The organism is Kushneria konosiri, from assembly GCF_002155145.1.
Lineage (GTDB): Bacteria > Pseudomonadota > Gammaproteobacteria > Pseudomonadales > Halomonadaceae > Kushneria > Kushneria konosiri.
Map to the genome: position 1 here is coordinate 2,415,662 of NZ_CP021323.1, position 228,814 is coordinate 2,644,475.

The window sequence follows — 228,814 nt, forward strand, 5'->3', positions numbered from 1 at the left end:
GGGATGTCCACATGTATCCGGATCATGAGCTCGTGGTGAACACTGACGCCGGCGGGCACTACGTCTCGCTGGTTGGCGTACCGAAGTATGATCCCGGCTCGCCGACCGGCGAACTGAACTATGCGATGGGCCCGGAGGATTTTCTGTTCGTTTGAGCCTCAATCGAGCGATACATGCGGTGTCCAGCATCGTTGCCGTATCAGTGGCCCATCCTTTGATGGGCCTTTTTTTATCAGGATAATGGGAAAATGCCCGCGGCTCCCCGAACCGATAGTGCCTGGATGATCCTTCAGCAAGCGACAAGGCCGACAGATTCATGCCCAACTCGAGTACTCCATGACGCCATCGCGCACGCTCAACCGTACGCGCCATGAACTGGCCCGATTTTTAACCACCCGGCGGGCGCGCGTGTCGCCACAGGAGGTCGGGCTGCCGGCCGGTCAGCGTCGTCGAACCCCGGGGCTGCGACGCGAAGAGGTCGCGGCGCTGGCAGGCGTCGGCGTGACCTGGTACACGTGGCTCGAGCAGGGCCGTGACATCAACGTGTCGGCCCGGTTTCTGGACAATCTGTCGCGCGCGTTAAGGCTCGATGCCGCCGAGCGGCGTCATCTGTTTCTGCTGACGCATCAGCGCCCACCGGTCGAACCCGGTCAGACCTTTTGTGACGTCCCGCCGTTGATCAAGCGACTCATGGCGGATCTGGCCCAGCGGCCCTGTTATGTACTGAATCTGCGCTGGGATGTTTTAACCTGGAACGAGGCGGCGGACCGGCTGTTTCATTTTTCCACGCAGCCACCGGAGCAGCGCAACCTGCTGTGGATGCTCTTTGCCGAACCTGCCCTGCAGGCGCTGATGCATGACTGGGAGAATGAGGTGGCCGCGATCCTTTCGAGTTTCCGGCGTGATTACATCAAGGCCTCTGACGACCCAGCCATGCCGTCGCTGGTGCAGATGCTGGAAGGCGTTTCGGAAACCTTCAGAACACTCTGGCATCAGCACGAGGTTCATGCGCCCTGTCAGGGGCGGCGATGGTTCAACATTGAAGGTGTCGGGCCGGTCGAGTTCGAGCACACCTCGCTGATCATTGATGAATCCCGCCATCTTCGGCTGGTCTATTACGCCGCTCTGGATGAGTAGTCCAAAGGGTTGCTCTGGGTAAGGGCACTGTCAGCGGGCGTCACGGGCCTCGTGGAGCGCCTTCTCCATTCGGTAGTTTCTCAACACCTGTCCGCGCCGCTCGATCGCCTGCGCCTTCACAATCTCAAAGCCCTGAGCCTCGAAAAAGGGGAGTGCGGTGAGGCTCGCCTCGGTCGTCATACGATTCATGCCGCGTTGCCGAACGGCCTGCTCGGCGGTCATCAGCAGCGCACTCGCCACGCCGCAGCGCTGATGATCGGGACTGACAAACAGCATATCGAGATGCCCGCCTTCGGTGAGGCTGGCAAAGCCTGCCGGTAGGCTTTCCTGCATCGCAACCCAGGTGAACTGGCGTTCAAGGCTATTGGCCCAGACGTGACGATCAATGTGGCCGGCCCATGCCTCGAGTTCAGCCGGGGTGTAGTTCTGTGAGGCCACCTCGCGCACGGCACGCTGGAAGATCGTGAGTGTGATATCAGCGTCAGCGGTGCGGTAATCGCGGATGCAAAAGTCGGTGGCGGCCATGAACATTATCCTGCAGTGACGACGTCAGTGGGGACAGGGGGAAAACAGGGTAAGCGGCCATCAAGCAGGGCCGGGTGTCATTATAAGACACCCAACCCTGGTGCAAGACCGGGATGGCGTGATCAATTGGCAGAGGTGAGCAGGCGAAGGGTGATGTCAACGCTTTCAGGAGCCTCGATCAATTGGAGCACGGCGCAACCATAAAATCGACGAAGGCTCTCAAAGCACTGGGCATGTGCTCGCGGTGCGGATAGTAGAGATAGAACCCCGGAATCGAAGGTATCCACGAAGAGAGAACGCTTACCAGTTCACCGCTGTCGAGATAGGTTTGCAGGTGATTTGCCGGAAGATAGGCGAGTCCGGTGCCTTCCAGAACCGCCGAGGCGATCAGGGTGGTGTCGTTGAGGGTCAAGGCGTGGTCTAGCCGTAACTCGAAACGTCTTTTGCCCTCCTGAAAAGTCCATGCAGACAAGGCGTTCGAGTCACTCCAGCGATAGTTGATACAGACGTGCTCGTGTAAATCGGTCGGGACTTGTGGTGGCGGGCGACGGGCAAAATAGCCTGGTGCGCCTACCACGGCCATGTTCAGCGCTGGCGTGAGCTGTCTGGCGACCATGTCCTGTTGCAGGCACTCGCCGGAGCGGATGCCTGCGTCGAAGCCTTGCGAAACGATATCGGTCAGCGTGTCGTCGATGACCAGATCGATTTCGATATGGGGATATCTCTCCAGGAAGGCTTGAAGTCGCGGCAACACTACGAGCTGGGCGGCGATTCGCGGTAAATTGATTTTGATCCTGCCTTGCGGTGAGGTTTGAAACGCCGCCGTTTCATGCACTGCCTGGCGAATGTCACCGATCGCCGGCGCTATACGCTGTAGTAGTCTTTCACCTGCCTGGGTGAGCGATACGCTACGGGTGGTGCGACTCAACACTCTGACCCCCAGCCTTGTCTCCAGCGATCGGATGATATGACTTACAGCCGATGGCGACATTCCCAGGTGTGACGCAGCACGGCGAAAACTCTGCGATCTGGCAACCTCCATGAATGTGATGAGTTCGGCGATTTCTTTCCCGTTCATACCGACTCTCCGTTCATATTGCTGTTTCTCATTCATCACTGCGTGTTGATTGATGCGTATTATAGTGCGCTCGCCGTCGTGGGATAGTCTCGCCACGCTGTCGACGACCGTCGGCACCCTTTGATGGAGCCAATATGATGAAAGCGATACGGCGTTGGGAGATGGACGCGATCGGTCGTGAAAGACTGGCATTGGTCACTTGCGAGAAGCCACGCCCCGCGGCGGATGAGGTGCTGGTCAGGGTAGGGGCCGTCTCGCTCAACCACCGTGACAAGATGGTGATCGAGAGTGGCAGGGGACTGTCGCTGGCTTATCCCTTTACACCCGGTTCCGACATGGCCGGCACCATCGTCGAACTGGGAGAGCTAGTGAAGGGGTTTGCCGAGGGAGATCGGGTCATCTCCGTGTTCACGCCCGACTGGATCGATGGGCGTCGACCGGGTAATGCGCGAGCACCGGCCTATCGTACCCTGGGTGGTTTCTACCCCGGCGTTCTCGGCGAATACGTGGCGATGCCGGCCGCCTGGCTGGTTCATGCGCCACACACTCTGGACGATGTCCGGGCCAGTACCTTGCCCTGCGCCGGTCTGACTGCCTGGTTTGCGCTCATTGAGAGAGCCGGCGTCAAGGCGGGGGATAGAGTGCTGATTCCGGGCACCGGTAGCGTGGCGCTATTCGGTCTGCTCATCGCGAAGATGAGCGGGGCCGAGGTGATCGTTGCCACCCAACCGGAGAAAGGTGAACGGGTGCTGGCGCTGGGTGCTGGCGCTGGGTGCCGATCACTGGGTAGATCGTTCCCGCGACGATTGGATGGAGGCGATATACACGCTGACCGATGACGAGGGCGTGGATCATGTGCTCGACGTGGTTGGTGGCGATAATCTCGGCGTCTCCGTCCAATTGGCCGCAGTGGGCGGACACGTATGTCAGATTGGTGCATTGGCGGGGTTCGATGTCGCCTCCCCGGCCATGCCGCTAATGCTCAAGGACGTCACGATTCACGGTATCGGCACGGGCAGTCGGCGAGCGCTGGAACGCTTCGTGCGGGCCGTGGATCAAACCCGGCTTGAGCCGGTCATCGCGGCACGCTATTCCCTCGCCGAGCTGCCTCAGGCACTGGATCATCTGGATCTCGGGCCGTTTGGCAAGATTGTAATCGACATGGATAAAGACTGAGTTCGGGTCCTCGCAAAAGGTTCCAGAGCAGTATGTCGGGCAGCCCGGAGCTTCGACTGCGCGGGCTCCGCGCGCTGCATTCGCCCGGGCTGATTTCCCCCCTCCCATGAAAGCCACCTTATTCCACGAAGAGCCGAACGCTTCTCTACCGCTGCTCGTGTCGAATCAATTGGCCGAGGCTGTCGGGCGAAGGGTGATTTCAGTGGTGTCGACGCTTTCAGGAGCCTCGATCACCTGACGTACGGCGCGTGCGATATCGGCAGGCTTGAGCGCGACTTCACGATAGCTCGCAATAACGTCAGCGGTGTCCTCGTGGGTGATGGTCGAGGCCAGTTCACTTTCGACGACGCCGGGATTGACGCAGGTTACCCGCAGGTAGGTGCTCTCCTGGCGCAGCCCGTCGGATATCGCGCGCACCGCGAACTTGGTGGCGGAGTACACCGCCGAGGTGGGCATCACCTGCAGAGCCCCGATGGAGGCGATGTTGATGATCTGTCCCGCCTGCTGGCGCTCCATCACCGGCAGAACCGCGCCAATGCCCCACAGAACCCCCTTGATGTTGATCTCCACCATGGCTTCCCATTCATCCATCTTGCAGGCCGAAAGCGGCGACAGCGGCATGATGCCGGCATTGTTGATCAGCACATCGATGCGACCCCACAGGTCCAGTGCCGTCTGTGCAAAGCCCTGCATCTCCTCTCTGCTTGTGACATCCAGTGGGCATACTTCGACAATGCCGCCGCTTTTGTCGATGTCGTCTGCGATGCGCTCAAGCCTGTCCGTGCGACGTGCGCCCAGTAGCACGCAGGCGCCTGCGGCTGCCAGTTCCCGGGCAATGCCTTCTCCAATGCCGCTGCTGGCACCGGTAACCAAAACGACCTTTCCGACAATACTCATGCTGCTCTCCCGCGGGTTTGACATGAAGTGACGTTCACTTCGGCAGGGCAAAGCGTAATGCGTAGAAGGATTAACCAGAATATGCTGACGGCTGGACTCAATGGTTAGCGAGGCTTTCCAATCAGCATGGATCTCAATCTTCTGACGATATTTTTCGCCGTGGCCCAAGCGGGCAACTTCAGGGCCGCTGCCGACCGGCTGGGCGTGACACGTTCGGCGGTCAGCCAGGGCATCCGGCGACTTGAGCACACGCTGGGAAAGCCGCTTTTCAATCGCACAACACGTAGCGTGCGGCTGACCGAGGAGGGCGAGCAGTTGCTGAGTGCGCTGTCTGATCCGATGACCGAGATCGAGGCGGTACTGGAAGCCACCCGCGATGTGCCGGCCCTGCCCCGGGGGCTTTTAAGGGTCACGGCAACATCGATCGCGGAGCGGTTTCTGTCAGGGCCCTTGATCGCGTCCTTTATCGAACAACATCCTCATATCACGCTGGATGTCACCGTAACGGATGAGACGTTCGATATCGTCGCTGGCGGCTTCGATGCGGGGATCAGGCTGGGAGAGGTGATCGATCAGGACATGATCGCGATGCCCCTGACCGGCGAGCAGCGTCAGGTCGCCGTTGCCACGCCGGACTATCTGGCGCGTCATGGCGTGCCGCAGCATCCCCGGGATCTGGCGGCCCATCGCTGTATTGGATGGCGTCCCTCACCTGAAATGTCCCCCTATCGATGGGAGTTCGAACGTGAAGGGCGTGCGTTTGCCGTGGCGGTCGACCCACAATTGACCACCAATGACATGCTGCTGATGATTCGTGTCGCGCTGGCCGGTGGCGGGATTACGTTCGGTATGGAGGAGACGTTTCTACCCTGGATCGAGCGCGGCCAACTGGTGACGATACTCGATGACTGGTTGCCGCCTTTTGCCGGCTTCTATCTCTATTATCCGAGCCGCCATACGGTGACGCCGAAATTGCGCGCGCTGATGGAACACGTGCGTCACTATCGATAGGTCATCACTGAATCGATAGCTCATCGCTGACGATGGGTGACCGCCGGTATCGAGAGTATCTGCCGGTCAATCTGCCCGGGAGGTGATTCCGCAAGACCACCTCGCGTACGGCACGCTGGAAGATCGTGAGCGTGGTGTCGGCGTCACCGGTGCGGTAGTCACACAGGCCTAATGTGCTGGCAGACATGAGGACTATCCTTGAAGAAGGCTTCATCGTGGCCTGGCCGGGAGGCTGACATGGAAACGCTATTGCTGAACGGGTTATTCGTTGCCGGGGTGATTCTATTGCCCATCGGGGTCGGTATGGTGGCCATGGGGCTCTATGTGCGTACCTTTCGTGCCGCGCTGGTGGGCGCCGGGCTGCTGCTGGCGGGGAGTATTATCGTGCTGACAGGCGCGTAAGGGCTGCTCGAGCACCACGACGCGCCTGACAGCATCACCGCTGGCGCGTCAGTTCCTGCATCAGTGTCGAGACCAGTTCGGCTGCCGGTAGCTCTCGTGCCAGTGGCGCGCCCTGGCCTGCCCAGTGGGCGGCGAATTCATGATGCCCGAGATGACGGGCGGCAGCGTTCAGGCGTTTGGCGGCGTCGTAGGCCACGGGATAAGCCGCCGGTTCGAGACCGACCGCCTGCTCGGCATGGGCAATGAATCGATTATGGATGCCGCGGGCCGGTCGCCCCGACAGGGCTGACGTCAGGCGCGTGGTAGCGGCGCGTTCGCTTTTGAGACTGGCGCGATACCCCTCATTGGCTGCCGATTCGGAACACAGGATAAAGGCGGTCCCCAGCTGAGCGGCCGCCGCTCCCATTTCAAGCATGCCTCTGATGCCGTGACCATCCATGAGGCCGCCGGCCGCAATGATGGGCACGTCAAGCTCGCTGACGAGCAGGCGAACAAGCACCGCAGTAGTGAGTTGCTCATCCGGACGCATCGGGTCAAACAGGCCGCGATGGCCTCCCGCCTCGATACCCTGAGCCACGATGGCATCCATCCCCCGTTGCTGTGCGCGTCGCGCTTCTTCGAGGCTGGTGGCCGTGGCCATGACCAGAATGCCGGCCTTGCGCAGGGGCTGAATCGTCTCGGCAGAGGGTAAGCCGAAATGAAAGCTGACCACCGCCGGGCGCGTTTCGATCAGCATCTGCAGTGCGTGATCGTCATGTAAAAAACTCGGATAGATTTCCTCAAGTGCCGTTGGCACTTCTGCGCCGCACTCGGCAAACAGTGGTCTGAGGTGTTCAAGCCAGGCCAGTTCGCGCTCGGCGTCTCGTCGGGCGGGCTCGTGACAGAAAACGTTGACGTTAAAGGGGCGTGTCGTCAGCGCCGCAGTCTGCTCGATCATCTGTCGGGCGCTGGAGACGCTGCTGGCGCCGATGCCCAGCGACCCCAGAGCGCCTGCATTGGAGACTGCAGCGGCCAGTTCAGGCGTTGAAACGCCGGCCATGGGCGCCTGAATGAGAGGATGAATACGCAGCCTTTCGATAAACGGGTTTGAAAAGGACACGATCGACTGACTCCGTTGAGACTGATAATGAAACATTCAGCTACCGCTTTGAGCTTCATGAGCTCGAGGGCGGCTGGAAAATCGCCGCCATCACTCAGGATTTGCTGCAAGGCTGGGGCAACCGGGCATTACATGGCGGCTCTTCCGTGCGGCAGTTCTGATTCGACCGGTGGCTCATGCCTGCGGCCGGTTCATCGATAGATCCGGTCCAGCTGCGTGAACGCGCCGCGAGCGTGATCCTCCTGAAACATTTCGTGGTCGCGGCGCACGCGGTCGGCGGCCTGCGTGGCGAAGGCCACCATGTCTTCGGTAAATAACGCTATCGGGCCGATGGCCTCGATAATGGCCGGCTCGATGTCGTAATCCACCTTGCCTGCCTCGTCAGACAGGGCGTGTACACCGGCCAGCACCTGACCGCAAATGCGGGCGTACTGCTTCCACTCCTTTTTGGACAGATCGTCCAGGTCGATGCTGTCGCGAAAGGGCGCGCGCTCGCGAGACATGTAGCTGCGCCCATCAAACTCGACATGGCCGTAGAACCGGTCGCCCCGAATCAGGTGTACCGCCTGAGCGTGGGTGATGCGTTCGGCGCGGGTGTCCATTTCATGGCCGGTGTGCGGCACCAGCCCGGCCAGCGCCGAACGTCTGGCCTGCTTGTATTCGATGATCAGATCATCGGTGCCATCGCCCTGGGGACCCTCGATGAGGGCGTAATAGCGATCCAGCCCTAATGAGGCGGTGCCCTGGCCGCGGCGGATGGCCACGTCCTTGACGCGCATGGCAGCGCCCTCGGAGGTCAGGGCGCGCTGCGGTACCTTGATGGCGTTACTCTTGATCAGTCGATCAGTGATCTTTTGAAACTCGTCGCGGCGGGTGGATATCGGTACCAGCTTGTCGGTCGAGCGAAAGCGCTGACCGCTCTCATCGAGATAATCTTCCTTCAGCCAGTCGGCCCGCGCCTCATGGGCATCCTTGAACAGCTGGCGAATCAGCTCCGGTGCATTGTCAAAGCGCATCTCCTCATCCTGCTCGGTGCCGTCCCGGGCCAGACGCTGCATGGCCTCGATATAGCCCTCGATAAAATGGCGCACGACCTTGACCCGGTGCTTGCGCTTGAGTTCTCCCTCGGTTTCGGCAGCAATCATGAAGCCGGTGGCACCGCGCTTGAGATCCCAGGTGAACGGGGCGTAGTAGGCCTCATCGAAGTCATTGACCGAAAAGATCGGTACGTTGTCGACGTTGGGCATCACGCCAAAGTTCTCGGGATGGACGTCGCCCAGCGCCAGCACGGTGGGCATCCAGCCGTCATCGCCGGCCATATCGCGATAGAACAAAAGCGCCGTGCCGCGAAAGAAGGAGAACAGCGAGTCGGAAAGCTGGTTGAACTTGAGCTCGGTCTCCTCGCTGCCATCGGCAATGCGGGTCTGGTGATCCTCGCGCAGGGTCTGGCGCACATGCAGGCGTCGATCAAGGCCGGTCAGTATCCGCGGGCGCAGGATGAATTCGCCACCGGCCACCGCATTGGCCAGCCAACGAAAGGTCTCAAGGCGTGTGCCGACCCTTGGATGAGGCGACGAGCCTGCATCCTTGAGCGCTGCGGCCAGTTCTGCCTTGCTCATCGATGAACGTCCTTCGATGCCGTGCTGGCGTGCCTGCTCGTAAAGTGACTGGCGTGTCGGCTCCGTTGTGTCGGTCATGCTCACCTCCATATGGTCTGGTTTGTGCGGGCGGTCATGGCATTGCTGATACTATCCAGCATGGTCGATGGTTGCGCCATGCGCTCGTTGGGCGCCCACTTCCCGGGACGATATGCCCGAAAAGAGACTTTCATGGATGATTCACGAACCCGGTAACGCAGGCATGACGATAAAAAGACCCTGGTGGTGGCTGGTGGTGCTGGCAGCGCTGGTATTGTCGAGTCTCTGCATGGCGCAGGAAGGTGGCAGTGGCACCGGCACCGGCAGTGAGGCGCAGGGGTGGTACGAGGTCGATACCCTGAACATCGGACTGGATAGCGGTATCGACGAGGCAAGCCTTCGCACACCCCGCGAGACCATGCGCCATTTCATGCGCCTGACCGAAAAGGGCGATTATGAGGGGGCCGCGCACCTTCTCAATCTTGCCGATCTCACGCCTGCCGAGCAGCGCACGCGAGGAGCGGAGCTTGCCCGACAGCTGGCCGAGGTATTCAGGCGTGGCAAGTGGCTCAATATCTCCACGCTCTCGTCGCGCCCGGATGGCATGATCGAGGATGTCTCCGGCAAGGACCCGCGCGCCGGCAAGGCGCGTCGGGACATCGAGCTGGCCTCGCTCGAGGCCGGTAATGATGCCTATGACATCCGTCTGGGACGCTACCGGGTGGGCAAAGAGGAGCCGGTCTGGCTGATCACGCCGGAGAGCGTGTCATCAATTCCAGCGCTTTACGACCGATACGGCCCCTCGCGTTTCGAAGACTACATTCCTGAACCGCTGAAGCAGAATTTCGGGCTTTTGAGACTCTGGGAGTGGATCGCCATTCCGGTGGTGTTACTGGCTATTGGCCTGATCGGCCGACTCGTTCACGCCCTGATAACGGCAATGACGCGCTGGTTGCCGTCCGGTTCGCCCAGCATTTTCATGGCCCAGATTCGAAGCCCGGTGGCGTTGATCGTCATGGCGCTGGTCATGCAGACCCTGCTGGACTTCGTGGTGTCGTTCTCGGCCGTGGTGGCCACGACGCTGCGGGTGATTCTGACCATCGTCATGGCCTGGGGCGTGGGCGTCATTGCCCTGCGGATGATTGACACCTTCATGCTACACATGACCCGACGCATGGCCGGCGAGATCGATGACTCCAAGCCGCGGGACGAGCGCAAGCTTCTGACCACGCTCTATGCGCTGCGCCGCGTCATCATCCTGATCATGGTCGTGCTGGTCACGATCTATGTGCTGAGTCAGGTGCGCCTTTTTGAAACGCTGGGCATGTCGATTCTTGCCTCGGCCAGCGTGCTGGCGGTACTGGCGGGCATTGCCGGGCAGGCGGTGCTGAGCAACATCATCTCCTCGTTTCAGCTCTCGCTGGCCAAGCCCCTGCGCATTGGTGATCTGGTGATGTTTGAAGGTCAGTGGTGCTATGTCGAGAGCATCTTTTATACCTATATCCTGCTGCGGGTCTGGAACGAGCGACGTTTGATCGTGCCGGTGACCTACTTCGCCTCCCGACCCTTTGAGAACCTCTCGGCCAAAAGCACCATGGAGTATCGAACCCTGGAGCTGACGCTGCATCTCAACGCCGACGTGGCCTGTCTGCGCGAGAAGTTTCTCGAATATGCCAAAGCCGAGGAAAACGTCATCGAGCACGAGAAGCTGCTGTGCAGCGTTACCGCTCAGACCGCTGCGGCACAGACCATCACCTGTTTTTTGATGACGGTCGATCCGCTCTCCGGCTGGGCTGCAGAAGCCAGCATTCGCGAGAAGCTCATGGCGTTTATTCGCGATCATCACCCCGACTGGTGGCCGCGTCAGGTGGTGGTGTTAAGCGAGCAGGACATTGCCCGAGGCGAGAGTGCAGGGGAGCGGTTGCAGTAGCCGCGACAATGGCCATCCACCGACCCCGATGTGTACGGGGCCGGTAGCGCTGACCAAAAGGCTGGTCGAGTCAGTGCAGCAAAAGATCCGTGGGTGAGCGCGAGTCCATGGCGCCGGGGTCAGCAGGCTGCCGTGACGATCATTTCAACCCTGAGCGCCGGGCGCGCCAGTCTGGCCTCACCACACGCACGTGCCGGTGCGCAGCCTTCGGGCACCCACTGATCCCAGACAGCGTTCATTTCTTCAAAGTCGGCCATGTCGGCAAGCCAGATCACGACCTGAAGCAGACGCTCCCGAGAAGAGCCTGCCTTTTCGAGCAGCGCATCAATGCGTGACAGGCAGTCGTGGGTCTGGTCGGTGACGGTGTCTCCTTCACCCACCTGGCCGCAGAGATAGACGGTGCCGTTGTGTTTGACGATCTTGCTCATTCTTTGATTGGTGTCCTGACGCTCAATCATGCTGGTCTCCTGTGACGGTTTCAGTGGTTACCGGTTCATTCATGGTGGCAAGTTCGCCAAGACTGACCGGCTTGATGGGGGTGCGGATGCGGTAATAGCCGGTGTCGTCAGGCGTCATGTCGTTGGCCTCAGCAAGGATCGAGGTGACCGTAAGGCCACAATAGCGACCCTGACATTGCCCCATGCCTGCCCGGGTAAAGGCTTTCAGTTGATTGGGGCCTCGACATCCGAGCCTGGCATAGGTGCGAATGTCGCCGGCAGTGACTTCCTCGCAACGACAGGCCAGCGTGGTGTCTGCAGGCCGTAATGCCTGAGCGCAGGGCGGATAGGCAGCATCGAGGAAGGGACGGGCGTCGAGCTCCCGATCACGCTGAGCTCTCAGAGTTGCTGCGAGTTGATCGCGCTGCTGACGGTCGAGCCGGTTGGATAGATGAGCAATCTGCAGGGCGGCAAGATGTCCACCGAGTTCAGCGACCCTTGCACCGCCGATACCTGCGCCATCTCCCGCCACAAAGACGCCCTCGACATCGCCTTGTCCCCACTCATCCAGCCGGGGTATGAAGCAGTGCTGCTGATCGGACCAGTCATGAGGGAGGTCCATGGCGCGAGCAGCCTGCGTATTGGGCACCACACCATGATGAAGCATCACCGTATCGCACTCGATGCGGTGTTCCCTGCCGTGGCTCTGAAACGTGATGGCACGCGCCTTGTCGGTGCCTTCGATCGCAAGATGCGTGGCCGCCGTGTGACGGGGGACGCCGGCACGTCGAATCTCCAGAAGCATCTTCAATCCCTTGACAGGATATCGCCAGCCTTTCAATGCGCCGGTCCAGTGACGCATGGCGCGGCGAAGGTCGCTGCGCGTCTGGGTCTCGATCAGCGCCCTGGGCGGCCGGCCGGCCCGGATCATCTGTGCCGCGACGAGATATAAAAGCGGTCCGGAGCCCACCAGAACGGCGCTGCGCGCCACAACGCCCGATTGCTTGAGAAGGATCTGACCCGCACCGGCGGTCATGACGCCGGGTAACGTCCATCCGGGAATGGGCATCGGGCGCTCCAGCGCTCCCGTGGCCAGCAACAGATAATCGGTCTGAAGCTGTGTGGCTCGTCCGTCACGGGTATAGGAAATGCGGTGGCCCTCTTCGATGGACCACACCACCGCGTTGCAGCAATGCTCGATGTTGTCTTTGTTCAACGCGGTGGCAAGGGATCGGCCGTAAAGATAATCAGACCCCAGAAGGGTGCCGCGCTGGGAGGTGACGTTGGTGACATTACGATAGATCTGTCCGCCCGGTGTGGGTTGTTCATCAAGCAGTGTGACCGACAGACCAAGCCCGGCGGCCCTGGCGGCTGCGGCCATGCCGGCCGGGCCGGCGCCGATGATGACGAGGTTACGCTTTTGCATCATCGACCTCCGATGGCTCTTCACTGTCACTCCAGCTGTCCGGCGGTGTCGGGTCCGGGCGCTCGATCTCCATGCCGGCGCGGACACTCATCATGCAGGCCTGTCGAGTGACCCCGTCGACGACCACCAGACACTCAAAGCAGGCGCCCATCATGCAAAACGGAGCACGGGGGGCGCCGGAGATCGAGGTGCTGCGAAACCTTCCGATGCCAGCACCGAGCAATGCGGCTGCGAGGTTGGCCCCGTCGGGCAGTTCCAGTGGTGTCTGCTCGAAGCTCACCCGGACGGTGGGGCCATCTTCCAGTTCAAGAAATGGCGAAGCGTTTTTCACTGAACACCTCCAGATTCGGTGCTGCTGACGTGTCCTCCAGCCAGTCGGGCAAAAGGCAGGCATGGGCTGCAGCCAGTGTGATACCGCTGTGGCAGGTCACCAGGTAGGCGCCGGGCATTTCCGGGCTCTGCTGATAGATCGGCAGGCCATCGGGTGACATGATGCGAAGGGCCCCCCAGCTGCGCACCAGCTGTGCTCTGGCAAGCGATGGGTAGGCGGCGATGGCTCGGGCGGCGAGCTCTGATAGTCCCGCCTGGGTCACGCTGTCATCGAGCCCGACTTCTTCGTTGGTTGCGCCGATCTGAATGCTGCCTTCATCGACCTGGCGTGCAATCAGTGACGGCCGATGGATCAGTCTTGGGAGTCGCTCGGTGATCAGCACCTGCCCACGCTGGGGTCTGACAGGCGCCGAAAACCCCAGCGCCGGACCCAGTTTGGCGGCGCCCAGTCCGGCCGATAGCACGATCTTTCCACCGGTCAGAGTGGTTGAATCGCTGCAGACGACCCTGAAGCCGTCCCGGCATGACACCGAGGTGACCTTTTTGCCATTGAGGACCTGGCCCCCCAGGCGTCGTACGTCGGCCGCCAGGGCCTTCAACAGCTTGAGAGGATTGGTATGGCCGTCCTGGTGATGCAGGATGGCACCGATGACGCCGGCACCGATATGAGGTTCTTCCCGACGAATCGCGTTCTGATCGAGTACCTCATAGGGATAATCACCGTTTAGCTGATGCTTCAGACCCTGATAGCTTTCAACCGTGCGTTGTAGCGTCTCCTCTGAAAAATGCAGGTCGTAGCCGCCGTTTTGCTGAAGCGGTACGCGATAGCCGGTATTGTCCTCAAGCTCCTGGGCGAGTTCGGGCCATAGACGTGCCGACGATTGCGACCAGCGTGCGTAGCGTGGCTGATTGAGTCCCTTGGACTGTACCCATATCAGTCCAAAGTTGCCTCGGCTGGCTCGAAAGGAGCCATCTGCGCCATCGACGACGCTGACGCGATGGCCTCGCTTGAGCAGCCCCCAGGCCACCGAGAGGCCGACCACGCCGCCTCCGATGATGATGTAGTCGGTATCCATGCGTCATTCCCGATGTTGACAGAGCGAGACAGGGCAGGCCGGCGGCCTTGCCCCGTTTGATTGACAACTCACTTCTCGGCCTGCCTGACCTCATCCAGAATCGGTTCTGCCCAGTCATGACCGATGTCGTCCAGAATGGCCGGCCATACCTCGGCGCGAACCTTTTTGGACATGGCGGCCAGCTCTTCATCGCTGAGCTCGACGACCTGAGTGCCCTGTTTGGCCAGAAGCGCTTCGTTGGCCTTCTGGTCCTCGGCAGCAGTTTCCCAGCGCGTCGCCTCAAAGGCTGCGGCCTGTTCCTTCATGGCGTTCTGGTCCTCCTGCGAAAGTCCGGAGAAGACGTCCCTGGAGATCAGCATGTACCAGACTTCAAAGTGGGTATTGGCGGGGATATAGGTCTTTGTGACGTCCCGGAAAGAGGCGTAATACCCTTCGGCGCCCGAGCCGATGATGCCGTTGACAACGCCTGTCTGGACGGCAGTAAAGGCTTCTGAAAACGGGATGGGAGAGGGGATATAGCCCAGTGCTTCACCTGTCAGCTGAAAGCTCTTGATGGCCGGAACACGCACCTTGATGCCATTGGGCTCAAGAGAGGCCGGATGAGGGTTGTTGACGTTCAGGGAAATGCCACCGAAATAGACCGGATAGGCCGCCAGCATCACGATGTCCTGATCGTCATAGAGTTTGGCCATCGTGTCGCGAATGATGCCGCCCGGGCCATAGATTGCGTGAGCCTGTTCCCAGCTGCCGGCCAGATAGGGAAAGACACTGATCTGCATCCGTCGGTCGGCAGCCGTTGCCGGCGGCTGAACGGCCATGTCGATCGCGCCAAAGCTGACGCGCTCCTGAACGGTGGTGTAGTCTCCCAGCGCCGAGGCGGGAAACAGCTTGATCTGCACGTCGCCGCTGGTGGCCTCGGAGACGTTGTCGGCAAACGTGTGCAGCTCCTTGTCGATGGTGGCGCCCTGGGGGCGAACATGGCTCAGCTTCAGGGTGTCGGCACTTGCCTGGGCGCCCAGCGTCATCAGGATGGCAAGAGCGGCAGCGGTACCCGGGATTCGTTTTTTCATTGTGTACGGTCCTTCAATGGATTGGAGTTATTGGTGAAGCACGGTCAAACAGCTCAGGGCGAGACGTCATAGCCGAACAGGCGAGGCAGGAAAAGTGATAGATCCGGCCAGAGCGAGGTCAGAAAGACGACCGGGACATATCCGAAAAGAATCAGCTTCATGGCCGGTGGGATAACCTTGGTGACCTTGACGTTCCCGATGCGGGCGCCCAGGTAGAGGATCGAGGCATAGGGAGGTGTCACGCCGCCCATGGCCGTATTGACGCCCATGATGGCGGCAAACTGCACCGGGCTGACGCCGATGGCGTTCATCAGCGGCAGCAAAAGCGGGGCAATCAGGATAATGGCGGTAATGTCGTTGACAACCATGCCGACCAGAAACAGCAGGATGTTGATCAGGATCAACAGCAGAATCTTGTTCTCGGTGATTGAAAAGATGCCATTGACCAGCTGCTGAGGAATGCTTTCATACACGAACATCTGGCTGAGAATCATCGAGAAAAGAATCATCAGCATGATGGCCCCGACCGCCGTGGCGGCTTCCTTGCCAGCGTGGAAAAAATTGTCCCATTTGAGTCCCTTGTAGATCAGAAAACCCACCGGGATGGCATAGATCACGGAGACCGCCGCGGCTTCGGTCGGGGTCATGATGCCCCCGTAGATACCACCAAGAATGATGATTGGCATCAAAAGGGCCGGGAAGGCGTTGAAGCCTCGCTTGGCCACTTCGCTGGAGAGTTCGGAAAACGACGGCTTTTCGTCCAGCACAAGATTGAATTTGCGAGACATGATCAGGTTGATGACCGAGAAGGAGACCATGATCATGAGCCCCGGCCCAAGCGTTGCCAGAAAGCAGGCCAGTATGGAGGTGTCGGTCACCCAGCCATAGACGATCATCGTCACCGAAGGCGGAATCAAAAGACCCAGAATGGAAGAGTTGGCAATCAGCGCCGTGGCGTATTCACGTGGATAGCCGCGCTTTTCCATCTCGGGGATCAGTAGTGGTCCGATCGCGGCGATACCGGTCAGGCCGGAGCCTGAAATGGCACCGATAACGGCACAGGAGACCGCGGCAACCACACCGAGCCCACCTCTTATATGGCCGATAAAGACGTTGATGAAGCGCAGCAGCGATGCGGCGATGCCGCTTTGTGACATGATCGTGCCTGCAAGAACAAACAGCGGGATGGCCAGCAGGACCGGATTGGCCAGCTGTCCGAACCCCCAGAGCATCATGCCCTTCATCGTGACGCCGCCGATCAGCGTCATGACCATCAGCGCGGCACCAAAACAGTAGGGCAGCGGAACACCAAGTGATAACGTGATGACCAGTATGGCGATGGCGATCATGGCAACTTCGATCATGACGGCTCTCCTTCACGAAGGCTTTGGACATGACGCAGGAGATGCCAGAGCGTATAGAGCACCATCAGAACAAGCCCCGCGAGTAGAGCAACGTCCGAATAAAAGGTGGGGATGTAGAGCGTCGGGCTTTCACGCCAGACGCGCCAGGCATAGCGGGTGTAGTCCCATGCCCAAAAGAGAAGCCACAGGGCCACAATCAGGCTGATAACCTCGCCTGTGATGGCGAGCAGGGTATGGCCGCGCCGGGTCTTGATAAAGATTTCAAGAACGTTGGCACGGATATGGCTGTTTTCGCGGGACGCGTTGACGGCGCCAAGGATATAGAGCCAGAGCGTGGGGTACAGCATGGTTTCTTCAAGTCCCATGAGCGGAACCTGGAAGACGTAGCGAGTCAGGACCTGTACGAACTGTCCCAGCGCCACCAGACAGATCAAGGCTGTCAGCAGATATTTTGCGAATCGGTCCATGAGTTTCCCATTATTGTTGAAGTGCTCGTGGAACTGTCGGACTCATTGTTGTATTGCCACTTCAGTTCACTGGAGTGGATGTATAAAATCAATTTCAAAATCTCTTTGTATCCATAAATCAGGTTTATACCCTTGAACCTCTCATTGCGACAGCTCACTACCTTCAGGGAAGTCATGCGCCTGGGCACCATCAGTGAGGCAGCAAGATCCGTGGGGCGAACGCAGCCTGCCGTGTCCAGCATGATGCATACTCTCGAAGAGGAACTGGGATTTGCCCTGTTTGTGAGGGAGAAGGGAAGGCTGACGGCGACACCTGAAGCCTTTTTCTTTCTGGATGAGTGCGATGAGATTCTGGAAAGGGTCGAGCGATCAAAAAGAACGCTCAGGCGCATCAGTACCCTGCAGTCAGGCCGGCTCCGAATTGGCTGTCACCCGGCGGCGTCCAGCGTCTTTGTGCCTAGACTGTTGACGGGGTTTCTTGCAGACAAGCCTTCTCTTGAAGTGTCACTGATTACGCATTCCTCTGAAATGATCGAGGATCTCGTGGCCTCCCTGCAGTTTGATATCGGGTTTACGGAAACGCCCGAATCACGCTCTGCGCTTCAGCAGTCGGATTTCGATCTGGAATGTGTCTGCCTGATGAAAAGCAACCACCCCGCGGCGCAGGGGACAACGGTGACGCCGGAGATGCTTGATGGAGAGCCCATGGCGGTGCTGTTCGACGCGCACAAAACCGCTGTCCAGACGCGGGCAGTATTTCAGGCAGCGGGATGTCGATTGAATACAAGGTTCGAGTTACGCACCTTCGCCTCCGGACTTGAGTTCGTCGAGGCCGGTCTGTGCGTCATGGTGTGTGACATGATCACGGCTTACAGTCAGGTGCTGAACTCGCCTCGGGCAGAGTGTCTGGCCATTCGTCGCTTTCGCCCTAGGATCTCCAATAGCGTTTCGATTTTGACGCCGAGCTACGCAACATGCTCTCTCGCGGCCGATGCCTTCATTGCCGAGCTGGAAAAAGGCGTCGTGACCATGAAACACCACATTGATGAGGTGTTGGGTCTGCAGGATTCATGATCGATACCTGAGCTGAGTTACGTTGTTCCCCCGAGGTCATGACCTCGGGGGCGGCATCAGCGTCGCCTGGTCAGGTTGCCGTGGTGGTGGGATCATTCTCGGAGCTGCCGGACTGATCGCCGGACATACTGCCATCATCAGAAGACATGGACGGCGCTTCGGGCGTAGTGGCGCTGTCGTCAGGCATGGCAGCACTGTCATCGGGCATGGCAGCATTGTCATCGGGCGTAGACGGGGCCACTTCGGGTGCAGTGGTGCTGTCACCGCTGGTGGCAGCCGGCGCTGTCGAGCCTGCGTCATCCCGCGTCACGCGCCATACGGCATTGGTCAGGTCGTCAGCAACGATCACCGAGCCATCCGGGGCGACGCTTACGCCCACCGGGCGCCCCCGAGTGCGGCCGTCATCGGTCAGAAAGCCCGAGACAAAATCCACCGGGTCACCGGCAGGCCTGCCGTTTTCGAACGGGACAAAGACCACGTTGTAGCCGACCGGGTCGGCGCGATTCCAGCTGCCATGCTGACCGATGAAGACACCGTCACTGTATTCACCGCCTACCTGCGGATTGGAAAAGGCAAGGCCCAGCGGCGCGCGGTGCGAGGCCAGGCTGTAATCCGGTGCGATGGCCGACTCGACCTTCTCGGGATTTTCCGGCTTTACTCGCGGGTCAACGTGCTGCCCCCAGTAGCTGTAGGGCCAGCCATAAAAACCGCCATCCTGAATCGAGGTCAGGTAGTCCGGCACCAGATTCGGGCCAAGCTCATCGCGCTCGTTGGCGACCGCCCAGAGGATATCGGTACCCGGCTGGAAGGTCAGCGCCGTCGGATTGCGTACGCCGGTGGCGTAGGCGCGATGTGCACCGGTCTCCGGATCAATCTGCCAGATTTCGGCGCGGTCGACTTCGGCTTCCATGCCGCGCTCGGTAATGTTGCTGTTGGAACCGATCCCGACATAGAGATACTGACCGTCGGGGCTTGCGGTCATCGCCTTGGTCCAGTGGTGGTTGATCTCGGAGGGCAGCAGCGTCACCAGTTCGGGTGAACCACTGGCCTGTGTCTGGCCGTCTTCATAGTCAAAGCGCACCAGCGAGCCCTGATTGGCGACATAGAGCTGGTCATCGATCAGCGCCAGGCCATAAGGGGCATCGAGGCCGTCGGCAAACACATTCTGCTGCTCATAGGTGCCATCACCATCGGCGTCGCGCAGGAGTGTCAGCCGATTGCCGCCCTTGACCGAGGTCTTGCCCTTGGCCTTGATGATGCCGGCAATGAAGTCCTTGGGCTTGAGCTTTGGTGCGTGTCCGCCGCTGCCCTCTGCCACCAGAATATCGCCGTTGGGAAGAACCAGCGTCTGACGCGGGATCTTCAGGTCAGAGGCAATCTCGGTGATGCTATAGCCTTCGGGAACCGTCGGCTTTTCATCGTTCCAGGGCGCCTGTTCCGGCACGGTCATGTTAGGCAAAAGCCCGCGCTGAGGGTCCGGCAGGTTCGGATTGGCACCGTACTGCGGATCGTCTGCCAGAGCGCCTGCGCTGCCTGCCATCAAGGCGATCGCCAGCGGCGTCGTCAGAGTGAGTCTGAACTGGTTCATTGCGATTTCCTCACGCCGGTGTTGGTAAAGCCGATCCAGGTGGCGACAAGGGCCAGCACGGTCACAACGAGCGACAGAATGAAGCCGTTTGGCATCATGGCCCAGGCGTCCTTGGCATGGGTCAGCGCGTTGACAAAGCCCAGTAGAAAACTGATCACCAGCAGGGCGAGATAGATGAGCCCCCGGCGACGATCATGGGCGACAAATAATCCGAAAAGGCCACACAGGAAGGCCAGGCCATTACACACCAGCGCAAAGGCGATCAGCCAGGAGGAAAAGGTGGCCCACTGGATCTGGTAGCTCGCCATATAGGCGTAGTCACTGAGTGTGGCACCAAGAAAGAGCACAAAGGTGCCGGCAAGCAGCACCCCGTGCAGCGGATTGATTCCGCGTCGATAGGTATGTTCGGTAGCAGCGTTCACCTGGGACCCCCTGAAATCATTGAAAGACACTCGATGCCTTTGAGGCACGTTATTGTCACGAGCATTCAGTCAAAGCGTAGTCGGTTTATGGTCGCTTCAGTGAAGCACTTTCCCCACGGTCTGAAACCCTACTTGATTTCAGGCAGCGGTCACGATCATGTGACCGGCTGATGTCGATCTAGAGGGCGGTCAGCTCACAAGGGCCTTGCCTGGAGGGTAGTGTCGTCGGGCGTGATCGGGTCGGGATGTGCGGTTTCCACCTCCGGCACCACCTGTGAGAGATCCTCATGGTGTTCATGCTCGCGAGCACCCTGCACCAGCGCCTCGGTGACCACCAGTTCGGCCCCGACCACGGAGTGTGAGGTGCTGGAAGTAAAGGGCGCCACCGGTATTGGCGCCGGGCGCTGGCTACGTCGCCACAGTAAAAAGAGAGCCAGCGTGATCCCCAGCCCGCCCATTGCCATGAACAGTCCGCTGTTACCGAGTCGCGACATGACCGGTGTGATCAGCGGCGGACTGAAGGTGGCGCCCAGCTCGTTGATCAGCAAAAGCCCCTGGCTCATGCGCACCAGCGCTCCGGCCGGTGCCCGGTCAGCGGCGTGGCTGATCGAGACCGGATACAGCACGAATACGCTGCCACCGATCAAAAAGAGCATGCCGGCCATCAAGAGGGGACCATCACCGACCCACAGGAGACCAAAGCAGAGCGCTGCCAGCGCCACGCTGGTCAGAATCAGCACCATCTGCCGGTCATGACGATCCGACCAGCGTCCGATGGGATATTGAAGCAGCATGCCCCCCAGAATCACCAGAGCCATCATTCGGCCGACGTCGGAAAGCTCAAGACCGCTTCGCTGCAGGTACAGCGGCAGGAGGCTGTAAACGGCCGAGATCAAAAGCCCGGCCACAAAACAGCCGATCACGCCGGTGGGGGTGACGGTGATCAATCGCCAAGGGGAGAGCGGTTCGGCATGCTCGATCAGCGGAGAGACGCGCGGAATCAGGCCCAGCGGCAGAATGGACAGGGCCGCCAGAATGGCAATGACCATGAAGGCGGCGGAATCGTCACCGATATCGGCCACGCCCAGCAGCAGCTGGCCGATCACGCCGGCGCCATATAGTGCGATCATGTAAAGCGCCAGCAGCCGGCCGCGCACCTTCGGGTCCGAGGCGCTTAAAAGCCAGCTCTCGATGACCAGATAGACGCCGAGCGTGGCCCAGCCGCACAAAAAGCGCATGACGAACCAGAACTCGGCATTCACCCACAGGCCCTGAGCCAGCACGGTCACCGCTACAAGGGCACCGAAACAGGCATAGGCGCGAATATGGCCGATACGCAGCAGGATTCGGTCACTGAAAAGAGCACCGATGACCAGACCGGCATGAAAGGCGGCCGATATCCAGCCGATGGTGGTTGCAGATTCGCCGGCGGCGTCCAGACGCACCGTCACCAGCGACATCAAAAAACCATTGCCAATCCCAAAGATAAAAAGGCCGAGTAATGGCGCAAGGGCCATCGAGAACAGCTGGCGTGACATGAGGCGTGTTGATCCTGATGAGCGTCGGCGCGCAGGAGAGCCGACGGGTCTTTCGAAAGCAGGACCTTCGGCCGGGCGGCCGAAAGCGAGCGCACTATACGCCTGAACTCCCGGGAAAAGAAGTGAAATAACGCCCCGGGTGAACGGCCTGCTCGCTAGTCGCTGATGGCAGTGGCGGACGCGGTGTCAGAAGCCGTGCGCCGTCGCTCTGCGGCTCTGGCCTTCAAGGCGACCAGCGCGGCCAGAAGCCCGGCGGCGGCTCCCACCAGCATGGCCCAGCGCGGGCCGGCATGGTCGGCAATCGCCCCCACAATGGGGGCACCGATCGGCGTGCCGCCCATGGTGACCGCAATGCGCAGTGCCATCACCCGCCCGCGCATGGCAGGCGTGGTGGTGAGCTGCATGGTGGCGTTGGAGGCGGTCATGAAGGTCAGTGCCGAAAGCCCCGTCAGCATCAATGCGATGGCAAAAAGCCATACGCTGGGCGCCAGCGCGGCCAGCAGACAGAACACCCCGAACGACAGCGACGAGACCAGCAAGAGCCCCATGCGAGGCTGCTCGCGTCGGGCGGCCAGCAGCGCGCCGGTCACCGAGCCCACGGCCAGACAGGTGGTCAAAAGCCCGTACTGGTGAGCGTCGCCGTGAAAGACGCTCACCGACATGGTCGAGATAAAGACCGAAAAGTTGAAGCCAAAGGTGCCAATCAAAAAGAGCATGATCAAAAGTGCACCCAGATCCGGGCGATGGCGCACGTAGCGAAAGCCTTCGGTCAGGCTGCCCCGGCGCTGGGTGGCCCGCTCGGTGATATGGAGTTCATTAATGCGTAAAAGGCACAGGGCACCCAGTACGGCGGCAAAGGAGGCCGCATTGATGATAAAGAGCCAGCCGGTACCGGCCACGGCAATCAGAATGCCCGCAATGGCAGGGCCCACCATGCGTGCAGCGTTGAACGAGGTGGAGTTAAGCGCTACGGCGTTGGCCAGAAATTTCTCGCCGACCAGATCATTGACGAACACCTGACGTGCCGGGGCATCAAAGGCCGTCACGCACCCCAGGGCAAGGGCAAAGAGGTAGACCTGCCAGAGTGTGACCGCACCGGTCAGGGTCAAAAGGCCCAGGCCCAGCGCCAAAAGACCCTGTAGCGCCTGGGAAAGCATGATCAGCCGGCGGCGATCAAAGTAGTCCACGGCAAAGCCGGACAGCGGCAGCAGTAAAAGCTGCGGGCCAAACTGCAGCGCCATGGTAATGCCCATGGCAGTGGCATCGTTGGCCGTCAGGACCGTCAGCACCAGCCAGTCCTGGGCGATGCGCTGCATCCAGGTGCCGACATTGGACACCAGCGCGCCCCCGAACCAGAGCCGATAGTTGTAAACGCTCAGCGAGCGGAAAAGCCGGCGATCACGCATGAGACGTCATGCGTACATCGGGACATGCCATTGAAAAGCGATCCATCATGAAAGGGCGTCAGCGTCCGTGCAAAAAACGAAGAAATGCCCGCGCCCTCTGGCGGTGTCATCCGGGCGCTGGCTGGACTATCAGTGTAGCGGGTTTTTGCGGGCCGGCCCGATGGGCTTCGGGAGTGCCCTGACAGGCGTTTTGCTATCTGGCCGAAAAAGCGGGCGCTCCCTTGACCACGATATCGACATCTTCCGGCAGCATCAGGCGTGCCCGGACCAGTTGTTCGCCAGCCTGTCTTACCGCCTCGCGATAGGCCTTTTCACTGGCATGGCGAGCGCCGATGGGGGCTCTGGAGTCGTTATCGTCAGGTGATGACGGGAAGGGCAGGTAGCTGCCATCAAGACTGCATAGATCGCCTTCGCCAAAACCTTTCGCACGCAGATTCCAGCCCCAGTAGGTGCCCAGCGGCGCTGCCACGTAAGGAAGGCGTACGCCGCCCTCTGGAACGCCGTCGGCATCGACGCGAGGGACACGCACGGGATAGGCCTCACCCATGGTAGGCGGCTGGGTATCGTGATGCATGACGTGCAGCGTGTTGACAACCGGTGAGGGTATCGTGCCCTCGATACGCGGCAGCTTCAGGGTGTCCGGGGCAACCAGCGTGTTGGCCTTGAGTCCCGGGTAGGCACTCGCTGGTGGTTCGGTACCCTCACTGACCCAGGCCTGCATGTCGCGAGCCAGTGCGCGCATGACAGGTGCCGGGCTCAGCGGATTGGTCGGGTACTGGCACATGGCCTTTTGCGCCGACGCCGTCCCCCAGGCATTCAGGTGGGGCAGGCCGGCCAGAAAATACAGCCGAACATTGTCAGGCATCTTTAGCGGTTCGCCATCAGGCATGGAAGATACCAGCGATGCCCGGCCCTGCCAGAACTCGGTGGACGTGTCGCTGTGCATGAGCCTGGGGCAGGTATTCGAGGCCGTGCAGGCCGCCAGGATGCTGTCGGTCCGACCGGTCAATGGGTCCGTGGACGAGGCATAGGTAAAGGGGAACTGATCGCCCGGATAGTCGTGATCCTCGTGCTGACGAGAAAAGCGTCCAGGCTGAGCGAACAGGGCATTGGTAAACGTTTTTCGCGAGCCCGCGATATGGACCATGGCGCCATCAAACACGCGCTTGCCATTTTCATCGGCATTAAAGCCCTGATGGATTAAATCGCGCATAAACCGGCCAGACTGCGAAATGTCAAGCCCGATGGTGTGATCGATGTCATGCGTGGGTGGGGAGACGTCATGACCGGGGCTGCCGCGCAGAAACGACACCAGGTCACTGGTGGCCACGAACGCAAGGCCGGACGGCAGCGCGTCCCTTGCCGGGTAGACAAACTCGTAAATGGCGCCGGCATCAAGGCCTTCAGGGCGTGTGATTTCGATGGTCTTCTCATCGATATAGCGAAATGACAGCCCCTTCGGGGTTTCTCGGGGAGCCAGCGGCGTTTCACGAACCGTCAGGGTCGCGGCGCCAGGGTCGATACTGGCGGCTGGATAACTCAGCGTCTTGCGTTGTACGCGATCGGTATTGTCGAAGATGAATTCATCACGCGAGGAACCGGTGACGCCGTCGAGCACGGGCAGGGTCATGGTCAGCAGGTCATCGCTCAGGCCGGTCTGCCAGCCGCCCCAGACCATCGTATGGCCCTGATGCATCTCAAAGCCGTCACCGGGGTCATCCACGCTGAACCGGTCACTGATGGGGGCTCGGTTCAACAGTGCAAAACTCAGGTTGCGGCCGCGATTGGGGATTTCATAAAACAGCGTTCCCGACCCCTTGCCGGTAGGTTTTAAAATGACGACCTCGGTGCTGAACTCGACCTCTCCTTCATTGTTGATTGGGGCTCTGTCGATTCCTGCGATGTCAGCGACGTGGTCAGCATCAGGATCGACGGCAAAATGCGCCACGCCCTCGATTTTCTGATAGCTGCCGGCGTCGCTGAAGCGATGGCCCTCATATATGGGCGTGGTAGAGACCACATCGAAGCCGGTGACTCTGGCCTGTGTCGGAGAAGCCAAAAAGAGCAGGGACGCGGCGATGGTTCCAAGGGGCAGGTAGGCAGGACGTTTTATCATAAGGGCTCTGGACATCAAGGGGGCGGGGTATGGTGCTTCGATAGCGCCCAAGTATTTGTCATCGCTGGGAAGCGCACCATCCCCCTTTGGGCGAGCCCGGGCAGGTCGGGCTCTGTCAAACGCTCATAAGTCTTTTGAGCCATCGTTGCGAAGCATTGACCTGTCTTGTGCTGGATCAGGGGCCGGAAGAGGCGCCGGTACAACGTGCTCGCTATCCTCTCGCTGGCGTGGGTAACAGGCGAGATACACCACCTGATTGCGCCCCTTGAGCTTTGCCTGATACATCGCTTCGTCGGCACATTTCAGTAGATGTGTGCCGTCACGGCCGTGAATGTCGGGCGTCATGTACCTGATGCTTGAGACGCCAACGCTGATGGTCACGCAGGCGCCCTTGCCCAGTGCCTCATGGGACAGTTTCAGGCCCTCGATGGTGGTACACAGTCGCCTGGCCAGTTGCCGTGCATCCGAGGCATCCGTACCGGGAAGCACGATCGCAAATTCTTCTCCACCATAGCGCACCAGCAGATCGGAAGATCGGGTAATCACTCCCTGGGCGGCTGCGGCCACCTGCTGAAGGCAGCAATCTCCCTCTGCGTGACCGTATCGATCGTTGAAGTGCTTGAAATGATCCACATCGAACATGATCAACGACAGTGGTAATGACCGGCGAGACCACTCACGTTCAAGCGCAGCATCCAGCATCCGCCGGTTGGCAAGACCTGTCAGGGGGTCGGTATTGCTGAGCGTTTTCAGGTACCGGTTGCTCCGTGTCAGCTCTCCCTCTGCATGATCGATCTGCTGGCGGAAGATATACAGCACGATGCCTGAAAGCGTCAGCGCCCCTCCCACGCTGAAACCATACATGACATCGATCCAGGGAGACGGTAACGGTGTGATCACGGCGTCTGAGGTAAACAGAAAGCGCGTGATTAAATACAGCACGCCAAGCGAGGCCATGATGGCGGTGTAGACAGGTATGCCGGGGCGTTTGTAGAGAAAGGCCAGTATGGCGGCAAGAGAAAAATAAAAGAGGTTGACCCCGGCATCGGTGCCGATAAAGCAGGTCACGATAAACAAATGACAGCAGCCGTTAACCAGTAACACCGTGCTTGCCGTGTTGTACCACTTTTTATGATTGAGCGGCAGCACCGACAAATAGACCGCCATGAACATCAGATTGGCAAAAAAAACGCCTCGATAAGCTGCGAAGTCATAAAGATAATAAAACAGTTGATAGGGTACGGTCGCAACAGTTCCAAAAAGTCCCAATTGATTGCACAGGGCAATCCGGCGGCATACCCCGTGTGGATTACCAGCAGTACCCGGTAACCATAATTTTTTGATTGTCTCGAACATCAGCTCACCTTGAGCAGAGCAGGGACTTTTCTTGTCGGTATCGACCTGAAAGGCTTATTGTCTTTCTGAGCGCGTGATAGCGCCCTGATCAGCCTCCTCCATTGCGCTCTGATCTCCAGCAGCCGCACCTGGCCTGATGGTTTCATTATGGAACGAATCAGGAAGTTGCGAGAGAGCTCTTTGGTTCATTGAACCGAGGATTCAGGGAATGGATCTGACGCTTCAGAATATGGCGCTTGTCAGGTCACTCCATGGAGAACACATTGCTGGATATCGGCCTGACCGGGATTTTTCTTTCGGCCTTTTTATCGGCCACGCTGCTGCCGATGGGCTCGGAGGTCGTTCTGGCTTCGCTTTTGCTACAAGGCGGGTCGCCCGTGATGCTGGTTGTCGTGGCCACGCTCGGTAACGTGCTCGGCTCGCTGGTCAATTACGCCATGGGCTACTGGGCCAACCAGGGCTGGCTCAAGCGTCAGAAGCCGGACGTCATGGTCCGCGCCGAGCAGCGTTTTCGTCGCTATGGACGCTGGTCATTACTGCTGGCCTGGGTGCCGATCATCGGCGATCCGCTCACGCTGATCGCCGGTATCCTGCGGGTCAACCTGCTCTGGTTTGTGGGACTTGTTACCCTGGGCAAGGCGCTGCGCTATATCGTGCTGAGCCTGATGGTTCTGTAGGGTCGGACACGCCCTTCAGAGGCATTGTCCGACGGATGATCACGGCTCTAGAGCGTCCGATCGCGGGTTTCACGCACGCTCAGCATGGCCAGAAGGCTCAGGGTTGCCATGCCGACAATGTAATAGCCCACCCATGAGAGCCCCCCCTGACCGACCAGCCACTGGGCAGCGTAAGGGGCCAGCGACGCGCCGAGAATACCGGCCAGACTATAGGCGATGCCGGCGCCCGAGTAGCGCACACGGGTCGGTAGAAGCTCCGGTAAAAGCGCGCCCATGGGCGCATAGATCCAGCCCATCGCGGTCAGACCGAGGCACAGAAATACCAGCGTCAGCGGGATTGAGGCACTGCTGATCAACGGCGCCAGCATCAGCCCGACGGCAATGGTAAAGAGCAGTCCGCTGATGATCACCGGTTTGCGCCCGAAGCGGTCACACGCCAGCGCCGACAGCGGCGTGGCCCCGGCCATGAAGATAATGGCAAAGCACAGCATGCCCAAAAAGGTGCCGCGATCGACGCCCTGGGTCTGGGTGGCGTAGTTCAGCGTAAACACGGTGGTGATATAAAAGATCGCGTAGCAGGCCACCATGGCCAGCGTGCCCTGTAAAAGCGGCGTGCGGTGGTTGCGCAGCAGCTCGATCAGGGGGGCGCGACCGGGCGGCTTTTGCTGCTCGCGGCTAAAGACCTCGGACTCCACCAGGGTGGTGCGTACATAGAGCCCGATCACCACCAGCACCGCGCTCAACAAAAACGGAATGCGCCAGCCCCAGGCCATGAAGGCTTCATCGCTCATCGACAGCAAAATGACCAGAAAGACACCATTGGCGAGCAGAAAGCCCAACGACGGCCCCAGTTGCGGGAACATGCCAAAAAAGGCCCGTCGCCCGCGCGGGGCATTTTCGGTCGCCAGAAGCGCTGCACCACCCCATTCCCCGCCAATGCCGAGCCCCTGACACAGGCGAAACACGCACAAAAGAATCGGCGCGGCAATGCCGATGCTTTGATAGCCCGGCAACAGCCCGATGCCCACCGTGGCGCCGCCCATCAGTACCAGACTGGCCACCAGCGTTGACTTGCGACCGACACGATCGCCGAAGTGACCAAAGAGGAACGAGCCCACCGGACGGGCCACGAATGCCAGCCCAAAGCTCATGAAGGCGGCCAGCACCTGCATCTGCGAGGATTCGCCCGGAAAGAAGGTCGGGCCGATCACCAGTGCTGCGGCGGTGGCAAAGATATAAAAGTCATAAAACTCGATGGTGGTGCCCGCAAGGCTTGCGATCATCACGCGTCGTGGCGTGTTGGCCGGCACGACGGGCGATGTGGCCTCGCCGGCCGCGGGTGAAACGGTATCGGTGGTCATGCGGTCATGCTCCCGGGGTGGCAGTCGGTCTTCTCCAAAGGCTCTCCGGCTCGAGAAGAGGGTCAAAATGCCCCGGGATAACGGGGAAAGGGGCGCGGCATGGTCATCGCGTTCGGGTGCCAAACACAAAAGCCCCGATGAGGGGCAGGCCGGACGTTACGCTTTCGGGTCGAAAGGGGGCAGTATTTTAATGATCCTTTTTAAAGATAGCCCTGATACTTTTGTTGGATGTCGCGTGGCTGCCCGGCCTCTGACCGGGCGTTCCAGCGTCAGACATCATGGCCGGTCCAGGGGCGGTCCTGCTCTTCTCTTTGCTGCTGGAATATCCGATCCAGCACGGCCAGCTCGGCGTGTGGGAGGACCAGGTTGGCGGCGTCCAGATTCTCTTCAAGGTGTGAAAGCGTCGAGGTGCCCGGTATCAGCAGGATGTTGGGCGAGCGCTGCAACAGCCAGGCCAGCGCCACCTGCATCGGTGTGGCCTCGATGCGCGCGGCAACCTCATCCAGCACGTCTGACTGAAGCGGTGTAAAGCCCCCCAGCGGAAAGAAGGGTACGTAGGGAATGTTCTGGCCGGCCAGTTCATCAATCAGCGCGTCATCCTGGCGCTGGGCCAGGTTGTACTGGTTCTGCACGCAGGCCACGTCACCGCTCTTTTGTGCCTCGCGCACCTGAGTGGCGGTAACGTTGCTCAGTCCCAGATGACGAATCAGACCGCGCTCCTTCAATTCAAGCAGCGTTGTCCAGGGGCCCTCCAGCGACCCTTCTGCCGGACCGTGCGCATCGATCATGCTGCGAAGGTTCACCACATCCAGCACTTCGAGCCCGAGGTTACGCAGATTGTCTTCCACGGCGCGAGTCAGTTCTTCAGGAGAGAGCGCCGGTAGCCAGGCGCCTTTATCATCGCGTCGGGCGCTGACCTTGGTCACGATACGCAGCGGGTCCGGATAAGGATGCAGCGCCTCGCGAATCAGCTGATTGGTGACGTGCGGGCCGTAGAAATCGGACGTGTCGAGATGATCGACGCCGGATTCGATGGCGGCCTGAAGCACTCGGCGCGCCATGGCCGGGTCTCTGGGCGGGCCAAAGACCCCGGGCCCTGCCAGCTGCATGGCGCCATAGCCCATGCGACAGACCTGCCACTCGCCCAGCGTATAGCGTCCAGCCCCTTCAATGGTGATCATGATGACTCTCTCCATGGTGTGCGACCAGGCTGCTTCTGGCAGCAGTATCAATACAGCGCCTGCCGTATCGATGACTGAATTGAGCATAGCTTCCAGCGCGGTAATCGCCATGAAGGCAGGCTCTGACGGCGATAGGGGACGAGCATTCGCGGTCTTTTCATTAACACGCTATCTTTTCCCGAGACGCTGGGTGCCAGGCACCCCCATGCATGCCAAAGGGACATGACCCATGAGTGATCAGGAATACACGCCGCCGAAAGTCTGGGAACCAAAGGAAAGCGGTGGCAAGTTTGCCAGCATTAATCGTCCGGTCGCCGGGCCCACGCATGACAAGGCACTGTCGGTTGGCAAGCACCCGTTTCAGCTCTATTCGCTGGCCACGCCCAACGGTGTGAAGGCCTCCATCATGCTCGAGGAGCTGCTGGCGTTGGGTCACGAGGGCGCCGAGTACGATGCGTGGCTGGTCGAGATCGGCGAAGGGGATCAGTTCGGCAGCGGCTTTGTCGAACTCAACCCGAATTCCAAGATTCCGGCCCTGGCCGATCACACCACCGAGCCGCCTACGCGAGTGTTCGAGTCCGGCTCGATTTTATTGTATCTGGCCGAGAAGTTTGGCGAGCTGCTGCCGAGTGAGCACGTCGCACGTACAGAGACCATGAACTGGCTGTTCTGGCAGATGGGCAGCGCGCCCTTTTTGGGTGGCGGTTTCGGGCACTTCTATGCCTACGCGCCGGTGAAGCTCGAATATCCGATCGACCGCTACACCATGGAAGCCAAGCGCCAGCTTGATGTACTCAACCGTCATCTGGCCGACAACGCTTACATGGCCGGCAGCGAGTACACCATCGCCGACATTGCGATCTGGGCCTGGTATGGTCAGCTGGTGCTGGGCCGTTTGTATGACGCGGCGGAATTTCTGCAGGTGGAAAGCTATGAGCACGTGATGCGCTGGGCGAAAGAGATCGACGCTCGCCCGGCCGTACAGCGTGGTCGCATGGTCAATCGCACCTTCGGTGAGCCGGAAACCCAGCTCCACGAACGCCATGATGCCAGCGATTTTGACACCAAAACGCAGGACAAGATCGGTCAGAACTGATCTTCACTGGGGTCAGAAAGTGGAAAGCCCGGCCTTGTGCCGGGCTTTTTGATGTCTGTCACGGTTGATGACGTTACTGCGGCAACGATGGCGTCGAAAGCCGGGTACTGAAGTGATCGATCAATGCCCGGAGTCTGGAGGTGAGATAGCGGTTTGACGGCCAGAGCATATGAAAGGTGCCACTGCGTCCTGTCTGGTCCGGCAGGACGCGCTCGAGCCTTCCCGTCATGAGCGCATCGTGAATGGCGAAATCGGGCAGGCAGGCAATGCCGTGGCCGTCGAGTGCAAACTGAAGGTTGGCATCCAGACTGTTGCAGACCATGGTGACCGGCAGCTGGCTCATGGGCAGGGCCTCTTCCAGAGGCCAGGGCTCGAGTCGCCCGGTGCTGGCATAGCGATAGTGCAGGCAGCGATGCCGGGTCAGTGCCTCGATGTCTGCCGGATAGCCATGACGGTGGAAGTAGTCGGGTGACCCTGCCAGCGAGAGATGAAAGGACCCCAGGCGTCGCGAGGCCAGTCGTGAATCGGTCGGGCAGGCTGCGCGGACCACGGCATCAAATTTCTCATCGATAATGTCGACCACCCGGTCGTTGAAGTCCAGATCAAGGGTGATCTCCGGATAAAGGCGCGTGAAATCGCTGAGAATCGGCAACATGAGGGCACGCGCATTGGGAAGGCTCAGGCGCAGGTGGCCTTCGGGCCTGTGCTGATGGGCCGTCAGTTCGTGCTGAAGCGAGGCGACGTCATCAAGAATGTGTCGACTGCGGGTCAGGAAGTACCGACCTTCCTCGGTGAGTGTCATGCTGCGCGTACTGCGATACAGCAGCTGCACCCCCAGTTGGGCTTCCAGCCTTGAAATACTCTTGCCTACGGCGGAGGCGGAAATTCCCAGTTGACGCGCTGCCTGCGTAAAGCTCAGTGATTCGGCAACGTGAAGGAAAATGTTCATGCTGTGAAGGCCGTGCATTGAAGGTGTCCGAAGTCAGAAGGATTATGGACAGAAATGTCTCATGTGTTCGGAATCATGGCCATATTGTCTGTCTCAGGCGACGTCTGTAGGGTTTCCGGCTCTTTATGGCTGGAGGTTAACATTATGATAAAAGGAATGTTTTTGAATGCCGCGGGCCCTTGTCGCCTTTATGGATCATTGCGACCAGGGGAGCGCCAGGCGTGACTCCACCGGGACGTTCACTCTTTTTTATCGCTCTGGGGCTTTTTGGACTTTATGTCGTTGAATTTGGTGTGGTGGGTGTTTTGCCCACCATTACCGAGCGCTATGGGGTATCGATCGCTCATGCCGGCTGGCTGGTAGGGTTTTTCGCCTTGATCGTGGCGGTGGTCGGGCCTCTTATGGTGCTGTGGCTGAGCCGCTTTGATCGTCGCAAGGTGCTGGTGATCGCGCTGTTGGGGTTTGGCCTGTGCAGTCTGCTTTCAGCATGGGCTACCAGCTTCAGCATGTTGATGGCGCTGAGGGTGCCCTCGGCGCTGCTGCATCCAGTGTTCTTTTCGGCCGCCTTTGCAGCGGCGGTAGCGCTTTATCCACCCGAACAGGCCACGCAGGCCACGGCCAGGGCACTGGTGGGCACCAGTATGGGGCTGGTCATTGGGGTGCCGCTGACCACCTGGATTGAAGCCACCCTCTCTTATGAAGCGTCATTTTACTTCTGCGCGCTGGTCAATCTGATCGCGGCCATTGGCCTCTGGCTCATGTTGCCGGCCCAGCCCAGCGGGGGGAATGCACAGCCGGGAAGCGTGTTGAGCGTGCTGCGCAAACCGGTGGTCTGGTACTCGATTGGCGCAACGGTGGCCATCTTCGGTTCAATGTTTTCCGTTTATAGCTACGCCGCCGAATATCTTGGTCGTATCACCGGTTTCTCGAGCCAGACCATCAGTCTTTTGCTGTTTGTCTTCGGTATTGGTGGCGTGGCCGGCAATCTGCTCGCGGGCCGCCTGCTGGGGCGATGGCAGGCGATGACGGTACTCGGATATCCGCTGACCCTTGCACTGGCGTATCTGTTGCTGCTGATGCTGGGATCAGCCGACATGGGGGCAATGCTGCCCATCTGTCTGTTGTGGGGGGCTGCGCATACCAGCGGGCTTGTTGTCTGTCAGATATGGCTGGGCTCGGCAGCCACAGAAGCACCGGAATTTGCCACCAGCCTTTTCGTTTCCTCGGCCAACCTGGGGACGGTGTGCGCCTCCTCTATCAGTGGCTGGTTCATTGCCACCTGGGGCATGCCGGGCACGCTGATCAGTGGCTGGATATTTGCCGCTTTGGGCGTGGCTTTCATACTGCTGCGTATCGTGACAGGCCTTGTGTACGATAGACAGCGCATGCAGGCATGCTCGTGAGCGAAGGCGTCGTGAGGCGGGTATCGCCTCGCCGATTCGGGCTGCGTATGCTGTGGTGACATGGGAAAGTCTTGCGCAGACAAGTGCCAGGGACAGGAGCAGACGTGATGGTAGAAGGCAGTCCAAATGGCGGCGTGCTGGATGTAATCGTGGTCGGCGGCGGCGCGACCGGCCTCGCCTGTGCGCGAGTGCTGGCCAAAAGCAGCAAAAAGGTCGCGCTTCTGGAGCGCGAGTCACGGGTTGGCGGCAATATCAGCACTCGGTGCGACGGTGACTGGCAGACCGAAATCGGCCCCAATACGTTGATCATGAAGCCGCCGCTCTATCGCCTGTGCAAGGAGATGAATCTGCTCAACGAGGCGCAGTCGGCAGGGCCGATGGCGCAGAAGCGGTTTGTGGCGATGGACGGTGCACCGGTTGCGCTGCCGACCCATCCACTGCGCGCGCTCAATAATGCCCTGATCGGCCGTGAGGGCTGGTCGCAGATCGTACGCGAACCCTTCGTCAAAAAAAGCCGTGATGCGGAGGAGAGTCTGGCCGGCTTTGTTGAACGGCGTCTGGGGCGACGGGTGCTGGAGCGCATGGTCGATCCTTTTGTGTCGGGCGTTTACGCCGGAGACCCGCACCGGCTCTCGGCGCAGGCTGCCATGCCGCGGCTGGTCGCGATCGAGCAGGAATACGGCTCGCTGATTCGCGGCGGCCTGACAAGGCTCTGGCAGTCACGCCGAGCCACGCCTGAAATGCCCGCCGAGTGGCGCGGCAAGCTGGTGAGCTTCCCTGGCGGGCTTGAGCGACTGGCCGAGCGGCTGGGCGAAGAGATCGAGTCCCATGGCGGCGAGATCGCCTGTCAGTGTGAGGTCAGCACCCTCAAAAAACTGGACGACGGCTGGGAAGTGACTGACCGCACGGGCCACGTTCGGCGTGCCCGCGAGCTGGTGCTGGCCGTGTCGGCGCCGGTGGCGATCAAACTGCTGGCACCGCTGGATGAGGCACTGACGGCACCGCTGTCAGAGATCACCTATCCGCCGGTCAATGCTGTGGCGCTGGGCTTTCGGCGCGAAGACGTCACGCATGCCCTGGACGGCTTCGGTGTGCTGATCCCGAGCGTTGAAAGACGTCGCACGCTGGGGGCGCTTTTTTCCTCGACGATTTTCGAGGGGCGCGCACCCAACGGACACTGCCTGATCAATGCCTTCATTGGCGGGCGTCGCCAGCCCGACACGGCCGAGGGCAGCGATGCCGAGCAGGTCCAGCAGGTGCTCTATGATCTGCGTGATCTGCTCGGCATTCGCGGTGACCCGGTATGGCAGCAGGTTAACCGCTGGCCGCAGGCCATTCCGCAGTACGAGCTGGGCCATCTGGAGCGCATTGCAAGACTGGACCGCGCACTTGAACAGCATAACGGGCTCTCGCTGGTCGGTAACTGGCGTGACGGTATCGCGGTGGGGGACTGTCTGGAAAACGGTCGACTGCTTGGTGAGCGGTTGGCGGCTCATTGCACAGCTCCCTGATATTATTTTGATCGGTGCTGTGCCAACCAGGGGGTGGATGAAAAGGGGAGAGATCACTGTCGGCACGGTTGTGCAAAGGGCAATCGTGCATGTTAACAGGCCTTTTTTGCCCGCACGTTGATGGCATAATCCCCGCCCAAAGCAGAGTGACTGCTCGGTCAGTCGCACCCGGTGCCTGACTTGCGCCGTGGTCGAGGTCGTTTCCCGTCTTCAAGGATGTCTGATGAAAACCCTGTTTCGCGCCTATCTCAAGGCCTCCCTGATTCTGCGCGTCACGCTGGCGCTGGTGCTGGGCGTACTGGCCGGTCTGTTTGGCGGTGAGTATGTGAGCTGGCTTTCGCCACTGGGCGATCTGCTGCTGCGTCTTCTGCAGTTTCTAATCGTGCCCATCGTGCTCTTTACCCTGATGGTGGGTATCAACCAGGCCGATGTGGGCAGCATGGGCCGAATCGGGCGCAAGGTGTTGCTCTATTACGTGGTAACCACGGCGCTGGCCATTGTGGTCGGGCTGGCGGTCGCGACGCTGTTCAACCCGGGGCAGGGCCTGACGCTCGATACCAGTGCCAGCGTCAGCGTGCCGGAAAATCCGGGGCTGGTGCAGGTGCTTTTGAACATTGTGCCCAGCAACATCGTCTCGGCCTTTGCCGAACCCAATCTGCTGGGGATTATATTTACCGCGGTGGTGTTTGGGCTGGCGCTATTGTTCATGCGATCCAGTGATGCCCAGCGCGAGATGGGCGATCACCTCTATCGTCTGCTGGAAGGGCTTAACGCCGTGACCATGAAGGTGATGGCCGGCGTGTTGCACGTGGTGCCGATCGGCGTGTTCGCCATTGTGGCCAATACGGTCAGCCAGCAGGGGCTTGAGACCATCCTGTCGCTGGGCAACATGGTGATGGTGCTCTATATCGCGCTTGGCGTGCATTTGCTGGTCTATTGCGTATTGATGAAGCTTTTTGGCGTGCGCCTGTGGGACTTTTTTCGCGAGGCCCGCACGCCAATGGCGACGGCCTTTGCCACCCAAAGCAGCACCGGTGTGCTGCCGCTGAGCCTTAACGCCGCCAGTCGCATGGGACTGCCGCAGTCGCTTTATGGTTTCAGCCTGCCGCTGGGGGCGACCATCAACATGGACGGCGCGGCGATTCGTATCGCCATCTCGGCAGTGTTTGCTGCCAATGTGATGGGCACGCCGCTGGACATCGCCACCATGGCCCAGATCGTGTTGATCGGCACGCTGATCTCGATCGGCACCGCCGGAGTGCCGGGCGCGGGCATCGTCATGATTGCGACCGTTTTCTCCCAGGTCGGTCTGCCAATCGAGACCGTGGCGCTTTTGACCTCGATCGATGCGCTGGTAGGCATGGGCTGTACCGCGCTCAACGTCACCGGGGACCTGGCCGGTACGGCGCTGATTGCGCGCAGCGAGCGCAGGAAGGATCGCAGCCGCTCCGGTCGGTCGACCCGATCGCCGGTTGATTCGGCCAAAAGGGAGCCGCGACTGTGACGGCCCTGAGTAGTGATTATCCGGGCGCCGACTATCTGATCATTGGTGCCGGCAGCATGGGGATGGCGACCGCTGACTGGCTGGCCCGACACAGCGATGCCCGCGTGCAGCTGCTGGATGCGTATTGTCCCCCCCATGAGCACGGCGCGCATCACGGCGAAACCCGTCTGCTGCGTCAGGCCTACGGTGAGGGCAGCAGCTATGTGCCGCTGGCCAAGCGTGCGCTGAAGCTCTGGAAACAGCTGGAAGAAGAGAGTGGCGAGACGCTTTTTCTGTCCACCGGCGTGCTCAACGTCGGCCCGCCCGGTGCGCCCTTTATTGATCAGGTCGAGGCCAGCGCCCGACAGCATGGCCTGGCGCTCGATAGTCTCTCCGGGGATCAGGTGTCAAGCCGCTGGCCCGGCTGGGCGCTGGAAGCCTCAATGCACGGCTGCTTCGAGCATGAGGCCGGCGTGTTGTTTGTCGAGCGCATCATTGCCTGCTGGCGAGCGCGCGTTGAGCAAAGCCCGCAGGTATCACTTGTCACCGGCGCGCAGGTGATCCGGCTTGAGGCCGGCGAGCAGAGCGGCTGGGTGGCGGTCTGTGCCGACGGCCGGCGCTTTGGCGCTGATCGCGTGCTGCTCTCCGGCGGTCAGCACATCGCGCCGCTGATGGCGGGGCTGGGCGTCGAGCTGCCGCTCACCCGGGTGCGCAAGACCTTTGCCTGGTATGAATGTGATGCGCGCTATGACACGGCGCACTTTCCTGGCTTCAGTCTGACCACGCCCTCAGGGGCGATCTATTACGGCTTTCCCGATATTGAGGGCGCTGGCTTCAAGATGGGACGTCACGACAGCGGCCAGCCGCTTGAAGCCGGTGAGGCGATGGCGCCCTTCGGCGAGCATGAGGATGATATTCGCGAGCTTCAGCAGGTGGTGGAGCGCTACTTCCCGGGCGTCGGTGCGCTGCGCGTTGGTGCGGTATGTCAGTACATCCGTACCCCCGATGAGCACTTTTTGATTGATGAGCCCTTGCCAGGGCTGCTCGTGGCCGGCGGCTTTTCCGGTCACGGCTTCAAGTTTGCAAGCGCGCTGGGCGAGGCGCTCGGGCTCTGGCTGGATCAAAAGCAGCGCCTGCCGGAGCTGGCCCTGTTCGGTCTGACGCGGTTTTCATCGTCACGGGAGGGCACGTCATGACCATTGCACCCTTTACGTCACTGATCTGCCCGCTGGACAGTGCGCCGCTGTCGCGTACTCATACCGGCTGGTGCTGCCCACAGGGCCACAGTTTTGATGTGTCGCGCCAGGGGCATGTCAATCTGCTGCCGGTTCAGAACAAGCGCTCCCGTGACCCGGGTGACAGCAAGCCCATGATCGCTGCGCGGCGGCGCTTTCTGGACGCCGGTCACTATCAAGGCATTGCCGAGGCAGTCAGTCGTCGGGTGCTCGCCCACGGCGCGGCCCACGAGGCGCTTGCCGTACTGGATGCCGGCTGCGGCGAAGGGTATTACCTGCGTGAACTGGCCCGGTCGGCTTCGGCCCGAAGGCTCTCCATGCTGGGGCTGGATATCTCCAAGTGGGCGGTGCAGGCCGCCGCCGGGCGTGACCGGCGCATGCAGTGGGTGGTGGGCAGCAATGCCGCGCTGCCGGTACCGGACCAGAGCCTGGATGTGGTGCTGTGCATGTTCGGGTTCCCGACGCCTGCCGAGTTTGCCCGCGTGCTAAAGCCCGGCGGACTGTTGCTGGAGGTCGAAGCCGGCCCCGACCACCTACGTGAGCTGCGCGAAATTATCTATCCAACGCTCAAGGCGCCCCGCGAAGCGCGTCAGGCGCCCGAGGCCGGTTTTGAAATCGACACTGTCGACTCCGTACGCCATGCCCGCACGCTGGACAGTCATGAGCAGATTCTTGATCTACTGGTGATGACGCCGCATCTCTACCGCGCCAGCGCCGAGGGGCGGGCGAAGGCCGAGGCGCTTGGCCATCTGGATATCACGGTCGAGGCGCAGCTCATTAGCAGCCTGCGCCTGTAGCACGCTTTCTTCTCTGGAAAGATGCCCTTCAAAACAGCGCACGCCCGGTCATGACCGGGCGTGCGCTGACGTTTCAGAGAGGCTCAGGCCTGCGTTTGATGATCTGGCTCAGGGCATCATGCCGGGCAGCATGCGCTGATAGAGATCAAACAGAATCCACAGCGTACCGCCGCACAAAATCACCAGAATCAGCACGGTGAAGAGAATCAGCAGCAGATCCTCGCGCTTGTTTTTGGCAAATGTAATGTGCATGAAAAAGCGCAGATGCACGATCACCTGAACCAGTGCGCAGATGCCAATCGTGATCCACAGCGTCATTTGCTTGATGTCGGTAAAGGCGACCAGGGCAAAGGGAATCAGCGTTAACACCAGTGCCAGCGCAAACCCCCAGACATAGCTGCGCTGCTCGGCCCTGCATTCGCGGGCTTCGTGTTCATCGAGTTGGCGTGCGCTCATGACAGCCCTCCCAGATAGACCAGTGAAAAGATGCCGATCCAGACGATGTCCAGGAAATGCCACAGGATCGCCAGGCGCAGGATGCCGGTTTTTACCGGTGCATCCAGACCGTGCACCGCCATCTGTCCCAGCAATGCCACAAGCCATATACAGGCACCGGTGACGTGCAGGCCGTGCAACGGCACCAGCGAGAAAAACGCCGACAGATAGCCGCTGCGGCTGGGTACGCCGCCCTTGTCGAACATGGTGTGGAAGTCCTTGAGCTCGAAAAACAGAAAGCCCACACCCAACAGCAGGGTCACGACCAGCCAGAACACCAGCCGGGACTTGTCTTCACGGTACTTGAGCGCCAGTGAGGCCATGCCGAAGGTGAAGCTGCTGGTCAGCAGCAGCATGGTTTCAATAAAGGCGCTTTTCATCTCGAAAAGCTCTTTGGGGCCCGGGCCGCCGGCCGTGCCACCGAGCATGGTGACGTAGGTGGCAAAGAGCAGGCCAAAGATGATCAGATCGCTCATCATGAACACCCAGAAGCCAAACACCATCTCTTCGCGGGTGTCCTCCTCCTGAGCGTGGGCGGCCCCCAGGTTGAGACCCGGATGGCGCGCGTACGACTCGGTATGATGGGCGTTGCGTTCGATACCACTGGCGTTCTGGAGGCTCATTGTACGGCGCCCTCGATCGGTGCCACGGGGAGGCCGTGGTTGGCGGTGGATTGCTCCTGTGAGCGCTTGATCGGTGTGGTGCGCCTGACCTGTTCCAGCCAGTGCTCGTGGGTACGCTGTACCTCCATGGCCGAAATGGTGCGTTTGGTATGACGCACAAAACCTCGAGCGATGATGGCCACCAGCGTTGCCAGTCCGGCGCCGATCACCAGCCACCACATGTGCCAGACCAGGCCAAAGGCCATCGCAAGGCCTGTGACTGCCATGATCACGCCCATGGCGCTGTTGGCCGGCATCTCGATATCAACGTATTGATCCGGTGCCTGCCAGCCCTGGCCACGGTCCTTCTCGGTCATGAAGGCGTCAATACTGTAGATCTCTGGCAGTACCGGGAAATTGTATTCCGGCGGCGGTGAGGAGACCGACCATTCAAGCGAGCGGCCATCCCAGGGGTCGCCGGCAAAGACATTATTGGCGTGGCGGTCGCGCACGCTTACCCACAGCTGGATCAAAAGACACAGCAGGGCGCACAGGATTACCAGTGCGCCGAGGCCGGCCGTAATGGTCCAGGGCAGATACTGGGGTTCGAGAAACGCCACCGAACGGCGCGGCATGCCCATCAGTCCCAGCACATAAAGCGGGAAGAAGGCGAGCATGAAGCCGATGATCCAGCAAAAGGCAGCCCGATAGCCCCAGCGCTCTTCAAGACGAAATCCAAACGCCTTGGGGAACCAGAAGTTGGTGGCGCTGAGCATGCCGAATAAAAGTCCGGGGATCAGCATGTTATGAAAGTGGGCGACCAGAAACAGCGAATTGTGTACCTGATAGTCCACGCTGGGGGTGGCCAGAATGACACCGGTCATGCCGCCGAGCACAAACAGCATGATAAAGCCGATGGCATAGACCATGGGGACCGAGAGTCGGATGCGCCCGCGATACATGGTCAGCATCCAGTCATAGACCTTAACGCCCGTGGGAATGCCGATCAGCATGGTGGCAATGCCAAAGGCGGCGTTAATGTGGGCGCTCTGACCCATGGTGAAAAAATGGTGCAGCCAGACGGTAAATGACAGCACCGCGATACACATGGTAGCTACCACCAGAATCCTGTAGCCGTAGATGCGCTTGCCGGAGAAGGTCGCAAACACCTCGGAGAAAATTCCGAAGGGCGGCAGGATCAGGATGTAGACCTCGGGGTGACCAAACGCCCAGAATAGATTGACGTAGTTCATCATGTTGCCACCCAGGTCGGTGGTGAACATGTGGAAATCAAGATAACGGTCCAGCGCCAGCAGGCCGGTGGCCACGGTCAGCGGCGGCATGCCGAAAATCATCAGAATCGCGGTACACAGCGCCGTCCAGGTAAACAGCGGCATGCGAAAGAGTTTCATGCCCGGGGCGCGTTTCTTGAAAATGGTGACGGCGAAATTGATGCCGGTCAGTGTGGAGGACAGCGTAGATAGCGTCACCGCCCAGATCCAGTAATCCACGCCGGCACCGGGGTTATAGGAAAGTTCGGTGAAGGGTGGATAGCCGGTCCAGCCGCCAATGGAAAACGGTGCCAGTACCAGCGAGATCATCACCAGTGCCGCGCCTGCGGCGGTCAATCCCAGGCTGACCTGATTGAGCACCGGAAAGGAGAGGTCTCGTGCGCCGATCTGCAGGGGCATGACATAGTTGATAATGCCGGTCAGAAACGGCATGGCCATGAAAAACACCATGATGGTGCCATGGGTGGTGAAAAGCTGACCGAAGTGCTCGGCCGTCAGAAAGCCACCGTCGAGCCCGACTGCCTGCTGGGCACGCATGAATACGGCCTCGATGATGGCACGGGCCAGCATGACCAGGGCGATCACGATGAACATGATGCCGATCTTTTTATGATCGGGGCTGGTAAACCACTCGGACCACAGATATTTCCACTTGCCAAGCCAGGTCACCAGCACAATGGCGGCCAGTGCGCCCAGCACTACCATGCCCGCGGCGCCGGTGGCGATAACGCCATTGATGATGGTCATGGCCGAGTGATCGCGGAGCATGCTCCAGAAGGGCAGGGCGTCCCAGCCGAGACGGCCGAATATCGAACTTGTGACATCACTCATGGCTGCGCCTCCTTGCGCTCATGAGAGGGCGACAGTGACTCGGGAGAAGACGATTTGTCGTTTGAGGGTGTCTGAACCACGCTGGTGCGAGTCGTGCCGAGTTGCGGTGGCGGCACGTCAATCGCTGACCAGTTGATCGGCGAGCCGGCCATGATGGTATGAAACAGGTCATCAGGTATCGGGAAAAAGCGAATGACGGCATCGGTATCACTCTTGTCGAGACCAAGGGCGCTTGCAACATCGCGGTTATCGCCCTTTTTCATGATGACCTCGTAGGCGTTCTGATCCAGCGGCTGGCCCTGCTGACGAGTGCGCTCGACAAAGTCATCAAAGGTTTTGGCGTCGACGGCGCGGGTGATAAAGCGCTGGCGATGAAAGCCCTCACCGTTGTATTGCATGTTCTTGCCTTCAAAGCGGCCGGGGTGGTCCGCCTCGAGATGCAGCCGGGTCATCATGCGGTTCATGACGTCGATCTGACTGCCCAGCGCCGGGATGAAAAAGGACTGCAGGACCGTGGCCGAGGTCAGCTCAAACGAGATCGGTCGGTTGGCGGGGATGACCAGCTGACCCATCGTGGCAATGCCCTGCTCGGGATAGATGAAAAGCCATTTCCAGTCATAGCCCACGACCTGTATCTCAAGCGGTGGCTGGTCGCTCGGGAGCGGGCGGTAGGGATCAAGCGCGTGGGTCTGACGCCAGATATACCCCCCATGACAGCCACGATCACGATCGGTACTGCCCACATGATGATGTCCAGCCAGCGAGACATGTCCCATTTCGGGCGGTAGACGGCATCGCCTCGATAACGGTAGCGCCACAGGATCAGAGGTGTTTGCAGGATCACCGGAATGATCACGATCATCACCAGCCCGACGATGACCCAGAAATGGTGCCGCTGTGCTTCCGCAATCGGCCCCTGCGGGTTCATGAATCCGGGCATGTGCTCGCTGCAGCCTGACAGCAATATCGGTGACATGACCAGAGGCCATGCTCTGTTGCGACGTAAGGGGGATCTTCCTTGTCCTGCCACGGACATATCTCCTCAATCCTTGATGCGAGATAGTTCGGTACACCTTGACGGCGCCTGGGTTCGGGGTCTCACTATAGCCAGGCATTGTCACTTAATCATTACTGAAAGTTACCCTTTGGCATTTTTTAGCCCCGCCGAGCCGTTTCAATGACAGAAAGGAAAGTGGAACCAATGATCAATCAGGATGATCGAGCGCACCTTGAGCGCTGCATAGTGTTGGCAGAAGAAGCCCTCGGGGCCGGAGATGATCCCTTTGGCAGCGTGCTGGTCAGCGGGGAGGGGCAGATACTGTGTGAAGCGAGAAACCGTGTGATCAGCGGTGATGCCACACGGCATCCGGAGCTTGTGCTGGCACAGTGGGCGGCTGCCCACATGAGCATCGAGGCGCGAGCGCAGGCAACGGTCTATACCTCCGGGGAACACTGTCCGATGTGTGCAGCAGCCCATGCCTGGGCCGGGCTTGGGCGCATCGTGTTTATCAGCTCATCCCGTCAGCTTGGTGAATGGCTGGTACAGTTCGGTGCGCAGGCGTCACCCGTGAGTATGCTGTCTATCCACGAGGTGGCGCCCTATGTGATGGTAGAGGGGCCGGTAACGGCGATGGTCGATGCCGTCCGGGAGCTGCATGAACGCCGTCACCAGAGCGCCACTAAAAGAGTGCTGCCGATGACGGGCTCCTTCGAGCGTTAGCTTCGCTTGTCCAGCAGCTGGGCTTTCAGCTTGTCGGGCACCTTTTTGATGATCAGCCGATCCTGAGCCTCGTTGTACTCGATGCTGTCGCCGAGCAGGTGCGAGTCAAAGCTGATCGACATGCCGCCGGCGCGGCCGGTAAAGCGTCGAAACTGCTGCAGGGTACGCTTGTCCGGCGGGATTTCCGGTGAGAGGCCGTAGTCCTTGTTGCGGATATAGTCGTAAAAGGCGTCCGGTCGCTCATCGTCCACCAGGCTTGAAAACTCTTCAAGCGTGATCGACTCCCCCCGTTTTGACTGATCGCTGGCGTAGTCGATCACGGCGTCGGTCTTTTCACGACTCTGCACTTCATCCATCGACTCGTTTTCAACGTAGTCACTGAAGGCCTTGAGCAGTGTGCGGGTTTCGCTGGTAGCGTCCACGCCTTCGACACAGCCCAGAAGGGCCTGAAAATCCTCGCTGAGCTTCTTACCGCCGCGGTCGCGGGTGAAGGCGATGTATTGTTTTGACTGGCCGGTCTGCCACTGGGTCAGGTCGATGCGCACGGCCAGGGTCATCTGGCTCAGATTGAGCTGACGGCCTGTCGTGACATTGCCCTGTTCATCAAGCGTGAAGCCTTCCCGATAGTGTAAAAGCGCGACCGTCAGGAACTCGGCTTCGCCCTGTCTGGCGTGAACAAACAGTAGTGGCCCGCCGGTGGGGAGATGCTCATCGATCAGCGCTCGAAAACCGTCAGCGGCCTGCCGCGTCAATTCGACAAAATCGAGATGGCCGGCCAGATACTTGCTCAGGTTATGGGCAAGAGCAGTCGCGGTCTGCTCATCGCTGAAATGGCCCCAGCCCTTGGTCTTGCCATTGAAGGTGGCATTGAACTGGTTGAGCAGGGCATCCATGGCCTGCGAGTCTGCCATCGGCGCCGGAGCGGGGTTCAGAGTGGTGCTCTGATCGTCAGCGGATTTGTCGAGGTAATGGACGATGCTTTGAACAATCGGCATGACAGTTATCCGGCAGAAAATGTGGCGCGATGATAACGCGCCGGACGGCTTAAAGGCAGCGCCATGACTTGTCGCCGGTATCGGGAGACGCCATGATCGACGCATGAAAATATTCGATATGCGTGATTACTGTCGCGAGGATTTCGACGCCCTGGCGAGCCTTTACCAGCGCAGCAAGGGCGATGAATTTCGTTTCGAGTCCGGCTGGCCCGAGCGCTTCCCGGTTATACCGTTACCTTGTGATGAGCATCGTCTAAAGGCTTTCAGTAATGCCAGCGCATTGGTATTGCCGGCTGAGAAGGGACTGGCTGGCGCCATTTACTGGCAAGGGGGCCACATTGTCGGGCTGCTGGTAGATCCGTCATCAAGGGGCATGGGGCTTGGGCGAGCCATGGTGCGTGAAGTGCTTGGTCGAATGGAGGAGACGGCTACCCTGGAGGTGGTGGCATCCAATAGACCGGCTGTCAGGCTTTATGAGTCTCTGGGATTTTGGCGAGTCGGCCCTCGCGACAGAGCGTATCAGGGCGTACCTGTAACGGTACTCATGATGAAATGCCCTCTGTCCGAGCGCCTCTGAGCATCGGAGTTCCATGCCAGAGACCGGGCTTTTGCCCTGCCCTGAGCGAGGCAGGCTTTCGTGGCCTGGGTGATATCAATGCCTGTACGTCACGTCATCCTGGTAGGCGGCAGTACTGTGAATCCGGTGATGCGTCAGTTCGGCGCGATTTTGATCCATTGCCGAAGATGAGGAGGTGCCGACGAAAACCATACCGTAGACGAGCACTGTTGCGCTGATCATCGCAATGCATTTATCCATCAATATCATGATTGTGTCCCGATGTTGAAGTCCTGAAAACCTTGTTCAGACTGCAGGGATATCGTGACGCTTTAATGACAGGGTCAATCCGGTGAAAAGGGCATTTTTGCTCAGGTATTTTGTCAGGATGCCGCCCGGAGTCGTCTTTCTGGTCTATACCTCAACGTGAGTGCCATATTTTTAATGCCACCGTAAGATTTACTTTCGGTGTGTTCTTCCATGGAAGGAGGCCAGTTCATGTCACGTTTTTCCCGTCTTAATCGCACCGGTGCCCTGATGCTTGCAGCGGTTCTGGGGGCCACAACGCTATCAGCCTGTACCACCACCAGTCCTTCCGATCGTCAGAGCCCGATGGCTCAGCGCGCCGAGCTGGATCAAAGTGTTCAGGAGACGCTTGATCGTCTCTACCGCACGGCCCCTCAGTCCCGTAGCCTTGTGCAGGAAGCAAAGGGCGTACTGGTCTTTCCGGGCGTGCTGGGCGCCAGTTTCGTGTTCGGGGCCAGTCACGGCGATGGTCAGCTGCTCATTGATGGATCAAGGGCCGGTTACTACACCACCACCAGCGGCTCGGTCGGCTTTCAGGCCGGGGCCCAGTCTCAGGCGGTGGTCTATCTGTTGATGACGGATCGGGCGCTCAATCGCGTTCGCAGTGACAACGGCTGGTCCATCGGGGCCAATGCCGGCGTTGCCGTGGCTGATATCGGCGCCAACGGGCAGATCACCAACAATACGGCCAACCAGGAAGTCGTCGCCTTTGTCATGAACAACCGGGGCATTCAGGGTGGGGTGTCACTGGAGGGTGCAAAGATTTCCAAGGTTAATCCGTAAGGGCGGTTTTGGCCGGCATAAAAAAACCCACCAGCCGGTGGGTTTTTTATAAACGCCGATTGACTCAGGCCGTCTCGGGCAGCTCGGCGTTATGGTAGACGTTTTGTACGTCATCCAGATCATTGAGCATGCCCAGAAACTTCTCGAGCTGGGCAACGTCGTCGCCCTCGACCGGGGTCATGGTCTGCGGCACGAACTGAATTTCGTCGGCTTCGAATTCCATCTCGCCGAAGGCGTCCAAAAGCGCCTGCTTGGCCTTGGCATACTCGGTATGTGGGGCAAAGACCGTGAGGTGACCCTCTTCGTTTTCGATGTCGGCGACATCAACGTCGGCTTCCATCAGCGCTTCAAGAACGGCGTCTTCATCTTCGCCCTTGAAGGACAAAATGGCGCTGTGATCGAACATGTGACTGACGCTGCCGGGGGTGCCAATCTTGGATTTCGTCTTGGTGAACACACCGCGAACGTCACCAAAGGTGCGGTTGGGATTGTCGGTCAGACACTCCACGATCACCATGCAGTTACCGGGACCAAAGCCTTCGTAGCGCGCCGGCGAGAAGTCTTCACCGCCTACGCCACTGGCCTTGTCGAGTGCCTTGTCGATGACATGCGACGGCACCTGATCCTTCTTCGCCCGCTCGATCAGGCCGCGCAGCGTCAGATTGCCTGACGGGTCAGTGCCGCCTGACTTGGCGCAGACATAGATTTCACGTCCATATTTGCTGTAGACCTTGGTCTTGGCGTCGGCCGTCTTGGCCATGGATTCCTTGCGGTTCTGGAAAGCCCTGCCCATATCGAATTCCGTTCCTTGATTACCATTATGAGACGATTTTACTGTAACCCCGAAGGGGGCGAATAGCGTTATTTGAAACGACCCGCTTTGGCGCTTGAAAGTGGACGTCTCACGGATATTGCGTAGCGGCTCTGTTATGCTGCGCGCCCTGCACTCATTGCCTGGCATGACGGGCAGTCTCTTCTTTATACAGCCTACAAGGATTTGTCCTCATGTCGAACGACGCTGCGTCCAAAGATTTTGCGTCGCTGGCTCTACCATCTGAACTGGCGGGTAATCTGACAACGCTTGGGTATCACGTCATGACCCCCATTCAGGCCGAAAGCCTGCCGCTGATGCTGGACGGACGCGATGTGATCGGGCGCGGTCGTACCGGCTCGGGCAAGACAGCAGCGTTCGGTCTGGGTCTGCTGGCACGCCTGGACGTGAAGCGCTTTTGCATACAGACGCTGGTGCTATGCCCCACGCGCGAACTGGCCGACCAGGTAGGCGAGGAGATTCGGCGTCTTGCCCGTGGCTGCCATAACGTCAAGGTGCTCACCCTGTGCGGCGGCGTACCGATCGGGCCGCAGCGGGAGTCCCTGTCTCATGGTGCCCATATCATCGTGGGCACGCCCGGTCGGGTAGAGGATCATCTGAAGCGCGGCTCGCTGAGTCTTGAGGCGCTGAACGTGCTGGTGCTCGATGAAGCCGATCGAATGCTCGACATGGGCTTTCAGGAGGCGCTGGATGCCATCATCGAGGCCGCACCGCGCCGGCGTCAGACACTGCTGTTCAGCGCGACGTGGAGCGAGTCTCTGGCGCCGGTCGCGGCCAGGGTCATGCAGGATCCTGTCACCATTGAGGTCGATACGGATCACGATGAACAGAGCATCCATCAGCATTTTTATGCCGTCGAGGATGACGCGGCGCGTCTTGAGGCCTTGAGGCGGCTGTTGCTCAAGTATCGGCCGGTGTCCAGCGTGGTGTTTTGTAATACCCGACGCGAAGTGCAAATGGTCAGCGATGCGCTCAACGACCATGGCTTTGATGCGGCCGCACTGCATGGCGATATGGAGCAGCGTGATCGCGACCGCACTCTGATTCTGCTGGCCAACGGCAGTATCTCGGTGCTGGTGGCAACCGATGTGGCCGCGCGCGGGCTCGATATCGACGCGCTCGATGCCGTCTTCAACTATCAGCTGGCCCATGACCTGGAAACCCATGTTCATCGCATCGGGCGTACCGGACGTGCCGGCGGACGGGGCTCGGCCCACAGCCTGGTGGGGCCACGCGAGCGCGGACGCCTGTCTCTGTTCGAGGCGCAGCAGGAGAGCCCTGTGACACTGGAGGCGCTGCCGGAATCGAGCGTTCTGTCACGCACACCCTTCAAGCCCATGATGGCGACGCTGATGATCGATGCCGGCAAGAAGCAAAAGATTCGCCCGGGCGATATCGTGGGGGCATTGACCGGTGAGGCCGGAATCAGCGCCGACCGGGTTGGAAAGATCAAGGTGCTCGAGCGCAGTGCCTTTTTGGCCGTTCACCGTGAGGTGGCCGACGCCGCGCTGATCCATTTGAACAATGGACGCCTGAAGGGGCGCAGCTTTCGCGCCCGCCGGGTATCGCGCTGATGGTCGATATCAGTTATGGATCATGTACGTGGCGTTTGGATACGGTCATCATGAAGATTGTGCCAGACTGATCATGACAGGAGTGGACAAAGAGGTCGCATGAAAATTCCCAAACGATTACAGCCACTGGTAGATGATGGGCTGATCGATGAGATCGTGTTTCAGCTGCAAAGTGGCAAGGAAGCGCAGGTATACGTCGTGCGTTGTGGCAGCGAGCTGCGCTGCGCCAAGATCTTCAAGGAGGCCAGCAAGCGCAGTTTCAAGCAGGCCGTGCAGTATCAGGAAGGGCGGCAGGTGCGTAACAGCCGCCGGGCCCGTGCCATGTCCAAGAAAACGCGCTACGGCCAGCGCGAGCAGGAGTCTGCCTGGCTCAATGCCGAGGTGGATGCCCTGTACCGGCTGTCCAGCGCTGGTGTTCGCGTGCCCGAGCCTCATGGTTTCGTCGATGGTGTTCTGCTCATGGAGATGATTGTCGATGAGGAGGGTGGGCCTGCGCCGCGTCTTGATGATGTCAAACTGAGTGAAGAGCAGGCCATCGAATATCACCACCGCATCGTGGTGGACGTGGCTCGCATGCTGAGTGCCGGTCTGGTCCACGGGGATCTGTCGGAATTCAACGTGCTGGTCGGGCGCGAGGGGCCGGTGATCATCGATCTGCCTCAGGCGGTGGATGCTGCCGGCAACAATAACGCCTCACGCATGCTGCTGCGCGATGTCGACAACATGCGTCGCAGTTTTGGACGCTATGCGCCGTCGCTTTTGAACACCGATTACGGGCTGGAAATCTGGTCACTCTATGAGGCCGGCGAACTCTATCCCGACTATCCGTTGACCGGCACCTTTGACCGTGACAATGCCAGCGTGGATGTCAGCGATCTGCTGGAAGTCATCGAGGACGTGCGCGAAGAGGAGCAGGAGCGCCGGCGTCGCGAGCAGGAACAGGATGAGGAGGATCGCGACCTTAGTCAGTAAGGGTGTTGAATGGCACCTCCGGTGTCGTGTGCGTGTGCAGCAGGGACGTCATGGCGTCCTCGCTGACCGGACGACTGAAGTGATAGCCCTGTAAGGTGTGGGCCCCCAGCTCACACATGATGCTGGCGACCTCGGGGGTTTCAATGCCTTCTGCCGTGACCGCCAGTCCGCAGGCCTGTGCAATCTGAATAATGGCCCGCACGATCGTGATATCCCGCCCCGAGTGTTCCTCGGCAAGCTTGAGCACAAAGCTCTTGTCAATCTTGAGAATATCCAGCGGCATCCACTGCAGATAGCTCAGTGCGCTATAGCCGGTACCAAAGTCATCGAGCGCCAGCCTCACGCCCAGCTGGCGTAGCCTGGCGAGCCGGTCCAGGACTGGTTTTTCAGCACTGATATAAAGGCTTTCCGTAATTTCGAGAATCAGGCAGCCTGCCGGCAAATCGCTTGCCTCCAGCGCTTGGATGACGTGGCTGACGAAGGCTTCTTCTCGTAGCTGAACCGGTGACACATTGATCGAAATGCTTTGAAAGCTTTCATGAGTGCGTCGCCACCGGGCAGCGGTATGGATGACGTCGTGGAGCATCTGTCGGCCGACTTCGCGGATCAGCCCCTGTTCCTCCATATAGGGAATGAACTCGGCAGGTCCCGGCGTATCCGGTGCCTGCCAGCGCAGTAGTGCTTCTGCGCCCACGATGTTGCGGTTGCGCGAGACAATGGGCTGGAAAAAGGGCACAAATTCCCGGCGGGCCACGCCCTGTCGAACGCGCAGGGCAAGTTGCTTGCGCCGCTCGAGCTGATCGGCGATATCGGCATCAAAGCGGCGCAGGCTGCTGCTGCCCCGCTCGCGGACATGACTCAGGGCGGTATCGGCGGCGTAAAAGAGGGCATGGCCGTCGCTGGCGTCTTCCGGGTAGACCGCAAGCCCTGCGCTGAAATCCGGATCGATACGATAGTGATCCAGCATCAAGGGCTGTGTTAGATCGGCCAGCAGGTCCTGGGCAACGATCATGGCATGGTCGGTATCGATCAAGGGCATGAGCAGGACGAACTCATCGCTTCCAAGGCGTGCAACGCTACGACTCAACGGTTCGCTTTCAAGGCGACGTGCGATCTCGAACAGATAACGATCGGCGATTTCATGCCCATATTCCTCGTTGATCTCGCCAAATCCAGCCAGGTCGATATACAAAAGTGCCAACGGTCGCAAATCGATGGCGATGGTTTCAAGGTCACGGAAGAAGGCGGCCCGGTTCAGGGCACCCGTGAGCACATCGCGCCATGCCATGCGCTCGATCGCCTGGCGATCACGCTCGCTTTTATAGATGTGAGCCAGCTCTCGCACCAGTGCCAGTGTCATCTCCTGACTGAACACCGGATCGTCATCTTCCTGACAGGCAAAAAGCTCTACCGCGCCCATGGCCTGTTCACCGATGCCGATGCTGCAGATAAAACGCCTGGCCATGGCCTCCGGCCAGCGTTTCTCTGGAGTAGTACGCTCATCGAGCGTGAACTCAAGGGGATGTGCCTGATCAAGCCATGCCTGAGCCGAAGCGGTCAGGCTGTACCCGGGACGGGTCAGCGGATGTTTACCGTCATACAGGGCCGACACGCGAACGGGTGGGGTGATGTTGTCGAAGGGCTCATAGACGACGCGGCAATGACGCCAGCCCGTATGTGTCAGAATCGCTTTCAAGGCTTCCTGAGTGGCCTGGCGAAGACGCATGCTGCCATGTGTCTGGGTGGTTACCTGTGAGATGGCCTGAAGTTTCAGCTGCTCGCGATAAAGACGCCGAGAGCTGACGTCGGCAGCCTGTTCGGCGGCATGGCGGGCCTGTCGCTCGCGAGCGAGCTGTCTTTTCAGGCGTTCGATAGTATCAGACGAGCTTTCCGGACGTGGTGTTTTCATCGGCTTGTGATACGAAAAAGGCAGTGCTTGTCACCGCGTTGGTGATCCTTGACATGGTCGATCCCGACGGTGTCGTTGAAAGGGTTGCAGCAGCCCTGCGTCCGTCCGTGAGCAGGCGCCCGAAGGCTACATGACGGGCGATATTCCATTATTGTGCTGTTGTTGAACATATTGAAACATTGCCTCACACATCTTGTCTCTCCTCTTATCGGCTTGTTAATGGGCATCTCAAGGCTGATCGGCATTAAAAGATGTATTTGGGCTCGCGACAGCCTCGGGATCGTGCCACTGCAACATTGAAGTTTTCATGTCATGAGAACTTGTCTTTCTTCTTAAGGTCTATTTCAGCATCTTCGACAAGAGACATGTGTCGGCTGTGCATGGACCATGGCTTTTTTCGTTCTCTGAACCCCGGTCAGGTGGTGAAAGGAGTGCGTCTTGAGCGTCAAGGGTGAAAGCCAAAAGGCCTCGGTTGCTGGTGTGCAGCAGAAGGGCAGCGAGTCAGTGCCTGTTCGTAAACACTGGCATGATCTTTTACGACAACATCGTCATCGCTGGCAGGCAGGGCTGATTCTGCTGTTGTTTGTGCTGGCTTTGCTGGCCTGCTGGCATTTGCTGGCCCGGATGAATCCGACGCTTTTGCATGACGCCATCGTGGCCGTACCGGGACAGGCCGTATTGCTGGCGGTGTTGACCACGTTGCTTGGCTTCATGTCGTTGATCGGCTATGAGTGGTCTGCTGCGCGGTTCGCCGGAGTGACCTTGCCATGGCACGTGCTGGTGACCGGTGGGCTGTGTGCGCCGGCGGTCGGCAATGCGGTCGGTCTTTCGATGCTGTCGGGGGCAGCGGTCAGAAGCCGCCTCTATGGAGATCGTGGCCTCGGCGGTCGTGAAATCATGCAGATGTCGGCTTTTACCAGCCTGGCGCTGGGCGCCTCCCTGCCATTGCTGGCAGCCCTGGCCATGCTGCTGGCGCCCTCGCACACGGCGCGTCTGCTCTCGCTGCCGCTACCTGTGGCGATGTCGGTAGCCTTGATCGTACTGGTACTGTATCTGATGGTGGTGTTCCGTTGGCGCCGGGCCGATGCTGAAGCAGGCGGCTGGGTCGTCCATGTGCGCTGGCGCCGGTGGCGAATGCGCCTGCCGACCCTGCGCCTGGCAGGGTGGCAGTGCCTGATCACGTTGCTGGATGTCACGCTGGCTGCCGCCACGCTCTATGTATTGCTGCCGAATGCGCCGGCCTTTCCTGCCTTTGTCATCATTTATCTGCTGGCGCTGGCCGGCGGTGTGTTGAGTCATGTCCCGGGTGGCGTTGGGGTGTTTGAGGCCATCATGTTGGCAGGGCTTTCCCATCATGTGGGGCTTGCACCGCTGACGGCGGCGCTTGTGCTCTACCGGTTGATCTATGTGGTATTGCCGCTGTTGCTGGGATGCCTTGCGCTGTTGCTGATTGAGGCGCGACGCTCCCGTCGAGCCCGTACGGCCCTTGTCATGGCTTCGGGGCTGGCCGCGCCGACCTTGTCCCTGCTGGTCTTTCTGACCGGTATTGTACTGCTGTTTTCAGGCGTCACGCCGTCTGTCAGCGCTCGTCTGGAGGTGCTGGGCGAACTGGTGCCGCATCGACTGGTCGATGCCTCCCATCTGGCTGCCAGCCTGATAGGCGTGCTGTGCCTGTTGCTGGCCAACGGGTTGCGCCGGCGCCTGTCGGCGGCCTGGGCGCTGACGCTGGGGCTTTTGCTGCTGTCGAGTGTGCTGTCACTGCTCAAGGGGCTGGATTGGGAAGAAGCCGGTATCGCGCTGGCTGTGGCGGGACTGCTGCTCGTGTTCCGGCGCGCCTTTTACCGACCCAGCCGATTGATGCAGATGCCGGTCTCTCCCTTTCATTTGCTGGCCTGTCTGTGCGTTGTGCTGGCCTCGCTGTGGATCATGTTTTTCGTCTATCAGGACGTGCCCTATCGCAATCGACTCTGGTGGCAGTTTGCCCTCGATGCCCAGGTGCCGCGTGCGCTTCGATCGGAGCTGGGTAGCGCGCTTTTAATGGCAGGCATTGCACTGGCCTGGCTGATTCGAACCCAGCCAGGTGCCATTGTCCTGCCCGATGAGGCAGCGCGACAGCGAGCGGCTGCGATCATCAATGATGTCAGCCATCCCGAGGGCTGGCTGGCCATGACCGGTGACAAGGCATTCCTGTTCAATGACACGCAGAGCGCTTTCATCATGTATGCCCGTCACGGACGCAGCATGGTGGCGCTTTTTGATCCGGTCGGGCCTGCCAGTGAGCGCGCCGAGATGATCTGGCGCTTTCGTGATCTCTGTGATCGTCATCATGCCCGTCCGGTGTTCTATCAGGTGCGTGCAGAGAATCTGCACAGCTATATGGATATCGGCTTGAGCGCGGTCAAGCTAGGGGAGGAGGCACGTGTTGATCTGCGCACCTTCAATCTGGACAGCAAACAGCACAAGTCGCTGCGCTATACGTGGAACCGCGGTCAGCGCGATGGGCTGACGGTCGAATTTCTTGCGCCCGGAGAGGCACCTCTGGCCCAGCTGGAAGTTATCTCCGATGCCTGGCGTCTGGCCAAGAGTGCCCGTGAAAAAAGTTTCTCGCTGGGGCGTTTTACCGCCTCGTATCTGACGCATTTTCCCGTGGCACTGGTGAGATACAACGGAGAGCCGGTGGCCTTTGCCAATCTGCTGGAAACGTCCCGGGGGCGAGAGGCCGGTATTGATCTGATGCGGGCCGGAGAACAGGCGCCAAAGCTTGCCATGGAATTTCTGATGATTGCCCTGATCCTGCACTATCAGGCGCGCGGACTTGAGGTGTTCAGCCTTGGCATGGTGCCCATGGCTGGTATGCAGCCACGCGCCGGCGCGCCTTTGGCTCAGCGCCTGGGGGAGGTGGTCTATCGCTATGGGGAGCATTTTTACAACTTTCAGGGGCTCAAGCGATTCAAGGACAAGTTTGATCCGTGCTGGGAGCCGCGCTACATGGCGGTACCGGCAGGGCTTGACCCGTTGGTGGCGCTCAAGGACACCGCAGCGCTGATTGCAGGCGGCTATACCGGACTGGTGAGGCGTTGAACATGGCAAAAAAGGGCAACATCAGGGTGTGGCGCCGCGGCGCCGCAGGCATGCTGGTGCTCATCGCACTGGGTGGACTCTACTGGTGGTGGCAGGGACCGCCGGCAACGGGCGTGACCACCACGCAGGTCGCCGCCGGTGAAACGCTGACAACGGCCCATCCGGGCGGTCGTCCTGTGGCCCATATCGTGATCGCGGCCACTCCGGATCAGCACTTTGATGACAGTGCCTTGCTGGCGCTTTCCGAACAGACCGGTGCCGAGCTGGTACAGTTTCTGCTGGAAGACGGCGATGACTGCGACACACAGCAGGCGCGTCTGATGCAGGCACGCAAATCGCTGGATGCTCCGGTTGATATGGTGGTGGGGCTGAACCAGGGTGGGGCACTGGCGTGGCGCTGGCTGGCCGGTCAGGACAGCGATCAGGCCCACGCCCTGTCCGCCGGCTTCAGTGTGACAACCTCCGACTGTCGCACGCCGTTGCCCACCAATGGCCACCATGGACAGTGGGACATTGTCTGGAACAATGATCCTGATGATGCGACCGGACGATTTGTGCGCAAGGTGGATGGCCTTGAAGTGCATACCACCATTGGTGATTACGGCGCTGACAGTACTGCGCTGGCGGCGCAGCGATTAACGACGCTGCTCAAGGGCAGCGGTAGCGCGCTGCCCACCATAGCGCTGCAGGGGCAGGGGGATCACATACATTCGAAGACGGTCACCCTTTATTACTCGGGAGACGGTGGTTGGCGTGATCTTGATCAGGTCTCGGGTGAGTACATGGCGGCACATGGCTATCCGGTCGTGGGCGTCGATACGCTCAAGGCCTTCTGGCAGCATCGAAGCCCCGAGCAGAGCGCGGCGGATCTGGGTGCGCTGATGGCAACCTATCGCCAGAAGTGGGGGGCGCAACACTTCGTGCTGGCAGGCTATTCCTTTGGCGCTGACATCCTTCCGGCGCTCTATAACCGACTCTCTGACAGTGATCAGCAGTCCGTATCGGCGATGATACTGCTGGCCTTTGCAAGAACGGCCGATTTCGAGATTGCCGTGAGCGGATGGCTGGGACAGAGCAAGGGCGAAACGCAGACCGGCCCTGAAGTGGCACGCGTACCCGCTGACAAGCTGATATGTCTTTATGGTAGCGAGGAGGCCCCTGACAGTGGCTGCCTGCAGCCGGAGATGAGAGGCACCAGAATCCAGCTGCCGGGAGGGCATCATTTTGATCAGAATTATGCGCATCTGGCGCAGATCATGATGGCCCAGATCGATCAGCGGACAGCAGCGCGGTGATCAGGGTGTCATTATTCGTGATTGCGAATATAGTGATGCTTGATACCGCTGCTGATATGCACCGCGCTGACAGGCCTGAACATGTTTTTTCATTCGATCAACAAGACGCTTTCCCTTTCGCTGCTTCATCCTCATATGGCGCCTGAACTCTTCCGGCTGGTGGATGACAACCGGGCTTATCTGAGTCAGTGGCTGGGCTGGGTAGTCCATACGACGTCACCGGCCGACAGTGCCGGGTTTATTCGTCAATCGCTGCACGATCACGCCGAAGGCCGGCGTCTGATCTGCGGAATTCACGACCATCAGCAGGGGCGAGCACGGCTGGTGGGCACGGTAAGTTTCAACGAGATCATGCCGGCGACCGGTCGAGCCAGTCTGGGATACTGGCTGGGCGCCCGCTGGCAGGGGCGCGGGTTGATGACGCAGGCCTGTCAGGCCATGGTGCAGTTGGCATTCGAGCATTATGACCTGCAAAAGGTGCAGATCTCGGCGGCGACCGGCAACACTCGAAGCCGGGCGATCTGCGAGCGTCTGGGGGCACGGCTCGAGGGTGTGGTGACGCGCGCCGAAAGTGTCAATGGCGTGGTTCATGACCATGCGGTCTACGGCCTGGCTCGGGATAATCACCCCTGAAGCTGGTAAAGCCATGATGGACAGGCTTTTGCGCACCCCCCAGGGCTTTGGGTAGCGCAATGCGTTGTCCGTTCATTACAGTATTGGCATGATCCTTTTCCAACGCACACCGATTCAAGAGAGTCTCCATTGAACACACCCGAGCTGATCCATATCCGAATGAAACGCCTGAGACTGGTGTCGATTCTGGAGGGGACGACCCTTTTGCTGCTATTGGTGGTGGCCGTGCCGCTCAAGCATGTGGCTGGTCTCCCGCTGGCGGTCTCCATCATGGGGCCGATCCATGGAGTGGCCTTTTTGCTCTACCTGTCAGTTGTCTTTCGAGTGGTTTCCATGGGGGGCTGGAGCGGTCTGGATATCGCCCGCATGATCCTTGCCGCCTTCATTCCTTTTGGCGCCTTCATCAATGCGCCCTTTATGCGCCGCAAGGAAACCGAGCTGGTCGGCATGATCAATGACCAGTCGATGGCTCATTCGGATTCGTGAGACTCGAGGCGCTGATCGCCTACCGGCTGACGGCCGAAGTAGCGCTTGTATTCCCGGCTGAACTGCGACGCACTCTGATAACCCACGGCGCTGGCGGCACTGCTGACGTTGTGGGTTCTGGCGGCAATCATGGCGCGTGCCCTTAGAAGCCGAATGCGCTTTTGATATTGCAGTGGGGAGAGATGCGTGAATCGCTTGAAGTGATGATGAAAGGCCGAGGGGCTCATGTTGACCTTTTCGGCCAGTGTCTCGACGGACAGTGGCTGCGCGTAATCCTGATGGAGGGTCTCGAGCGCCAGACCGATGCGTCCATAATGGGTATGTTGCTGTAAAAGCTGACGCAATGACTCTCCCTGCGGGCCTCTGAGAGCTTCAAACAGCACCTCGCGAATACGCTGTCGCCCCAGTGCGCGGCACATGACCTCATCATGCAGGCATTCCAGCAGATGCACCACGCCCCGACTCATGGCGTCGGTCAGGCTCACGGCTGCCATGGGTCTGGGCGGCGACGTGGTATTTGTCGCCCTGGGGACGACCTGGCTCAGCTCCCCCAGCATGATCATGTCGATGCTGACGGATACGCCCAGCATGGGCGCCTGCGGCGTGGCCCGGGTTTCACACTCAAAGGGCAACGGCATGGCCTGGACCAGATAGTGGCCGGCGCCATAGTGAATCGTGCGCTCTCCCAGATACCCGGTCTTTTCTCCCTGAGCGACAATGAAAAGCCCCGGCTCGTAGACCAGCGGCGTACGCGGATGGCTGCCATGAAAGGCCATGAGCCTCACGCCTTCCATACGCGTCGGAATATAGCCATCCCGATCAATCAGGGGCGTCATCAGCTTGCACATGCGCTGTTGAAGGGCATCGGTTGCAGGCGCATGTAACGTATCGTGCAAGGCATCGGGCATGGCGAGACATCCTTGAACCAGGACAGGCTTTTATTGGTAATGAGAGATGACAGGATTATGCATGAAAAGCGCTGAAATGATATCGTGTAACACTAATTTTTTGCAGGAATAGGCAAGCGAGCAGCAGAACCGTGTATGGTGCCGGGCGGGTTTGGATACCACACTGTGATCACTCGAGGACATCTGCTCGAATGTGGATGTCCGGTTTTGATACGCAGGAGAAAGATTCATGTCGACACCCGCCAAAGGCTACGCTGCCCATAGTGCTGAAACCCCGCTTGCACTCTGGAACTTTGAGCGCCGCACGCCGCGCGCCGATGATGTTTCCATCGAGATTCTCTATTGCGGTGTCTGCCACAGCGACCTTCACTTTGCTCGTGATGACTGGGGCATGGCGGCTTATCCGGTCGTTCCGGGTCATGAAATCGTGGGGCGTGTGACCGCGGTTGGTCATGACGTCACGACCTTCAAGACAGGTGACATTGTGGGCGTTGGCTGCATGGTGGATTCCTGCCGCCAGTGCAACTCCTGCAACAGCGGCCTTGAGCAGTACTGCGCCGAAGGGTTCACCATGACCTACGGCAGTCCCGACCGCCACGACAACACCCTGACTCAGGGCGGCTACTCCGACTCCGTCGTGGTCAGCGAGCGGTTCGTGGTAGGCATGCCGGATGGGCTTGATCTCAAATCCGCCGCGCCGATCCTGTGCGCCGGGATCACCACCTATTCACCGCTCAAGCATTACGGCGTCAAGCCGGGTGACAAGGTCGGAGTGATCGGTATGGGGGGTCTGGGCCATATGGGCGTCAAACTGGCCAGCGCCATGGGCGCCGAGGTCACACTCTTTACTCGCTCCGAATCCAAGGTGGCCGAGGCGAAAAAGCAGGGCGCTGATCATGTGGTGGTTTCTACCGATGAAGCGCAGATGACGGCCGTGACCGAAACCTTTGATTTCATGCTCGACACCGTTCCGGTACAGCACGATATCAACCCGTATCTCAATGCGCTCAAGCCGGACGGCACCCATATTCTGGTGGGTCTGCTCGAGCCGCTCGACCCGGCCGTCAGCGGTGCCAATCTGGTCTTTCGTCGCCGCGTACTGGCCGGCTCGCTCATCGGTGGCATGCCTGAAACCCAGGAAGTGCTGGAATTCTGTGCCGAGCACGGGATCACCTGCGATGTCGAAATGATCAACATCGATCAGATCAATGAAGCCTGGGATCGCATGCAAAAGGGCGATGTGCGCTATCGTTTCGTGATCGACATGGCTTCTCTGAAGGACAGCAGCGCGGCCTGACACCGAGGATGTTGTCAGTCGGATGTCGACTGACCCATGGTGTTCACAACAACCGGTGCCTATTGGCGCCGGTTTTTTTATATCATGGGCCGATTTGGTGACCGGGAAGTGATCATGCGCAGCGACGAGTTCTATATGTACCGGGCGCTGGATCAGGCGCACCTTGCCATGGCAGCAGGAGAAGTACCGGTCGGTGCCGTCGTGGTCAGCGCTGAAGGCGAGATCGTTGGCGAGGGGTTCAATGCACCGGTCGAGCAGCATGACCCCACGGCGCACGCTGAAGTGCAGGCCCTGCGCGATGCCGGCAGGCGTACCGGCAATTACCGGCTGACCGGCTGTACCCTGTATGTCAGCGTGGAGCCCTGCATGATGTGTGCCGGAGCCATCATTCATGCGCGGATCGCGCGGGTTGTCTACGGCGTGCCGGAGCCCAGAACCGGCATGGCGCAGTCAAAAGCCAATCTTTTTGCCCAGCCCTGGCATAACCATGAAGTGGAGGTCGTTTCGGGTGTGCTGGTGGCCCCGGCCCGGCGTCTGTTGAAGAGTTTCTTTGCCAGTCGTCGATCTTCCTGAAGGATCAGGTACTTGTATCCAGAATGCCTGCCATTTCGATGCGGTTGCGCCCTCCAAGCTTGGCCCGATAAAGCGCCTGATCGGCGGACTGAATCAGATCCGGCAGGGTATCGCTGGCGCGACGCGTCGTAATCAGCCCGATGCTGATGGTCACAATGGTATGACCATCGTGTCGTGTCAGATTCAGCGCCTCGACGCCTCGGCGAAGCTGCTCGCCTACCTCGGCGGCCCTTTCGGGCGAAAGATCGGGAAGACAGGCAATGAATTCCTCTCCGCCAAAGCGGGCCAGCAGTCCGCCATGACAAGTGACGATGTCCTGCAGGCAATGGGCGACGCGCTGCAGATAACGATCCCCGGTCGGGTGACCCAGAAGATCGTTGATCTTCTTGAAATGGTCGATATCGATCACGATGATTGTTCGGGTCCGGCTGACATCGAGTTTTTCAACCCACTGACTGAAATAGCGCCGATTGGGCACCCTTGTCAGTTCATCGTGCTGTGCCAGCCATTCCACTTCCTGCTGCAGGGCAATGCGTTTTTCTACCTCGCCTCTCAGGCGATAGTTGGCATCCTTGACCCCGTTGTGGCGCTGACGCAGTCGATGATGAAAGTACACCAGCAGATAAATCATCCAGGTAAAGAGCAGCCCGGTGATCAATACGATGGCCGGTAGTTTCGAGCGTTCATCAAAGAGTCTGGCATAGCTTGCCTCGGCGCAGATCGTGAAATTGCTCTGGCCCAGCCGAAGGATATTGCAGTGCTCGAGCATACTCAGTGCTTCGCGAGTATTGGAGCTGTAAAGGGTCGTGCCGTTTTGCATGACCCGGATGCGAAAGTTGTGGCTGTCACTGGCATCATCGATCGTTGCAAACAGGCGAGCCGGATCAATCACGAAGCCGGCGGCGCCGCGGATGGCCGCTGTATCAAGGTCATGAATGGGCTGATAGAAGATCACGCCGCGCCCGCCATTGGTCAGATTGACCATGCCGGTGGCACTGGCATCTCCCAGCAGGGCAGCGGACAGGGCCATGTCATCGTCACTGGAAAGCACGTGATGGCCGAGCAGGGGCTGGTTGGTCTGCAGCGGATAGGCGTGTCTAATGCGAGGTCCCTGCTGGTCGATATAGGCGATGGTCTGCATATAGTCGAAATGTTCAACAAGGTGTCGGGCTCGATGGGTCCATGCTCGACTGGAGGGCGGGCTTCCTGCCGTGTCCCAGCTGATGGCAAAGCGCTGCATGGCCTGGTCGCTGACGCTGATTTCCTGACCCAGTCGCTCGCTGAGTGTGTCGACGCGTGTGCGAGCGACCTGATTGACATCGCGAATGTTCTGACTGTTGTGATAGTGCCAGAGCACCAGCAGTATCAGTAAAATCGTCATGGAGGCGGCCAGTGCAATGCCAACGGTGGCCAGACGCCGCCCTGGCCACTGAGTCACGAATTCAGCTGCCAGCAAAAGAACAATGGCCAGCAGGGTAGGGGTTGATAATGAGATCTCATGCAGCGAGATGAACCCGTGCTGCTCAATGAGATGCATCGCCGTCAACATGGTAGCCATGGCAAGAGCGATGGGGCCGACCTCTCCCGGACGTGATGAAAACAGTGGCAGAACTACTAAAAGTATCAGCGCGACCGTCATGAGAATGGATGGGCGGATCGAATAAAAGGGCGCCTGTTCAGGCCAGTGATCAAAAAACAGTGACCATTGGGCATAATTCATGACGCTGTCCGGCAGCAGGAATGAGGCCATCAGCGCCATCAGCGGCAGCGTGGTGATAGCCGTGATCATGATCGCGAAAGGCCTGAGACGATTGGGTCGCCACCGGCGGGTCACATTCATCGCAAGCCTTGAGAGGGTGACCATGCCCACCAGTCCCAGCAACAGGTGCTCCACAGGCGGCGTCAGCCACCACCCTGCCGCAACACAGGGCAGGGCAAGCAGGGTCAACAGCAGGTCACCGTGGCGGGCGATAAAGGCTTTCATGGAACAGGCGGTATGGTCTCAAAGACGGCTGTGGGCGTATTGCTGACGGTGGCACGATCAAGTGATGAAAACTGATGCTGGCTGCGTTCTACCCAGTTCAGGATTTCTTCGTAGCGTTTGATGTTGCGCACATAAAGCGCCGCCACGTTACCACGTGCAAAGCCATGTTCCACGCGGCTGTACCAGCTGCTTTCCTGCAGAAGTGGCAGCATTTCTTTGATGGAATCCCACTGGTCAGGGTCATGGCCCTGAAGACGTGCCAGTCGACGTGCATCATACAGATGACCAAGCCCAAGATTATAGGCGGCCAGCGTCATCCATGTCCTGTCCGGCTCGGCGACCTTGTCGGGAATTCGATCATGCAAATAGCGTAGATAGCGCGCACCACCGTCAATGCTTTGCTGTGGGTCTTCGCGGTTGTCAACGTCCATGTGATTGGCCGTGGCACGCGTCAGCATCATCAGCCCCTTGACGCCGGTCGGAGACACCGCGCCCGGCTGCCAGTGCGATTCCTGATAGCCCACGGCGGCAAGCAGTTTCCAGTCAAAGCCGTTCTCGATGGCTGCCCGTTTGAAATCGGGCAGCCATTGATCCAGGTTCGATCGGGCCTGGGAGATAAAGCGTCGTGCGCCGACATATTCAAGATAGTCGTCATGGCCAAAATACTTTTGTGTCAGATCCTCAAGATCACCGCTGCGTCGCATGCGATCAATGAAGGCATTGGCGCGCTCTACCAGTGAAGGGTCGGTTCTGGCAGGAAAGGCCCAGGCCAGAGAGACCGGTTCGCCAATGGGCTGGGCTCTGGCCACGTTCGGAAAGAATAATCGGCTCAGTTTGAACTCGTGAGCATAGACGACGGCCGCATCCAGCTTGCCACTTTCTACCATAGCCAGAAGATCCGTGGTTTCCAGATCAGGACTTTCCCGCCAGGTCAGTGACGGGTGCGTCTTTTGCAGTTCATGCAATACCCGGCTGGTGCCGGCGCCCGCCACCGTCCCGATATCCAGCCCATCCAGATCCTCGATCGTTTTTGGTGCCCGCATGCCGCGCCGGTAGGCCACCATGGGCTGCATGGACATGATGGGCTGTGAATAGATGACATCTTCCCGCTGTGGATCGAGTACCAGGCCGGCGGCACCGATGTCGGTGCGTCCGGTGGACACGTTGTTCAGCACGTCGCTGATATGTTGATCATCTTCCACGGCCAGACTGACGCCCAGGTCATCGGCAAAACGGCGAAAGAGCTCGAACTCGAAGCCGGTCGGCCCCTGACGGCCTTCATGAAAGGTGGCCGGCGTATTGCGCGTGGCAATTTCGAGGAAGTCGCGGCGCTTGATGTCAGAGAGCGTGGTGGTGTCGAACATCGGCATCAGCGCGTCAGACCACGTCGAGATCGCGCGGGCAGGCGTGAGCAGCAGCGATAGCGCCACTACAAGCCCTGCAATCTGTCGGGTTGTGCGCAAAAAATGCCTGTTCATTGGGAAAAACGACCGTTTGAAAGAAGGCACAAGATACCGATGGCAAATGGCCCCGGCTAGTCGATGGGTCTTAACTGCACGATAGCCTCAGCCTTTCGACTGAGGTTTGAACCATCAGCCGCCCGTGCCCCAGACCTTCGCCACGCGAGCCGCTTTCCAGTATGATGTCGCCCTCGCCGCCTGGCGCTGTTTCAACACGGGGAACGCAATCCTTAAAATGGCGCTCCCGCATCACACCTCATTTCCTGTCAGTCAGTAGAGGCTTCGTTCGTCATGCTCGAGCTGCACGGCCAGAGTGCCCTTTCTTCCTTTCGTCATGCCCGCCTGCTTGCCCGCTTACGCGAGGCCATGCCGAGCGTGACCGGCGTGCATGCGTTGCACCGCTATTTTCTGGATGTCGAACAGACGCCGGAGTCCGGGGCACTCGAGCGTCTTTGCGCGCTACTGGAGGCCAGCGAGCGCGCAGATTCGGTGCCCGCCGGGGCGCTTTATCTGGTCGTGCCGCGCTTTGGTACCGTTTCTCCCTGGTCTTCCAAGGCCACCGACATCGCCCATAACTGCGGTTTGCAGGACGTGCGGCGAATCGAGGCCGGCGTGGCCTATTTTGTCGAAACCGATGCGCTGCCTTCCAGGGAGGAAGTCGAGGCGATTCGACAGGTACTGGCCGATCGCATGACGCAGACCGTGCTGGTGGATGCCAGCGATGCGGCGAAGCTGTTTGAACGTCATTCGCCTGCGCCGGAAAGCCACGTGGACATCCTCCAGGGCGGACGTGAGGCGCTGGTGGCGGCCAACGTTAAATTGGGTCTGGCGCTGGCTGACGATGAAATCGACTATCTGGTCGAGTCCTTCAACGGGCTTGGGCGTAATCCCAGTGATGTCGAGCTGATGATGTTTGCTCAGGCCAATTCCGAGCACTGCCGTCACAAGATCTTCAATGCTGACTGGCGAATCGACGGTCAGGCCCAGTCCCATTCGCTGTTCGGCATGATCCGTAATACCCACCAGTGCTCGCCGGACAACGTGCTGTCCGCCTACAGCGACAACGCCGCCATTATTCGTGGGCACGATGCCGGGCGCTTTCTGGCTGACAGCCGCGACTTTCGGTTTGTCACGCATCAGGAGCCGATCCATATCCTGATGAAGGTTGAAACGCACAACCATCCGACGGCCATTGCGCCCTATCCGGGCGCGGCGACAGGCGCCGGTGGCGAAATTCGTGATGAAGGCGCCACCGGCCGCGGCGGCAAGCCCAAGGCCGGTCTGACCGGCTTTACTGTCTCCAATCTGCGTATTCCCGAGCTTTTGCAGCCATGGGAAGCGTTCGATTACGGCAAGCCTGAACGCATCAAGAGTGCGCTTGATATCATGATCGAGGCACCAATCGGAGCCGCGGCGTTCAACAACGAGTTTGGCCGTCCGGCACTCAACGGCTATTTCCGCACCTACGAGCATGACGTGGTTGGCCCGGCCGGTGTCGAGCGACGTGGCTATCACAAGCCCATCATGCTGGCCGGCGGCTACGGCAACGTGCGTGATGAGCATGTACTCAAGGGCGAGATTGCCGAAGGGGCAAAACTGATCGTCATGGGTGGGCCGGCCATGCTGATCGGCCTTGGCGGCGGGGCAGCTTCATCCGTGGCCTCGGGCAGCACCAGCGATGCACTTGATTTTGCCTCGGTACAGCGTGACAACGCCGAAATGGAGCGCCGTGCCCAGGAAGTCATCGATCGCTGCATCGCGCTGGGTGAAGACAATCCGATCAGCTTTATTCATGACGTGGGCGCGGGCGGGCTTTCCAATGCACTGCCCGAGCTTGTAAAGGATGGCGGTCGCGGCGGGCTTTTCAATCTGCGGGATGTGCCCAGTGCCGAGCCCGGCATGACGCCGCTGGAAATCTGGTGCAACGAGGCGCAGGAGCGTTATGTGCTGGCAGTGGCGCCTGAAGCCATCGAGCAGTTCGAATCGCTGTGTGCCCGTGAGCGCTGCCCGTTTGCCGTGGTGGGAGAAGCCATCCGGGACCATGAGATCACGGTCGTTGACGAACACTTTGAAAGCCGTCCGATCGATCTGCCCATGAGCGTGCTGTTTGGCAAGCCGCCGAAAATGCAGCGCAGCTTCGAGCGTCGCGACGTCACACAGCCTCCGCTGATGCTCGACAATCTGGACCTCAATGAGGCGATGGATCGGGTGCTGCAGCTGCCGGCGGTGGCTTCAAAGAGCTTTTTGATCACCATCGGCGATCGCACCGTGGGCGGCATGAGCGTACGCGATCAGATGGTCGGCCCATGGCAGATACCGGTGGCGGACTGCGCCGTGACCACGGCGTCCTTTGATACCCATGCCGGTGAGGCCATGGCGATGGGCGAACGTACGCCGACAGCCCTGATCTCGCCGGCTGCCTCGGCGCGTCTGGCGGTGACCGAGGCGATTACCAATATCGCCGCGGCACCCATCGAGGCGCTGGGCGACATCAAGCTCTCGGCCAACTGGATGAGTGCTGCCGATCACGAAGGCGAAAACCAGGCCCTGTATGACGCGGTTCACGCGGTCGGCATGGAACTGTGCCCGGCACTGGGCGTTGCGATTCCGGTCGGCAAGGATTCGATGTCGATGCGCACCGCCTGGCGTGATGGTGAACGCGACAAGGCCGTGACGGCGCCGCTGTCGTTGATCGTGTCGGCCTTTGCCCCGGTCAGCGATACCCGCAAGACCCTGACGCCGCAGCTGGTTCAGGCGGAGGACACCGAGCTCTTGCTGATCGATCTCGGACGCGGCAAGAATCGTCTGGGCGGTTCGGCACTGGCGCAGGTCTACGGTCAGCTGGGTGCTCACGCGCCGGATATCGACGCACCCGAGGATCTGGCCGGTTTCTTCCGTGCCATTCAGACCCTCAACCGGGACAGCCGGCTGCTGGCCTATCACGACCGCAGCGACGGCGGCCTTTTGACCACGCTGGCCGAAATGGCCTTTGCCGGCCACTGCGGGCTGGCGGTGACGCTTGATGAGCTGGTACGCGATGCCCATCAGGCCACCGAGGCGCTGTTTGCCGAAGAGCCGGGGGCGGTCATTCAGGTTCGTCGCGGCGAGATCGATGCTGTGCTGGCCACGCTGGAAGCGGCAGGGCTTGCTGACTGCGTGCATCGCATCGGTACGCCGACCAGAGATGATCGCTTCTCGGTCACGCTCTATGACGCCACATTGATCGAGACCAGTCGGGTGCATGCCCTGCGAACCTGGGCGGAAACCAGTTATCAGCTGCAGGCGCGGCGGGATAACCCGGAATGCGCCCGTCAGGAGTTTGACGGCCTTGATGAAACCCGCAATCCCGGACTGCATGCCAGCCTGAGCTATGACGTCGACGATGACGTAGCCGCGCCCTTCATCAACAAGGGCACCGCGCCCCGGGTGGCGATCCTGCGTGAGCAGGGCGTCAACGGTCAGCTCGAGATGGCGTGGAACTTCACCAACGCAGGCTTTGAGGCCATTGACGTTCACATGTCGGACATTCTGGAAGGCCGTGTCGATCTGGCCGACTTCCAGGGCGCTGCGGCCTGCGGTGGGTTCTCGTTTGGTGACGTGCTGGGCGCCGGCGGTGGCTGGGCGAAGTCGATTCTCTTCAGCGAGCGCGGGCGCGATCAGTTTGCTCACTTTTTCGAGCGCGAAGACACCTTTGCCCTTGGGGTGTGCAACGGCTGTCAGATGCTTTCACAGCTCAAGTCGCTGATTCCGGGCGCCGATCACTGGCCACGCTTTGTGCGCAATCTCTCTGAACAGTATGAGGCGCGCGTCTCGATGGTGCGCGTGGAGTCCACGCCCTCGCTGTTTCTGGCCGACATGGCCGGCTCACGCATGCCGATTGCCGTGGCGCACGGAGAAGGGCAGGCGCAGTTCACTGATGCCAGTCATCTTCGTCAGGCTCAGACGAGCGGTACGGTCGCGCTGCGCTACGTCGATAACTTTGGTGAGGTCACCACCGGCTATCCGGCCAACCCCAACGGCTCGCCGTCCGGCATTACCGGTCTGACGTCGCAGGATGGTCGCGTCACCATCATGATGCCCCATCCCGAGCGCGTGGCGCGCGCCGTGACCAACTCCTGGGGTCCGAGCGAATGGCAGGAAGCCGGCGGCTGGATGCGCATGTTCCGCAATGCCAGGAAGTGGGTCGGCTAGGCCGTTTGCTGAATCAGTCAATGGACGCAAAAAAGGGCCTCTACAAGAGGCCCTTTCATGTATCTGACCCGTCTTTTGACGGGGAAGCCTCAGTTCTGCGGGCGGGCGGCCGGGTTCAGAAAGCGGACATCGGGCGCTTCTTCAAGCAGCGGGTCAGTGCCTTCCTTGAACGGTTTGTAGTGCGGCATTTCCATGTGCTTGTCAAACGCCGCGCGGTCGGTGTACACCTCGTGAAGGATCACGGTGTGGTCATCTTCTTCCGGCACCAGTACATCAAACTGGTGGCAGCCGCTTTCGTTGGCCAGTGATTCGTTGGCATCGTTATGGGCCAGCGCCAGAAACGCATCGCGCTGACCTTCCTTGATCTTGAATTCGGCCAGAACGACAAAATTGGCATTGGTCACGCTCATCATGATTCTCCCTTTGGGACGTTGAGATATTTGGGGCGGCAAGGTGTCACGGCATCACTATAGTGCTGATGGCGCATCAGTGAACTCTGGGCGCCGGACCCATGCCCATGCGCTCATGAAACTCTGCCACGGCGCTGCGCAAAAGCTCCAGAAGTCCGGGGACCAGTGCGATGCCCTGTTCCGGACCTGCCACAAACTGCTCCACGCTGACATGAACGGCTTCACCGTGAATGACGACCTTGGCGGCCTTGATGGCATTCATGACGTCATTGGCAACGTCGAGCAGCTGGGCGCGATCGGTACCGGCATCGGCCTGCCAGACGCCTGGCAGCATCAGCTGAAAGAAGGCCGGTTCGTCTTCGGCCACGACCAGTATGAACTCAAGGCTTTCAAGCGTGATGCGCGCGGCGTGCGTATCGATGGCCTCTACCTGGAAATCCAGGGCCTTCAGGCCTTCAATGTAGTGCTCGATCTGTGTGTTGGCCTGCATTGCGCGTCTCTTTGGTCACTTGCGGTGACGGTTTTAAACATCCAGTCCGTTTCAGGACTCGGAAATGACAGGATCAGTATAAGGACATGTCAGCGTCTTTAACGACACCCCCAACGCTGCGCCCCTACCAGCAGGAGGCCGTCGAGCGCGTCGTCGGTCATTTTCGCCGCAGTCACGACCCGGCGGTGGTGGTACTGCCGACCGGCAGCGGCAAGAGCCTTGTGATTGCCGAGCTGGCTCGCATCGCCCGCGGTCGTGTGCTGGTGCTGGCCCACGTGCGTGAACTGGTGGCACAAAACCATGCCAAATATGAGGCCTATGGGCTTTGCGCCGATATTTTCAGCGCGGGCCTTGGACGACGCGACGCACAGCGCCAGGTGGTCTTTGGCTCGGTCCAGTCCGTGATCAATGCGCTTGACGAGTTTGATGACGGTCAGTTTACGCTGCTGGTCATCGATGAGTGCCATCGCGTGGCCCCCATGGTGGATGACAACACCAACGGCAAGCGTCAACAGCAGCCCGGCAGCTACCAGCGTGTTATTGATCATCTGCGGGCAGCCAGACCGGATCTCAAGGTGCTGGGGCTGACCGCGACGCCCTATCGGCTGGGGCAGGGGTTCATCTATCACCGTCATTACCACGGTATGGTTCGCGGTCCTGAAGATTCGTTTTTTCGCGACTGCGTGTTCGAGCAGCCCTTGCGAGTCATGGTCAAACAGGGCTATCTGGCCGAGCCCCGACGTATTGATGCCGCAGTGGCGCGCTATGACTTTTCACAGCTCACACCGCGTACGGGCGGACAGTACGCCGAGTCTGATCTCAACCGTGTGGTCAGTGGCAACCGGGCAACCCCGGTGATCATTGAAGATGTCATGGCACAGGCTCATGACCGCCTGGGCGTGATGATCTTTGCCGCCACCGTGGCGCACGCCGAAGAGATCATGGGGTATCTGCCCGAGGATCAGGCCGCACTGGTGACCGGTACGACCGCGGGGCAGGAGCGCGAGCGCCTGATCGAGGCCTTCAAGGCGCGAGAGCTCAAGTACCTGGTCAACGTGGCGGTGCTGACCACCGGTTTTGATGCCCCGCATGTGGATCTGATCGCCATCCTGCGACCGACCGAATCGGTCGGGCTCTATCAGCAGATCGTCGGGCGTGGGCTGCGTCTGTCGCCTGGCAAGCAGGATTGTCTGGTGCTGGATTATGCGGGTAATCCCTGGGGACTTTATGGCCCCGAAATCGATGCACCGCGCCCGGACAGTGACAGCGAGCCGGTGCAGGTCGAGTGCCCTGAATGCGGCTTTGCCAATATCTTCTGGGGCAAGCGCGATGGCGAGCTGGTGATCGAGCATTATGGCCGACGCTGTCAGGGCCTGGTCGAAGGCGAGCGCGGTGCGTCGGTGCAGTGCGACTTTCGCTTTCGTTACAAGGTCTGCGAGCAGTGTGGGGCGCAAAACGACATCGCGGCCCGACGCTGTCGACACTGTCAGGAGCAGCTGATCGATGCCGACGACAAGCTGCGCGATGCCTTGAAGCTCAAGGATGCCCGGGTGCTGCGCGTCAGTGGCATGATACTCGAGGAGAGCGTCAACGGACGCGGGCTGGGGCGTTTGAAGGTGACCTATGTCGACGAAGACGGCGCGACGCTCTCGGAATGGTACGCGCTTGAAACGCCTGCCCAGCGCACGGCCTTTTATCACGCCTGGCTGAAACCGCATCTGCGCGCGCCGGGCAGTGACTGGCAGCCGACCACGATCAAGGAGGTGATTGCCTCGCGAGAGCGCCTGCGCCATCCGGACTTTGTGGTCGGTCGCAAGGTAGGGCGCTATTGGCAGGTGCGCGAGCGTCTTTTTGATTATGAGGGGCGCTATCGTCGCGCTGACAGCGCCGGTGGCGCCTGATGAGGGGCAGCATCAAATATCGTTATTCTGCTAAGATATAGGCCGTTGCCGTCCGGCAGCATTGTTACCATCGATTTGTGATCGCATTGGCGATCAAGGAGCCCTTCATGAGCTGGTCTGCACCCGAAGTCAAGGAAATCAGTGCTGGTATGGAAGCCAGTGTCTACCTGCCCGCCGAGATTGAAATCGACATTGAAGAGTGAACACCACAGGGCGCGGCGCTTGCGCGTTCGCGTACTGGGGGCGGCCGCCGGTGGCGGCCTGCCTCAGTGGAACTGCTGCTGCAGTGTATGCCGCCTTGCCCGCACCGACCCTCAACGCGTTATCCCCCGCACCCAGTCCTCGATTGCCGTCTCGATCGATGGCGAGCAGTGGGCGCTGATCAACTGTGCACCGGAAATACTTGCCCAGCTGCAGCGGGAGCCGGCACTTCAGCCCAAAGGCCATGACCGTCATACGCCGATTCAATCCGTACTGGTCACCAATGGTGACGTGGATCACGTCGCGGGTCTTTTGAGTCTGCGCGAACGCTCGCCGTTTCGACTCCATGCCACGCCCGAGATTCATGGCGTGCTGCGGGATAACCCGATTTTCAACGTGCTGGCTGCGGATTGCGTCAAGCGGTGTGATATGGCGCTGGATAGCCGTATCGAGCTGCTGCCCGGTCTGATGGCCACCGTTTTTGCCGTGCCCGGCAAGACGGCGCTCTATCTGGAAGGGGATCAGGTCGACATCGGTGGCGAAGGAGAATCTACCGTCGGCGTCGAGTTCGAGCTCGATGGCCAGCGGCTTTATTACATTCCCGGCTGCGCCACTGTGACGCCGCGTCTGGCGCAGAGGCTTGATGGCGCCGCCACACTGCTCTTTGACGGTACCCTGTGGCGCGATGACGAAATGATCCTTGCCGGTGTCGGTCAAAAGACCGGTCAACGCATGGGTCACATGTCGATGTCAGGAGACGATGGCAGCATGAAGGCATTGTCTGATGTGGCCATTTATCGACGCATTTTTATTCACATCAACAACACCAATCCCGTCCTGATCGAGGACAGCCCCGAGCGGCGCGAAGCCGAAGGTGCCGGTTGGGAGATTGCCTTTGATGGCATGGAGATTACGTCGTGAGCTCACATCAAAACGCCCTGACAGAAGTGACCGAGCCGATGGATGCCGAGGCGCTTGAAGCGCGTCTGCGCGAGATCGGTGAGGCCCGCTATCACCATCGCCATCCGTTCCAGCTTGCCCTGCAGGGCGGCGAGCTTGATCGCTGCCAGGTACGGGCCTGGGCGCTCAATCGCTATTACTACCAGGCCATGATCCCCATCAAGGATGCCACCCTGATGGCGCGTCTTGATGACCCGGACTGGCGGCGCGAGTGGCGCAGCCGGCTGGTTGATCACGATGGTGATGCGCCGGGTGAGGGCGGTATCGAGCGCTGGCTGAAGCTGACCGACGGGCTGGGCCTCGAGCGTGAGATGGTGCGCTCGACGCGCGTCATCCTGCCGACAACGCGCTTTGCGGTGGAGGCCTATACGCATTTCGTGCGCGACCGCACGCTGCTGGAGGCGGTCGCCTCCTCACTGACCGAGCTGTTCTCGCCAAAGGTCATCGGCACTCGGGTGTCTGGCATGCTCAAGCACTATGACTTCGTTTCCGAGGAGACGCTGGATTATTTCCGCCCGCGTCTGACGCAGGCGCCGCACGATGCCGAGCGGGCGCTGACCTATGTGCGCGAGCACGCCCGGCGCGCCGATCAGCAGCAGGCCGTGCTGGAGGCGCTGGTGTTCAAGTGTGATGTGCTCTGGACGATGCTGGACGCGCTGCAGCATGCCTACGTGGAAGGACATCGGCCGCCGGGTGCCTGGGATGGCAAGGCCGGCCTGGTCGCAGGAGCCACGCCTTGAGCCAGCGGCTTGATGATAACGCTGTGGTACGTCTGCCGCGTGGCGTGCGCATGCGCGAGGACAAGGCTCGCGGGGGCTGGGTGTTGCTGGCGCCTGAGCGCATCTTTCAGCTCGATGAGATCGCCCATGCCATCATGGCCAATGTCGATGGCACGCGGCGTGTGTCGGAGATCATTGATGCGCTGGCGGTCGATTTTGACGCCGAGCGGGATCGGATTCGTCATGACGTGCTGGCGCTGTTTCATGCACTGATCGACCGCGGCGTGCTGGAGGTGATCTCATGAGTGACATGGCGTCGACCAAAAAGGCTGTCGCGCCGCCCATGGGGCTGCTGGCCGAGCTGACGCACCGTTGCCCGCTGCAGTGTCCCTACTGTTCCAATCCGGTTGAGCTTGAACGCCGCAGTGACGAGCTGGATACCGCCGGCTGGCAGCGTGTGCTGCAAGAAGCGGCGGCGCTGGGCGTGTTGCAGGTGCACCTCTCGGGCGGCGAGCCGGCGGCTCGTCCGGATCTGGTCGAGCTGGTCGAGACCTGTGCCCGTGAAGGGCTCTATTCGAATCTGATCACGGCCGGCGTCAGCATTACGCCAGAGCGGCTGGCGGCGCTCGACGCTGCCGGACTTGATCATGTCCAGCTCTCCTTTCAGGGCGCCGACGATACCGTTACCGAGCATGTCTCGGGGATGCGGGGTGCGTTTGATAAAAAATGTGCCTTTGCCGGTGAGGTTCGAAAGCGGGGACTGCCGCTGACCATCAACGTGGTGGTTCATCGCGCCAATATTCATCAGATTGAAGACTTCATCGATCTGGCCCTGAATCTGGGCGCCGAGCGTCTTGAGCTGGCACATGCCCAGTATTACGGATGGGCGCTGCATAATCGTGGGGCGCTGATGCCGCGTCGGGCCGACGTCATGACGGCGCTTCGAACCGTTGAGGCCGCTCAGGCACGGCTCAAGGGGCGCCTGGCGATCGACTCGGTGGTGCCGGATTACTATGCCCACTTTCCCAAACCCTGCATGAATGGCTGGGGGCAGCAGACGATCAACGTCACGCCCTCGGGTCTCGGGTTGCCGTGTCACGCGGCGCAGACAATTCCGGGGCTCGAGTTCTGGAACGTGCGCGAGCACAGCCTCTCGGATGTCTGGTATCACTCGCCGGCCTTTAACGCCTTTCGCGGCACTGACTTTCTGCCCGAGACCTGCCAGAGCTGCGATCGCATCGACATCGATCATGGCGGCTGTCGCTGTCAGGCGCTGATGATCACCGGTGACGCGGCTCAGATGGATCCGGTCTGTCAGTACTCTCCCTGGCATGAAGAGATTCAGACGCTGACACTGGAAGAGGCCGGTCGCGATGAGCCCTTCGCCTATCGCCGTTTTGCAAAAACCGGACGGCCTGTCTGATCGGCGCTGACCACAGGCGGCAGATGCTTGAAGCGGGGCAGCCTGATAAACTTGGGCCAATGCCCCGTATCCCTTGAGCCTTCATCTCACATCCCATGACCCAGTCCGGTGATCTTCACAGCCCGACCCCCGAGGCTGCCCCTGCCGTTATGGTTGGTGGTGAGCCGCTGCATGAGATGCCGGAGGATCTTTATATCCCGCCGGAAGCGCTGCGTGTCTTTCTGGAAGCCTTCGAGGGGCCGCTGGATCTGTTGCTGTATCTGATCCGGCGCCAGAATCTCGACATTCTGGCCGTCAATGTGGCCGCTGTGACCCGTCAGTATATCGAGTACGTGGAGCTCATGAAGGTCAGCGGTATCGATCTGGCCGCTGAATATCTCTTGATGGCTGCCATGCTGGCCGAGATCAAGTCGCGCACGCTGCTGCCGCGACCGCCCCGCGCCAGCGAAGAAGATGATGAGGAAGATCCGACCGCTGCGCTGGTGCGACGTCTGCAAGAGTACGAACAGATCAAGCTGGCCGCTCAGGCTATCGATGAACTGCCGCGTCAGGGGCGTGACTGGTATCAGGCCGAAGCCGGGCTGCCGGTATTGCAGCCCCGTGTTCAGCATCCCGACGTCGAGCTGTCGGAGCTTCTCGGGGCGCTGTCGGCCCTCATGCAGCGCGCCGATTTCAAGCAGGAGCATCAGATTACCCGCGAGGTTCTCTCGACCCGCGAGCGGATGATGGCCATTCTTGAGCGCATCAATGATGAGCAGTTCACCGCGTTTGAAGCGCTTTTTGATCCCGAAGAGGGCAAGGCCGGGGTCGTGGTGACCTTTATGGCCATTCTGGAACTCAGCAAGGAGCGATTGATCGAAATCGTACAGAACGCGCCGCTGTCCCCCATTCACGTGCGCGGTCGGGTGCAGCAGCACGACAGTGAGGAAGATGCCCTCGAACAGCCCTTCGAGATAGACGAAAAGGCGGGGGTGTCATGACGCCCCCGCTTGATCATATTCTTGAAGGCGTATTGCTGGCGGCCGGTGAGCCCCTGACGCTCGAGCGGCTGGAGGCCGTCTTCGATGACAGTGACCGCCCCGGACGTCGAGCGCTGCGCGAGGCGCTATCGACGCTGGAAGCGCGTCTTGCGCAGAGTGCGCTGGTGCTTGAGGAGACCGCCTCCGGTTTTCGTCTACGGGTGCGTGACAGGCTTTCTCCCTGGGTATCGCGGCTCTGGGATGAGCGCCCGCAGCGCTATTCGCGTGCGCTGCTGGAGACACTGGCCCTGATTGCCTACCGCCAGCCGGTCACGCGTGCCGACATTGAAGACGTGCGAGGCGTGTCGGTCAGCGCCTCGATCATGCGCACTCTGGTCGAGCGCGGCTGGGTGCGGGTCGTGGGGCACCGAGATGTCCCCGGTCGACCGGCGGTCTATGCAACGACCAGAAGCTTTCTCGATGATTTCGGTCTGCGCACGCTGGATGCTTTGCCGCCCATCAGTGCGGTAAAGGAAGGAGAAACCGTTGACTGGCTTGAGCAACTCACGCCCAATGCATCAACGTCAGAGACCACGGTGAATGCCGAAGAGGCAGTGCCCGATGATGACAGCGCCCGCGCTAACGCTCACAGCGAGACGCCTGCTGATGAGGCGTCCGCCGATGACCTGGCAAACCGTGGTGAGATTGTCGGGCAGGACACCCTGAGTCAGAACGCTGCCGAGGGCGGCAGCAGTAGTACCGAGGATGCGCTGACTGACTCGCCCGAAGGTGAGCAGAGACCATCCGAACGCTCGTCGATAGAGACGCCGATGCCTTCACGTCAGAGCCCGAGTCTTGATGAGATCGGTCAACGACTGGCCGAGCGACTGCGCGACCAGGCAGATCGCGACGGCCCGGATGCTGGGCCCGATGAGACATCGACGCAAACCAGTTACCCAGAAGATTGAGACTTCGCATGAACACTGAAAAGCTGCAAAAAGTACTGGCCCGTGCCGGACTGGGATCAAGGCGCGAGATGGAGGCCGCCATCGGTGCCGGACGCGTCAGCGTCAATGGCGAAACGGCCAAACTGGGCGATCGCATTGCTGATGATGCCCGGGTCACCCTGGACGGTCGTCCGGTCACCCTGAAGTCGAGCGAGGCTTCGTCGCGGCGGGTCATCATGTATAACAAGCCGGAAGGCGAGCTCTGCACGCGTCGTGATCCGGAAGGCCGTCGTACCGTATTTGAGCATCTGCCGCGCCTGTCCGGTGAGCGCTGGATCGCCATCGGTCGACTCGATATCAATACCAGCGGTCTGCTGCTGTTTACGACCGATGGCGAGCTGGCCAATCGTTTGATGCACCCCTCGATGCAGATCGAGCGCGAGTATGCCGTGCGGGTCATGGGCGATGTGACCATCGAGCATGTTCGCGCCATGGTTGAGGGCGTGATGCTGGAAGATGGACCGGCACGCTTTACCGACGTGCAGGAGTTCGGTGGTGAAGGCATCAACACCTGGTTCCATGTGGTCATCATGGAAGGCCGCAACCGCGAAGTGCGCAGGCTCTGGGAGTCCCAGGGACTGACGGTCAGCCGACTCAAGCGGGTTCGTTACGGCAGTGTCTTTCTGGACAAGCGCGCACGGGCCGGTGAGTGGACCGAGCTGACACAGCAGGAAGTTGATGATCTCTCCGATCTTGCCGGGCTTGAAAAACGCAAGGTGCCGGCGCTGACACCTGATGAGAAAAATCGCTGGAACCGCGACAAGAACAAGCGTCGTCCCGTACGTGGCGTCAAAACGCCCGAAGCGGCACGCAGTGCCACGCAGGAGAACAGCCCTCGCCGTAGCGAGCGCCGTGATGAACCGCGACCCATGACGCCTCGCGAGAAGCGCAACGACAAGCGCAGCGAGCTGGGCAACTGGAGCTCTACGGCACCGGCAGGCAATCGCCGTGCTGCCAAAGGCGACAAGGGGCAGGAGCGCCGCGGCAGCCAGCAGAAGGGAAACGCGGGCACACCGCCGGGTCGAAAGGGCGGCGGACGCCGTTGATGTGCGGCGCATGAAAGTGGCGCTTGCATCGCGCATGCTTTCAAAGTAGTATTTGCGCCCGTCGAGCGGGTCGTTAGCTCAGTGGTAGAGCAGTTGGCTTTTAACCAATTGGTCGTAGGTTCGAATCCTACACGACCCACCATTCTCGGCAAAAATAATGGCATGTTTGTGATTATCGGCAGAATTGTCGGGTCGTTAGCTCAGTGGTAGAGCAGTTGGCTTTTAACCAATTGGTCGTAGGTTCGAATCCTACACGACCCACCACAAGCACCGTCGTTGTTTCAGGCATCACACTGTATGCCGGATTATCGGGTCGTTAGCTCAGTGGTAGAGCAGTTGGCTTTTAACCAATTGGTCGTAGGTTCGAATCCTACACGACCCACCAGTTTTAAAAACGCCTCATCCCTTTCGGGTGAGGCGTTTTTGTATGGGTCTAACCTGGTTTGTCGGGCGGGGCATTGCCTTGAAGGCCTAACGGAATTTTTCCAGTGTTTCCTGATACTGCTTGAAATCGTTGCGCCGTTCGCGAATGCGACTGGTCAGGGCGTAATCACCGCTTTGGCTTGATGCCTTTTCGGCCAGTGTCAGCTGTTCCAGCCCGCCTTCAATATCTCCCTTGAGCTGAAGCTGCTCGGCCAGCGCCAGATGCCCCCAGTCCTCGCGATTGCTGCGCCCGGCGGCTTCGCTTAGCAGGTTCCAGACATCCGGATCTTCTGCATGGGTATCGGCCAGGGCACGCAGGCTTTGAAACGCCTTTGCGGGGTTGATTCCCAGCTGAGCCTCGGCCTGAATGATCCGGGCCGGATAGTAGCCGGGTGTCAGGCGCAGAATGCGCTCGCAGCGGCGAATGGCGTCTTCGCGGCGCCCGGCGTCCAGTGCAGCATCGGCAGCGCTTGCCGGCAGCATCAGGATGTCGGGGGCCTCTCTGGCAAGCTGGTCAAACGTGGCCAGTGCCTGATCGGTGCGCTGATTGATGCTGTCGTCAAGGGCATCGAGATAGCGCAGGGCGATGGGATGCGCCTTGTCCTGTTTCAAACGGGTGCGCACGAAGCCCGGGTCACTCATGTTCATGGCCAGCATGGCCCGGGCACGAATCAGGTCATACTCGGGGCCCGGATCACCGATGTTGCCGGTCCGGTACTGCTGAGCCAGGCTGGTGGTGTCGCTTAGTCGTGACTCGGTCATGGGGTGGGTCAGCAGGAACTCGGGTGGGGTGTTGCCCTGCATGCTCGAGAGGCGCTGCATGGTGGCAAACATGCGCGGCATGGCCATGGGGTCCATCCCGGAACGCGCCATGGCCTGCAGGCCGACCCGGTCGGCTTCCTGTTCATATCGGCGCGAATAACTCAGCTGGCTCTGCATGGCGGCGGCCTGCGTGCCCGCCATGGTAGCGATCCCCAGGTTGCCACCGCCGCCGGCGGCCAGCACCATGCCGGCCAGCATGGCGGCCATGGTCGGCAATTGGGTACGTTCGTTGCGTGCCATCTCACGGGCAAAGTGGTGCTGGGAGAGATGCCCCATTTCGTGGGCAATGACCGAGGCGAAGGCATCCTGATCGGGGGCGTAGGCAAAAAGACCCGTATTGATGCCGATGACACCGCCGGGTACGGCAAAAGCGTTGAGGGTACGGCTTGAGACCAGGGTGACAAGAGGCGTGACATTGCTCAATTGGCTGTTGGGCAAAAGCCTGGCCACCAGCGTGTTGAGATAATCCTGTGTGATGGGGTCGCGCCACTGGCCGACATGAGCCCGAAACTCCCGTAACCAGGCTCGCCCGAGACGAAACTCTTCCTGACTGCTGTAGCTCCCGTTCGCATCCCCGAGTGTCGGAAGCTGTCCGGCGGGCGCCGTTACCGGTGCGGTGGTACTGCCAAGCAGCAGGGCTACTGTAATGATGCATCGAAAACGCGTGAGCCTTGACATGACATGCTTACCGGATGGCGATGGGGACATGAAAGGGCAGAAGTGACTGACGGCCCGCGACAGGCAGCAGAGGTTGCCGGTGGCATCAAGTTGCCTTTAAATCGTGCCGATTACAACCAGCAGGGGAGCCAGTGGTGTTGGAAACATTTGAGAATATCAGTCAGATGAAACAGGCTGCCGATCAGGTGCTGGATGCTACCGGACTGGACTGTCCGATGCCGCTTTTGAAAGCGCGTCAGGCACTGGCATCGCTAAAGGAAGGGCAGCATCTGTACGTGGTTTGCACAGACCCCGGCTCGTGGCGTGACTTTGAAAGCTTCGCGGCACACACGGCGCACCAGCTTGCCGGGCGTCGACACGAGGGCGACACCTGGCACTACATACTGACCAAGGGATGCTGATGTTGGCGCTCGCTGAATGGACACTCATGGTGACAATAACTTGATGACCTTCAAAAATCTCTGGAACCACTTCATGGAGCGCTACCTCTCGGATGAGGAAGCGGTCACGCTGGGTGCCCTGCTGGTATTGGGATTTGCCATCATCATCTTTTTCGGCGGTATGCTGGCGCCATTTTTTACCGCACTCGTGTTTGCCTTTTTGCTGCAGGGCGTTGTGCGCTGGCTTGAGCGGCTGGGGCTTTCGCGGCTGCCAGCCGTCTGTCTGGTACTTTTGATGTTTGTCGGGGCAATGCTGTTTTTTGCCCTGATCATTTTTCCGATGGTGTGGGATCAGTTTGCGCGACTGGTGCAGGGCTTGCCTGCGGTGTTGTATCGCAGTCAGGAGCTTCTGAGCGATCTGCAGGCGCGCTATCCCAGTATTGTCACGCCTGATCAGGTACAGCATCTGATCAATACGGCCAGTCAGGAGGCCACCCAGCTGGGGCGTCGCGTTGTCGGTCTGTCGCTGAGTTCGCTTGCAGGCGTGCTGAGCGTCATCATCTATCTGGTGCTGGTACCAATTCTGGTCTTTTTCATGCTCAAGGACCGTGAGCGGCTGATCGGCTTTTTCCTGTCGCTATTGCCCAAAAAGCGCCTGCTGATGACCCGGGTCTGGTGTGAAATGGATACCCAGATTGCCAATTTCATTCGTGGCAAGTTCATCGAGATCGTGATTGTGGGGGTGGTGTCCTTTTTCACCTTCTGGGCACTGGGGTTGCCCTATGCGGTACTGCTGGGGATCGTGGTCGGGCTGTCCGTGCTGGTGCCCTACATTGGCGCGGCGGCGGCCACGCTGCCGGTGGCGGCCTCGGCCGGGCTTCACTTCGGATTTGATGCCCAGTTCATGTATGTGCTGGTGGCCTACGCCATCATCCAGGCGCTTGATGGCAATGTACTGGTGACGCTTTTGTTTTCAGAGGTGGTCAATCTGCATCCGGTGGCCATTATTCTGGCCGTGCTCTTTTTTGGCGGCATCTGGGGCTTCTGGGGGATCTTCTTTGCCATTCCGCTGGCCACGCTGATCAAGTCGCTGATGTTTGCCTGGCCGCGTGGGGCCAGTGCGCTGCGCAAGGAAGGTGCCGTCGCCACCGAGTGACGGCCATGGCCCTGCCAGCATGCAAGGCCATGATCGCGCCCTATCCTTCAGCGTTGAGGGCCTGCGCTGCGGCCAGCACTTCGTCGACATGTCCTGCGACCTTGACCTTGCGCCACTGTGCGGCAATGTTGCCCTCCCGGTCGATCAGGAAGGTGCTGCGCTCGATGCCCTCGTGCTCCTTGCCATAAAGTTTCTTGAGCTTGATGACATCAAAGGCGCGACACAGGGTTTCCTCCGGATCACTGACCAGCTCAAAGGGAAAGCCCTGTTTCTCCTTGAAGTTTTCATGTCGGCGCAGCGAATCCCGCGAGACGCCGAAAACCCGCGTTCCGGCCTGCTCGAAGTCGGCCATGCGATCGCGAAAGTCCTGTCCCTCGGTCGTGCAGCCGGGTGTTGCATCCTTTGGATAAAAATAGATCACGACCTGCTCACCCTTGAAGGTGGTCGGGTTGAAGCTCGTGTTGCCAGTAGCCTCCAGCGTGATGTCCGGGGCAGGTGCGCCAATGGTGATGCTCATGCCAGTTCTCCCATGAAAATTAAAGGGTGTCGCGGTTTCAGGCCTGTCGTGAGACAGCGCCAAAGCGGCGACGCCGTGTCAACCAGGGCCTGAGACAATAACCGAGACCGGCGGTGAAATCAGCCGCGCCTGAAGGCGAGCGTGTTTTCCTGCCGGGCTGCGTCTGTACAGCATGGGGTGCGCCGAGTACCATCGTCAGCGTAATCACCGACCCCGTATGTCCTGCAGCATTGGCGGGCAGTACCGGCATCGGTCCATATCGGTGGCCTCGACAGGGCCGCTTTCAAACGAATTCAAAGGAAGAGGTTGGCGGGATGATCACTGGCAGCATGGTCGCTCTGGCGACGCCCATGAAAGCCGATGGGGCCATCGACTGGGACGCCCTGAGGCATCTTGTAGGCTGGCATCTCGAGCACGGCACCGATGCCATTGTGGCGGCCGGCACGACCGGCGAGCCTACCACCATGAGCTTTGCCGAGCATTTTGATGTGATTCGCACGGTGGTGGAAACGGTCAATGGCCGGGTTCCCGTCATTGCAGGTACCGGCGCCAACGCCACGGCAGAAGCCGTGGAACTGGCACGTTATGCAAAAGAGGTCGGTGCCGACTACTGCCTGTCGGTCACGCCCTATTACAACCGCCCCACCCAGGAAGGGCTTTATCAGCATTTCAAGGCCGTGGCCCAGGCCTGCGATCTGCCGGTTATCATGTATAACGTCCCTAGCCGTACCGGCGTGGATCTCTATAACGAGACCGCACAGCGTCTGGCAACAATCGACAATATCGTGGGACTCAAGGATGCGACCGGCAATCTTGAGCGCGCCGAAGATCTGATCGAGCGCCTCAAGGGGCATGACTTTGCCCTTTACTCCGGAGATGATCCGACGGCCTGCGAATTCATGCTGGCCGGTGGCCATGGCGCCATCTCGGTCTCCGCCAATGTGGCACCGCGTGCGATGCATGATCTTTGTGCCGCTGCCACCGCCGGTGACTATGACCGTGCCCATCAGATCAATACTCGCCTGATGCCGCTGCACTCGGTGCTGGGCATCGAGGCCAATCCGATCCCGGTCAAATGGGCACTCAATCAGCTTGGCTTGATGGACAGCGGTATTCGTCTGCCCCTGACCTGGCTTTCCGAACGCTACCAATCCACCGTAGCCGAGGCGCTGCAGCTGGCCGGAGTGATGGATCAATGAGCAAGACACGCTGGATGATGGTCACGCCCTTGCTGCTTGTGATGAGTGGCTGTGGTGGCGGCTATTACTATGACCGCAACAGCGAATACGCCGATGCAGAAATGACGGCGCCGCTTGAGCTGCCAGCCTCGCGTGATCAGACCCGCTACCAGGATGCGATGCCGGTGCCGCGCGCTTCCAATGATTTCATCAGAAGCCGCGATGGGTATGAGCCGCCCCGGCCGCAGACCCTGTCGACCAGCGATCGAGAAACCCGGTTTGTCGAGCCCCGTCAGGCGGATGGCAACCGCTGGCTGGTAGTCAGTGCGGCTCCGGGCGCCGTCTGGCCACGTTTGCAGGAGTTTGTGCGCGCCAGTGGCTATCAGGTACAGAACATCGATGGCAACACCGGCCGGATCACGACCGACCGTGGTGTGTTGTCGGTGCGTCAGGGCATTCGTAACAACACCACGGATGTCTATTGTCAGCAGGGTGGTGAGAGCGTTGATGCCTGTCTGAGCCAGGTCAGCCAGTATCTCTCCTCCGGCGCACCGCAAAGTGGTGTGTCGCTGGTGGCCCAGAACCTGTCTCGCAACGACCGCGTTCGTCTGGAAAGCCGCGATGATAACTGGCGTCTGGCGCTGGCGCTTGACTTCCCGCGTGCCTGGGCAGAAATGGCCTGGCAGCTGGAAAACAATTATGAGACCCCCACCCGCCATCTGGTCGACCAGAATCGCAGCGAGCGGGTGTTCACCGTGGAATATACCGTCAAGGGGGAAAGCAGCTGGATTCCGTTCCGGGGCAGCAGCGATGAGACACAGCAGTATCAACTGCACCTGTCGCCTGGCGATAACGCTACCTATGTGAGCGTGACCGACCGTGCCGGCAACCCGGTTGATCAGCAAACGTCTCATGACCTGCTCGATGGTGTGGCCTCGATTCTGCGCTGATGCGATTTGCCTCGCTGGGGAGTGGCAGTCGCGGCAATGCCACACTGGTCAGCAGTGCAGGTACCCATTTACTGGTCGACTGCGGCTTTGGAATTCGCGAAGCGATCAGGCGCATGCAGACACTGGCCATGGATCCGGCCACACTGGCCGGTATCCTGGTAACGCATGAGCACATCGATCACGTTCGAGGGGTACCGGCACTGGCACGCCGGTTTAATCTGACGGTCTACATGACCGTTGGAACCTGGCTGGCGCTAAAACCGGATCCGGTCATCGAAGTGGTGCTGATCACGCCGGAAGATACCCTGAGCATTGGTGATTTCGATATTACGCCGGTCACCGTGCCTCATGATGCGCGAGAGCCGGTCCAGTATCTGATCCAGGCCGGTGCGCACCGACTGGGTCTTTTGACAGATCTGGGCGTGGTCACGCCGCACGTGCTCGAGCGCTACCGTCAGTGCGACGCCTTGTTTATCGAATGCAATCATGATTCGCGAATGCTGGACTACGGCCCCTATCCGCCGAGTCTCAAGCGTCGCGTCAGCGGTCGACTGGGGCATCTTTCCAACCGGCAGGCCGTGGAGCTTTTGCAGGCGCTGGGTACCGATCGCCTGCAAAGACTGGTTGCGTCGCATCTGTCGGAGAAGAATAATCTGCCCGAACTTGCCTTTGAGGCGTTAAGGCCCTTGCTGGACAATGATGAGTCGCGTCTGGTTATTGCTCAGCAGGGACGCACCGTTGACTGGCAGTCGGTCAGCTGATGCAACGACATGACAGGCGGGTCGTGACAGACCGTCAATGCCGGCCCGTCTCTTTTTAATCACCTTCTGATTCCCTGCCGGAGACTTTCGTGGAAAAACGCCAGGAACTTTATGCGGGCAAGGCCAAGTCCGTATTTGAAACCGATGATCCGGACCGCCTGATTCTCGAGTTTCGTGACGACACCAGTGCCTTTGACGGCAAGAAGGTCGAGCAGCTTGAACGCAAGGGGCGCGTCAATAACCGCTTCAACGCGTTCATCATGAACGCCTTGAAGGAAGCGGGCATTCCGGTGCACTTTGAACGCCTGCGCTCGGACACCGAGTGTGAGGTCAAGCGTCTGACCATGATGCCGGTGGAGTGTGTGGTCAGAAACATCGCTGCTGGCGGGCTGTGTCGTCGGCTGGGTGTTGAAGAGGGGATTGCCCTTGAGCCGCCGACCTTTGAGCTCTTTCTCAAAAATGATGAGAAGGGCGACCCGATGATCAACGAATCGCTGGCCGAGACCTTTGGCTGGGCACGTCGCGAGCATCTGGTGCGCGCCCGCGAGCTGACCTTCCAGATCAATGACATCCTGCAAAAGCTCTTTCTCAACGGCAACCTGCTGCTGGTGGATTACAAGCTCGAATTCGGCCTGTTCCATGGCGAAGTGACTCTGGGAGATGAGTTCTCGCCCGACGGCTGCCGTTTGTGGGATGCCACTACCCGCGAAAAGATGGACAAGGATCGGTTTCGCCAGGGACTGGGCGGTGTGATTGAAGCCTATGAAGAAGTCGGACGCCGTATTGGTATCGACTTTGATCAGGCCATTGACTGATCAGTGCCCGGACAGGCGGCGTATATCGCCGCTGTCCTTTCAGGTCATTTGAACCAGTCTATCGACCACGATAATGCTTTCATGGCCATGGCTGCCGGCGTCGACATGAAAGCGCACATCCAGATCAAAGAGTCGAACGCCATAGCGGCGGTCATCGTGTTTTTTTCGTCGATAGGCCGGGCGCGGGTCCTGCGCCAGTACTTCACCTATCAGGGCGGCAAGGTTTTCACCATCGGCTCGCTCGTTGAGCGTTTGCCGGCACTCATCGCTGAACTCAACTTTCAAAAGCGGCGGCGGTTCAGGGGCAAAGCCTGCCCGGGCACTGTCTACGCTGTCGGCCCAGGGCAGGTAGGGCTTGATGTCGACAACCGGGGTGGCATCTACCAGGTCATGCCCACGCAGTATCAGTGCCAGTGTCGGGGCATATTCAATGCCCACCAGCTCTACCAGCGACAGGCCCAGTCGGTTGGGTCGATGCGTTGAACGTGAGGCGAAAACACCGATGCGGGCATTGCCGCCCAGTCGCGGCGGGCGTATCAACGGCGTCCAGCGCTTCGGGCTCTGGTGGAAGAGGAAGCTGATCCAGAGGTGACTGAACTGTTCAAGCCCGCGCACGCCATCCGGGTGATCAAACGGCGTATTGAAGCGCAGAATGGCTGTGGCACTTGGTGCCAGCCCCGGTTGACGCGGAATGCCGAACTTGTCCGGATAGCAGCTTTCAATGGTGCCAATGATGTCGAAAGCCATCGAGGCGCTGGTGGAGAAGGGCGTGTCATGTATTGTCATGAATTGATTATGCCATTCAGGCGTGCCAGCGACATCATGGGCAGCCGGGCTTCGCTTTGCAGTATTCGGGATAAATGACGCTATTTTGATGTCCAACGCGGGTGGCATCACGAGCCTATAACAGGCCCGTGCGGGTATCGAGGCAAGGATAAACCATCATGACGGATCACAGTGGCGCGGCCTGTAGCACGCCGATGCTTTTTACCGAGAAAAAGATCAATACCACACTGCTGGGTGTGGCCTTTGCCTTCTCGGTAGCAGGCGGTATTACCCTGCTGGTGCATGCCTGGCAGACAGGACGCATATGGCCGGTAGGTCCCATCGGGATTGCCTTGATGATCTGGGGGCTTCTGGTCGGCAACAACCTGGCCGTACGCAGGCGCTTGTCTCCGGTGCTGAGGCTTGAAGCCCGGCGCTTGAGCTATATCGGAGGGGCGGCATGGAAACCACGCATGGTCTCTATCGATTTTCGCGATATTACCCATATCGACAAGGTACGCAGCAGTAGCATCGTCTTGCATGTTCGAAAGGAGCGTCGGGCGCACATTGTGCCGATCGGGCTTTTATCAAAAGGTGACCGGGAAGCATTTCTTCAGGGGTTCCATGCCCGCTGTGATACCAGTCGGAGTCTTGATGCTTCTCCACAGGGTTCCCGGTGATTGGCATCATGAGGCTTGATACAGGACCGGACACCATGATTGTTGATCATTATCTATCCGGCGCTCGTCAGGTCTGTTCGCCCAATGTGGACACGCGGCCCGGAGGCGAGATATCGCTGGTCGTGCTGCATTCGATCAGTCTGCCGCCAGGGGTTTTTGGCGGTGATGACATCGAGGCGCTTTTTACCAATCAACTGGATTGGGATTTGCATCCCTTTTTTCAGTCAATACGCGGACTTCGTGTCTCGGCGCACCTGCTGATTCGACGCGATGGTGGCTGTGTTCAGTTTGTTCCCTTTGACCAAAGGGCCTGGCATGCCGGTCGTTCGCGCTGGCAGGGCCGTCAGGCGCTCAACGATTTCAGTATCGGTATCGAGCTTGAAGGTGACGGGCGCGCGTTTACTCATGCACAGTACGAGCGCCTGGCGCAGGTGTTGTTGGCGCTCGAGTATCGCTATCCCCACATTGATGCCCGAAAATCCGTGACCCACGAGCAGATCGCACCCCTTCGAAAGACCGACCCCGGGCCGAGTTTTGACCAGCAGTATCTTGAGCAGCTCATGACCGGCTGAAGGCCGCATCGTCAGGTGCTGGCCCATACGGTATGACATGTCTATTCTGGCAAAATGTCCGGTATCAACCCATCGTGTTCAGCAGGCCTTGAGCTGTCTCGGCCGGCCCGGGTCGAACTGTCCGAGGGTGGCCACACATGCTGCGTCTGGAGACGCGAATTGGCATGACTTCATGTTTACGGTATCTTCGTCGTCCAATCAGAGCGCCCATGTTCAAGTGTTGCCTGTTTCGTTGATGGCTAACGGGTCGGAATCCGTTGCAGTGCCTTTATGGCTATCCGCACCAGTACTGCACATCCGATGCCATCGTTTGACGTATCCGGAAACCATGGCCCCTGTAACTATCGGGTGCCTGTCCCGCCTAGAAAGCGCCAGAGGCTCCAAAAGGGCCCGCTGACAACTTATCTTCATTCGGAGAGACGTCTATGAGTCTGGAGGCAAGAGAAGATCACGATCCGATCGAGACAAGGGAGTGGTTGGAAGCCCTGACATCGGTAGTGGATCGTGAAGGTGAGGAGCGTGCTCAGTATATTCTGAGCCGTCTGGCTGATCGCTTGCGCCGTGATGGCAAGCTGCCGCCGTTCTCCGTTAACACGCCTCATCGCAATACCATTCCTGTTCATCGTGAAGCCAAGCTGCCCGGTGACATGTTCATGGAGCGCAAGATTCGCTCCGCGATTCGCTGGAACAGCGTCGCGCAGGTCATTCGCGCCAATAAAAAGCACAAGGGACTGGGTGGCCACCTGGCCAGCTACATGTCCTGTTCCGTGCTCTATGAAGTGGGCTTCAACCATTTCTTTCGTGCTGACAGCGATGAGCAAAAGGGTGACCTGGTCTACATACAGGGCCATGTGACCCCCGGTATCTATGCCCGCTCCTTTCTCGAAGGGCGTCTGACCGAAGAGCAGCTCGATACCTTCCGTCAGGAAGCCCTGGCTGAAGGCCTTTCTTCCTATCCGCATCCCTATCTGATGCCGGACTATTGGCAGTTCCCGACCGTATCGATGGGGCTGGGGCCGATCCAGGCCATCTACCAGGCGCATGTCATGAAGTACATGAACGCGCGTGGTCTGGCCGATATGGGTGATCGCAAGGTCTGGGCCTTTTTGGGTGACGGCGAGTGCGACGAGCCTGAATCCCTCGGCTCACTGCATCTGGCCAGCCGTGAAAAGCTCAATAACCTGATCTTTGTCATCAACTGCAACCTGCAGCGTCTGGACGGTCCGGTACGTGGCAACGGCCGTATCATGGATGAGCTGGAAGGCATGTTCCGTGGTGCCGGCTGGAACGTCATCAAGGTCGTCTGGGGCGGTCTGTGGGACCCGCTGTTCGAACAGGACAGCAAGGGCATGATGCAAAAGCGCATGGATGAAGCGGTCGACGGCGAGTACCAGAACTTCAAGGCTCGTGGCGGCGCCTATACCCGCGAGAACTTCTTCGGCAAGTATCCGGAGACTGCCGAAATGGTCAAGGACTACTCCGATGAGGATATCTATCGCCTCAATCGCGGTGGTCATGACCCGCAGAAGATGTATGCGGCCTACCATGAAGCCGTCAACAATGCCGGTGATCGTCCGACGGTCGTTCTGGCGCATACCGTCAAGGGTTACGGCATGGGCGGTGGCAGCGGCGAAGCCGACATGGAAGCCCACCAGATCAAGTCGATGGAAACCGATGCCCTGAAGGTCATGCGTGACCGCTTTGGTATTCCGGTCTCCGACAAGCAGCTTGAAGAGGGCATGCCCTACTACAAGCCTGACGACGACAGTCCGGAGATGCGCTATCTGCATCAGCGGCGCAAGCAGCTGGGCGGCTATCTGCCAGCGCGCAGGAATGATTTCGAGTCCATCGAGATTCCGGGGCTGGATGACAAGATGTTTGCGACCCAGACCAAGGGTTCCGGTGATCGCGAAGTCTCCACCACCATGTCGTTTGTCCGCGTTCTTAACGGCCTTGTGAAAAACAAGCAGTTCGGTCAGCAGGTCGTGCCCATCATTCCGGATGAAGCGCGCACCTTCGGCATGGAAGGCATGTTCCGTCAGATCGGTATCTACGCGGCAGAAGGCCAGAAGTACGAGCCGATGGATACCGGCCAGATCATGTACTACCGCGAGGATCAGAAGGGTCAGATCCTCGAGGAAGGCATCAACGAGGCTGGCTCGATGGCGGCCTGGATCGCGGCGGCGACCTCCTATGCCAACCATCATGTCCCGCTGTTGCCGTTTTACATCTACTACTCGATGTTTGGCTATCAGCGTATCGGTGACCTGGTCTGGGCGGCCGGCGATCTCCAGGCTCGCGGTTTCATGGTAGGCGGCACTGCCGGACGCACCACCATCAATGGTGAAGGTCTGCAGCACCAGGACGGCCACAGCCATATCCTGATGTCCACGGTCCCCAACTGTCGTGCCTATGATCCCTGCTATGGCCATGAGCTGGCGGTCATCATGCAGGACGGTCTCAAGCGCATGTATCAGGACCGTGAAAGCTGCTTCTACTACCTGACGGTCATGAACGAAAACTATGTCCATCCCGAAATGCCGGAAGGCAGCGAGGAAGGCATCATTCGTGGCATGTACCTGCTCCAGGAAGGCAAGAGCGACAAGAAGCAGCCGCGTGTCCAGCTGCTGGGCGGGGGCACCATCCTGCGTGAAGTCGAAGCGGCCGCCGAGCTGCTGCGCGATGACTTCAACGTGGTCGCTGACGTCTGGAGCGTGACCAGTTTCAACGAGCTGCGTCGTGAAGCGCTGGAGTATGATCGTCAGCAGTTCCTCAACCCTGAAGGCGATCAGGAAAAGCCGTGGGTCACGAGCTGCCTTGAAGGTCGCGAGGGGCCGGTCATTGCTTCCACGGACTACATGAAGCTCTATGCTGATCAGGTGCGTGCGTGGGTGCCGTCCGACTTCCACGTTCTGGGCACCGATGGTTTCGGTCGCTCGGACACGCGCGAACATCTGCGTCGTTTCTTTGAAGTCGATCGCTATTTTGTCACCGTACTGGCGCTGCGTGCGCTGGCCAATCGTGGCGAGATCGATGCCAAGACTGTCAGTGACGCGATGAAAAAATATGACATCGACCCCAGCAAACCCAATCCGCTGGTGAGCTGAGGCGCCTGTCTCACAAAAGTGCCGCCGGGTGAGCGACAGGCTCACCCGGTCATGGCAACGGCCAGGTGATAAGGAGCGCGACCTTGAGTAGTGAAATCATTAAGGTACCCGACATCGGGGGCAGCGAGGGCGTCGAGATCATCGAGATCTCCGTTCAGGCCGGCGATACGATCGAAGCCGAAGATACCATGATCGTGCTGGAGTCCGACAAGGCCAGCATGGATATCCCCGCACCGAAGGCCGGCAAGGTCAAAAAGGTACTGGTCAGCGAAGGGGACAAGGTGTCCGAAGGCGACGACATTCTCGAGCTTGAAGCCGAGAGTGATGGCGACGCTGATGAGAACGACGGTGAGTCAGACGAAAGCGATGATGACAAGTCATCGGTCAAGGACAGCCGCGATGCCGAGCATCTCGAGGAGGAGGCGGAAGCCGACGAATCAGAGGTTGAAGAGGACAGCAAACCTAAAAAGTCCTCCGGCAAGAGCGGCAAGCGTACGGTAGAAGTACGTGTTCCGGACATCGGCGGTAGCGAAAACGTCGAAATCATCGAGATCGCGGTCAGCGAAGGGGATGACATCAGCGAGGAAGACGCGCTGATTACCCTGGAGTCCGACAAGGCCTCGATGGATGTACCCAGCCCCTATAGCGGCAAGCTGGTCTCGCTCGAGCTCAAGGAAGGCGATACCGTCTCCGAGGGCGATCTGATCGGCACCATGGAAATTGCCGGTGAAGGCGATGAGGATGCCGATGAAGACACCTCTGATGACGACGGCGCCGATGGTGCAGACCATGAAGAAGACGCCGACGCCACCGAGGAAAGCGATGACGCCGAAGATGACGACAGTGAAGGCGGTCGTCAGGAACTGCGCGTTCCGGATATTGGCGGCAGCGACAACGTTGAAATCATCGAAGTCTCGATCAGTGAAGGCGATGAGATCAACGAGGAAGACGCACTGATCACCTTGGAGTCTGACAAGGCCTCCATGGACATTCCCAGCCCCTTCAAGGGCAAGGTGGTGGAAGTCAGCGTCAAGGAAGGCGACACCGTCTCCGAAGGCGATCTGATCGGCTATATCGAAGTGGCCGGCAGCAAGTCAAAGAGTCCGGCCAAAAAGTCTTCCGGTGACAAGTCGGATTCGAAGAAAAAGTCCGATGATTCGGCCAAAAAGTCCTCTGATTCAAAAGGCAAATCCAGCAGCTCGAAAAAAGAGAGCGGCAAGCAGGATGCGTCGGATGATCAGGCGAAGAAGGATCAGGGCGAGTATGGCGGTGAACCCGGTCCCGAGGCCCGTCGCAAGCAGGGCGAAGGCAGCTCTGGCAGCAGTGTTCATGCTGGCCCTGCCGTTCGTTTGATGGCGCGTGAACTGGGCGTAGAACTCTCCGAGGTCAAGGCCAGCGGTCCGAAAGGGCGCGTACTGAAAGAAGACGTGGACGCCTTCGTCAAGCAGGTCATGAGTGATCGCAAGAAGGGTGGCGGTGCTTCGGCACAACCGTCCTCGCAGGCTCAGGGCGGTGCCGGCATCCCGCCGATCCCGGCGGTCGATTTCAGCCAGTTTGGCGAGATCGAAGAAAAGCCGATGGGTCGTCTGATGAAGGCCGGTGCGACCAACCTGCATCGCAGCTGGCTCAACGTGCCACACGTGACCCAGTTCGACGAGGCCGATATCACCGAGCTTGAGGCCTTCCGCAAGGCGATGAAGGATGAGGCGGCCCAGCAGGGCGCGAAGTTGACCCCACTGCCGTTCATGATCAAGGCGGCGGCGCATGCGCTGGCAAAGTTCCCGCAGTTCAACGTCTCGCTGCACCCGGATGGCGACAAGCTGATCCAGAAGAAGTATTTCAACATTGGTGTGGCGGTCGACACGCCCAACGGCCTGATGGTGCCGGTGATCCGTAATGTGGATCAAAAGGGCATTGTCGAGCTGGCCAGGGAAGTGATCGATCTTGCCGGTCGGGCTCAGGAAGGCAAGCTCAAGCGCGACGAGATGCAGGGCGGCTGCTTTACCATTTCGAGCCTGGGATCGATTGGCGGTACGGCGTTCACGCCCATCGTCAATGCGCCTGAGGTGGCCATTCTGGGCGTATCGAAATCACAGATGAAGCCGGTGTGGAACGGCAGCGAATTCAAGCCGCGGCTGATGTGTCCGCTGTCGCTGTCCTACGATCACCGAGCCGTCAACGGGGCCGATGCGGCGCGCTTTACAGCGTACCTGGCCTCGATTCTGACGGACATTCGTCGATTGACCATGTAACGACAGAAAGTGCCAAAGGGCGGCCCGGGGGCCGCCCTTTTTGTCGGTGCGCCGTGGGGCTGGCTCGTCAATATGTCGCAGAGCCTTCGACTTCGCTTGTGCCTGCAGGGCGCCTGTCGTTATTGTTGCGTTTTATTTTTGAATGGCCCCCCTGTGGTAATGGTCTGCCGGGGCTGGCCTGGATCATGAGTCATTTATTGAGGAGCGGTTTTTCATGCGTTTGATCCTGTTGGGAGCCCCTGGTGCGGGTAAGGGGACGCAGGCCCGATTCATCTGCGAACGCTTCGATATCGTCCAGATTTCGACCGGCGATATGCTGCGGGCCGCTGTCAAGGAAGGCAATGAGCTGGGTCTGAGGGTCAAGGAGATCATGTCTTCCGGCCAGCTTGTCTCCGATGATCTGATCATCGAGCTGGTCAGAGAGCGTATCGCACAGCCTGACTGTGCCAATGGATTCCTTTTTGACGGCTTTCCCCGCACGATTGTGCAGGCGGACGCCTTGAAGGAAGCCGGGATCGATCTGGATCATGTTCTTGAAATTCATGTGGCCGACGAAGAGATCATCAACCGCCTTTCCGGACGTCGTGTTCACCCCGGGTCGGGACGTGTCTACCATGTCGATAACCAGCCGCCGCTACAGGCCGATATCGATAATGAAACCGGTGAGCCGCTGATCCAGCGTGAAGATGATCGCGAAGAGACCGTACGTCATCGTCTGGAGGTTTATCATGACCAGACCGAGCCTCTGATTGCGTATTATCAGCAGTGGCAGGAGCAGGCGCCCCAGCAGGCACCGGCCTTCCATCGCATCGAGGGTGTGGGAAGTGTTGAAGATATTCGAGCCCAGGTGATCAAGGCGCTCTCTTCCTGATCAATGATCGCGTGAGTGTTTTGCAAAAGACCGCATGCCTTTCGGGTGTGCGGTTTTTTCTTTTTTAAATGCGCGGTGACGCATTTTTCCCAAGGTTTCCACCGAATATCCAGGCGAGCATGGTGTCTCTTTTACAGCAGTGTCATGATGCGCGGCTGCCATGGCCCGCACCACTGCGCAGCGGCAGGGACGTCCCATGTAAACGCAGTCTCGAAAGCGTTTTGGACGAGCGTTGCAATACCTACGTATAATGCCGCCTCATTTTCGACTCTGACGTAGCGAGCCCATGACTAGCCTGCTGGCCCTTGATGCTTCCTCTTCTGCCTGTTCTGTCGCCCTCTGGATGGACGGTCATGTGATCAGCAGAGTGGAGCATGCTCCTCGCGGTCATACCCGTCGTCTCATGCCCATGATTGATGCCCTTCTCGATGAGGCCGGTATTGCCCGTACCTCACTGGACGCAATCGCCTATGGGCACGGGCCGGGCTCGTTTACCGGTATTCGTATCGCGGCCGGGGTGGCGCAGGGTATCGCCTATGGTCTGGGATGTCCGCTATTGGGCGTTTCGACGCTCAGGGCGCTGGCCCGGAGCGCCTGCCAGCGTGATGGCGCAAGCCTTGTCATGCCGGCGCTGGATGCGCGTCTGGGAGAACTGTACGTCGCTCTTTATCAGGTCGAGCAGGGGCAGTTGAAAGCCGTGCTGGATGATGCCGTCATGGCGCCTGGCGCACTTGTGCTGCCGTCGTGTACGCCCGGGTCCATTACCATGATCGGCAGCGGTGTCGCCCTCATGGATGGATTATCGCTCGACGTTCGGGAGTGCATCGGGACCAGCATCGAGTCCCGAGACCCTGAAGCCTGTGATATTGCGCAGCTGGCCGCCATGGATCTTGCCTCGGGACTGATCACCAGTCCTCAGGAGGCCCTTCCCATTTATCTGCGTGATCAGGTTGTTTCAAGCAAGCGCTAAGGATGCTTTTTATGGATTGGTTACATGTGGTGGTGCTTTCCCTGATTCAGGGCATCTCCGAATTTCTGCCTGTGTCGTCATCGGCACATCTGATTTTGCCATCACAGCTTTTTGGCTGGCCCGATCAGGGGCTGGCATTTGACGTTGCCGTCCATGTGGGCACGCTTCTGGCCGTGTTGATGGCCTTTCGCAAGGATGTCATTTCCATTCTGGGCGGCTGGTTTGCGCATGTGTTCAAGCGCCGTCCGAGCGAGGAAGCCCGCATTGGCTGGGCCGTGATTGCTGCCACCCTGCCGGCCGGCATTCTGGGCTTTCTGGCCGATGATCTGATCAGCACCTATGCCCGGTCGGGACTGGTAATCGCGACCACGACCATCGTCTTTGGTCTGCTGCTGTGGTGGGCAGACGTCAAGGGCATCCGAAAGCTCGTCATGTCCCAGATGACGCTGAAAAATGCGGTACTCATCGGTTTTGCCCAGGCGCTGGCACTGATTCCGGGCACTTCCCGTTCAGGGATTACCATCACGGCGGCACTGCTTCTGGGCTATACCCGCCAGACCGCAGCGCGCTTTTCCTTTCTGATGTCGATTCCGCTGATTCTGGCAGCAGGGCTTTTCAAGGGTATCGAACTTGCCGAGACTGGTGCGGATGCCCACTGGCTGCCCATCCTCGGCGGTGTTGTTCTCTCCTTTTTGTCGGCGCTGGCCTGTATCAAGCTCTTTCTGGCCGCGCTGGATCGCATCGGCATGTTGCCCTTTGTCATCTATCGCATGATTCTGGGCGTGTTCCTGTTTCTCTTTCTGGCATGACATCATCTAATGCCATTACCCGTCCGGTGGTGCTGGGTGAAGATGCCCGAAGCCACGCCCTGGCGCAGCGGTTGGGGCTGGCTCTGACATCGACGCCGGGCAGTGATGATCTATGGCTGCACTACGGTGAGCAGGGGCTGGTGCTGGGCGGTGATAAACGCCAGTTCGGTGCGCCGATTCGGGCGGATCTGGTCGGTGGTAGTGTGGCTCACCGCCGTGAGTTCGGCGGCGGGCGCGGACAGTTGATTGCCCGCGCCTGCGGGCTGAAGCAGGGCATATCACCGGACATCATCGATGCCACGGCGGGGCTGGGTCGCGACAGTGCAGTACTGGCCTCGCTTGGCTCGCGTGTCCTGATGATCGAGCGCCATCCAGCGGTGGCGGCCCTGCTGTTGGATGCTCTGGAACGGGCGCGCAGGCAGGAAGCTCTGAACGCGCTGACACAGCGACTTTTTTTTGCAGAAGGTGACAGCAGTCAAACGCTGTCAGCACTGATCGCTGCCTCAAGCGTTGCACCTCAGGTCATTCATCTGGATCCCATGTATCCGCATCAGGACAAGTCGGCGCTGGTGAAAAAGGAAATGCGCCTGTTTCGTCGCCTGGTGGGCGATGATGCAGATGCGCCGCGGCTGCTGGCTCAGGCGCTCGATCTGGCGACCCACCGGGTTGTGGTGAAAAGGCCCAAGGGAGCACCGCCTATCGAAGGGCCGTCACCCAGCCACGAAATCGTCTCCAAAAACAGCCGCTATGACCTTTATGTCCATCGCTCCCTGAAGCCTTCACGCTGAGGATTCTGTATGCGAACGTCCTGCGGTCAGTTCTGTCAGGCGATGACGCAGGGCCGGATCAAACAGGGTGCGGCTTTTCATCAGCGCTTCGGGCAGCCGGGCATCAAAATTGAGCTTCTCCTGTGACTGCCAGAGCCAGCCATCGCGCTCCAGACTGTCGAGCAGGCCTGCAAACAGGCGTCGATCAAAGAATTCCGGTGCGTTGAGGCCCTGCAGTCGCGTCAGCCGCTCTGCCAGTAGCTGACTCTGCGCTTCCAGCATTTCCCGACTGATGGTGCCGCTGGGGTAGTGCATCAACGTCGAAAAGAGAATGAAGCCCCGCTCAAGCGTGGGCTGAATGGCTCGTCCGAGCAGGTAAAGCCGCTCACGTGCTTCATCGCCCGTTTCGGGGCGCTGCCAGGTGTCCCCATTGCCTTTTAAAAGTCCCAGCGCTATGAACACGTCCAGCACGCCACGCAGGTGTTCGGTGAAATCCTTGTCATCCGCCTCGATGAAGAACTCCTGCTGAAGCGCCGGCCAGATGGGCGCGAGCAAACGCTCAAGGGTCATGAAATCAAGGCGTGCGTTGTTGCGAAAGGCAAAGGCCACCAGAGCGTGAAGGGCAAAAAGATGCAGGACATTGTTGCGATACCACGTCAGCAGGGGCGCGCGCTCGTCGCTGACCGTGATCAGGTCGCCCAGTGAATGCTCGATACGGCTGACCATCCCCAGATATTCGCTGCGTGCCAGCCATTCCGGCGGCCCCTGTTCGGGTAGCCGAACACGCTTGCCCCCCGGCAGCTGCGCCTGAAGGGCGTAAAGCGTCTTGAGCTGGCGCATGAGCAGATCAATTTCGATGGTGCGATGAGGCGTGGCCAGGATCGTCAGGGCGACCATCGAAATGGGGGTCAGCGCGGCGGCGTGATTGATGCGGGTGGCGATTTCGAGACTCAGCTCCGGCACCGCCTCGCGCAGCCAGTCGGCCTCGCTCCCGGCTTCTTGCGAGCGCCAGTCGGGAAAGCGCTGATCCAAGTAGCTGCCCAGCACCAGTGGCTCCCCGACGCTGACCTGAACGCGCCCGAAGGGCTGGCGCAGATGACGCAGCACGCGCAGCAGCCCCAGTGGGGTCTCCTTGCGTTTTTTGCCGGTGCGCAGCTCGCGGATGTAGGCGTTGGATTCAAGCACCTTTTCATAGCCGATATAGATCGGCACAAAGGCCATCTCACGCCCTGGTGCGCGGGCATGAGAGCGCAGCGTCATCGACAGCATGCCAGGCTTTGGCGAGAGCATACGACCGGTGCGCGAGCGTCCGCCCTCGATGAAGTATTCAACCGGGTGGCCCTGCGACAGCAGCTGATGCAGGTATTCGTTGAACACGGCGGCATAGAGCCGATTACCCTTGAAGCTTCGACGCATGAAAAAGGCGCCGGCACGTCGCAGCAGCGGGCCGATCAGAGGCATGTCGAGATTGCGCCCGGCCGCAATATGTGGCGGCATCAGCCCCTGCTGATAGAGCACATAGGAGAGCAGCAGATAGTCGATGTGGCTGCGGTGACAGGGAACATAAACCAGCTCATGGGTGCCTGCCAGTGCCTCGACATCCTCAATGCCGTGCACATCGACGCCGTCATAGAGACGGTTCCAGAGTCGCCCCAGTGCCTGGTAAAGAAAGCGCAGTACCGGGGCGGACATGTTGGCGGCGATTTCAAAACCATAGCGCTCGGCACGCTGCAGGGCGCGCTCATCCTTTTCGCCTCGCTCCAGTGCGCTGTCGTGTGCCGCTGCGAGAACAGCGGGCTGGCGCAATACTCGTCGAATCAGTGTGCGACGATGTGACAGGTCGGGCCCAATGGCCTGAAGTCGAACGCGTCGAAAATATCGTCGTAGAAAGCGGGTAATGCGGATGCGGTTGAACTGCTCGTCAACGTCGCCGTGTGCCATCAGCGTGCGCAGCGACGCCGGTTCTCCCAGACGAATTTCAAGCGAGCGGCCATTGATGATCACGCCTGCCAGTCGCTGCAGGCGGCCTACCAGCGACCAGCCATCGGCAGTCAGCAAATGGCGCAGGCCGACGCGCTCACGCTGCGGCGCGCGCCCCCAGAACAGCGTCACCGGCACCAGCTCCACGTCACTGTCGGGATACTCTTCCAGTACAGTGATCAGCTGATCCAGCGAGGTAGAACGGTCAACATGACCGCGATGGCGACGATAGTGCGTGGCATCGAACAACGCCATGTGTGCCGGAAAGCGCCTTCCATTAGCCAGACTGATTTGGTTGTCGGGAGAAGGCAGGCCAAGGCGCTGACAGAAAATCGACAGTGCCAGACGGTCGGACAGGGCCGACACCGGTAATATGTAGATGATGGGTCGATCATGCCCGGTGACAAGTGTTTTTGGATCTTCGGGATCGATGCTGCGAAAACGCAGCCAGACACCGAGCAGGCGACATCCAAGGCGCTGCCAGAATCCCTGTATAGACGTTTCAGACATGGCTGGTTTGCTCGCTGAATCGGGGGATGAAAGATTGGATGACCTGACGAGATGATCTGCACCGATCCGGTGACAGGGCACTATAGTATAGCGCCGGTAGAATCGACATGGCCCAAGGGGCAAGGCGGGGAGAGATACCATGAGAGAGCAGTGGCATGACGGCAATCATTTTATCCTGTTGCCGACGGCAGACCGCTTTGTGCCGGCACTGCTTGAGGCCATTGACCATGCCAGAGCCTCGATTCAGATCGAGCTCTACATTGTCGAAGACGGCGAAATGGGCGAGCGATTCTTTGAGGCCTTGATTCAGGCTTCATCACGCGGTGTTGACGTTCGGCTGCTGATCGATGCCTGCGGCTCGTGGTCACTCTCTGATGAAAGCAAGCAACGTCTGGTGGACGCCGGCATTTCCCTGCGCGAATTCAATGTCCTGTCACTCATACATCTGGGACGTTTTATTTCGCGTGATCACCGAAAACTGGTCGTTATTGACGGACATACTGCCTTTACAGGTGGATTTGGGGTGAGTGATCAGTTTCTTCGATCGTGGTTTGAAGTGGCCATTCGCATCACCGGACCGTGTGTCGATGACTGGATCGAGCTGTTTAATCGCGTGTGGCGCTCACGCAATACTCAGGACTTCGTCACCGGTACCCGGCGAAAGAGCAAGGCTCCTGTAATTGCACCGAATCCGATGCGCTGCGAAGGCGATATGGTCGGGCGCGTGGTCTGGGGGCAGGGGTATCACTATCAGGCCATACGCCGCTCTTTACAGCATCAGGTCGGATCGGCCCATGAGCGTATCTGGATCTGTACGCCCTATTTCGTGCCTACGCGCACGTTGAGAAAACAGCTGCGTCGGGCAGCGCGCCGAGGCGTGGATGTCAGATTGCTGCTGGCGGCGCGCGACCACGACCATCCCAGCGTGCGATATGCCGGTCAGCGGTTTTTCACTCGGCTTTTACGCTCTGGCGTACGCATTTTCGAGTTTCAGCCGCGCTTTATTCATGCCAAGTTCAGCCTGTGTGATGGCTGGGCTACCGTCGGCTCTTGCAATTTCGACCACTGGAGTCTGCGGTGGAATCTGGAGGCCAATCAGGAAATTGATGATCCGGGGTTTGCCACCGAGCTGGGCGAGCTGTTTGAGCACTGTTTCACCCAGTGTAATGAAATCAGCGCAGACCGCTGGGCATCGCGCTCGCGGCGCCAGCGGTTGCGTGAATGGGGCTATGGTGTGATGGACGCCCTGATTACGCGGCTGCGTTGAGAAGAAGGCGTTTGACGCCTGTTTTAATGACGCTTGCCGGGCCCTCTGGATTTGCCCTTGCTGCCGGATTTACCTTTCGGGTTCTTGCCTTTCGAGGCGGCAGGAGTGGGCTTTTCGACCGGCGCACGCTGTAGCAGATAAAGATCCAGTGTCAGTTCGGCCAGCTGGCCGGCCAGCCGGGTCGCTTCGGTGGGCTGTTGGCCAAGCGCGGCCAGCTCGGGGTCTTCCTCGTCAAAGAGTCCGGACAGGGTCATGAACGGCAGCAGCAGCTCGGCAGCTGTTTCTTCCTGGGCGCCGAACCAGGCCGCTTCGTCCAGAAAGACGCCTTCCATGAAGCCCGCACACCAGAGTCGTACGGGGTGCTCTTCATCATCTTCACCGCTGTCTTCAAATTCGAGGTCGAAGGGCAGATCCGGAATGTTGCCGTTTTCAAAGACCTCGACGGCGTTGGTCAGCAGGGCGTCCAGCGCATCGAGCGTTTCCTGACGTTGCTGGTTGCTTTCAAAATCGGGTGTGGTGTCAAAAATCAGGGCATGGCGCTCATCGCGGTCGTGAGACACGGTAGAAATGGCCAATGCCGTCAAAAGGCCGTGGGCGCCAAACAGATCCAGCGCTTCCTCACTGACGCGCTCGGAGTCGAGAAACTCGAACAGCGCATCCAGACGGTCATCCTCGAGCAGCGGTACCGGTTGAGGCGTATCGGCCGTGATATCATTCATTGAGCAGTATCCATACAGTAAGCGGCGCGTTGTACGGCAGCCGGGCCGCCGGGTTGAGAACGGACAGTTTATCATCCATGACCGATTTTCCAGCCAGCGACATTGATGAGTTTCCCATCGGGGATGCCAGTCGGGCCCGGCTTTTGGCCCATGTCGAGCGATCTCTCCAAAGAGCCCGCCAGCGCTACCCGGCGCTGCCGTCTCCAAGGGTCTGGTATGACCTGCGTGGGCGCAGTGCCGGCCAGGCCCATTATGGGCGTGGCGGGTTACGCTTCAACATGACGCTGTATGGCGAGCAGCCCGAGACCTTTCTGACTGAAGTGGTGCCGCATGAGATGGCTCACTGGGTCGTGCATCATGTTTATCCCGGGCGCGTCCGGCCTCACGGCGCTCAGTGGCAGCAGGTCATGATCGAGATATTTGATCGCCCGCCCAGTGTCACCCATCGATTTGATACCTCAAGGGCCAGCCCGGCGCCTTACGCCTATCTCTGCGGCTGCCGTCGTCACTACTTTACCCTTCGGCGCCATAACAACGAGCGGCGGGGCAGTCGGTATCGCTGCCGCTATTGTGGGGAGACGCTGCGCCTTGAAACACAGGCCGACCAGGTTGTCGGTGATCATGGTGAAAAGAGAATGGTCGAACAGTGACCATCGTCTAATGGTCAGCCTGCCCCGGCATAACGCTAATCTAAGGGTCACACTATTACATGGTGGGTCTGCGTGATCCATTAGATCAAGGAGATGCGACATGAGCCATACTGCCCGGGACATGGCAGGTGCCGCACAGAAGCTGCGTAGCCCGATCAGCGAGCAGGACTACCGCGAGCGCTATCGTTATTCGATCGAATCTCCTGAAGCGTTCTGGCGTGAAGAGATGCAGCGTCTTGACTGGATGCGCACGCCTGAAAAGATTCTCAATGGTCATTTCGGCGACAACCATTCCCGAATCAAATGGTTTGAAGATGGTGTGCTTAATGCCTCCGTCAACTGCCTGGATCGTCATCTTGAAAGCCGCGGTGACAAGCCGGCTATCCTCTGGGAAGGCGATAATCCCGATCACCAGCGCGTCCTGACCTATCGCGAGCTGCATGAACGGACGTGTCGGTTTGCCAACATGCTCAAGGCGCTCGGGGTAGGGCGTGGCGATACCGTGACGTTGTACATGCCGATGATCCCGGAAGCGGCGATTGCCATGCTGGCGTGTGCGCGTATCGGGGCCGTGCATTCCGTAGTGTTCGGCGGCTTTTCACCCGAAGCGCTGGCCGGACGGATCTCGGATTGTGCCTCGCGCGTGGTGATCACTGCCGATATTTCCAGACGTGGCGGCAAGCAGGTCCCACTCAAGAAAAATGTCGATGAGGCGCTGGCCATCAAGGGCACCGAGTGTGTCGAGCATGTTCTGGTAGTACCCTGCGGGGAGGCGCCGATCGACTGGCAGTCACGCGATATCGATGCCTGCGCCATGATGCAGGAGCAGTCGGATCAGTGTGCACCAGAAGAAATGAAGGCCGAGGACCCGTTGTTCATTCTTTATACCTCGGGATCGACGGGCACGCCCAAGGGGCTCATGCATACGACGGGCGGCTATCTGCTTTATGCGTCCATGACGCATCAACAGATCTTCGGCCTGCGTGAGGATGACGTTTACTGGTGTGCCGCGGATGTGGGGTGGGTCACCGGACACTCCTATGTGGTGTACGGACCACTGGCCAACGGGGCCACAACAGTCATGTTCGAGGGCGTGCCGAGCTATCCGGACTATGGCCGTGTCGGCGAGGTAATCGATCGGCACAACATCACCATCTTTTATACTTCTCCCACGGCCATTCGCGCCATGATGGGGCATGGCGACCACGTCATGGACAGTAGCCGACGCGATTCCCTGCGTCTTATCGGTACGGTAGGGGAGCCCATCAACCCTCAGGCGTGGCATTTCAGCCACCAGATTATTGGCAATGGGCGCTGTCCGATCATGGACACCTGGTGGCAGACCGAAACCGGGGGCCACATGATGGCGCCGCTCACCGATGTCGAAAACGTCAAGCCTGGTGCAGCCATGCGTCCCTTCTTTGGCATTCAGCCAGCACTGATGGATGCCGAAGGAAATCGTATCGAAGGTGAAGGCGATGGCAGCCTTGTCATCGAAGGAAGCTGGCCGGGTCAGGCACGCACCATCTGGGGCAATCACGAGCGCTTCGAGGAAACCTACTTCAGCATGCATCCCGGGACTTATTTTACCGGCGATGGCGCGCATCGCGATGCAGATGGCGACTACTGGATCACGGGGCGCATTGATGACGTGCTCAACGTTTCCGGTCATCGCATGGGCACGGCAGAAATCGAATCGGCACTGGTGGCGCATCCGGCCGTGGCCGAGGCGGCAGTGGTAGGTTTTCCCCATGACATGAAAGGCCAGGGCATTTATGCCTACATTACCCTGATGCAGGGCGTTGAACCCTCTGAAGCATTGAGCAAGGAGCTCAATGATGTCGTGCGTCGCGATATTGGCGCCATCGCAAAACTCGATGCCATACAGTGGGCGCCCGGTCTCCCCAAGACCCGTTCAGGCAAGATCATGCGACGCATCCTGCGCAAGATCGCGGCCAATGAGGTCGATGGACTGGGGGATATCAGTACCCTGTCCGATCCCGATGTCGTCGAAGCCCTGATCAAGGAGCGGGTTAACCACTAACGAATATGCTCATCTGCTTCTAGATCACGACAAGCGCGTCACATTGCCGCATAATGAACGTTGGCATCAGCAAACTGATGCCAACGTTTTATTTTGGAAATAAAAAAATCATGGGGTAACATGCCGAGATTGCTGGTTACATGATCGGCAGATGGCATGATGACGCTCGGCCTTGAACTGCTGATGACGTGGCTGACCGCGTTTTGACCGGGGCTGGGCCGTCCTGAATGATACGGGGAATCCTGGAGGAAACTGCATGGCCTTTGCCCAGAAGTTTATCGTGGCAGACGATCACCCCTTGTTTCGTGCAGCACTGACGCAGTCCCTGCGTCAGGTAGCGGCCAATGCCGAAATTGTAGAAGCCGACACCATGGAAGCCACCATCGAGGTCGTGACACGTCACCCCGATGCTGATTTGATTCTTCTGGATCTGCGTATGCCCGGTGCACATGGCTTCTCTGGGTTGATCCAGCTGCGTGGCCAGATGCCTGACATTCCCGTGGCGGTTATTTCCGGCAGTGAAGAGCCGCAGGTGGTACGTCGCTCTCTTGATTATGGTGCGTCGGGATTTATCCCCAAGTCCGCTTCGCTGGATACGATTGCCGGTGGTATCAGCGCCATCCTGGATGGTGAGATCTGGCTGCCACCGGAAATGGCAGATTATCTTGGAGACGGCGATGAGGAAGAGGCCAAGTTCGCTGCTGCTATCGCGTCACTGACGCCGCAACAGTTTCGCGTGCTGAACATGTTGACTGAAGGTCTGCTGAACAAGCAGATTGCCTATGACCTCAACGTTTCCGAGGCAACGATCAAGGCACATGTCACGGCCATCTTGCGCAAGCTGGGCGTTCATTCACGTACGCAGGCGGTGATCGCGGCCCAGAAGCTGGAAGTGGAACCCTCGCGCGTTGAAAACTGAAGTGTCTGCTTAAGCATTGAAAATCCCGGCCTGAACCGGGATTTTTTGCGTCCTGACGCCGCGACGATTCAATTCAGGCGGCGGTTGGCCTGCAGGGTTCGAGTCAAAAGCGCGCGCAAGGCTGCCGGACGCACCGGCTTGTTGAGCAGGTGGTAACCGGCTCGACGGATCAAATCAGCCACTTCTTCCGTGCGGTCGGCCGTGATCACAATACCGGGAACATCTCCGGTAAATCGCTCGGCAAGTGACTCCAGCGCCATCAGACCGGTGACTTCGTTGTCTAGATGGTAGTCGGCCAGAATAATGTCGGGCTCGCCTGTCATGTTGCGCACCACCGAGCGTGCCCCGCCGATTGATGTGGCCGTAAAGACCTCGCACTCCCAGCCTTCCAGCATGGCCTTCATGCCTTCAAGCGTCATGGTCTCGTTATCGATGCAGATGATCCTGGCACCGCGAATGCGATTGCCGGCACTTTTTTGTGCGGCCTGAGGTTCCTGACGCGTTAGCGTAGCCCCCTGCTTGAGCGGCACGCTTAGTGCAAACACGGTGCCATGACCTTCCCGTGAGCGGATGGTAATTGGATGATCGAGCACGCGCGCCATGCGATCGGCAATGGAAAGCCCCAGTCCAAGTCCCTTTTCGCTCTCACGATGACGTGATTTTTGATCGAGCCGCCGAAACTCCTGAAAGATTTCGGCCTGACGCGATTCTGGAATGCCGGGGCCGGTATCCCAGACTTCGATCGATAGCTGCTCTCCGCGACGGCGACAGCCCAATAGTACGCGGCCGTGCTGGGTGTAGCGCAGGGCATTGGAGAGGAAGTTCTGAATAATACGCCGGAGCATCTGTGGGTCACTGTCGATCACGGTGCCCGTTTCGACCATGTCCAGATCCAGCCCGCGATCCTGAGCCATGACCGAAAACTCGGCATACAGGGGGCGCAGGATCTCATTGAGGGCAAAGACCTGGCGTCGGGGTGTCAGCGCGCCGGCATCCAGCTTGGAAATGTCCAGCAACGTACCCAGCAACTCCTCTGCAGCCTGAAGCGAGTTATCGATGTGGACCAGGGTGTCGTGATGCTCGCTCTCTTCCAGACGCTGGGTAAGGGCCGAGGTAAACAGGCGTGCGGCATTGAGCGGCTGAAGCAGGTCATGGCTTGCCGCCGCCAGAAAGCGGGTTTTTGAGGCATTGGCGGTCTCGGCAACCTGCTTGGCCTGACGCAGTGCCAGCTCGGCTTCGGAGCGAACCCGGTTTTCCTGACGTAGTGCGATATTGACCTCGGACAGTTCCCGGGTGCGTTCGCGTACGCGCTCCTCAAGGTTTTCATTGGTTTCCTTGAGGGCAATTTCGGCCAGCCGGCGCTCGGTAATGTCCTGGTAAAGGGCAAAAAAGCCCAACACTCGATTACTCTCCCCAAAATGGGGGGTGTAGGTGGCAAGCATATAACGTGTGCCGCCATCCCGGTCGATCAGCGAGAGCTCCCATGACACACGCTCACCGTTGAGTGCTCGCTGCATCCATGGGGCACGCAGCTTCCATGTGCTGGCGGACATGACGTCTTCGGCGCGTTTGCCGATCGCTTGAAGACGATCCACTTCCATGGCCGTTTCGTAGGCGCGGTTGGTAAAGAGGTAGTGGCAGTCGCGGTCAAAGTAAGCAATCAGCGCCGGCACGTTGTCGGTATAAATACGGATATTGTTTTCCGAGCGGATCAGGGCTTCTTCCGTGCGTTTCTGGTCGGTCACATCCTGATAGGTATAAACAAAGCCGCCTCCCACCATGGGGTTGCCGTGGATGTCGAGCACACTGTCATCCTGACGATAGCGCTGATAATGGTGCGCCTGACCGCTTCGAATGTTATCCATCAGCAGGCGTACATGCTCCTGCGGATCGCCGGGGCCGTATTCGCCGTGCTCGGCGTTGTACAAAAAGATGCGCTCGATGGGTTCGCCAACGTGAATGAGATGATCCGGGAATCGAAACAGCTCCAGGTAACGCTGATTCCACACCACGATACGCAGCTTGTGATCCACCACCATGACGCCCTGGTTGATGTTTTCGATGGTGGCCTGCAAAAGTGAGCGGTTGAACTCGAGGACCTGAGAGGCTTCATCGACGATGGAGACCACATCTGAAATGGATACATCACGCCCGGAGAGCGCGGAGTTCATCACAATGCGTGCCGATGAGGCGCCAATGGCAGAGGCCAGAAGCCGCTCGGTAAAGCCGATCAGGTCGATCGAGGCGCGCATGCCAAGATCAAGGCGTTGCTGATGACGCCAGCCATAATCATTGAAGGCGCGCTCGACCTGGTCTTCATTGAGAAAACGCCGAGACAGGGACTTCAGATCGCTCACCGAGGTTGTGCCGCCCCATGGGCGATTGATCAGGGTCTGGTGAGACGCCACGCTGTCGACAAACAGCGAGGCCTGAATACGCTCGACCACGCGCTGGCGGGTGACCTGGGAAAAAAAGATATAACAGAAAAGATTCACGCCCAGTGACAGCAGAACGCCCTGGGTGATGGAGTCATCCAGCGACAGGCCCAGCAGGTTGGCAGGGCTGAGCAGTTCCATTCCCATCGGGCCTTCGTTGATGGGAAAGGGGAAAAGGCCTGTGCGCACCAGAGTAGGCAGCAGCAGGGTATAGCCCCAGATCAGAAAACCCAGCAGTAACCCCAGGCTGACGCCAAGACGATTGCCGCGCTTCCAGTAAAGCCCGCCAATCAGGGCCGGTGCCAGCTGCGCCAGGGCAGCTAGGGACAGCACGCCAAGGCTTGCCAGCGAGCTTGAGGGCGCGGTGAGCTGGTAAAAGCCATAGGCCAGCGCCAGCGTCAGCACGATAATCAGGCGGCGAATGCGCAGTACCCAGCGGGCATAATCGCCATGTCGCGCATCAAACCCCTTGAATCGAAGCAGCAGGGGAATGACGACCTCGTTGGAGATCATGATGGACAGGGTGACGGCGGCCATGATCACCATGCCGCTGGCCGCTGCAAATCCGCCAATGAAGGTGATCATGACCAGCCAGGGCTGATCCAGCGCCATGGCCAGATGCAGCACCCAGGTGTCCGGGTCCAGTCCCCGGCCGTCAAAGAGCGTCAGGGCGGCTGCAGCCATTGGCAGCACAAAAAAGCCTGCTGCAATCAGATAAAGCGGGAAAAGCCAGCGCGCCCGGGCGGTATCATCGGTGCTGGTGTTTTCAACCACCGTGACGTGAAACTGACGCGGAATGCAGAATACAGCCAGCATGGCCAGCAGCGTCTGGGTCCAGAATCCCTGACCGAAACTGGCGCTGCTGAAATGACTGCCGGCAGACAGGTCATGTACGGCTCGGCTGGAGAGCTCGCCCAGACCGTCAAAGGCCCCCCAGGTGATCAGCGCGCCCAGCAGTACGAAGGCGCCGAGCTTGACCACGGATTCGAAGGCGATGGCCTGAATCAGGCCCTCGTGGTGTTCGGTAGCATCGGTATGGCGGGTGCCGAACAAAATGGCAAACAGCGCCATGAGTGCGGCAACATAAAATGCCGTATCGCCGAGAATGGGCGAGCGCACAATGTCATTGTTGGCGGTCAGAACCGTGAAGCTTGCCGCCATGGCCTTGAGCTGTAGCGCCAGATAGGGAAGGGTGCCGAGCAGGGCAACGAGGCTGGCCAGTGCCGCCAGTGCCTGAGTCTTGCCGTAGCGTGAAGCGATAAAATCGGCGATCGAGGTAATATTTTGCCGTTTTGAGACGCGAATCATCTTGGTCAGGATGGGCCAGAACAGCAAAAAGGCCAGGATGGGGCCCAGGAAGACACTCAGATATTGAAGTCCCGAGTCGGCCACCTGGCCCACGCTGCCGTAAAAGGTCCAGGAAGTGCAGTAGACGGCCAGTGCAAGGCTGTAGACCAGTGGGCGGCGTTTGGCCGGACCCAGTCGTCTTGCCCGCTGATCGCCACGCCATGCAATGCCAAAGAGCGTGGCGATATATAAAAGCGAGATGGTGAGCAGTAACCAGCCCTGGAACATCGTGAAAATCCTTGCCTGACCCACGTAACGGCTGCTTGTTGATTGGCAGCCTTGATATCCCGATGACACCCGGCACTGGCCCGAGTGCTATCGCCTCTTCAGGTTTTGCGTAATGCGCCCGCTCTTCGCCTGCGCTTTGCGGCAATGATAAAGTAGCGCCAATGTCGCATCTATCCGAAGTCATCTCCATGCAAGAACTTGATCAGTCCGTGAATACCCGCCAGAAGCGGGAGTTCGACAAGCTTCAAAAACGCCTGCGCCGCAACGTCGGCAACGCCATTATCGACTACGCCATGATTAACGATGGCGACAGGGTGATGGTGTGCCTTTCCGGTGGCAAGGATTCCTACACCATGCTCGAAATTCTTCGCAATCTTCAGCGCAATGCGCCGGTGAACTTCGAGCTGGTAGCCGTCAACATGGATCAGAAGCAGCCCGGCTTTCCCGAGCATGTTCTGCCGGAATATCTGGCAGGGCAGGGGCTTGAGTATCACATCGTGGAGCGTGATACCTATTCGATCGTGAAAGAGAAGGTGCCCGAGGGCAAGACAACCTGCGGTCTGTGTTCGCGTCTGCGCCGTGGCACGCTCTACGGCTTTGCCGAAGAGATCGGCGCCAACAAGATTGCGCTGGGTCATCATCGCGATGACATGCTGGAAACGCTCTTTCTCAACATGTTCTTTGGCGGCTCGCTCAAGTCGATGCCGCCCAAGCTGCTCTCCGACGATGGCAAAAATATCGTGATTCGTCCGATGGCCTACTGCGCCGAGGCCGATATCGCTCAATTTGCCGAGGCCATGGCTTTTCCCATTATTCCGTGCAACCTGTGTGGCAGTCAGGAAAACCTGCAGCGCCAGGTGGTCAAGGAGATGCTCGCCGACTGGGATAAAAAGCATCCCGGGCGAATCGAGACCATGTTCAAGGCGTTGACCAACGTGGCACCCTCCCAGTTGGCGGATCGGGACCTGTTTGACTTTCACGGCCTTGAGGAAAAGCAGCGCCTGATGAACCGGGACCGTATCGACACGGTCAATCTGATGGCACAGGACGATGACACGTCGCCGTCATGAAATTTGTGGTGATCGTTCAGGAAGTGTTTGACTTTCCTGCAATGATCGGTAGAATGCAGCGCCACATGACCCGGGTGGTTAGCTCAGTTGGAAGAGCACCAGCCTTACAAGCTGGGGGTCACTGGTTCGAGCCCAGTACCACCCACCATCATTTTTGATAAGGTCATGTTGCTGTAATCAGGGTTGCGGACTGGTAGTTCAGTTGGTTAGAATGCCGGCCTGTCACGCCGGAGGTCGCGGGTTCAAGTCCCGTCCAGTCCGCCAAATCTCTGGGTGCAGCGATATTTCGATATAAATGGACTGGTAGTTCAGTTGGTTAGAATGCCGGCCTGTCACGCCGGAGGTCGCGGGTTCAAGTCCCGTCCAGTCCGCCATCGAAATTATCGTACGATCGGGTGGTTAGCTCAGTTGGAAGAGCACCAGCCTTACAAGCTGGGGGTCACTGGTTCGAGCCCAGTACCACCCACCATCATCTTCCAAAGATGATTTTATGTTGCAAGTGTATGCGGACTGGTAGTTCAGTTGGTTAGAATGCCGGCCTGTCACGCCGGAGGTCGCGGGTTCAAGTCCCGTCCAGTCCGCCATTCGCTTGAACAGATGTTGTTTCCCTCCCGTAATATCTTTTCTTCGTAGTCATGGATCCATTTCCGGATCGCTTTCAGCGCCTTATTGATTCTGTCCTGTAGATGATTGGTTTTACGGCCTGCTTCCTTTTGCCATGTCGCTGGCCTTTACAGGATGTCAGCTTGCCAGTCTCTCCTGCGCGCTGCATGCTTGGTCTGTCATGCCTCTGATCGAGTGATCCTCGTGGGGCAAGCCGATAACAAGCTGCAGGACAACCCAAAAATGACTACCCCTGTTTCCAGCAATACGGTCGCCAACAGCGATATTGCCATTGCTTCTCCACGCTTTCTGGCCAGCGACAATACATCGGGGATCTGCCCCGAGGCCATGCACTATCTGCTTCAGGCCAACGAGCAGGATGATCTGGCCTATGGCAATGATGTCTGGACCGAGCGTGCCGCCAACCATTTCAGAACGCTTTTCGAGACGGACTGCGAAATATTTTTCGTCTTTAATGGTACTGCAGCCAATTCTCTGGCTCTGGCTTCTCTTTGTCAGTCCTATCACGGTGTCATCTGCCATCAGCTGGCACATATCGAGACAGATGAGTGTGGTGGCCCGGAGTTTTTTTCCAACGGTTCCAAGCTGTTGCCGGTAGATACGCCCATGGGCAAGCTGACGCCCGAGGGCATTGCCAGCGTCGTCACACGGCGCAATGACATTCATTACCCGCGGCCCAGAGTGGTTTCCATCACTCAGGCCACGGAGGTCGGGACGCTCTACTCGCTTGATGAGCTTCAGGCCATTCGTGAGGTGGCCGACCGGTACGATCTCAAGGTTCATATGGATGGTGCTCGCTTTGCCAATGCTTGCGCCTCACTGAATGTGACGCCTGCCGAGATGACCTGGAAGGCCGGGGTTGATGTATTGTGCTTTTCAGGAACCAAAAATGGTCTGGCCTTTGGTGAGGCCATCGTCTTTTTTGATCATGAGCTGGCGCGAGATTTTGAATATCGCTGCAAGCAGGCGGGGCAGCTGGCTTCCAAGATGCGTTTTGTCAGTGCGCCCTGGCTCGGGCTGCTGGAAAATAACGTCTGGCTGGCCAATGCGCGCCATGCCAATGCCATGGCGAAGCGGCTGTCTGAAGGCGTGCGCAATATTGAGGGGGTCGAAGTCATGTTCCCCGTTCAGGCCAATAGCGTCTTTCTTGAAGTGCCGGCCGTCGCTCAACAGTACTTGCGTGATTGCGGATGGACGTTTTATACCTTTATAGGAGAGGGCGGTGTCCGCTTTGTCTGTAGCTGGAACACGTCCGAAACGTTGATTGATGCGCTGGTGGCCGACCTTCGTCAGGCACTGGCACAACGCGATCAACAGTGATATTGATAGGTTATCTTCCCTGACACCGGTGCGGCATCGTCTCATGCCGCATCGCCTGACCCGAGCAGAAGCGTTCGCCGGTGTCTTCCCGGATCACCACAACCAACCATCTTTCTTTAACGCCCGACAGGGCTTTCCATGACCGAGAGAAAACGTCGATGAGCGGGAGTGCCGTAGTGGCCGATTGATTTTCACGAAATGACGAGCGTGCGTACGGCAGGGCACACCGTCGCAACTCAAGGAGAAGTTCATGAGCATTTTTGATCATGTGCAGCATCGCTTTGAGCGCACCCTCCAGGAAGAAATGAGTCTTCAGGAGTATCTTGAGCTCTGTCGGGAGGACCCGACCGCCTATGCCAGCGCCTCCGAGCGCATGCTTAGAGCCATCGGTGAGCCGGAAGTCATCGATACGGCCAAAAATCCCCGCCTTTCTCGTATTTTCTCCAACAAACTGATCCGCCGTTACCCTGCCTTTGCCGAATTTCACGGCATGGAAGAGGCCATCGAGCAGATCGTCGCCTATTTCCGCCACGCCTCGCAGGGCCTTGAGGAGCGCAAGCAGATTCTCTATCTGCTCGGTCCGGTGGGCGGCGGCAAGTCCTCGATTGCCGAGCGTCTCAAGGCGCTGATGGAGCAGATTCCCTTTTATGCCATCAAGGATTCGCCGGTCCATGAATCGCCGCTGGGACTTTTCAGTCCCGAGGAAGACGGCGAGACACTCGAAAGCGAATACAACATCCCCAAACGCTACATGCGCAGTGTCATGTCGCCCTGGGCGGCCAAGCGTCTGCGCGAGTATGGTGGTGATATCTCCCGATTCAGGGTGGTCAAGGTCTACCCGTCACGACTTAATCAGATCGCGATCTCCAAGACCGAGCCGGGTGACGAGAACAATCAGGATATCTCTTCGCTGGTCGGCAAGGTCGATATCCGAAAGCTTGAACTCTACTCTCAGGACGACCCGGATGCCTACAGCTTCTCCGGCGGTCTCTGTCGCGCCAATCAGGGATTGATGGAGTTTGTGGAGATGTTCAAGGCGCCGATCAAGGTGCTGCATCCTCTTTTGACCGCAACTCAGGAAGGCAACTACAACCCGACCGAAGGGATGGGCGCCATCCCCTTTGACGGGGTCATTCTGGCGCACTCCAATGAGAGTGAGTGGCAGCAGTTTCGTAATAACCGCAACAACGAGGCCTTCCTGGATCGCGTCTATATCGTCAAGGTGCCTTATTCACTGCGCGTTTCCGAGGAGATGAAGATCTACGAAAAGCTGCTGCAGCACTCCTCGCTGTCACAGGCCCCCTGCGCGCCGGACACGCTGCGCATGCTGGCGCAGTTCTCGGTACTTTCAAGGCTCAAGGAAACGGAGAACTCCAGCATCTACTCCAAGATGCGTATCTATGACGGCCAGAATCTGAAGGACACCGACCCGCGTGCCCGTTCGATTCAGGAGTATCGCGACGCTGCCGGCGTGGATGAGGGGATGGAGGGGCTGTCGACCCGCTTTGCCTTCAAGATTCTCTCGAAGGTGTTCAATTTCGACTCCAGTGAAGTGGCCGCCAACCCGGTACATCTATTGTATGTGCTCGAACAGCGTCTGGAGCAGGAACAACTGCCGCGTGAAGTCCACGACCGCTATCTGCGCTTTATCAAGGAGTATCTGGCGCCGCGTTATGTCGACTTCATTGGCAAGGAAATTCAGACCGCATATCTGGAGTCCTACTCCGAGTACGGTCAGAACATTTTTGATCGCTACGTCACCTATGCCGATTTCTGGATTCAGGATCAGGAGTTTCGTGACCCGGAAACCGGAGAGCTGCTGGATCGACAGGCGCTCAATGAAGAGCTCGAGAAGATTGAAAAGCCGGCGGGTATCTCCAATCCGAAGGATTTTCGTCACGAAGTGGTCAATTTCGTGCTGCGGGCCCGGGCCCAAAATGAAGGGCTCAACCCCAGCTGGCAGTCCTATGAAAAGCTCAAGGGGGTGATCGAACACAAGATGTTTGCCAATACCGAGGAGCTTTTGCCGGTCATCTCGTTCAATGCCAAGGCCTCCAACGACGATCGAAGAAAACACGAGGACTTTGTCGATCGCATGGTCGCGCGCGGTTATACCGAAAAGCAGGTGCGCCTGCTGTCGGAGTGGTATCTGCGCGTACGCAAGTCCCAGTAAGCGGTTGGCGCCGGCTGGCCGGCGCCCATTCCCACCCGGAGACGGGGCAGCCGGTTTGAGCGGTCTGCAGGAGGTGGTGACGTGAGCTATTTCATCGATCGGCGCAGCAACGCCCGCCACAAGAGCGCGGTCAACCGACAGCGTTTTTTGAAGCGCTATCAAAAGCACATCAAGCGCGCTGTAGAAGAGTCGGTCAATCGGCGCTCGATTACTGACATGGAGCGCGGCGAGAAAATCAGCATTCCAGGGCGGGATATTTCCGAGCCCGTGTTCCGTCACGGTCAGGGTGGGCGACGCACCGTGGTCAGCCCTGGCAACCGTGAATTTGCCGAAGGCGATCGAATGCGTCGTCCGCACGGCAGCGGCGGGGGTGGCGGCAGCGGTGAGGGTTCCGCGTCCAATCAGGGGGAAGGCGTTGACGAATTTGCGTTTACCCTGTCACGAGACGAGTTTCTAAGCTTTATCTTCGATGGTCTGGAGCTGCCGCATCTGGAGCGCAAGCAGTTGGCCGACATGGCGGAAAGCCGCCCTGTTCGTGCCGGGCTGTCGCGACAGGGGGTGCCTGCCCGTATGAACATTGTGCGCTCGATGCGCGAGGCGCAGGCGCGACGCATCGCCATGCGCGCCCCGATCAGACGGGCGCTGCTGGAAGCCCAGAAAGCGCTGGAGGAGGAAGAGCGCAAGGACCCGGTGCTGCGTCATCCCGGCCGGGTGCGTGAGCTTAAAGACGAGATCGAGCGGCTGGAAAGGCGCCTTGAGGCCGTTCCCTTCATCGATACCTATGACCTTCGTTACAACCACCTCACTGACCAGCCTCAACCCTCCAACAAGGCGGTCATGTTCTGTGTCATGGATGTCTCCGGCTCCATGACCCAGAACCACAAGGACATCGCCAAGCGCTTCTTTCTGCTGCTTTATCTGTTTCTTGAGCGCGACTACGAGCGCGTTGAGCTGGTGTTCATTCGCCATCATACGTCGGCGCGTGAAGTCGACGAAGAAGCCTTTTTCTATTCGCGTGAGACGGGCGGTACCATCGTGTCCAGTGCGCTGACGCTGCTTGATGACATCATCGAGGCGCGTTACCCGCCAGCGCAGTGGAATCTCTATGTCGCTCAGGCCAGTGACGGGGACAACTGGGATGACGACTCCGTGCAGTGCCGCCAGATCCTGTCGGATGCGCTGATGCCAAAGCTTCAGTATTACGCTTATGTCGAGATCACCCCACATGCTCATCAGGCGCTCTGGGATGAATACGTGCGCGTACAGGATCGCTACCCCGAGCGTTTTGCCATGCGTCAGATCGTTCAGGCCGGCGACATCTATCCGGTCTTTCGTGAACTGTTCAAAAGCCGCCAGAGCGGTCAGGAGGCTCACTCATGAGCACATCCTACAAGCCGATCCACGATGAAGACTTTCTGGGGCAGGGCTCTGACTGGTCCTTTGATGACCTTGAATATTACGAGCGAGAGATCGCCCGCATTGCCGGCGAATACCGATTGGATACCTACCCCAATCAGATCGAGATCATCACCTCCGAGCAGATGATGGACGCCTACTCCAGCATCGGCATGCCGGTGGGATACAGTCACTGGTCGTTCGGCAAGCAGTTTCTTTCCGTCGAACAGGCCTACAAGCGGGGGCAGATGGGGCTGGCCTATGAGCTGGTGATCAATTCCGATCCCTGTATCGCCTATCTGATGGAAGAAAATACCCTGATGATGCAGATTCTGGTCATGGCGCACGCCTGTCATGGCCACAATTCGTTTTTCAAGGGTAATTATCTTTTCCGCGCCTGGACCGATGCTTCGGCGATCGTGGACTATCTGGTCTTTGCCCGACGCTATGTCAGCGAGTGCGAGGAGCGCCATGGTGTTGAGGCCGTCGAGCAGCTGCTTGATGCCTGTCATGCGCTACAGAATCAGGGGGTGGATCGCTACAAGCGGCCCTCGGCCATCTCGGCTGAAGAGGAGGCGCGCCGCCAGCAGGAGCGTGAAAGCTATCTGCAGCAGCAGATCAATACGCTCTGGAGCACCATTCCTCAGCTGCGCGCCGCCGATGCCGCTCAGGCCGGTGATGCTGCGGAGGGCGGCCATCGCCCGCGCTATCCTTCGGAGCCGCAGGAAAATCTGCTTTATTTTATCGAGAAGAATGCGCCACTTCTGGAACCCTGGCAGCGAGAGATCGTGCGCATCGTGCGCAAGCTGGCGCAGTATTTTTACCCGCAGCGCCAGACGCAGGTCATGAATGAAGGCTGGGCTACCTTCTGGCACTACAACATCATGCATCGCCTCTACGATGAGAAATTGATTGATGAAGGCGTAATGCTGGAGTTTCTCCAGTCCCATACCGCGGTAGTGGCGCAGCCGGGCTTTGACAGCCCCTGGTATAACGGCATCAACGCCTATGCGCTGGGGTTTGCCATGTTCAATGATATCCGGCGCATCTGTAGCGACCCGACTGAAGAGGATCGAGCCTGGTTTCCGGAGATGGCGGGCAGTGACTGGCTTGATACCGTGCATTTTGCCATGCACAACTTCAAGGACGAGTCCTTCATTCAGCAGTTTCTGTCACCAAAGGTGATCCGCGACATGAAGCTGTTTGCGCTGCTTGATGATGATCAGGATGACATGATCGAGATTTCGGCCATTCATGATGATCGGGGATACAAAAGAATTCGCGAGGCGCTGTCACTGCAATACTCGCTGGGCCATCGGGAGCCGGATATTCAGGTCTGGGAAGCCAGGATTCATGGTGACCGTTCGCTGGTATTGCGTCATGAGCGCACGCAGCGGCGTCCGCTGGAAGGGGCCTTTTCCTCGGTCATGCGTCATCTCCATGAGCTGTGGGGATTCCCCATCGTGCTTGAAGTGGTCGAAAACGCTGAAGTCGTGGACCGCCACGAATGGCCGCCCGCCAACGGATAAAGGCTGAGCGAATGTCGTGCGTTTATCACGGTTAAACGGGCCTTCGGGCCCGTTTTTTTGAGCCCTTTCAGCCACCTGCTACTGATTGGGGTATACTCGCCGCCGCCTGAAAGGGTGGGTGTCGATAGGACAGAGTCTTTAAAAATACAGTAGCAGGGGATGAATATGGCGCGGCAACGTCCGGGAATCTTGAGGCGTTTCAGGCGCATGAGTGGTGCCGGGCTCATGGCAACCGTGGTGCTCTACGGTCTCTGGTATTACCAGGAGCGCACATACTGGGCGCAGATGAGCTGGATGGGTACGCCCCAGGCCGAGGTCTGGTATGACTGGAAAACGCTTAACCGTACACTGCGCAACGATGGTTTTTTAACCGGCTGGTCGGATCTGCGTGCCAACCCGCTCTGGACTGTCTATCGTCTCGAGCGGGTGAATCATCCTTCCATTGGTGCACGCCCCGGACACTTCAGCGATGACTGGCGCACGATCTGGCCTGTGACCAGTGACGATTATACCGGCAGTGGCTATGACCGGGGCCATCAGGCGCCCAATTATGCAATTGCGGCCGTCTACGGCCGCCAGGCGCAGCTCGACACCTTTCAGATGAGCAATATTTCACCTCAAAGGCCTGATCTTAACCGGCGCGTATGGCAGCGGCTGGAGGAAGTGGTGATCGATGAGTTTGCCAGGCGTTTTGGTACGGTCTGGGTGACCACGGGTCCTGTCTTCGATGACGACGTCAGGCGCATGTCTTCGTTTATCGAAATTCCGGATGCGTTTTACAAGATTGTCGTGGCGCCTGGCCATGGCAATACGCCGTCCAGAATGATTGCCTTCATTATTCCCCAGAATGTTCGTGGCGATGAGCCGCTGGATCGTTTTCTGGTCAGTGTTGACGAGATCGAGGCGCGCACGGGATTCAATTTCTTCAGCGAGTTGCCGGATGATGTGGCTCGTCGGCTGGAGTCCGGGGTTCACGCTCAGGGTTGGGGGCTGGAGAAAGTGGCAAGGCAGCCTTCGCGTTACTGAGCGACTGTCATGGCGTCGAACGGCGTCATGATCTGCTACACGAGCGTATAGGTGTCAGTTGACACACAATTGCTGGCGTATTCGATGCCCGGTAAGGACGGTCAGAGAGCGTGCCAGAGCAGGGTGTCTGGAGTTTATGCTGACAGAAGGGTCGTATAGGGAAGATACATCTGAAAGGGATAAGGCAAAGGGGGGAAACATGGTGCCCGGGAAAGGACTTGAACCTTCACGACCATACGGTCACTAGCACCTGAAGCTAGCGCGTCTACCAATTCCGCCACCCGGGCAGGGTGTCAGCGGTTAAAAAACCGTGATGAAAGCGATGCCTGATCAACTGGTGCCCGGAAGAGGACTTGAACCTCCACGACCATACGGTCACTAGCACCTGAAGCTAGCGCGTCTACCAATTCCGCCATCCGGGCGTTGATCATGCTGTACTGCAGTTACCTGAAATCGTCAGGCCTTGAGCCTTTATCTTTCACCATCCCACTTGAAATCCTTTGTGAGATGGTGCCCGGAAGAGGACTTGAACCTCCACGACCATACGGTCACTAGCACCTGAAGCTAGCGCGTCTACCAATTCCGCCATCCGGGCAGGTGGGCCGAAATAATACGCAATTTTTTCAGCGATGCAAGAGGCAGGCGTCGGCAAAAGCCAATTTTTTACACCCTGCAACGTTTTCGGGGCAATAAAGGGTTTTGGGTCGCCCTGTCGAGACCGCTATAATCGCTGTCATGAAGACAAGACATCACACCATCCCGCGCCCGCTGCTCGCCATCTTGCCCGGTATCACAAGACAACCATTTCAGGGAAGCAATCTATGAGTCAATGGACGCCAGCCGACGATCCGCAGGCGGAACGTGAGGCCAGTCAATATGACAACCCGGTCCCCAGTCGTGAATACCTTCTGCAGATTCTGACCGAGCACGGCAAGCCGATTACACATGAAGATGTCAGCAAACTGCTGGGCATCAAGGATGAAGATCGTCTGGAAGCCGTCCGCAGGCGTCTTTCCGCGATGGAGCGGGACGGGCAGATACTGCGTCAGAAAAGCGGTGCCTTTGAAATCATCGACCCCGAATCCCTTTTGGAAGGGCGCGTGGTCGGCCACCGTGATGGCATTGGTTTTTTCGTCCGCGATGACAAGCAAAAGCCGGATCTGGTGATCCCGCCACGTCAGATGCGGCGTCTTTTTGATGGCGACCGCGTGCGTGTTCGTATCAGTGGCAAGGATCGACGCGGCCGGGAAGAGGCCAGCGTCAACGAGATTCTTGAGCGCAATACGCCAAGCCTGATCGGTCTGTATCGCAAGCGTGGCAGCGACATTGCCGTGGTCGTCCCCGAAAACAGCCGCATCGCTCACGAGATCATCATTGAAGACGGCGCGGCCAACGGTGCCGAGGATGGTCAGGTCGTCGAAGTGCGTATCACCACACAGCCCGGCCTGCGCCAGCAGCCCATTGGTGAGGTGACCGAAGTGCTGGGTGAGCGCATGGATCCCGGCATGGAAATCGACATCGCCATTCGCGAGCATGACATTCCGGCCGAGTTCCCCTCCGAAGTGCTGGACCAGATTCGCGACATGAGCGAAGAGGTGCGTGACGAGGACAAGCATCATCGCGTGGATCTGCGCGACTGGCCGCTGGTCACCATCGATGGCGAAGATGCCAAGGATTTCGATGACGCCGTCCATGCCTGGAAAACCAAATCCGGTGGCTGGAAGCTGATCGTGGCGATTGCCGATGTCTCGCATTATGTCGAGGTCGACTCTCCGCTGGATCGTGAGGCCTGGCAGCGCGGCAATTCGGTCTATTTCCCCGGTCAGGTCGTGCCCATGCTGCCGGAGCTGTTGTCCAACGGACTGTGCTCGATCAATCCGGACGTCGACAGACTCTGCATGGTCTGTGAGATGAATATCTCGCAGCGCGGCGAGATCAGTCGCTATAAGTTCTATGAAGGCGTGATGCGCTCGCATGCGCGGCTGACCTATAACAAGGTCGGCACCATGCTTGAAGATGCCGACAGTGAAGAAGGTCAGGCCCTGCGAAGCGAGTACGCCCATGTGGTCAAGCCGCTGGAGGCACTGCACGGACTCTACAAGACGCTGCGTCAGGCGCGCACCGTTCGTGGAGCCATCGACTTCGAGACCACCGAAACCCAGATCGTGTTCAACGAGCAGCGCAAGATCGAGCGCATTGTGCCGCGTACGCGCAACGACGCGCACAAGCTGATCGAGGAGTGTATGCTGGCGGCCAACGTGGCGACCGCGCGCTTTCTCGAAAAGCACAAGCTGCCGGCGCTGTATCGCGTTCACGCCTCGCCTACGGATGAAAAGCTGGCCACGCTGCGCGCTTTCCTCGGCGAGCTGGGCCTGACGCTGGGGTCCAGCGGCGAAAAGGGCAAGTCCACGCCGCAGGACTTCCAGAATCTGCGTGAAGTCATTAACGACCGTCCGGATGCCGACATCATTCAAACGGTCATGCTGCGCAGCATGAATCAGGCGGTCTATTCGCCACACAATGAAGGGCACTTTGGGCTTGCCTATGCCGCCTATGCCCACTTTACGTCTCCCATCAGGCGATATCCTGATCTGCTGGTGCATCGCGCCATACGCTCGGTCATCCGCAGTCAGCGTGAATCAACGCATGTGCAGCGTGTGGAAGGGGCTCCGGATAACGAGCCGCAGCGCTGGTGTCCGTACAACTTTGAGCAGATGGTCGCCATGGGCGAGCACTGCTCGATGACCGAGCGTCGCGCTGATGAGGCCACCCGAGACGTCGAGGACTGGCTCAAGTGTGAGTTCATGGCCGACAAGGTCGGTGACGTCTTTGAAGGGGCCATTGCGTCGGTCACACAGTTCGGGCTTTTCGTGCGGCTCACCGAGCACTTTGTTGAAGGTCTGGTTCATATCAGCAATCTGCCCTCTGACTATTATCAGTTTGAAGCCGAGCGGCATCAGCTCAAGGGCGAGCGCACCGGCGCGACCTATCGTCTGGGTGATGGCGTCACCATTCAGGTAGCGCGCGTTGATCTGGATGATCGCAAGATCGATTTCATGCTGACCGATGCGCAGCCCAAATCTCGACGCCGTATTCGCAAGCCCGGTGCCGATACCCCGGCCGCAGAGAGCAGCGCACCTGCCGAGGCGGAAAAGTCGAGCAAGAAACGTCGCAAGTCGCGGCCGGGCAAGAAGGAGCGTCTGCGCCGTCGGGAAGAAAAGGCCTCTGAAGTCAGCAGTACAGAAGCGCCTGATACGGACACGCTCAGGGCTCAGGAAGACGCCGCGGCGCGAAAGCCCCGCAAGCGTAGTGGCAAGCCTGCAACTGTCAGCGGCAGTGAGCCCGACAAGGGCAAGAGCGGCAAGAGCAAAAAGGGCGGCGAGAAAAAAGGCAAACGTGATACTGACAAGGGCCGTCGCAAGTCATGAAAGGCGATCATCAGCGCAGTGGCAAACGAGGTGGCGGTAACCCTCAGACGCAACGACGGCAAAATGGTCCGGCTCGTGACCGGCACCGTAACGGCTCGGCAGCCAGGGCTGCAGCTCCCAGGGGGCTGGATGCGGTACATGGTGTTCACGCTGTTGAAACCCTGCTGATGCGTCAGCAGGTGCCCTCACAGCTCTGGATACAGGAAGGGCAGGCGGAAAAGCGTCTGGCTGATATCCAGCAGCAGGCGTCGGCGTTGGGCGCGCGAGTGGTATTACAGCCGCGTGAGATGCTCGATCAGGTGGCCGAAGGTGCACATCAGGGAGTGATCGCCTTTTGTGAGCCTCTGGTGGCTGACAATGAGGCATCGCTTTTCTGGCAGCTCGAGGCCAACGCCGATCAGGCACCGCTGCTGCTGGTGCTTGATGGTGTTACGGATGTCCACAATTTCGGCGCCTGTCTGCGCTCGGCTGACGCTGCCGGGGTTATCGGTGTCATGGTGGCTCGTGATCGTTCGGCGCCGCTCAATGCCACGGTGCGAAAGATTTCCTGCGGTGGGGCCGAGAGCGTACCGGTCTATCAGGTCACCAATCTGGCTCGTGCGCTTGCGCGCCTGAAGGAATATGGCATGCAGGTACTGGGTGCCGCCGGTGAAGCGGATGTCTTCGTCCATGATATCGACATGCGTGGCCCCACGGCACTGGTCATGGGCGCTGAAGGCAAGGGGCTGCGTCGGCTGACCCGTGAGCACTGCGATCAGCTGGTCAAGCTGCCCATGGCGGGTCAGGTATCAAGCCTCAATGTATCGGTGGCTACCGGTATCTGCCTGTTTGAAGCGGTGCGTCAGCGACGCTCGTAGTGATCCTTTTGCTTGCAAGCGGCGGGCCATCTCCCTACAATTGTGCGGTTTCGCGGCGGCTACGGCCGCCGACTGCATTTGCAGACCATCGAAGCGGTAGCCTCGATGCTGCCCTTGTAACGAAAAATACCCTTCTATCAACTCCTTGCTTCCCATGACGGATGTATCTGTCATCGAGAAGCTGTCAAACCGAAAGGAGACACCATGCGTCATTACGAAATCGTGGTCATGGTCCACCCGGACCAGAGCGAGCAGGTGCCTGCCATGATCGAGCGCTATACAGGGCTCGTGACTGAAAACGGTGGCACTGTTCATCGTCTTGAAGATTGGGGCCGTCGTCATCTGGCCTACCCGATCAACAAGATCCACAAGGCTCACTACGTTCTGATGAACGTTGAATGCAGCGGCGAAACGCTGGCTGAACTGGAAAACATCTTCCGCTTCAACGATGCCATCATTCGCAACATGGTCGTGCGTTGCACCGAAGCTGTTACCGAAGCATCTCCGATGATGAAAGCGGCAGATGAAAAGGGACGCCGTCGTGAGCGCTCCGATGACGAACGTCCGCGTGAACGTTCCGATTCCGAAGAGTCGACCGAAGCTGCCTCCTGAGCTGATGCTCTGGCCTGAATCCACCCATTGGAGAGACTGACATGGCCCGTTTTTTCCGTCGTCGCAAGTTTTGCCGCTTTACCGCCGAAGGCGTGAAGTACATTGATTACAAGGACCTCGACACGCTGAAAGCCTACGTGACCGAGACCGGCAAGATTGTCCCGAGCCGCATCACCGGTACACGTGCACGCTATCAGCGTCAGCTGGCAACCGCGATCAAGCGCGCTCGCTATCTGGCCCTGCTGCCCTATACCGACAGCCACCAGTAAGCTGCATACGCCATGCAGGGTTTTGCTCGCTGGATAATGCAGAGTACGCCGCGCGCGGTTGGCGTGGCGCTACTGGGCTCACTGGTCCCATGGCTTTTCTGGCTGTCTGCTGCCATCAGTGCGCTGGTGACACTGCGCCGAGGCCTTGGGCCCGCATCCCCGGTAGTACTGGCCGCGGCACTGCCGGCAGGCTGGTGGTGGATGCAGGGCGATGCCATTCCGTTGGCCAGCATTCTGCTGGTGACGGTGATGGCCATTATTCTGCGTGAGCGGTTTCGCTGGGGTGAAACCCTGTTGGCCGGGGCCATTGTGGTGGCCGTGTTGATCCAGATCGGGATCTTCGCACCACCTGATGCCTCGCAACTGATTGAGGAAGTGCGTTCCCAGGCGCCTGATATTGACGAACTGCTTCGGCAGTACGCAAGCCAGGGCGTGCCGGTTGAAAGACTGGCGGTGCTGATGATCTCGGCCGTGACCGGCCTGATGGTCATGCTGGCCGCAACCGCCTGCCTTGCGCTGGCGCGAAGCTGGCAGGCAGCCCTGTACAACCCGGGCGGTTTTCGAGACGAGTTCCATCGCTTTCGTTTGTCGAAACTGGAGCTGGCTGGCGTGGTTCTGATGACCGCTGTCGGTTTTCTGGGGGCGTTGCCGGGGGCCATTTTAATGGCCTGGGTTCCTCTGTTGGTAGCGGGCATTGCCCTGGTGCACGGTGTGGTAGGTGTAAAGTCCATGAGAGGGTTCTGGCTGGTCGGCTTTTATGCCTTGCTGCTGACCACCTGGCCCACGTTAGTGATAGTGCTGCTGCTGGCGCTGATAGATACCTTTGCGGATTTCCGCACGCGTCTGATCGGCAGTCAACGTTAAGAGGTCCACGAGATGGAAGTCATTCTGCTCGACAAGCTCGGCAAGCTGGGAGAACTGGGCGACCAGGTCAGCGTCAAGCCGGGTTATGGTCGTAACTACCTGGTGCCCTACGGCCTGGCCGTTCCGGCAACCAAAGCCAACGTCGACGCTTTCGAAACGCGTCGCGCCGAGCTTGAAGCCAACGCCGCCGAGCGTCAGGCCGAAGCTGAACGTCGCGCTGAAGAGCTGTCCGAGATCGAGCTGTCGCTCGTTGCTCGCGCAGGCGATGAAGGCAAGCTGTTCGGTTCCATTGGTCCGCGCGATCTGGCTGATGCCATCGCTCAGGCTGGTATCGATGTCGCGCGCAGCGAAGTTCGCATGCCGCTGGGCCCGATCCGTCAAACTGGCGAATACGACATCGAGCTGCGTCTGCACTCTGATGTTACCGCCAGCGTTCGCGTGGTCGTGGTTGCTGAATAAGCCATATCGATGGCACTGCGCATATCCATGATATGCCATGAGAAGGGGCACCTTGTGTGCCCCTTTTTTTAATGACCGCTTTAATGGCTGTCTTCGTGTGGAAGGGTCATGACATGCTCTTCCCGCGAGCGTAGGCTATGATCCTGCGCTGAATCACTCTCCCGGGTAAGTCGTCACATGGTTAATCGTCGTCATGAGTGAAATGATCGAGTTTGATCAGGAAACCGCTGCGCTCAAGGTGCCGCCACACTCGCTTGAAGCCGAACAGTCCGTACTGGGCGGCCTGATGCTGGACAATCAGGCCTGGGACGAGATTGCCGACCGTCTGGTCAGCGATGATTTTTATCGCATCGAGCATCGCGATGTTTTCAAGGCCATGGCCCGTCTTGCAGAAGAGGGACGGCCGCTTGATGTGGTAACCCTTTCCGAAGAGCTTGAATCACACGACCGGCTGGACCGCGTCGGTGGTCTGTCCTATCTCGCCGAACTGGCCCGCAACACACCGTCTGCCAGCAACATTCGCGCCTATGCCGATATCGTGCGCGAGCGTGCCACCCTGCGAAAGCTGATTGCAGCAGCCAACCAGATCGCAGAAGGCGCCTTCAATCCTCAGGGACGCAACGCAGACGAGCTGGTCAACGAAGCCGAACGGCTGGTGTTTCAGATTTCCGAATCCCGTCCCAAGAGTGGCGGTGCCATTGGCATGAGCGACCTGCTCAGCAAGGCTGTGGACCGTATCGATGAGCTTTTCAACCTCAAGGGGCAGATGACGGGGCTGTCGACCGGCTTTCGTGATCTGGATGACATGACCTCCGGTCTTCAGCCCTCTGATCTGGTGATCGTGGCGGGGCGCCCTTCAATGGGCAAGACCACCTTTGCCATGAATCTGGTCGAGCATGCTGTAGTGAGCAGCGACAAGGCCGTGGTGGTGTTTTCAATGGAGATGCCGGCAGAGTCTCTGATGCTGCGCATGATCTCCTCGCTGGGTCGCATCGATCAGACCCGCGTGCGTAACGGCCAGCTCGAAGACGAGGACTGGCCGAGACTGACCTCGGCGGTGAACCTTCTCAAGGATAAACAGCTCTACGTCGACGATACTGCGGCCCTGTCACCCAATGAGATGCGCTCGAGAAGCCGACGTATTGCGCGCGATGCCGGTGGCATCGGATTGATCATGATCGACTATCTGCAGCTGATGCAGGTACCCGGGCTTTCGGAAAATCGTACCGCTGAAATCTCGGAGATTTCGCGCTCGCTCAAGGGGCTGGCCAAGGAGTTCAACTGCCCGGTCGTGGCCCTGTCGCAGCTCAACCGCTCGCTTGAGCAGCGCCCCAACAAGCGTCCGGTCATGTCGGATCTGCGTGAATCCGGCGCCATCGAGCAGGATGCGGATGTGATCGCCTTTGTCTATCGCGACGAGGTGTATAACAAGGACAATCCCGATAACAAGGGGCTGGCCGAGCTGATTATCGGCAAGCAGCGTAACGGACCCATCGGTACCGTGCACATGGCCTTTATCGGCAAGTTCACCCGATTCGAGGATCTCGCGCCGGGTAGCTACGGCCAGTACGAAGAGTAAATGGCGCCTCGTGCGCCCCAAGACACGACGCCATCGGCGTCATTTCCCCTTTTCCTGATAAGCCTGACAGGAGTCAATATGCCGGCTGGATACCGTCGCGGCGGACGTCGTCAACCCAAACTGGAAGCACGCGGTACGCTTGAAAGCGTCGAAACCGAGGGCCCCTTCAAGGAATGGCTGGGCATGCCGGATCTCTACCGCCATACCCTGACCGTCAACGGCGAGGTCTACTCCTACCAGGTAGAAGAAGCCGAGTTGGATGTATCGATCGGCGACTACGTCGTTTTTCGTTACAAGGAAACCAAGGCCGGGCGCTGGATTGATCGTCGCTCGCTTGGGGTTGCCATCGACCCTGCGACCTTCAATCGCGAATAATGGCCAGAGGCCCTGATCGGGCATCTTGGCGATAATCTGCGGGACCGGATGGTGACATCCGGTCCCGTTTGCATTCTGACCGCGACGATGGAAATATCGGTCATTCCATTTGAAATGAGAAGCATTGTTATTTAAATTCAGGGCTCTATCCGTTCAGGCGGTGTCAGTGACCGAGTAATTCTTTCGCCCGGTCGATACGCCGTCCTCAAAACCCGCACAGGAGTGGTATTGAAGAAGATGGTGATCTCATGAGTCAGGCCGATTTTCTTCCCGTCAGCGGCGCTCAGGCCGGCATCTGGTACGGCCAGCAGAGCAGTTCCTGTCAGGGAGGATATTCCACTGCACAGTGCCTGGAGTTCACCGGCAATATTGATGTCGACAGGCTGGCGCAGGCTGCCTCGATGGCCGTCAGGGAGGCCGATGGTCTGTTTGAGGGTTTTATCGCCACTGACAGTGGCCCGGCCAGACTGGCTGTTGGCGGCGCCAGGCACGCCGAAGACGTGGAGGTCATCGATCTGCGCGGCAGTGATGGTGCCCGCAAGCGGGCCTGGCAGCAGATGTCCGAGCGTCGTGAGACTCCCTTTGCGCTGCAGCAGGGGCCGCTTTATCGTCAGGCCATCTGGCGACTGGCGGATGACCATGTGCTCTGGTGGCTCAACATGCACCATGTTGCGGCCGATGCCTGGGCCTATGGGCTGATTCAGCAGCGCGCGGCCGAGCACTATATCGCGCTGGGCAGGGCAGAGGCCGTGACGCCTGCCTGGTATGGCCGTATTGAGAGCGTTATCGAAGAAGAGCGGCGCTACCTTGAAAGCGAGGCGCTCAAGCAGGACCGCAATCACTGGCAAGGCGTTTTTGCCGACGACCCCGAGCCCGTTTCTCTTTCGGGACGGTTTGCTCCGGCGCAGGCTTATGCCCTGCGCTGTGAAATGACGCTGGACCAGGCGCAGAGCAGGCAGTTTCATGACCTGTGTGTCGAGCACCGCCAGGGACTGGCCGAAACCATTCTGGCGGCCAGCGGTGCCTGGTATGCACGAATGTGTCAGCGGCCTGATGTCACGCTGGGCGTTCCCATGATGGGTCGCATGCAGGGCGCAGCACTGCGCACGCCCATGACGCAGGTCAACATGCTGCCGCTGCGCCTGAAAGAGGATTTCAGCGCCACGCCGATACAGTGGTGTCAGTCCGCGGCACAGTCGTTGAATACCCTGCGGCGTCATCAGCGCTATCGCCATGAATGGCTGTTGCGCGATCTGGGGCGCCGGCCCGGCCGGCGTCCACTGCTGGGCATGCACGTCAATGTCCTGCCCTTTGACTCAAGCGGTCAATGGCCGCAGAGCCGGGTTCACAAGCATCATCTGGTGGCCGGGCCGGTGGATGATCTGGTCTTTTCGGTCTATCTCGGCGGTGACAGTGAGGCCACGCGTCTGGCGCTTGATGGCAATCCGGCACTTTATGACCAGACCGAGCTCGAGTGGCATCTCGCTCGGCTGGCGCAGTGGCTGGTGGCGTTCATGGCATCTCCCGAAATCCCGGTGGGTGAGCTGACGCTGACCACCTCCCGTGATCGTCAGGCGCTGGCCCGATTCAACGCCACGGATCACCCTGTTGAAACCACGCATATGGCGACGCTGTTTGAGCGTCAGAGCCATAAAACGCCCGGGGCGACAGCGCTGATCGCGGAGGGCATAGCGCTGAATTATCAGGCGCTGGGATATCAGGTACAGGCGCTGGCAGATTTTCTGATCGAGCAGGGGGTATGCCCGGGTGATGCCGTCGGGGTGGCTCTGCCGCGCTCGCTGGAAATGCAGGTGGCGCTGCTGGCGATTCATCATGTGGGCGCCGCCTGGCTGCCGTTGCCACTGGAATATCCCGACGCGCGCCTGATGGATATCGTCACGCGCGCCACACCGCGCCTGATTTTGAGTGATGAAATGCAGCGTGCGCGCTTTTCACCGGGCCTCGTACGGGTCTTGACGCTGGCAGAGACCGATGAGTGTCAGGCGTTGACCCCCGGCAGCGCTGCCCAGCGCGATGCCGAGCTCGGCGCCTACATTCTTTTCACCTCCGGCTCGACCGGCAAGCCCAAGGGTGTGCTGGTGGAGCATCACGCCATCGTCAATCGTATTCTCTGGATGCAGGGCCGCTATTCGCTGGGCGAGGGTGACCGGGTGTTTCAGAAAACGCCCAACGGCTTTGATGTATCGGTATGGGAGTTTCTCTGGCCCATGATCAGTGGCGCAGCGCTGGTCATGGCGCGCGAGGGTGGACATCGTGATCCTCGCTATCTCATCGACACCATCATCGAGGAAGCCATCACCACGCTGCATTTTGTGCCCTCGATGCTCGATATTCTGCTCGATGAATTAAGTGATCAGGACATCAGGCGCATGACTACCCTGCGTCAGGTATTTGTCAGTGGCGAGGCGCTTTCACGTGATCTTGAACATCGTTTCCTGACGCGCCTGCCCGGGGTAGCCCTGCACAATCTTTATGGCCCGACCGAGGCGGCGGTCGATGTCAGTGCCTGGCAGTGTCACGCGGCGGATACAGACAGCAGTGTGCCCATCGGGGCGCCTATCTGGAACACGCGCCTGCATGTGCTGGACGCCAGTTTCCAGCCGGTGCCGGTCGGAATGGCCGGAGAGCTTTACATCGCCGGGCGCAATCTGGCGCGCGGATATCTGGGGCAGCAGGAATTGACCGCCGAGCGTTTTGTTGATTGCCCGGCACTCGAAGCCGATTCGAGACTTTATCGCACCGGCGATCTGGCACGCTGGCGCTTTGACGGTGTGCTCGAATATCTCGGGCGTATTGACCATCAGGTCAAGCTGCGCGGTCAGCGCCTGGAGCTCGGTGAAATCGAGTCCGTCATGCTGGCTTTTGATGGGGTGGCGCACGCCGTGGTCAGCGTTCATGGCAGCGGCAGCAATGCGCGACTGGTCGGCCATGTGGTACCCAGCAGCAGCGGTACGCTGGTCATCGAGTCGCTCAAGCGCCATCTGGCCCAGGTGTTGCCGGATTATATGGTGCCCGGTGTGATCATGACGCTGGACGCACTGCCGCTGAGTCCCAACGGCAAGCTGGACCGTCGGGCGCTGCCGGCGCCCGAGGCCGGGGAGGAGGGTGTGGCACCAGGTACCCCTCGCCAACAGATCATGGCCGACCTTTTTGCCGAGGTGCTCGGGCTTGAGCGAGTCAGCATTCGGGATAACTTTTTCGATCTTGGTGGCAACTCGTTAAACGCACTGCAGTTGATACGTCGCCTTAATGAGGCACTGGGATCAAATTTCACCATTGCCACGCTTTTCGAGGCCTCTACCATCGAGGCGCTGGATGCACTAGAGACGGAAGGGGGCGCGACCAGAGGGCTGGATGTTGTCCTGTCATTGAGGGAGAGTGGCGAGGCGTCGCCTATCTTTTGCGTCCATCCGGCGGGCGGGCTGGCCTGGTGCTATGCCGGCCTGGCGCGCACGCTGCCTTCACGCTATCCCCTGTACGGTCTGCAGGCTCGAGGGCTTTTGCCTAACGGCCAGCGGCCGGAAACCATGGAAGAGATGGCGCGTGACTACATCGCGCAGATACGGCGTATTCAGCCTCGAGGCCCCTATTATCTGCTGGGCTGGTCGGTGGGCGGCATGATTGCGCACACCATGGCGGCCCTGTTGGAAAGAGAGGGTGAGAACGTGGCCATGCTGGCACTGCTGGATGCCTATCCGGCTGATCTATGGCGTAACATGACGCCACCGGATGAAGGCATGGCGCTGGAGGCACTGCTGCGTATTGCCGGGCTTGCCGACACGACACTTGCCATCAATGACGGGTCGCGTCGAGCTCAGGTCATTGCGCTTTTGCAGCGCGAGGGCAGTGCGCTCGGGCAGCTGTCATCACAGACGCTGGACGCTCTGGTGGATGTGGTCATCAACAACAGTCGTCTGGTACGTGACACCCGCCATCTCGTTTACCACGGTGACATGCATTTCTTCACGGCGGCCACGCCTCGGGAAGAAGACTGGCTCGACCGCCGCGCCTGGCAGCCCTATATCGACGGTCGCATCCTTAATCTGGATCTACCGGCCACGCACCCCGAGCTGATGCACGAGACGCATCTGACAGCGATCGCTCGGCATTTGATGGAAGTCCTTGAACCCCGAACGGCCGATTGCGACAGCGCGTTGTAATGGCACATCGTCCCGAGACCCTCATGGTTGAGCTCTTCCGGCGCCGCACGCTGGTCGGGCTGGGAGAGATTCACTGGTGCCCGCAGGTGATGGAGGCCATCACGGCGCTGCTTGAAAGTCCGGCACTTGAGGGAACCTTTGACGATATCGTGGTCGAATTTGGCAGTGCCCGTCATCAGGCATGGCTTGATCGCTATATCAGTGGTGAGGACATGGATGACGCCGGGCTTGAGGCTGTCTGGCAGGACACGCTTTATTTTCTGCTGTGGAGCCCAACGGTCTACGCCAATTTTTTCAGACGACTTCGCGCTGTCAATCTTGGGCGTGCTTTCGAGCATCGTGTTCGGGTGGTACTGGCCGAGCCGGCGATCGATTGGGAGACGCTGGATGGTGAGGGCTTTGCCCGCTGGCATGAGCAGCGTGAAAGGGCCTATGCTGAATGTATCAAGCAGGAAGTGCTCGGGCGGGGGCGTCGCGCGGTACTGATCTTCGGACTGCGCCATCTGACGCATCATTCTCTGCCAGATGCGCCCTATCGACCGTTGGCAGAGCGGCTCGTTAAGCGTTACCCAGGGATTATCGAGCTGATTCATCCCTATCATGGGGAAAAGGGCGTCTTTTCAGGCGATCACCTTTACCTTGATGTACGTCATAATGGTCTAATGTTACCTGCCGCTGCCGAGTCTTCGAGCGGCCCTGCCATGATCGACCATATCTGGTTCCTCGGTGACCTCGAGCGCCGGATTGCGTTACCTGATGCACTTTTTGCCGATATGACCTGGCTTGTCACGATCGTGACACGACTGCAACGTCTGGGCGAAGACCATGTTGCGCGTGCCCGACGTCTGATGACAGCGCCGCAAAGGGCCATCTTCGATGATTGCCTGGCGCGCCATCAGGGGAACATGCAAAAGGGCCCGGCAGAGTAGCATCAGGACAACACTGGAAAGGCAATGCTGGCGCTGACACGGAATTGTCATCCGGCATTGTTACTCTTTCGACAACTTATAGAAAAGACATAAAGATGACCATCGCCGAGCGAGCGATGAGAAGATAGCCCAGGGAGGGTTACATGGAATTACATCAATTAAAAAATGCCGCGTCACACCATCGTGAAATGGAAGTGCGCGTTGTACGCAATACCCTTAGCCATATCTATCAGATCGAATGCGAAACCATCAGCGGTGACCTGCAAAAGCTCAGCCGTCGCGGCAAGCCCTGCCTGTTCCGCTCGGTCGATGAAGCCATCGATCAGCTGCTGGTTGCCGGTATCCGTCATGCCTGGATCGTGCGTCAAAGTGAAGAAGACGGCAGTGATAGTTCACGGCGTCTGGTTCAATTGGGCAGCCTGCCCGAGCTGGCCATCGCGATCTGATCATCGCACATTCAATTGAGGCGCATGCCGCTAAAAACACCAACACCTGACCTTTCATTTGAACGATCTCGCGCCGGCTTCTTGCCGGCGCTTTTCATGAGGGGGTGAGTCAACTGCCGCCTTTTCCGGTATTGCGCTGATACCCCGCCAGATGATCCCCCCGTCCGTAGGCTGGTTCATAATCCAGCTGATCCAGAAAGCGAATGGCCTGTTCGCGCAGGGCCTCGCGCTTGTCGCTGCTCATTTTGTTGAGCGAGCCATAAATGAGCTTCATGCGCTGATTGCCGGCCAGCTGCTTTTCGTGGCGTTCCAGAAAATACCAGTACAGGCTGTTAAAGGGGCAGGCGTCCTCTCCGATGCTTTTTTTGACATCAAAGCGACACTGCTGGCAGTGGTCCGACATGCGATCAATGTATTTGCCCGACGCACAGTAGGGCTTTGAGCCCAGATAGCCACCATCGGCATACAGCACCATGCCCAGCGTGTTGGGCAGCTCCACCCACTCATACGCGTCGATGTAGACCGCCAGATACCAGTCGCAGAGGGCTTCGGGGCGCACGCCGCAAAGCAGGGCAAAATTACCGGTGACCATCAGCCGCTGAATGTGGTGGGCGTAGGCATGATCCCGGGTCATCTCGATGGCACGTCTCAAGCAGCGCATGTCGGTGTCGCCGGTCCAGTAGAACGCGGGCAGGTCCCTGTCGGCCTTGAGATCGTTGCGCTGCTTGTAGTCCGGCATGTTCAGCCAGTAGATGCCGCGTACATACTCGCGCCATCCCAGAATCTGTCGGATGAAGCCTTCCGCGCAGTTGAGCGGGACACTGCCATCACGCCAGGCGTTTTCTGCTGCCTGGCAGACCTCCAGCGGCCTGAGCAGCCCGGCATTGAGCGCACCGGACAGGCGTGCATGATACAAAAAGGGGTGCTGGTCGCTGATGGCGTCCTGATAGTCGCCAAAAAAGGGCAGGGCGTGCTCGACGAAATGATTCAGATCGTTGAGTGCCTGACGTCTTGTGACGGGCCAGTTGAATTTTTCAAGCGTGCCAAAGTGCTCGCCAAAATGCGCCTCGACCAGTGCTATGACTTCTCGGGTCACCTGATCCGGCTGGTGCTGCGGCGGCTCTGGCGGGTCAACGTCTCTGGGCAGAGGCTTTCGGTTGTCGTGATCGAAATTCCACTGCTCCCCCTGCGGATTATTGTTTTCATCCATCAGCAGGCCGGTTTCGCGACGCATCCAGCGATAAAAGTGCTCCATGCGAAATCGCTGGCGGCCCTGAGCCCACTGATTAAACGCCTCCTGCGAGCAGAAAAAACGATCATCGGCCACCATGTACCAGGCCGGGGTGTTGCCACGTCGTTTCTGAATGCGATCCAAAAGGCGCCACTCGCCCGGGCGGGTCACCCGAATCTCGTCACAGCCATAAAGCGTGGCCACGCGTTCGGCTTCACTGATCAGATCCTGGGTATTGTCGTTGTCGTCCAGACAGGTGTAGTGCACCTGACGCCCCCGTTGGCGAAGCGTTTGTGCGAAATGGCGCATGGCAGAGAAAAGAAAGGTGATCTTTTGCGGATGATGAGGCACATAGCGGCCTTCCTCTTCCACCTCGAACAGGGCCACCGGGGCATTTTCTGGTGCGCCTGTCAGAACGGGCAGATCCTCGGTCAGTTGATCCCCAAGGATTACGATCAGCGGTTGAGACATTTACACTCCCTGAATGTAACGAATAGGGACATTTCATCAACGCGGCTTTGGCGACGCTGATAGAATAATTTCATTAAAATTGATCATTTTGAGGGTGCGTCTAATCAAGACCCTCTGGTTACTGCAAGGAGTATAGACATGGCGCAGGCCCCCTTCGGCGTACTGCTGGCCAATCTTGGCACCCCGGACGAGCCCACACCTTCAGCCGTGCGGCGATATCTCAGCGAATTTTTATGGGATCGTCGCGTCATCGATGTGTCTCGTCCGCTCTGGTGGTTCATTCTCAATGCCATTGTATTGAGAACGCGCCCGAAAAGGGTCGCCGAGGCTTATGCCAGCGTCTGGGAAGAAGAGGGGTCGCCGTTGCTGGCCATCGGTCGACGCCAGCAGCGCGCGCTCAAGGCGCAGCTGGATGCGCAGTACGGCTGTGATATCCCGGTCGAGCTGGGCATGACCTATGGCAGACCCACCATGGAAAGCGCCGGTCTGAGCTTTCGTCGGGCCGGGGTCAACCGCATCGTGGTGCTGCCGCTTTATCCGCAGTACTCCCGCTCTACCACGGCGGCCGTCTTTGACCGTCTGGCCGATGCCCTCAAGCCGTGCCCGGATATCCCCGAGATGCACTTCATCCGTGATTATCATGACGACAGCGGCTATATCGCGGCGCTGGCCGAAAGTGTTCGTGAACACTGGGCCACGCGTGGCAAGCAGAACCACCTTTTGATCTCCTGGCACGGCATCCCTAAGCGTTATGCCGAGGAGGGTGACCCCTACCCGAAACACTGCCGCGCCACCAGTGAGGCTCTGGCGCGCGAGCTGGGGCTTGAGGACAGTCAGTGGACCATGACCTTCCAGTCACGTTTTGGTCGGGAGGAGTGGCTCAAGCCCTATACAGATGAAACGCTCAAGAACTGGGATGTGAAAACCACACCCGGCATTGATGTCATCTGTCCGGGCTTTGCCGCGGACTGCCTGGAGACGCTTGAAGAGATTCAGGTAGAGAATCGCGAATATTTTGTTGAGGCCGGTGGGGAAGAGTACCACTACGTACCAGCGCTCAATGATCGCGAAAGTCACATTGACGCGCTGGCGAGTCTGATCGAGAGAAACACGCGTAACTGGCGTTAAGGATCAGTATACGGTAGTCAGCGCCTCACGGACTGTGGCGCTGACCACTGCCGGGATCTTCCGGATGCGGTGTGTCCGGTTCCTGTCCAACATCCTCTTCGCGAAGCTCGCTGGGCGCGCCGGTGGTCGAGGGGTCGCTGGGCAGCTTCTGGTGCAGTGCCACCTTGGCCAGCAGGTGGGCGCTGATGGGTGCCGTGATCAACAGGAAAATGGTGACCAGCAGCAACTGGATATGAAAGGTGCGCTCGATCAGTAAGAAATAAAACATGCAGGCCACCAGAATCAGCCCGACGCCCAGTGTCGTGGCCTTGGCCGGCCCATGCATGCGCAGATAGAAATCACGCAGGTGTACCATACCGAAGGAGCTGATAAAGGTAATCAGCGCGCCGGCGATCAGAAAAAAGGCCGTCAGGGCCTCAAGTGCCGTATCGATCCATGCCTTGTCCAGCCATGCCATGGTGATCTCCTATTCGATGATGTCGCCGCGCAACAGATACTTGCACACGGCCACGGTACTGATGAATCCAAGCATGGCAATCAGCAGGGCACCTTCAAAATAGACTCGGGTGCTCAGCCAGATCGTGTACAGGATGATCAGGGCGATGCTGTTAACGTACATGGTATCAAGCGCGATGATTCGGTCGGCCAGTGAAGGGCCCACCAGCAGCCGATAGGCGTTGAGCACAATGGCCATGGCGACCAGAAAAAAGCTGATCCACAGCGCAATACCGATCATTCGTAAATCTCCATGAGCGGCCGCTCGTAGCGGTTATAAATCTCTTCGATGATGCCCTGCTCATCGTCGGTATCCAGCACGTGAATCAGCAGGCTGCGACCATCGAGCCTCAGATTGGCTGAAATGGTCCCCGGTGTCAGGCTGATGGTACTGGCCAGCAGGGTGATGCTGAAGTCGCGTTTGAGCGTGAGTGGATATTCGATAAAGGCCGGTCGAGGGCGGCGCCATGGACGGGCAATCAGCCAGGCGACCTGAAGATTGGCAACCAGAATATCCAGCATGACGCGCAGGGTATATCTCAGCAACAGCATGGGTTTTTTGACCGCTGGCTGAGCGTCCCAGAAGCGCTGGGTCATCAGCGGGATCGCCACGCCCAGAATGACCCCCATGATCACGGAGCCATAGGTGATGCTGTCCGACAGCATGATCCAGACCAGTGTCAGAATCAGTGAAAGAATCGGTCGGGGAAGACAGCGTTTAATCAGCATCGACAGACTCTCCTGACATGACATGACCCAGCACGGCGCTGCGATATTGAACGGTATCGGCGAGCTGCTCGGCCGTGGCGGTGGTGTAGCTTCCGATGGGGCCTGCCAGCACCACCAGTATGGGTGCCGAAGCCAAAAGCATTACCGTGCCTGTCAGCTTGCTGCGGGAAAGAGGTTCACCGACCGGGTCGCCGTTGCTGTGACGCCAGAAAACGGTCGATCCGGCGCGTGAGGCTGCCACGACGCCTGCAAGGCCCGACAGCAGCAGCAGCGGCCACAGCCAGAGCCCCTCTGACAGCGTGGCAGTCGACATCAGCCATGCCTTGGCCAGTGCCCCGGATAGCGGGGGAAGGCCGGCAGAGCTGACGGCGCCAAGCATATAAAGAGCGCTGAGCAGGGTGGCGTACCTGAATTTTCTGCCCCGTACAATCCGGGTGCCGACCTTGCCACGCTGGTCGGCAATCATGTCGGCCAGCAGGAAAAGCCCGCCGTTGACCAGCGTGGTGTGCAGCATGTAGAACAGCATCGCCCCCCTCGACGCTGTTCCTTCCATGCCCAGACCGCACAGCAGCGTCCCGATCGAGATCAGCATGAAATAGGAAATCTGCATGCGCAGGTCGCGTGCCGACAGTACGGCCAGAGTCGCCAGACCCAGCGTTGCCAGTCCGCCCCACCACAGCCATGGTTGTGCCAGCAGTGAAAGGCCACCGGCCTGTTCACCAAAGATCAGGGTGAACACACGCAAAATGGCGTAGATGCCGACCTTGGTCATGATGGAGAACAGGGCTGCAATGGGGGCCGGCGCCGAGCTGTAGGCCCGTGGCAGCCAGAAATAAAGCGGTAGAATGGCGGCCTTGAGCCCGAAGACCACCAGAAGCAGCAGGGCGCCTGCGCGGACAAGGCCCTGCCGATCCGCCGGCAGTTGACCGACACGCTCGGCCATATCGGCCATGTTGAGCGTGCCGATACTGCCATACAGCACGCCCAGCGCGATGAGAAACAGCGACGAGCCGGCCAGATTCAGTACCACATAGTGCAGCCCCGACTGCACACGTGCCTTGCCGCCACCGTGCATCAACAGCGCATAGGAGGCCAGCAGCAGCACCTCAAAAAAGACGAACAGGTTAAAAAGGTCACCGGTCAGAAAGGCACCGTTGATCCCCATCAGCTGTAGATGAAAAAGCCCGTGAAAGTTGGAGCCCTGATTGTCCTCACCGCCACTGGCATGAATGACGCTGCCCAGCGCCAGAAGCGCCGTCAGTAGTACCATCATGGCCGACAGCCGGTCGGCTACCAGAACGATGCCATAGGGCGCCTGCCAGTTCCCCAGTCGATAGACCAGCGTCTCGCCGCCGGCGACCTGGCTGACCAGCCAGAAGGCCACGGCGACCAGCAATGCCGTGGCCGTAATCGAGATGGTGCGTCGGACCGGGTCAACCCCTTCACGCTTGCGCAGCAGAATAATGGCCACCACCAGGGGCAGCAGAACCGGGAAGATGGGCAGATGCTGCATCACGCCTTGTTCTCCCGCGGATCTTCACGGTCGGTACGGCTGCCATCGACACTATCGCTGCCCAGGTCGCCCCTTGAGCGCATCGCCAGAATGATGGCAAAGGCGGTCATGGCAAAACCGATGACGATCGCGGTCAGCACCAGTGCCTGGGGCAGTGGGTCAGCATAGTGGTCGCTGGTACCCACCAGTGCTGCACCATGCGTGGTCAGTCCGCCCATGGAAAACAGAAACAGGTTGACGGCATAAGAGAGCAGCGTCAGCCCGACGACTACCGGAAAGGTTCGCCCGCGCAGGGTCAGATAGACTCCGCTGGCCGTCAGGATACCGGTAGTGATGGCATAGAGCGCTTCCATCAGGGGATGTCCTTGTTGGGTCGGTGTGCAGTGGTGAGCTTGCCCAGATTGGCCAGAATCATCAGCGTGGCGCCAACGACGGCCAGATAGATGCCGCCATCAAAGATCAGGGCGCTGGCCAGTTCGATATCGCCGATCAGGGGCAGATGGAAATGATCGAAGGTTGAGGTCAAAAATGGATAGCCAAACAGCCAGCTGCAAAGACCGGTAAAGGTCGACAGGGCGACGCCGGCAATGGCGATGGGCTGGAACTGGAAATCCAGTCGCTGCTGTGCCCACTCGACACCGCGCGACATATACAAAAGGATCAGGGCCACGGCCGTGATCAGGCCGGCGATGAAACCGCCGCCGGGCTGATTATGACCGCGCAGGAAGATAAAGAACGACACCAGCAGCGCCAGCGGCAGCAGGGTCTGCGAAACCACCATCAAAAGTGTGGGGTGTCGATCATCGGACCACAGACGACCTTCCATGTCGGTCGCCGGCATGAACAGACGAAGCCGGTTAAGCAGCTTGAAGATCGCAAGTCCTGCAATGGCCAGCACCGTGATTTCACCCAGCGTATCGAAGCCGCGGAAGTCCACCAGAATAACGTTGACGACGTTGTGCCCGCCGCCGCCCGGTACGCTTTGATCGATGAAAAATCGCGAAATACTGTCAAGATCCCGCGTCAGAACCGCAAAGTTGAGGCTGGCCACGGCACCACCAAATCCGATCGCGATCAGAACGTCGCGTACCACGCGAGCACCCGCGGACTCCTTGGGCGTTTTCTGTGGCAGGAAAAAGAGGGCCAGCATCAGCAGAATCATGGTGACTACTTCGACAGACAGCTGTGTCAAAGCGAGATCAGGCGCCGAGAAGCGGGCAAAGGTCAATGAAACCACCAGTCCCACCACGGAAAGCATCAGCAGTGAAATCAGGCGGTAGCGATGCAGGGCAGCCGTTAATACACCGCCCATGATCAAAAGCCCGGCGCCCAGTGCCACGACCGGATCCAGCGTCTGCTGTTCGAGGTTACCGGTCAACCTGTCCAGATCTGCCAGACCAAGCGCCATGGCAAGCACGGAGACGCCCAGCAACAGGAACATGTAGCGCTGCAGCGAGCCGTTTTCGAGTCGATCGATCAGACGCTGACACAGCCCCACCAGTCGCTGAACAAAAGCCTCAAAGATGTAGCGCGCATCCTGGGGGCGAAACTGGCGGTTGAACCGCATCATGTGACGATGAAGCAGATGCAACACAATGCCACCGGCCACCACGGCGACGCTTAACAAAAGGGCCGCATTGATACCGTGCCAGAGCGATAGATGAAACTCCGGCATTTGTCCGGAGATCGTTGCGCGAGCGGCCTCCTCGAGTACCGGGGATTGCGCCAGGGTGGGCATCAGTCCAATGACAATACACAGTGCCACCAGCAGCTCGACCGGAAACCGCATCAGCCAGGGGGGCTCATGAGGCTTTTTGGGTGGCTCCTGACGCGGGCGCCGGAAAAAGGTGGCATAGGCCAGGCGCAACGAATAGGCCACCGACAGCAGACCACCAAGGCCGGCCAGCAGGGGAACAATCCAGGCCAGCCCGCCAAACTGCTGCGAGGCCAGCGCTTCGGTAAAGAACATCTCCTTGGAAATGAAGCCGTTGAGCGGTGGAATGCCGGCCATCGAGATCGTGGCAATGCAGGTGAGAGCCGTCGTGATCGGCATCAATCGATAAAGCCCGCCGAGTTTTCGGACATCGCGCGTGCCGGTTTCATGATCGACGATACCTGCCGCCATGAACAGCGAGGCCTTGAACAGGGCGTGATTGATGATGTGAAACAGAGCGGCAATCAGTGCCAGTGGATTGCCAAGCCCCAGCAGTGAGGTGATCAGGCCGAGATGACTGATGGTGGAAAAGGCCAGAATGCCCTTGAGATCGGTTTTTAAAAAGGCAAACCAGGCCCCGTATACCAGCGTGACCAGACCGGTCAGCGTTACGAGTACCGTCCAGAGTTCGGTGCCTGACAGCGCCGGATGCAGCCGCAGCATCAAAAAGATGCCCGCCTTGACCATGGTGGCCGAGTGCAGATAGGCCGAGACCGGTGTCGGGGCTGCCATGGCGTGAGGCAGCCAGAAATGGAACGGGAACTGGGCCGACTTGGTAAAGGCACCCAGCAGAACCAGCACGAGGATGGCCGGGTAGAGCGGGCTGGCCGTGATCAGGTCATGGCTTTCAAGCACCGTCTCGATGCTGTAGGTGCCCACGACCTTGCCAATCAGCATGATGCCGGCCAGCAGCGCCAGACCACCAGCGCCGGTCACTGTCATCGCCATGCGCGCGCCCTTGCGCGCCGTCGTTTCATGCGACCAGAAACTGATCAGCAAAAAGGAAGAGATGCTGGTCAGCTCCCAGAACCCCCAGAGCAGCAGCAGATTGTCCGACATGACAATGCCGACCATGGAGGTCATGAACAGGATCAAAAAGGCATAAAACCGCGACATCGAGTCCTGCTCGGACAGGTAGTAGCGGGTATAGAGAATGATTAAAAGACCGATGCCAATGATCAGCAGTAAAAAGAGCAGCGACAAGCCATCCAGGCGAAAGGCCAGCTTAAGGCCAAGCGCTGGAAGCCACTGCAATGAAGTGCGCATGACCCCTTCACCGTCATGCCCCAGATAGAAATAAAGAACCAGGCCAAGTGCGATGGCAGGTGCGATGGCCGTGGCCAGGGCACAGACGGTTCTGCCACCCCGTATGGCAAGCGCGGGCACGAAAACGCCCAGAAAGGTCAGCAGAGGGATCCAGGGCAGGGTCATGAATACTTGTTTCCTGATGAATGGCTTCCAGTGTACGAACTATTCGACATGCCACGATGACCGGTGGCCTCTGGTTCAGGGCCGAAACAGGACGGACGACGGACATCATGAATAGACGACACAGCGAGCAAATCCCGCAGTGCAGCATGCGTCAGTGATTTCTTGCAGGGCCGATCAGAGATATCGAACAGATACCCGCCATGGGCGGGAAGCCGCCTCCCGCCATGGGGTCGGCCCTTGTTATTGGTCCCTTGCGAAATGTTGCGCTGTGCAACGACATCAAGCAGTTAGGCGATTCTCCCTTGCAGATGACGTGCTGGCAATACCCCCGGTGACGCCCTGGAGGCCTTTTCACTGTCAAGCCGGAATCTTAAGGTTAAATGATTGAAAAATGCAGGTCATTCCCGCTGTAATGTGATCCTACCATAGCATACCAGGCCCGATTTGCTGCTTTCTTCCATAAACAGGCAAGGATGTGAGCGGCATCCACGATGCCGCAAAAGACGACAATATCGTCCCTTCGGGTAACACAAGGAGAGAGCACATCATGCAGATTGCCGTGTTGTTCGGATTTGCGCTGGCCATCCTTGTCCCTTTTCTATCCCGCTGGTTCGGCACTCGTACCGGTGCGGTGCTGGCTCTTTATCCTGCAAGTATTGCTGTCTGGCTGGTTTCGCTGGCACCGGCCGTACTGCAATCGGGCGGCATTTATTTCGAGCAGGCCTGGGCGCCGAGCCTTGGGCTGAGCTTAAGTTTCTGGCTGGATGGCCTATCGCTGCTGTTTGGTCTTTTGATCAGCGGTATCGGGACACTGATCATTCTCTATGCCAGTGGCTATCTTCATGGTCACCCTCAGCTTGCCCGCTTTTATGTACTGATCCTGTGTTTCATGTCTTCCATGCTTGGCGTTGTCATGGCGGATGGCCTGATGACCCTGTTCGTCTTCTGGGAGCTGACCAGCATCACCTCTTACCTGCTGATCGGGTTCAACCATGAGGATGCTGCCGCCCGGAAATCGGCTCTTCAGGGGTTGCTGGTCACCTTCACCGGTGGGCTGGCGCTCATGAGCGGTCTGATTCTTCTCAATGTGGCAGGCGACAGCTGGTCGCTTCAAACGCTGCTTGGCAGTGGCGACGCGCTTCGTAACCATGCTCTCTATCTACCGATGCTGCTGTGTCTTCTGGGCGGGGCGTTCACCAAGTCGGCCCAGTTTCCGTTTCATTTCTGGCTGCCCAATGCCATGGCTGCGCCGACGCCGGTGTCGGCCTATCTGCACTCGGCCACCATGGTCAAGGCCGGAATCTATCTAATGGCGCGTCTCCAGCCGGGTCTTGGCGGCACCGAAGCGTGGATGACCCTTCTTTGTGTCATTGGGGCGATCACCATGGTTGTGGGTGCCTTTCTGGCGATTCGTTATACCGGCATCAAGAAAGTGCTGGCCTACTCCACGGTCATGGCGCTGGGCACACTGACGATGCTGCTGGGGATCGGTGGCAAGGCGGCCATGATTGCCTTTGTGACCTTTCTGACCGCGCATTCACTCTACAAGGGGGCACTGTTCATGGTGGCGGGCGCGCTCGACCATGAAACAGGTACCAAGGATATTGATGAAATGGGCGGTCTGCGTCGAGCCATGCCGGTGACGGCGCTTTGTGCCTTCGTGGCCGCCCTGTCACTGGGCGGCGTGATTCCGTTGTTCGGGTTTGTCGCCAAGGAGCTGATGTTTGAAGCCGTGCTCGATGCGCCTCGCTTCACCGGTTTCCTGATCGGCATGAGCCTGCTGGCCTCCATGCTGGTGGTCGCCGCCGCGGCAATTGTGTCCTTGAGACCCTTTTTCGGCGCGCTCAAAACAACGCCAAAAACGCCCCACGAAGCACCGCTGTCCATGCTGGCAGGCCCCTGTGTACTGGCCGGGCTATCGCTGGTGCTGGGTGTCATGCCATGGCTTGCGGGCGACGGTCTTTTGAACGCAGCCGCCACGGCAGTCATGGGCACCGAGGTAGTGTCGGATCTCTATCTCTGGCATGGCATTAACACGGCGCTGATGATGTCGCTGGCCAGCCTGTGTGTCGGGCTGATGATTTGCTGGCGATGGCCGGGCGTGAGAAGCGTAATTCATCGGTTCAGTCCGGTACTGGATCGCGGCCCGGAGGCCGGATACTGGAAACTGATGGATCTGCTGGTCCGCGTGGCGCAGTGGCAGACACGCCTGCTCCAGAGTGGCTACATGCGCAACTATCTGATCCTGACGCTTCTCAGTTTTACGGGATTGACCGGCTATACGCTGCTGGTACGTCATGGCCCGGCATTTGATCTGGCGCTGGATGTACGGCTACAGGAGATGGTGGTGGCGATGGTGACGGCGGCCAGTGCCATTGTGGCCTGCATGATGCGCTCACGTCTGGCCGCCGTGGCCGCGGCAGGCGTGATGGGCTTTGGCATCGCGCTGATCTTTTTGCTGTTCAGTGCGCCGGATCTGGCCATCACGCAACTTCTGATCGAGACCCTGACGGTCATTCTGCTCATTCTGGTGCTGTTTCGGATGCCGCAGTTTTCGAATTTGTCGACGCCGATGGAGCGGGTCCGGGACATGCTGGTGGCCGTGCTTACGGGGGGGCTCATGACCCTTCTGATTCTGACAATACTGGGACAGGGCCATCTGTTTACCTCCATCTCGGAGTACATGATCGACAACAGCGTGCCGCTGGGTCACGGCCATAACATCGTCAACGTGATTCTGGTCGATTTTCGTGCGCTCGATACCCTGGGTGAAATCTTTGTGCTGTCTCTGGCGGCCATCGGTGTGCTGGCCATGCTCAGATTGCAGGCAAAAGAGAGGAAGACGCCATGAAAGCAGGCACGCTGATTCTCTCGGTCGCTGCACAAACGCTGGTGCCGCTACAGATTCTGTTCTCGCTGTTTTTGCTGCTGCGCGGTCACGATGAGCCCGGTGGCGGCTTTATCGCAGGCCTGGTCGTGGCAGGTGCCTTTGCGCTGCATCAGTTCGTCAATGGTCCTCAGGCTACCCGGCGTCTACTGCGAGTGGACCCGCGAGACTGTATTGGTTTCGGGTTATTGCTGGGAATCGGCTCGGCCTTTCCGGCCTGGTGGCAGGGGCAGGCGTTTTTGACCGCCCAGTGGTGGGAGATTCCCGGGCTCGGAATCAAGCTTTCTACACCACTGATCTTTGATATCGGCGTTTATCTGGTGGTGCTTGGGTCAGTGTTGACGGCCGTGATCAACCTGACGGAGGTCGACAAGGATGAAGCATGACGTGCGCGTACCATTCGGGGAGGGCATTGCATGGAACCCATAATGGCAGTGGTCATCGGCGTAATTTACGCCGCGGCCATCTACATGATGCTACGACGATCCATCGTCAAGCTGGTGATCGGACTGATCCTGATTTCCAACGCCGCCAATCTGCTGATCTTCGCCACGGCCGGCATGACGCGCGATGCCCCACCCCTGATTCCCATGAACGGCGACCCGCTGGGAGAGGTCATTGCTGACCCGCTGCCGCAGGCACTGGTCCTGACCGCCATCGTGATTGCCTTTGGTGTCTTGTCGTTTGCCGTGGTGCTGATTCGTCGTGCCTATCAGATCGTCGGGGTCGACGACATGGACCAGATGAAGGATACCGACACGTGAACCCTGAAGTCGCTCTCCCGATACTGATCCCCCTGGCGGCGGGGGCGCTGTCGATGGCGTTCTGGCGCTCGCGCATGATGCAGCGGCTAATTGGTATTGCCGGTACGGCCGCGCTGCTGGCGACCAGTATCTGGCTCTTTGCCAGCGTTCAGTCGCAGGGTTATGTGATCATGAATGCCGGCGGCTGGGCCGCGCCCTTTGGCATCACGCTGGTGGCAGATCTTCTGAGCGCCATCATGGTGGTGCTGACCGGTATCATCGGCTTTGCCGTTGCAGTGTATTCACTGCCGACCATCGGAAGAGGCCACGAAACCTTTGGCTACTATCCGCTCATGCATCTTTTGCTGGCCGGAGTGGCGGGTGCCTTTCTGACCGGCGATATCTTCAATCTGTATGTCTGGTTTGAAGTAATGTTGCTGGCGTCCTTCGCGCTGTTGATTCTGGGTGGCGAGCGTGCCCAGATGGAAGGAGCCATCAAATACGTCACGCTGAATCTACTGTCATCGGTGATCTTTCTCAGCGCTGTCGGGCTGCTTTATGGCCTGCTGGGCACGCTCAATATGGCCGATATCGCACGTCGCGTGGCGCTGGTCGAGGACAACACGCTGATCGATGTCGTAGCGGTGATGTTCATGATCTCGTTTGGCATCAAGGCTGCGGCCTTTCCGCTGTTTTTCTGGCTGCCGGCGGCCTATCACACCCCGCCAGTGGCGGTGTCGGCCCTGTTTGCCGGACTTTTGACCAAGGTGGGGGTCTACGCCCTGTTTCGTGTCTTCACGCTGATTTTCAATCAGTCGGTGGATTACACCCACGAGATTTTGCTGTGGGGAGCGGGGCTGACCATGCTGACCGGCGTTCTGGGTGCTGCGGCCCAGTTCGAGTTCCGCCGTATTCTCTCCTTTCATATTGTCAGTCAGATTGGCTATATGCTCATGGGTCTGGCGCTTTTCACACCGCTGGCGCTGATCGGTGGGGTGTTTTATATCCTTCACCACATCATTGTGAAGACCAACCTGTTCCTGATCAGCGGGGTCGTCTATCGGTTGAAGGGCACTCATGATCTCAAGCAGCTGGGCGGCGTCTACAAGGCCTGGCCGCTGTTGGGCGTGCTCTTTCTGATTCCGGCGCTGTCACTGGCTGGAGTCCCCCCGCTGTCAGGTTTTTTTGCCAAGTTTGTCCTGATTCGCGCCAGTATCGAGGCTGGCCATGTGGGTATCACGGTGATTGCTCTGCTGGTCGGGCTTTTGACGCTCTATTCAATGACCAAGATCTGGGCCGAGGTGTTCTGGAAAAAATCACCCGATGAGGCACCTTCCTTGAAAGTGGCGCCGCTGTCCCAGCGTCATCTCTGGCTGATGCTGTTGCCGGTGGTGGGACTGGCCGGATGCACGGTATTCATCGGGCTCAACGGTCAGCTTCTTTACGATGTGGCAGAGGCCTCGGCAGCGCAACTTCTGAATCCTCAGGCCTATATCGATGCCGTACTGGGAGAGCAGCCATGATCGGGCTTTTATCCAATCTGCTGTTGGCAGTGGCGTGGATCGCGCTCAGTGGTGATTTCAGTATGGGGGGCATGCTGACCGGTCTGGTCTTTGGGTATCTGGTCATCTTGCTGTTGCAAAATCAGCTGCCTGGTCTGAAAGGCTACGGTACCCGTCTGCCAAGGATTATCTCCTTCGTCTTTTATTTTCTGCGTGAGCTGTTCATGGCCAATTTCAAGGTTGCCTTTGATGTCATTACGCCGCCATGGCACATGACCCCCGGTGTGATCGCGTTCGAGCTGGAGGCGAAAACCGACCTTGAGATTGCCTTTGTGGCCAATCTGATTTCACTGACGCCGGGGACGCTGAGCCTGGATATTTCCGATGATCGTCAGGTGCTGTTCATTCATGCCATGTTTCTGGATGACGAGCAGGCGTTAAGAGGAGATCTTCGCGAGATGGAGCGCCGAGCGCTGGCGGTGCTGCGATGACGATAATCGTGAATATGGCGAGGGACGCATGCAGATACTGATCCATCTAAGTTTTGCCATTCTGGCCGTTTCCATGGTGCTGTGCTTCGTGCGTCTTGTGATCGGCCCCAGTTTGCCGGACCGGGTCGTGGCGCTGGAGCTTTTGTCGATGATCATCGTCGGAATCATTGGCGTTCATGCGCTGCAAAGCGATGAAACCAGCTTTCTGGATGTCGCCATTGTTGTGGCTCTGATGTCCTTTCTGGCGACTGTCGGGTTTGCCCGTTTTCTGGAACGAGGAGGGCGTCGAGATGATTGAACTGCTTCAGGGGCTGTTGTTGCTGGCCGGTTCTCTTTTCATGTTCATTGCTGCGCTTGGCGTTGTCCGGCTGCCGGATCTCCTGACCCGCATGCATGCCTCCACCAAGGGCGCCTCGCTCGGGGTCATGCTGTTGATGGCAGGCGTCGCCCTGCATTTTCTGGAAGAGGTGGTGTTTGCCCGAACAATCGCCATTACCTTTTTTGTCCTGATGACAGCACCGGTCGCGGCCCATGCCATCGGCCGTGCCGGCTACTTTGTCGGGATCGAGCTATGGAAGGGCACGCTCAAGGATGAGCTGCGGCCCAATTACAATCCACTGAGCCACCGCCTGCACAGTGGTCTGAAAAAGCCGGCAAAGGGGGCGGATGAAACGGCGCATCATGAGGATAAAGGCCGCCGGGAAGGAGGTTGACCCCGGGGCTCGAGATATCGCCCGCCACCGGGCGTTGCTATGCTTGTGATCACCACTTTCTGAAGACTGATCCTGCCATGCTGTCTGGAAAAAAATTTGCGCCGCTGCCCTGGCTTCTGGGCATTGCCGGACTGATCCCCTTTGTAGGGCTTGCCGCTGTTATCGTGCTTTCCGTGCCGGGGTGGCAGGCCGTTGCCTTCAAGGCCTTTCTCTACTATAGCGCCGTCATTCTCTCGTTTCTGGGCGGTGTGCACTGGGGTGTGGCGATGAGTCTGGATCATGAAGGCAGTCATCACTTCAGCTCCCGTATGGTGGTGGCCATGGCGCCATCGCTACTGGCCTGGCCGGCACTAATGCTCAGTCCCCGGTTTGCGCTGCTGGCACTGATGACAGGGTTTTTATTGATTCGCCTTTATGAAGCCCAGGCGGACAGCGTCGAACGTCTGCCCTCCTGGTATACCTCGCTGCGGACCCTGCTGACGGTGGTGGTGGTGATTACGCATCTTTCCGTTCTGGCATTGTTGACACTGACATAGTTGTTTAACCGGAGAAGGGTGATGCTGGTTTGAAAGACTTTCGTCTAAATAACAAGGATGTTTATTCAGCTTGTTTTTACCTGAATAATTTTTTGAAGCATTAATTTTGTTAAAATATCGATTAGGCCGAAAGCCATTAAAACGCCTTCCCATTATTGAGGAGGGCGTTTTTTTGTATGGTAATAACTAAAACATCTCATGCTTTGTCCTGGATTAAATGACACTCTTTTATATGCATGCTGAGAGACCATGGTGTACGGCAGTTTCGGCACAACATTTAAACGTTTCGTTTGACTATCCTCAATAATTATCAGGTTATTAGCGCCTTCTTGAGATTTTATTTATTAAAATAAATCTGATATTAAAAGTATCGTCAAAGGCTCGCTGACAAGGACAAATACCGTCTCAAGCCATACCTGCTCACAACTTCAGGGTGGTGATATGAGATCAAGGGATAACGCACCATGCAGACAGTAATCGTCACCGGAGGTGCTGGATTTATCGGTTCGGCATTGATACGCCATCTCATCGCTCACGATACGTGTCGCATCGTTAATGTTGATTGCCTGACCTATGCCGGGCATACCGCCACGCTAAAGGATATTGAACATGACCCACGTTACTGCCTGGAGAGGGTAGATATCCGTGATCGCCCGGCGCTGGATCGTGTGTTTTCGACCTGGCAACCGGATGTCGTCGTGCATCTGGCCGCAGAGTCGCACGTAGATCGTTCCATTGACGGGCCGGCGGTATTTATCGATACCAACATCGTGGGGGTCTTTAATCTGCTGGAAGCGGCGCGATGCTGGTATGAAAGTCTTGAGGGCGAGCAGCGCGAGCGCTTTCGCTTTCATCACGTGTCAACGGATGAAGTCTTCGGAGACCTGGCGGCGGATGCCAAACCCTTCAGCGAAACCTCGGCTTACGCACCCAGCTCTCCTTATGCGGCCAGCAAGGCAGGCGCCGACCATCTCGTGCGCGCATGGCAGCGAACCTATGAGTTGCCGACTTTGATCACGAACTGCTCGAACAATTATGGTCCGTGGCATTTTCCGGAAAAGCTGATCCCGCTGGTCATTCTCAATGCGCTCCAGGGCCGCGATATTCCGATCTATGGCGAGGGGCATCAGATTCGTGACTGGCTGTATGTCGAGGACCATGCTCGTGCCCTTCATATGGTCATGACGCAGGGGAAAATCGGTACCAGCTATAACATCGGCGGCCACGAAGAGCGTCGTAATATTGATGTGGTCACCACCATTTGCGATGTACTCGAACGTCTGGAGGTTCCTCATCCCGACGGCATCAGCCGTTTTCACGATCTCATTACCCATGTGCCGGATCGCCCAGGCCATGATCGTCGCTATGCCATTGATGCCTCTCATATTGGCCGCGAGCTGGGCTGGCAGCCCCGTGAAAGCTTTGAGAGCGGGATCGAAAAAACCGTGCGCTGGTTCGTGGCACATGGTGACTGGTGTCAGGGCGTCGAAAATGAGCAGACGCGCCAGCGTCAGGGGCTGGGGGTCACTTCATGAAGGGCATTATTCTGGCAGGCGGCAGCGGTACGCGGCTTTATCCGCTGACACTGGGAGTGTCCAAACAGCTTCTGCCCATCCATGACAAACCGATGATCTATTACCCGTTGTCGATACTGATGCTGGCCGGTATTCGAGAAATTCTGATCATTACCACCCCTGTTGAGCAGCCCCTTTTCAAGCGTCTTCTGGGCGATGGAAGCCGTTTCGGTATATCGATCGAGTATGCCGCCCAGCCAAGCCCCGACGGATTGGCCCAGGCATTTCTTATCGGCGAATCCTTCATTGGCAATGACAATGTCTGTCTGATTCTGGGCGATAACATTTTCTATGGGCACGGTTTTGTGCCACGCCTCAAGCGCGCGGTCGAGCGAGAGACCGGTGCCACGATCTTTGGCTATCAGGTGCGAGACCCCGAGCGCTTCGGCGTCGTGGAATTTGACGATCAGCAGCGGGTGCTGTCGCTGGAGGAAAAACCCATCGCACCCAAATCACGCTACGCCGTGACCGGCCTCTATTTCTATGACAATGACGTGATCGATATTGCCCGGGACGTTCGGCCTTCCCATCGCGGAGAACTGGAAATTACCAGCGTCAATCAGGCCTATCTGGCACGCGGAAACCTCAATGTCGAGCTGCTTGGACGCGGGTTCGCCTGGCTTGATACCGGGACGCATGAAAGCCTGCTGGAAGCCGCCCAGTTTGTCGAAACCATTGAAAAGCGACAGGGCTACAAGGTGGCCTGTCTTGAGGAGATCGCCTGGCGTAACGGCTGGATCGACAGTGATGCCCTGATGGCGGAAGGGCGAGCACTGGAGAAAAACGGTTATGGCCAGTACATGATTTCGTTACTGGAGTCGCCATGATTCCCTTTACGCGTCCGTTTTTGCCTCCCGAGGCGGAGTACCAGCGCTATATCCATGACATGTTCTCCCGGCAGTGGCTGACCAATCACGGGCCTTTGGTGCAGTCATTCGAAGCGCACCTCAGGGAGTTTCTTGGCATCGATCACTGCCATTTCGTGGGTAACGGCACGCTGGCCCTGCAGCTGGCATTCAAGGCGCTGGCGCTGGAGGGCGAGGTTATCACTACGCCGTTTTCCTTTGTGGCGACGCTCAACGCGCTGCTGTGGGAAGACCTTGAACCAATATTTGTTGATATCGAGCCACAGACGCTGACGCTGGACCCGGCGCGTATTGAAGCGGCCATCACGCCAAAGACCTGTGCCATTCTGGCCACGCACATCTACGGTCACCCCTGTGATGTGGAAGCCATTGAGACCATTGCTCGACGTCATGATTTAAAGGTCATTTACGATGGCGCGCACGCGTTTGGCTCGCACCATCTGGGCCGCAGCCTGCTGGATTATGGTGACATCAGCATCACCAGTTTTCACGCCACCAAGCTCTTTCACACCATTGAAGGCGGGGCGCTATTCACTCGTAGCGCCGAGCTGAGTGAGCGGATTGCGTCGCTGCGTGCCTTTGGGCAACTCGGTGGGGCCGGCATCAATGCCAAGGGGTCGGAAGCACACGCGGCCATGGGGCTGGCGCTCTGGCCGTGGCTGGATCATATTTTTGAAAGCCGCGCCCATATCGCCGGCATTTATGATCGCTGGATCGACGGTCATGGCCTGCCGATCACGCGCCCTGAGCTGGTTCCCGGGGCCGAGGTCAACCATGCCTATTATCCCATTATGCTTAAAAGTGAAGCGCAGCTGGAAAGGGTGCTTCATTATCTGGCCGAGCAGGACATTCATCCGCGTCGCTATTTTCATCCCGCGCTCAATCTTGTCGGTGCGGTAGAAGCTAATGGCATCCACATGCCCGTGGCAGAGGACATCGCCTCGCGGGTACTGTGCCTGCCCAACTTCGTGGCCATGACCCGGGAGGATGCCGAGCAGGTCATGCACCACCTTGAAGACGCCCTGTTATTGGAGACGGCATGAGTAAAGAGGCCCAGGAGCTTGCCTTTTATCACCATCGCGATCGCGCTGTTTCATCAGAATCGTTTTTACGCTTTATCGAGCAGGTGGAGAGGGAGTTCGAACCGCCTCTGTCCGAGCAGCATCATTTGCCTGACTACGTGAACAAGCTGCTGAGTCTGGCCGAGGTCAACTATGTGCTCGATGGGGACAGGGTCGTTGCTGCCATCGCCTGCTATGCCAACGATTATGAACATTACAATGCCTATGCCACCTTCATCGGTGTATTGCCTGATTATCGGGGCAGTGGCATTGCCAGACCCCTGTTAAGCCGAGGCATTGAATCCTGTCGGCAGGCCGGGATGCAAAATCTCCGTGCTAGAACGTGGCACCGCGGCAAGATTCTGGCCTTTTATGAAGAGATGGGGTTTGTGGTGGAGCGTGTGGAAACCAATGAGTGGGGCGTTGAGTCGCTGCAGCTGAACATGGTGCTCAATGACCGCTCTGATGATGCTCGCTAGCCCCATACCCCCATTTCACGACGACACCTCCGGAGAGAACTCATGAACGTACTGCTGTCCTGCGTCGGCCGGCGTGGCTATCTGGTGGACTACTTTCGTGAGGCGCTTGCCGGTCAGGGGCGTGTTATTGCTGCCAATAGCGACCCCATGACCGATGGTATGTGGCGTGCCGATCGCGCCTATGAGGTACCGCCGGTCAACGATGCCGGCTATATCGATGCCCTGCTCGAGATTGCAGAGAAGGAAGAGGTCAAGCTGGTGGTCTCGCTGTTTGATATTGACCTGCCCTTTCTCAGCGCTGCCCGGGAACGATTTGCCGAGCGCGGCATTCAGGTGGCCGTATCCAATGAGGCGGTCGTGGATATTGCCAACGACAAATGGCGTACCCGGGTCTTTCTTCAGGAGCACGGCTTTGATGGTCCGCGCACCTGGTCGACGCTGTCATCGGCCCTGGAGGCCGTCAAGAGCGGTGAGGTGCGCTGGCCATTGTTCGTAAAACCCCGCTGGGGAATGGGGTCCATCGGTGTGCAGGTGGCCCGCGATGCCGATGAGCTGCGCTTTTTCCATGAGCATACCCGCCGCGCCATTGCGCGAACCTATCTCACGATGATGGAAGCGCGTGTCATCGACAGGGATGGCCATGGCGACGTGCTGATTCAGGAAGGTGTGCCGGGACAGGAGTACGGGCTCGATGTGTTCAATGATCTTGAAGGCCACCACGTGATCACTACCGTCAAGCGCAAGGTGCGCATGCGCTCGGGGGAGACCGATGTGGCTGAAGTGGTGGATATGCCCGAACTGATGCGCCTGGGGGCACGTCTGGGTCGTCAGCTGGGACACGTGGGTAATCTGGATGTCGATGTCATGGTCAGCGGTGATCGGCTGGCCGTGATTGAATTCAACGCTCGTTTTGGTGGCGGGTATCCCTTTTCGCATCTGGCCGGCGCCAACTATCCTGAAATGCTGATACAGCTGGCCCGGGGGCTCCCCCTGATGCCTGCCGTAGCGCGCGTGGGTACCTTCGGGCTCAAGGCGCTGGTGCCCATGCAGGCCCCTGACTCGGGCAGTGGTGTCTGATCCACATGCCCCGCGGTTTCGTTTGACAGGAGTACGTCGTGTCGGTCAAGGCCAATGCGCTTGCCAACTATGCCGGCCAGCTTTACACCACGCTGGTCGGTATTGTCGTTTATCCCTTCTACCTGGCCTGGATGGGCGAGGAAGCCTACGGCCTGGTGGGATTTTTCATCGTTTTACAGGCCTGGCTCAATCTGCTGGACATGGGCATGTCGCCCACGCTGGCGCGCGAGACGGCCAGAGCGGCGACGCATCAGGGCGAGCAGTGGCAACTGCTGCGGCGGCTGGTACGCAGTCTCGAAATTATCTTTCTGGGGCTGGCGGTCGTCATGGTGTTGTCGATCGTGCTGGGCAGCGACTGGATTGCCAGCCAGTGGCTTGAGGTCAAGACGCTGTCGCATGATGAGGTCGCCTGGTGCATCGTGCTCATGGGGTTCATGATCGGTATGCGCTGGCTGGCATCCTTATATCGAAGTGGTATTCAGGGGCTGGAGCGTCAGGTCTCGCTTAATGTGGCCAATGTCGTGATCGCCACTTTCAAGTTTGTCGGCGTCCTGCTGATTCTGCAGTTTGTCAGCACGCAACCCAGTGCCTATTTCGAATATCAGCTGGCCATTGCGATGCTGGAGCTTGTGGTACTGGGAGGAATGTTTTACCGCCTGCTGGGCGGGCGCGAGCAGTGGCACGGGTTTTCCTGGGACGTCCTGCGCCCTGTATTGCCCTTTGCCGGTGGTGTGGCCTATACGGCCGGTATCTGGGTCCTGATGACGCAGCTCGACAAGCTGCTGCTGTCATCGTTTCTGCCGCTGTCGGAGTACGGCTATTTCACACTGGTGGTGGTGGTGGCCAACGCCATCATGACGCTGACCATGCCGATCAGTCGCGCCCTGATGCCGCGCATGACCGGTCTTTTGGCCAGTCAGGAGGAGGCGCAGATGCTGCGTCTTTACCGGCGAGCCTCACAGTTTATTGCGGCCACGCTGCTGCCTGTGGCCGGCATGGTGGCGCTCTATGGTGGGCAACTGCTGTATGCCTGGACCGGCAACATGGAGGCAGCACAGTGGGGTGCGCCCATTCTGTTCTGGTACGCACTGGGGAATGGGCTACTGGCGATTGGTGCCTTCCAGTATTACCTCCAGTATGCCCATGGTCGCCTGAGGCTTCATGTCATCTACAACACGGTTTCCGTGTTGATCGTGGTACCGGTGGTGGTGGTCGCGGCCTGGCAGTGGCAGGCCATCGGTGTGGCCGTGGCCTGGTGCGGCTTTCGCCTGCTGTCATTTCTGTTATGGACGCCCTTCGTACACGCAAGGTTCGCCCCCGGCATCCATCGCGACTGGATGACCCGCGATATTCTGCCCTGTGCGGCCGCCACGGCGTTGATGCTACTGCTTTATCAATGGCTGGGGCTGTCTCTCTGGTCGCTGTCCAGGCCCTGGATATTTGCCAGTCTGACCGCCATGGGTATCGCCATCTTGATGGTCAACGCTCTGGTGTCCTCGATAGGGCGCGACATGATCCTTCGCCGTTTACAGGAGAGAAAGCATGCCCGCGCTACCCACTGAAGAGGTGATTGTTCGGGACTGGCCGGCAGGGGGGATACCCCGGAAGTCAGCGTCGTCTGTACGACGTACAATCAGGCCGGCTATATCCGGGAGGCCATCGAGAGCTTTTTGTGCCAGCAAACGGATTTCTGCTTCGAAATCATCGTTCACGATGATGCCTCGACCGATGGCACCGCAGAGATCATCAGCGAGTATGCCAGCCGTTACCCGCGGCTCATCCGGGCGGTACTGCGCGATGAAAACCAGTACCAGCAGGGACGCAGGATCATGCCTCTGGCGGCGGGCTTTGCCCGGGCGCCCTATCTGGCGCTGTGTGAAGGGGATGATTTCTGGTGCGATGAACAAAAGCTTGCCCGACAGTACCGCGCCATGCAGGCCAAGCCGGAGATTGCGATCAGCTATCACAATGTCATCCGCCGCGGTCCCGAGCGCGAAGTTTTGCATGTCGAGCAACAGGACAGCCGCAATCACGAACGTGTGGTAACGCTTGATGAGCTGCTGGTACAGACCGGAGATTACTGTCCGTCACCGTCGCTGATGCTGCACCGGCGGGTGATGGAGCGTTTGCCCGAATGGTTCTATACCACGGCCCCGGTCGGTGATTTCTATCTTCAGGTACTGGCAGCCGAGCCGGAAGGGGCGCTGTATCTGCCTGATATCATGGCGGTTTATCGTACCCATGCTCAGGGTTCCTGGTCACAACAGCAGCGCCAGCTCAAGGATGATGGCCGCTATGCGCGTCATCGGGACTTCATGGCCCGCCATGCCGAATGCATGGCGTATCTGGCCAGCCAGCTGAACGCTTCTCATACCCCGGCCATTACCCTGGCGCTGGCACGACGATGGTATTACGCCTCGGTCGAATATCTTCAGGCAGGCCGCTATCAGGGCTATCGAGAAGCCATCGCGACCAGCATGCATCATCAGACCATTTCCGCGCCGCAACGATTGCTGTTTCTACTGCGGCGTACGCCAAGGCTGGCAGGAAGGGTGGTCGCAATGCGCCACTGGTATCAGCGTCGCCGCGCCAGCGCCTGATCCCTGAGCCCCTTCAGGGCTCAGGGTTTTCCAAAGGGCGTCTCAGGCCGTTGTCATCTGTATTTTCTGCTGCTCGCGCAGCGCATATTTTTGAAGCTTCCCGGTGGAGGTTCTGGGCAGCGATGCCTGGAAAGTGACATGTCTGGGAACCTTGAAGTGCGCCATATGCTCGCGACACCAGCTCAATAATTCGGCCTCGTTGGGTCCGTCGGCCTCCGAAGTCGGAACCACGAAGGCGTGCGGCGTTTCACCCCAGAATTCATGCGGCCGTGCGATGACGGCCACTTCGCGGATGCCGGGATGACTCATCATGATTTCCTCGATTTCGATCGATGAAATCGACTCGCCCCCTGAAATGATGATGTCCTTGGCACGGTCCCGAATCTCGATATAGCCATCTTCATGCATGACGGCAATATCGCCAGTGTCGAGCCAGCCGCGTCCCATGGCCTCTCTTGTGGCCTCGGGATTTTTGATATAGCCCTGCATGATGGTATTGCCGCGCAGCATGAGATGCCCCAGTGATTGTCCATCGGCGGGAACATCCTCGTGGGTGACCGGGTCCTTGAGCGCGACACTTTCGATGGCAAGGGTCCCTACGCCCTGACGGATCTGAAGGCGCGCGCGCGCCTCGACGGTCAGCGTCGACCACTCCGGCTGAAACTGGCAGACCAGAGAAGGGCCGTAGGTTTCGGTCATGCCGTAGAGATGCAGTACGTCAAATCCCAGTGCGCTCATGCGAGCGATGGTGGCCGAGTTCGGCGGTGCACCGCCCGTGGCCAGCAGTACCGAAAGAGGTAGTGCTGTCGCCGACTCCGGCTGATCCAGCAGCATGGTCATGATGATGGGGGCTGCCGCCATGTGCGTGATCCCGTGGGTATGGATCATTTCAAGCACGCGGGCCGGCTCGACCCGTCGCATGCAGACATGTGTGCCGCCTGCTGCTGTTACCGCCCAGGTGTGGGTCCAGCCGTTGCAGTGGAACATGGGCAACGTCCAGAGATAGACCGTGCGGTCATCCATCTTCAGCGTCAACGTATTGGACAGCGCATTGAGGTAGGCGCCCCGGTGGCTGTAGATCACGCCTTTCGGATTGCCCGTGGTTCCCGAGGTGTAGTTAAGCGCGATGCAGTCGCCTTCATCTTTGGGTGAGACAGGAAGGCATGGGGTTGCACCAGCTACCAGCGATTCATGGTCATGAGGTGTCGAGAGCGCCCATGGTGAAGCTTCACCGCTACCATCATCGACCTCGATCAATATGGGGTGAGGGACCGTCAGCAAGGCCATCGCCGCAGCGACCGTGTGACGAAGGCCTCGATCAAAGATCAGTACGCGTGTCTCGGCGTGCGTCATGATGAAGGCAACGGAAGCCCCGTCGAGCCTGGCATTGATGGCATTGAGAATGCCGCCTGCCATGGGCACACCATAATGGGCTTCAAGCATGGCTTTCGAATTCATGCCAAGTGTTGAGATCACCTCACCCGAAACAATGCCCAGGCCCTGAAGGGCGCCACCGAGCTGTCGGCAGCGTTGATAAAACGATCGATAGGAGAGCGTGACGTCGTCCTCGACGACGGCCGTTCGATCCGGGTGCACCCGTACAGCACGTTCCAGAAAACTGACGGGTGAAAGGGGAACATGATTGCTTTCACCCTGTGACGGGCATGACGACGACGGTAATGCACGATAATGATTCAATGCCATATCTCCACGAGACCATGAATATATTTTTTATTATTTTTAATGAGTGTTGGATCGGATTGGCGACGTCAAGTATGACAGCCTCGAAAGCTCGTTTAATGATTCAATACCGGTTAATCAAGGTGGCTGATTAAATAAGCCGGAGTTGAATTAACAGGTTTATGTAGATCTCTCTACAATATAAACACGGACTTGCCGGTTTTTTGTTATACGAAAACAACATGGTCGATACGGCACATTATATCGAAGCTATCCATCGTAGCTTGAAAGTTAATATTTATATCTGGTTTGCCGGCTCCTTTGATTACTTATATTTAATATTAAATATAAACATGTATTGCTGTTTCTTGCCGGCAGCCCATCAGGTACCCGATGCTGGAGTAGACATGACGGCAGATATTGAAAGGCGTTTGAGTCTTGAGGGCCGGATGGCTCTTGTGACGGGGGCTGCCAGCGGACTGGGTGCGCACTTCAGTCAGGTGCTTGGCCATGCCGGCGCCTCATTGATGCTGACCGGGCGTCGTCTGGAGCCTCTTGAAACTCAGGCGGCCGAATTACGCCAACAGGGTATTCAGGTGTGGGTGTGCGCCATGGATATCCGCGATGACGCCGATGTTGAACGGGCGCTTGCGACACTGGCTGCTGAAGCAGGCCGAATTCCCGACATCGTGGTCAACAATGCCGGCATTACCGATACCGCCACGGCGATATCGCGGGACATGGACACCTGGACCGACATTATTGATACCAACCTGAATGGCGCCATGCGGGTCTCGAAAACCGCGGCCCGGGAGATGCAGTCACAGGGTCGGGGTGGGGTGATTGTCAATGTCGCCTCGATTCTCGGGCTGCGGGTAGCCGGTCACGTCGCGGCCTACAGTGCCAGCAAGGCGGGATTGATTCAGCTGACCAAAAGCCTGGCGCTGGAATGGGCGCGGCATGGCATTCGGGTCAATGCACTGGCACCGGGTTATATCGATACCCCCCTGAATCATGATTTTTTCCAGAGCGAGCAGGGCCAGCAACTGATTCGTCGCATCCCCCAGCGTCGGCTGGGCGCTCCCGAATCCCTTGATGGCCCCTTGCTGCTGCTGTGCAGCGAGGCCGGCAGCTACATGACCGGCAGCGTGCTCACGGTCGATGGTGGCCATACGGTCAGTTCGCTTTAACGCTTTCCTTCCCATCTTTTCGGATACCACATGGACTTTTCACTCCCCCGGGATATCGAGCAGTACCGTCAGCGCATCGCCTCCTTCGTGGACGAGCGCATCATGCCGCTGGAGAAGGACCGCGCCAACTACGATGAGCACGAAAACATCGTGGATCATCATCTGCAGCGGCTGAGGGGGGAAGTGAAGGAGGCCGGGCTCTGGTCGCCACAGATGCCGCGCTACCGTGGTGGCATGGGGCTTTCCATGGTGGGCATGGCCGCCTGCTATGAAGCCATGAACCGCTCCATCTTTGGGCCGGTCTGTTTCAACGCCGTAGCGCCTGATGACGGCAACATGATGGTGCTCGAGAAGGTGGCTACGGACGCGCAGAAAACGCGCTGGTTGCAGCCGATTGTCGATGGACGTGTTCGTAGCGCCTTTGCCCTGACCGAGCCTCATCCGGGCGCCGGCTCTGACATGGCCGGCATGATGCAGACCCGGGCCGAGCGCCGTGGTGACCGCTGGGTCATCAACGGTCACAAGTGGTTTATTACCGGTGCAGGTCTTGCCGAGCATTTCATGCTGGTGGCCCGTACCAGTGACGATGCGCGCAAGGGTCTGACGGTCTTTTTGTTCCACCGTGACCAGCCAGGGTGGGAGATCAGGCGTCGCATCCCGATCATGGGGCCGGAAGAGCATGGCGGTCACTGTGAGCTGATCTTTGACGGCCTGGAAATTCCCGACGACCAGGTGCTGCTCGGTGTGGGCGAGGGCATGAAGGTTGCACAGATTCGGCTGGCGCCCGCGCGTCTGACCCACTGCATGCGCTGGCTGGGGCTGGCGCAGCGGGCGATGGAGGAAGCGCTCGGTCACGTCGAAATGCGCCAGGCCTTCGGTGCGGCGCTGGCGGACAACCAGAGCATTCAGACCGCGCTGGGTGAGGTGGCCATGGAAATCGAGGTAGGTCGTACATTGGTCATGAAGGCCGCCTGGGCGCTTGATCAGGGCAGCTTTGCCCGCAAGGAAGTCAGCATGGCCAAGGTGGCTGTCTCCAACGTGCTCAACAAGGCGGTGGATGTGGCCATTCAGGTACATGGTGCCAAGGGGTACTCCCAGGACACGGTGCTTGAATGGATCTACCGCTACGCCCGCCAAGCGCGCATCGTGGATGGTGCCACCGAAGTTCATCAGATGCTGCTGGCGCGCATGCTGCGAAGCGAAGGCAATGACTTCTGGCACTGGGAGGTGGCGGACCAATGAGTGATACCGGTTCGGGTTCAGCCCTGACGCAATGGTTGGCGCAGCGCTGCGACGCTGAGCATGTGGTCATCACGTCCCAGCGACGGCTGGGCGGCGGGGCCGTACAGGATAATCGTCTACTGGAAGTCAGCGTGAGCGGTGGCCCCATGCAAGGGGAGCAGCGCTGGGTGCTTCGCAGCGATGCCTTGGCGCCTCTGGCCATCAGCGCCAGCAGACAGGAGGAGTTCCTGCTGATCAGCCGCGCCTGGCATCATGGCGTTCGCGTGCCCGAGCCGCTGTGGATGTGTGAAGATGAAAGCGTTCTGGGTCGTCCTTTCATGATCATGCGCCACGTTGCGGGAGAGGCGTCGCCCCGGGCGCTGGTGGCCCGGGCCGGCGAGGGAGCGCTTGAGCCTCTGGTAGAGGAGCTGGGGGCGGAACTGGCCCGCATTCATGCCCTTCCGCTGTTTGACGAAGACCAGAAGCCGTGTGACGACGCTGACTGGATCTCCATACAGCTGGCCGATTTACAGCACCGGCTGTCGCAGCTTGAACCGCCACAGCCAGTGCTGGCCTTGGCGTTGCGCTGGCTGGCAAGGCAGCCCCCGACGCGGTCCAGAACCGTACTGGCTCATAACGACTTTCGCACCGGTAATCTCATGGTTCAGGGCGATCGGCTCGAGGCGGTACTGGACTGGGAGTTTGCCGGTCCCAATGCTGCACTGGCTGATATCGGCTGGTTTTGCGCCCCCTGCTGGCGTTTTGGCGGTGCCGGGGAGGCCGGGGGGCTGGGTTCGATGGAAGCCTTCCTGCGTGGTTATGAAAGTGCCGGCGGTGAGCGCGTCGATCGTGAACAACTCGAAAGATGGATTATCCTGGCCACCCTCCGATGGGCCGTGATTGCGCTGGAACAGGGCGCTCGACATGACAGCGGTGTACAGCCGGATCTGGAACTGGCATTAACCACGCATCTGCTGCCCGGTCTGGAACTTGATCTTCTGCGTTTGATCCCTGTCGATCCAGAGGTTGATCCGAACAGTCTGCCTCGCTCCTCGGACAGGACAGGGGAGGATTCTGCCGAAACGTCTCTGCCAAGAGCCTGGGAGGCGCTGGCAGCGCTCAACGACGACGCGCGCGAGCTGATGGACATCACGCGCCAGACGCTCAAGTCAGAGATCATTCCGGCACTGGACGGCGAGGCGAGACGTTCGGCGCTGATGGTGGCCAATGCGCTGTCGATCATCGCTCGCCAGCAATACCAGGGCGTCTCCATCTGGGATGAAGTCAGAGAGACGCTGTCACAGCAGCTTTCCCTGCCGATGGAGGGGCTGGACGCTCATGCCGGCGCCCGCGCTCTGGTGGAAGAAATCCATCGGGGGGAGCGGGACGCTCCGGAGCAGTTTGAGGCGCTGCGCCATCTGCTCAGGGAAGATGCGCTGGCGCGCGCGCGTATCAGCCAGCCTCGCGCCGCTCAGTAGCAGGTTGCGCCTGTCCCTGGGGGGCATCTGAAGAAAGGCTGTCCGCCTAGAAGAGTCTTGATAGCAGTGATACCACGGCTGTTTCGACACGCAGAATGCGTGGCCCCAGATGAATGCCTTCAAATCCCATTGCCTGCAGCTTTTCCACCTCAAAGGGGATAAAGCCGCCTTCGGGGCCAATGGCCAGGGTCACGCCTTGATCCATGGGCAAGCCGCGTGGGCAGCTTTCTCCGATACCCGGATGCGCCAGCAGCGCCCGATGGCCGATGATCGCATCCGGCAGCTGATCCTCGATGAAGGGTTTGAAACGAGGCTGTATGTCTACTGTCGGCAACACCGTGTCGCGCGCCTGCTCAAGCCCAAGGCGCAGATGAGCGTCGATACGCTCTGGCTGAAGCTCGGGCGATTGCCAGTAGCTTTTCTCGACTCTGGCCGTATGCAGCAGCGTCAGTCGCTTGACCCCCATGGTCGCAATGTTTTCAAGCGAGCGCGCCAGCATGCGCGGACGGGGCAGCGCAAGCAAAAGATGGATCGGCAGTGCTGGTGGAGGAAGATGATCGAGATGGATGATCTCGAACAGTGCCCGGTCCCTTTCAAGCTCCAGCAGACGCGCTCGGCCAACCCCTGCATTGCTCATGCCGACCGTCAGTTCTTCGCCGACGGTGGCCCGATGAATCTCGTGAAGATGGCGCAGGCGTCGACTGTCGCGAATACAGGCTCGATCGGGAGGCACAAGATCGTCAGAGGTCAGCAGCAGCAGGTTCATGGCGGTGGTAGTTCCAAAAGCGCGGGCGTGTTGATAGAAGCCGCGATGATAGCGCAGCGACCACGGGCGGACGACCCGTTCGCTTTCTGACATAATGCGCCGGATACACGCCCGGGCAGACGGGTAACCGGTTTGAACCATGACGCAGGAAAGCTTCGGCATGAAGGTACTGATGATCGGCGGCGGGGGCCGCGAACACGCGCTGGCGTGGAAACTGGCACAGTCACCGCGAGTAGACGAGGTGCTGCTGGCGCCCGGCAATGCCGGTACCGCCCGAGAGCACGGCCTTCGCAACGTCGATGTCGCCAGTGGCGATATCGAAGGGCTGTTGGCGATAGCACGCAGGGAAGCGGTGGCATTGACGGTGGTCGGCCCCGAGGCACCACTGGTGGCCGGCGTGGTGGATCGCTTTCAGGCCGAAGGTCTCAGAATCTTCGGTCCAGGTGCGGCCGCTGCACAGCTTGAAGGCTCCAAGGCGTTCAGCAAGGATTTTCTGGCTCGCCACAGCATTCCAACGGCCCGCTATCAAAGCTTTACGGACGTCGCGCCAGCACTGGCCTATCTTGAGTCGCAGGGCGCGCCGATCGTGATCAAGGCTGATGGTCTGGCTGCCGGCAAGGGCGTAATCGTCGCCATGGACATGGCGCAGGCGCGGGCCGCCATTCACGACATGCTCGAAGATAATGCCTTCGGCGATGCGGGGGCTCGAGTCGTGATCGAGGAGTATCTCGAGGGCGAAGAGGCCAGCTTTATTGTCATGGCAGACGGCGACCACGTGGTCGAGATGGCGACCAGCCAGGACCACAAACGAGTGGGCGATAACGACAGCGGCGCCAATACCGGCGGCATGGGCGCCTATTCCCCGGCGCCCGTGGTGACTGAAAGCGTGAGAAAGCGCGTCATGCGCGAAATTATCATGCCGACCATTCAGGGCATGAAGGCTGACGGCCATGCGTATACGGGCTTTCTTTATGCAGGGCTCATGATCGATGATCAGGGCGCCCCGCGCGTGATTGAATACAATTGCCGGTTTGGCGATCCCGAAACCCAGCCGATCATGCTGCGTCTGCAGTCTGATCTGGTCACGCTGTGTGAAGCGGCCATCGATGGCCAGCTTGATCAGTATCACTGCCAGTGGGACCCTCGCTCGGCAGTGGGTGTGGTCATGGCGGCCCAGGGCTATCCCGGCAGCTACCGCAAGGGGGATGTCATTACCGGATTTAATGAGGCGCAGCGCCTGGGGTGTCACGTCTTTCACGCCGGTACTCGTGAGAGTGAAAACGGCGCCATCGAAACCGCTGGCGGGCGCGTGCTGTGTGTGACGGCACTGGGAGATGATGTGAAGGCGGCACGCGATCTTGCCTATGAGGGCATCGCCGCCATGCAGTTTGAAGGCGGGTTTTATCGCAGTGATATTGCTGCACGCGCCATCAATCGATAGCGCGGCACGCCGGTCGGCTGCAAGGGTCGACCGGCGTCAATAACAACACCCGTCTCGGGTCTGCAGCTCAGGAGGCGCCATGTCACGCGAATATCCCGTGATTGCCATTACCGGCTCGTCCGGCGCAGGAACCACCACCGTACGGCGCGCGTTCGAGCGCATGTTTTCCCGCAAGGGCATCCGGGCCGCCTTTGTAGACGGTGACGCCTTTCACCGCTATAGCCGCGAAGACCTGGCGCGCATCTTTCGTGATGAGCCCGAGCGCAAGCACGAACTCTCGCACTTTGCCGTCGAGGCCAACCTGCTGGACCGTCTGGAGCGTCTGTTTGCCGAATACGGCGAGCACGGTACCGGCACCTACCGCCACTATATCCACGCCGAAGACAAGCGCATGCTGGAGGCTGGCTATCATGTCGGCACCTTCACCGAGTGGCAGCCGCTGCCCACCGGCACGGACCTTCTGTTCTACGAAGGGCTGCATGGTGGACTGGTGTCCTCCCAGCATGATCTTGCCCAGCATGTCGATCTGCTGATCGGGGTGACGCCGACGGTCAATCTCGAGTGGATTCAAAAGATTGACCGCGACATCAATATGCGCGGGCATTCCCATGAGGCGGTGGTGGATACCATTCTGGGACGAATGCAGGACTACGTGCGCTATATCGTGCCGCAGTTTTCCCGCACGCATATCAATTTTCAGCGGGTACCCACGGTCGATACCTCCAACCCCTTTGAGCCGCAGGCGATTCCATCCGATGCCGAATCCTTCGTGGTGATTCGCTTTCGCGACCGCGACAGCGCAGATTTTCCTTATCTGCTCACCATGCTGTCAGGTGCTTTCATGACGAGGCCCAATACGCTGGTGGTGCCCGGGTCGCAAATGCCGCTGGCCATCGAGCTGATTCTGGAGCCCCAGATCGAAGCGCTGCTGGCGCAACGTCGCTTTAGATAGGTGTGTCGGCGTCAGCGATAATCATTCATTCTTGACCAGGGAGTGTTCATGTCCACGATCTTTACCAAAATCATCAATCGCGAGATCAATGCCAGCATCGTCTTTGAAGACGATGAGGTGCTGGCGTTCAATGACGTCAATCCGCAGGCGCCGGTACACGTGCTGATCATCCCCAAAAGGGAGATCGCAACGCTTAATGACCTTACCGAAGAAGATGCGACTCTGGTGGGCAGGCTGCATCTTGTTGCGGCGAAAATTGCCCGTGACAAGGGGATTGCTGAAGATGGCTATCGTGTGGTGATGAACTGCAACGAGCAGGGCGGCCAGAGTGTCTACCATATCCATCTGCATTTGATGGGCGGGCGTCAAATGAGCTGGCCTGCCGGCTAGGAACATCCTCGCGTTCGTTAAAGGCGCCGGTCATCAATCTGCCGGCGCTTTTTGATTTCCGCGCCTTGAGTTCCTGTTCCCGAGCCACGGCAGCGTGTCGCATGGAGCAAAAGTCTTTGTTGTTGATGATCCAGCGTCGCCAGTCTGAACGATGGCCGCTATAGTCAGGGCATCACACGTCATGTTTATCGTGAGCGATCTTGAGGAGTCATGCCATGTCCCGTCGATTCACGCGCAGCGATCGCTTTGTTGATCAGCTGGACACCATGCTTCGGACCCTGGTGCCGGGTACCACGCGCGCCAGTCGAGCCCGGCCCGGCATGGCGGTTCGCGATCAGTCCATGACCGCGGATGAGACCCGACACGCCATCGATGTTCTCCGCCATCATCATCGCGCTCGCGTGATTGGTCAGGGGGTGTATCAGGGGCAGCGGTTCGCCACGGGCATCAGCAGCCGCTACCAGCCGGTAGACGATTTATCGGTTCGAGGCATCGATCATCTTGACTGGTGCGATACCCGTCTTGCCGAACTTGGCGGGAAGCCATCGCGTCTGACGCCCTTTTATTACACAACGTCGCTGAGCGCCGGCATGCTGCTGAGTCGACCCCACCGCGCGCGCGGGCTTGGTCTGGTCAATCTGGCGGAAACGCTTCAAGGCGAGTCCCTGGAACGTCAGCTGGAGGCGCTGCCGGCAGGGGACAACAGGTCGCGCGCCATCATCCGTCAAATGCTGGATGACTGTACGCGTCACGCACGCGTAGCGCTTGAAGCCGGTGGCCAGCGCTGGCCCGGCGGCTGGCGCTGGATAAGCTCGCTGGGGGCCCGGGCATGCGAATGGCGACGCCTGCGCCGCCATTCATCCGGTGACATGATCAACTGATCATTCTCGCTCGCGGGGCTCTATCTCCTGCATTGTCGCGGAGTCAATCCTGCGGGATTCGGTCGAAATGGGGGAAAGCTGGGTCACGACACCGGCCTCGTCTTCCTCCTTTTCATGAGAGAACAGATCCCACGCCGCAATAAACAGCGCTGCAATCAGCGGGCCGATCACGAAACCGTTGATCCCGAAAAGCGCCATGCCCCCAGGGTCGAAATCAAAACGACATAGTCAGGCAGCTTGGTATCCTTGCCCACCAGCAGCGGGCGCAGGAAATTATCGGCAAGGCCGATGACCACGACGCCCACAAAGGTCAGAATGATGCCGCTGGCGATGTTGCCGGTCAGCAGATAATAAACGGCGACCGGCGCCCAGATCAGGGCAGCGCCGATGGCAGGCAGCAGCGACAGGAAGGCCATGATGACGCCCCAGAGCAAGGGGGCTTCAATCCCCAGACCCCAGAAGGCCAGCCCTCCAATGGCACCCTGAGTGGCGGCCACAATAATATTGCCCTTGACCGTGGCACGGGTGACCGTAATGAACTTGTTAAGCAGCTGATACTTGTAGCGTGCACTCAGGGGAATCGCCTGGCGAATGCGACGCCCCAGGGGGACACCATCGCGAAACAGGAAAAACAGCAGATAAAGCATGATGCCCAGACTGATGAAAAACTGCAGCGTGTTCTGGCCGATGCTCAATGCCCTTGAGGCGAGAATCTGGCTGCCTTGTGCTGCGCCTTCGGAAACACGGTCACGCAGTTGGGAAAGGTCTCCCACGCCTGCGCTTTCGAGCCAGCCATCGACCGTGGGCGGTAATGCCTGGCGTGCCTGCTCAATGTAGGCACCGATATCCAGATCGCCGGTGCGAATGCGCTGATAAACGCTGGTGCCTTCCTGTACCAGTGAGCCGGCGATCAGGGTAACCGGGATGATGACGATAAAGATGCAGATCAGGACATTGGTCAGCGCTGCCAGATTGCGTCTTCCGCCATAAAGGCTCAAAAGGCGCCGCTGCAGGGGCATGAACACAAGTGCCAGAATAACGCCCCAGAACACGGCGCTGAAAAAGGGCAGCAATATCCAGACAAAGGCAACCGAGACGGCCACCAGCAGTAGCTCAAACGCCCTTTTTTCAATCGGTTTTTCCATACTTTCTCCTGCTTGGCCATGACGTCAGCAAGTGCTGACCGGCAGTGCCTGTCACCGTCGTAAAAAACCCGGCATAACGCCGGGCATGTCATCTTCAGTGTAGTCAGACTGCGCTACACGACATTGATTCATCGCAGTGTTCAGCGCTGAAGGCCGTTGTCAGGCTTCAACGATTTCCCATGAGTGGGTGATCTCGACGCCGCCTTTGGCAAGCATCAGTGAGGCACTGCAATATTTCTCGGCCGAAAGCTCCACGGCGCGCTTGACCTGAGCTTCCTTGAGCGAGACGCCCGTCACCACAAAGTGAAGGTGAATGCTGGTAAAAACAGCCGGTGTGGTGTCGGCGCGCTCGGCCTTGAGCTGGGCAACACAGTCCGTCACCCTTGCGCGCGCCTTTTCAAGGATGTTGATGACATCATAGGCGCTGCATCCACCAAGTCCCATCAGAACCATTTCCATGGGGCGAGGGCCAGTGTTGCGACCGCCATTATCCGGGTTGCCGTCGAGAATGACGGCATGACCACTGCCGGATTCGGCCACGAACTGTCGGCCATCGGTCCATTTGATATTGGCTTCCATGAGTCTTGCTCCGTACGAATAAAGAGGTGAACCCTCTCACGGGGTGATCGGGACAGACATCAGGTCATGTCACTGATGCGAAACGTGTTGCTCAAGAAGGGCCAGACGTTCGGGGGTGCCAATATCGGACCACTCTCCCTGATGGTAATGGCCGCCGAGCCTCTGCTGCTCAATGGCGTTGATCAGGCAGGGTTTCAATGGGCAGGGCGTATTGTCGGTCAGATCTGCCACCAGGGAGGGATGCATGAGCGCCATGCCGGCATATACCAGGCGGGGCTCTCCCTGCTCGTGAAGGCGGCCGGTATCGTCCAGGTGAAAATCTCCCCGGAGATGATGCTCCGGCGGATCGACCATGACCAGGCGCGCCAGATCATCTCCCAGCGGTGTCATCATCTCGGGCGTCATGTCGCACCACACATCGGCGTTGACCAGCCAGAAGGGATCCTCTCCCAGCAGAGGCAGGGCGTGACGAATACCACCGGCTGTCTCGAGTGCCGTGGGCTCGACGCTGTAGCGCAATCGAACCCCGTGGCGGGCGCCATCTCCCAGAGCCGTCATGATCTGCTCGCCGAGATAGCTGACATTGATGACAATATCGGTCATGCCCACCGAGCGAAGCCGCTCGATATGATATTCGATCAGCGGCCGCCCACCGACCCTGAGCAATGGCTTGGGGCAGTTGTCAGTCAATTCACGCATGCGCGAGCCGCGTCCAGCGGCAAGAATCATCGCTTTCATGTCAACTCTCCTGGCAGCCGGTACGATGCTGAATCAATCGTGCGTCCAGGGCGGGTACGAAACAGGTATCAAACCACTGCATGAAGGTTTCAAAGCCGGGCTGGCCCGTTAGCCCCTGGCGAACATGCTCGGCAAACAGGGGCAGGAGGGTAAGATAGCGTGGTTTGTCATCGCGCAGTGCCAGGCGACAAAAGCCGCCCAGCACCTTGAGGCTGCGCTGGGCGCTGGTCAGATCGAACATCCGCCGAAACGCTTCCGGGGCCACGGGCGCCATGACACCGGCGTTTTGCGCCTGTTGACGCCAGGCCTCGATCCAGCGCTCCTGGTCGCTTTCAGGCCATGCATTGTTGCGATCGCGTAAAAGACAGACCAGATCGAAGGTCAGCGGTCCGAGCACTGCGCCCTGAAAGTCAATGACCCAGAGTCGGTCGTCATGCCACATGAGATTTTGTGCGTGAAAATCGCGATGAACGCAGACTCCGGGCTGGGCGGCTACTGCGGTGACCAGTTGCTCGCGCACCTGCGGCCAGCCCTCGGGCACAGCAATATCCAGCCATTGAGCCAGACACCACTGAGGAAAAAGGTCGAGTTCCTCACCAAGCCACTGTGCATCATAAACCGGCAGATCGTCGGCCGGCAGAACCGCAATGGCCACCGAGGTGCTGATGGCCTGCATCATGAGCGCTTCGCGCTGATCGTTGTGGGCAAGACGCTGACGCAGCATCTCATCGCCCAGATCTTCCATCTCGATAAACCCCTGCTCCAGATCGACATGGTACAGCTCGGGCACCGGGATGCCTCGGCTTCGCCACTGTCGAGCGATCTCCACGAAGGCATGGCTGTTCTCGCGCTCCGGTGGGGCGTCCATCAATATGCGCGAATGGCCGTTATCAAGATGCAGGCGAAAATAGCGTCGAAAGCTGGCATCATCTGTCACGATCTCAAGCTCGGGAGCTGCCGTCTCAAGGCCGTGATGAGATGCTGACCAGTGGCGCAGGGCGTCAAGGCGCGCTGTCATGGGAACTCCTGGTTGACGGTACGGTTGCGGCACCGCATGCTGAGCGCTCAAGGACCGCAACAGACACTTTTATCGCTGTTTTCAGGCTGCTGCAGTGTCCAGTGCCGCGTACCATACCGATTTTTAAAAGCAATCACACCGCTTCATTGCAAGGAAGAACAAGGATCATGGGCCAGCGTATCTTCTGGACCGCCGCCTCGCTGACCGGTCTTCTATCGACCATGGCTCAGGCGGCGCCCCAGCCACTGCCTGCAAGCGAACTTGACTGGCAGGCGTGGGGGGATGACCGCCCCGCCAATGCGCTGTGTCGGGGCCGCTATATCATGCCGGATTATCGTATTGATGCCGGTAGTACTCAGTCACAGGTGCGTACTGAATCCGACGATGCCGGATATGGTAGCAATGGTGAAACCCTGCTGGATGGTGAAGTTGTCCTGCGCCAGGGAGATGAGCAGCTTGAGGCGAAGCGTGCCACGCTCAACGAGGCCCGCACGAATGTGTCGCTGGAGGGGCCTGTCGCCTATCGCCAGCCCGGTTTTCTGGTACGTGGCGACAGTGGCGAGATGGCGCTCAACAGCGATGCTGCCGAAATTGATCAGGCCCACTACGTGGCGCACCAGCAGCGTCTGCGCGGTGATGCCGGCCAGCTGGCGCGCCTCGAGGATGGCCGCTATCGGCTGCAGGATGCCTCCTTTACTACCTGTGAGCCGCAGTCCAGCCTCTGGAAACTGGTCAGCAGCGACATCACGCTGGATCAGAAAAGAGGCTACGGCACTGCGACTCATGCCCGGATGGAAATCGAGGATGTGCCGGTCTTTTACTGGCCCTGGTTACGATTCCCGATCGATGATCGCCGTCTGACCGGATTCCTGTGGCCCTCCGTCAGCTATGGAAGTGACTCGGGGCTTGATTACGCCCAGCCGTTTTATCTCAATCTGGCACCCAATTATGATGCCACTATCACGCCGCGTGTGATTTCAGGAAGGGGCGAGGCGATCGGTGGGCAGCTGCGCTACCTCTTTGATGAGGATGCCGGCACGCTGGAAGGCAATTATCTCGGCCACGATGACGGCGGCGATGACAAGGACTTTGAGGGCGAAGACCGCTGGTTCGTGCGCTATGCCCACGACGGACGCTTCTCACCGCGAACCACCTACAATCTGCGCTATGGCGCCGCCAGTGATGGCGATTATTTCGACGATTTCGGTCAGACCTTCGAGCAGCAGGACACCGACAACCTCGAACGGCTGGCGCGTCTGAACTATCAGGGGACCACCTGGAATCTGCAGGCGCGGGCCCGCGGCTACCAGAAACTTGATGAGCCGCTGCGCGATGACGACAAGCCCTTCTATGAGTTGCCGGCATTGCTGGCCAGCGCGCGCTGGGATCAGGCCGGTGGGTTTTATGAGGAGTTCAATTCCAGCGCCACCTATTTCTGGCGTGACGTCAACTATAGCGACCCTTCGATCATCCCGCAGGAATCTGCTACCGGTGCGCGCGTTCACGTTGCCCCTGCCGTGGGCTTTCGCCGTTCTCCTTCCTGGGGATTTTTCGAGCCTCGTGCGCAGCTCATGGCCACCCAGTATGACCTTGACTGGCATGACCGTGAAGACACCTCGGGCTTTGAAAATTCGCCCAATCGGGTAATGCCGGTCCTGTCGGTCGATTCGGGACTTATCTTCGAGCGTGATGCCAGCATTTTTGGCAGCGACTGGCGCCAGACACTGGAGCCGCGCCTGTACTACGCCTATGCCCCGTACCGTGATCAGTCCGAGCTGCCGCAGTTTGACAGCCGTGAGCAGCCGCTGTCCTATTCGCAGCTCTGGTCACCTTACCGGTTCAGCGGCACTGACCGTATTGGAGACATCAACAAGGTGTCCTACGGCGTCAGTACCCGTTTCCTTGAAGATGATACCGGTCGTGAACGGTTGGCGTTATCGGTGGGTCAAAGCCACTACTTCGAGGATCGTCGCGTCGTCGATGCTCGCTTTGAAGACCGCGTCCTCAATGAGCAAAGCAATCTCTTTTATCGCAACATGCGCGACCGCTCTCCGATTGTCGCCGAAGCCGATTGGCAGATTACCGATCGCTGGTCGGCCCGACAGTCACTTTTCTACGACGATCATCGCAATCGTACTGAAAAGGCCACTTCCTACCTGACCTATCAGGACACGGACAACCTGATCCTCAATATGGGGTATCGATGGACCGTTCAGGACTTTGATCCTTTCGGAGATCAGGATGACCGCCTGACCTATAACCGTGAAGAGTACGATCTGTCGGCAGCGTATCGGGTGACACCGGCAATTTCACTGCTGGGTCGCTATCTGTATGATCAGACCAACAATCGAACGCTCGAAACGCTGGCAGGGGTGCGTTTCAATGATTGCTGTTACGGCGTTCAGCTCGCCTGGCGTGATTATATCGACGATAACGATACGGCTCGCATCAGTGATGACGATCGCAAGCAGGGCCTCTTTTTGTCCTTTATTTTCAAGGGGCTTGGCAGTGTAGGGCAGGGCAGCACTGATGGTTATTTCTCCGAGGCCATTCCCGGGGTTCGGGAAGACGACTTCGGCGCCTATACCGGCGTGAGCAACTAAATCATACGATCGTCTGCAACCGGACGATAACCCGTAGCGAAGGCACGACCTTGCTGCACCACTGACGTCAGGTCAGTGTCATGAATGAGAAGAGAGATGTCATGAAAGCACGCAACGCAAACACGCTGGCCGCTCTGGGCCTTGCGCTGAGTCTTTCCATGTCGCCGCTGGCGACGGCTGCGGTGCAGCCACTGGATCGCGTCGTTGCCGTGGTCAACGATGACGCCATCATGTCCAGCGATCTGGACCAGCGTGTCAGCCAGGTGCGTCAGCAGATGCAGTCACGCAACATTGGCATGCCCGATCAGAATGAGCTGCGCGAACAGGTGCTCTCACGCATGATCACCGAGCAGATCGAACTGCAAATGGCCCAGCGTGCCAACCTGAGTGTCAGCGACAGCGACCTTAATCAGGCCATGCGAGGCGTTGCTCAGCGCAACAACATGACGCTTGAGCAGTTTGCAGATCGTGTCGAACAGGAAGGCATGAGCTATGCCCAGGTGAGAGAGCAGGTGCGCCGTGAGCTGCTGATCACCCAGGTGCAGCAGCGCAGCGTGGCAAGCCAGGTCAACATTTCCGATCGGGAAGTGGATCAGTATCTGAAGCAGGCCGGCAGCAATGCCAATACGCAGTATCATCTGGCGCATATCCTGACCTCCGTGCCGCAGGCGCCAACGCCTCAGCAGGCTGAAGCAGCCCGTCAAAAGACCGAACAGCTGCGTCAGGAAATCACTTCGGGACGGGCGAAGTTTCAGGAAGTTGCCGCTGCGCAGTCCGATGGTCCGCAGGCACTGGATGGCGGCGATCTGGGCTGGCGCTCCGGTGCCGAGATGCCCAGTATCTTTGATGATGTCGTACCGCGTCTGAGTGTTGGTGAGGTCAGTGAGCCGATCCGCAGCCCCAGCGGCTATCATCTGATTACGCTTCTGGACAAGCGCGGCGGTGGTAATGCCGATCAGCAGCGAGAACAGATTCGACGCACGCTGTTCCAGCGCAAGGTCAACGAGGAGCTTGAAGCCTGGACGCAAGAAATTCGTGCCTCGGCCTACGTTGATAATCGACTGGAACAGGGCGACGGTACCTCGCCGTAATGGGCTGTGCCCTTTTCGGGTGCCGGCATTGATCACAGGCCGCGAGCGATCCTCGCGGTCTTTCATTGATGCCGGCGATTATTTTTATGCAAGGATCATTCATGTCACGACAACCGGCCCCCATGCGCGCACGAAAGCGTTTTGGGCAGAACTTTCTTCAGGATCATGGGGTTATCGAGCGCATTGTCGGCTCGATACACCCGCGAGAGGGTGATCGGCTGGTCGAAATCGGGCCTGGTCAGGGGGCTTTGACTGAAGAGTTGCTGGCAGTGCATGGCTCGCTGGAAGCCATTGAACTTGATCGCGACCTGATTCCGGGTCTGCGCACGCGCTTTTTCAACTATCCCGGCTTCAACATCATTGAAGGGGATGCGCTGGCGTTCGATTTCAGGACCTTCCGAGGTGAGGGGGCGCCACTGCGTGTGGTCGGCAACCTGCCCTACAATATTTCCACGCCGCTGATCTTCCATCTTCTGAGCGCTGGAGATGCGGTGCGTGACATGCACTTCATGCTCCAAAAGGAAGTGGTGGCCCGTCTCGCTGCTGAGCCCGGTACGGGGCAATGGGGCAGGCTATCGGTCATGACCCGCTATTATTGTGAGGTCGAATCACTTTTCGATGTGCCGCCGGAAGCCTTTCTGCCTCAGCCCAAGGTGGACTCCAGCATTGTGCGCCTTGTTCCCTGGCAGGTACGGCCCCACGTCGCGCATGATGAGAATCTGCTCTCGGATCTGGTGCGCCGCGCCTTTGCCCAGCGCCGCAAGACGCTTCGTAATAACCTGCGTGATGTCATGAGCGCCGAGACACTGGAGTCGCTTGGCATCGCCCCCACGCGCAGACCGGAAACCCTGAGTGTCGGTGAGTTCGTGACGATGGCCAATCACCTGTCCGAGAACGCCTCATGAGTGAGCCTGCCCGGGATATCGTGGTTGAGGTTGAAAGCTTTTATCTGCCGCAGGAGTCAGATCCTTCGCAGCAGCGCTTCGTGTTTGGCTACCGGGTCGCCATCCGCAATCAGTGGGAGTATTCCATACAGCTTCTGGCGCGCTACTGGCGGATTTCCCTGGGCAGTGGCGAGATACGTGAAGTGCGCGGTGAAGGAGTGGTGGGTAGACAACCCATGATCGCACCGGGCCTGCCCTTCAATTACAGCAGTCGCGCCATTCTTGACAGCCAGGTGGGTGTGATGGAAGGCAGTTATACCTTCATGGCGCCGGCGCTGGGAGAGACGTTTGATGTGACCATTGCACCCTTCCGTCTGGCCTGCCCGCTGCACCTGCATTGAGGTCTCAATGCTGTGCCCTGAAAGGGGGCGATGTCTTGTTCATTCAATGGTTCTGGAGTAGACAATGACGATCTGGGTCATCGGTGATTTACATGGCTGTGGTCATGAGTTTGATGCGCTGCTCAAGGCCATCGATTTTGTTCCCGGGCGCGATCATTTGTGGCTGACCGGAGACCTGGTCAACCGCGGTCCGCAGTCACTTGAAACGCTTCGCCGGGTGTATGAGTTGCGTGAACATGCAAGCGTCGTGCTGGGCAATCATGATCTTCACCTTCTGGCCGTGGCCTTTGGCCACGGGCGTCTCAAGCCTTCGGATACGTTGAGCGATATTCTTGAGGCGCCCGATCGTGAAATGCTGCTGGAGTGGTTGCGTTGTCAGCCCTTGATGGTCGAGTCCCAGACGCACCAGTGCGTCATGACCCATGCCGGCCTGCCGCCGCAATGGTCGATCGAGCGTGCCCGTCAGTACGCGCGCGAAGGTGAGGCCATGCTGTCTTCACGCCAGTTCCTGGAGTTCCTGCCTTACATGTATGGCAATGAGCCGGCGCGTTTCGAGCCGGGTCTTCGCGGCAATGATCGCCTACGCGCGATCATCAATGTCTTCACCCGCATGCGCTTCATCGATGCCCGCGGCACACTTGATTTCAGCGCCAAGGAAGGACTGGACAGCGCGCCCGAGGGCTTCAGTCCCTGGTTCTGTTTCGAGCGAGGCGATACTGAACGCTTGATTTTTGGCCACTGGGCCGCTCTGGAAGGTCGTGCACCCGGTGCGCGAGCCAATGTGCGATCCCTGGATGCGGGCTGTGTCTGGGGCGGAGCGCTGATGGCCATGAATCTTGACACCGATGAGGTGGTCACGGTCGCCGCACGGTCGCAGGGATAGTGTCGATAACGGCGTTACACAAGGATCCAGAGGAGACGTCATGTCCTTCAGTCATCTTGATCATGACACCCTGAGGCAGTGGCAGGACAGCGGCACTGCGCATGAGGTGGTCGATATTCGCGATCCCATGAGCTTTAGTCAGGGACATATCCCAGGCAGTTCTCACCTGGACAATAAGAGCGTAGGCGACTTTGTCGAGCGCACGCCTCAGGAGCGTACCGTAGTGGTGGTCTGCTACCACGGTCACTCCAGCCAACAGGCGGCACTCTGGCTGGCCGGGCAGGGCTTTGAAAGGGTGTACAGCCTTGATGGCGGGTTCACCCACTGGCAGCACCACCATCCCGATCAGGTCGTGCGTGACGATGGGGCGGGGCCTCGGTGATCCACTTTGAGCTCGATGAGGCATTAAAGGGGCTTGAGGTCTATTGCGTTGGCGGCGCCGTGCGCGATGACCTGCTGGGCATTGCCCATGAGGATCGGGACTGGGTCATTGTGGGTGCTACCATTGATGAGATGCACCAGCGTGGGTTTCGACCGATCGGGCGTGACTTTCCCGTTTTCCTGCACCCTCATACCCACGAGGAATACGCCCTGGCACGCACCGAGCGCAAGACCGGTCATGGTTATACCGGCTTTGAGGTACACGCCGCTCCTGAAGTGACATTGGAGGAGGATCTTGCTCGGCGCGATCTGACCATCAACGCAATGGCTCAGGACAGCGCTGGTCAGCGCGTCGATCCCTTCAATGGTCTTGAAGACTGTCATGCCGGCATTTTGCGTCACGTCTCTTCCGCCTTTGTCGAGGACCCGCTGCGCATTCTGCGCACTGCTCGCTTTCTGGCTCGCTTTCGCCCGCGCGGGTTTGCGGTTGCCGATGAGACGATGACGCTGATGAAGGCCATGGTGCTGGAGGGCGAAGTCAGTCATCTGGTGGCTGAACGGGTCTGGCAGGAGATTGAGCGTACGTTGAGCGAGCCGGACCCGGCGGCCTTTTTCGAGCTGCTTCAGCAGTGTGGAGCGCTCAACGTCCTGATGCCGGCGCTTGATGAGGTGCTGGCGGCAGGTCTTGCGCGAATGAGCCTCGCGGCGGTGCCGATGGCTCGCTGGGCGCTATTGACCGCGGATCTTTCAAGTGAAGCGTTGACCGCACTTTGCGAGCGCTATCGCGTGCCGGGAGAGTGGCGTGACCGCGCGCTGATGGTTGTACGAAGCCGGGCATTACTGCCGGCTTGTCCTGATGCCGAGCAGGTGCTGGCCTGGGCTCAGGCCATGGATGCCTGGCGGCGACAATCGCGCCTTGATGAGGTGCTCGATATGCTGTCCATTGGCAATTTCGGGTTGCCGGTCGCCTCACTTGAGCAGGCGATCGATCAGGCGCGCATGATCTCGCCACAGTCACTCATGGCGCAGGGGTATCAGGGCGCCGAGCTGGGACGCATGATCGAAATCGAGCGCCTGCGCGCTATTGAACACGTGCTGGCGCAAGAGTAACGGCTTCCAGCGGCTCCGGCGCTGATATCTGTTTTCCCTGCCACTCGAAGGCGACCGGCCAGAGTCCCTGAGAGTCGGCGTCGAACTTCTGCCATAGCGTTCGATAGGTCATACCTGTCAGCGGATGGCGGTGATCGCCAAAGCTTTCCGCCAGCGGGCGCAGCACAAAGGCGTTATAGGTGATCTCTTCACGGGGCAGGGTAATGCCGTCAATGCAGCCGATCAGATCATCCATGCTTAGAATATCGATATCCAGCGCCCGCGAGCTGAATTTTGGAGCGCTATGGTCACGGCCATTGTCACGCTCAATCTGCTTGCACCACTGATTCAGCTGCGCCAACGGCCATGGACAGCTTGCGCCGACCACCAGGTTATAAAAGTTGCACGGGCTGTCGAAACCCACCGGATGGCTTTCAAATACCCGCGAAATCAGCAGCTCCCCGAAGGCCTCATGCAAAGCCGAGAGCGCCCTATCGATGCGGCGATGACGATGGGCATTGCTGCCCAGGCTGAACAGTACAAAGGCCATGTCAGCTGCGGTACTCGCCGCGTTCGATACGCACACCGACAAAGGCAGCATCTGCCACGGCGCCCGGTTTCTTGAGCGTCAATCGCAGCCAGACAATGCCGAACTCCTCTTGAAGCAGCGTGGCCATACGTTCGGCAAAGGTTTCCACCAGCTCGAACTGGTGTTCGCTGCAATACGCCTGAAGGCGCTGGCTGATGGCGGCGTAGTCCAGCGTGGCGCTCAGGTCATCGTTGCGGGCGGCCTGTGCGATATCGCAGCCCAGCTCCAGGCTCAGCAGGAGCCGCTGATGGATGCGCTTTTCCCATTCGTACACGCCGATAACGGCTTCCAGCGCCAGTTCTTCGATCAGCACCATATCCATGGCGTCGCTCCTGTCATGGGCGGTTGTTTATTTCTGGACGTGCGCCGGGGGCGCCAGATCGGAAAGCGGCCAGCGCGGTGTGGCCAGCATGGCCTGGTCATCGCGCTCACCTGCCAGCAGGCGCTGGGTGCCAACATAGGCAATCATGGCACCATTGTCGGTGCAAAAACGCCCTCTGGGATAAAAGGCTCGCGCGCCCATTTTTTCAAGTGCCGCATCCAGGCGCTGGCGCAGACGTTGATTGGCACTAACGCCGCCGGCCACGACCAGTCTCTTGAGGCCGGACTGCTCCAGCGCGCGTCGGCACTTGATGACCAGTGTATCCGCTACGGCCTCTTCAAAGGCGCGCGCCACATCGGCTCGTGTCTGTTCATCGAGTTTGCCTTCGGACTCCAGAGCCTTGATGGTGGTCAGCGTATGCGTTTTCAGGCCCGAAAAGCTGAAGTCCAGTCCGGGTCGGTCCGTCATGGGTCTCGGGAAGCGAAAGCGGGTGGGGGCGCCACGCTCGGCCAGACGTGCAATATGAGGGCCGCCGGGGTAGGGCAGTGACAGCATGCGGGCAGCCTTGTCGAAGGCCTCGCCGGCGGCGTCATCAACCGACTCGCCCAGCAGCGTGTAGTCGCCCAGTGCGTGCACGGCGACCAGTTGGGTATGTCCCCCGGACACCAGTAGCGCCACGAAGGGAAACTCGGGCCGCCCTTCTTCCAGCATGGGCGCCAGTAGATGGCCTTCCATGTGATGAACACCGAGGACCGGTACCTGCCAGGCCCAGGCCAGACCATGTGCAGTAGCCGCCCCCACCATCAAAGCGCCAACCAGCCCGGGGCCGGCCGTATAGGCGATGGCGTCAACCTCGCGGGCTTCCAGCCCTGCCTCGAGCAGCACCTGGTCAATCAGGGGAAGCAGGCGACGAACATGATCGCGTGAGGCGAGTTCGGGCACGACACCGCCGTGCTCAACGTGCATGTCGATCTGGCTGAACAAGGCATCGGCCAACAGCCCGTGTTCACTGTCAAACAGGGCAATCCCCGTTTCATCGCAGGAGGTTTCGATCCCCAGTACGCGCATGATGTGTCCTGACTCTGATAAGGGCGTCTTTCAGTGGTAGGTGCCGCCTGGCAGGTAACAGGTGCTGCTGCCGGCAGGCGAGCAAGTTTACCTGTTTGCGCTTCTCGCGTCAGGCGCTTTGCAAACCGCAGGCGCGACGTTTATAATGCGTGTCCCTGTAATACCGGGCTGTGCTTCTGGCCGCTGATCGCGGCGCCTTCGCTGAATCGTGATCAACATTCATGACCGGTTTAAGTGCCGCATCGACGGCATTGAGCACATTCAAACCTCATTGATCTCCTTAAGGTGGTGATTGCTTAATGCCTTCCGTCAAAGTACGTGATAACGAACCGTTCGACGTTGCTCTGCGTCGCTTCAAGCGCTCCTGTGAAAAGGCTGGCGTGCTTTCCGAAGTCCGTCGTCGTGAGAACTACGAAAAGCCCACGGCCGAGCGCAAGCGCAAGGCAGCAGCAGCTGTCAAGCGTCATGCCAAGAAGCTGCAGCGCGAGCGCAAGCGCTTCGAACGGTTGTATTAATCCGTACCTGAGCGTATGCCCAACGCTTCAGCGGGATGCCGAACGGCCGCCATTGGCGGCCGTTCGTTTTTATAGGTAGTGATGGAACAGGCGTTGCCGATAGGTAAGCGATCAGGAATTTCATCACCACCGATTACGTCACATGCAACACCTGAGATGTCCGATCCTTCAGATAGTGGAGTTGATGGTGACGTCGCAGGTATGACCACTGACCATTGAGGTAGTGCAGGACATTATGGCCGGCAGAATCCCTCAACGATTTATCGACGATCTACTGGCGCGGACGGATATCGTTGATGTCATTGGTGCTCGTGTGCAGCTCAAAAAGACGGGGCGCAACCACTCGGCGCTTTGTCCGTTTCACCAGGAAAAGTCTCCTTCCTTCACCGTCAGCGCCGACAAGCAGTTCTATCACTGCTTCGGGTGCGGCGCGAGCGGCAACGCACTGCGCTTTGTCATGGAGTTTGACCGCCTGAATTTTCCCGAGGCGATCGAAGCGCTGGCTTCTCGTGCCGGTATGGAGGTGCCAAGAGAAGGAGAAAGTGATGAACAGCGTCAGCAGGCCCGCGTTCAGGCCCGACAGCAGGAAGAGGCCGTCAATCTGCTCGAGCTGGGGACCCGGTTCTATCAGCAGCAGCTGGCGTCCGGGGCATCGCAGTCAGCGCACGACTATCTAAAGCGTCGCGGCCTGAGTGATGACATCGTCAGTCGCTATGCGATCGGCTATGCCCCCGCCGGCTGGGATGCGCTAAAGCGTCACCTGAGCGAAAAGGGCGTGGATGAAAATGTTCAGGTCGAATACGGCCTGCTGGTCAGGAAAGAGGAAACCGGGCGCAGCTGGGACCGCTTTCGTGATCGGGTCATCTTTCCCATTCGCGACTGGAAGGGGCGAACGATCGGTTTTGGGGGCCGGGTACTGGGGGATGAAAAACCCAAGTATCTTAACTCACCCGAGTCGCCCGTATTTCACAAGGGGCGAGAGCTGTATGGGCTCTATGAGACCCGGATGCAATCAAGGCGTCCCGAGCGCATGCTCATTGTGGAAGGTTACATGGATGTGGTGGCCCTGGCGCAGCACGGGGTCGATTACGCGGTAGCGACCCTGGGGACCGCAACCACGGAAGAGCATCTGCGACGTCTGTTTCGTCTGGTCGATGAAGTGGTGTTCTGCTTTGACGGTGACACCGCCGGCCGACAGGCAGCATATCGAGCGTTGAATACCGTGCTGCCGCAGATGATCGATGGGCGTCAGGCGCGATTTCTGTTTTTACCGGAAGGGGAAGACCCGGACTCCCTGATTCGTCAGGAAGGCGGTGAGGCGTTTGAGCAGCGCATCGTGCGTGCCGGTTCGCTGACGGAATATCTCTTTGATCATGCCGGTGAAGGTCGGGATCTGCGACGTCTTGAAGACCGGGAGCGCTTTGCCAGTGCCGTGCTGGAAGGCATTGCGAAGCTGCCTCAGGGGCTTTTGAAATCCCTTTTAATGCGTGAGCTCAGTGAGCGCACCGGTCTTGAGCGCAGCACGCTTGAAGAGATTTCCGAAGGCAGGGCGCGCCCCGGCGCATCGGTATCTCGGGACCCGCAATCACAGAAAGGCATGCCTGTTCATGAGTCCGGGCGCCCGCTGAATTCGACAGCAAAGGCATCGCCACGTCGTCAGCAGGGCACGGCCAGCCTGAGCCTGAGTGGTCGAATTCTGCATTTGATCGTGCATTCGCCGGTACTGGTCGAGGCGCTGCCCGAAGGTGAGGCATGGTGCCCTGATGACGACGACGGCCAGCTGTTGCTGGAGGTGGTCAGGCTGGTCCGCGCCGGCGGTTATCGCTCATCACAGGTGCTGCTGGCGCATTTTCATGGCAGCAGTCATGGCAGCCGACTGCTGACACTTTTGCAGCGTGAGCCACTGATTCCGCCCGCTCTGCGTCAGCGGGAAGTGGAAGTGCTCGTGGCGCACTTCGAGCAGCAGCGACAGCGCTCAAGCCCGGAGCGTGAGCTTGAAGCACTGCAGAACAGGGAACGAAATGGTGAAAAACTCACGCGTGAGGAGGCAGGTCGGCTGTGGCAGTTGATCTGTGAGCTCAAGCGCTGAAGGCCCTGCCATGGGGTTGAAACAAGCGTTTATCCCCCTTATTTAGTAGGGATATAGCGATAGACGCCGCATGGCTTTTGGCGTCCGAATCAATACACAGGATTGGTGAGAAGCGACAGTCATCTGCTGTCGGCTCCCTGCTGGTCTATACTGGATTGTCTGGTGTGTCTTTTGGCATGTACCAGGCGCTTCACTCTTCTTCGAGATAGGTTTCTATGGCTGGAAATACACCGCAGTCACGTCTGAAGGAGTTGATCGCGCAAGGCAAGGAACAGGGGTTTCTTACCTACGCGGAGGTCAACGACCATCTGCCTGAGGATATTGCAGATCCTGATCAGGTAGAAGACATCATCGGCATGATCAACGACATGGGTATCAACGTCGTTGAAGAAGCACCCGATGAAGATACGCTGATGATGTCGGATCAGTCTGCTGACGAATCTGCCGCCGAAGAAGCTGTCGCAGCGCTGGCGGCCGTTGAAAGTGACGTTGGCCGCACCACTGATCCGGTTCGCATGTACATGCGTGAAATGGGTACCGTCGAGCTTTTGACGCGCGAAGGCGAAATCGAGATCGCCAAGCGTATCGAAGAGGGTACTCGTGAGGTCATGTCGGCGCTGGCAAGCCTCCCGGGCGCCGTTGATTCAATCCTGGAAGCCTACGACGCGACTCAGGATGAAGAGGCGCCGGGTCGTCTTTCTGATCTGTTTTCGGGCTTCATCGACCCTGATGAAGGCGTACCGGGTGTGGCTGAGGTCGAAGAGCCCATGCCCGAAATCGTGGCTGACGACAGTGATGACAGCGACAGCGACGACGACAGCGACGATGATGACAGCAACGAGGAGGACGATACTGCCTCCGAGGGCGGTCCGGATCCCGAGCTGGCCCGCGTTCGCTTCGAGCAGATCCGCGAGCAGAACGAGCAGACCAAGGCGGCCATTGAGGCCCATGGCCTGTCATCTTCTCAGGCGCGCAGTGAACAGGCCCGTCTGGCAGAGCTCTTCTCACCGATCAAGCTGGTGCCGCGCCATTTCGAGCGTCTCGTGGGTCAGCTTCGTCTGAGCGTGGGTCAGATTCGCGAGCAGGAAAAGACCATCATGCAACTGTGCGTCAAGCGCGGCAAGGTGCCCCGCAAGACGTTCATTGCCTCCTTCCCGGGGCGTGAGTCGGACGCGAGCTGGATCGATGATTTCATCGAGCGCAACAGCAAGCATGCCAGCAGCATTGAGCCGCTGCGTGCCGACATCGAGCGTGCTCAGCGCAAGATTGCCTTTGAAGAAGAGCTGGCGCTTTTGCCGGTCTCCGAGCTCAAGGACATCAACCGTCGCCTGTCGATCGGTGAAGCCAAGGCGCGGCGTGCCAAGAAGGAAATGGTGGAAGCCAACCTTCGACTGGTGATCTCGATTGCCAAGAAGTACACCAATCGTGGCCTGCAGTTCCTGGACCTGATTCAGGAAGGCAACATCGGTCTGATGAAGGCCGTCGACAAGTTCGAATATCGTCGCGGTTACAAGTTCTCGACCTATGCCACCTGGTGGATTCGTCAGGCCATCACACGCTCGATTGCCGACCAGGCGCGTACCATTCGTATTCCGGTTCACATGATCGAAACGATCAACAAGCTCAACCGCGTTTCGCGCCAGATGCTTCAGGAAATGGGACGCGAGCCCACGCCGGAAGAGCTGGGCGAGCGTCTCGAGATGCCGGAAGACAAGGTTCGCAAGGTGCTCAAGATCGCCAAGGAGCCGATCTCGATGGAAACGCCCATCGGTGATGACGATGATTCTCACCTGGGCGATTTTATCGAGGATTCCACCATGGTGTCCCCGATCGATTCAGCCACCGGCGAAGGTCTGATCGAAGCCACGCGCAACGTGCTGGGCGGCCTGACCGCACGCGAGGCGAAGGTGCTGCGCATGCGCTTTGGTATTGATATGAACACTGACCATACGCTGGAAGAAGTGGGCAAGCAGTTTGATGTGACCCGCGAGCGTATTCGTCAGATCGAGGCCAAGGCGCTGCGCAAGCTGCGTCACCCCTCGCGTTCCGAGTCACTGCGCTCCTTTATCGACGAATAAAGCGTCAGGTTGGTCTCCCAACGCCCGCTGCCTTCAAGGCGCGGGCGTTTTTTTATGCGCGTGAGGCAACATCACCATGCTTATTTATGGCGTGCGTCTGGCCTCGGCGCAGATCCAGTCATGCACGGCACGAATGCGAGGGTCGTCCAGCGCGCCGAAAGCGTGAACGATTGCGTAATGGCGACCCGTATTGACCCGCTGCGGCAGCGGTGCGATCAGTTCACCGCTACTGAGCTCATCACGCAATAGTGTCTGGCGGGCGATGGCAATGCCCATGCCGGCACGGGCGGCCTCCATGGTGAGATCATGTCGGTTAAAGCTGTACCCTCGCTGGATGCCGGTAGTGTCGGCACCAATCGCTTCCAGGTAGTGATGCCACTCGCCGTGCGCACTGCTGCCTCGCCATGCGGTGACATCATGCAAAAGTGGATAATGGACGAGCCGGTCAGGGTGATTCAGTGCCGGGCGGTGACTGAAAAGTGAAGGGGCGCAGACCGGAAAAATGATCTCTTCCATCAATAGGGTAGAAGCCATGCCCGGATAGTGGTCATTACCCAGATCGATGGCCAGATCGAAATTTTCTTCTGTCAGGGCGCGGTCGCTGTCTTCGGCGTGCAGGTAGATGTCCAGTGCTGGCAGCTGTGCCTGCAGTCGTGGCAATCGCGGCATCAGCCACCGGGTTAAAAAGGAGGGCACGCAGCGTAGCACCAGCTCCCCGCTCATCAGGCCGCGAGACAGCCGCTTGAGTTCCTGGTCGATACGACCATGCGCGCTCAATACGGCTTCGGCCAGTCGCTCTCCCTCGGCTGTTAGCGTCAGTCTTCGCGGGTGGCGATGAAAGAGTCGAAACCCGAGTCGCTCCTCGAGCAGGCGAATCTGCTGGCTGACGGCACCTGTGGTCACATTGAGTTCACCGGCTGCACGAGTAAAGGAGAGATGACGCGCGGCGCAGGCAAAGACATGAAGGCCAGCATGCATGGAGGTCGTGGCTGAGGGCATAAAAACTCGGCGTCAGCGGGGCCCATTAAAGGGCAATATGTTTGATGGTTTAGAATAACTAAACCCTGGTCATCTATTTATGCTTTGAAAGGCGCTCCAAGGCAATACATGCTGGCCCCATCGCGCAAAAATCCAATGACGGTTTAGCGCTCCTTACACCGATTATGGGGTGATAACATGCCTATCAGCGTCTTCGAATTGTTCAATATCGGCATCGGCCCATCCAGCTCGCACACGGTCGGTCCGATGCGCGCGGCCAAATTCTTTCTGGATGCGCTGGAAGAACAACAGGCGACCTCACGCGTTATCGGTCTGGAGATTCACCTTCACGGCTCGCTGTCAGCTACCGGTGTCGGGCACGGTACTGATCGTGCGGTCATCATGGGACTGATGGGAGAGCTGCCGGCCTCGATTGATCCGGACATCATCGCGCCAGCCATCGACGAGCTGCTGGAGTCGCAGGTGCTGCGTCTGGGTGGACGAGTCAGTGTGCCGTTTCTCTGGGAGCGTGACTTCTACTGGTCCAATGAACCACTGCCGCGTCATCCCAACGCGATGACGCTGGTAGCCACGCTCAGGGATGGCAGCAACATTACTCAGACCTGGTATTCGGTCGGCGGTGGTTTCGTTATTAACGGCGCCGACGAAGAGAACGCTGATGCCGCGCCGGGCGTTACGCTGCCGTATGATTTCGACAGCGCCAATGCGCTGCTGGAGATCTGCAAGCGCGAGAACATGAGCATCGCTCAGGTCATGATGGCCAATGAGCTGGTCTGGCGCAGTGAAGAGGAAGTGCGCCAGGAGCTTTTTGGTATCTGGCAGGCAATGCAGGCCTGTATCGCCAAGGGGCTTGAGCATAATGGTGTGCTCCCGGGTGGTCTGAACGTGAAGCGTCGCGCCGCCTCGCTGCTGACTCGACTGGAGCGGGCCGAGAAAAACCTGATTGCGACCACCTTTTCAGCAATGGATTGGGTCAACCTGTTCGCGCTGGCAGTCAATGAAGAAAATGCTGCCGGTGGACGCATGGTGACCGCGCCCACCAACGGTGCTGCAGGGATTATCCCGGCGGTGCTCGGCTACTGGATGAAGTTTGAAGAAAGCGCCTGTGAGCGTGGGGTTGTCGATTTCCTGCTTACAGCCGGTGCCATCGGTATTCTGTGCAAGAAAAATGCCTCGATCTCCGGTGCCGAAGTGGGATGCCAGGGAGAAGTGGGGTCGGCCTGTGCCATGGCCGCCGCCGGTCTTTGTCAGGTCATGGGCGGGACACCAGAGCAGGTAGAAAATGCTGCCGAGATCGGCCTTGAGCACAATCTCGGCCTGACCTGCGACCCGGTCGGTGGTCTGGTTCAGGTGCCCTGTATCGAGCGCAATGCCATTGCGTCGGTCAAGGCCATCAACGCTGCGCAGTTTGCCCTGAATGGTGATGGCACCCACTTTATTTCGCTGGATCATGCCATCCGCACGATGCGCGACACGGGTCGGGACATGCAGAGCAAGTACAAGGAAACCTCGCTGGGTGGTCTGGCCGTCAATTACGGGCTGGCCGTCAACGCCATCGAGTGCTGATTTCCTGATCGGGTCATGTGGTCAGCCCCATGACCCGATCAGCAACACCAGCGCATAGGCGGCCACACCGGCCGCTACCGGCAGTCCCAGCGTTCGCGTTCTATACCACACGCTCAGCGTGACAAGGCTTCCGACCAGCGTACTGACCCAGCTTACCGCATTGGCCGGCTGAGGAATCAACGATACCCCTAAAAGCGCTGCAATCATCAGCGGTGCCATTACTCCCGGCCATGTTGGTATGGTCATCTCTCCATTGGCTTCGGATGTGCGGCGCAAACGTTGTTGCATCAGATAAAGCGGCAGCATTCGAATCAGCAGGGTTCCCAGGGCTGTGGCTCCTGCTGCCCACCAGATGGCGATGCTCATGAGCATTTCCTCGCGGCATTTTTCGGTAATAGATAAAAGCACAGGGCGCCAAGTGCTGCTGCCATCGGCACGGCGATGCTGGTCATGTGATTGAGCGCCAGTATCAACGCTGTGAAAGCACTCCCCAGCAGAGCACAACACCATCGTGTGGATGTAAAACGTGGCGCCATCAGCACCAGAAACAGCGCCGGCAATGCAAAGGTCATGGCATGGGCCACCAGTGGCCATTGCTCGATCAACTGCTCACCGGCAAGGCTGCCCAGCAGGGTGCCACCGGCCCATCCCACCCATGCCACAATGGCCGTGCCGGAAAACCAGCTCATGCGGTCCTTGTCATCGAGCAGAGGCAGACGGTAATGCGCCAGTGCAAATACCTGATCTGTCAGGCCATGCATCAGCCATGGCCATCGGCGACTTTGCGTTATCCACGGGGCAAGTGAGAGGGAATAGATCGCGTGACGGGCATTAATCAGTAGAGTCATGACCACCGTCAGCCATAGCGGCGCGCCGCTGGCGATCATGCCGACAAACAGAAACTGCGATGCGCCGGCATAGATCAAAAGCGACAGGGTTGTTGCTTCAACGGGGCTGAACCCTGCCTGGACGGCCACCAGGCCAAAGGACAGGGCTACCGGCAGGTAGCCACTCAGAAGTGGCAGGGCTTCGCGCGCGCCCTTTAACCACGCGGTACTCATGCCATATCACTTTTGGCATAGAGGATGGTTACCACTGCCGTGGCGCCAGCCGGGCCTGCCTTGTAGAGGTGGGGCTGATCCGCCGCAAAATGATGGACCTCTCCAATGGCCAGCGTGACTGGAGCCTGATCGGTGCCGGCCCACAGGTTGCCGTCGATGACCTGCAGGGTTTCACGGGTGCCAGTGGCATGTGCATGAGCATGACGCACGGCATCAGGTGCCAGTGTCATGAGATAGACGTCAACGGGCAGGGTGCCGTGATGGTGCTTGAGGAGGCTGACTGAAATATCGTCATCGGTCACGCTGGTTTGAGTGGCGGCGATCAATGCGCTGAAAGGCGTTTCCAGTTGCAGTGCCAGGCGCCACAGGGTATCGAGGGTGGGGTTGCCCTTGCCCTGCTCAAGACGTGACAGACTTGATTTGGCAATCCCGGCCCTGTCGGCCAGAAAGCTCAGCGACCATGTTTTTTGCTGGCGCAATGCCGTGATGTGATGGCCAAGACGCTGCAGTGCATCCTCCTCCATGAATCTCTCCTCTGGTCATCAGCGACGTTGATTGTTCCATATATGAAACGTTTTATATATGGAACGATGCGATGTCAATCCATCCAGTCCGCAGCCCCCATTCCGGGGTGGCGCGCGGATGAATAGAGACTTATGAAGGGATTGTCATGGTAATGACATAGTGGTGTAGGATCGTAGCTATCGTCTCGACTCGTGGGGAGTTTCGTGTTATGCGCCAACCCATGGTGTTACGTCTTCATGCCTCTGGCATACCGATCGACTGGTTGACGCTTGAAGAAGCTGCGGTATTGATGTCGCGCGCCTCTGAAGGTGGTGTGGTGTGGGCTGATGGTGAGGCCGCTTATCGACTGCACGGCGGCACCAGCTCACTAACCGGCAGGCAGTCGTTTATTGATATTCCTGAGGTCATCGGGGTCTCGCCGCCGGTCAATGCCATGCTGGCGTTTGAGCACACCGGCTTTAACCGGGTGCTGTGCAAGTACCGTGAAGGTCTTTGCTGCGCCTACTGTGGCGTCACGGTGACGCGTCAGGCCCTGACCATCGATCATATCCTGCCCCGATCACGGGGCGGTCGGCTTTCAATGCTTAATGCGGTCGCCTGCTGTCAGAGATGCAACAGTCTCAAGGGCAATCGAACGCCGGAAGAAGCCGGTATGGCCCTGCTTTTGAAGCCTTTCGTACCGACCATGGCGGAAGTGCTCTACATGACACGCCCGAAAACCATGACGCCCCGCCAGCTCTGGTATTTGAAGTGTCAGTTCAAGAATGCGCCGCTTCGCGCCTATCTGACAGAGGCACTGGCGGCCTGAAAAATTCCTCGCTCAGTAATGCATCAGGTTGGCCAGGCGCTCGCTCAGCAGCTTGCCCCCCAGTTTGATGCGTGCCGGGTCAACCTTGAGAAAGCGGCCATCCTTCCAAAGCAGACTATGACTCTGGTCAAAGACCACGATGGGGGTGAGATCAGTACGCTGTGTTTGCGGCAGTATCAGCGGGGTCAGGTTATCGAGAATCAGATAGCTGCCGTCCTTTTTTTGATAGCGCAACACCGCGTGATAAGTGGGGGTGAGGGTGTCACGCGCGGCCAGAAAGTCGAGTCTCTCGGGTGACATGCCGGCCTCGCGCAGAATCTGGTATTTGGCAATGGCAAAATCTTCACAGTCGCCGTAGCCCTCACGGGTTAGACGATCAAAGCCTTTCCAGATGTCAGTGCCTTCTTCTTCCTGCTGGCGCGCGGCGTTATTGACCACTCTGTTGACGTACTGCAGCTGCGCCAGTCCCTGATACTGACGCACCTGTTGAACCAGTTCAGCTCTCGATTGGGTAATGGCCATCTCGCGGCTGTCGTCCCACCAGGTGAAGGCTTTGGCAGATGATGTGAAAGGCAGGGCAAGGCAGCCGGTCAACAGCGTGGCGGCAAAAGCGCGATGAAGGGGCATGAGCAGATACCGACAGGATCATGGAAGACGTCCGGGGTGTGATGCTCTATTTTGCACTGTGCCGAACGCATGCCATGGGATGATCAGGCCCCTTGAAAGGGGCCTTTTTTGCCCTATCGGCCCGGGAAGCCGTCGACACCTTCCAGTGTTGAATCATTGTCCCCGGCGCTGCCAATAACACTGAAGCTGCCGTCGGTTTCCAGCACGACAGCATGTACCTTCTCGACATCGGCCATGCCCTTTTCACGAATGGCGGCCAGAATTTCTGTTGTTGCCACCCGCTCGCGCTGCATGGCTGCACGACAATACTGTCCGCTGAAAAGCAGCAGAGTGGGGCGGGACTTGATCAGTCTGAGTACCTTGCGTGAGCGTATCGAGATGAAAGTGATCAAAAACTGCAGCATCACGATGACCACGAAGGCGGTAATACTCTGGGCCAGAGAGACCTTTGTGGACGTCAGCGCAGCACCCAGAATGGACCCCAGCGCGATGGTGGTGACGAAATCGAAAGCGTTCCATTTTGACAGGGTGCGCTTGCCGGAGACGCGCAAAACGATAATCAGGGTCAGGTAGCTTAAGGTACCAACCACGATCGTATGCAGGATGGGGGTCATGAGCGCTGCCTTTTGAAGGAATATAAAGTGAATCTTCAGGGTAGATGCCAGGGTGTCATCAAGTCAGATGCCTGCAGAAAAACACGAATTCGATAAACCGGAGAGGTTTCATGGCGGATACGCCTTCACCAGTACGATGCTCCTGGGTTCAGGGCAACCCTGTACTGGCGCATTACCACGATCATGAGTGGGGAGTGCCGGAGTTCGACAGTCAGGCCCTATGGGAGAAACTGATCCTTGATGGCTTTCAGGCCGGGCTTTCATGGCTGACGGTGTTGAAAAAGCGTGACGCCTTTCGCGAGGCCTTTGAGGGGTTTGATCCCGAGCGGGTTGCCCGCTTTACCGAGCAGGATGTTGAGCGGTTGCTCCTCAATGCCGGGATTATTCGCTCACGCGCCAAGATCGAATCGGCCATTGGCAATGCTCGGGCGTTTTTACGCATGCAGGATCAGGGCGAGGATTTCGCCACATTCTGCTGGTCGATGGTCGATTACCGGCCAATGCAAAACCTGCCGCCCGTACCCTCGCAAACCCCGCTGTCTGCGTCGTTTTCAAAAGCGCTCAAGACACGAGGCTTCAAGTTTGTCGGCCCTACAATCGTGTATGCCTGGATGCAGGCCACGGGAATGGTCAACGACCATGCGCCAAACTGCCACCGTCGTCAGGTTGTGGCGGAGATGGGAGAGTTCGTTACGCCACGGTCATGAGACTGATGGGGCGGGGTGCCGGCCGACATGCGTCGGCCGGCGGCTCCTTTTAGGGTTAAGGGAATGTCATCAAACCATCTGTCTGTCTGAGAAATCAGGCAATGTGTTCATGGATGACGGCTTCCGGGAAGTAGCGACGCAGCATGCGATTTTGAAAACCATCCACAAAGCTTGAGTTGATGATGATGATAAATCGCTCATAGGGCTGGCCCGGGTCGTCCTGGCGCAGCGCCTTGGCGCCGTGAAAGAGGCGGTCGTCACGCAGATGAAGCACATCGCCGGGTTCCATGACCTGATCGGCCAACAACTCCTGACCTGCACGGTCGGCGTAAAGCACACTTTCAGCACCGCTGACGTTGTCGCGGTCCAGCACCATGATGCTCAGATAGCGGCAGCCGTCAGCATGAATGCCCTGACCCTGAAGAGGGTCAAGTTCGCCCGAGCCTCGAACGCCGGTGATCTGCATCAGAATGGGCTCATTGGCGCCCAGTCCCCAGAGTTCTGCCCAGGCTTCAACAAAGGCGCGAACGTCAGGGCGATCCAGAAAGTCCTGCTCAAGAGCCGGGTACCAGCGCAGCTTGTCCGCCATGCTTGCAGCGTCGTTATACTGTCCACCCTGTGCCATGGGGCACTCACCCAGATTTTTCATATGCCCCTGCTCATCAAGCGCCAGCCAGGACATGCGCTTCCAGCGACGATCAACGTAAGGGTCACGCGGAAGATTCCGGGTAAAGGCCTGCCAGGCATCCAGGTCGATACGGTCACGGACATGAGTAAAGCACCAGTCATGTTCCGCCAGCGCTTTTGAGACGTGGTGCTGCCAGAAGGACTGTGCATTGGTAGTGGTCATCTTTTTTCTCCTGAAAGGATAATGAAATGCGTCAACTGTCGGCATTTGCCGACAGTCCGCAGCCAAATGTTATGGACTTTCAGAAGGTGATTGATGAGCAAGGACAGGCATTGTTTGGAAATAAAGGAGAATGCCAGAACACTGGTAACGTCTCGCTTATTCCTTGTGACATGGCGTAAGCTGTTATGCTTATGAAAGACGCCAGTATTTTTGACCAGCGGACCCTTCACCGGGTCAGATCAGGATTAATCGGAGATGCGCATTTCGCACAAGTACCTGCGCTACGGCCTTGGGTTGGCAGGTCTTACATTGGTGCTGGTGGTCACATCTTTCATTGGCACGCGCAATCTGGCGATCATGATTCTGGGGCTGGCGCTTGCAGGGGTGCTCCTTGCCTGGCACCGTACCCGCCTGCGCAATCGTCAGCTCTATCAGCAGCTTCATCACCCAACCAACCGTCTCAGCAACCATGAACGTCTGCGCTATGATCGAAGCGAACAGCGCTTTCGGGCGCTGCTCGAGAGTCTGCCGCGCGTTGCTGTTCAGGGCTATGATCGCAAAAGGCGTGTCATCTACTGGAATGCTGCCAGTACTCAGCTCTACGGCTACATGCCCGATGAGGTCATGGGCTGTCGGTTTGAAGAGCTCATCATTCCGGAAGGCATGCGTGAGTCGGTCATACGAGCGCATCAGAGCTGGATCAACGAGGGTGTGGAAATCCCGGCCAGCGAAATGGAACTGGTGCACAAGTCAGGGCGCAGTGTGGCGGTCTTTTCTCATCATGTGATGCTGGGGCAGCACACCAATAATCCGCTGATGTTCTGTGTCGACGTTGATCTCTCGGTACAAAAGCAGGCGCACCGGGATCTCGAGTTCATTCGTCGCTATGATCCGCTGACGCTATTGCCCAATCGTGCAGCCTTCATTGCCGAACTCAATCGTCTGATCGAGGATGAAAATCGCCATCGTGCGCCGCTGGCGGTCCTTTTTATTGATATCGAGAATTTTTCCGAGATCAATGACTCGCTGGGCTACGATCAGGGGAACCATCTGCTGACCCAGGTTGCCGAGCGGCTTTCCCAGAACAGTTACACTTCCGATCTATTGGCGCGCTTTGGCAACGATGAATTCATCATGGCCTGTACGCACCTTGATTCAAGACGTCATGCACTACAGCTGATTGATCGGGTCAACAGCATGTTTGAGCTGCCTTTTCTGCTGGATGGCAAGCCCCATCACGTCACGGTCAGTCAGGGCATCAGTCTTTTCCCGGATAATGGCGAAGATGCCGAGTCATTGATCTATGCGGCCAATGTTGCGCGCAACCGGGCCCGGCTGCCTGGTGAAAGCCGGTTTCAGATATTCAGTCACGAGTTTCACCGTGACCTGATTTACCAGCATGAACTGCTCAAGCGCCTGGAAAATGCCATCGATCATCAAGAGCTGGCGCTCCATTATCAGCCTCAGATATCACGTAGTGGTCGTATCGAGAGCATGGAGGCATTGCTGCGCTGGTTTCCCACGGGTGGCGGAATGGTTTCTCCTTCGGAATTCATTCCTCTGGCCGAGCGATTCGGGCTGATGGGACGCCTGGGAAGCTGGTCCATTGAAGCATTATGTTGTCAGCAGGCTCGCTGGAAGGCGCAGGGGCTTCACGGTTATCGCGTGGATATCAATCTTTCAGGAGAGCATCTGCGCTCTACTGCAATGCTTGAACAGCTGGAAAAAACGATGCAGCGCCATCAGCTTTCCATGCGAGATATCGGTATTGAAATCACTGAAAATGTTCTGGTGCAGGCTGATGAGGCGGTAAAGCATCATTTGCAAACGCTTTATCATCGAGGCATGAAAATTGCGATCGATGATTTTGGCACCGGTTACTCTTCTCTTGCCTATCTGAAGCAGTTTCCCGTGACCTCGCTCAAGATTGATCGCACCTTTGTCAAGGATTCGCCCCAGAGCCTGCAGGACAGGGCCATTCTGGCCGGTATTGTCTTTATCGGCCACCGGCTGGGTCTTGAGGTCATTGCTGAAGGTGTAGAAACCAGCGAGCAGCTCGAAATGGTGCAGGAGCTCAATGTCGATCTGGTTCAGGGGTTTTATTTCTTTCGTTCCATGAGAGCTGAGCGGATTACGCCGCTGCTGGAAACCCAGCCGCTGTTTCGAGGGCAACATGGCGCATCACCCAGGGAGTAAGCGCGCCGTCTTCAGAAGATTGATATCCGATGACAACAGGCAGGGCCGTCCATGTGGCCGCTGACCGTTTCCGGCGAGTCGGGTCAGTCCTGCAATGTCAGAAAACGTCACATGCTGTTTCAATGCCCTGCATGTCTGTCGAGCGGCGCCTGACATGAAGCCCTATCGTGAATTTTCTCTAAATGATTGATTTTTTACTATTTGCATAATCCAGGTTAGCGGCATCGCAAGGCGATTCGTCCAACAATGGAGTCTATCTTTGGACGGTAATGCATCAATTATTACTATAATGCCGAATAGCTTTTTGAATGCGATTCGGGAGTGCATGCCATGTTGGACAGGGATCGCTGCCTGGTGCGTAACTTCAAACATTATTGTGCGCTTGATGAGACGGAAGCCGAACTTCTGGCAGCGCTGGAAAAGACGCCTCAGATCGTATCGAATGCTCAGATGATATGGGAAGAGAACCATTGTGCCGAGAGCCTTTGCGTTCTCAGCGAAGGCTGGGCATGTTCATATCGATCGATGGATGATGGTACCCGTCAGATCCTCAATATCTTTTTGCCGGGTGATATGGTCGGTCTGAGCGATTTTTCACCCCGACGTCATCTGGCGTCGGTGGCCATGCTGACAGAAGGCGTCGTTTGCCGTTTTCCACTCAAGAACCTGACCGATATCTTCACGACATCGCCCAGGTTGACCACCGTGCTGTTCTCGTTGGCGGGACAACAGCAGGCCATCATGGCAGAGCGCCTGGTCAATATGGGCAGACGGACGGCGCGTGAAAAGGTGGCGCATTTTATCTGTGAAATGCACTTGCGTTTGCGCAAGACCTATCCGGACATTACACATCGGTTTAACCTGCCGCTGTCACAGCAGGTGCTGGCAGATGTTCTCGGGCTTTCAGCCGTTCACGTCAGCCGTACCTTTTCCGAACTCAGGGAGGAGGGTCTTTTATATCGTGAACGCAATCGAATCGAGATTCCGGATCTGGAAGCCTTTTATGACGTCGCCAGTTTTTCGGATACCTATCTAAGCGAGAGTGTCAGCGAGCTATTAAAGCTTGTCGAAAACGATAGCTCTACGCTGCGTTGACGTCATCACCGCCGCTCATTCATCTTCAATCCAGGGTCTGAAAGGCATCAGGGCGGATCGCGGCCTGATGCCTTTTTCAGACAGTGACCTGCCTTGTACTCTGCGCCAGCCCCGGCCCGAGGCGGTATCGTCCATTGGCCGTGTTCATCTGGATTTATCTCCTTCAGCGGTTGCCGTTTGCGCTTTTCGTGGCCCACTATACCGGCGCGATATCGGGCTGTTTGACTCTGTTGATCGGACACTTGTGATCGGCAGGCATATCGAGCCTGTTTCGACCAGGATGGAACGTACCTGTTACGCCAGTGATAAACCCATAGTGGAGATGACCATGACGCAGTCCATCGAACAGTTGAGCGCCACCCGAAGCCATGGGGGATGGGTCAAGCGCTTCAGCCATCGCTCGCAGGTGCTTGATTGCGACATGACCTTTGGCATTTTTTTGCCGCCACAGGCGGAAAACGGCACCGTGCCGGTACTGTGGTGGCTCTCCGGATTGACCTGCACCGATGAAAATTTCATGCAAAAGGCAGGTGCTCAAAAAATGGCGGCAAGGCTGGGCATGGCGATCGTCTGCCCGGATACCAGCCCCAGGGGTACGGACCTTCCAGGTGAGCACGACAGCTATGATTTCGGTTCTGGCGCCGGTTTTTACCTGAATGCCAGACAGACGCCCTGGGACAAGCACTATCACATGTATGACTACGTGACGCGTGAGCTGCCAGCGCTGGTTCGTGAACATTTTCCTGTCAGCGAGCGTGAGGCCATCAGCGGACACTCCATGGGCGGCCATGGTGCATTGATCTGTGCCCTGAAACAGCCCGGCCGTTATGCCAGTGTCTCGGCCTTTTCGCCCGTGGTGAATCCGGTGGACTGCCCCTGGGGTGAAAAGGCCTTCAGCCATTATCTCGGGGAGGACCGTGCCGAGTGGTCCGATTGGGATGCCTGTGAGCTGGTACTGTCCGGCGCTTCCAGACAGGGCATGCTCGTTGATCAGGGCGAGGATGATCAGTTCCTTGAAAACCAGCTCAAGCCGGATCATCTGGAAAAGGCGTGCCACCTGCAGGGTGTTCCCCTGAAGCTTCGCCGTCATGAGGGTTATGACCACAGCTATTTCTTTGTGGCAAGCTTCATTGATGACCATCTCGAATATCACGCCCATCACCTCTTTGCCGATCAGGCGTGACCCACGGCGGTCAGCGTCCTCCAATTCCGGGGCTCCTGTCTGAGCCCCGGTTGTCTATCGGTTTCAAGGATATCCTGAAGGCATTCCGGGCCGGGTGCGTGTAACCTGTGGCCATTAACCATGATCAGGCGGCACAGTGCATAAAAGGCATCGCTGCAATAAAAAAAGGGGGCCAGGGCTTTGATCGGACTGCTGCTGCGATGGTGCGTCAGGATCATATTGGGTGCGATCGTGCTGTCGATACTTCTGGTGACGCTGTTTCGTTTTGTGCCACTGCCGGGGTCGATGGTCATGCTCGAGCGGAAGGTGACGTCCATCGCCGATGGTGAGCCCATCACGATTCGTTATCACTGGACGCCCTGGCGTTCCCTGTCCGATCAGGCGAAGCTGGCCGTCATCGCCGCCGAGGATCAGAAGTTTCCCTATCATTACGGATTCGACCTTGATCAGGTGCACGCCGCCATTCAGGCCTGGAAGGAAGGCAAGGCGCTGCGTGGGGCCAGCACCATCAGTCAGCAGACTGCCAAGAATGTTTTTTTGTGGTCCGGTCGCAGCTGGCTGCGCAAGGGCATGGAGGTCTGGTTCACCCTGTTGATCGAGCTGATCTGGCCCAAGGAGCGCATCCTTGAGGTCTACCTCAATGTGGTGGAATGGGATCGGGGCGTGTTCGGACTGGAAGCCGCGGCCCAGCACTATTACGGCATCGGCGCCAGCCAGGTCACGGTTGATCAGGCCGCAAGACTGGCAGCCGTTCTGCCCAACCCGCGCAACTGGAGTCCGACGGCGCCGAGCGCTCGTGTGGCGCAGCGCATTGCCTGGGTCAGACAGCAAATGAGGCAGTTGGGCGGCACACGCTTTTTACAGCGTCTATAGTGGGGTACGACTGCCTGTGAGAATGAAGGCAATAAAGCCTTTAAAATTAATTACATGCAGTAACAAAATCAGTTGAACTTAGTGTGTCGTGCGGCGTCATAATGACAGTACGCATTGAAAAGCAAAGGTAGTCAGGAGGATGTTCATGAAACGTTTTGCCGCAGTTGTTTCCGCATCGCTGGTCGCGACCGGCCTCGCTGCCACACCGGCGCTCGCCGCTCAGGAGCAGCCGACTCAGGGTGCGCAAAGCCAGCAGCAGTCACAAAATTTCAGCGATGACCAGCTGCAGAACTTTGCCTCTGCTTCTCAGGAAATCGCAGGTATCTCTCAGGATTACACCAAGCAGCTTCAGGGTGCTGACGGCGCCGATGCACAGCAAAGCATCCGCGAAGAAGCCAACCAGAAGATGGTACAGGCCGTTCAGGATAACAACCTGGAGGTCGAGCAGTTCAACCAGATCGGTCAGGCTGTCCAGAACGATCCGCAGATGATGCAAAAGGTTCAGCAAATGGCTCAGAAAAAGCAGTAAGCCATTTAAGTGATCTCAAGGGGCCGCTTCTTCGAAAGCGGCCCTTTTTTATGCTTGAAAAACGCTGTCCTGATTCCGGTTCGAGCAAGTGGATTTTTTCTACTAAAGTCTATCCCTTGATGACTTAAGGCCAGCGCAAGGCTGGTGACATTCAGGGACGAAGACGAGCAGTTATGACGGAGCAAAAGGGTTCAAGCGGGATAGGCTACATACTTTCCATCTGCCTTGTCGCAGCACTTGGCGGCATTCTGTTTGGTTATGATACGGCCGTCATTTCAGGCGCCATCGACTCGATCACCACCTATTTTGATCTCTCTGCCACCATGAAGGGCTGGGCAGTATCGAGTGTGGTGATCGGCAGCATTCTGGGTGCTCTGGGGGCCGGCTATCTGGCCAATATTCTGGGTCGACGCATGACCATGATGACAGCGGCTGCCCTGTTTCTGGTATCAGCCCTGGGGTCGGCGCTGGCACCTGCCTTCTGGTTTTATATCGTCCTGCGTCTGGTCGGCGGCGTGGCTGTAGGGATCGCCAGTGTGGTGTCTCCCATGTACATGGGGGAGCTGGCGCCCCAGCACTGGCGTGGCAGGACGCTGAGCATGTTTCAGCAATCTCTCGTGGTCGGCCAGACGATCGTATTTTTCGTGAACTACTTTATTGCGCGTGATGTGGCCCAGGAGTGGCTCAACAACTATGGCTGGCGCTGGATGCTGGGCTCCGAGGCCATTCCGGCCGTGCTCTTTGCGGTTTTGCTCTTGCTGGTACCCGAGTCTCCGCGCTGGTGCATCATGCATGGACAGTATGACCGGGCCCGGCGAATACTGGCGCGCTTTACGCCGCAAAGGGACATCGAACCAATGGTCGAGGAGGTACGCCACTCACTGGATGAAGGAAACTCCAGCGGCCGTCGTGCCATGAACCGACAGCTTCGTCAGGAAAAGCGCAGCTCACGCAGTGCCCTCAAAAAGCCCGTCATGATGGGTATTGCGCTGGTCGGTATCTTTTTATCGGCTGCGCAGCAGCTCTCCGGGATCAATGTGGTGATGTATTACGCGCCCACCGTACTCTCCGGCGTTACCGACAGCACCGGAAGCGCGCTGCTGCAGACAGGCTATATCGGTCTGATCTTTATTGTGGGCAATCTGGTGGGGATGTATCTGATTGACCGCGTCGGGCGCGTGCGTCTTTTGACCATCGGTTCACTGGCCTGCATCGCGAGCATGGGCGTACTGGGCACCGTTTTCTGGTTCGATGTTCAGGGCTATACCGCCATGCTGGCCATCATGGTGTATGTCACGGGCTATGCCATTTCATGGGGTTGCTGCAGCTGGACGCTTTTGTCGGAAATCTTTCCCAATTCGATCCGTGAGTCGGGCATGGCACTTGCCATGGGCGCTCAGTGGACGGCTGGCTTTATCGTGGCGCAGACCTTTCCGATGATGCGCGGCAGCGAATGGCTCAATGACATGTTCAATGGCGCCTTTCCGTTCTGGCTGTTCGGCAGCATCACGTTTATCAGTTTGTTGATCGTCTGGCGTTTTGTGCCGGAAACGAAGGGGGTACCGCTGGAGTCAATGGAAACGCTCATGGGCGAGAAGTTTCGTCAGGGTCGAGTGCAGGACTGCTCGCGCTACCGGGAAGGTCATGCGCAAACCGCGTGAAAAAGCCCGATAAGCCATGACGCCATCAAAAAGGCCCCACTACGGTGGGGCCTTTTGCATGTCTCACATGGGGCTGGGCGGTTCGCTTTAGATCACCCACATCAGCATCAGCGGCAGATAAATGAACGAGGCAAGCGTTGAACACATGACCAGACTCGCCACAAACTCCGGCGAGCGTCCGGCCTTCTGGGCAAAAAGATAGTTGTACACCGCCATGGGCATGCACATCATCACCATCAGAATGCCTCGGGCTTCTTCATCCAGCCCCAGCAGCAGGCCAATGCCCTGCGCAATAATACCGGCTACCACGACCCTGCCCAGTGCAAAGGCAAGACCCGCCGACAGGTTGCGTGCGCGAATACTGGCCAGTGCCACACCGAGCGTAATCAACATGATGGGAATGGTCATGCCGGCCAGCAGTTCGATGCTGTTGGCAAGCCAGGCCGGCAGCGTAACCTGATAGGCCATCAGAAGAATCGCGATGATGCTGGCGTAGATGGTCGGGTTGGTCAGCAGATTTCTGACCGGCCGTGAACTACTGGTGATGCTGCCCACCACGAACTGGGCAATCGAGACGATCACGAACACGGCGATGGCCAGTGAAAAGCCGCGTCCTTCGCCAAAGGCATACATGGCCAGCGGCAGGCCCATGTTGCCGGTGTTGGGGAAAAGAACCGATGGCACGATGGTGCGCCAGTCCATCTTCGTGATACGAGACAGCAGCAGGCCGACAACCAGCAGCACCAGAAGGCATAGAAAGGTCGCGGTGGCCATGCTCGAGAAGGCCGACAGCTCGACATGCGTGCTCGATAGGGCATTGACGATAAGACAGGGGGTGCCGACGTTGAAGACCAGCTTGGTGACGAAGCCGGTAGGGTAGGGCTGTCGAAAGCGTACCCAGAAGTAGCCGATGCCGGCGCCCACCATAATGGGGACCATGACAGCCATGATTTGTGAAAACATGAAAAACCCTGTGCAGGCGGCAGTGGTGACTGCAATGAAACGAGATCGTTATTTTCACGGGGTTATGAGGACAGTTGCAAGCTGTCCGGCGTGAAATATTATACTTTCGTATAATTTTCTTTGGGCAGTGTAATGACATGTCCGGGCTGGTCTGCCAGCCGACTGTCCTGACCCAGTCGGCGAGCGCCATGTCTGGCATGGCTGATCAGACCGGTAATCAGAGCCCGCTCGGGCATATGGCGCCAAAAGCGCGAGGGCATGCTGCGTACCATGGTCTTTTCGTTGAGGCGAGCCGGATTGAACGTGCTGGCATAGTAGGCCAGCCAGAGATCTTCTGCGTCATCTTCCATGGCCGACAGCGCCTGATAATCCTGTACGGAAAAAGTACCGGCATCAGGGCGTTCAATATGCCACTGCCGCCCATCGCAGACGATGGCGCCCTCAGGGGTCATGATCAGCCAGCGGTGCCGGCCCATCCGATCAATGAAATGTCGAGCGGCCCCTTCAAGCACATCATGGCGGGGCTCAAACCACGCGATAAATTCCGGTGCGTACTGTTCTTCATTGGTCGACTGCGGGTGAAACCGTAAAAAGGCGTGGATGTGATGCACTTCGTGGTTGACGGCCTTGACGCGCTGCTCGATGACCGCACCATCCCTGTCTCCGGCCAGCAGAGCGTCGCCTTCGCCCTGAGCCAGCCGCCAGACCACTCGATAGAGTAGCGCCCAGCGGCACTCCTGGTGGTGGGTAGGCCAATAGCGAGAGGCGCACTCCAGCCGCTGCAGATCGTGCCTTGAAAGCTTCAATGCCAGTGGTGTCTCGGCGGGTGGGGGTAGATCGGTATCACCGCTGGCAAACAGATCACCTGCAGAGTCTTCACTCTGCCAAAGGACATCGCCTGGCGGCACTCTGGCGGCCAGCAGGCGGCGGGCATGGTCGCGCCAGCAGGCGAAGTCGGCTCGGGTCATATGCAGGGTATACATCGTCACACCACCTCCTGAAGGGTTAAAGCAATGCCATTTGCCCTGGAGTGACCGTTTGCATCTCGGCAAGCAGTGCCTGTCGTTCAAGACCGGCCTGACGCGGTCGGTAATCCTGCGTCGTAATGAAGGGAGCGAGCTTTTTCATGGAGCAGCCCAGCCGGGTGAGGTCGGTATAGCGGATGCGCCGCTCCCGCCTTAACGCCTCGATACGGCGGGCACTGGTAATACCTATGCCAGGCACCCGGGCGATCATGTACATGTCAGCACGATCCAGATCGATGGGGAAAAGCTCGCGATGGTTGAGCGCCCAGGCAAGCTTGGGGTCGATGTCCAGCGACAGGTTGCCGGGGCCTTTTAAAAGCTCATCGGCCCGAAAACCATATCCCCGGATCAAAAAATCGGCCTGATATAGGCGGTGTTCGCGCAGCAGTGGCGGCGCGATCAGTGGTACCGACGAGGGGCTTTCCGGAATGGGAGAGAAGGCCGAGTAGTAGACCCGCTTGAGCCGGTAGTCACCATACAGCGACTGAACGTTGCCCAGAATGGTGTGATCATCGGTATCGTCGGCGCCCACAATCATCTGGGTACTTTGCCCGCCGGGCGAAAATCGGGGCGCTTTTGGTTCGGCAGTGGCCTCGTCCAGCCCGTCGCGGATGGTCGACATGGCGTGGCGAATGGTGGTGTCACTTTTCTCTGGCGCCAGTCGGTTCAGGCTCTGGCTGGTCGGCAGCTCAACATTGACGCTGAGCCGGTCAGCATAAAGACCGGCCTGTCGAATCAGATCGGGCGAGGCATCCGGGATTGTCTTGAGATGAATATAGCCGCGAAACTGATGCTCGACGCGCAGTGTTCTGGCCACTCTAACCAGTGCCTCCATGGTGTAGTCATTGGAGCGAATGATGCCGGAACTGAGAAACAGCCCGCTGATGAGATTGCGGCGATAGAAATCGAGCGTCAGTCGCACGATTTCATCGACGCTGAAGCGCGCCCGCGGGACGTTGCTCGAGCGTCGATTGATACAATACTGGCAGTCGTAAAGACAGAAGTTGGTCATCAGGATCTTGAGCAGTGCAACGCATCGGCCATCCGGTGTGAAGCTGTGACAGATACCATTGCCATTGGTCGCGCCCAGCCCTTTCTGACCCTTTGAAGAGCGTTTTGGGGCACCGCTGCTGGCACAGGAAGCGTCATATTTGGCGGCGTCTGCGAGAACGATCAGCTTGTCGGTGAGCTGCATGAGCACTCCTTTAACTGTATTTGTATACAGTAATGGGAGCGGGCATGAACAACAATTGAATTGCATTCATGACGTCAGCGCAGTGCCTGAGAGGCGTACCCGTTTACCGAAGGTTAGTCGGACTCTTGTCAGCTTCTACCATAACGGCGGTCAGGGCATGATCTTCCAGATCGGCATAATCGCCGACCAGACGCATGCCCGGCTGCCATGCCTCGCTCAAGGCACAATCCAGTATCAGTGTGCACTGGCCTGCGGAAGCTGTCGGATCGACGCCCTCGATCCGAGCATCATGAAAATAAAAGCGTGTGCCGGTGAGCGGATAAAGCGCCTTGAAAAGACTCTCCTTGAGCGAGAAGGTCAGCGTAACGATGCGGGCACGCTGTTCAGGCGTGAAATCACCAATGGCTCGCTGCTCGCCTGGCGTCAGAATGGATGTCGCAAGATAGTCGGCGCGCCTGGGGCTTAGCCAGCACTCGGCATCCACCCCCAGCCCCTGATGAGTCGATGTGGTAGCGACCAGAGCGGCGGCAAGATCGCGTGCGTGAGTAATGGATCCTATGGCCGGTAGCGGCCAGTCGACCTGACGGTCTGCCAGACTGGGCAGGGTGTCAACGTGGATATCAAGCGCGGACAGCGCATGGCGAGCGCACACCCTGCCGGCCAGATATTCGGCACGACGTTTGGTGACCGCGCGGGAAAGAGTGTCTGGCAGTGCCATGCCATGAAAGGCAAAGGCGCTGTCATCAAAGCGTTGAACCTCAAAGGAGGTAATGCTCAGTCGCGCTCCGCGTGCCGGAGTAATAAAGGGCCAGCGAAGGTACGGGAGCGCGATGGCATCAGACATGAGAGCTCGACGTTACAGGGACAGCAGGCCGACGATAATGCCGCCAAAAATCAGCCACTTGATCACGTAATAAAGTGTCTTGTTTTGTTTTTTGAGTCGCTTGCCGGCTTCACGAACCTTGTAGATGTACTTGAAGGCACGATTGAGTCCGCCAGTGTGATCGTTATCGTCATTGGGGGAGGCTGCCGCGGCCATCACGTTACGGCTGAACCAGCGATTGACCGCTGCTGCCCAGCGATACTTCATGGGGCGCTCGATATCACAAAACAGGATCAGGCGATTCTGTTCGGTGTCGTTCTGGGCATAATGGATGAAGGTCTCATCAAAAAGCACCGCTTCACCATCTCGCCAGCTGTAGTCGATGCCATCCACGTTGATGCGGCAGCGGTCATCGTTGGGCGTACGCAGGCCAAGGTGATAGCGAATCGAGCCGGCATAGGGGTCGCGATGCTTCATCAGCTTGCTGCCGGCGGGCAGCTCGGCAAACATGGCGGCCTTGACGCCGGGAATCCCGGCCAGAATCTCGGTCGTGCACGGGCAGAGCTGGCGCGCTGATTCATGGCTTTCGCCATACCATTTGAGATAAAAGCGCTTCCAGCCGCGTCGGAAAAACGAATTGAATCCGGCGTCGTCCTTTTTGGCCGATCCCTTGATGTGATTTTCAAGTGTCAGCGCTTCATCGCGGATCTCTTCCCAGCGAGCGGTCAGTGCTTCAATACCTGGAAAGTCTTCGGCGCGGTGATAGGGGCGGTCCGGCACTTTTGAAAACAGGTACATGAATGCATTGATGGGCGCCATGAAGCTCGAGTGATCCGACAGCTGGCGAAAGGGCTTGTGACGAACGCGGCCACGAAAATGCACATAAAGGATGCTGGCCACGATCAGGGCCACGATTGTCCATTTGATCATAGCGATCTCTTTTCCGGATGATTGCCGTTAACGTCGGCGATAATGTTGTCTTCCAGACTACTGGCGGCGCAGTCTCGCATGTTCGCAAATGAGTGTCATTACTAAAGTCCAGGGGGCTTTCCCATCGCCATCATGCTCATTGTCCCTGGCTTTGTCGATATTATTTGCAGGCTAACGACTTGAAAGATGCGGTATAGGGCCTAATGTCATTACTGGACCATCAATCAAGGGTCCACGGCCGATGGCCGTCGAGCAGTTACAAGGCGTTTCGAGCGCCATCTGACAGGAGGTCACATGATTCCCGATATTGGTCTGGGTACCTATCGCCTCAAGGGCCAGGAGGTCATCGATTCGGTGACAACGGCACTTGAGCTGGGCTATCGACATATCGACACCGCACAGATGTATGGTAACGAAGCTGATGTTGGGCAAGCCATCGCCGAAAGCGGTGTGGCGCGTAAAGACATCTTTTTGACGACCAAGATCTGGACTGATCGCTTTGCCCATGACGATCTAATCAAAAGCCTCGAAGAGAGCCTTGAAAAACTTGGCACCGATCATGTGGATCTGGTGCTGCTTCACTGGCCTTCGCCGGACAACGAAGTACCGGTTGCCGAGTCGATTGGTGCGCTGGTCGAAGCCAAAAAGCGGGGTTTAACCCGTAATATCGGCGTTTCCAACTTTACCATCGCTCAGATTGACGAGGCGCTTGGCGTTGAAGGCGGTGACCAGATCGTTACCAACCAGATTGAGGTGCATCCTTTCCTGGCCAACAAGGCGCTGGTGAAGCACTGTCAGCAAAAGGGCCTCAGAGTGACCGGCTACATGCCTTTGGCAGTTGGAAAGGTGATGGAAGACGATACCCTTAAAGAGATTGCTGATCATCACGGTGTTACGCCGGCACAGGTAGCATTGGCCTGGGTAGCGGCGCGCGATATTGTGGTGATTCCTTCTTCCACGAAGCGAGCTCACCAGCAGTCCAATCTGGAAGCCATGACACTGTCGCTGAGCGACGATGAGATCGAGCGCATCAATGCACTCGATCGCGGCGAGCGCATCGCCAACCCTTCCTTTGCGCCGGCATGGGACGAATAATGTCTCTGATTCGGTATCTTGATGAGATATTGAAAAGGGGCGCCCATTGGGCGCCCCTTTTTTATTAGTGAAGCGGCTCAAATTCAGGAGCTTAGCAGCGATGGGTTGAGGGTCAGCATCTGCATCGAAAAGGCTGTAGGCGTTTTGGGATTGCCCTGGGCATCCACAAAATAGAGTTCAAAGCCTGTGCACTGGCGGCGTGTCTTGGTTGTATTAATGTAGCTGTTCAGATGTTTGAGCCCGTCAAAGCGAACTCCCTGATCTTCTACGGTGATCTGAATCAATGGGTTATCCAGTAGATATTCGGTCACCAGCTTGATCGTGCCCTCCGTTATGACCTGATTGGTCGTGAAGCACCCCAGCCCTCGGCTGAGCTTGTCCTGACGCCACAGAAAATGCTGGGGTATGCCCGTGGTCAGCTTGACCTTTTCACCATTGATCATCATCTCGCTGACGCCAGTCATCCCGACGGTTGGTTTGCCAGCGGCATTGCGGGTCAGGCTATAGCTTTCATAAAGGCCATCCCCCTTGGCGATACTAATTTCGCCGGAAAAGGCATCTCCTTCAGTATCTTCAAGTGCTAGCGGCCCGCCTTTGGTACGCAGCAGGATACCCTTGGCAGAGCCTGCGCTGTTTTTTCCAGCCTCGATCACGAACGGAGGGAGATAGGCCCACTTGTCACCTTGCTGGGCAATAAGGTCAGGCTCCAGTCGAACAGCACGACCGGTAGGTTCCCGGACCACAACAGCTCCTTCCTGTACAGATACACCTCCCATTCGTGCATCATGGAAAAGTGAGTTAAATATGTTTCGCCATCCATGAGTAACCTTATTGCCGGCAGCAAAGCACCGCATGATCTGTTGAAAACTCGTGGATCGAATGATCGGATAGCCTGGATCATCACTTTTTTCGTCTGGCGCTGTAGTAATGGAAGCTGTTCCGGTCGAGCGGCGTTTTTCCCACCAGTTACCGATAAAGTTACAGTCATAGATGTGCGACGCAACCACGGCATCGCCGCTCATGAACTCAAAGATGTTGTCCTGGAATGTGGCTCCATTAAGGTTGCGGCGGAAAACAAAGGCGTTGCCGCAGTTATTGAATTCATTGCGAATGAAGCGCGCTGTGGTGGAGTAACTGTTCTTGCTATCGTTGCAGTAAAGCCCGCATCCGATTTGAATGAAAACGCAATCCTTGACAGTGAAGTTGACGAGAATTTCGTCAGCATAAATTGCTCTTCCAATATTGCTGAAATGGATGTTGCTAAAGACGCTATTATAGCTATACGCATCAAACACGGTTTTATTGTCATTCTCGCCCTGCCCCGAAATATACATATTTTCGACAACAGGTCCCTGATTGCGGAAGAGGGGGCCATCAATTTTGCTGCCCGACCTGATATAGGCAACACCTTTGTGCTGGTTTTCTCTAAAACGCCCGGCGCCGCACATGCTTTTACGGTTTAGATCGACGGTTTTGCTGATGACGTATGATCCGGGCGGTACAATCACAGTAGCAACTTCATTGGACAAAGCGGCGTCATTGAAAGCCTGAGAGCTGTCGACTCCGCCGGTGGGGTCTGCACCAAAGTCGAGAACGGTTTTGATTGCAGTAGCGTTAGCAGTTGTCATGAGTATTCTCCCAAAATAACCATGTTGGCGTTTTTTCGTTACCCTTTCTGGATAACTTGTAATCATGGTTAATTATTTGGTTAATACCGTCAAGTCAATTTTGCACAAAATGGTTAATTAAGTATGGGTGCTAGAATTAATCCTTTTTAAACAGTCACTTGCTAATATAGGGTCGGCGCTATCGACGCAACATCATCTGTGCCATGACCACGCCAATGATTCGACAGTGTGGCCCCAGCGTCATGTACTGCTGCGCCCAGCCTCTGTTCAGCGCCTTGAGCATGGGCGGCTGACCGGGTTCTTCGATGTAGCGCTTGAAAGTGGCCTCTGCACTGCCGTGTTCCTCACACTGGACGATAACGTCGTCTCCTGACATGGCCTGGACATCCGGGTCGACAAAGATCAGCGTACCTGGCGGATAAACTTCCATCATTGACTCCCCGCGTACGCGAAGTACAAAACAGCCTGGCCCGCAGTTGGGGGGCTTGGGGAAGAACTCCTGATCGCCATGATCAATGATGCTTGCTGAGGTTTCTGTCCAGGCTCCCGCCTGTACCCAGCTGAGCAGAGGCGCCATTCCACTCATGATGGGGGCCTGCTCAATGCTGTTGTCACTGCGTGCTGGCATCGACACTACATTGTCGTTGTAGGGCGAACCCTGCTGGTGCGCGCTGTCAAGCCAGCCATCTTCCTTGCCAAAGGCCACCTCGATTCGGCGGGCGAAATCATCACCGATATTCCGGGTCGCCTTGCTGCTCAGCACTCGGCTGGCTGCCGGTGGCTCCACACCTACACATTCGGCAAATGCCTTGTTGCTGCCTGCCTGATCGCGTAGGGCGCGAGCGTTTGCGCGTCTTATCTCACTGACTCTTTGCATGCTGGTTTCTCGTTGCAGGTATTAAAACTTTTTGAAAATATCCTTGATGGTTAATTAATGCTCGCGCATACTCGAGTTTGTTAACCAAACGTGTGCATATTGTGCATCCCGTGACTGGATATTGCCATGTGAAAGTCAGCGAGTCCCGGTCTGCCAATGAAGTTTCTTATAGAGCCGCATATGCAGGGAGATTCTCATGAACGAATCACAACGAAGCAAAATTATTGTCGCCCTCATGAGACGCGAGGGTGGTTTTGTTGACCATCCTGATGATAGAGGAGGCGCGACCAATTATGGCATTACCCGGAGCGTGGCTGCCGAACATGGTTATCGCGGCAACATGCGTGATTTTCCTCAGGCCATGGCCGAGAAAATCTATCTGAAAACCTATTGGCATGCGATGAAGCTTGATGAGATCAGTGCGCGTACGCCCGCACTGGCAGTCGCACTAATGGATTATGGCGTACACAGCGGCACCAGACGTGCCGGACGGCAACTACAGGAGGTATTGAATGTCTTGAGCAATAACGGACGGCGCTGGAGCGCCATCGGAACAGACGGTTGCATCGGAACGCAGACGCTAGGGGCAATGGACGCCATGCTCAAATTTCGCGGTGTGAATAGTGGTTACACACTCGCGAGTACCATCAACGCGCTGCGTCTGGCGTGGCTGGTCGATCTCGCACGGCGGGATGTCTCGCAGCAGGCATTTGCCCAGGGCTGGATTGATCGTGTCGTCAGGCTGGAAAGGGATATGTATGACATCGAACCTGACACTGGTCGAAATGGAACCTCCAGCGAACGGCGAGGAACTCGTCATGGCCTGGTCTGACGTCGGACGACGTCTTGAAAGGGAGGCGCCCGAGCTGGCGGCGCTTTTTAGAAATCCGGAAAATTGTGAAGCTCTAGGCGCCATTGTTGCTGCAACACTTGAGTGCTGGGCAAATGCATCTGCGCAAGGGGTGTCTGACATGCTGGATCAGAACCCGGATGCCATCAACCGGCTCAAGCAACTGGATGTAGAACGCATCAAGCTGCAACTGGAGGCGGCGGCGATAAAACCGGCAATGTCACGAGCAACCGGAAGCGCCATCAAGGGGCTTTTCAATAACGACTGGCGAGCCGGCGTAGGGTGGACGCTGTGCGGCATGCTCGCACTCATGTCTCTGGCAGTATGTATTACTGTCGTCAGAGATCCTGACCGCATTCAGGACTGTGTCGACATCATGACCTGGCTGATTTTCTCGGCCAGTGGGATACTGGGCATCAACCTTCACGGCAACAGCGTAGAGCGCCGTGTCATGATGGAGGAGACTCACATGGGAATGAATGACCGTGGTTCGGAGGCCATGCCGCCGCCACGTCCAAGGGATATTCAGGATTGATTCCTTGTCATCCACGCATTGCGCCCGGCACTCGTCGGGCGCTTTTGTGTCTGTAACGTGGCGGGACCATTTTACTGCTGAATCAATCGGGCGTTGAATTCGATCGGGATGCTATCGTCCAGTCGCTTGTATCCCAGAAGTGATAAAACCGTCTGTGCATTGTCCAGCTTCATCAGTTGTTGGGTATCCACACTAATGGGCTCGGCCAGTGTCAGGTGATAATACTGTTGATCCAGCCGCTCAAGGGTCAAGGGCACCTGCTCGCTACGCTCGAAATGGTTGCCACTGGCGGTCAGCGTGACGTTGCGGGTTGTTGAGTCCCCTGGCTGAAGGTTGCTCAGCCAGGCGGGATTGACCCTGGTGGACAGCGTGACCATGGCTGAATCGGAAGAAAGGCCTGACAGCAGGCCGCCAAGGCCTCCCTGTTTGCCCAGTAGATCCGTTTGCTCAAGGCGCAATGGCATTTCGAATCGTCCTTCATCGTCAATGGTGCCCTGCAGCTCCGAGACGTGATAGGTGCGCTCCATCGGGCCGCGCTGCCCCTGGCCTGCTACATGAGCGGTAATCTCGCTATCGGCTGGCACAAAATGCCAGGCTGCCTGTGCCTGGGTAGTCATCGCAAGCGTAACGCCTGCCACACCCAGCACCTTCCAGAAACGATCACGCATGCGCTCACTCCTTGTTAATTAACAGCACTGGTCTCACGGCGATGCTTTGGGTATCATACGCAACCGCAATATCAGGGCCTATAGCTCAGTTGGTTAGAGCAGGGGACTCATAATCCCTTGGTCGCAGGTTCGAGTCCTGCTGGGCCCACCAATCATTTCAATAGCTTAGCGTTTTAAGCTGGTGAGTCCCATAGTCCAAGGGTACAGTTTCGGTACAGTGCCGATCCTTAAGATCCTCGGGAATATCTATGGCCACCATCGTCAAGACCCCCTCTGGTAGCTGGAAAGCCGTCATCCGCAAGACCGGCTGGCCCACTACCGCAAAGACTTTTCGCACCAAACGAGACGCTCAGGACTGGTCACGTCGCACTGAAGACGAAATGGTGCGTGGTGTCTATATCCAGCGCAGCGCTTCGGAGCGAATGACGCTTGAAGCAGCCCTCAAGCGTTATTTGGCCGACATTACCCCCAACAAAAAGCTCAGCACTCGAAAGAGCGAGCGCGGCAAGGCTACAAAGCTCGTTGAACACTTAGGCAAGTACTCTCTTGTGGCGTTAACGCCTGATCTCATCGCAAATTACCGCGATACCCGTTTGAACAGCATTGGGCGTCGAGGTTCACCGATCAGTTCCAACACTGTGCGCTTGGAACTAGCCTTACTTGGCCATCTCTATACAGTGGCCATTCAGGAGTGGGGACTAGGGTTGACCTATAACCCCGTCCAGAACATTCGCAAGCCCAGTCCGGGAGAAGGGCGCGACCGACGCTTGTCTGCTGATGAAGAAAAGCGCCTGTTCACCGTTCTACGGCAGCACAGCAACCCTATGCTGACATGGATCGCTAGAATCGCCTTGGAAACGGGCATGCGCTCCTCGGAGATCCTGACCCTCACTCGCTCTCAAGTCGACGTGAAGCGCCGTGTGGTGCGTCTTACAGACACCAAGAACAACGAAGCCCGTCTTGTGCCTCTAACTATTGCAGCTACCGATACCTTCAAACAGGCATTGAATAACCCAGTGCGTCCGCTCGACTGTGATTTGATATTTTTTGGTGAGCCCGGACGAGACGGACAGCGTGGCCCATACGCTTACACCAAACTCTGGAACCAAGCTAAGAAAAAGGCCGGCCTCAACGACTTCCGATTTCACGATCTACGCCATGAGGCAGTGAGTCGGCTAGTGGAAGCAGGACTATCCGACCAAGAGGTCGCCGCGATCAGTGGACACAAGTCTATGCAGATGTTGAGGCGATATACGCATTTGAGGGCAGAGGATTTGGTTATAAAACTGGATCGTATATGAGGGCTTTAATTGCCCGTTGGCTAATAATTGCATGGGGAGTGAAAAATGTTGGATTTTCCATTGAGCGATGGCTACCTACCGAAGGAGATGTATATCTTTTTGGGGGCGGTTATTGGTGCGGTTGCCGCATACATAACGACAAAAATAACAGTTAGAAATCAGGTAAGAATTGCTGAGATAAATGCTCAAAAGGATGTTGTGCTCCAATCAGATAGATTGCTGCATGAGCGTGTTATGGCAGAAGTGGCTCTTGAGAGAAAAGAGTTAAGGAAAATGCATGTCATACTGTCAAGAGTGTCTCTAGAAACATCTCTGACTATGAGTTATATCCAGTCAGATAACAACATGAGACTTCATGAATTCCGGGAGAGATATATGGAGAGCTGTCATAGGCTTCATGAGGCTAAGGCTATATCAGATATTTACTATCCTGAGATGAGTGATTCTGTCTGCAAGATTTATGGGCAAACCAATGTTTTTTGGGGGGACCAAGAGAGCGTGTTGAGAACTGATATTAAAGATAATAGGGATGTATGGGAATGTAGTTTGTCCAAGGTGATTCAGACAGGAAATGAAATATCAAGCTACTCTCGTGCTCTTCAAGAAAAGATATCTAATCGTGGAGAAGAGCTGAAGAATACGCTAGGGAAAAGATTTGATTAAAAGTTGATGAGGCGAGTAGAAGTGACCGTTTGCCATACTTCGGCAGCGCAGCAATACCATGCTGTCCTAGACCGCTAAAATTGCATTGGGAATGGGTATGCGCTCTTCGGAGATCCTACCCCTCACTTGCTTTTGGGCGCCGTGACGTACGTCTCACCGGCAATAATGATAATGAAGCCCGCCTAATGTCGCTTATTCAAACTTCCGCTTCAACGATCTACGGCATGAAGCCCTTAGCCGGCTGGTAGAGAGAGCTATCCGAGTAGGAGGTTGCTGCGATCAGTGGCCTCAAGTCAACGAAAATGTTAAGACATTATAGGCATTCGAGGATGGAGGATTTGGTTTTTAAATTAAATGGTTTAGAGTAAAATTTTTCTTTGGTTTTAAGAAAAACTGTTAGTTCAAGCGAGATATGGTCACTTTGAATAATTATTTTGATACCCCAGAGTTTAATGATGCAGTAGTAGGATTTTGTGAGCATAAAAAACAGATACCAGTTTTGAGAGAAGTAAATGATAAACTGAATGGTTTCTTTTGCGAAATGGCCTTGGCTACAACCAGTCATCCAGAAATAAAATATACTATCCAGCGTGTGCAGTATCAGTATCATTTGCAAAGAATTTCTGAAATCAATTCATCATTGATTTTATGCTTAAGAGAGGAGAAATATATATCTGTAGAAGCTCTATCAAGAGTGTCACTCGAATCGACAGTTAATTTTTTGTATCTTTTGGGCGAGGAAGATAATGAGCGCGCTTCTGGATTCTTAAAAGGATATTTTAAAAAAAATAAATATAAGGCAAGGAAATGGCTTGAACACTCTTTAGAAACTGAGGATCAAAAAGGAATTGAGCAATCCTCTAGACTTTTAGAGTCAATGGATAACGGTTTGGCATCTCTGCAACACAAAAAAAATAGTAAGCTTAAGATGTGGCCCGACACTATTGTACAGAAGTTTTCTGCAGTCAATTTAAAGGGGGCTTACTTTACTCTCTTTGCATCTTCTTCAGACTCGGTTCACCATGGTGCCGAAGACGTATACAATAGAACTATCGTAGAGCAGCTTGATAAAAAGGAAAAAGATAAAGCTATTAAATATATGATGGCTGAAAATGCCAGTTTCGCTATCTATTTGGCTGTTTGCTCTATTGAATATTCTGCAGAAGTTTTCCGAGAGTTTTGCCATAAGCTGAAAGAGGAAAAGTATCTTGATGCTCTCAGTAGGATTCAAGAGAAGTTATATGCGCTTCATATGGCACATGAAAACCATCATGTCGATTTATTTAAGTAAGTTCTATATCTTGAATCGATATGTCTAGTTTTTCGATGCTATTGTGATGGCAAGTTAATCTGCATTGTCATGCCCTATGTTTATTATTTTTAATAAGCTGTTTTTATAAAAACAGTCTAGTCTTAATTAAAATTAGTGTCATACCTGCTAGTGCTCTCCTCAAGCTGATAACATAATTTTGTAAAATTATGTTACTTTCTAGGCTTTTGAAAAAGAACTCTTTTTTGTTTTCTAGTTGTTCGAAATAATACGCTTTGATGATCAAAGTGTATTGTTTTGATTTTGATTTAATTTCCTCTAGCTTGAGCTTTTACTTTTATTGTTTAGCATTGGTTACTCCGATATTTTGTTAGCGGAGTGCTGATTATGAAAGTCGAAGATTATCTTGTTGAAAGATTTGGCCTGCTGATGAGTATATCGGATTTGGCAGATCTTCTGGGTCGTTCGCCTGATGGCATCCGGGTATCTCTTTATTCAGATACAGAGGTTTCTCGGAAGCTAAAGCCCACTATGGTTAAGGTGGGGCGTCGAGTTTATTTTCGTACGCTCCAAGTAAAAGACGCATTATGCCTGGAGTCTTCCGAATATGGTGCGTAATAGCTCATCGGTCGTGAAAGAAATTTTGGGTAGGGTTATTGCCTATCATACTGCCTTCACACTTCTTCCTGGCGTTTCGGTCCCCGGCGCTGTTTTCCTTAGCCAAGCTTTTTATTGGAGTAAAAATTCAAAGACGAAAACACGCAATGGATGGTTTTATAAAAATCAGCGTGGTGAAGATAGCTGGGAGTCTGAAACCGGACTAACTCCAAAGCAACAGGCAAATGCTAGAAAATCGTTAGTGGAAATTGGTGTTCTGGAAGAAGAGCGAAGAGATGTTCCCGCCAAAATTTGGTATCGAGTGAACTGTGAGCGCTTGCTGGAGCTTCTAGCGGATCAACTCGACGAAGAACCTTCCAGAAACGCTTGTGCTTCCCAGTTTTTCCCTTTGGTAGATTCTACGTTTCCTTATGGCCAATCTGGTAATCAGGACGGTCAAATCTTGAATCGACAAAAGGGAGAATCTATTACAGAGACTACAGCACAGAGTACAACAAAAAATAAGAAAAAGGATTCAAGTGATCAGAAGAGCTATTCAAAGGAGCTATCCCCGGTTCAAATCGCCGAGTATCGGGGCCAACAGAAAGCGGATGCCATAGCAAAAAATTACGGCAGCGATAAAGTTGGAGCTATCGCTTTTGAAGAGATGCGCAGAAAAATTCGCACTCAAGGCTCGAACTTCACGAAACAAAGGTGATGGCCCTGACCACGCCTTAATAAAACTTCCTTCATCAGGAGGCAATCATGACTGACAGTCAGGGTGTCACACACACTTTCAACGATGATGGGCTGCCTTCGCTGCGCCGATCTTATGCAGTTGAACAGCATGTGATTAAGAGTGAACTTCAAACTCTGTTGATTATTGCCGGTTATGCCTGTGACTTTTTCGATGAGGGTTTGAAACTTTTTCCCGAAGACTTTTTTACGTGCATCGAGGAAATGAAAGAGGTAATGGAATCAATCGATTTGAAGAGTCTGGAGCTTGAAAAACAGTCATTGGTGCTTCAAAGGATTGAACGGCGCCGACAGGTCAAACCGAGTCATCAAAATATTTAAAGGGAGGTTTGATTATGGGTAACAATATTTCGTGTGCACGAAAAACTGCCGGTATCGCTCTATTGGCTTCAATTGGGCTAACACAACCTGCTTTAGCCGGCGGGATTCCCGTTATCGATGTTTCGAGTCTGACCCAACAGATGATTCAGGTTCAGCACATGCTGGATCAAATCGACCAGCTGAAAAGCCAGCTCGAAACGGCCAACAGGCAGTTGGACAGCATGAGTGGCGTCCGTGGCATGGGCAATGTCATCGACTCGGTTTATGACACTGCCGTTGACGTCGAGCCTAGCCAAGTGCTGATTGATACCGGCATTAAGGGCTCGAACGAACATGGTTTGTCTGGCGATGTGGCGAACCTATACGACAGCGGCAACCGCAATACGGCGACTTGGCTTGGCCAATCCCAAAAATCCTTGGAACAAGCTCAAAAGCGTTTTAGCGAGCTGACCGGCCTTGTGGCCGAGGTCAATAACAGCCCGGACCAGAAAGACGTTCTGGACCTCCAGGCCCGTATTGGCGCTGAGGAAGTCTTGCTGCAAAACGAAACGGCCAAGCTATCCATGCTCCGTTCGCAGGCTGAGGCCAACCAGGCACTTCACGCTCAACAAATTCAGCAGATGCGCGTTGCATCATCAGGCGAACCTTTTGAGCTTGATTGGTGAAGGGGGCGTTATGGGCACCAAGAAAATTTCGTGCGCACGAAATACTGCAGTTGTGGCTCTGATTGGCTTGGTGCTGACAGGGTGCTTCGAAGACAGCTCGGATACCGGCTCTGTGCAGACCGTGGACTGGTACAAAGCGCATGATGATGATCGCAAGATGACTCTTCAGGCATGCAGCAATAATCCTGGTGAACTTCGGGATACACCGAATTGCATCAATGCACTCCAGGCAGAACGAGCACTATCCAGTGGTGAACCTTTCGAGCTCAACCTACCGCACTCCATGGGCGAGGAGAACTCATGAACCTGTTTGAAGGCATGTTCTCAGTTGTTGATCAGGCACTGGACCAGTACATCATCAATACAGCTACTGATCTCATCGCTTACATCACTCCGATATTCACCAGCATGTTAATCGTTTGGATAGCTATCTGGGGCTACTTGATGATGTTTGGCAAGGTCAATGAGCCCTTGCAGGAAGGTGTATTTCGTATCCTTAGGATTGGTTTCATCATGACGCTTGGACTGACGGTCGGTACCTACATGAGTGTTGTGGTGGACGTGCTGGCACACGGGCCAGAACAGGTGGCAGCAGTCATCACTGGGTCTAATGGAGGTGCAGCGGCCATTCTGGATAGCCTGTTTTCACGTGTCCTCGCTGTGGCCGATCAGGCCTGGAATAAGGCGGGGGTCATGAGTGGTGATTTCGGCATGTATCTGGTAGCGATTCTGATCATGGTGTTTGGTGGCGGTGTTGCCATCGTAGTGGCGTTTCTCCTGTTGGCCAGCAAGGTAGCAACAACGGTGCTGCTGGCGATTGGCCCACTCTTTATCATTGGTCTTCTGTTTAACACTACTCAACGTTTCTTCGAGAGCTGGCTGGGCATGGTGGTCAATTTTGGCATGCTATTGGTTTTGGGATCAGCCATCGGACGCATGGTCATTGATGTCAGCGAAGCCTTCATGAACATTGTGTCGTCCTCAACAAGCAATATGGCCAGCATGACAACAAGTGCCTATCTGATTGCTTTTTTTGCCCTTGGAATCCTCGTGCTGAAGCAGGTGCCCGCTGTCGCATCTGCATTGGGCGGGGGTGTGGCATTGGCAACTCAGGGCGCGCTAGGTTCCGCCATGTCTGCTATGCGTCCATCAAAAATTCGGCGTCAGTATCGCGGAGTGCAACGTGATGCCCGCTTGGCAGGCAATGCCGCAGCCTCTCCTTACCGTGGCGCCAAATCTGCTTATCGTGCCTACCAAAAACGTTTCGGGACCGGCAATACAATCACGGGGGGATAAGAACATGAAAACCAAATGGACCAGCATTTGGCGTGCCCGGTGGATGAGGATAAAGCGAGGAGGCGAGCTAGGGTTTTCGGGCCTATTGCTAATAGTAGGTATTCTTCTGGCTGTGGCGTTGCTTCCCGAGTTCCCTAGCTTAACCAGAGGCGCCCTTACTGGCGATAATGAGGCGATGCGCACTCTGTTTGCTTGTTTGGCTGGTATTGCCGTTTGCCTGCTTCAGTGGCGATGGCGCGCAGCGATATATCCGCAGCTCCGGCGTAAGGTGTCTAGGGAGAAGGCTCAATGAGCTACCAGCGATTGACATCACAAGAGATTGAAAACTTGCGAGCTGAGATGCGTGCCGCCGGACATTGGATGAAAGCTGAGCTGGCCAGACGTCGACAGCGGTATAAGAAAATAGGTGCAGTTGAAACAAGCAACGACCCTATTACTAATGACAAAGCCTCTTGATCAGAGCCAGACGACGATCAGATGTAAAACAAGCCCTTCTGTATCAATAATAGCGTGGCCCAGCACGTCCTTGAACTCATTTTTCGTGCGTACGAAAAAAATGAATGGGTTTTGAGCTAGGGCAGGATTCGCAAAGTGCTGGCATTTGGTACCAGATGCTACCCATCGATTTTATTTCCATGATATTTGGGAAAATATTGGATAGTGTTTATGAAAGTGGCCAAGACACGACTGACTAACGATGAAAAGATTGCTTGGCATCAATTCTGTCAGGCTAACCATGTCAGTGAATCAGAAATGCTAAGAATGATGATCCAGAAGGTGTCTGGCAGTACTTCAGATGCAGGTGCTGACGTTAACCATGAGCCCAAATCTGATAAGATCACGGTTCGGCTAGCATCTGAAAACTTTAAAAAAGTTGGGGTTAAGGCGCGAGAAGAAGGGTTCTTAAATAAAACCAACTGGACAACATCAGCTGTACTGGCTGCTTTACACCGACAACCCGTTCTTACCAATGATGAGATAAACATTTTGCGTCGGTCTTGCCGTGAGTTAAATGCAATTGGACGTAACCTTAATCAAGTGGCTAGAGCTCTGAATGTAGAGTCTTCTGAAGAGAAGAGAATCAAACATGAAGCTATCGCAGCTTTGGCTAAACATATAGATGAACACTGTGCATCAGTTTCTGAACTGTTAAACAAAAATATGAATCGGTGGGGGTAAGGTGGTATGGGTAAGATAGCCAGAATTTACATGAGAGTAAGTGATGAATCACAAAGCCTTGAACGCCAAGAACGGTTGATTACTGATGCTCAAGAAGCTGGCTACTACATTGCTGCTATCTATCGCGAAAAGGCCTCGGGTGCTAGAGCTGATCGTCCAGAGCTACAGCGCATGATTTCTGATTTGCAATCAGGCGATCTTGTGATCGCGGAAAGGATTGACCGCATTAGCCGACTGCCTCTACCACAAGCTCAAGCTCTGATAGATGTTATCCACGCAAAAGGCGCCCGGTTATCAATTCCTGGTATTTTAGACTTCTCAGACTTGGTGGCGGAATCGGAAGGAATAACAAAGATCGTCCTTGAGTCAGTGCAGGAAATGCTATTGAAGCTGGCTTTGCAGATGGCTAGAGATGATTATGAAGAGCGGCGTAGGCGGCAGCTTGAAGGCATTTCGCTGGCTAAAAAAAAGGGGCTTTTTACGGGGAGGCGCCCTGATAAAGTGCTTCACGAGCGTATCAGAACACTGCGCTCAGCCAATTTTTCCATTGCAGAAACTGCTCGTATAGCTGGGTGTAGTGAAGCGTCGGTCAAGCGGGTTTGGTCAAAGCACAAGAATAGCCATTGACTGTCTTGTCTATACCATCACGCCGTTCGTTTTGTGAGGCCTTGCCTATACGTTGTTTTCACAGGATCTGATCGATTTTTGTTAAACGCCGGATGTTCGCGTTCTCTTCGCAACTGGCCACCAATAGATAAGACTGTTGTAGATTATCCCTATATAGTGCTCATATCTCTTTTATAAGCCTCTCAACATGATTAACACCCGCAAAATTTATGGGTTGCTTTGGTTGATGAGAGTTAAAAGTAACCGATAGAACACGGGGTTCTAAATGCTGGTCTACAACGCCACCAAGCAGCAGTTCATCGATGATGTTCGAGCTAACCGGATCGCCGACGCCATTGAGAACGAGGTGGCTCGCAGGCTGAACCGCAACTCGCCCCGTAACGAGATATTGTCTTGGGAAAACTCGCTGCGCTTCATGATGGGTGTGCTGCTCGACGAGGGCATTCCCGCATCGGCAGGCGTGGCCATCGAGTACAATATTCCTCTGACCAATCGCCGTGTGGATTTCATCCTGACCGGCAAGAATCACCAGCGAGATGATTCAGCAATCATCGTGGAGCTGAAGCAGTGGCAGTCCGTCGAGGTGACGAAGAAAGACGCCATTGTGCGTACCCAGTTGGGAGGTGGGGTGCGTGAGACCAATCATCCGTCGTATCAGGCATGGTCTTATGGTGCCCTGATCGAAGATTACAATGAGACGGTACGTTCGGAGTCGATCCGCCTGGTGCCCTGCGCCTACCTGCACAACATGAAGCAGGGGGACGCCATCAATGATCCTTTCTATGCCTATCACACCTGCCGAGCGCCTGTATTCATCTCACCGGATGCCCTGAAGCTCTCGGAATTTCTAAGCCAGCACATCAAGTACGGCGACAGTGACAACATCATGTATCGCATCGAGCATGGTGTGATCAAGCCGAGCAAGAACCTGTCAGATGCCCTGGCGTCGATGATGAGTGGTAACGCCGAGTTTCTGATGATCGACGAGCAGAAGCTGGTATATGAAACCGCGATTGATATGGCACATCGTGCGGCCAATAGTGGCAAGCAGTGTCTGATCGTTAAAGGCGGGCCGGGCACCGGCAAATCGGTGGTGGCCATCAACCTGCTGGTGGAGCTGACGAAGCGCGAGATGATGACGCAGTATGTGTCGCGCAACTCAGCTCCTCGTGAGGTTTTCAAGAAACGGCTCACCGGCACGCGCAAGAAAACCCATATCGATAACCTGTTCAAGGGCTCGGGCAGCTACGTCAACGCCGAGCCGGATACCTTCCATGCACTCATTGTGGACGAGGCGCATCGCCTCAATGAAAAGTCTGGCATGTATCAGAACCTGGGCGAGAGCCAGATAAAGGAGATCATCGCCGCTTCACGGCTATCGATCTTTTTCATCGATGAGGCGCAGCGTGTAACGCTGAAGGACGTGGGGACGGTCGAGGAGGTCCGGCGGCGAGCGGCTGAGTGCGGCGCCGATGTACACGAACTTGAGCTGGCCTCGCAGTTTCGTTGCAATGGCTCGGATGGCTATCTGGCTTGGCTCGATCATGCCCTTCAGATTCGCACCACAGCAAACACCGACCTGGAGGACATCGATTACGACTTTCAGGTGTTCGATGACCCGAGTGCCATACGCCGGGCGATTCTCGAAAAGAACCGCAAGGCCAACAAGGCACGTATGGTGGCAGGCTACTGTTGGCCCTGGGCGAGTAAGAAGGACAAGCACGCCATGGACATCGTGTTCCACGAGTATGGCTTCGCGGCCCAGTGGAACCTCAGTGACGACGGCATGCTATGGGCCATCGCTGACGACTCAGTTGATCAGGTCGGCTGTATCCATACCTGCCAGGGGCTCGAGTTCGACTACGTCGGTGTCATCATCGGAGAAGACTTCGTAATTCGTGACGGTCGCGTGGTGACAGACGCGGCTAGGCGGGCAGGGCAGGATCGTTCCGTGCATGGCTACAAGACGATGCTCAAAAATGATCCTGAGTATGCCCGTAGTCAGGCGGATCAGATCATCAAGAATACCTACCGCACGCTGATGACGCGGGGACAGAAGGGCTGTTACGTCTATGCCACGGATTCCGAGACCCGAGAATATTTCGCGGCTTATGCTCGTTCTCAAGAATCTACCGAGCGAGAAGAGGCATCTGAAAATACCGAGACGCTGCATGGCTTGCACCTTCCCACCGTGACGCGCGATGAGGCAGTGCCCTTCGAGCGCCATGTACCCGTATACGATTTAAGCATCGCCGCCGGCGACTTCAGCGAGATGCAGATCGCCGATGCCGAGTACTGGGTCGAGCTGCCGGACTTTATGCGCGCGAGTCCCGACCTGTTCGTCAGCCGGGTAGTGGGGGAGTCGATGAACCGCCGCATTCCCAACGGTGCCTGGTGCCTGTTTCGTGCCAACCCCGGCGGTACACGTCAAGGGAAGGTCGTCGTGGTGCAACACCGCGCCATTGACGACCCGGACCACGGCGGTAGCTTTACGGTGAAGCTGTACCAGAGTGAGAAGGTCGAGGAGTACGGCGAGTTCGTGAACCAGCGCATCGTGCTCAAGCCCCAGACCAACGCCTTTGGCTACAAGGACATCGTGCTTGAAGACGAGCTTGAAGACCTGAAGGTCATCGGCGAATTCCTCTCCGTGTTGTGAGGAACCGGCGGCTTGATAGCCGCCTATGCAGACGCTGACTGGATAGCGAGCGGCAGAGCAGGCATGCTCACGGCTATTCGATATCTCAAAATCAGGTGACCCTGGATGTCAGATCCGTTCAAACAGCTCCATGACGCCATGGATCAGTTCGCCACCGAGCGTGACTGGGACCAGTTCCACTCGCCCAAGAATCTTTCCATGGCGCTCACAGTGGAGGCCGCTGAGTTGCAGGAGTGCTTTCAGTGGCTGACCGAGGCGCAGTCAAAAGAGCTGGATGAACAGCAGCTAGCTGCCGTGCGTGACGAAATTGCCGATGTACAGCTCTACCTGATTCGCCTTGCCGGCAAGCTAAACGTCGATATTGAGGCGGCATGCCGAGCGAAAATGGAAAGGAATGCGGAAAAATATCCTGCCGAGCAGGTGAGAGGCAGTGCGAAAAAGTACACGCACTATCAGGATTGACGTGGTGCATGGGCACATGGCTTCTTCGTTTTCACAGCTTTACTCCGCTTCCCAGGCTTTTGCCCTCTAAACGTTGCGCTGGGGCTGTCCTCAACCCCAGGCAGCAGTAAAGGTGCGTGCCACATGTTTAAAATTGACATCGAAAGCGGCTTTTTAAGACGGTTTTGTACTTGAAGATAAACCGGTGCGGTTTATTATTCATGTTGAAAACGGAATTTAAGGTCGCTTTCTCACGTGAAAATAAACCAGCTGTTGCACAAGATCCCTCATGGTGCTGTCGTGACGACTGCCTGGCTGGCATCTCACGGCGTCACTTCTGATCAGGCACGAAAGCTGGCCAGTGCTGGCTGGCTGCAACGCGTGGGTCATGGCGCCTACTGCCAATCAGGAGAGTCTCTTGGATGGGAGAGCGCTATTTTCGCGCTTCAGACGAGCAATGACACAGAATTACCATCGCTTTGGCCGGGTGGCCAGACAGCCTTGGCGCTGCAGGGCTTTGTGCATTACCTGCCCATGGGGGAGCGCACCACGCATCTGTACGGCAATGAGGCCGCCCGATTGCCTCGATGGGTGAGTGACGCCGAGTGGGCAGGGCAGATGGTGCTCCACTCTGAAAAGGGCCTGCCAGCGCAACTTCCCGGCAGCTTCACGGACTACGCACCGGCCGGAAGGGCCTTCAGCTTACGTGTATCGACCCCAGAACGAGCAATTCTGGAGTGGATCGCCGTGACGTCGAATGAGCTGCTGTTCAGTAGTGAGCTGGTGGATACCTTCGATGGTCTCAATACGCTGCGTCCGCGCCGGCTACAGGCATTGCTGGAAGGTTGCCGTTCGGTGAGAACGAAGCGTGCCTTCATGGTATTGGCTCGCCACGCCAGACATGCCTGGTATGGCCGTCTTGAACTAGGCCAACTGGACTTTGGCAAAGGAAAGCGTCAGCTCTGCCAGAGCGGCAAGCTGGACAGGGAATTTCACGTTACGGTACCAGAGGCGTTCCTTTATGCCGATTGACGCTCGCTACCACGAACAGGTCAGGTTGCTGGTCTCGCTGCTGCCATTTCTCAATAACGAGCCGTGTTTTGCCCTCAAGGGGGGTACGGCCATCAACCTCTTCGTACAGCCATTACCTCGTCTTTCGGTCGATATCGACCTTGCTTACCTTCCACTAGAGCCCTGTGACGAGGCCCTGCAACGCTGTCGCGACTGGCCGAGACCTAATGACGGATGAAGATGTTCGCTTTCTTCTGTCCTTCAAGCAGTGGGCCCCTGACTGAGAACTGCTACCTCACACCGGCGTTGATCAGCTACCGGCCGTGCGTTGAAAGCTCGCCAACATCCAAAAGATGAAGACCGACAAGCAGCGTCAGTTTCTGACGCTGCTAGAGCAGGAACTGGACAGCTTTCGAAAGTAACACCTGAATCCCATCAATTTATATTCTTTAGTAGCCTTCTCTTAAGAAACATAAATCGCTATTATTTTACATGCGGTTACGAAAAGTGTGTGTTGATGTGGCAAGTAGCGAAAATGCCTAATTTCAGTGGGATATCATCAAGGCCTTGACCGCCTAGGGTTAGAAGGGCCTCACAAATGGCGGCTGCGACTGTGAGCTAGAGGGTTTCTTGGTGTTAGAGCTGACTCGCTACCGTCTCGTCAATCCGAGGGGAGGCGCCTGCGCATGAAAGAGGTCGAGGGTGACTACGGCTTCACTCAGGTCCGCGTGGTGGGCTCCGGCATGCCCCTCGACTCGGAGGAGCAGGCCTAGCCGAAATCATTGACTGGCTAAACGACCTGTATAGCGTCGAGATCAGTGACGACGACAAGCTGCACTTCGTCGACTGCATCTAATGCGACGAAGTGGTGATGGAATTACAGGAGTAGGAATGGCCATCAAAACAAGGGACTTACGAGCAGCATCTAATCGTTTGGGAAAAATCATTGTAGCTAGATCGCTCAATGAAGCTTTAGCTAAAAAGCAGCAAACGGCCTTTTTATGTCATAGTCACAAGGATCATGAGCTAGCTAAAGGTCTTCAAGTTCTAATGAAAGAGAATGGGTGGGACTTGTATATTGACTGGGAAGATAGCGAAATGCCGAGCACTCCCAATAAAGAAACTGCAAACAAAATTAAAACAAAAATCAAGATTACAGACTGGTTCTTGTTTTTAGCAACAAGCAATTCAACTCAATCCCGTTGGTGCCCTTGGGAAATTGGCTTTGCAGATTCAGCCAAAAGCTACGAAAAAATATTAATTGTTCCGACGGAAGATGATTCCGGAACTTGGTATGGAAACGAATATCTTCAGCTGTATAGGCAAATGAATGAAGGCAGTCATAAACAGACGAGCAAGGCTGGTTATGCTGTATTTGATGTGGGCGCAGGTTCTGGGACTTGGATAAAAAATCTATAAGGGAAGCTAAAAATGGCGAAAATTCCTGTTTTTTACAGCTTTCATTTTGACAATGATGTAATGAGAGTCCAACAAATACGTAACATTGGTAGTATTGAGGGTAATCCACCTACTACTCCAAATGAATGGGAAACACTAAAGCGAACGGGTAAACAAGCTGTTGAAAATTGGATAAGTCAAAACATGAAGTACAAACGATGTATTATTGTTTTGATTGGCAACGAAACCGCTTCAAGACCGTGGGTAGAGCACGAAATTATAAAAGCATGGAATGATGGGAAAGCTCTGTTAGGCATTCATATTCATAACCTCAGATGTCCAAGAAATGGGACCAGCAGAAAGGGAAATAATCCGTTTGATTTGATCAAATTCAATGATGGTCAATTAATGTCAAGCGTCGTACCTTGTTATGATCCTAATTCCTTGAATGCTTATCAAGATATAGCAAATAATATCTCAAGCTGGATTGATAACGCTATTCGAAATAAAGCAAATTGAGATAATTGGTTAACGCATTGAAGTAAATATAGAAACAGCATCGATTTGAACACGTTCAGGCATCCTAGTGGTTTTGACGGAGATTACTTGGGGTATTCTTGACGGCTTATAACTTCCCAGATTTCTGACAGGCTCGCATTACATGACGAGCACTGGCAGCGTATTCCAAGGTGAACTGCTGTCGCTACGGGGTGAGGATTGTCAACGAACTGGAACACGGAATGACACGAAAAACATTTTTTTCCTTCCATTACCAGAAAGATGTGTGGCGCGCTTGGAATGTCAGGAACTGCCTAGTCGTCAGCGAGGATCAAAAGGTAGATGGTTTCTTTGATGGCAGTGTGTTCGAAGCATCAAAGAAAGAAAGCGATGAAGCGCTCAAGACCTTTCTTCGTCATGGTCTAAAGAATACCTCTGTGACTTGCGTGCTTGCGGGTCAGGACACCGCTGCCAGGCGGTGGGTACGGTATGAAATCGTACGTAGCGTCTTGAAGGGCAATGGGCTGCTCACTGTCGATATCCATGGCTTAAGAAACAACGCGAAGGAGTTGGGAGTGAAAGGCACAGATCCACTGGCTGAAGTGGGTGTCTATCTCGTCAACGATAAGATTTATTTCGCGGAGCTCAAGGGCGGTAAATGGGTGAAGTACTCGGACTACACCTCCGCTATTTCAGCCTTTGATTTGTGGTTTGACGCTCCTACCAGCAACACGGTTATTAAGCTATCCAAACACTGCATGAGATATGACTTCACTGCTCAAAATGGCCGGGAAAACATCGCTGGCTGGATCGAAACCGCAGCTGCCTTAGCCGGTCGTTAGAAATACGAGACGAGGCGTACTAGCTGGCAGAAACCGACATTTCAGATCACTAGGTATTACACATGGCAGTCACTCAGCGTCTGGCCGGCGTTAGGATCCACTTGTCCGGGTCGAACAAAGAATTAAAAGCGGATATCGCTGATTTCGTACAGAAATTCGCCGCGAAAGTCTTCAGTGAAGGAGGCTCTATTGTCCATGGAAGTCACCCTTCGTTCACTGAGCCACTGCGCAAAGCTGCTGAGGATTTCATTCAAGCTGGTGGGAGCAAGAGGGCGCTTACCCTAGTGCGGGCGAGGAGCTACTCAACTGACCAGTACACTGCTGAAATTGAAGAGCAGAGAGCATTCGCTTCTGTCGAGATTGTGCCTGCAGATAACAGCGATGGCCCTGCAGCAGAAGGCCTGACCCCAATGCGTGTTTGGATGGCTAATCGTTCCGAAGCCGTCATCTGCATCGGTGGTGCATGGTGGGACGTCAATAAAGCAAAAGCAGGCGTTCCCAATGAGCTGGATACGATGCTTGAACTCGGAAAGCCAGGCTTTGTTGTCGCTGGTTTTGGTGGGGCTATTGCAGGTTATCTCAAAGAAGATCCTTCGTTGTTATCTCGTTTGCAAAATGGGTTATCCCATGAGGCGAATGCAACCATTGCCAACAGTACATCGGTTGACCAAGTCGTAGAGCTGATCGTTGATCAACTGAAGAACCTACCGCTTACTTACCGCAATGTTACGCGCGGCCGAAACTTTCGCATCTTGGCGCTTGATGGAGGAGGACTCAGAGGTACCTTTACCGCGGCAGTCTTGGCCAAGTGGGACGACATGCTGAAGGCCGGTGGTGGAAGCGACCTTATTTCTCACTTTGACCTAGTGGCCGGCACATCCACAGGCGCGATTTTGGCTATTGGACTCGCTATGGGTCTGAAACCTCGTGAAATCCTTGAGTTTTACGAAACAAAAGGCCCCCAGATTTTTCCGAAGGATCGGAAACTGCGACACTGGCTCAAATCCAAGCATGACTCAGCCACACTTCGAGATCTTTTGACAGAAGTGTATGGGGACAAAACGTTGCAAGCAGATTCCCGCTGCCGGCTAGTAATCCCCACTGTGAGGGCCAAGCAAGGTCAGGCAGAGGCGATCGTCACTCCGCATAGCCCAGATCGAACCGCTTACCGAGATATTTCAGCCGTCGAAGCTGCACTGGCTTCCTCTGCCGCGCCTACTTATTTTGATGAAGCTACCTTCGATGGGACTATAGCGCTGGAGACGTTTTTAGATGGAGGTGTCTGGGCTAATAATCCTATTCTTCCAGCGTTAGCAGAAGCAGTTAGATATTTGAAAATCCCTTTAGATAGAATCGATGTGCTGAGCATTGGAACTCTCAGTAGCGAAAGTGATTTTACTGAGCAACTAGGAAAGGGAAAGGCAGGTTGGGCACCTCACAGCGTCGATCTCTTTTTCGCCGCCCAAGAGCATGGTGCTTTGACACTGGCAGAAAGTTTCCTAGGCCCGACACGTCATGTACGCGTTAACCAGCAAACTCCTGTCGAAATCAAAATGGATGACGTCGAGGCTATCCAGGAAATGGCACAGCGTGGCAATGATGCTGGCAAAGAGCACTTTGCTGAAGTGCGCTCCAGATTCTTTGACGGCCAACATGTTGATTCTTGGGAGCGGTTCTGAGGATGTGCCGATACTTGAGAGGTAGTCTCTCAGCGATCGTCTGATTGCTAACGCTCAATCTAAACTGATAGCGAGGCTGTCATGTCATTTATATATCATCTTGCTATCATAGGTGCGCCTTCGGCTGAGCAAATCTTTGAGCTTGAAACGGCTGTAACAGATGCGGTTTCTGGATTTGGCTTGACGTTAGGCCAAGAGATCGGATGGGAGGTAGCCCCTGCTGACTTTGCTCCTTATCAGCGGCGATCGTCTGCTGCTGTATTTTTTGGCGATGTAGACGCGAACCACTCCAGTCTATCAAGTTTGCTGAGAGGTGGCGTTCCTATTGTTCCAGTCGTGTCTGACCTAAATCGAGTTGCATTGGAAGTCCCGGAAATCCTTCAGTCATTAAATTGTTTGTCATACGCAAATGGTGGGGCGAAACGGGTAGCCACTGCGCTCTTGGAATGTGCAGGTTTGCTTCCGAAGCAACGTCGAGTATTTGTCAGTTATCGACGGGATGAGGCTAGTCAAGCGGCGCTGCAGATGTTCGACGCGCTATCTGCCAAGCATTTCGACGTTTTCTTGGATACTCGTAGCATCGCGCCGGCAGAAGATTTTCAGACCATGCTGTGGCATCGGCTTTGCGATTCTGATGTGTTGTTGATGCTCGACACGCCTGACTATTTCAACAGTAGATGGACGGCTGCAGAGTTTGGAAGGGCGCTTGCAAAGGGCATCAGCGTTCTTCGAGTAGGTTGGCCTGAAGCCTGTTGCTCTGATCGCTTGGGAACTGCAAGCCTCGCTGAGCTTGATACAAGCGAGCTAGACGCTTCATCAGGACGGATTAGTGATCACGCGATTGATCGTATTTGTCTTCAGCTTGAGGAAATCCGCAGCGAAAGTCATGCAGTGAGAACCGTTAACCTATTGAGCAATCTGCGAATAGGTATTGAGGCTATAGGTGGCGAGGTGATCGGTATGGGCACCGGTCGATGTATTCGAGTACGCCTTCCCGATGAGCGGATGGTTTTGGTCTACCCAACGGTAGGTGTGCCGACCTCCACGACAATGCATGATGCTTCAATGAACTCTCCTGACGAATCCGTAGCCATACTCTATGATCATGTAGGCCTACATCCTCAGTGGTTGAGTCACCTTGACTGGCTGGGTCAATATATTCAGGCAACGCGCTGGGTCAAGGCTTGTGAAGCAGGCTGGCAATTTGCAGACTGGAGGGCATAGGAATGGGGGCGATTTTCCTTTCAGCAAGCATCCCTGTGATCGGACGAGGGCAATACTATGAGACTGCTACTCCGTTTCTTATCCAGTGCGCCGTTCGCGAGCTGGCGATTGCTACCGTTCGGCGACACAAGATTGTGTGGGGCGGCCATCCTGCAATTACCCCTATGATGTGGAATATCTGCGAAGATCTAGGGGCGAACTACAAAGAATCAGTGATCCTGTATCAAAGCCGCTTTTTCGAGGGTCGCTATCCGGAAGAAAACCAACGGTTTGACAACGTAATTTACACCAATCCCGTGCCCGGCGACATCAAGGGTAGCTTGCAACTGATGCGAGAACAGATGCTCTCTAGGGAGGATCTGATCGGAGCCGTATTTATTGGCGGGATGGATGGCGTTGAAGTTGAATATGACATTTTTAGGCGGTTCAATCCTGAGGCTTTCGTTCTTCCAGTTGCCGCACCAGGTGGTGCAGCGCTTAATCTCGCTCGGGATAAAGGCTATTTCAATGATCGAGAGCTCGAAAACATAGATTTTGCTACGATATTTAATCGTTATTTACCTGTGTAATGGTCGTAACGTGAGGCTCAGTATTTTATGTTTTATGTATGAGTCGTCTCGAATTGCTTACCATCGAATTTGAAGCAAGCGCGCTATACTTCGGTAAGCGCTATCGATAAAGATAAATACGCCTGAATTTTTAAGCATCTTCCAAATGCGATTGAAGAAGTAGCCCATATCCGTCAATCAAGCTTCATAGTGAAGCAAAGCCATTAAATAACTGCATCATGTTGTTACCCTGTGGGCAGAATGGATGATAATTTTAGAAGAGAAGAAGAATGGCTGTAATCCGTAAATCTGAGATACTTCGTCGTTACAATGATGCACAAAAAATATTATTAGAAGATGTTGATGAACGGCGTTTGGCAGCAGATAGCCTGCAAAAGTCATTTGAATCATTCTCTTTTTCTGAGCATTACGACATCTTTCTTTCCCATGCATATTCAGATGCGCGAATAGTAAAGCAAATTAGAAACATGCTAATAGCAAAAGGTTATTCCGTATATGTTGACTGGATTGAAGATAAGAAATTAGACAGAGGGCAGGTAAGCGAATATACAGCAACAGTGCTGAGAAATAGAATGAACAACTGTTCATCTCTGATTTATTTAACTTCGGATTCAGCAGAAAAGTCGGTTTGGATGCCATGGGAATTAGGGTATATGGATGCGCGTACTGGAAGGGTATCGATTGCTCCAATTATCGAAGATGATGATGAAGAGTTTAATGGAAGGGAATATCTAGGCTTATACCCTTATTTAGATCTAACTGGAAATAGTTTTTATATGCATAGAGGAGTTGGATCTTGGGTTACATTTGAAGAGTGGATGCAAGGGAAAAAACCGAAGTGAAGCTGGGTGTATTTAACAGGCGTATGCATAGGAGGCCAATTGCGCGCCGCAAACTATGGTGTACCGCGCACACTTTACCACAACTGACTCGCTTCGTTACTTCCTGTGATGTAGGCGTTAACTTACCGATGGGAATATCATGAAATCACGACCACGACTAATGCTTTAAAAATTTATCGCAGCAATTCTCTCGGCAATAAAGGTGTATGATAAGCCTGACTTCAAATATCGCGAAGAAACCTTTTTAGTATTATTCAAAATAAATGCCAAGTACAATAGGTTGAGTAAAAAGCTGGAAATGAGTAAAAATTTTGCTTACGGGCAATTTCTTAATTCTAAAAAACCAAATGGTGGGAAAAAGATTTTTTATAACCTGAGTATTCATAAAGAATTTGATGAGCATTACACAAAAGTATAATTAAAAAAGCATTTCAGCTGACAAGCCGTTAAATGCGAAGTTGTATCTGCTTTGGCTGAGAGTTCGCTTCTGGCGTAAGCAGTCATTATGCCTTTAGGAGTAGCTGTCTTTCATTTCCTCTGAGGCGTGCTATTCAGGATAGGGAAGTCCCCAAAAAGGTACATCACCAGTACACACACCAGCTTCGCATGCTATCCTCAAATTTCACTAAGCTACTGATTCCGAAGAACTGTACCTTACGCTCGATTACGGTTGTTTTTCCTTTTGTGTCAGTAACTTATTGTTTTAAAAGCAAACTCATAATCCCTTGGTCGCAGGTTCGAGTCCTGCTGGGCCCACCATTAAAATCAAATGGTTACGGGATTATCAGACAGCTTGTTCAATGTTTGGTTGCGGTTTGGTTGCTGATGCGCGGCAACTTCGCCATGACACTGTCCCATCTTGCTGGATCTGCATGCGCGTATCGACTGGTGACCGTCAGCGATGAATGCCCTAGTAGATCCCTAATACTTGTCAGTGTTTCCCCTTTGCTTGCCAGCAGCGACGCGTAGCAGTGCCGCATGTCATGGAAGCGAATGTCCGGACGTCCGATAGCCTCTCTGGCTTTTTCAAAAGCCCCTCTCACTTTGTCACTTGTGGTGGCGAAGGGTAGTGCTCCTACCAGCAGTTGAGCTTCATCAGACAGCGGAATGACTCTTGGTTTTCCATTCTTTGTTTGGTTAGGTTTGAGCACGATACGGCCGCTGTAAACATTACTTGGCTCTAAAGCCAAAAGTTCACCTCGCCTCATGCCGGTAAGCATCGCCAGTAAAATTACCTGACGTTCGACTTCGTATCGTTTTGGCACTGCCTCCAAAAGTTCGGCAAGCTCCAGCTCGGTCAGATAAACGTGCCGCTCGTTTTTAGGCGACGGTTTACGTAATTTGCCGTCAAGAGGCAGGTCCAGCCAATCCCACTCACGATAAGCGAGTGACAACACGCGCTTGACTACCTGAATTCGGTTGTTGATAGTCGATTGTGCTAACCCCTTTTCTTTCAAAGCTTTTTGCATTTTTCGTGCTGCATCGAGCAATTCTTGGCTAATTACAACGTCAGGCGCGTGTTCGTCCATCCACTTTGCGACTAAAAGTATGTGCTGTTTCTGAGAGCGCACATCATATTCGCTTACCATCCGCTGAAGACCTTCCGAAAAGGTACGCTTGGGTTTGCGTCCCACCACGCCGTTGAATGTGTCCTCCTGTTGCTGAGCCCCTGCTTTTAAAGCGTACTGCCTTGCTTCTCCTTCTGTTTGAAAAGTTCGTTGAGTACGCTGGCCGTTGACGGTGCAGCGAACGACCCACGCGCTGCGATCTTTTCTGTACGAGACTGTGTATCCCATTTCCGATCCTCCTTCTGCTGAGGACCGCGCCTGCAGCGTCTAGCGTACTCTTCAACCATCTCAGGCTCAAAGCGAACGGCATTGCCCAGTTGTAAGTAGCCGATGCTTTGCTTGTTGCCATAGACCCAGCTCAGGCTCATGCCTAGTCTTTCTGCGACCTGTTCAGGCCTTAGTAGCGCTTCGGCCATAAGGCGCCCTCGTCATTGATTAGCTTATGGCCATATCATCGCGAAGTAGTTAGGTACTTTCTCGCGAGCTACTAAGGCTGAAGATCGATTTAAGCAGAGTCATGGTTTTTATTAAAAAAATATGGTTAAGACGTTTTATAAATATAAGTTATTGTTTTATATAATAATTTTATTTAAACCCTTGAGGTTGCACTGTTATCTGCGCATGCCGGATGACGGGCAGAAGAGAGACGGCTGATAGATTCGCAACTTATAATGCTACCCACTGGACGTATTGACCTACGGAATGGTTAGGTGCTCAGTGCGGAGCTAATGCTGTATCTTCGAAAACAGTGTGTAGAAGGAAGCGCAAAGTGTCGGGCAATACAGAAGAACAGCCTGCCGATGAACGACGGCATCGTGTGTATGCGAGCGCTGCCGTGGCCATGCGGTGGGTCGGTAACGAATTAACCGGGCACGCTTGGCAAGTCGTGGAGCGGGTTTTTGAGCATCAGGGCCTGTCGGATGCGAAGGAGCGAGATGTTCGAATTAACGGGCTATTTGCC

210 protein-coding genes, 12 tRNA genes and 1 pseudogene (1 of these 223 only partly in view) are annotated in these 228,814 nt (G+C 57.6%); 148 read left to right on the forward strand and 75 right to left on the reverse strand.

Annotated elements, in window-relative coordinates:
* Window positions 1-155, forward strand: the final stretch of a protein-coding gene (locus B9G99_RS11170) for a hypothetical protein (RefSeq protein WP_086622227.1). 901 nt of this gene lie to the left of the window's left edge; 155 of the gene's 1,056 nt are visible here — the last part of the coding sequence; the start codon falls outside the window, past its left edge; its stop codon occupies window positions 153-155.
* A gap of 181 nt (window positions 156-336) precedes the next feature.
* Window positions 337-1,137 carry a helix-turn-helix transcriptional regulator gene (locus B9G99_RS11175; protein ID WP_086622228.1) on the forward strand — a complete coding sequence of 267 codons (801 nt, stop codon included), beginning with the start codon at window positions 337-339 and terminating at the stop codon, window positions 1,135-1,137.
* Between the two features lie 30 nt (window positions 1,138-1,167).
* Here the strand turns inward: B9G99_RS11175 and B9G99_RS11180 are convergent, their stop codons facing one another.
* Window positions 1,168-1,662 (reverse strand): GNAT family N-acetyltransferase, encoded by a 495-nt coding sequence (locus B9G99_RS11180; RefSeq protein ID WP_227875790.1) that lies wholly within the window; start codon window positions 1,660-1,662, stop codon window positions 1,168-1,170.
* 178 nt (window positions 1,663-1,840) lie between these two features.
* Entirely contained in the window at window positions 1,841-2,740 is a 900-nt protein-coding gene (locus B9G99_RS11185; RefSeq protein WP_086622230.1) for a LysR family transcriptional regulator, read from the reverse strand.
* A 134-nt stretch (window positions 2,741-2,874) separates the two neighbouring features.
* On the opposite strand from B9G99_RS11185, the gene B9G99_RS11190 reads away from it, so the two are divergent.
* Window positions 2,875-3,579: a zinc-dependent alcohol dehydrogenase family protein gene (locus B9G99_RS11190; protein WP_227875791.1), complete on the forward strand. Its 705-nt coding sequence runs from the start codon at window positions 2,875-2,877 to the stop codon at window positions 3,577-3,579.
* The gene (locus tag B9G99_RS17050) at window positions 3,551-3,916 is read left to right on the forward strand and encodes a zinc-binding dehydrogenase (RefSeq protein ID WP_236946578.1); all 366 of its coding nucleotides are present in this window, start codon (window positions 3,551-3,553) and stop codon (window positions 3,914-3,916) included. The genes B9G99_RS11190 and B9G99_RS17050 overlap by 29 nt, the downstream gene beginning before the upstream one ends.
* A gap of 165 nt (window positions 3,917-4,081) precedes the next feature.
* On the opposite strand, the gene B9G99_RS11195 is transcribed toward B9G99_RS17050, so the two are convergent.
* A complete protein-coding gene (locus tag B9G99_RS11195) occupies window positions 4,082-4,813 on the reverse strand; it encodes an SDR family oxidoreductase (RefSeq protein WP_086622231.1) in 732 nt (243 codons plus the stop codon).
* Window positions 4,814-4,939: 126 nt separating this feature from the next.
* On the opposite strand from B9G99_RS11195, the gene B9G99_RS11200 reads away from it, so the two are divergent.
* Both B9G99_RS11200 and B9G99_RS16835 read left to right on the forward strand, forming a co-directional pair.
* Window positions 4,940-5,824 (forward strand): LysR family transcriptional regulator, encoded by an 885-nt coding sequence (locus tag B9G99_RS11200; RefSeq protein ID WP_227875793.1) that lies wholly within the window; start codon window positions 4,940-4,942, stop codon window positions 5,822-5,824.
* Between the two features lie 237 nt (window positions 5,825-6,061).
* The gene (locus tag B9G99_RS16835; RefSeq protein ID WP_158521490.1) at window positions 6,062-6,226 is read left to right on the forward strand and encodes a hypothetical protein; all 165 of its coding nucleotides are present in this window, start codon (window positions 6,062-6,064) and stop codon (window positions 6,224-6,226) included.
* A 34-nt stretch (window positions 6,227-6,260) separates the two neighbouring features.
* Here the strand turns inward: B9G99_RS16835 and B9G99_RS11210 are convergent, their stop codons facing one another.
* Window positions 6,261-7,325, reverse strand: coding sequence for an NAD(P)H-dependent flavin oxidoreductase (locus B9G99_RS11210; RefSeq protein ID WP_086623440.1), 1,065 nt, complete (start codon window positions 7,323-7,325; stop codon window positions 6,261-6,263).
* A gap of 191 nt (window positions 7,326-7,516) precedes the next feature.
* Window positions 7,517-9,022: a DUF2252 family protein gene (locus B9G99_RS11215; RefSeq protein WP_086622234.1), complete on the reverse strand. Its 1,506-nt coding sequence runs from the start codon at window positions 9,020-9,022 to the stop codon at window positions 7,517-7,519.
* Between the two features lie 163 nt (window positions 9,023-9,185).
* Between B9G99_RS11215 and B9G99_RS11220 the strand changes: the two genes are divergently transcribed.
* Entirely contained in the window at window positions 9,186-10,892 is a 1,707-nt protein-coding gene (locus tag B9G99_RS11220) for a mechanosensitive ion channel family protein (protein ID WP_086623441.1), read from the forward strand.
* Between the two features lie 119 nt (window positions 10,893-11,011).
* On the opposite strand, the gene B9G99_RS11225 is transcribed toward B9G99_RS11220, so the two are convergent.
* From B9G99_RS11225 to B9G99_RS11255, 7 genes are all read right to left on the reverse strand, one after another.
* Window positions 11,012-11,350: a RidA family protein gene (locus B9G99_RS11225; RefSeq protein WP_086622235.1), complete on the reverse strand. Its 339-nt coding sequence runs from the start codon at window positions 11,348-11,350 to the stop codon at window positions 11,012-11,014.
* Complete coding sequence (locus tag B9G99_RS11230; RefSeq protein ID WP_086623442.1) at window positions 11,343-12,755, reverse strand: FAD/NAD(P)-dependent oxidoreductase; 1,413 nt, start codon at window positions 12,753-12,755, stop codon at window positions 11,343-11,345. Before B9G99_RS11230 ends, B9G99_RS11225 begins: the two co-directional genes overlap by 8 nt.
* Entirely contained in the window at window positions 12,742-13,086 is a 345-nt protein-coding gene (locus B9G99_RS11235; RefSeq protein WP_227875794.1) for a (2Fe-2S)-binding protein, read from the reverse strand. The genes B9G99_RS11230 and B9G99_RS11235 overlap by 14 nt, the downstream gene beginning before the upstream one ends.
* Entirely contained in the window at window positions 13,061-14,161 is a 1,101-nt protein-coding gene (locus B9G99_RS11240; protein ID WP_086622237.1) for an NAD(P)/FAD-dependent oxidoreductase, read from the reverse strand. Before B9G99_RS11240 ends, B9G99_RS11235 begins: the two co-directional genes overlap by 26 nt.
* A 68-nt stretch (window positions 14,162-14,229) precedes the next feature.
* Window positions 14,230-15,231 carry a TRAP transporter substrate-binding protein DctP gene (gene dctP, locus B9G99_RS11245; protein WP_086622238.1) on the reverse strand — a complete coding sequence of 334 codons (1,002 nt, stop codon included), beginning with the start codon at window positions 15,229-15,231 and terminating at the stop codon, window positions 14,230-14,232.
* 53 nt (window positions 15,232-15,284) lie between these two features.
* On the reverse strand, window positions 15,285-16,595 hold the full coding sequence (locus tag B9G99_RS11250; protein ID WP_086622239.1) for a TRAP transporter large permease: 1,311 nt from the start codon (window positions 16,593-16,595) through the stop codon (window positions 15,285-15,287).
* Window positions 16,592-17,062: a TRAP transporter small permease gene (locus B9G99_RS11255; RefSeq protein WP_086622240.1), complete on the reverse strand. Its 471-nt coding sequence runs from the start codon at window positions 17,060-17,062 to the stop codon at window positions 16,592-16,594. Before B9G99_RS11255 ends, B9G99_RS11250 begins: the two co-directional genes overlap by 4 nt.
* 132 nt (window positions 17,063-17,194) lie before the next feature.
* Between B9G99_RS11255 and B9G99_RS11260 the strand changes: the two genes are divergently transcribed.
* Window positions 17,195-18,136 (forward strand): LysR family transcriptional regulator, encoded by a 942-nt coding sequence (locus tag B9G99_RS11260; protein ID WP_086622241.1) that lies wholly within the window; start codon window positions 17,195-17,197, stop codon window positions 18,134-18,136.
* Window positions 18,137-18,206: 70 nt separating this feature from the next.
* Here B9G99_RS11260 and B9G99_RS11265 read toward each other — a convergent pair whose 3' ends face one another.
* The 6 genes from B9G99_RS11265 to B9G99_RS11290 form a co-directional block, all read right to left on the reverse strand.
* Window positions 18,207-19,724 carry a PQQ-dependent sugar dehydrogenase gene (locus B9G99_RS11265; RefSeq protein ID WP_169712220.1) on the reverse strand — a complete coding sequence of 506 codons (1,518 nt, stop codon included), beginning with the start codon at window positions 19,722-19,724 and terminating at the stop codon, window positions 18,207-18,209.
* Entirely contained in the window at window positions 19,721-20,146 is a 426-nt protein-coding gene (locus tag B9G99_RS11270) for a DUF2231 domain-containing protein (RefSeq protein ID WP_086622242.1), read from the reverse strand. The genes B9G99_RS11265 and B9G99_RS11270 overlap by 4 nt, the downstream gene beginning before the upstream one ends.
* Before the next feature lie 194 nt (window positions 20,147-20,340).
* Window positions 20,341-21,684, reverse strand: coding sequence for an MFS transporter (locus tag B9G99_RS11275; protein WP_086622243.1), 1,344 nt, complete (start codon window positions 21,682-21,684; stop codon window positions 20,341-20,343).
* 155 nt (window positions 21,685-21,839) lie between these two features.
* Window positions 21,840-23,090, reverse strand: coding sequence for an MFS transporter (locus tag B9G99_RS11280; RefSeq protein ID WP_086622244.1), 1,251 nt, complete (start codon window positions 23,088-23,090; stop codon window positions 21,840-21,842).
* Window positions 23,091-23,283: 193 nt separating this feature from the next.
* A complete protein-coding gene (locus B9G99_RS11285) occupies window positions 23,284-25,206 on the reverse strand; it encodes an alpha/beta hydrolase domain-containing protein (RefSeq protein WP_086622245.1) in 1,923 nt (640 codons plus the stop codon).
* Between the two features lie 123 nt (window positions 25,207-25,329).
* Complete coding sequence (locus B9G99_RS11290) at window positions 25,330-26,562, reverse strand: GGDEF domain-containing protein (protein WP_086622246.1); 1,233 nt, start codon at window positions 26,560-26,562, stop codon at window positions 25,330-25,332.
* Between the two features lie 251 nt (window positions 26,563-26,813).
* On the opposite strand from B9G99_RS11290, the gene B9G99_RS11295 reads away from it, so the two are divergent.
* Window positions 26,814-27,239, forward strand: a complete 426-nt coding sequence (locus B9G99_RS11295; protein WP_086622247.1) for a YqaA family protein — start codon at window positions 26,814-26,816, stop codon at window positions 27,237-27,239.
* A gap of 47 nt (window positions 27,240-27,286) precedes the next feature.
* Here the strand turns inward: B9G99_RS11295 and B9G99_RS11300 are convergent, their stop codons facing one another.
* Together B9G99_RS11300 and B9G99_RS11305 are read right to left on the reverse strand one after the other, a co-directional pair.
* Window positions 27,287-28,600, reverse strand: coding sequence for an MFS transporter (locus B9G99_RS11300; protein WP_086622248.1), 1,314 nt, complete (start codon window positions 28,598-28,600; stop codon window positions 27,287-27,289).
* Window positions 28,601-28,869: 269 nt separating this feature from the next.
* The gene (locus tag B9G99_RS11305) at window positions 28,870-29,892 is read right to left on the reverse strand and encodes an aldo/keto reductase family oxidoreductase (RefSeq protein WP_269466779.1); all 1,023 of its coding nucleotides are present in this window, start codon (window positions 29,890-29,892) and stop codon (window positions 28,870-28,872) included.
* A 118-nt stretch (window positions 29,893-30,010) separates the two neighbouring features.
* Between B9G99_RS11305 and yghU the strand changes: the two genes are divergently transcribed.
* Complete coding sequence (gene yghU, locus B9G99_RS11310) at window positions 30,011-30,877, forward strand: glutathione-dependent disulfide-bond oxidoreductase (protein WP_086622249.1); 867 nt, start codon at window positions 30,011-30,013, stop codon at window positions 30,875-30,877.
* A 73-nt stretch (window positions 30,878-30,950) separates the two neighbouring features.
* Here yghU and B9G99_RS11315 read toward each other — a convergent pair whose 3' ends face one another.
* Window positions 30,951-31,826 carry a LysR family transcriptional regulator gene (locus tag B9G99_RS11315; protein WP_236946579.1) on the reverse strand — a complete coding sequence of 292 codons (876 nt, stop codon included), beginning with the start codon at window positions 31,824-31,826 and terminating at the stop codon, window positions 30,951-30,953.
* A 221-nt stretch (window positions 31,827-32,047) separates the two neighbouring features.
* On the opposite strand from B9G99_RS11315, the gene B9G99_RS11320 reads away from it, so the two are divergent.
* The 5 genes from B9G99_RS11320 (at window position 32,048) to B9G99_RS11340 (ending at window position 38,255) form a co-directional block, all read left to right on the forward strand.
* Window positions 32,048-33,229: an MFS transporter gene (locus B9G99_RS11320; protein ID WP_086622251.1), complete on the forward strand. Its 1,182-nt coding sequence runs from the start codon at window positions 32,048-32,050 to the stop codon at window positions 33,227-33,229.
* Window positions 33,230-33,336: 107 nt separating this feature from the next.
* On the forward strand, window positions 33,337-34,740 hold the full coding sequence (hemG, locus tag B9G99_RS11325) for a protoporphyrinogen oxidase (RefSeq protein WP_086622252.1): 1,404 nt from the start codon (window positions 33,337-33,339) through the stop codon (window positions 34,738-34,740).
* 223 nt (window positions 34,741-34,963) lie between these two features.
* Entirely contained in the window at window positions 34,964-36,244 is a 1,281-nt protein-coding gene (locus B9G99_RS11330) for a dicarboxylate/amino acid:cation symporter (RefSeq protein ID WP_086622253.1), read from the forward strand.
* A complete protein-coding gene (gene solA / locus B9G99_RS11335) occupies window positions 36,241-37,419 on the forward strand; it encodes an N-methyl-L-tryptophan oxidase (protein WP_086622254.1) in 1,179 nt (392 codons plus the stop codon). Before B9G99_RS11330 ends, solA begins: the two co-directional genes overlap by 4 nt.
* Window positions 37,416-38,255 (forward strand): putative RNA methyltransferase, encoded by an 840-nt coding sequence (locus B9G99_RS11340; protein ID WP_086622255.1) that lies wholly within the window; start codon window positions 37,416-37,418, stop codon window positions 38,253-38,255. The genes solA and B9G99_RS11340 overlap by 4 nt, the downstream gene beginning before the upstream one ends.
* A 108-nt stretch (window positions 38,256-38,363) precedes the next feature.
* Here the strand turns inward: B9G99_RS11340 and cyoD are convergent, their stop codons facing one another.
* Genes cyoD through B9G99_RS11360 form a run of 4 tightly spaced genes read right to left on the reverse strand, consistent with a single transcriptional unit; the run spans window position 38,364 to window position 42,218 of the window.
* Window positions 38,364-38,711: a cytochrome o ubiquinol oxidase subunit IV gene (cyoD, locus tag B9G99_RS11345; RefSeq protein WP_086622256.1), complete on the reverse strand. Its 348-nt coding sequence runs from the start codon at window positions 38,709-38,711 to the stop codon at window positions 38,364-38,366.
* On the reverse strand, window positions 38,708-39,373 hold the full coding sequence (locus B9G99_RS11350) for a cytochrome c oxidase subunit 3 (protein ID WP_086622257.1): 666 nt from the start codon (window positions 39,371-39,373) through the stop codon (window positions 38,708-38,710). The genes cyoD and B9G99_RS11350 overlap by 4 nt, the downstream gene beginning before the upstream one ends.
* The gene (locus B9G99_RS11355) at window positions 39,370-41,475 is read right to left on the reverse strand and encodes a cbb3-type cytochrome c oxidase subunit I (RefSeq protein WP_086622258.1); all 2,106 of its coding nucleotides are present in this window, start codon (window positions 41,473-41,475) and stop codon (window positions 39,370-39,372) included. The genes B9G99_RS11350 and B9G99_RS11355 overlap by 4 nt, the downstream gene beginning before the upstream one ends.
* The gene (locus tag B9G99_RS11360; protein WP_158521491.1) at window positions 41,472-42,218 is read right to left on the reverse strand and encodes a cytochrome ubiquinol oxidase subunit II family protein; all 747 of its coding nucleotides are present in this window, start codon (window positions 42,216-42,218) and stop codon (window positions 41,472-41,474) included. Before B9G99_RS11360 ends, B9G99_RS11355 begins: the two co-directional genes overlap by 4 nt.
* A gap of 458 nt (window positions 42,219-42,676) precedes the next feature.
* On the opposite strand from B9G99_RS11360, the gene B9G99_RS11365 reads away from it, so the two are divergent.
* A complete protein-coding gene (locus tag B9G99_RS11365) occupies window positions 42,677-43,195 on the forward strand; it encodes a nucleoside deaminase (protein ID WP_086622260.1) in 519 nt (172 codons plus the stop codon).
* Here B9G99_RS11365 and yejK read toward each other — a convergent pair.
* Window positions 43,192-44,190 (reverse strand): nucleoid-associated protein YejK, encoded by a 999-nt coding sequence (yejK, locus tag B9G99_RS11370; protein ID WP_086622261.1) that lies wholly within the window; start codon window positions 44,188-44,190, stop codon window positions 43,192-43,194. The two genes, B9G99_RS11365 and yejK, sit on opposite strands and share 4 nt — an antisense overlap.
* A gap of 103 nt (window positions 44,191-44,293) precedes the next feature.
* On the opposite strand from yejK, the gene B9G99_RS11375 reads away from it, so the two are divergent.
* The gene (locus tag B9G99_RS11375) at window positions 44,294-44,767 is read left to right on the forward strand and encodes a GNAT family N-acetyltransferase (protein WP_086622262.1); all 474 of its coding nucleotides are present in this window, start codon (window positions 44,294-44,296) and stop codon (window positions 44,765-44,767) included.
* A 477-nt stretch (window positions 44,768-45,244) separates the two neighbouring features.
* Window positions 45,245-45,835 (forward strand): BPSL1445 family SYLF domain-containing lipoprotein, encoded by a 591-nt coding sequence (locus tag B9G99_RS11380; RefSeq protein WP_086622263.1) that lies wholly within the window; start codon window positions 45,245-45,247, stop codon window positions 45,833-45,835.
* A gap of 64 nt (window positions 45,836-45,899) precedes the next feature.
* Here the strand turns inward: B9G99_RS11380 and B9G99_RS11385 are convergent, their stop codons facing one another.
* On the reverse strand, window positions 45,900-46,628 hold the full coding sequence (locus B9G99_RS11385) for a YebC/PmpR family DNA-binding transcriptional regulator (RefSeq protein WP_086622264.1): 729 nt from the start codon (window positions 46,626-46,628) through the stop codon (window positions 45,900-45,902).
* 212 nt (window positions 46,629-46,840) lie between these two features.
* On the opposite strand from B9G99_RS11385, the gene dbpA reads away from it, so the two are divergent.
* Both dbpA and B9G99_RS11395 read left to right on the forward strand, forming a co-directional pair.
* On the forward strand, window positions 46,841-48,241 hold the full coding sequence (dbpA, locus tag B9G99_RS11390; protein ID WP_086622265.1) for an ATP-dependent RNA helicase DbpA: 1,401 nt from the start codon (window positions 46,841-46,843) through the stop codon (window positions 48,239-48,241).
* 99 nt (window positions 48,242-48,340) lie between these two features.
* Window positions 48,341-49,213: a PA4780 family RIO1-like protein kinase gene (locus tag B9G99_RS11395; protein WP_086622266.1), complete on the forward strand. Its 873-nt coding sequence runs from the start codon at window positions 48,341-48,343 to the stop codon at window positions 49,211-49,213.
* Here B9G99_RS11395 and B9G99_RS11400 read toward each other — a convergent pair.
* The gene (locus B9G99_RS11400; protein ID WP_086622267.1) at window positions 49,203-51,122 is read right to left on the reverse strand and encodes a putative bifunctional diguanylate cyclase/phosphodiesterase; all 1,920 of its coding nucleotides are present in this window, start codon (window positions 51,120-51,122) and stop codon (window positions 49,203-49,205) included. The two genes, B9G99_RS11395 and B9G99_RS11400, sit on opposite strands and share 11 nt — an antisense overlap.
* A gap of 438 nt (window positions 51,123-51,560) precedes the next feature.
* On the opposite strand from B9G99_RS11400, the gene mprF reads away from it, so the two are divergent.
* From mprF to B9G99_RS11420, 4 genes are all read left to right on the forward strand, one after another.
* Window positions 51,561-54,203 carry a bifunctional lysylphosphatidylglycerol flippase/synthetase MprF gene (gene mprF / locus B9G99_RS11405; RefSeq protein WP_227875795.1) on the forward strand — a complete coding sequence of 881 codons (2,643 nt, stop codon included), beginning with the start codon at window positions 51,561-51,563 and terminating at the stop codon, window positions 54,201-54,203.
* 2 nt (window positions 54,204-54,205) lie between these two features.
* Entirely contained in the window at window positions 54,206-55,498 is a 1,293-nt protein-coding gene (locus tag B9G99_RS11410) for a virulence factor family protein (RefSeq protein WP_086622268.1), read from the forward strand.
* A gap of 81 nt (window positions 55,499-55,579) precedes the next feature.
* Window positions 55,580-56,131, forward strand: a complete 552-nt coding sequence (locus B9G99_RS11415; protein WP_086622269.1) for a GNAT family N-acetyltransferase — start codon at window positions 55,580-55,582, stop codon at window positions 56,129-56,131.
* Between the two features lie 129 nt (window positions 56,132-56,260).
* On the forward strand, window positions 56,261-56,617 hold the full coding sequence (locus tag B9G99_RS11420; RefSeq protein WP_227875796.1) for a DUF3817 domain-containing protein: 357 nt from the start codon (window positions 56,261-56,263) through the stop codon (window positions 56,615-56,617).
* Here B9G99_RS11420 and B9G99_RS11425 read toward each other — a convergent pair.
* Window positions 56,602-57,525 (reverse strand): AraC family transcriptional regulator, encoded by a 924-nt coding sequence (locus B9G99_RS11425; RefSeq protein ID WP_086622270.1) that lies wholly within the window; start codon window positions 57,523-57,525, stop codon window positions 56,602-56,604. The genes B9G99_RS11420 and B9G99_RS11425 overlap by 16 nt on opposite strands.
* Window positions 57,526-57,754: 229 nt before the next feature.
* Between B9G99_RS11425 and B9G99_RS11430 the strand changes: the two genes are divergently transcribed.
* Together B9G99_RS11430 and tadA are read left to right on the forward strand one after the other, a co-directional pair.
* Entirely contained in the window at window positions 57,755-58,822 is a 1,068-nt protein-coding gene (locus tag B9G99_RS11430; protein WP_086622271.1) for an NAD(P)-dependent alcohol dehydrogenase, read from the forward strand.
* Between the two features lie 114 nt (window positions 58,823-58,936).
* Entirely contained in the window at window positions 58,937-59,395 is a 459-nt protein-coding gene (tadA, locus tag B9G99_RS11435; protein ID WP_086623447.1) for a tRNA adenosine(34) deaminase TadA, read from the forward strand.
* 4 nt (window positions 59,396-59,399) lie between these two features.
* Here tadA and B9G99_RS11440 read toward each other — a convergent pair whose 3' ends face one another.
* Both B9G99_RS11440 and mltF read right to left on the reverse strand, forming a co-directional pair.
* Window positions 59,400-61,379: a sensor domain-containing diguanylate cyclase gene (locus B9G99_RS11440; protein WP_086622272.1), complete on the reverse strand. Its 1,980-nt coding sequence runs from the start codon at window positions 61,377-61,379 to the stop codon at window positions 59,400-59,402.
* A complete protein-coding gene (mltF, locus tag B9G99_RS11445; protein WP_086622273.1) occupies window positions 61,376-62,857 on the reverse strand; it encodes a membrane-bound lytic murein transglycosylase MltF in 1,482 nt (493 codons plus the stop codon). The genes B9G99_RS11440 and mltF overlap by 4 nt, the downstream gene beginning before the upstream one ends.
* Before the next feature lie 273 nt (window positions 62,858-63,130).
* On the opposite strand from mltF, the gene purL reads away from it, so the two are divergent.
* Window positions 63,131-67,030: a phosphoribosylformylglycinamidine synthase gene (gene purL / locus B9G99_RS11450; RefSeq protein ID WP_086622274.1), complete on the forward strand. Its 3,900-nt coding sequence runs from the start codon at window positions 63,131-63,133 to the stop codon at window positions 67,028-67,030.
* A gap of 89 nt (window positions 67,031-67,119) precedes the next feature.
* Here the strand turns inward: purL and B9G99_RS11455 are convergent, their stop codons facing one another.
* Together B9G99_RS11455 and B9G99_RS11460 are read right to left on the reverse strand one after the other, a co-directional pair.
* Complete coding sequence (locus tag B9G99_RS11455; RefSeq protein ID WP_086622275.1) at window positions 67,120-67,440, reverse strand: putative quinol monooxygenase; 321 nt, start codon at window positions 67,438-67,440, stop codon at window positions 67,120-67,122.
* Between the two features lie 76 nt (window positions 67,441-67,516).
* Window positions 67,517-67,930, reverse strand: a complete 414-nt coding sequence (locus tag B9G99_RS11460; RefSeq protein WP_086622276.1) for a hypothetical protein — start codon at window positions 67,928-67,930, stop codon at window positions 67,517-67,519.
* Window positions 67,931-68,016: 86 nt separating this feature from the next.
* Between B9G99_RS11460 and radD the strand changes: the two genes are divergently transcribed.
* The 11 genes and pseudogenes from radD to B9G99_RS11515 all read left to right on the forward strand — a co-directional run bounded on the left by radD (window position 68,017) and on the right by B9G99_RS11515 (window position 76,531).
* Window positions 68,017-69,831: a DNA repair helicase RadD gene (radD, locus tag B9G99_RS11465; protein ID WP_086622277.1), complete on the forward strand. Its 1,815-nt coding sequence runs from the start codon at window positions 68,017-68,019 to the stop codon at window positions 69,829-69,831.
* A 222-nt stretch (window positions 69,832-70,053) separates the two neighbouring features.
* Window positions 70,054-70,953, forward strand: coding sequence for a pyrroloquinoline quinone biosynthesis protein PqqB (gene pqqB / locus B9G99_RS11470; RefSeq protein ID WP_086622278.1), 900 nt, complete (start codon window positions 70,054-70,056; stop codon window positions 70,951-70,953).
* Window positions 70,950-71,732 (forward strand): pyrroloquinoline-quinone synthase PqqC, encoded by a 783-nt coding sequence (pqqC, locus tag B9G99_RS11475; protein WP_227875797.1) that lies wholly within the window; start codon window positions 70,950-70,952, stop codon window positions 71,730-71,732. The genes pqqB and pqqC overlap by 4 nt, the downstream gene beginning before the upstream one ends.
* Window positions 71,729-72,016, forward strand: coding sequence for a pyrroloquinoline quinone biosynthesis peptide chaperone PqqD (pqqD, locus tag B9G99_RS11480; protein ID WP_086622279.1), 288 nt, complete (start codon window positions 71,729-71,731; stop codon window positions 72,014-72,016). The genes pqqC and pqqD overlap by 4 nt, the downstream gene beginning before the upstream one ends.
* The gene (pqqE, locus tag B9G99_RS11485; RefSeq protein ID WP_086622280.1) at window positions 72,013-73,134 is read left to right on the forward strand and encodes a pyrroloquinoline quinone biosynthesis protein PqqE; all 1,122 of its coding nucleotides are present in this window, start codon (window positions 72,013-72,015) and stop codon (window positions 73,132-73,134) included. The genes pqqD and pqqE overlap by 4 nt, the downstream gene beginning before the upstream one ends.
* Window positions 73,135-73,229: 95 nt before the next feature.
* The gene (locus B9G99_RS11490) at window positions 73,230-74,114 is read left to right on the forward strand and encodes a segregation and condensation protein A (RefSeq protein WP_086622281.1); all 885 of its coding nucleotides are present in this window, start codon (window positions 73,230-73,232) and stop codon (window positions 74,112-74,114) included.
* Window positions 74,111-75,061: an SMC-Scp complex subunit ScpB gene (scpB, locus tag B9G99_RS11495; RefSeq protein ID WP_086622282.1), complete on the forward strand. Its 951-nt coding sequence runs from the start codon at window positions 74,111-74,113 to the stop codon at window positions 75,059-75,061. The genes B9G99_RS11490 and scpB overlap by 4 nt, the downstream gene beginning before the upstream one ends.
* A gap of 8 nt (window positions 75,062-75,069) precedes the next feature.
* Window positions 75,070-75,915, forward strand: a pseudogene (gene rluB / locus B9G99_RS11500) (23S rRNA pseudouridine(2605) synthase RluB); the annotation flags it as partial.
* A 298-nt stretch (window positions 75,916-76,213) separates the two neighbouring features.
* Window positions 76,214-76,288, forward strand: a tRNA-Lys gene (locus tag B9G99_RS11505).
* 47 nt (window positions 76,289-76,335) lie between these two features.
* Window positions 76,336-76,410: transfer RNA gene (locus B9G99_RS11510), tRNA-Lys, on the forward strand.
* A gap of 46 nt (window positions 76,411-76,456) precedes the next feature.
* Window positions 76,457-76,531 (forward strand) — tRNA-Lys (locus tag B9G99_RS11515).
* Window positions 76,532-76,617: 86 nt separating this feature from the next.
* Here the strand turns inward: B9G99_RS11515 and B9G99_RS11520 are convergent.
* Window positions 76,618-78,069: a M48 family metalloprotease gene (locus B9G99_RS11520; RefSeq protein WP_086622284.1), complete on the reverse strand. Its 1,452-nt coding sequence runs from the start codon at window positions 78,067-78,069 to the stop codon at window positions 76,618-76,620.
* Window positions 78,070-78,203: 134 nt separating this feature from the next.
* On the opposite strand from B9G99_RS11520, the gene B9G99_RS11525 reads away from it, so the two are divergent.
* Both B9G99_RS11525 and B9G99_RS11530 read left to right on the forward strand, forming a co-directional pair.
* Entirely contained in the window at window positions 78,204-78,470 is a 267-nt protein-coding gene (locus B9G99_RS11525) for a sulfurtransferase TusA family protein (protein ID WP_335617605.1), read from the forward strand.
* Window positions 78,471-78,513: 43 nt separating this feature from the next.
* Entirely contained in the window at window positions 78,514-79,605 is a 1,092-nt protein-coding gene (locus tag B9G99_RS11530) for an AI-2E family transporter (protein WP_086623450.1), read from the forward strand.
* A gap of 40 nt (window positions 79,606-79,645) precedes the next feature.
* Here B9G99_RS11530 and B9G99_RS11535 read toward each other — a convergent pair whose 3' ends face one another.
* A complete protein-coding gene (locus B9G99_RS11535; RefSeq protein WP_086622285.1) occupies window positions 79,646-80,122 on the reverse strand; it encodes a peroxiredoxin in 477 nt (158 codons plus the stop codon).
* A 314-nt stretch (window positions 80,123-80,436) separates the two neighbouring features.
* Between B9G99_RS11535 and dapA the strand changes: the two genes are divergently transcribed.
* The 4 genes from dapA (at window position 80,437) to purC (ending at window position 83,826) form a co-directional block, all read left to right on the forward strand.
* On the forward strand, window positions 80,437-81,321 hold the full coding sequence (gene dapA, locus B9G99_RS11540; RefSeq protein WP_086622286.1) for a 4-hydroxy-tetrahydrodipicolinate synthase: 885 nt from the start codon (window positions 80,437-80,439) through the stop codon (window positions 81,319-81,321).
* Window positions 81,318-82,250, forward strand: a complete 933-nt coding sequence (gene bamC / locus B9G99_RS11545) for an outer membrane protein assembly factor BamC (protein ID WP_086622287.1) — start codon at window positions 81,318-81,320, stop codon at window positions 82,248-82,250. Before dapA ends, bamC begins: the two co-directional genes overlap by 4 nt.
* Entirely contained in the window at window positions 82,250-83,011 is a 762-nt protein-coding gene (locus tag B9G99_RS11550; RefSeq protein ID WP_086622288.1) for an MBL fold metallo-hydrolase, read from the forward strand. The genes bamC and B9G99_RS11550 overlap by 1 nt, the downstream gene beginning before the upstream one ends.
* Before the next feature lie 89 nt (window positions 83,012-83,100).
* Entirely contained in the window at window positions 83,101-83,826 is a 726-nt protein-coding gene (gene purC / locus B9G99_RS11555) for a phosphoribosylaminoimidazolesuccinocarboxamide synthase (protein WP_086622289.1), read from the forward strand.
* Window positions 83,827-83,865: 39 nt separating this feature from the next.
* Here purC and tsaA read toward each other — a convergent pair whose 3' ends face one another.
* Complete coding sequence (gene tsaA / locus B9G99_RS11560; RefSeq protein WP_158521492.1) at window positions 83,866-84,612, reverse strand: tRNA (N6-threonylcarbamoyladenosine(37)-N6)-methyltransferase TrmO; 747 nt, start codon at window positions 84,610-84,612, stop codon at window positions 83,866-83,868.
* 158 nt (window positions 84,613-84,770) lie between these two features.
* On the opposite strand from tsaA, the gene B9G99_RS11565 reads away from it, so the two are divergent.
* The 8 genes from B9G99_RS11565 to B9G99_RS11600 all read left to right on the forward strand — a co-directional run bounded on the left by B9G99_RS11565 (window position 84,771) and on the right by B9G99_RS11600 (window position 94,640).
* Complete coding sequence (locus B9G99_RS11565) at window positions 84,771-85,271, forward strand: hypothetical protein (RefSeq protein ID WP_086622290.1); 501 nt, start codon at window positions 84,771-84,773, stop codon at window positions 85,269-85,271.
* Window positions 85,272-85,306: 35 nt separating this feature from the next.
* Window positions 85,307-85,843 carry a 1,6-anhydro-N-acetylmuramyl-L-alanine amidase AmpD gene (ampD, locus tag B9G99_RS11570; protein ID WP_086623452.1) on the forward strand — a complete coding sequence of 179 codons (537 nt, stop codon included), beginning with the start codon at window positions 85,307-85,309 and terminating at the stop codon, window positions 85,841-85,843.
* A gap of 425 nt (window positions 85,844-86,268) precedes the next feature.
* The gene (gene aceE / locus B9G99_RS11575) at window positions 86,269-88,950 is read left to right on the forward strand and encodes a pyruvate dehydrogenase (acetyl-transferring), homodimeric type (RefSeq protein ID WP_086622291.1); all 2,682 of its coding nucleotides are present in this window, start codon (window positions 86,269-86,271) and stop codon (window positions 88,948-88,950) included.
* A gap of 83 nt (window positions 88,951-89,033) precedes the next feature.
* Window positions 89,034-91,202, forward strand: coding sequence for a dihydrolipoyllysine-residue acetyltransferase (aceF, locus tag B9G99_RS11580; protein WP_086622292.1), 2,169 nt, complete (start codon window positions 89,034-89,036; stop codon window positions 91,200-91,202).
* Window positions 91,203-91,416: 214 nt separating this feature from the next.
* Window positions 91,417-92,073, forward strand: coding sequence for an adenylate kinase (gene adk / locus B9G99_RS11585; protein ID WP_086622293.1), 657 nt, complete (start codon window positions 91,417-91,419; stop codon window positions 92,071-92,073).
* 286 nt (window positions 92,074-92,359) lie between these two features.
* Window positions 92,360-93,043 carry a tRNA (adenosine(37)-N6)-threonylcarbamoyltransferase complex dimerization subunit type 1 TsaB gene (tsaB, locus tag B9G99_RS11590; RefSeq protein ID WP_086622294.1) on the forward strand — a complete coding sequence of 228 codons (684 nt, stop codon included), beginning with the start codon at window positions 92,360-92,362 and terminating at the stop codon, window positions 93,041-93,043.
* Between the two features lie 11 nt (window positions 93,044-93,054).
* A complete protein-coding gene (locus tag B9G99_RS11595) occupies window positions 93,055-93,852 on the forward strand; it encodes an undecaprenyl-diphosphate phosphatase (RefSeq protein WP_086622295.1) in 798 nt (265 codons plus the stop codon).
* Window positions 93,849-94,640, forward strand: coding sequence for a class I SAM-dependent methyltransferase (locus B9G99_RS11600; RefSeq protein ID WP_086622296.1), 792 nt, complete (start codon window positions 93,849-93,851; stop codon window positions 94,638-94,640). The genes B9G99_RS11595 and B9G99_RS11600 overlap by 4 nt, the downstream gene beginning before the upstream one ends.
* Here B9G99_RS11600 and plsB read toward each other — a convergent pair.
* On the reverse strand, window positions 94,632-97,109 hold the full coding sequence (plsB, locus tag B9G99_RS11605) for a glycerol-3-phosphate 1-O-acyltransferase PlsB (RefSeq protein WP_086622297.1): 2,478 nt from the start codon (window positions 97,107-97,109) through the stop codon (window positions 94,632-94,634). The genes B9G99_RS11600 and plsB overlap by 9 nt on opposite strands.
* Window positions 97,110-97,248: 139 nt before the next feature.
* Between plsB and B9G99_RS11610 the strand changes: the two genes are divergently transcribed.
* Window positions 97,249-98,376 (forward strand): phospholipase D-like domain-containing protein, encoded by a 1,128-nt coding sequence (locus B9G99_RS11610; protein WP_086622298.1) that lies wholly within the window; start codon window positions 97,249-97,251, stop codon window positions 98,374-98,376.
* Window positions 98,377-98,399: 23 nt separating this feature from the next.
* Here B9G99_RS11610 and B9G99_RS11615 read toward each other — a convergent pair whose 3' ends face one another.
* On the reverse strand, window positions 98,400-99,095 hold the full coding sequence (locus tag B9G99_RS11615; protein WP_086622299.1) for a YecA/YgfB family protein: 696 nt from the start codon (window positions 99,093-99,095) through the stop codon (window positions 98,400-98,402).
* Between the two features lie 77 nt (window positions 99,096-99,172).
* Here B9G99_RS11615 and B9G99_RS11620 point away from each other — a divergent pair, with 77 nt between their 5' ends.
* The 3 genes from B9G99_RS11620 (at window position 99,173) to B9G99_RS11630 (ending at window position 102,708) form a co-directional block, all read left to right on the forward strand.
* Window positions 99,173-99,745: a SprT family zinc-dependent metalloprotease gene (locus tag B9G99_RS11620; RefSeq protein WP_086622300.1), complete on the forward strand. Its 573-nt coding sequence runs from the start codon at window positions 99,173-99,175 to the stop codon at window positions 99,743-99,745.
* Window positions 99,746-99,866: 121 nt separating this feature from the next.
* Complete coding sequence (acs, locus tag B9G99_RS11625; RefSeq protein WP_227876008.1) at window positions 99,867-101,789, forward strand: acetate--CoA ligase; 1,923 nt, start codon at window positions 99,867-99,869, stop codon at window positions 101,787-101,789.
* Window positions 101,790-102,045: 256 nt separating this feature from the next.
* Window positions 102,046-102,708 carry a response regulator gene (locus B9G99_RS11630; protein WP_086622302.1) on the forward strand — a complete coding sequence of 221 codons (663 nt, stop codon included), beginning with the start codon at window positions 102,046-102,048 and terminating at the stop codon, window positions 102,706-102,708.
* A 68-nt stretch (window positions 102,709-102,776) separates the two neighbouring features.
* On the opposite strand, the gene B9G99_RS11635 is transcribed toward B9G99_RS11630, so the two are convergent.
* Window positions 102,777-106,718, reverse strand: coding sequence for a hybrid sensor histidine kinase/response regulator (locus B9G99_RS11635; protein ID WP_086622303.1), 3,942 nt, complete (start codon window positions 106,716-106,718; stop codon window positions 102,777-102,779).
* Between the two features lie 188 nt (window positions 106,719-106,906).
* On the opposite strand from B9G99_RS11635, the gene ttcA reads away from it, so the two are divergent.
* The 11 genes from ttcA (at window position 106,907) to B9G99_RS11690 (ending at window position 115,855) form a co-directional block, all read left to right on the forward strand.
* Window positions 106,907-107,788, forward strand: coding sequence for a tRNA 2-thiocytidine(32) synthetase TtcA (ttcA, locus tag B9G99_RS11640; RefSeq protein WP_115504172.1), 882 nt, complete (start codon window positions 106,907-106,909; stop codon window positions 107,786-107,788).
* 72 nt (window positions 107,789-107,860) lie between these two features.
* A tRNA-Val gene (locus tag B9G99_RS11645) sits at window positions 107,861-107,936 on the forward strand.
* A gap of 39 nt (window positions 107,937-107,975) precedes the next feature.
* Window positions 107,976-108,052 (forward strand) — tRNA-Asp (locus tag B9G99_RS11650).
* A 33-nt stretch (window positions 108,053-108,085) separates the two neighbouring features.
* Window positions 108,086-108,162: transfer RNA gene (locus tag B9G99_RS11655), tRNA-Asp, on the forward strand.
* 19 nt (window positions 108,163-108,181) lie between these two features.
* Window positions 108,182-108,257 (forward strand) — tRNA-Val (locus tag B9G99_RS11660).
* Window positions 108,258-108,295: 38 nt separating this feature from the next.
* A tRNA-Asp gene (locus tag B9G99_RS11665) sits at window positions 108,296-108,372 on the forward strand.
* Window positions 108,373-108,634: 262 nt separating this feature from the next.
* The gene (locus B9G99_RS11670) at window positions 108,635-109,732 is read left to right on the forward strand and encodes a threonine aldolase family protein (RefSeq protein WP_086622305.1); all 1,098 of its coding nucleotides are present in this window, start codon (window positions 108,635-108,637) and stop codon (window positions 109,730-109,732) included.
* A gap of 250 nt (window positions 109,733-109,982) precedes the next feature.
* Complete coding sequence (locus tag B9G99_RS11675; RefSeq protein ID WP_086622306.1) at window positions 109,983-111,905, forward strand: PrkA family serine protein kinase; 1,923 nt, start codon at window positions 109,983-109,985, stop codon at window positions 111,903-111,905.
* A gap of 81 nt (window positions 111,906-111,986) precedes the next feature.
* Complete coding sequence (locus B9G99_RS11680; protein ID WP_086622307.1) at window positions 111,987-113,285, forward strand: YeaH/YhbH family protein; 1,299 nt, start codon at window positions 111,987-111,989, stop codon at window positions 113,283-113,285.
* Entirely contained in the window at window positions 113,282-114,829 is a 1,548-nt protein-coding gene (locus B9G99_RS11685; RefSeq protein WP_086622308.1) for a SpoVR family protein, read from the forward strand. The genes B9G99_RS11680 and B9G99_RS11685 overlap by 4 nt, the downstream gene beginning before the upstream one ends.
* Before the next feature lie 207 nt (window positions 114,830-115,036).
* Window positions 115,037-115,855: a DNA/RNA non-specific endonuclease gene (locus B9G99_RS11690; protein ID WP_227875798.1), complete on the forward strand. Its 819-nt coding sequence runs from the start codon at window positions 115,037-115,039 to the stop codon at window positions 115,853-115,855.
* 200 nt (window positions 115,856-116,055) lie between these two features.
* On the opposite strand, the gene B9G99_RS11695 is transcribed toward B9G99_RS11690, so the two are convergent.
* From B9G99_RS11695 to B9G99_RS11705, 3 genes are all read right to left on the reverse strand, one after another.
* Window positions 116,056-116,142 (reverse strand) — tRNA-Leu (locus B9G99_RS11695).
* 48 nt (window positions 116,143-116,190) lie between these two features.
* Window positions 116,191-116,277: transfer RNA gene (locus tag B9G99_RS11700), tRNA-Leu, on the reverse strand.
* An 86-nt stretch (window positions 116,278-116,363) separates the two neighbouring features.
* Window positions 116,364-116,450, reverse strand: a tRNA-Leu gene (locus tag B9G99_RS11705).
* A gap of 226 nt (window positions 116,451-116,676) precedes the next feature.
* On the opposite strand from B9G99_RS11705, the gene rnr reads away from it, so the two are divergent.
* From rnr to B9G99_RS11760, 11 genes are all read left to right on the forward strand, one after another.
* Complete coding sequence (gene rnr, locus B9G99_RS11710) at window positions 116,677-119,283, forward strand: ribonuclease R (protein ID WP_086622310.1); 2,607 nt, start codon at window positions 116,677-116,679, stop codon at window positions 119,281-119,283.
* On the forward strand, window positions 119,280-120,140 hold the full coding sequence (gene rlmB, locus B9G99_RS11715) for a 23S rRNA (guanosine(2251)-2'-O)-methyltransferase RlmB (RefSeq protein ID WP_086622311.1): 861 nt from the start codon (window positions 119,280-119,282) through the stop codon (window positions 120,138-120,140). The genes rnr and rlmB overlap by 4 nt, the downstream gene beginning before the upstream one ends.
* Window positions 120,141-120,344: 204 nt before the next feature.
* On the forward strand, window positions 120,345-120,752 hold the full coding sequence (rpsF, locus tag B9G99_RS11720; RefSeq protein WP_086622312.1) for a 30S ribosomal protein S6: 408 nt from the start codon (window positions 120,345-120,347) through the stop codon (window positions 120,750-120,752).
* Window positions 120,753-120,793: 41 nt separating this feature from the next.
* On the forward strand, window positions 120,794-121,021 hold the full coding sequence (gene rpsR, locus B9G99_RS11725; RefSeq protein WP_086622313.1) for a 30S ribosomal protein S18: 228 nt from the start codon (window positions 120,794-120,796) through the stop codon (window positions 121,019-121,021).
* 12 nt (window positions 121,022-121,033) lie between these two features.
* Complete coding sequence (locus B9G99_RS11730) at window positions 121,034-121,885, forward strand: hypothetical protein (RefSeq protein WP_086622314.1); 852 nt, start codon at window positions 121,034-121,036, stop codon at window positions 121,883-121,885.
* 12 nt (window positions 121,886-121,897) lie between these two features.
* Window positions 121,898-122,344 (forward strand): 50S ribosomal protein L9, encoded by a 447-nt coding sequence (gene rplI, locus B9G99_RS11735; RefSeq protein WP_086622315.1) that lies wholly within the window; start codon window positions 121,898-121,900, stop codon window positions 122,342-122,344.
* 193 nt (window positions 122,345-122,537) lie between these two features.
* The gene (gene dnaB, locus B9G99_RS11740; RefSeq protein ID WP_086622316.1) at window positions 122,538-123,923 is read left to right on the forward strand and encodes a replicative DNA helicase; all 1,386 of its coding nucleotides are present in this window, start codon (window positions 122,538-122,540) and stop codon (window positions 123,921-123,923) included.
* 78 nt (window positions 123,924-124,001) lie between these two features.
* Window positions 124,002-124,298, forward strand: a complete 297-nt coding sequence (locus B9G99_RS11745; RefSeq protein WP_086622317.1) for a hypothetical protein — start codon at window positions 124,002-124,004, stop codon at window positions 124,296-124,298.
* A 248-nt stretch (window positions 124,299-124,546) separates the two neighbouring features.
* Window positions 124,547-128,479, forward strand: a complete 3,933-nt coding sequence (locus tag B9G99_RS11750; protein WP_086622318.1) for a non-ribosomal peptide synthetase — start codon at window positions 124,547-124,549, stop codon at window positions 128,477-128,479.
* Complete coding sequence (locus B9G99_RS11755) at window positions 128,479-129,408, forward strand: hypothetical protein (protein ID WP_086622319.1); 930 nt, start codon at window positions 128,479-128,481, stop codon at window positions 129,406-129,408. The genes B9G99_RS11750 and B9G99_RS11755 overlap by 1 nt, the downstream gene beginning before the upstream one ends.
* A 143-nt stretch (window positions 129,409-129,551) precedes the next feature.
* Window positions 129,552-129,854 (forward strand): hypothetical protein, encoded by a 303-nt coding sequence (locus B9G99_RS11760; RefSeq protein WP_086622320.1) that lies wholly within the window; start codon window positions 129,552-129,554, stop codon window positions 129,852-129,854.
* Between the two features lie 109 nt (window positions 129,855-129,963).
* On the opposite strand, the gene B9G99_RS11765 is transcribed toward B9G99_RS11760, so the two are convergent.
* A complete protein-coding gene (locus tag B9G99_RS11765; RefSeq protein WP_086622321.1) occupies window positions 129,964-131,556 on the reverse strand; it encodes a cryptochrome/photolyase family protein in 1,593 nt (530 codons plus the stop codon).
* 138 nt (window positions 131,557-131,694) lie between these two features.
* On the opposite strand from B9G99_RS11765, the gene hemH reads away from it, so the two are divergent.
* Window positions 131,695-132,684, forward strand: a complete 990-nt coding sequence (gene hemH / locus B9G99_RS11770; protein ID WP_086622322.1) for a ferrochelatase — start codon at window positions 131,695-131,697, stop codon at window positions 132,682-132,684.
* 25 nt (window positions 132,685-132,709) lie between these two features.
* Here hemH and B9G99_RS11775 read toward each other — a convergent pair whose 3' ends face one another.
* From B9G99_RS11775 to B9G99_RS11800, 6 genes are read right to left on the reverse strand one after another with little or no spacing between them, the layout of a single operon-like run.
* Entirely contained in the window at window positions 132,710-133,141 is a 432-nt protein-coding gene (locus B9G99_RS11775) for a Na+/H+ antiporter subunit G (RefSeq protein WP_174678767.1), read from the reverse strand.
* Between the two features lie 9 nt (window positions 133,142-133,150).
* Window positions 133,151-133,420 carry a K+/H+ antiporter subunit F gene (locus tag B9G99_RS11780; protein WP_086622323.1) on the reverse strand — a complete coding sequence of 90 codons (270 nt, stop codon included), beginning with the start codon at window positions 133,418-133,420 and terminating at the stop codon, window positions 133,151-133,153.
* Window positions 133,417-133,908 carry a Na+/H+ antiporter subunit E gene (locus B9G99_RS11785; protein WP_086622324.1) on the reverse strand — a complete coding sequence of 164 codons (492 nt, stop codon included), beginning with the start codon at window positions 133,906-133,908 and terminating at the stop codon, window positions 133,417-133,419. The genes B9G99_RS11780 and B9G99_RS11785 overlap by 4 nt, the downstream gene beginning before the upstream one ends.
* Window positions 133,898-135,424 carry a monovalent cation/H+ antiporter subunit D gene (locus B9G99_RS11790; RefSeq protein ID WP_086622325.1) on the reverse strand — a complete coding sequence of 509 codons (1,527 nt, stop codon included), beginning with the start codon at window positions 135,422-135,424 and terminating at the stop codon, window positions 133,898-133,900. Before B9G99_RS11790 ends, B9G99_RS11785 begins: the two co-directional genes overlap by 11 nt.
* On the reverse strand, window positions 135,421-135,774 hold the full coding sequence (locus B9G99_RS11795; RefSeq protein WP_086622326.1) for a Na+/H+ antiporter subunit C: 354 nt from the start codon (window positions 135,772-135,774) through the stop codon (window positions 135,421-135,423). Before B9G99_RS11795 ends, B9G99_RS11790 begins: the two co-directional genes overlap by 4 nt.
* Window positions 135,774-138,566 (reverse strand): monovalent cation/H+ antiporter subunit A, encoded by a 2,793-nt coding sequence (locus B9G99_RS11800; RefSeq protein WP_086622327.1) that lies wholly within the window; start codon window positions 138,564-138,566, stop codon window positions 135,774-135,776. Before B9G99_RS11800 ends, B9G99_RS11795 begins: the two co-directional genes overlap by 1 nt.
* 547 nt (window positions 138,567-139,113) lie before the next feature.
* Between B9G99_RS11800 and B9G99_RS11805 the strand changes: the two genes are divergently transcribed.
* The 15 genes from B9G99_RS11805 to B9G99_RS11875 all read left to right on the forward strand — a co-directional run bounded on the left by B9G99_RS11805 (window position 139,114) and on the right by B9G99_RS11875 (window position 153,095).
* A complete protein-coding gene (locus B9G99_RS11805) occupies window positions 139,114-141,417 on the forward strand; it encodes a putative monovalent cation/H+ antiporter subunit A (protein ID WP_086622328.1) in 2,304 nt (767 codons plus the stop codon).
* Complete coding sequence (locus tag B9G99_RS11810; protein WP_086622329.1) at window positions 141,414-141,839, forward strand: Na+/H+ antiporter subunit B; 426 nt, start codon at window positions 141,414-141,416, stop codon at window positions 141,837-141,839. Before B9G99_RS11805 ends, B9G99_RS11810 begins: the two co-directional genes overlap by 4 nt.
* Before the next feature lie 30 nt (window positions 141,840-141,869).
* Entirely contained in the window at window positions 141,870-142,217 is a 348-nt protein-coding gene (locus B9G99_RS11815) for a Na+/H+ antiporter subunit C (protein WP_086622330.1), read from the forward strand.
* Window positions 142,214-143,719: a Na+/H+ antiporter subunit D gene (locus B9G99_RS11820; RefSeq protein WP_086622331.1), complete on the forward strand. Its 1,506-nt coding sequence runs from the start codon at window positions 142,214-142,216 to the stop codon at window positions 143,717-143,719. The genes B9G99_RS11815 and B9G99_RS11820 overlap by 4 nt, the downstream gene beginning before the upstream one ends.
* Entirely contained in the window at window positions 143,716-144,189 is a 474-nt protein-coding gene (locus B9G99_RS11825; RefSeq protein ID WP_086622332.1) for a Na+/H+ antiporter subunit E, read from the forward strand. The genes B9G99_RS11820 and B9G99_RS11825 overlap by 4 nt, the downstream gene beginning before the upstream one ends.
* 28 nt (window positions 144,190-144,217) lie before the next feature.
* A complete protein-coding gene (locus tag B9G99_RS11830) occupies window positions 144,218-144,487 on the forward strand; it encodes an MrpF/PhaF family protein (RefSeq protein WP_086622333.1) in 270 nt (89 codons plus the stop codon).
* Window positions 144,480-144,902 (forward strand): monovalent cation/H(+) antiporter subunit G, encoded by a 423-nt coding sequence (gene mnhG / locus B9G99_RS11835; RefSeq protein WP_086622334.1) that lies wholly within the window; start codon window positions 144,480-144,482, stop codon window positions 144,900-144,902. The genes B9G99_RS11830 and mnhG overlap by 8 nt, the downstream gene beginning before the upstream one ends.
* A gap of 77 nt (window positions 144,903-144,979) precedes the next feature.
* Window positions 144,980-145,438, forward strand: coding sequence for a DUF3429 domain-containing protein (locus tag B9G99_RS11840; RefSeq protein WP_086622335.1), 459 nt, complete (start codon window positions 144,980-144,982; stop codon window positions 145,436-145,438).
* Between the two features lie 464 nt (window positions 145,439-145,902).
* Window positions 145,903-146,973, forward strand: coding sequence for a dTDP-glucose 4,6-dehydratase (rfbB, locus tag B9G99_RS11845; RefSeq protein WP_086622336.1), 1,071 nt, complete (start codon window positions 145,903-145,905; stop codon window positions 146,971-146,973).
* Window positions 146,970-147,839, forward strand: coding sequence for a glucose-1-phosphate thymidylyltransferase RfbA (rfbA, locus tag B9G99_RS11850; protein ID WP_086622337.1), 870 nt, complete (start codon window positions 146,970-146,972; stop codon window positions 147,837-147,839). The genes rfbB and rfbA overlap by 4 nt, the downstream gene beginning before the upstream one ends.
* Window positions 147,836-148,921 carry a DegT/DnrJ/EryC1/StrS family aminotransferase gene (locus B9G99_RS11855; protein WP_086622338.1) on the forward strand — a complete coding sequence of 362 codons (1,086 nt, stop codon included), beginning with the start codon at window positions 147,836-147,838 and terminating at the stop codon, window positions 148,919-148,921. The genes rfbA and B9G99_RS11855 overlap by 4 nt, the downstream gene beginning before the upstream one ends.
* On the forward strand, window positions 148,918-149,418 hold the full coding sequence (locus B9G99_RS11860; protein WP_086622339.1) for a GNAT family N-acetyltransferase: 501 nt from the start codon (window positions 148,918-148,920) through the stop codon (window positions 149,416-149,418). The genes B9G99_RS11855 and B9G99_RS11860 overlap by 4 nt, the downstream gene beginning before the upstream one ends.
* Window positions 149,419-149,460: 42 nt before the next feature.
* Entirely contained in the window at window positions 149,461-150,495 is a 1,035-nt protein-coding gene (locus tag B9G99_RS11865) for an ATP-grasp domain-containing protein (protein WP_086622340.1), read from the forward strand.
* A gap of 38 nt (window positions 150,496-150,533) precedes the next feature.
* Window positions 150,534-152,057, forward strand: a complete 1,524-nt coding sequence (locus B9G99_RS11870; RefSeq protein ID WP_086622341.1) for a lipopolysaccharide biosynthesis protein — start codon at window positions 150,534-150,536, stop codon at window positions 152,055-152,057.
* An 18-nt stretch (window positions 152,058-152,075) separates the two neighbouring features.
* A complete protein-coding gene (locus B9G99_RS11875; RefSeq protein WP_086622342.1) occupies window positions 152,076-153,095 on the forward strand; it encodes a glycosyltransferase family 2 protein in 1,020 nt (339 codons plus the stop codon).
* A 42-nt stretch (window positions 153,096-153,137) separates the two neighbouring features.
* On the opposite strand, the gene B9G99_RS11880 is transcribed toward B9G99_RS11875, so the two are convergent.
* Window positions 153,138-154,793, reverse strand: coding sequence for an AMP-binding protein (locus B9G99_RS11880; protein WP_227875799.1), 1,656 nt, complete (start codon window positions 154,791-154,793; stop codon window positions 153,138-153,140).
* Between the two features lie 389 nt (window positions 154,794-155,182).
* Here B9G99_RS11880 and B9G99_RS11885 point away from each other — a divergent pair, with 389 nt between their 5' ends.
* From B9G99_RS11885 to B9G99_RS11895, 3 genes are read left to right on the forward strand one after another with little or no spacing between them, the layout of a single operon-like run.
* Window positions 155,183-155,965 (forward strand): SDR family NAD(P)-dependent oxidoreductase, encoded by a 783-nt coding sequence (locus B9G99_RS11885; RefSeq protein WP_086622344.1) that lies wholly within the window; start codon window positions 155,183-155,185, stop codon window positions 155,963-155,965.
* A gap of 30 nt (window positions 155,966-155,995) precedes the next feature.
* A complete protein-coding gene (locus B9G99_RS11890; protein WP_086622345.1) occupies window positions 155,996-157,207 on the forward strand; it encodes an acyl-CoA dehydrogenase family protein in 1,212 nt (403 codons plus the stop codon).
* Window positions 157,204-158,664: a phosphotransferase gene (locus B9G99_RS11895; RefSeq protein WP_086622346.1), complete on the forward strand. Its 1,461-nt coding sequence runs from the start codon at window positions 157,204-157,206 to the stop codon at window positions 158,662-158,664. Before B9G99_RS11890 ends, B9G99_RS11895 begins: the two co-directional genes overlap by 4 nt.
* Window positions 158,665-158,710: 46 nt before the next feature.
* Here the strand turns inward: B9G99_RS11895 and B9G99_RS11900 are convergent, their stop codons facing one another.
* Window positions 158,711-159,430 carry a 16S rRNA (uracil(1498)-N(3))-methyltransferase gene (locus tag B9G99_RS11900; RefSeq protein ID WP_086623454.1) on the reverse strand — a complete coding sequence of 240 codons (720 nt, stop codon included), beginning with the start codon at window positions 159,428-159,430 and terminating at the stop codon, window positions 158,711-158,713.
* A 160-nt stretch (window positions 159,431-159,590) separates the two neighbouring features.
* Here B9G99_RS11900 and purD point away from each other — a divergent pair, with 160 nt between their 5' ends.
* The 4 genes from purD to B9G99_RS11920 all read left to right on the forward strand — a co-directional run bounded on the left by purD (window position 159,591) and on the right by B9G99_RS11920 (window position 163,094).
* A complete protein-coding gene (purD, locus tag B9G99_RS11905; protein ID WP_086622347.1) occupies window positions 159,591-160,871 on the forward strand; it encodes a phosphoribosylamine--glycine ligase in 1,281 nt (426 codons plus the stop codon).
* Window positions 160,872-160,950: 79 nt separating this feature from the next.
* Complete coding sequence (locus B9G99_RS11910; RefSeq protein WP_086622348.1) at window positions 160,951-161,823, forward strand: phosphoribulokinase; 873 nt, start codon at window positions 160,951-160,953, stop codon at window positions 161,821-161,823.
* Between the two features lie 48 nt (window positions 161,824-161,871).
* Window positions 161,872-162,213, forward strand: a complete 342-nt coding sequence (locus B9G99_RS11915) for a histidine triad nucleotide-binding protein (protein WP_086622349.1) — start codon at window positions 161,872-161,874, stop codon at window positions 162,211-162,213.
* A 215-nt stretch (window positions 162,214-162,428) separates the two neighbouring features.
* The gene (locus B9G99_RS11920) at window positions 162,429-163,094 is read left to right on the forward strand and encodes a 3-demethoxyubiquinol 3-hydroxylase (protein ID WP_086622350.1); all 666 of its coding nucleotides are present in this window, start codon (window positions 162,429-162,431) and stop codon (window positions 163,092-163,094) included.
* Here B9G99_RS11920 and B9G99_RS17055 read toward each other — a convergent pair whose 3' ends face one another.
* The 5 genes from B9G99_RS17055 to B9G99_RS11940 all read right to left on the reverse strand — a co-directional run bounded on the left by B9G99_RS17055 (window position 163,095) and on the right by B9G99_RS11940 (window position 166,574).
* On the reverse strand, window positions 163,095-163,265 hold the full coding sequence (locus B9G99_RS17055) for a hypothetical protein (RefSeq protein WP_227875800.1): 171 nt from the start codon (window positions 163,263-163,265) through the stop codon (window positions 163,095-163,097).
* Entirely contained in the window at window positions 163,262-164,239 is a 978-nt protein-coding gene (locus B9G99_RS11925) for an AI-2E family transporter (protein ID WP_227875801.1), read from the reverse strand. Before B9G99_RS11925 ends, B9G99_RS17055 begins: the two co-directional genes overlap by 4 nt.
* Before the next feature lie 159 nt (window positions 164,240-164,398).
* Window positions 164,399-164,818 (reverse strand): OsmC family protein, encoded by a 420-nt coding sequence (locus B9G99_RS11930; protein WP_086622351.1) that lies wholly within the window; start codon window positions 164,816-164,818, stop codon window positions 164,399-164,401.
* Between the two features lie 69 nt (window positions 164,819-164,887).
* Entirely contained in the window at window positions 164,888-165,556 is a 669-nt protein-coding gene (murU, locus tag B9G99_RS11935) for an N-acetylmuramate alpha-1-phosphate uridylyltransferase MurU (protein ID WP_169712221.1), read from the reverse strand.
* 1 nt (window position 165,557) lies between these two features.
* Window positions 165,558-166,574, reverse strand: a complete 1,017-nt coding sequence (locus B9G99_RS11940; protein ID WP_086622352.1) for an aminoglycoside phosphotransferase family protein — start codon at window positions 166,572-166,574, stop codon at window positions 165,558-165,560.
* 167 nt (window positions 166,575-166,741) lie between these two features.
* Between B9G99_RS11940 and B9G99_RS11945 the strand changes: the two genes are divergently transcribed.
* The 7 genes from B9G99_RS11945 to B9G99_RS11975 all read left to right on the forward strand — a co-directional run bounded on the left by B9G99_RS11945 (window position 166,742) and on the right by B9G99_RS11975 (window position 173,927).
* Window positions 166,742-169,177, forward strand: coding sequence for an LPS-assembly protein LptD (locus tag B9G99_RS11945; RefSeq protein ID WP_086622353.1), 2,436 nt, complete (start codon window positions 166,742-166,744; stop codon window positions 169,175-169,177).
* 101 nt (window positions 169,178-169,278) lie between these two features.
* A complete protein-coding gene (locus tag B9G99_RS11950) occupies window positions 169,279-170,268 on the forward strand; it encodes a peptidylprolyl isomerase (RefSeq protein WP_086622354.1) in 990 nt (329 codons plus the stop codon).
* Window positions 170,269-170,369: 101 nt separating this feature from the next.
* Window positions 170,370-171,173 carry a 16S rRNA (adenine(1518)-N(6)/adenine(1519)-N(6))-dimethyltransferase RsmA gene (gene rsmA / locus B9G99_RS11955; protein WP_086622355.1) on the forward strand — a complete coding sequence of 268 codons (804 nt, stop codon included), beginning with the start codon at window positions 170,370-170,372 and terminating at the stop codon, window positions 171,171-171,173.
* Window positions 171,170-171,553: a Co2+/Mg2+ efflux protein ApaG gene (gene apaG, locus B9G99_RS11960; protein WP_086622356.1), complete on the forward strand. Its 384-nt coding sequence runs from the start codon at window positions 171,170-171,172 to the stop codon at window positions 171,551-171,553. The genes rsmA and apaG overlap by 4 nt, the downstream gene beginning before the upstream one ends.
* Before the next feature lie 64 nt (window positions 171,554-171,617).
* The gene (locus tag B9G99_RS11965; RefSeq protein WP_086622357.1) at window positions 171,618-172,436 is read left to right on the forward strand and encodes a symmetrical bis(5'-nucleosyl)-tetraphosphatase; all 819 of its coding nucleotides are present in this window, start codon (window positions 171,618-171,620) and stop codon (window positions 172,434-172,436) included.
* Window positions 172,437-172,476: 40 nt separating this feature from the next.
* Window positions 172,477-172,818 (forward strand): thiosulfate sulfurtransferase GlpE, encoded by a 342-nt coding sequence (glpE, locus tag B9G99_RS11970; protein ID WP_086622358.1) that lies wholly within the window; start codon window positions 172,477-172,479, stop codon window positions 172,816-172,818.
* A complete protein-coding gene (locus B9G99_RS11975; protein WP_335617606.1) occupies window positions 172,815-173,927 on the forward strand; it encodes a tRNA nucleotidyltransferase/poly(A) polymerase-related protein in 1,113 nt (370 codons plus the stop codon). Before glpE ends, B9G99_RS11975 begins: the two co-directional genes overlap by 4 nt.
* On the opposite strand, the gene folK is transcribed toward B9G99_RS11975, so the two are convergent.
* The 3 genes from folK to tsaD are packed head-to-tail and all read right to left on the reverse strand — an operon-like array spanning window position 173,899 to window position 175,885.
* Window positions 173,899-174,456 (reverse strand): 2-amino-4-hydroxy-6-hydroxymethyldihydropteridine diphosphokinase, encoded by a 558-nt coding sequence (gene folK, locus B9G99_RS11980; RefSeq protein WP_086622359.1) that lies wholly within the window; start codon window positions 174,454-174,456, stop codon window positions 173,899-173,901. The two genes, B9G99_RS11975 and folK, sit on opposite strands and share 29 nt — an antisense overlap.
* Before the next feature lies 1 nt (window position 174,457).
* Entirely contained in the window at window positions 174,458-174,817 is a 360-nt protein-coding gene (gene folB, locus B9G99_RS11985; RefSeq protein ID WP_086622360.1) for a dihydroneopterin aldolase, read from the reverse strand.
* A 27-nt stretch (window positions 174,818-174,844) separates the two neighbouring features.
* Window positions 174,845-175,885 carry a tRNA (adenosine(37)-N6)-threonylcarbamoyltransferase complex transferase subunit TsaD gene (gene tsaD, locus B9G99_RS11990; protein ID WP_086622361.1) on the reverse strand — a complete coding sequence of 347 codons (1,041 nt, stop codon included), beginning with the start codon at window positions 175,883-175,885 and terminating at the stop codon, window positions 174,845-174,847.
* Window positions 175,886-176,184: 299 nt separating this feature from the next.
* On the opposite strand from tsaD, the gene rpsU reads away from it, so the two are divergent.
* The 3 genes from rpsU (at window position 176,185) to rpoD (ending at window position 180,567) form a co-directional block, all read left to right on the forward strand.
* Window positions 176,185-176,400, forward strand: a complete 216-nt coding sequence (gene rpsU / locus B9G99_RS11995) for a 30S ribosomal protein S21 (RefSeq protein WP_086622362.1) — start codon at window positions 176,185-176,187, stop codon at window positions 176,398-176,400.
* A 235-nt stretch (window positions 176,401-176,635) separates the two neighbouring features.
* The gene (dnaG, locus tag B9G99_RS12000; RefSeq protein ID WP_086622363.1) at window positions 176,636-178,489 is read left to right on the forward strand and encodes a DNA primase; all 1,854 of its coding nucleotides are present in this window, start codon (window positions 176,636-176,638) and stop codon (window positions 178,487-178,489) included.
* A gap of 215 nt (window positions 178,490-178,704) precedes the next feature.
* Entirely contained in the window at window positions 178,705-180,567 is a 1,863-nt protein-coding gene (gene rpoD / locus B9G99_RS12005) for an RNA polymerase sigma factor RpoD (RefSeq protein ID WP_086622364.1), read from the forward strand.
* Window positions 180,568-180,651: 84 nt separating this feature from the next.
* On the opposite strand, the gene B9G99_RS12010 is transcribed toward rpoD, so the two are convergent.
* On the reverse strand, window positions 180,652-181,545 hold the full coding sequence (locus B9G99_RS12010) for a LysR substrate-binding domain-containing protein (protein ID WP_227875802.1): 894 nt from the start codon (window positions 181,543-181,545) through the stop codon (window positions 180,652-180,654).
* Window positions 181,546-181,743: 198 nt separating this feature from the next.
* Between B9G99_RS12010 and B9G99_RS12015 the strand changes: the two genes are divergently transcribed.
* On the forward strand, window positions 181,744-183,132 hold the full coding sequence (locus tag B9G99_RS12015) for an L-serine ammonia-lyase (RefSeq protein ID WP_086622366.1): 1,389 nt from the start codon (window positions 181,744-181,746) through the stop codon (window positions 183,130-183,132).
* Between the two features lie 21 nt (window positions 183,133-183,153).
* Here the strand turns inward: B9G99_RS12015 and B9G99_RS12020 are convergent, their stop codons facing one another.
* Genes B9G99_RS12020 through B9G99_RS12030 form a run of 3 tightly spaced genes read right to left on the reverse strand, consistent with a single transcriptional unit; the run spans window position 183,154 to window position 184,717 of the window.
* On the reverse strand, window positions 183,154-183,498 hold the full coding sequence (locus B9G99_RS12020) for an AzlD domain-containing protein (RefSeq protein WP_086622367.1): 345 nt from the start codon (window positions 183,496-183,498) through the stop codon (window positions 183,154-183,156).
* Window positions 183,495-184,193 (reverse strand): AzlC family ABC transporter permease, encoded by a 699-nt coding sequence (locus B9G99_RS12025; protein WP_086622368.1) that lies wholly within the window; start codon window positions 184,191-184,193, stop codon window positions 183,495-183,497. The genes B9G99_RS12020 and B9G99_RS12025 overlap by 4 nt, the downstream gene beginning before the upstream one ends.
* Window positions 184,190-184,717, reverse strand: coding sequence for a helix-turn-helix domain-containing protein (locus tag B9G99_RS12030; RefSeq protein WP_086622369.1), 528 nt, complete (start codon window positions 184,715-184,717; stop codon window positions 184,190-184,192). The genes B9G99_RS12025 and B9G99_RS12030 overlap by 4 nt, the downstream gene beginning before the upstream one ends.
* A gap of 209 nt (window positions 184,718-184,926) precedes the next feature.
* Here B9G99_RS12030 and B9G99_RS12035 point away from each other — a divergent pair, with 209 nt between their 5' ends.
* The gene (locus B9G99_RS12035) at window positions 184,927-185,526 is read left to right on the forward strand and encodes an HNH endonuclease (protein WP_086622370.1); all 600 of its coding nucleotides are present in this window, start codon (window positions 184,927-184,929) and stop codon (window positions 185,524-185,526) included.
* 12 nt (window positions 185,527-185,538) lie between these two features.
* Here B9G99_RS12035 and B9G99_RS12040 read toward each other — a convergent pair whose 3' ends face one another.
* Together B9G99_RS12040 and B9G99_RS12045 are read right to left on the reverse strand one after the other, a co-directional pair.
* Entirely contained in the window at window positions 185,539-186,153 is a 615-nt protein-coding gene (locus tag B9G99_RS12040; protein ID WP_086622371.1) for a transglutaminase-like cysteine peptidase, read from the reverse strand.
* Between the two features lie 113 nt (window positions 186,154-186,266).
* Window positions 186,267-186,767, reverse strand: coding sequence for a DUF421 domain-containing protein (locus B9G99_RS12045; protein WP_086622372.1), 501 nt, complete (start codon window positions 186,765-186,767; stop codon window positions 186,267-186,269).
* Window positions 186,768-186,877: 110 nt separating this feature from the next.
* Here B9G99_RS12045 and B9G99_RS12050 point away from each other — a divergent pair, with 110 nt between their 5' ends.
* Window positions 186,878-187,474 (forward strand): DNA-3-methyladenine glycosylase I, encoded by a 597-nt coding sequence (locus tag B9G99_RS12050; RefSeq protein ID WP_086622373.1) that lies wholly within the window; start codon window positions 186,878-186,880, stop codon window positions 187,472-187,474.
* 94 nt (window positions 187,475-187,568) lie between these two features.
* Here the strand turns inward: B9G99_RS12050 and B9G99_RS12055 are convergent, their stop codons facing one another.
* On the reverse strand, window positions 187,569-188,324 hold the full coding sequence (locus B9G99_RS12055) for a 2OG-Fe dioxygenase family protein (protein ID WP_086622374.1): 756 nt from the start codon (window positions 188,322-188,324) through the stop codon (window positions 187,569-187,571).
* A gap of 26 nt (window positions 188,325-188,350) precedes the next feature.
* Between B9G99_RS12055 and B9G99_RS16840 the strand changes: the two genes are divergently transcribed.
* The 7 genes from B9G99_RS16840 (at window position 188,351) to B9G99_RS12085 (ending at window position 195,861) form a co-directional block, all read left to right on the forward strand.
* A complete protein-coding gene (locus tag B9G99_RS16840; protein WP_158521493.1) occupies window positions 188,351-188,503 on the forward strand; it encodes a hypothetical protein in 153 nt (50 codons plus the stop codon).
* 76 nt (window positions 188,504-188,579) lie between these two features.
* Entirely contained in the window at window positions 188,580-190,520 is a 1,941-nt protein-coding gene (locus B9G99_RS12060) for a putative bifunctional diguanylate cyclase/phosphodiesterase (RefSeq protein WP_227875803.1), read from the forward strand.
* A 330-nt stretch (window positions 190,521-190,850) separates the two neighbouring features.
* Window positions 190,851-191,615, forward strand: a complete 765-nt coding sequence (locus B9G99_RS12065) for a Crp/Fnr family transcriptional regulator (protein WP_086622375.1) — start codon at window positions 190,851-190,853, stop codon at window positions 191,613-191,615.
* 322 nt (window positions 191,616-191,937) lie between these two features.
* Entirely contained in the window at window positions 191,938-192,798 is an 861-nt protein-coding gene (fghA, locus tag B9G99_RS12070) for an S-formylglutathione hydrolase (RefSeq protein ID WP_086623458.1), read from the forward strand.
* Between the two features lie 180 nt (window positions 192,799-192,978).
* Window positions 192,979-193,671, forward strand: a complete 693-nt coding sequence (mtgA, locus tag B9G99_RS12075; protein WP_086622376.1) for a monofunctional biosynthetic peptidoglycan transglycosylase — start codon at window positions 192,979-192,981, stop codon at window positions 193,669-193,671.
* A 145-nt stretch (window positions 193,672-193,816) separates the two neighbouring features.
* Window positions 193,817-194,200, forward strand: a complete 384-nt coding sequence (locus B9G99_RS12080) for a DUF4168 domain-containing protein (protein ID WP_086622377.1) — start codon at window positions 193,817-193,819, stop codon at window positions 194,198-194,200.
* A gap of 149 nt (window positions 194,201-194,349) precedes the next feature.
* Window positions 194,350-195,861, forward strand: a complete 1,512-nt coding sequence (locus B9G99_RS12085) for a sugar porter family MFS transporter (protein ID WP_257789372.1) — start codon at window positions 194,350-194,352, stop codon at window positions 195,859-195,861.
* A gap of 87 nt (window positions 195,862-195,948) precedes the next feature.
* Here the strand turns inward: B9G99_RS12085 and B9G99_RS12090 are convergent, their stop codons facing one another.
* The 5 genes from B9G99_RS12090 to lpxO form a co-directional block, all read right to left on the reverse strand.
* The gene (locus B9G99_RS12090; RefSeq protein ID WP_086622379.1) at window positions 195,949-196,824 is read right to left on the reverse strand and encodes an AEC family transporter; all 876 of its coding nucleotides are present in this window, start codon (window positions 196,822-196,824) and stop codon (window positions 195,949-195,951) included.
* A 98-nt stretch (window positions 196,825-196,922) separates the two neighbouring features.
* Window positions 196,923-197,807 carry a TIGR03915 family putative DNA repair protein gene (locus B9G99_RS12095; protein WP_086622380.1) on the reverse strand — a complete coding sequence of 295 codons (885 nt, stop codon included), beginning with the start codon at window positions 197,805-197,807 and terminating at the stop codon, window positions 196,923-196,925.
* A gap of 22 nt (window positions 197,808-197,829) precedes the next feature.
* Window positions 197,830-199,044, reverse strand: a complete 1,215-nt coding sequence (locus B9G99_RS12100; RefSeq protein ID WP_086622381.1) for a putative DNA modification/repair radical SAM protein — start codon at window positions 199,042-199,044, stop codon at window positions 197,830-197,832.
* A 103-nt stretch (window positions 199,045-199,147) separates the two neighbouring features.
* Window positions 199,148-199,888, reverse strand: a complete 741-nt coding sequence (locus tag B9G99_RS12105) for a 4'-phosphopantetheinyl transferase family protein (RefSeq protein ID WP_086622382.1) — start codon at window positions 199,886-199,888, stop codon at window positions 199,148-199,150.
* A gap of 12 nt (window positions 199,889-199,900) precedes the next feature.
* On the reverse strand, window positions 199,901-200,797 hold the full coding sequence (lpxO, locus tag B9G99_RS12110) for a lipid A hydroxylase LpxO (RefSeq protein WP_227875804.1): 897 nt from the start codon (window positions 200,795-200,797) through the stop codon (window positions 199,901-199,903).
* A gap of 294 nt (window positions 200,798-201,091) precedes the next feature.
* Between lpxO and dkgB the strand changes: the two genes are divergently transcribed.
* Window positions 201,092-201,892 (forward strand): 2,5-didehydrogluconate reductase DkgB, encoded by an 801-nt coding sequence (gene dkgB, locus B9G99_RS12115; protein WP_086622383.1) that lies wholly within the window; start codon window positions 201,092-201,094, stop codon window positions 201,890-201,892.
* Between the two features lie 83 nt (window positions 201,893-201,975).
* Here the strand turns inward: dkgB and B9G99_RS12120 are convergent, their stop codons facing one another.
* Together B9G99_RS12120 and B9G99_RS12125 are read right to left on the reverse strand one after the other, a co-directional pair.
* Window positions 201,976-203,520: a pectate lyase family protein gene (locus tag B9G99_RS12120; RefSeq protein WP_158521494.1), complete on the reverse strand. Its 1,545-nt coding sequence runs from the start codon at window positions 203,518-203,520 to the stop codon at window positions 201,976-201,978.
* A gap of 178 nt (window positions 203,521-203,698) precedes the next feature.
* Window positions 203,699-204,397 carry a S24 family peptidase gene (locus B9G99_RS12125; RefSeq protein ID WP_086622385.1) on the reverse strand — a complete coding sequence of 233 codons (699 nt, stop codon included), beginning with the start codon at window positions 204,395-204,397 and terminating at the stop codon, window positions 203,699-203,701.
* A gap of 196 nt (window positions 204,398-204,593) precedes the next feature.
* Between B9G99_RS12125 and B9G99_RS12130 the strand changes: the two genes are divergently transcribed.
* Window positions 204,594-205,229: a glycoside hydrolase family 108 protein gene (locus B9G99_RS12130; RefSeq protein ID WP_086622386.1), complete on the forward strand. Its 636-nt coding sequence runs from the start codon at window positions 204,594-204,596 to the stop codon at window positions 205,227-205,229.
* Window positions 205,216-205,782, forward strand: a complete 567-nt coding sequence (locus tag B9G99_RS12135) for a hypothetical protein (protein ID WP_086622387.1) — start codon at window positions 205,216-205,218, stop codon at window positions 205,780-205,782. The genes B9G99_RS12130 and B9G99_RS12135 overlap by 14 nt, the downstream gene beginning before the upstream one ends.
* Before the next feature lie 71 nt (window positions 205,783-205,853).
* On the opposite strand, the gene B9G99_RS12140 is transcribed toward B9G99_RS12135, so the two are convergent.
* Window positions 205,854-206,450: a hypothetical protein gene (locus tag B9G99_RS12140; protein ID WP_086622388.1), complete on the reverse strand. Its 597-nt coding sequence runs from the start codon at window positions 206,448-206,450 to the stop codon at window positions 205,854-205,856.
* 74 nt (window positions 206,451-206,524) lie between these two features.
* On the opposite strand from B9G99_RS12140, the gene B9G99_RS12145 reads away from it, so the two are divergent.
* The 24 genes from B9G99_RS12145 to B9G99_RS12265 all read left to right on the forward strand — a co-directional run bounded on the left by B9G99_RS12145 (window position 206,525) and on the right by B9G99_RS12265 (window position 226,285).
* Window positions 206,525-206,601, forward strand: a tRNA-Ile gene (locus B9G99_RS12145).
* Window positions 206,602-206,698: 97 nt separating this feature from the next.
* On the forward strand, window positions 206,699-207,751 hold the full coding sequence (locus B9G99_RS12150; RefSeq protein WP_086622389.1) for a tyrosine-type recombinase/integrase: 1,053 nt from the start codon (window positions 206,699-206,701) through the stop codon (window positions 207,749-207,751).
* Window positions 207,752-207,796: 45 nt separating this feature from the next.
* Entirely contained in the window at window positions 207,797-208,414 is a 618-nt protein-coding gene (locus B9G99_RS12155; protein WP_086622390.1) for a hypothetical protein, read from the forward strand.
* A gap of 412 nt (window positions 208,415-208,826) precedes the next feature.
* Complete coding sequence (locus B9G99_RS16765; protein ID WP_148663951.1) at window positions 208,827-209,705, forward strand: DUF5677 domain-containing protein; 879 nt, start codon at window positions 208,827-208,829, stop codon at window positions 209,703-209,705.
* Window positions 209,706-210,071: 366 nt separating this feature from the next.
* A complete protein-coding gene (locus tag B9G99_RS12170) occupies window positions 210,072-210,302 on the forward strand; it encodes a plasmid-related protein (protein WP_086622393.1) in 231 nt (76 codons plus the stop codon).
* Window positions 210,292-210,999 (forward strand): hypothetical protein, encoded by a 708-nt coding sequence (locus B9G99_RS12175; protein WP_086622394.1) that lies wholly within the window; start codon window positions 210,292-210,294, stop codon window positions 210,997-210,999. The genes B9G99_RS12170 and B9G99_RS12175 overlap by 11 nt, the downstream gene beginning before the upstream one ends.
* Before the next feature lie 47 nt (window positions 211,000-211,046).
* Window positions 211,047-211,358 (forward strand): hypothetical protein, encoded by a 312-nt coding sequence (locus B9G99_RS12180; protein ID WP_086622395.1) that lies wholly within the window; start codon window positions 211,047-211,049, stop codon window positions 211,356-211,358.
* A gap of 14 nt (window positions 211,359-211,372) precedes the next feature.
* Entirely contained in the window at window positions 211,373-212,023 is a 651-nt protein-coding gene (locus B9G99_RS12185) for a type IV secretion system protein (RefSeq protein ID WP_086622396.1), read from the forward strand.
* A 10-nt stretch (window positions 212,024-212,033) separates the two neighbouring features.
* Window positions 212,034-212,327, forward strand: coding sequence for an EexN family lipoprotein (locus B9G99_RS12190; RefSeq protein ID WP_086622397.1), 294 nt, complete (start codon window positions 212,034-212,036; stop codon window positions 212,325-212,327).
* Window positions 212,324-213,319 (forward strand): TrbL/VirB6 family protein, encoded by a 996-nt coding sequence (locus B9G99_RS12195; RefSeq protein ID WP_086622398.1) that lies wholly within the window; start codon window positions 212,324-212,326, stop codon window positions 213,317-213,319. The genes B9G99_RS12190 and B9G99_RS12195 overlap by 4 nt, the downstream gene beginning before the upstream one ends.
* Before the next feature lie 288 nt (window positions 213,320-213,607).
* Window positions 213,608-213,775, forward strand: coding sequence for a hypothetical protein (locus B9G99_RS16845; protein ID WP_158521495.1), 168 nt, complete (start codon window positions 213,608-213,610; stop codon window positions 213,773-213,775).
* Window positions 213,776-213,985: 210 nt separating this feature from the next.
* The gene (locus B9G99_RS12205) at window positions 213,986-214,498 is read left to right on the forward strand and encodes a plasmid mobilization relaxosome protein MobC (protein ID WP_086622400.1); all 513 of its coding nucleotides are present in this window, start codon (window positions 213,986-213,988) and stop codon (window positions 214,496-214,498) included.
* A 30-nt stretch (window positions 214,499-214,528) separates the two neighbouring features.
* Window positions 214,529-215,125: a recombinase family protein gene (locus B9G99_RS12210; RefSeq protein ID WP_472382589.1), complete on the forward strand. Its 597-nt coding sequence runs from the start codon at window positions 214,529-214,531 to the stop codon at window positions 215,123-215,125.
* Between the two features lie 265 nt (window positions 215,126-215,390).
* Complete coding sequence (locus B9G99_RS12215) at window positions 215,391-217,781, forward strand: DNA/RNA helicase domain-containing protein (protein WP_086622402.1); 2,391 nt, start codon at window positions 215,391-215,393, stop codon at window positions 217,779-217,781.
* Window positions 217,782-217,886: 105 nt separating this feature from the next.
* Window positions 217,887-218,243, forward strand: coding sequence for a nucleotide pyrophosphohydrolase (locus B9G99_RS12220; RefSeq protein ID WP_086622403.1), 357 nt, complete (start codon window positions 217,887-217,889; stop codon window positions 218,241-218,243).
* Window positions 218,244-218,477: 234 nt separating this feature from the next.
* Entirely contained in the window at window positions 218,478-219,254 is a 777-nt protein-coding gene (locus B9G99_RS12225; RefSeq protein ID WP_086622404.1) for a type IV toxin-antitoxin system AbiEi family antitoxin domain-containing protein, read from the forward strand.
* Complete coding sequence (locus B9G99_RS17060) at window positions 219,244-219,471, forward strand: nucleotidyl transferase AbiEii/AbiGii toxin family protein (RefSeq protein ID WP_472382590.1); 228 nt, start codon at window positions 219,244-219,246, stop codon at window positions 219,469-219,471. The genes B9G99_RS12225 and B9G99_RS17060 overlap by 11 nt, the downstream gene beginning before the upstream one ends.
* Window positions 219,472-220,124: 653 nt before the next feature.
* The gene (locus tag B9G99_RS12235) at window positions 220,125-220,652 is read left to right on the forward strand and encodes a toll/interleukin-1 receptor domain-containing protein (RefSeq protein ID WP_086622405.1); all 528 of its coding nucleotides are present in this window, start codon (window positions 220,125-220,127) and stop codon (window positions 220,650-220,652) included.
* Between the two features lie 12 nt (window positions 220,653-220,664).
* On the forward strand, window positions 220,665-221,150 hold the full coding sequence (locus tag B9G99_RS12240; protein ID WP_086622406.1) for a TIR domain-containing protein: 486 nt from the start codon (window positions 220,665-220,667) through the stop codon (window positions 221,148-221,150).
* A gap of 221 nt (window positions 221,151-221,371) precedes the next feature.
* Window positions 221,372-221,971: a TIR domain-containing protein gene (locus tag B9G99_RS12245; protein WP_086622407.1), complete on the forward strand. Its 600-nt coding sequence runs from the start codon at window positions 221,372-221,374 to the stop codon at window positions 221,969-221,971.
* Between the two features lie 62 nt (window positions 221,972-222,033).
* The gene (locus B9G99_RS12250) at window positions 222,034-223,650 is read left to right on the forward strand and encodes a CBASS cGAMP-activated phospholipase (RefSeq protein ID WP_086622408.1); all 1,617 of its coding nucleotides are present in this window, start codon (window positions 222,034-222,036) and stop codon (window positions 223,648-223,650) included.
* Between the two features lie 81 nt (window positions 223,651-223,731).
* A complete protein-coding gene (locus tag B9G99_RS12255) occupies window positions 223,732-224,874 on the forward strand; it encodes a toll/interleukin-1 receptor domain-containing protein (protein WP_086622409.1) in 1,143 nt (380 codons plus the stop codon).
* 2 nt (window positions 224,875-224,876) lie between these two features.
* Window positions 224,877-225,443, forward strand: a complete 567-nt coding sequence (locus B9G99_RS12260) for an SLOG domain-containing protein (RefSeq protein ID WP_086622410.1) — start codon at window positions 224,877-224,879, stop codon at window positions 225,441-225,443.
* A gap of 269 nt (window positions 225,444-225,712) precedes the next feature.
* Window positions 225,713-226,285, forward strand: coding sequence for a toll/interleukin-1 receptor domain-containing protein (locus B9G99_RS12265; RefSeq protein WP_086622411.1), 573 nt, complete (start codon window positions 225,713-225,715; stop codon window positions 226,283-226,285).
* A gap of 797 nt (window positions 226,286-227,082) precedes the next feature.
* Here the strand turns inward: B9G99_RS12265 and B9G99_RS12270 are convergent.
* A complete protein-coding gene (locus tag B9G99_RS12270) occupies window positions 227,083-228,081 on the reverse strand; it encodes a tyrosine-type recombinase/integrase (protein ID WP_086622412.1) in 999 nt (332 codons plus the stop codon).
* Window positions 228,082-228,814 lie beyond the last annotated feature (733 nt).

Excerpts from the sequence above, each read along its gene's own strand:
- B9G99_RS11175 (WP_086622228.1), top strand. The coding sequence starts at position 337 with ATGACGCCATCGCGCACGCTCAACCGTACGCGCCATGAACTGGCCCGA.
- B9G99_RS11180 (WP_227875790.1), bottom strand. The coding sequence starts at position 1,662 with ATGGCCGCCACCGACTTTTGCATCCGCGATTACCGCACCGCTGACGCT.
- B9G99_RS11185 (WP_086622230.1), bottom strand. The coding sequence starts at position 2,740 with ATGAACGGGAAAGAAATCGCCGAACTCATCACATTCATGGAGGTTGCC.
- B9G99_RS11190 (WP_227875791.1), top strand. The coding sequence starts at position 2,875 with ATGATGAAAGCGATACGGCGTTGGGAGATGGACGCGATCGGTCGTGAA.
- B9G99_RS17050 (WP_236946578.1), top strand. The coding sequence starts at position 3,551 with ATGGAGGCGATATACACGCTGACCGATGACGAGGGCGTGGATCATGTG.
- B9G99_RS11195 (WP_086622231.1), bottom strand. The coding sequence starts at position 4,813 with ATGAGTATTGTCGGAAAGGTCGTTTTGGTTACCGGTGCCAGCAGCGGC.
- B9G99_RS11200 (WP_227875793.1), top strand. The coding sequence starts at position 4,940 with ATGGATCTCAATCTTCTGACGATATTTTTCGCCGTGGCCCAAGCGGGC.
- B9G99_RS16835 (WP_158521490.1), top strand. The coding sequence starts at position 6,062 with ATGGAAACGCTATTGCTGAACGGGTTATTCGTTGCCGGGGTGATTCTA.
- B9G99_RS11215 (WP_086622234.1), bottom strand. The coding sequence starts at position 9,022 with ATGACCGACACAACGGAGCCGACACGCCAGTCACTTTACGAGCAGGCA.
- B9G99_RS11220 (WP_086623441.1), top strand. The coding sequence starts at position 9,186 with ATGACGATAAAAAGACCCTGGTGGTGGCTGGTGGTGCTGGCAGCGCTG.
- B9G99_RS11225 (WP_086622235.1), bottom strand. The coding sequence starts at position 11,350 with ATGATTGAGCGTCAGGACACCAATCAAAGAATGAGCAAGATCGTCAAA.
- B9G99_RS11230 (WP_086623442.1), bottom strand. The coding sequence starts at position 12,755 with ATGCAAAAGCGTAACCTCGTCATCATCGGCGCCGGCCCGGCCGGCATG.
- B9G99_RS11240 (WP_086622237.1), bottom strand. The coding sequence starts at position 14,161 with ATGGATACCGACTACATCATCATCGGAGGCGGCGTGGTCGGCCTCTCG.
- dctP (WP_086622238.1), bottom strand. The coding sequence starts at position 15,231 with ATGAAAAAACGAATCCCGGGTACCGCTGCCGCTCTTGCCATCCTGATG.
- B9G99_RS11250 (WP_086622239.1), bottom strand. The coding sequence starts at position 16,595 with ATGATCGAAGTTGCCATGATCGCCATCGCCATACTGGTCATCACGTTA.
- B9G99_RS11255 (WP_086622240.1), bottom strand. The coding sequence starts at position 17,062 with ATGGACCGATTCGCAAAATATCTGCTGACAGCCTTGATCTGTCTGGTG.
- B9G99_RS11265 (WP_169712220.1), bottom strand. The coding sequence starts at position 19,724 with ATGAACCAGTTCAGACTCACTCTGACGACGCCGCTGGCGATCGCCTTG.
- B9G99_RS11275 (WP_086622243.1), bottom strand. The coding sequence starts at position 21,684 with ATGTCACGCCAGCTGTTCTCGATGGCCCTTGCGCCATTACTCGGCCTT.
- B9G99_RS11280 (WP_086622244.1), bottom strand. The coding sequence starts at position 23,090 with ATGCGTGATCGCCGGCTTTTCCGCTCGCTGAGCGTTTACAACTATCGG.
- B9G99_RS11285 (WP_086622245.1), bottom strand. The coding sequence starts at position 25,206 with ATGATAAAACGTCCTGCCTACCTGCCCCTTGGAACCATCGCCGCGTCC.
- B9G99_RS11290 (WP_086622246.1), bottom strand. The coding sequence starts at position 26,562 with ATGTTCGAGACAATCAAAAAATTATGGTTACCGGGTACTGCTGGTAAT.
- B9G99_RS11295 (WP_086622247.1), top strand. The coding sequence starts at position 26,814 with ATGGAGAACACATTGCTGGATATCGGCCTGACCGGGATTTTTCTTTCG.
- B9G99_RS11300 (WP_086622248.1), bottom strand. The coding sequence starts at position 28,600 with ATGACCACCGATACCGTTTCACCCGCGGCCGGCGAGGCCACATCGCCC.
- B9G99_RS11305 (WP_269466779.1), bottom strand. The coding sequence starts at position 29,892 with ATGGCGATTACCGCGCTGGAAGCTATGCTCAATTCAGTCATCGATACG.
- yghU (WP_086622249.1), top strand. The coding sequence starts at position 30,011 with ATGAGTGATCAGGAATACACGCCGCCGAAAGTCTGGGAACCAAAGGAA.
- B9G99_RS11315 (WP_236946579.1), bottom strand. The coding sequence starts at position 31,826 with ATGAACATTTTCCTTCACGTTGCCGAATCACTGAGCTTTACGCAGGCA.
- hemG (WP_086622252.1), top strand. The coding sequence starts at position 33,337 with ATGGTAGAAGGCAGTCCAAATGGCGGCGTGCTGGATGTAATCGTGGTC.
- B9G99_RS11330 (WP_086622253.1), top strand. The coding sequence starts at position 34,964 with ATGAAAACCCTGTTTCGCGCCTATCTCAAGGCCTCCCTGATTCTGCGC.
- B9G99_RS11340 (WP_086622255.1), top strand. The coding sequence starts at position 37,416 with ATGACCATTGCACCCTTTACGTCACTGATCTGCCCGCTGGACAGTGCG.
- cyoD (WP_086622256.1), bottom strand. The coding sequence starts at position 38,711 with ATGAGCGCACGCCAACTCGATGAACACGAAGCCCGCGAATGCAGGGCC.
- B9G99_RS11350 (WP_086622257.1), bottom strand. The coding sequence starts at position 39,373 with ATGAGCCTCCAGAACGCCAGTGGTATCGAACGCAACGCCCATCATACC.
- B9G99_RS11355 (WP_086622258.1), bottom strand. The coding sequence starts at position 41,475 with ATGAGTGATGTCACAAGTTCGATATTCGGCCGTCTCGGCTGGGACGCC.
- B9G99_RS11365 (WP_086622260.1), top strand. The coding sequence starts at position 42,677 with ATGATCAATCAGGATGATCGAGCGCACCTTGAGCGCTGCATAGTGTTG.
- yejK (WP_086622261.1), bottom strand. The coding sequence starts at position 44,190 with ATGCCGATTGTTCAAAGCATCGTCCATTACCTCGACAAATCCGCTGAC.
- B9G99_RS11375 (WP_086622262.1), top strand. The coding sequence starts at position 44,294 with ATGAAAATATTCGATATGCGTGATTACTGTCGCGAGGATTTCGACGCC.
- B9G99_RS11380 (WP_086622263.1), top strand. The coding sequence starts at position 45,245 with ATGTCACGTTTTTCCCGTCTTAATCGCACCGGTGCCCTGATGCTTGCA.
- B9G99_RS11385 (WP_086622264.1), bottom strand. The coding sequence starts at position 46,628 with ATGGGCAGGGCTTTCCAGAACCGCAAGGAATCCATGGCCAAGACGGCC.
- dbpA (WP_086622265.1), top strand. The coding sequence starts at position 46,841 with ATGTCGAACGACGCTGCGTCCAAAGATTTTGCGTCGCTGGCTCTACCA.
- B9G99_RS11395 (WP_086622266.1), top strand. The coding sequence starts at position 48,341 with ATGAAAATTCCCAAACGATTACAGCCACTGGTAGATGATGGGCTGATC.
- B9G99_RS11400 (WP_086622267.1), bottom strand. The coding sequence starts at position 51,122 with ATGAAAACACCACGTCCGGAAAGCTCGTCTGATACTATCGAACGCCTG.
- B9G99_RS11410 (WP_086622268.1), top strand. The coding sequence starts at position 54,206 with ATGGCAAAAAAGGGCAACATCAGGGTGTGGCGCCGCGGCGCCGCAGGC.
- B9G99_RS11415 (WP_086622269.1), top strand. The coding sequence starts at position 55,580 with ATGTTTTTTCATTCGATCAACAAGACGCTTTCCCTTTCGCTGCTTCAT.
- B9G99_RS11425 (WP_086622270.1), bottom strand. The coding sequence starts at position 57,525 with ATGCCCGATGCCTTGCACGATACGTTACATGCGCCTGCAACCGATGCC.
- B9G99_RS11430 (WP_086622271.1), top strand. The coding sequence starts at position 57,755 with ATGTCGACACCCGCCAAAGGCTACGCTGCCCATAGTGCTGAAACCCCG.
- tadA (WP_086623447.1), top strand. The coding sequence starts at position 58,937 with ATGCGCAGCGACGAGTTCTATATGTACCGGGCGCTGGATCAGGCGCAC.
- B9G99_RS11440 (WP_086622272.1), bottom strand. The coding sequence starts at position 61,379 with ATGAAAGCCTTTATCGCCCGCCACGGTGACCTGCTGTTGACCCTGCTT.
- mltF (WP_086622273.1), bottom strand. The coding sequence starts at position 62,857 with ATGAACAGGCATTTTTTGCGCACAACCCGACAGATTGCAGGGCTTGTA.
- purL (WP_086622274.1), top strand. The coding sequence starts at position 63,131 with ATGCTCGAGCTGCACGGCCAGAGTGCCCTTTCTTCCTTTCGTCATGCC.
- B9G99_RS11455 (WP_086622275.1), bottom strand. The coding sequence starts at position 67,440 with ATGAGCGTGACCAATGCCAATTTTGTCGTTCTGGCCGAATTCAAGATC.
- B9G99_RS11460 (WP_086622276.1), bottom strand. The coding sequence starts at position 67,930 with ATGCAGGCCAACACACAGATCGAGCACTACATTGAAGGCCTGAAGGCC.
- radD (WP_086622277.1), top strand. The coding sequence starts at position 68,017 with ATGTCAGCGTCTTTAACGACACCCCCAACGCTGCGCCCCTACCAGCAG.
- pqqE (WP_086622280.1), top strand. The coding sequence starts at position 72,013 with ATGAGTGACATGGCGTCGACCAAAAAGGCTGTCGCGCCGCCCATGGGG.
- B9G99_RS11490 (WP_086622281.1), top strand. The coding sequence starts at position 73,230 with ATGACCCAGTCCGGTGATCTTCACAGCCCGACCCCCGAGGCTGCCCCT.
- scpB (WP_086622282.1), top strand. The coding sequence starts at position 74,111 with ATGACGCCCCCGCTTGATCATATTCTTGAAGGCGTATTGCTGGCGGCC.
- B9G99_RS11520 (WP_086622284.1), bottom strand. The coding sequence starts at position 78,069 with ATGTCAAGGCTCACGCGTTTTCGATGCATCATTACAGTAGCCCTGCTG.
- B9G99_RS11530 (WP_086623450.1), top strand. The coding sequence starts at position 78,514 with ATGACCTTCAAAAATCTCTGGAACCACTTCATGGAGCGCTACCTCTCG.
- B9G99_RS11535 (WP_086622285.1), bottom strand. The coding sequence starts at position 80,122 with ATGAGCATCACCATTGGCGCACCTGCCCCGGACATCACGCTGGAGGCT.
- dapA (WP_086622286.1), top strand. The coding sequence starts at position 80,437 with ATGATCACTGGCAGCATGGTCGCTCTGGCGACGCCCATGAAAGCCGAT.
- bamC (WP_086622287.1), top strand. The coding sequence starts at position 81,318 with ATGAGCAAGACACGCTGGATGATGGTCACGCCCTTGCTGCTTGTGATG.
- B9G99_RS11550 (WP_086622288.1), top strand. The coding sequence starts at position 82,250 with ATGCGATTTGCCTCGCTGGGGAGTGGCAGTCGCGGCAATGCCACACTG.
- tsaA (WP_158521492.1), bottom strand. The coding sequence starts at position 84,612 with ATGACAATACATGACACGCCCTTCTCCACCAGCGCCTCGATGGCTTTC.
- B9G99_RS11565 (WP_086622290.1), top strand. The coding sequence starts at position 84,771 with ATGACGGATCACAGTGGCGCGGCCTGTAGCACGCCGATGCTTTTTACC.
- ampD (WP_086623452.1), top strand. The coding sequence starts at position 85,307 with ATGATTGTTGATCATTATCTATCCGGCGCTCGTCAGGTCTGTTCGCCC.
- aceE (WP_086622291.1), top strand. The coding sequence starts at position 86,269 with ATGAGTCTGGAGGCAAGAGAAGATCACGATCCGATCGAGACAAGGGAG.
- adk (WP_086622293.1), top strand. The coding sequence starts at position 91,417 with ATGCGTTTGATCCTGTTGGGAGCCCCTGGTGCGGGTAAGGGGACGCAG.
- tsaB (WP_086622294.1), top strand. The coding sequence starts at position 92,360 with ATGACTAGCCTGCTGGCCCTTGATGCTTCCTCTTCTGCCTGTTCTGTC.
- B9G99_RS11595 (WP_086622295.1), top strand. The coding sequence starts at position 93,055 with ATGGATTGGTTACATGTGGTGGTGCTTTCCCTGATTCAGGGCATCTCC.
- B9G99_RS11600 (WP_086622296.1), top strand. The coding sequence starts at position 93,849 with ATGACATCATCTAATGCCATTACCCGTCCGGTGGTGCTGGGTGAAGAT.
- plsB (WP_086622297.1), bottom strand. The coding sequence starts at position 97,109 with ATGTCTGAAACGTCTATACAGGGATTCTGGCAGCGCCTTGGATGTCGC.
- B9G99_RS11610 (WP_086622298.1), top strand. The coding sequence starts at position 97,249 with ATGAGAGAGCAGTGGCATGACGGCAATCATTTTATCCTGTTGCCGACG.
- B9G99_RS11615 (WP_086622299.1), bottom strand. The coding sequence starts at position 99,095 with ATGAATGATATCACGGCCGATACGCCTCAACCGGTACCGCTGCTCGAG.
- B9G99_RS11620 (WP_086622300.1), top strand. The coding sequence starts at position 99,173 with ATGACCGATTTTCCAGCCAGCGACATTGATGAGTTTCCCATCGGGGAT.
- acs (WP_227876008.1), top strand. The coding sequence starts at position 99,867 with ATGGCAGGTGCCGCACAGAAGCTGCGTAGCCCGATCAGCGAGCAGGAC.
- B9G99_RS11630 (WP_086622302.1), top strand. The coding sequence starts at position 102,046 with ATGGCCTTTGCCCAGAAGTTTATCGTGGCAGACGATCACCCCTTGTTT.
- B9G99_RS11635 (WP_086622303.1), bottom strand. The coding sequence starts at position 106,718 with ATGTTCCAGGGCTGGTTACTGCTCACCATCTCGCTTTTATATATCGCC.
- ttcA (WP_115504172.1), top strand. The coding sequence starts at position 106,907 with ATGCAAGAACTTGATCAGTCCGTGAATACCCGCCAGAAGCGGGAGTTC.
- B9G99_RS11670 (WP_086622305.1), top strand. The coding sequence starts at position 108,635 with ATGACTACCCCTGTTTCCAGCAATACGGTCGCCAACAGCGATATTGCC.
- B9G99_RS11675 (WP_086622306.1), top strand. The coding sequence starts at position 109,983 with ATGAGCATTTTTGATCATGTGCAGCATCGCTTTGAGCGCACCCTCCAG.
- B9G99_RS11685 (WP_086622308.1), top strand. The coding sequence starts at position 113,282 with ATGAGCACATCCTACAAGCCGATCCACGATGAAGACTTTCTGGGGCAG.
- B9G99_RS11690 (WP_227875798.1), top strand. The coding sequence starts at position 115,037 with ATGAGTGGTGCCGGGCTCATGGCAACCGTGGTGCTCTACGGTCTCTGG.
- rnr (WP_086622310.1), top strand. The coding sequence starts at position 116,677 with ATGAGTCAATGGACGCCAGCCGACGATCCGCAGGCGGAACGTGAGGCC.
- rlmB (WP_086622311.1), top strand. The coding sequence starts at position 119,280 with ATGAAAGGCGATCATCAGCGCAGTGGCAAACGAGGTGGCGGTAACCCT.
- rpsF (WP_086622312.1), top strand. The coding sequence starts at position 120,345 with ATGCGTCATTACGAAATCGTGGTCATGGTCCACCCGGACCAGAGCGAG.
- rpsR (WP_086622313.1), top strand. The coding sequence starts at position 120,794 with ATGGCCCGTTTTTTCCGTCGTCGCAAGTTTTGCCGCTTTACCGCCGAA.
- B9G99_RS11730 (WP_086622314.1), top strand. The coding sequence starts at position 121,034 with ATGCAGGGTTTTGCTCGCTGGATAATGCAGAGTACGCCGCGCGCGGTT.
- rplI (WP_086622315.1), top strand. The coding sequence starts at position 121,898 with ATGGAAGTCATTCTGCTCGACAAGCTCGGCAAGCTGGGAGAACTGGGC.
- dnaB (WP_086622316.1), top strand. The coding sequence starts at position 122,538 with ATGAGTGAAATGATCGAGTTTGATCAGGAAACCGCTGCGCTCAAGGTG.
- B9G99_RS11745 (WP_086622317.1), top strand. The coding sequence starts at position 124,002 with ATGCCGGCTGGATACCGTCGCGGCGGACGTCGTCAACCCAAACTGGAA.
- B9G99_RS11750 (WP_086622318.1), top strand. The coding sequence starts at position 124,547 with ATGAGTCAGGCCGATTTTCTTCCCGTCAGCGGCGCTCAGGCCGGCATC.
- B9G99_RS11755 (WP_086622319.1), top strand. The coding sequence starts at position 128,479 with ATGGCACATCGTCCCGAGACCCTCATGGTTGAGCTCTTCCGGCGCCGC.
- B9G99_RS11760 (WP_086622320.1), top strand. The coding sequence starts at position 129,552 with ATGGAATTACATCAATTAAAAAATGCCGCGTCACACCATCGTGAAATG.
- B9G99_RS11765 (WP_086622321.1), bottom strand. The coding sequence starts at position 131,556 with ATGTCTCAACCGCTGATCGTAATCCTTGGGGATCAACTGACCGAGGAT.
- hemH (WP_086622322.1), top strand. The coding sequence starts at position 131,695 with ATGGCGCAGGCCCCCTTCGGCGTACTGCTGGCCAATCTTGGCACCCCG.
- B9G99_RS11775 (WP_174678767.1), bottom strand. The coding sequence starts at position 133,141 with ATGGCATGGCTGGACAAGGCATGGATCGATACGGCACTTGAGGCCCTG.
- B9G99_RS11780 (WP_086622323.1), bottom strand. The coding sequence starts at position 133,420 with ATGATCGGTATTGCGCTGTGGATCAGCTTTTTTCTGGTCGCCATGGCC.
- B9G99_RS11785 (WP_086622324.1), bottom strand. The coding sequence starts at position 133,908 with ATGCTGATTAAACGCTGTCTTCCCCGACCGATTCTTTCACTGATTCTG.
- B9G99_RS11795 (WP_086622326.1), bottom strand. The coding sequence starts at position 135,774 with ATGGAAGCGCTCTATGCCATCACTACCGGTATCCTGACGGCCAGCGGA.
- B9G99_RS11800 (WP_086622327.1), bottom strand. The coding sequence starts at position 138,566 with ATGACCCTGCCCTGGATCCCTCTGCTGACCTTTCTGGGCGTTTTCGTG.
- B9G99_RS11805 (WP_086622328.1), top strand. The coding sequence starts at position 139,114 with ATGCAGATTGCCGTGTTGTTCGGATTTGCGCTGGCCATCCTTGTCCCT.
- B9G99_RS11810 (WP_086622329.1), top strand. The coding sequence starts at position 141,414 with ATGAAAGCAGGCACGCTGATTCTCTCGGTCGCTGCACAAACGCTGGTG.
- B9G99_RS11815 (WP_086622330.1), top strand. The coding sequence starts at position 141,870 with ATGGAACCCATAATGGCAGTGGTCATCGGCGTAATTTACGCCGCGGCC.
- B9G99_RS11825 (WP_086622332.1), top strand. The coding sequence starts at position 143,716 with ATGATCGGGCTTTTATCCAATCTGCTGTTGGCAGTGGCGTGGATCGCG.
- B9G99_RS11830 (WP_086622333.1), top strand. The coding sequence starts at position 144,218 with ATGCAGATACTGATCCATCTAAGTTTTGCCATTCTGGCCGTTTCCATG.
- mnhG (WP_086622334.1), top strand. The coding sequence starts at position 144,480 with ATGATTGAACTGCTTCAGGGGCTGTTGTTGCTGGCCGGTTCTCTTTTC.
- B9G99_RS11840 (WP_086622335.1), top strand. The coding sequence starts at position 144,980 with ATGCTGTCTGGAAAAAAATTTGCGCCGCTGCCCTGGCTTCTGGGCATT.
- rfbB (WP_086622336.1), top strand. The coding sequence starts at position 145,903 with ATGCAGACAGTAATCGTCACCGGAGGTGCTGGATTTATCGGTTCGGCA.
- rfbA (WP_086622337.1), top strand. The coding sequence starts at position 146,970 with ATGAAGGGCATTATTCTGGCAGGCGGCAGCGGTACGCGGCTTTATCCG.
- B9G99_RS11855 (WP_086622338.1), top strand. The coding sequence starts at position 147,836 with ATGATTCCCTTTACGCGTCCGTTTTTGCCTCCCGAGGCGGAGTACCAG.
- B9G99_RS11860 (WP_086622339.1), top strand. The coding sequence starts at position 148,918 with ATGAGTAAAGAGGCCCAGGAGCTTGCCTTTTATCACCATCGCGATCGC.
- B9G99_RS11865 (WP_086622340.1), top strand. The coding sequence starts at position 149,461 with ATGAACGTACTGCTGTCCTGCGTCGGCCGGCGTGGCTATCTGGTGGAC.
- B9G99_RS11885 (WP_086622344.1), top strand. The coding sequence starts at position 155,183 with ATGACGGCAGATATTGAAAGGCGTTTGAGTCTTGAGGGCCGGATGGCT.
- B9G99_RS11890 (WP_086622345.1), top strand. The coding sequence starts at position 155,996 with ATGGACTTTTCACTCCCCCGGGATATCGAGCAGTACCGTCAGCGCATC.
- B9G99_RS11895 (WP_086622346.1), top strand. The coding sequence starts at position 157,204 with ATGAGTGATACCGGTTCGGGTTCAGCCCTGACGCAATGGTTGGCGCAG.
- B9G99_RS11900 (WP_086623454.1), bottom strand. The coding sequence starts at position 159,430 with ATGAACCTGCTGCTGCTGACCTCTGACGATCTTGTGCCTCCCGATCGA.
- purD (WP_086622347.1), top strand. The coding sequence starts at position 159,591 with ATGAAGGTACTGATGATCGGCGGCGGGGGCCGCGAACACGCGCTGGCG.
- B9G99_RS11910 (WP_086622348.1), top strand. The coding sequence starts at position 160,951 with ATGTCACGCGAATATCCCGTGATTGCCATTACCGGCTCGTCCGGCGCA.
- B9G99_RS11915 (WP_086622349.1), top strand. The coding sequence starts at position 161,872 with ATGTCCACGATCTTTACCAAAATCATCAATCGCGAGATCAATGCCAGC.
- B9G99_RS11920 (WP_086622350.1), top strand. The coding sequence starts at position 162,429 with ATGTCCCGTCGATTCACGCGCAGCGATCGCTTTGTTGATCAGCTGGAC.
- B9G99_RS11925 (WP_227875801.1), bottom strand. The coding sequence starts at position 164,239 with ATGGAAAAACCGATTGAAAAAAGGGCGTTTGAGCTACTGCTGGTGGCC.
- B9G99_RS11930 (WP_086622351.1), bottom strand. The coding sequence starts at position 164,818 with ATGGAAGCCAATATCAAATGGACCGATGGCCGACAGTTCGTGGCCGAA.
- murU (WP_169712221.1), bottom strand. The coding sequence starts at position 165,556 with ATGAAAGCGATGATTCTTGCCGCTGGACGCGGCTCGCGCATGCGTGAA.
- B9G99_RS11940 (WP_086622352.1), bottom strand. The coding sequence starts at position 166,574 with ATGACAGCGCGCCTTGACGCCCTGCGCCACTGGTCAGCATCTCATCAC.
- B9G99_RS11945 (WP_086622353.1), top strand. The coding sequence starts at position 166,742 with ATGGGCCAGCGTATCTTCTGGACCGCCGCCTCGCTGACCGGTCTTCTA.
- B9G99_RS11950 (WP_086622354.1), top strand. The coding sequence starts at position 169,279 with ATGAAAGCACGCAACGCAAACACGCTGGCCGCTCTGGGCCTTGCGCTG.
- rsmA (WP_086622355.1), top strand. The coding sequence starts at position 170,370 with ATGTCACGACAACCGGCCCCCATGCGCGCACGAAAGCGTTTTGGGCAG.
- apaG (WP_086622356.1), top strand. The coding sequence starts at position 171,170 with ATGAGTGAGCCTGCCCGGGATATCGTGGTTGAGGTTGAAAGCTTTTAT.
- B9G99_RS11965 (WP_086622357.1), top strand. The coding sequence starts at position 171,618 with ATGACGATCTGGGTCATCGGTGATTTACATGGCTGTGGTCATGAGTTT.
- glpE (WP_086622358.1), top strand. The coding sequence starts at position 172,477 with ATGTCCTTCAGTCATCTTGATCATGACACCCTGAGGCAGTGGCAGGAC.
- folK (WP_086622359.1), bottom strand. The coding sequence starts at position 174,456 with ATGGCCTTTGTACTGTTCAGCCTGGGCAGCAATGCCCATCGTCATCGC.
- folB (WP_086622360.1), bottom strand. The coding sequence starts at position 174,817 with ATGGATATGGTGCTGATCGAAGAACTGGCGCTGGAAGCCGTTATCGGC.
- tsaD (WP_086622361.1), bottom strand. The coding sequence starts at position 175,885 with ATGCGCGTACTGGGGATCGAAACCTCCTGCGATGAAACGGGGATTGCC.
- rpsU (WP_086622362.1), top strand. The coding sequence starts at position 176,185 with ATGCCTTCCGTCAAAGTACGTGATAACGAACCGTTCGACGTTGCTCTG.
- dnaG (WP_086622363.1), top strand. The coding sequence starts at position 176,636 with ATGGCCGGCAGAATCCCTCAACGATTTATCGACGATCTACTGGCGCGG.
- rpoD (WP_086622364.1), top strand. The coding sequence starts at position 178,705 with ATGGCTGGAAATACACCGCAGTCACGTCTGAAGGAGTTGATCGCGCAA.
- B9G99_RS12010 (WP_227875802.1), bottom strand. The coding sequence starts at position 181,545 with ATGCATGCTGGCCTTCATGTCTTTGCCTGCGCCGCGCGTCATCTCTCC.
- B9G99_RS12015 (WP_086622366.1), top strand. The coding sequence starts at position 181,744 with ATGCCTATCAGCGTCTTCGAATTGTTCAATATCGGCATCGGCCCATCC.
- B9G99_RS12020 (WP_086622367.1), bottom strand. The coding sequence starts at position 183,498 with ATGAGCATCGCCATCTGGTGGGCAGCAGGAGCCACAGCCCTGGGAACC.
- B9G99_RS12025 (WP_086622368.1), bottom strand. The coding sequence starts at position 184,193 with ATGAGTACCGCGTGGTTAAAGGGCGCGCGCGAAGCCCTGCCACTTCTG.
- B9G99_RS12030 (WP_086622369.1), bottom strand. The coding sequence starts at position 184,717 with ATGGAGGAGGATGCACTGCAGCGTCTTGGCCATCACATCACGGCATTG.
- B9G99_RS12035 (WP_086622370.1), top strand. The coding sequence starts at position 184,927 with ATGCGCCAACCCATGGTGTTACGTCTTCATGCCTCTGGCATACCGATC.
- B9G99_RS12040 (WP_086622371.1), bottom strand. The coding sequence starts at position 186,153 with ATGCCCCTTCATCGCGCTTTTGCCGCCACGCTGTTGACCGGCTGCCTT.
- B9G99_RS12045 (WP_086622372.1), bottom strand. The coding sequence starts at position 186,767 with ATGACCCCCATCCTGCATACGATCGTGGTTGGTACCTTAAGCTACCTG.
- B9G99_RS12050 (WP_086622373.1), top strand. The coding sequence starts at position 186,878 with ATGGCGGATACGCCTTCACCAGTACGATGCTCCTGGGTTCAGGGCAAC.
- B9G99_RS12055 (WP_086622374.1), bottom strand. The coding sequence starts at position 188,324 with ATGACCACTACCAATGCACAGTCCTTCTGGCAGCACCACGTCTCAAAA.
- B9G99_RS16840 (WP_158521493.1), top strand. The coding sequence starts at position 188,351 with ATGCGTCAACTGTCGGCATTTGCCGACAGTCCGCAGCCAAATGTTATG.
- B9G99_RS12060 (WP_227875803.1), top strand. The coding sequence starts at position 188,580 with ATGCGCATTTCGCACAAGTACCTGCGCTACGGCCTTGGGTTGGCAGGT.
- B9G99_RS12065 (WP_086622375.1), top strand. The coding sequence starts at position 190,851 with ATGTTGGACAGGGATCGCTGCCTGGTGCGTAACTTCAAACATTATTGT.
- fghA (WP_086623458.1), top strand. The coding sequence starts at position 191,938 with ATGACCATGACGCAGTCCATCGAACAGTTGAGCGCCACCCGAAGCCAT.
- B9G99_RS12080 (WP_086622377.1), top strand. The coding sequence starts at position 193,817 with ATGAAACGTTTTGCCGCAGTTGTTTCCGCATCGCTGGTCGCGACCGGC.
- B9G99_RS12090 (WP_086622379.1), bottom strand. The coding sequence starts at position 196,824 with ATGTTTTCACAAATCATGGCTGTCATGGTCCCCATTATGGTGGGCGCC.
- B9G99_RS12095 (WP_086622380.1), bottom strand. The coding sequence starts at position 197,807 with ATGTATACCCTGCATATGACCCGAGCCGACTTCGCCTGCTGGCGCGAC.
- B9G99_RS12100 (WP_086622381.1), bottom strand. The coding sequence starts at position 199,044 with ATGCAGCTCACCGACAAGCTGATCGTTCTCGCAGACGCCGCCAAATAT.
- B9G99_RS12105 (WP_086622382.1), bottom strand. The coding sequence starts at position 199,888 with ATGTCTGATGCCATCGCGCTCCCGTACCTTCGCTGGCCCTTTATTACT.
- lpxO (WP_227875804.1), bottom strand. The coding sequence starts at position 200,797 with ATGATCAAATGGACAATCGTGGCCCTGATCGTGGCCAGCATCCTTTAT.
- dkgB (WP_086622383.1), top strand. The coding sequence starts at position 201,092 with ATGATTCCCGATATTGGTCTGGGTACCTATCGCCTCAAGGGCCAGGAG.
- B9G99_RS12120 (WP_158521494.1), bottom strand. The coding sequence starts at position 203,520 with ATGACAACTGCTAACGCTACTGCAATCAAAACCGTTCTCGACTTTGGT.
- B9G99_RS12125 (WP_086622385.1), bottom strand. The coding sequence starts at position 204,397 with ATGCAAAGAGTCAGTGAGATAAGACGCGCAAACGCTCGCGCCCTACGC.
- B9G99_RS12130 (WP_086622386.1), top strand. The coding sequence starts at position 204,594 with ATGAACGAATCACAACGAAGCAAAATTATTGTCGCCCTCATGAGACGC.
- B9G99_RS12135 (WP_086622387.1), top strand. The coding sequence starts at position 205,216 with ATGGCCTGGTCTGACGTCGGACGACGTCTTGAAAGGGAGGCGCCCGAG.
- B9G99_RS12140 (WP_086622388.1), bottom strand. The coding sequence starts at position 206,450 with ATGCGTGATCGTTTCTGGAAGGTGCTGGGTGTGGCAGGCGTTACGCTT.
- B9G99_RS12150 (WP_086622389.1), top strand. The coding sequence starts at position 206,699 with ATGGCCACCATCGTCAAGACCCCCTCTGGTAGCTGGAAAGCCGTCATC.
- B9G99_RS12155 (WP_086622390.1), top strand. The coding sequence starts at position 207,797 with ATGTTGGATTTTCCATTGAGCGATGGCTACCTACCGAAGGAGATGTAT.
- B9G99_RS16765 (WP_148663951.1), top strand. The coding sequence starts at position 208,827 with ATGGTCACTTTGAATAATTATTTTGATACCCCAGAGTTTAATGATGCA.
- B9G99_RS12170 (WP_086622393.1), top strand. The coding sequence starts at position 210,072 with ATGAAAGTCGAAGATTATCTTGTTGAAAGATTTGGCCTGCTGATGAGT.
- B9G99_RS12175 (WP_086622394.1), top strand. The coding sequence starts at position 210,292 with ATGGTGCGTAATAGCTCATCGGTCGTGAAAGAAATTTTGGGTAGGGTT.
- B9G99_RS12180 (WP_086622395.1), top strand. The coding sequence starts at position 211,047 with ATGACTGACAGTCAGGGTGTCACACACACTTTCAACGATGATGGGCTG.
- B9G99_RS12185 (WP_086622396.1), top strand. The coding sequence starts at position 211,373 with ATGGGTAACAATATTTCGTGTGCACGAAAAACTGCCGGTATCGCTCTA.
- B9G99_RS12190 (WP_086622397.1), top strand. The coding sequence starts at position 212,034 with ATGGGCACCAAGAAAATTTCGTGCGCACGAAATACTGCAGTTGTGGCT.
- B9G99_RS12195 (WP_086622398.1), top strand. The coding sequence starts at position 212,324 with ATGAACCTGTTTGAAGGCATGTTCTCAGTTGTTGATCAGGCACTGGAC.
- B9G99_RS16845 (WP_158521495.1), top strand. The coding sequence starts at position 213,608 with ATGAGCTACCAGCGATTGACATCACAAGAGATTGAAAACTTGCGAGCT.
- B9G99_RS12205 (WP_086622400.1), top strand. The coding sequence starts at position 213,986 with ATGAAAGTGGCCAAGACACGACTGACTAACGATGAAAAGATTGCTTGG.
- B9G99_RS12210 (WP_472382589.1), top strand. The coding sequence starts at position 214,529 with ATGAGAGTAAGTGATGAATCACAAAGCCTTGAACGCCAAGAACGGTTG.
- B9G99_RS12215 (WP_086622402.1), top strand. The coding sequence starts at position 215,391 with ATGCTGGTCTACAACGCCACCAAGCAGCAGTTCATCGATGATGTTCGA.
- B9G99_RS12220 (WP_086622403.1), top strand. The coding sequence starts at position 217,887 with ATGTCAGATCCGTTCAAACAGCTCCATGACGCCATGGATCAGTTCGCC.
- B9G99_RS17060 (WP_472382590.1), top strand. The coding sequence starts at position 219,244 with ATGCCGATTGACGCTCGCTACCACGAACAGGTCAGGTTGCTGGTCTCG.
- B9G99_RS12235 (WP_086622405.1), top strand. The coding sequence starts at position 220,125 with ATGGCCATCAAAACAAGGGACTTACGAGCAGCATCTAATCGTTTGGGA.
- B9G99_RS12240 (WP_086622406.1), top strand. The coding sequence starts at position 220,665 with ATGGCGAAAATTCCTGTTTTTTACAGCTTTCATTTTGACAATGATGTA.
- B9G99_RS12245 (WP_086622407.1), top strand. The coding sequence starts at position 221,372 with ATGACACGAAAAACATTTTTTTCCTTCCATTACCAGAAAGATGTGTGG.
- B9G99_RS12250 (WP_086622408.1), top strand. The coding sequence starts at position 222,034 with ATGGCAGTCACTCAGCGTCTGGCCGGCGTTAGGATCCACTTGTCCGGG.
- B9G99_RS12255 (WP_086622409.1), top strand. The coding sequence starts at position 223,732 with ATGTCATTTATATATCATCTTGCTATCATAGGTGCGCCTTCGGCTGAG.
- B9G99_RS12260 (WP_086622410.1), top strand. The coding sequence starts at position 224,877 with ATGGGGGCGATTTTCCTTTCAGCAAGCATCCCTGTGATCGGACGAGGG.
- B9G99_RS12265 (WP_086622411.1), top strand. The coding sequence starts at position 225,713 with ATGGCTGTAATCCGTAAATCTGAGATACTTCGTCGTTACAATGATGCA.
- B9G99_RS12270 (WP_086622412.1), bottom strand. The coding sequence starts at position 228,081 with ATGGGATACACAGTCTCGTACAGAAAAGATCGCAGCGCGTGGGTCGTT.